This is a genomic window from Streptomyces nodosus, from assembly GCF_008704995.1.
GTDB lineage: Bacteria > Actinomycetota > Actinomycetes > Streptomycetales > Streptomycetaceae > Streptomyces > Streptomyces nodosus.
In genome coordinates this window covers 2255115-2483071 of record NZ_CP023747.1, presented here as the reverse complement: position 1 = coordinate 2483071, position 227957 = coordinate 2255115, and the positions used below count along the sequence as shown (strand labels likewise).

Annotated in this window: 199 protein-coding genes, 1 other RNA gene, 3 pseudogenes and 1 riboswitch (2 of these 204 cut by a window edge); of the genes and pseudogenes, 101 read left to right on the top strand and 102 right to left on the bottom strand. The window is 71.4% G+C overall.

What is annotated here, in order from left to right; all coding sequences use genetic code 11:
* Positions 1–65: the start of a hypothetical protein gene (locus tag CP978_RS11285; RefSeq protein WP_043439981.1), read on the bottom strand. Its footprint begins 295 nt before the window's first position; only the first 65 of its 360 coding nucleotides appear in the window; it begins with the start codon at positions 63–65; its stop codon lies beyond the left edge, outside the window.
* Positions 66–236: 171 nt separating this feature from the next.
* Here CP978_RS11285 and CP978_RS11280 point away from each other — a divergent pair, with 171 nt between their 5' ends.
* From CP978_RS11280 to CP978_RS11265, 4 genes are all read left to right on the top strand, one after another.
* Entirely contained in the window at positions 237–686 is a 450-nt protein-coding gene (locus tag CP978_RS11280) for a MarR family winged helix-turn-helix transcriptional regulator (RefSeq protein ID WP_043439980.1), read from the top strand.
* Positions 683–2092: an MFS transporter gene (locus CP978_RS11275; RefSeq protein WP_043439978.1), complete on the top strand. Its 1410-nt coding sequence runs from the start codon at positions 683–685 to the stop codon at positions 2090–2092. The genes CP978_RS11280 and CP978_RS11275 overlap by 4 nt, the downstream gene beginning before the upstream one ends.
* Positions 2093–2095: 3 nt before the next feature.
* Positions 2096–2683, top strand: a complete 588-nt coding sequence (locus CP978_RS11270) for a hydrolase (RefSeq protein ID WP_043439977.1) — start codon at positions 2096–2098, stop codon at positions 2681–2683.
* 98 nt (positions 2684–2781) lie between these two features.
* Positions 2782–3675 (top strand): LysR family transcriptional regulator, encoded by an 894-nt coding sequence (locus tag CP978_RS11265; protein WP_043448419.1) that lies wholly within the window; start codon positions 2782–2784, stop codon positions 3673–3675.
* 4 nt (positions 3676–3679) lie between these two features.
* Here CP978_RS11265 and CP978_RS11260 read toward each other — a convergent pair whose 3' ends face one another.
* Positions 3680–4609: a ketopantoate reductase family protein gene (locus CP978_RS11260; RefSeq protein WP_043439976.1), complete on the bottom strand. Its 930-nt coding sequence runs from the start codon at positions 4607–4609 to the stop codon at positions 3680–3682.
* Between the two features lie 229 nt (positions 4610–4838).
* Between CP978_RS11260 and CP978_RS11255 the strand changes: the two genes are divergently transcribed.
* Entirely contained in the window at positions 4839–5087 is a 249-nt protein-coding gene (locus tag CP978_RS11255) for a DUF2277 domain-containing protein (protein WP_043448417.1), read from the top strand.
* Here CP978_RS11255 and CP978_RS11250 read toward each other — a convergent pair.
* From CP978_RS11250 to CP978_RS11235, 4 genes are all read right to left on the bottom strand, one after another.
* Positions 5059–5658: a DedA family protein gene (locus CP978_RS11250; protein ID WP_043439974.1), complete on the bottom strand. Its 600-nt coding sequence runs from the start codon at positions 5656–5658 to the stop codon at positions 5059–5061. The genes CP978_RS11255 and CP978_RS11250 overlap by 29 nt on opposite strands.
* A 248-nt stretch (positions 5659–5906) precedes the next feature.
* Entirely contained in the window at positions 5907–6362 is a 456-nt protein-coding gene (locus CP978_RS11245; RefSeq protein ID WP_043439972.1) for a DoxX family protein, read from the bottom strand.
* Positions 6363–6693: 331 nt separating this feature from the next.
* Positions 6694–7218 (bottom strand): hypothetical protein, encoded by a 525-nt coding sequence (locus CP978_RS11240; protein ID WP_043439970.1) that lies wholly within the window; start codon positions 7216–7218, stop codon positions 6694–6696.
* A 134-nt stretch (positions 7219–7352) separates the two neighbouring features.
* Complete coding sequence (locus CP978_RS11235; RefSeq protein WP_043439967.1) at positions 7353–7997, bottom strand: HNH endonuclease family protein; 645 nt, start codon at positions 7995–7997, stop codon at positions 7353–7355.
* A 399-nt stretch (positions 7998–8396) separates the two neighbouring features.
* Here CP978_RS11235 and CP978_RS11230 point away from each other — a divergent pair, with 399 nt between their 5' ends.
* Both CP978_RS11230 and CP978_RS11225 read left to right on the top strand, forming a co-directional pair.
* A complete protein-coding gene (locus CP978_RS11230) occupies positions 8397–8978 on the top strand; it encodes a TMEM165/GDT1 family protein (protein ID WP_043439964.1) in 582 nt (193 codons plus the stop codon).
* Positions 8979–9348: 370 nt separating this feature from the next.
* Positions 9349–10008 carry an HAD-IA family hydrolase gene (locus tag CP978_RS11225; protein WP_043439962.1) on the top strand — a complete coding sequence of 220 codons (660 nt, stop codon included), beginning with the start codon at positions 9349–9351 and terminating at the stop codon, positions 10006–10008.
* Between the two features lie 12 nt (positions 10009–10020).
* Here the strand turns inward: CP978_RS11225 and CP978_RS11220 are convergent, their stop codons facing one another.
* Positions 10021–11307 (bottom strand): peptidoglycan-binding protein, encoded by a 1287-nt coding sequence (locus tag CP978_RS11220; RefSeq protein ID WP_150478201.1) that lies wholly within the window; start codon positions 11305–11307, stop codon positions 10021–10023.
* A 229-nt stretch (positions 11308–11536) separates the two neighbouring features.
* Here CP978_RS11220 and CP978_RS11215 point away from each other — a divergent pair, with 229 nt between their 5' ends.
* Positions 11537–13741: an MDR family MFS transporter gene (locus tag CP978_RS11215; RefSeq protein ID WP_079162091.1), complete on the top strand. Its 2205-nt coding sequence runs from the start codon at positions 11537–11539 to the stop codon at positions 13739–13741.
* Positions 13742–13792: 51 nt separating this feature from the next.
* Here CP978_RS11215 and CP978_RS11210 read toward each other — a convergent pair whose 3' ends face one another.
* Complete coding sequence (locus tag CP978_RS11210; RefSeq protein ID WP_174498622.1) at positions 13793–14284, bottom strand: GNAT family N-acetyltransferase; 492 nt, start codon at positions 14282–14284, stop codon at positions 13793–13795.
* An 81-nt stretch (positions 14285–14365) separates the two neighbouring features.
* Positions 14366–14791 (bottom strand): DnaJ family domain-containing protein, encoded by a 426-nt coding sequence (locus CP978_RS11205; RefSeq protein WP_043439955.1) that lies wholly within the window; start codon positions 14789–14791, stop codon positions 14366–14368.
* Positions 14792–14880: 89 nt separating this feature from the next.
* Between CP978_RS11205 and CP978_RS11200 the strand changes: the two genes are divergently transcribed.
* Entirely contained in the window at positions 14881–15276 is a 396-nt protein-coding gene (locus CP978_RS11200) for an FHA domain-containing protein (RefSeq protein WP_043439953.1), read from the top strand.
* Positions 15277–15289: 13 nt separating this feature from the next.
* On the opposite strand, the gene CP978_RS11195 is transcribed toward CP978_RS11200, so the two are convergent.
* The 10 genes from CP978_RS11195 to CP978_RS11150 form a co-directional block, all read right to left on the bottom strand.
* Positions 15290–15964 (bottom strand): O-methyltransferase, encoded by a 675-nt coding sequence (locus tag CP978_RS11195; protein WP_043439950.1) that lies wholly within the window; start codon positions 15962–15964, stop codon positions 15290–15292.
* Between the two features lie 108 nt (positions 15965–16072).
* Entirely contained in the window at positions 16073–17458 is a 1386-nt protein-coding gene (gene proP / locus CP978_RS11190; RefSeq protein ID WP_043439947.1) for a glycine betaine/L-proline transporter ProP, read from the bottom strand.
* Between the two features lie 345 nt (positions 17459–17803).
* Complete coding sequence (locus CP978_RS11185; RefSeq protein ID WP_043439945.1) at positions 17804–18499, bottom strand: YoaK family protein; 696 nt, start codon at positions 18497–18499, stop codon at positions 17804–17806.
* Between the two features lie 266 nt (positions 18500–18765).
* Positions 18766–19182 (bottom strand): aggregation-promoting factor C-terminal-like domain-containing protein, encoded by a 417-nt coding sequence (locus CP978_RS11180; RefSeq protein ID WP_043439943.1) that lies wholly within the window; start codon positions 19180–19182, stop codon positions 18766–18768.
* Between the two features lie 419 nt (positions 19183–19601).
* On the bottom strand, positions 19602–20483 hold the full coding sequence (locus tag CP978_RS11175; RefSeq protein WP_043439941.1) for an ECF transporter S component: 882 nt from the start codon (positions 20481–20483) through the stop codon (positions 19602–19604).
* The gene (locus CP978_RS11170; RefSeq protein ID WP_043439939.1) at positions 20480–22162 is read right to left on the bottom strand and encodes an ABC transporter ATP-binding protein; all 1683 of its coding nucleotides are present in this window, start codon (positions 22160–22162) and stop codon (positions 20480–20482) included. The genes CP978_RS11175 and CP978_RS11170 overlap by 4 nt, the downstream gene beginning before the upstream one ends.
* A complete protein-coding gene (locus CP978_RS11165; RefSeq protein ID WP_052454079.1) occupies positions 22159–23274 on the bottom strand; it encodes an energy-coupling factor transporter transmembrane component T in 1116 nt (371 codons plus the stop codon). The genes CP978_RS11170 and CP978_RS11165 overlap by 4 nt, the downstream gene beginning before the upstream one ends.
* Positions 23247–23924: an SCO2322 family protein gene (locus CP978_RS11160; RefSeq protein WP_043439936.1), complete on the bottom strand. Its 678-nt coding sequence runs from the start codon at positions 23922–23924 to the stop codon at positions 23247–23249. The genes CP978_RS11165 and CP978_RS11160 overlap by 28 nt, the downstream gene beginning before the upstream one ends.
* Positions 23921–25153: an SCO2321 family membrane protein gene (locus CP978_RS11155; RefSeq protein WP_043439935.1), complete on the bottom strand. Its 1233-nt coding sequence runs from the start codon at positions 25151–25153 to the stop codon at positions 23921–23923. Before CP978_RS11155 ends, CP978_RS11160 begins: the two co-directional genes overlap by 4 nt.
* A 532-nt stretch (positions 25154–25685) precedes the next feature.
* Positions 25686–26387 (bottom strand): TetR family transcriptional regulator, encoded by a 702-nt coding sequence (locus tag CP978_RS11150; protein ID WP_052454078.1) that lies wholly within the window; start codon positions 26385–26387, stop codon positions 25686–25688.
* A gap of 204 nt (positions 26388–26591) precedes the next feature.
* Here CP978_RS11150 and CP978_RS11145 point away from each other — a divergent pair, with 204 nt between their 5' ends.
* The 4 genes from CP978_RS11145 (at position 26592) to CP978_RS11130 (ending at position 30632) form a co-directional block, all read left to right on the top strand.
* Positions 26592–28124: a glycosyltransferase family 4 protein gene (locus CP978_RS11145; protein WP_043439934.1), complete on the top strand. Its 1533-nt coding sequence runs from the start codon at positions 26592–26594 to the stop codon at positions 28122–28124.
* Entirely contained in the window at positions 28118–28861 is a 744-nt protein-coding gene (locus CP978_RS11140) for a class I SAM-dependent methyltransferase (protein ID WP_043439932.1), read from the top strand. The genes CP978_RS11145 and CP978_RS11140 overlap by 7 nt, the downstream gene beginning before the upstream one ends.
* Positions 28858–29928, top strand: a complete 1071-nt coding sequence (locus CP978_RS11135; RefSeq protein ID WP_043439930.1) for a prenyltransferase/squalene oxidase repeat-containing protein — start codon at positions 28858–28860, stop codon at positions 29926–29928. The genes CP978_RS11140 and CP978_RS11135 overlap by 4 nt, the downstream gene beginning before the upstream one ends.
* Before the next feature lie 152 nt (positions 29929–30080).
* Positions 30081–30632: a hypothetical protein gene (locus tag CP978_RS11130; protein ID WP_043439927.1), complete on the top strand. Its 552-nt coding sequence runs from the start codon at positions 30081–30083 to the stop codon at positions 30630–30632.
* 65 nt (positions 30633–30697) lie between these two features.
* Here CP978_RS11130 and CP978_RS11125 read toward each other — a convergent pair whose 3' ends face one another.
* The 8 genes from CP978_RS11125 to CP978_RS11090 form a co-directional block, all read right to left on the bottom strand.
* Entirely contained in the window at positions 30698–31459 is a 762-nt protein-coding gene (locus CP978_RS11125; protein ID WP_174498621.1) for a DUF5336 domain-containing protein, read from the bottom strand.
* A 157-nt stretch (positions 31460–31616) separates the two neighbouring features.
* On the bottom strand, positions 31617–32594 hold the full coding sequence (locus CP978_RS11120) for an N-acetylmuramoyl-L-alanine amidase (protein ID WP_043439920.1): 978 nt from the start codon (positions 32592–32594) through the stop codon (positions 31617–31619).
* 10 nt (positions 32595–32604) lie between these two features.
* The gene (locus tag CP978_RS11115) at positions 32605–33306 is read right to left on the bottom strand and encodes a class I SAM-dependent methyltransferase (RefSeq protein WP_052454077.1); all 702 of its coding nucleotides are present in this window, start codon (positions 33304–33306) and stop codon (positions 32605–32607) included.
* Between the two features lie 288 nt (positions 33307–33594).
* A complete protein-coding gene (locus tag CP978_RS11110) occupies positions 33595–35334 on the bottom strand; it encodes an MFS transporter (protein WP_043439917.1) in 1740 nt (579 codons plus the stop codon).
* Between the two features lie 275 nt (positions 35335–35609).
* Complete coding sequence (locus CP978_RS11105; protein WP_043439916.1) at positions 35610–36242, bottom strand: response regulator transcription factor; 633 nt, start codon at positions 36240–36242, stop codon at positions 35610–35612.
* A 105-nt stretch (positions 36243–36347) separates the two neighbouring features.
* Positions 36348–37613 (bottom strand): sensor histidine kinase, encoded by a 1266-nt coding sequence (locus CP978_RS11100; RefSeq protein WP_043439915.1) that lies wholly within the window; start codon positions 37611–37613, stop codon positions 36348–36350.
* A 56-nt stretch (positions 37614–37669) separates the two neighbouring features.
* A complete protein-coding gene (locus tag CP978_RS11095) occupies positions 37670–38386 on the bottom strand; it encodes an ABC transporter permease (protein WP_043439914.1) in 717 nt (238 codons plus the stop codon).
* Positions 38386–39297 (bottom strand): ABC transporter ATP-binding protein, encoded by a 912-nt coding sequence (locus tag CP978_RS11090; protein ID WP_043439913.1) that lies wholly within the window; start codon positions 39295–39297, stop codon positions 38386–38388. The genes CP978_RS11095 and CP978_RS11090 overlap by 1 nt, the downstream gene beginning before the upstream one ends.
* 171 nt (positions 39298–39468) lie before the next feature.
* Here CP978_RS11090 and CP978_RS11085 point away from each other — a divergent pair, with 171 nt between their 5' ends.
* Positions 39469–40371 (top strand): MaoC/PaaZ C-terminal domain-containing protein, encoded by a 903-nt coding sequence (locus CP978_RS11085; protein ID WP_043439910.1) that lies wholly within the window; start codon positions 39469–39471, stop codon positions 40369–40371.
* A gap of 521 nt (positions 40372–40892) precedes the next feature.
* Here CP978_RS11085 and CP978_RS11080 read toward each other — a convergent pair.
* Together CP978_RS11080 and CP978_RS11075 are read right to left on the bottom strand one after the other, a co-directional pair.
* Positions 40893–41075 (bottom strand): hypothetical protein, encoded by a 183-nt coding sequence (locus CP978_RS11080; protein ID WP_043439907.1) that lies wholly within the window; start codon positions 41073–41075, stop codon positions 40893–40895.
* A gap of 49 nt (positions 41076–41124) precedes the next feature.
* The gene (locus CP978_RS11075) at positions 41125–42474 is read right to left on the bottom strand and encodes a hypothetical protein (RefSeq protein ID WP_227745351.1); all 1350 of its coding nucleotides are present in this window, start codon (positions 42472–42474) and stop codon (positions 41125–41127) included.
* 265 nt (positions 42475–42739) lie between these two features.
* On the opposite strand from CP978_RS11075, the gene CP978_RS11070 reads away from it, so the two are divergent.
* The 3 genes from CP978_RS11070 to CP978_RS11060 are packed head-to-tail and all read left to right on the top strand — an operon-like array spanning position 42740 to position 45696.
* The gene (locus CP978_RS11070; RefSeq protein WP_043439905.1) at positions 42740–43645 is read left to right on the top strand and encodes a Nif3-like dinuclear metal center hexameric protein; all 906 of its coding nucleotides are present in this window, start codon (positions 42740–42742) and stop codon (positions 43643–43645) included.
* Positions 43642–44385 carry a zinc ribbon domain-containing protein gene (locus tag CP978_RS11065; RefSeq protein ID WP_043448410.1) on the top strand — a complete coding sequence of 248 codons (744 nt, stop codon included), beginning with the start codon at positions 43642–43644 and terminating at the stop codon, positions 44383–44385. The genes CP978_RS11070 and CP978_RS11065 overlap by 4 nt, the downstream gene beginning before the upstream one ends.
* Positions 44386–44397: 12 nt before the next feature.
* Positions 44398–45696 (top strand): bifunctional RNase H/acid phosphatase, encoded by a 1299-nt coding sequence (locus CP978_RS11060; RefSeq protein ID WP_043439903.1) that lies wholly within the window; start codon positions 44398–44400, stop codon positions 45694–45696.
* Here CP978_RS11060 and eda read toward each other — a convergent pair.
* Together eda and yaaA are read right to left on the bottom strand one after the other, a co-directional pair.
* Positions 45671–46345 (bottom strand): bifunctional 4-hydroxy-2-oxoglutarate aldolase/2-dehydro-3-deoxy-phosphogluconate aldolase, encoded by a 675-nt coding sequence (eda, locus tag CP978_RS11055; RefSeq protein ID WP_043439900.1) that lies wholly within the window; start codon positions 46343–46345, stop codon positions 45671–45673. The two genes, CP978_RS11060 and eda, sit on opposite strands and share 26 nt — an antisense overlap.
* Positions 46346–46434: 89 nt before the next feature.
* The gene (gene yaaA / locus CP978_RS11050) at positions 46435–47235 is read right to left on the bottom strand and encodes a peroxide stress protein YaaA (RefSeq protein WP_043439898.1); all 801 of its coding nucleotides are present in this window, start codon (positions 47233–47235) and stop codon (positions 46435–46437) included.
* A gap of 131 nt (positions 47236–47366) precedes the next feature.
* On the opposite strand from yaaA, the gene CP978_RS11045 reads away from it, so the two are divergent.
* The 5 genes from CP978_RS11045 (at position 47367) to CP978_RS11025 (ending at position 52835) form a co-directional block, all read left to right on the top strand.
* Positions 47367–47714, top strand: a complete 348-nt coding sequence (locus tag CP978_RS11045; RefSeq protein WP_043439895.1) for a GntR family transcriptional regulator — start codon at positions 47367–47369, stop codon at positions 47712–47714.
* Positions 47711–48679, top strand: coding sequence for a DUF1648 domain-containing protein (locus CP978_RS11040; protein WP_227745350.1), 969 nt, complete (start codon positions 47711–47713; stop codon positions 48677–48679). Before CP978_RS11045 ends, CP978_RS11040 begins: the two co-directional genes overlap by 4 nt.
* 164 nt (positions 48680–48843) lie before the next feature.
* Positions 48844–49243: RNase P RNA component class A (gene rnpB / locus CP978_RS11035), an RNA gene on the top strand.
* 723 nt (positions 49244–49966) lie between these two features.
* The gene (locus CP978_RS11030; RefSeq protein WP_043439890.1) at positions 49967–51886 is read left to right on the top strand and encodes a hypothetical protein; all 1920 of its coding nucleotides are present in this window, start codon (positions 49967–49969) and stop codon (positions 51884–51886) included.
* Positions 51887–52044: 158 nt separating this feature from the next.
* A protein-coding gene (locus CP978_RS11025; protein WP_227745620.1) for an IS5 family transposase occupies positions 52045–52835 on the top strand; the annotation gives its coding sequence in 2 pieces (ribosomal slippage) (positions 52045–52377 and positions 52380–52835; 789 coding nt in all).
* A 23-nt stretch (positions 52836–52858) separates the two neighbouring features.
* On the opposite strand, the gene CP978_RS11020 is transcribed toward CP978_RS11025, so the two are convergent.
* The gene (locus CP978_RS11020) at positions 52859–54481 is read right to left on the bottom strand and encodes an ISAzo13 family transposase (RefSeq protein ID WP_150478200.1); all 1623 of its coding nucleotides are present in this window, start codon (positions 54479–54481) and stop codon (positions 52859–52861) included.
* Positions 54482–54580: 99 nt separating this feature from the next.
* Complete coding sequence (locus CP978_RS11015; protein ID WP_043439889.1) at positions 54581–54853, bottom strand: YrhB domain-containing protein; 273 nt, start codon at positions 54851–54853, stop codon at positions 54581–54583.
* A 58-nt stretch (positions 54854–54911) separates the two neighbouring features.
* On the opposite strand from CP978_RS11015, the pseudogene CP978_RS11010 reads away from it, so the two are divergent.
* Positions 54912–55283: pseudogene (locus tag CP978_RS11010) on the top strand (transposase family protein); the annotation flags it as partial.
* 33 nt (positions 55284–55316) lie between these two features.
* Here CP978_RS11010 and CP978_RS11005 read toward each other — a convergent pair.
* On the bottom strand, positions 55317–56552 hold the full coding sequence (locus CP978_RS11005; RefSeq protein WP_043439886.1) for an IS110 family RNA-guided transposase: 1236 nt from the start codon (positions 56550–56552) through the stop codon (positions 55317–55319).
* Positions 56553–57018: 466 nt separating this feature from the next.
* Between CP978_RS11005 and CP978_RS11000 the strand changes: the two are divergent.
* The 4 genes and pseudogenes from CP978_RS11000 to CP978_RS10985 all read left to right on the top strand — a co-directional run.
* Positions 57019–57264, top strand: a pseudogene (locus CP978_RS11000) (transposase); the annotation flags it as partial.
* Positions 57265–57279: 15 nt separating this feature from the next.
* Positions 57280–57582, top strand: a complete 303-nt coding sequence (locus CP978_RS10995; RefSeq protein ID WP_227745619.1) for a helix-turn-helix domain-containing protein — start codon at positions 57280–57282, stop codon at positions 57580–57582.
* Positions 57583–57951: 369 nt separating this feature from the next.
* Positions 57952–59832, top strand: a complete 1881-nt coding sequence (locus tag CP978_RS10990) for an ATP-dependent nuclease (protein WP_043439881.1) — start codon at positions 57952–57954, stop codon at positions 59830–59832.
* A 3-nt stretch (positions 59833–59835) separates the two neighbouring features.
* Complete coding sequence (locus CP978_RS10985; RefSeq protein ID WP_043439878.1) at positions 59836–61743, top strand: UvrD-helicase domain-containing protein; 1908 nt, start codon at positions 59836–59838, stop codon at positions 61741–61743.
* A gap of 221 nt (positions 61744–61964) precedes the next feature.
* On the opposite strand, the gene CP978_RS10980 is transcribed toward CP978_RS10985, so the two are convergent.
* From CP978_RS10980 to CP978_RS10970, 3 genes are read right to left on the bottom strand one after another with little or no spacing between them, the layout of a single operon-like run.
* Entirely contained in the window at positions 61965–62702 is a 738-nt protein-coding gene (locus tag CP978_RS10980) for a hypothetical protein (protein WP_227745349.1), read from the bottom strand.
* Entirely contained in the window at positions 62699–65041 is a 2343-nt protein-coding gene (locus tag CP978_RS10975; protein WP_227745348.1) for a hypothetical protein, read from the bottom strand. The genes CP978_RS10980 and CP978_RS10975 overlap by 4 nt, the downstream gene beginning before the upstream one ends.
* Positions 65042–65088: 47 nt before the next feature.
* Positions 65089–65634, bottom strand: a complete 546-nt coding sequence (locus CP978_RS10970) for a hypothetical protein (RefSeq protein ID WP_144401442.1) — start codon at positions 65632–65634, stop codon at positions 65089–65091.
* A gap of 339 nt (positions 65635–65973) precedes the next feature.
* Between CP978_RS10970 and CP978_RS34825 the strand changes: the two genes are divergently transcribed.
* From CP978_RS34825 to CP978_RS10960, 3 genes are all read left to right on the top strand, one after another.
* The gene (locus CP978_RS34825) at positions 65974–66135 is read left to right on the top strand and encodes a hypothetical protein (RefSeq protein ID WP_158508328.1); all 162 of its coding nucleotides are present in this window, start codon (positions 65974–65976) and stop codon (positions 66133–66135) included.
* A 373-nt stretch (positions 66136–66508) separates the two neighbouring features.
* Positions 66509–68419 (top strand): DUF2075 domain-containing protein, encoded by a 1911-nt coding sequence (locus tag CP978_RS10965; protein WP_043439875.1) that lies wholly within the window; start codon positions 66509–66511, stop codon positions 68417–68419.
* A 289-nt stretch (positions 68420–68708) separates the two neighbouring features.
* Complete coding sequence (locus tag CP978_RS10960) at positions 68709–70715, top strand: DUF2075 domain-containing protein (protein ID WP_341275394.1); 2007 nt, start codon at positions 68709–68711, stop codon at positions 70713–70715.
* 51 nt (positions 70716–70766) lie between these two features.
* Here the strand turns inward: CP978_RS10960 and CP978_RS35590 are convergent, their stop codons facing one another.
* A complete protein-coding gene (locus CP978_RS35590; RefSeq protein WP_221500892.1) occupies positions 70767–70895 on the bottom strand; it encodes a DUF6408 family protein in 129 nt (42 codons plus the stop codon).
* Here CP978_RS35590 and CP978_RS36380 point away from each other — a divergent pair.
* From CP978_RS36380 to CP978_RS10945, 3 genes are all read left to right on the top strand, one after another.
* Positions 70894–71424 (top strand): twin-arginine translocation signal domain-containing protein, encoded by a 531-nt coding sequence (locus CP978_RS36380; RefSeq protein WP_107070380.1) that lies wholly within the window; start codon positions 70894–70896, stop codon positions 71422–71424. The two genes, CP978_RS35590 and CP978_RS36380, sit on opposite strands and share 2 nt — an antisense overlap.
* A gap of 728 nt (positions 71425–72152) precedes the next feature.
* Entirely contained in the window at positions 72153–73997 is a 1845-nt protein-coding gene (locus CP978_RS10950; protein WP_227745618.1) for a glycoside hydrolase family 5 protein, read from the top strand.
* Between the two features lie 77 nt (positions 73998–74074).
* A complete protein-coding gene (locus CP978_RS10945) occupies positions 74075–74707 on the top strand; it encodes a hypothetical protein (RefSeq protein ID WP_144401441.1) in 633 nt (210 codons plus the stop codon).
* A 9-nt stretch (positions 74708–74716) separates the two neighbouring features.
* Here CP978_RS10945 and CP978_RS10940 read toward each other — a convergent pair whose 3' ends face one another.
* On the bottom strand, positions 74717–74929 hold the full coding sequence (locus CP978_RS10940) for a DUF4287 domain-containing protein (RefSeq protein WP_043439865.1): 213 nt from the start codon (positions 74927–74929) through the stop codon (positions 74717–74719).
* Positions 74930–75077: 148 nt separating this feature from the next.
* Between CP978_RS10940 and CP978_RS10935 the strand changes: the two genes are divergently transcribed.
* Positions 75078–75698 carry a TetR/AcrR family transcriptional regulator gene (locus CP978_RS10935; protein WP_043448403.1) on the top strand — a complete coding sequence of 207 codons (621 nt, stop codon included), beginning with the start codon at positions 75078–75080 and terminating at the stop codon, positions 75696–75698.
* A gap of 70 nt (positions 75699–75768) precedes the next feature.
* Here the strand turns inward: CP978_RS10935 and CP978_RS10930 are convergent, their stop codons facing one another.
* The 3 genes from CP978_RS10930 to CP978_RS10925 form a co-directional block, all read right to left on the bottom strand.
* Positions 75769–77058 carry an MAB_1171c family putative transporter gene (locus tag CP978_RS10930; RefSeq protein ID WP_063839050.1) on the bottom strand — a complete coding sequence of 430 codons (1290 nt, stop codon included), beginning with the start codon at positions 77056–77058 and terminating at the stop codon, positions 75769–75771.
* A gap of 3 nt (positions 77059–77061) precedes the next feature.
* Complete coding sequence (locus CP978_RS34815) at positions 77062–77199, bottom strand: hypothetical protein (protein WP_158508326.1); 138 nt, start codon at positions 77197–77199, stop codon at positions 77062–77064.
* Positions 77200–77527: 328 nt separating this feature from the next.
* Positions 77528–78073 (bottom strand): DoxX family membrane protein, encoded by a 546-nt coding sequence (locus CP978_RS10925; protein ID WP_150478199.1) that lies wholly within the window; start codon positions 78071–78073, stop codon positions 77528–77530.
* 288 nt (positions 78074–78361) lie between these two features.
* Here CP978_RS10925 and CP978_RS10920 point away from each other — a divergent pair, with 288 nt between their 5' ends.
* From CP978_RS10920 to CP978_RS10880, 9 genes are all read left to right on the top strand, one after another.
* Positions 78362–79543, top strand: coding sequence for a D-alanyl-D-alanine carboxypeptidase family protein (locus CP978_RS10920; protein ID WP_227745617.1), 1182 nt, complete (start codon positions 78362–78364; stop codon positions 79541–79543).
* 90 nt (positions 79544–79633) lie between these two features.
* Positions 79634–81046 carry a multidrug effflux MFS transporter gene (locus CP978_RS10915; protein WP_043439862.1) on the top strand — a complete coding sequence of 471 codons (1413 nt, stop codon included), beginning with the start codon at positions 79634–79636 and terminating at the stop codon, positions 81044–81046.
* Positions 80980–82173, top strand: coding sequence for a serine hydrolase domain-containing protein (locus CP978_RS10910; protein WP_376697920.1), 1194 nt, complete (start codon positions 80980–80982; stop codon positions 82171–82173). The genes CP978_RS10915 and CP978_RS10910 overlap by 67 nt, the downstream gene beginning before the upstream one ends.
* Positions 82174–82185: 12 nt before the next feature.
* Entirely contained in the window at positions 82186–83181 is a 996-nt protein-coding gene (locus tag CP978_RS10905; RefSeq protein ID WP_043439861.1) for a small ribosomal subunit Rsm22 family protein, read from the top strand.
* A gap of 568 nt (positions 83182–83749) precedes the next feature.
* On the top strand, positions 83750–84184 hold the full coding sequence (locus CP978_RS10900; RefSeq protein WP_043439860.1) for a hypothetical protein: 435 nt from the start codon (positions 83750–83752) through the stop codon (positions 84182–84184).
* A complete protein-coding gene (locus CP978_RS10895; RefSeq protein ID WP_043439859.1) occupies positions 84181–84822 on the top strand; it encodes a class F sortase in 642 nt (213 codons plus the stop codon). Before CP978_RS10900 ends, CP978_RS10895 begins: the two co-directional genes overlap by 4 nt.
* Before the next feature lie 185 nt (positions 84823–85007).
* The gene (locus tag CP978_RS10890) at positions 85008–85499 is read left to right on the top strand and encodes an RNA polymerase sigma factor (protein WP_043439857.1); all 492 of its coding nucleotides are present in this window, start codon (positions 85008–85010) and stop codon (positions 85497–85499) included.
* A complete protein-coding gene (locus tag CP978_RS10885; protein ID WP_144401440.1) occupies positions 85483–86010 on the top strand; it encodes a hypothetical protein in 528 nt (175 codons plus the stop codon). The genes CP978_RS10890 and CP978_RS10885 overlap by 17 nt, the downstream gene beginning before the upstream one ends.
* 211 nt (positions 86011–86221) lie before the next feature.
* Entirely contained in the window at positions 86222–86953 is a 732-nt protein-coding gene (locus CP978_RS10880; RefSeq protein WP_043439853.1) for a bifunctional DNA primase/polymerase, read from the top strand.
* Positions 86954–86978: 25 nt separating this feature from the next.
* On the opposite strand, the gene CP978_RS10875 is transcribed toward CP978_RS10880, so the two are convergent.
* From CP978_RS10875 to efeO, 4 genes are read right to left on the bottom strand one after another with little or no spacing between them, the layout of a single operon-like run.
* Positions 86979–87983, bottom strand: coding sequence for an SCO2278 family lipoprotein (locus tag CP978_RS10875; RefSeq protein WP_043439851.1), 1005 nt, complete (start codon positions 87981–87983; stop codon positions 86979–86981).
* Positions 87940–88815, bottom strand: a complete 876-nt coding sequence (gene efeU / locus CP978_RS10870; protein WP_043439849.1) for an iron uptake transporter permease EfeU — start codon at positions 88813–88815, stop codon at positions 87940–87942. Before efeU ends, CP978_RS10875 begins: the two co-directional genes overlap by 44 nt.
* A 3-nt stretch (positions 88816–88818) precedes the next feature.
* Entirely contained in the window at positions 88819–90096 is a 1278-nt protein-coding gene (gene efeB / locus CP978_RS10865) for an iron uptake transporter deferrochelatase/peroxidase subunit (RefSeq protein WP_043439846.1), read from the bottom strand.
* Positions 90097–90113: 17 nt separating this feature from the next.
* Positions 90114–91253 carry an iron uptake system protein EfeO gene (efeO, locus tag CP978_RS10860; RefSeq protein WP_043439845.1) on the bottom strand — a complete coding sequence of 380 codons (1140 nt, stop codon included), beginning with the start codon at positions 91251–91253 and terminating at the stop codon, positions 90114–90116.
* A gap of 265 nt (positions 91254–91518) precedes the next feature.
* On the opposite strand from efeO, the gene CP978_RS10855 reads away from it, so the two are divergent.
* Positions 91519–92163 (top strand): PhzF family phenazine biosynthesis protein, encoded by a 645-nt coding sequence (locus tag CP978_RS10855; RefSeq protein WP_043439844.1) that lies wholly within the window; start codon positions 91519–91521, stop codon positions 92161–92163.
* An 86-nt stretch (positions 92164–92249) separates the two neighbouring features.
* Here the strand turns inward: CP978_RS10855 and map are convergent, their stop codons facing one another.
* Positions 92250–93107 (bottom strand): type I methionyl aminopeptidase, encoded by an 858-nt coding sequence (gene map, locus CP978_RS10850; RefSeq protein ID WP_150478198.1) that lies wholly within the window; start codon positions 93105–93107, stop codon positions 92250–92252.
* A gap of 59 nt (positions 93108–93166) precedes the next feature.
* On the opposite strand from map, the gene CP978_RS10845 reads away from it, so the two are divergent.
* Positions 93167–93397: a hypothetical protein gene (locus CP978_RS10845; RefSeq protein WP_150478197.1), complete on the top strand. Its 231-nt coding sequence runs from the start codon at positions 93167–93169 to the stop codon at positions 93395–93397.
* A 36-nt stretch (positions 93398–93433) separates the two neighbouring features.
* Here the strand turns inward: CP978_RS10845 and CP978_RS10840 are convergent, their stop codons facing one another.
* A complete protein-coding gene (locus CP978_RS10840) occupies positions 93434–94810 on the bottom strand; it encodes an MFS transporter (protein WP_079162086.1) in 1377 nt (458 codons plus the stop codon).
* Between the two features lie 255 nt (positions 94811–95065).
* Here CP978_RS10840 and npdG point away from each other — a divergent pair, with 255 nt between their 5' ends.
* Together npdG and CP978_RS10830 are read left to right on the top strand one after the other, a co-directional pair.
* On the top strand, positions 95066–95770 hold the full coding sequence (gene npdG / locus CP978_RS10835) for an NADPH-dependent F420 reductase (protein ID WP_043439842.1): 705 nt from the start codon (positions 95066–95068) through the stop codon (positions 95768–95770).
* Between the two features lie 12 nt (positions 95771–95782).
* Entirely contained in the window at positions 95783–96022 is a 240-nt protein-coding gene (locus CP978_RS10830) for a hypothetical protein (RefSeq protein WP_079162085.1), read from the top strand.
* On the opposite strand, the gene CP978_RS10825 is transcribed toward CP978_RS10830, so the two are convergent.
* On the bottom strand, positions 96012–96809 hold the full coding sequence (locus tag CP978_RS10825) for a site-2 protease family protein (protein ID WP_043439839.1): 798 nt from the start codon (positions 96807–96809) through the stop codon (positions 96012–96014). The two genes, CP978_RS10830 and CP978_RS10825, sit on opposite strands and share 11 nt — an antisense overlap.
* Positions 96810–96950: 141 nt before the next feature.
* On the opposite strand from CP978_RS10825, the gene CP978_RS10820 reads away from it, so the two are divergent.
* On the top strand, positions 96951–100253 hold the full coding sequence (locus CP978_RS10820; RefSeq protein WP_043439837.1) for an AfsR/SARP family transcriptional regulator: 3303 nt from the start codon (positions 96951–96953) through the stop codon (positions 100251–100253).
* A 38-nt stretch (positions 100254–100291) separates the two neighbouring features.
* On the opposite strand, the gene CP978_RS10815 is transcribed toward CP978_RS10820, so the two are convergent.
* The 3 genes from CP978_RS10815 to panB all read right to left on the bottom strand — a co-directional run bounded on the left by CP978_RS10815 (position 100292) and on the right by panB (position 103459).
* The gene (locus CP978_RS10815; protein WP_079162084.1) at positions 100292–101164 is read right to left on the bottom strand and encodes an ABC transporter permease; all 873 of its coding nucleotides are present in this window, start codon (positions 101162–101164) and stop codon (positions 100292–100294) included.
* Positions 101161–102186: an ATP-binding cassette domain-containing protein gene (locus CP978_RS10810; protein WP_043439834.1), complete on the bottom strand. Its 1026-nt coding sequence runs from the start codon at positions 102184–102186 to the stop codon at positions 101161–101163. Before CP978_RS10810 ends, CP978_RS10815 begins: the two co-directional genes overlap by 4 nt.
* 385 nt (positions 102187–102571) lie before the next feature.
* Positions 102572–103459 (bottom strand): 3-methyl-2-oxobutanoate hydroxymethyltransferase, encoded by an 888-nt coding sequence (gene panB / locus CP978_RS10805; protein WP_043439833.1) that lies wholly within the window; start codon positions 103457–103459, stop codon positions 102572–102574.
* A gap of 291 nt (positions 103460–103750) precedes the next feature.
* Between panB and CP978_RS10800 the strand changes: the two genes are divergently transcribed.
* The 4 genes from CP978_RS10800 to CP978_RS10785 all read left to right on the top strand — a co-directional run bounded on the left by CP978_RS10800 (position 103751) and on the right by CP978_RS10785 (position 108614).
* Complete coding sequence (locus CP978_RS10800; RefSeq protein ID WP_052454074.1) at positions 103751–105340, top strand: MFS transporter; 1590 nt, start codon at positions 103751–103753, stop codon at positions 105338–105340.
* Positions 105341–105429: 89 nt separating this feature from the next.
* Positions 105430–106059: a TetR/AcrR family transcriptional regulator gene (locus tag CP978_RS10795; RefSeq protein WP_043439831.1), complete on the top strand. Its 630-nt coding sequence runs from the start codon at positions 105430–105432 to the stop codon at positions 106057–106059.
* A gap of 182 nt (positions 106060–106241) precedes the next feature.
* Complete coding sequence (locus tag CP978_RS10790; RefSeq protein ID WP_043439830.1) at positions 106242–107273, top strand: endonuclease/exonuclease/phosphatase family protein; 1032 nt, start codon at positions 106242–106244, stop codon at positions 107271–107273.
* 96 nt (positions 107274–107369) lie between these two features.
* Positions 107370–108614 carry an MFS transporter gene (locus CP978_RS10785; RefSeq protein WP_043439829.1) on the top strand — a complete coding sequence of 415 codons (1245 nt, stop codon included), beginning with the start codon at positions 107370–107372 and terminating at the stop codon, positions 108612–108614.
* Positions 108615–108800: 186 nt separating this feature from the next.
* Here CP978_RS10785 and CP978_RS10780 read toward each other — a convergent pair whose 3' ends face one another.
* The 4 genes from CP978_RS10780 to CP978_RS10765 all read right to left on the bottom strand — a co-directional run bounded on the left by CP978_RS10780 (position 108801) and on the right by CP978_RS10765 (position 114337).
* Complete coding sequence (locus CP978_RS10780) at positions 108801–110579, bottom strand: NAD+ synthase (protein ID WP_150478196.1); 1779 nt, start codon at positions 110577–110579, stop codon at positions 108801–108803.
* 207 nt (positions 110580–110786) lie between these two features.
* Complete coding sequence (locus tag CP978_RS10775) at positions 110787–112727, bottom strand: S53 family peptidase (protein WP_043439828.1); 1941 nt, start codon at positions 112725–112727, stop codon at positions 110787–110789.
* Positions 112728–112985: 258 nt separating this feature from the next.
* Positions 112986–113609, bottom strand: a complete 624-nt coding sequence (locus tag CP978_RS10770) for a DUF305 domain-containing protein (RefSeq protein ID WP_043439826.1) — start codon at positions 113607–113609, stop codon at positions 112986–112988.
* Entirely contained in the window at positions 113606–114337 is a 732-nt protein-coding gene (locus CP978_RS10765) for a thioredoxin-like domain-containing protein (protein WP_043439823.1), read from the bottom strand. Before CP978_RS10765 ends, CP978_RS10770 begins: the two co-directional genes overlap by 4 nt.
* A gap of 154 nt (positions 114338–114491) precedes the next feature.
* Here CP978_RS10765 and CP978_RS10760 point away from each other — a divergent pair, with 154 nt between their 5' ends.
* A complete protein-coding gene (locus CP978_RS10760; protein WP_043439820.1) occupies positions 114492–114935 on the top strand; it encodes an RrF2 family transcriptional regulator in 444 nt (147 codons plus the stop codon).
* Between the two features lie 61 nt (positions 114936–114996).
* Here CP978_RS10760 and CP978_RS10755 read toward each other — a convergent pair whose 3' ends face one another.
* Positions 114997–116181: a globin domain-containing protein gene (locus CP978_RS10755; protein WP_043439818.1), complete on the bottom strand. Its 1185-nt coding sequence runs from the start codon at positions 116179–116181 to the stop codon at positions 114997–114999.
* Positions 116182–116497: 316 nt separating this feature from the next.
* Here CP978_RS10755 and glnA (CP978_RS10750) point away from each other — a divergent pair, with 316 nt between their 5' ends.
* From glnA (CP978_RS10750) to CP978_RS10735, 4 genes are all read left to right on the top strand, one after another.
* Positions 116498–117859 (top strand): type I glutamate--ammonia ligase, encoded by a 1362-nt coding sequence (gene glnA / locus CP978_RS10750; protein WP_043448389.1) that lies wholly within the window; start codon positions 116498–116500, stop codon positions 117857–117859.
* A gap of 86 nt (positions 117860–117945) precedes the next feature.
* Positions 117946–118215, top strand: a complete 270-nt coding sequence (locus CP978_RS10745; protein WP_043439816.1) for a hypothetical protein — start codon at positions 117946–117948, stop codon at positions 118213–118215.
* On the top strand, positions 118212–118649 hold the full coding sequence (locus CP978_RS10740; RefSeq protein ID WP_043439815.1) for a PIN domain-containing protein: 438 nt from the start codon (positions 118212–118214) through the stop codon (positions 118647–118649). Before CP978_RS10745 ends, CP978_RS10740 begins: the two co-directional genes overlap by 4 nt.
* Positions 118650–118751: 102 nt before the next feature.
* Entirely contained in the window at positions 118752–121748 is a 2997-nt protein-coding gene (locus CP978_RS10735; RefSeq protein ID WP_043439813.1) for a bifunctional [glutamine synthetase] adenylyltransferase/[glutamine synthetase]-adenylyl-L-tyrosine phosphorylase, read from the top strand.
* Here the strand turns inward: CP978_RS10735 and CP978_RS10730 are convergent.
* Together CP978_RS10730 and CP978_RS10725 are read right to left on the bottom strand one after the other, a co-directional pair.
* On the bottom strand, positions 121736–122608 hold the full coding sequence (locus CP978_RS10730) for a phosphatase PAP2 family protein (RefSeq protein ID WP_043439810.1): 873 nt from the start codon (positions 122606–122608) through the stop codon (positions 121736–121738). The genes CP978_RS10735 and CP978_RS10730 overlap by 13 nt on opposite strands.
* Positions 122609–122716: 108 nt before the next feature.
* The gene (locus CP978_RS10725; RefSeq protein ID WP_043439807.1) at positions 122717–123751 is read right to left on the bottom strand and encodes a LacI family DNA-binding transcriptional regulator; all 1035 of its coding nucleotides are present in this window, start codon (positions 123749–123751) and stop codon (positions 122717–122719) included.
* Between the two features lie 468 nt (positions 123752–124219).
* Here CP978_RS10725 and CP978_RS10720 point away from each other — a divergent pair, with 468 nt between their 5' ends.
* From CP978_RS10720 to CP978_RS10705, 4 genes are all read left to right on the top strand, one after another.
* On the top strand, positions 124220–125494 hold the full coding sequence (locus CP978_RS10720) for an extracellular solute-binding protein (RefSeq protein ID WP_043439805.1): 1275 nt from the start codon (positions 124220–124222) through the stop codon (positions 125492–125494).
* Positions 125495–125603: 109 nt separating this feature from the next.
* Complete coding sequence (locus CP978_RS10715) at positions 125604–126608, top strand: carbohydrate ABC transporter permease (protein WP_043439802.1); 1005 nt, start codon at positions 125604–125606, stop codon at positions 126606–126608.
* Between the two features lie 19 nt (positions 126609–126627).
* Positions 126628–127539 (top strand): sugar ABC transporter permease, encoded by a 912-nt coding sequence (locus CP978_RS10710; RefSeq protein WP_043439799.1) that lies wholly within the window; start codon positions 126628–126630, stop codon positions 127537–127539.
* Between the two features lie 172 nt (positions 127540–127711).
* A complete protein-coding gene (locus tag CP978_RS10705) occupies positions 127712–129433 on the top strand; it encodes a glycoside hydrolase family 13 protein (protein ID WP_043439797.1) in 1722 nt (573 codons plus the stop codon).
* A 305-nt stretch (positions 129434–129738) separates the two neighbouring features.
* Here the strand turns inward: CP978_RS10705 and CP978_RS10700 are convergent, their stop codons facing one another.
* Positions 129739–130500, bottom strand: a complete 762-nt coding sequence (locus CP978_RS10700; RefSeq protein WP_043439795.1) for a GNAT family N-acetyltransferase — start codon at positions 130498–130500, stop codon at positions 129739–129741.
* Between the two features lie 222 nt (positions 130501–130722).
* Between CP978_RS10700 and pulA the strand changes: the two genes are divergently transcribed.
* Positions 130723–136152: a pullulanase-type alpha-1,6-glucosidase gene (gene pulA, locus CP978_RS10695; RefSeq protein WP_150478195.1), complete on the top strand. Its 5430-nt coding sequence runs from the start codon at positions 130723–130725 to the stop codon at positions 136150–136152.
* A gap of 137 nt (positions 136153–136289) precedes the next feature.
* A complete protein-coding gene (locus tag CP978_RS10690; protein WP_043439794.1) occupies positions 136290–136646 on the top strand; it encodes a 5-carboxymethyl-2-hydroxymuconate Delta-isomerase in 357 nt (118 codons plus the stop codon).
* Positions 136647–136652: 6 nt separating this feature from the next.
* On the opposite strand, the gene CP978_RS10685 is transcribed toward CP978_RS10690, so the two are convergent.
* Together CP978_RS10685 and CP978_RS10680 are read right to left on the bottom strand one after the other, a co-directional pair.
* Complete coding sequence (locus CP978_RS10685; RefSeq protein WP_107070379.1) at positions 136653–137339, bottom strand: TetR/AcrR family transcriptional regulator; 687 nt, start codon at positions 137337–137339, stop codon at positions 136653–136655.
* A gap of 133 nt (positions 137340–137472) precedes the next feature.
* Positions 137473–139434 carry a hypothetical protein gene (locus CP978_RS10680; protein WP_043448386.1) on the bottom strand — a complete coding sequence of 654 codons (1962 nt, stop codon included), beginning with the start codon at positions 139432–139434 and terminating at the stop codon, positions 137473–137475.
* A gap of 223 nt (positions 139435–139657) precedes the next feature.
* On the opposite strand from CP978_RS10680, the gene CP978_RS10675 reads away from it, so the two are divergent.
* Positions 139658–140089, top strand: coding sequence for a hypothetical protein (locus CP978_RS10675; RefSeq protein WP_043439789.1), 432 nt, complete (start codon positions 139658–139660; stop codon positions 140087–140089).
* A 105-nt stretch (positions 140090–140194) separates the two neighbouring features.
* Here CP978_RS10675 and CP978_RS10670 read toward each other — a convergent pair whose 3' ends face one another.
* The 3 genes from CP978_RS10670 to CP978_RS10660 all read right to left on the bottom strand — a co-directional run bounded on the left by CP978_RS10670 (position 140195) and on the right by CP978_RS10660 (position 143740).
* A complete protein-coding gene (locus tag CP978_RS10670) occupies positions 140195–141748 on the bottom strand; it encodes a DUF1996 domain-containing protein (protein WP_043439786.1) in 1554 nt (517 codons plus the stop codon).
* Between the two features lie 276 nt (positions 141749–142024).
* Positions 142025–142615: a winged helix-turn-helix domain-containing protein gene (locus tag CP978_RS10665; RefSeq protein ID WP_043439782.1), complete on the bottom strand. Its 591-nt coding sequence runs from the start codon at positions 142613–142615 to the stop codon at positions 142025–142027.
* Between the two features lie 429 nt (positions 142616–143044).
* Positions 143045–143740 carry a hypothetical protein gene (locus tag CP978_RS10660; RefSeq protein WP_043439780.1) on the bottom strand — a complete coding sequence of 232 codons (696 nt, stop codon included), beginning with the start codon at positions 143738–143740 and terminating at the stop codon, positions 143045–143047.
* Positions 143741–144056: 316 nt separating this feature from the next.
* On the opposite strand from CP978_RS10660, the gene CP978_RS10655 reads away from it, so the two are divergent.
* Positions 144057–144365, top strand: coding sequence for a hypothetical protein (locus CP978_RS10655; RefSeq protein WP_043439778.1), 309 nt, complete (start codon positions 144057–144059; stop codon positions 144363–144365).
* A 61-nt stretch (positions 144366–144426) separates the two neighbouring features.
* Here the strand turns inward: CP978_RS10655 and CP978_RS10650 are convergent, their stop codons facing one another.
* The 5 genes from CP978_RS10650 to glnA (CP978_RS10630) form a co-directional block, all read right to left on the bottom strand.
* Positions 144427–145632, bottom strand: a complete 1206-nt coding sequence (locus CP978_RS10650; RefSeq protein WP_043439775.1) for a winged helix DNA-binding domain-containing protein — start codon at positions 145630–145632, stop codon at positions 144427–144429.
* Positions 145633–145668: 36 nt separating this feature from the next.
* Positions 145669–146454 (bottom strand): alpha/beta hydrolase, encoded by a 786-nt coding sequence (locus tag CP978_RS10645; RefSeq protein ID WP_043439772.1) that lies wholly within the window; start codon positions 146452–146454, stop codon positions 145669–145671.
* 70 nt (positions 146455–146524) lie between these two features.
* Entirely contained in the window at positions 146525–147109 is a 585-nt protein-coding gene (gene pspAB / locus CP978_RS10640; RefSeq protein ID WP_043439769.1) for a PspA-associated protein PspAB, read from the bottom strand.
* 6 nt (positions 147110–147115) lie between these two features.
* Positions 147116–148036: a zinc metalloprotease HtpX gene (htpX, locus tag CP978_RS10635; RefSeq protein ID WP_043448384.1), complete on the bottom strand. Its 921-nt coding sequence runs from the start codon at positions 148034–148036 to the stop codon at positions 147116–147118.
* Positions 148037–148253: 217 nt separating this feature from the next.
* Positions 148254–149663: a type I glutamate--ammonia ligase gene (gene glnA, locus CP978_RS10630; RefSeq protein WP_043439766.1), complete on the bottom strand. Its 1410-nt coding sequence runs from the start codon at positions 149661–149663 to the stop codon at positions 148254–148256.
* Positions 149664–149858: 195 nt separating this feature from the next.
* Here glnA (CP978_RS10630) and CP978_RS10625 point away from each other — a divergent pair, with 195 nt between their 5' ends.
* A complete protein-coding gene (locus tag CP978_RS10625; RefSeq protein WP_043439764.1) occupies positions 149859–150326 on the top strand; it encodes an RDD family protein in 468 nt (155 codons plus the stop codon).
* 127 nt (positions 150327–150453) lie between these two features.
* Here the strand turns inward: CP978_RS10625 and CP978_RS10620 are convergent, their stop codons facing one another.
* The 4 genes from CP978_RS10620 to lipB form a co-directional block, all read right to left on the bottom strand.
* A complete protein-coding gene (locus CP978_RS10620) occupies positions 150454–151152 on the bottom strand; it encodes a DUF4191 domain-containing protein (RefSeq protein WP_043439761.1) in 699 nt (232 codons plus the stop codon).
* An 88-nt stretch (positions 151153–151240) separates the two neighbouring features.
* A complete protein-coding gene (locus tag CP978_RS10615) occupies positions 151241–151438 on the bottom strand; it encodes an SCO2195 family GlnR-regulated protein (RefSeq protein WP_043448383.1) in 198 nt (65 codons plus the stop codon).
* 282 nt (positions 151439–151720) lie between these two features.
* Positions 151721–152710: a lipoyl synthase gene (gene lipA / locus CP978_RS10610; RefSeq protein WP_043439759.1), complete on the bottom strand. Its 990-nt coding sequence runs from the start codon at positions 152708–152710 to the stop codon at positions 151721–151723.
* A gap of 163 nt (positions 152711–152873) precedes the next feature.
* A complete protein-coding gene (gene lipB / locus CP978_RS10605; RefSeq protein WP_043439757.1) occupies positions 152874–153671 on the bottom strand; it encodes a lipoyl(octanoyl) transferase LipB in 798 nt (265 codons plus the stop codon).
* A 309-nt stretch (positions 153672–153980) separates the two neighbouring features.
* On the opposite strand from lipB, the gene CP978_RS10600 reads away from it, so the two are divergent.
* Complete coding sequence (locus CP978_RS10600; RefSeq protein ID WP_043439755.1) at positions 153981–155456, top strand: NsdA family TPR-like regulatory protein; 1476 nt, start codon at positions 153981–153983, stop codon at positions 155454–155456.
* A gap of 3 nt (positions 155457–155459) precedes the next feature.
* Here CP978_RS10600 and CP978_RS10595 read toward each other — a convergent pair whose 3' ends face one another.
* Positions 155460–156878, bottom strand: coding sequence for an NAD(P)/FAD-dependent oxidoreductase (locus tag CP978_RS10595; protein WP_043439752.1), 1419 nt, complete (start codon positions 156876–156878; stop codon positions 155460–155462).
* Positions 156879–157088: 210 nt separating this feature from the next.
* The gene (locus CP978_RS10590) at positions 157089–157991 is read right to left on the bottom strand and encodes a TIGR01777 family oxidoreductase (RefSeq protein WP_043439749.1); all 903 of its coding nucleotides are present in this window, start codon (positions 157989–157991) and stop codon (positions 157089–157091) included.
* Between the two features lie 71 nt (positions 157992–158062).
* Between CP978_RS10590 and CP978_RS10585 the strand changes: the two genes are divergently transcribed.
* On the top strand, positions 158063–158551 hold the full coding sequence (locus CP978_RS10585; RefSeq protein ID WP_043448381.1) for a GNAT family N-acetyltransferase: 489 nt from the start codon (positions 158063–158065) through the stop codon (positions 158549–158551).
* Between the two features lie 32 nt (positions 158552–158583).
* Here CP978_RS10585 and CP978_RS10580 read toward each other — a convergent pair whose 3' ends face one another.
* Positions 158584–159774, bottom strand: coding sequence for a MarP family serine protease (locus tag CP978_RS10580; protein ID WP_043439747.1), 1191 nt, complete (start codon positions 159772–159774; stop codon positions 158584–158586).
* A gap of 187 nt (positions 159775–159961) precedes the next feature.
* On the opposite strand from CP978_RS10580, the gene CP978_RS10575 reads away from it, so the two are divergent.
* Positions 159962–160768 carry a peptidoglycan recognition protein family protein gene (locus CP978_RS10575; protein ID WP_079162081.1) on the top strand — a complete coding sequence of 269 codons (807 nt, stop codon included), beginning with the start codon at positions 159962–159964 and terminating at the stop codon, positions 160766–160768.
* 8 nt (positions 160769–160776) lie between these two features.
* Here CP978_RS10575 and CP978_RS10570 read toward each other — a convergent pair whose 3' ends face one another.
* From CP978_RS10570 to CP978_RS10540, 7 genes are all read right to left on the bottom strand, one after another.
* Positions 160777–161295, bottom strand: a complete 519-nt coding sequence (locus CP978_RS10570; RefSeq protein WP_043439746.1) for a DUF4240 domain-containing protein — start codon at positions 161293–161295, stop codon at positions 160777–160779.
* Between the two features lie 54 nt (positions 161296–161349).
* Positions 161350–162324, bottom strand: coding sequence for a helix-turn-helix transcriptional regulator (locus CP978_RS10565; RefSeq protein WP_043439744.1), 975 nt, complete (start codon positions 162322–162324; stop codon positions 161350–161352).
* 92 nt (positions 162325–162416) lie between these two features.
* Entirely contained in the window at positions 162417–165119 is a 2703-nt protein-coding gene (gene aceE / locus CP978_RS10560; protein ID WP_043439742.1) for a pyruvate dehydrogenase (acetyl-transferring), homodimeric type, read from the bottom strand.
* Positions 165120–165397: 278 nt separating this feature from the next.
* Positions 165398–166021 (bottom strand): GntR family transcriptional regulator, encoded by a 624-nt coding sequence (locus CP978_RS10555; protein ID WP_043439740.1) that lies wholly within the window; start codon positions 166019–166021, stop codon positions 165398–165400.
* 447 nt (positions 166022–166468) lie between these two features.
* Entirely contained in the window at positions 166469–168268 is a 1800-nt protein-coding gene (sucB, locus tag CP978_RS10550; RefSeq protein ID WP_150478194.1) for a 2-oxoglutarate dehydrogenase, E2 component, dihydrolipoamide succinyltransferase, read from the bottom strand.
* A gap of 62 nt (positions 168269–168330) precedes the next feature.
* On the bottom strand, positions 168331–169719 hold the full coding sequence (gene lpdA / locus CP978_RS10545) for a dihydrolipoyl dehydrogenase (protein ID WP_043439732.1): 1389 nt from the start codon (positions 169717–169719) through the stop codon (positions 168331–168333).
* Positions 169720–170100: 381 nt separating this feature from the next.
* Entirely contained in the window at positions 170101–171630 is a 1530-nt protein-coding gene (locus CP978_RS10540; protein WP_043439730.1) for a leucyl aminopeptidase, read from the bottom strand.
* Between the two features lie 316 nt (positions 171631–171946).
* Between CP978_RS10540 and CP978_RS10535 the strand changes: the two genes are divergently transcribed.
* Positions 171947–172741, top strand: a complete 795-nt coding sequence (locus CP978_RS10535; RefSeq protein WP_043439728.1) for an endo alpha-1,4 polygalactosaminidase — start codon at positions 171947–171949, stop codon at positions 172739–172741.
* A gap of 281 nt (positions 172742–173022) precedes the next feature.
* On the opposite strand, the gene CP978_RS10530 is transcribed toward CP978_RS10535, so the two are convergent.
* From CP978_RS10530 to cobT, 4 genes are all read right to left on the bottom strand, one after another.
* Positions 173023–173805 carry an adenosylcobinamide-GDP ribazoletransferase gene (locus tag CP978_RS10530; protein WP_150478193.1) on the bottom strand — a complete coding sequence of 261 codons (783 nt, stop codon included), beginning with the start codon at positions 173803–173805 and terminating at the stop codon, positions 173023–173025.
* 99 nt (positions 173806–173904) lie between these two features.
* Positions 173905–174600 (bottom strand): hypothetical protein, encoded by a 696-nt coding sequence (locus CP978_RS35220; protein ID WP_052454073.1) that lies wholly within the window; start codon positions 174598–174600, stop codon positions 173905–173907.
* A gap of 28 nt (positions 174601–174628) precedes the next feature.
* Entirely contained in the window at positions 174629–176422 is a 1794-nt protein-coding gene (locus tag CP978_RS10520) for a phosphatidylglycerol lysyltransferase domain-containing protein (protein ID WP_043439726.1), read from the bottom strand.
* A 75-nt stretch (positions 176423–176497) separates the two neighbouring features.
* On the bottom strand, positions 176498–177649 hold the full coding sequence (gene cobT, locus CP978_RS10515; protein ID WP_043439723.1) for a nicotinate-nucleotide--dimethylbenzimidazole phosphoribosyltransferase: 1152 nt from the start codon (positions 177647–177649) through the stop codon (positions 176498–176500).
* Between the two features lie 160 nt (positions 177650–177809).
* Here cobT and CP978_RS10510 point away from each other — a divergent pair, with 160 nt between their 5' ends.
* Positions 177810–178877 (top strand): class I SAM-dependent methyltransferase, encoded by a 1068-nt coding sequence (locus CP978_RS10510; protein ID WP_043439720.1) that lies wholly within the window; start codon positions 177810–177812, stop codon positions 178875–178877.
* On the opposite strand, the gene CP978_RS10505 is transcribed toward CP978_RS10510, so the two are convergent.
* Positions 178866–180065, bottom strand: coding sequence for a bifunctional adenosylcobinamide kinase/adenosylcobinamide-phosphate guanylyltransferase (locus CP978_RS10505; RefSeq protein ID WP_043439719.1), 1200 nt, complete (start codon positions 180063–180065; stop codon positions 178866–178868). The genes CP978_RS10510 and CP978_RS10505 overlap by 12 nt on opposite strands.
* Positions 180066–180180: 115 nt before the next feature.
* Here CP978_RS10505 and CP978_RS10500 point away from each other — a divergent pair, with 115 nt between their 5' ends.
* The gene (locus CP978_RS10500; protein WP_043448376.1) at positions 180181–180393 is read left to right on the top strand and encodes a hypothetical protein; all 213 of its coding nucleotides are present in this window, start codon (positions 180181–180183) and stop codon (positions 180391–180393) included.
* A 39-nt stretch (positions 180394–180432) separates the two neighbouring features.
* Here CP978_RS10500 and CP978_RS10495 read toward each other — a convergent pair whose 3' ends face one another.
* From CP978_RS10495 to CP978_RS10485, 3 genes are all read right to left on the bottom strand, one after another.
* Positions 180433–181518, bottom strand: a complete 1086-nt coding sequence (locus CP978_RS10495; RefSeq protein WP_043439718.1) for a S1C family serine protease — start codon at positions 181516–181518, stop codon at positions 180433–180435.
* Between the two features lie 151 nt (positions 181519–181669).
* Positions 181670–182371: a class I SAM-dependent methyltransferase gene (locus CP978_RS10490; RefSeq protein WP_043448374.1), complete on the bottom strand. Its 702-nt coding sequence runs from the start codon at positions 182369–182371 to the stop codon at positions 181670–181672.
* A gap of 83 nt (positions 182372–182454) precedes the next feature.
* The gene (locus CP978_RS10485; RefSeq protein WP_079162080.1) at positions 182455–183087 is read right to left on the bottom strand and encodes a DUF3043 domain-containing protein; all 633 of its coding nucleotides are present in this window, start codon (positions 183085–183087) and stop codon (positions 182455–182457) included.
* Between the two features lie 298 nt (positions 183088–183385).
* Here CP978_RS10485 and CP978_RS10480 point away from each other — a divergent pair, with 298 nt between their 5' ends.
* The 5 genes from CP978_RS10480 to CP978_RS10460 all read left to right on the top strand — a co-directional run bounded on the left by CP978_RS10480 (position 183386) and on the right by CP978_RS10460 (position 189968).
* Entirely contained in the window at positions 183386–184180 is a 795-nt protein-coding gene (locus tag CP978_RS10480) for a PspA/IM30 family protein (protein WP_043439716.1), read from the top strand.
* Between the two features lie 39 nt (positions 184181–184219).
* On the top strand, positions 184220–184498 hold the full coding sequence (gene pspAA, locus CP978_RS10475) for a PspA-associated protein PspAA (protein ID WP_043439715.1): 279 nt from the start codon (positions 184220–184222) through the stop codon (positions 184496–184498).
* A 108-nt stretch (positions 184499–184606) separates the two neighbouring features.
* Positions 184607–185857, top strand: coding sequence for a sensor histidine kinase (locus CP978_RS10470; protein WP_043439712.1), 1251 nt, complete (start codon positions 184607–184609; stop codon positions 185855–185857).
* Positions 185858–185879: 22 nt separating this feature from the next.
* Complete coding sequence (locus tag CP978_RS10465; protein ID WP_043439710.1) at positions 185880–186560, top strand: response regulator; 681 nt, start codon at positions 185880–185882, stop codon at positions 186558–186560.
* Between the two features lie 249 nt (positions 186561–186809).
* Positions 186810–189968, top strand: coding sequence for an efflux RND transporter permease subunit (locus CP978_RS10460; RefSeq protein WP_043439708.1), 3159 nt, complete (start codon positions 186810–186812; stop codon positions 189966–189968).
* A 96-nt stretch (positions 189969–190064) separates the two neighbouring features.
* Here CP978_RS10460 and nadA read toward each other — a convergent pair whose 3' ends face one another.
* On the bottom strand, positions 190065–191249 hold the full coding sequence (gene nadA / locus CP978_RS10455; RefSeq protein ID WP_043439706.1) for a quinolinate synthase NadA: 1185 nt from the start codon (positions 191247–191249) through the stop codon (positions 190065–190067).
* A gap of 353 nt (positions 191250–191602) precedes the next feature.
* Here nadA and erpA point away from each other — a divergent pair, with 353 nt between their 5' ends.
* Positions 191603–191959: an iron-sulfur cluster insertion protein ErpA gene (gene erpA, locus CP978_RS10445; RefSeq protein ID WP_043439704.1), complete on the top strand. Its 357-nt coding sequence runs from the start codon at positions 191603–191605 to the stop codon at positions 191957–191959.
* Positions 191960–192064: 105 nt separating this feature from the next.
* On the opposite strand, the gene CP978_RS10440 is transcribed toward erpA, so the two are convergent.
* Positions 192065–193597 carry a hypothetical protein gene (locus CP978_RS10440; protein WP_227745347.1) on the bottom strand — a complete coding sequence of 511 codons (1533 nt, stop codon included), beginning with the start codon at positions 193595–193597 and terminating at the stop codon, positions 192065–192067.
* 365 nt (positions 193598–193962) lie between these two features.
* Here CP978_RS10440 and CP978_RS10435 point away from each other — a divergent pair, with 365 nt between their 5' ends.
* Positions 193963–194937, top strand: a complete 975-nt coding sequence (locus CP978_RS10435; RefSeq protein WP_043439703.1) for a carbohydrate kinase family protein — start codon at positions 193963–193965, stop codon at positions 194935–194937.
* Positions 194938–195005: 68 nt separating this feature from the next.
* Here the strand turns inward: CP978_RS10435 and CP978_RS10430 are convergent, their stop codons facing one another.
* On the bottom strand, positions 195006–196382 hold the full coding sequence (locus CP978_RS10430) for a cysteine desulfurase/sulfurtransferase TusA family protein (protein WP_043439701.1): 1377 nt from the start codon (positions 196380–196382) through the stop codon (positions 195006–195008).
* 256 nt (positions 196383–196638) lie between these two features.
* On the opposite strand from CP978_RS10430, the gene ctaC reads away from it, so the two are divergent.
* From ctaC to CP978_RS10410, 4 genes are all read left to right on the top strand, one after another.
* Complete coding sequence (gene ctaC / locus CP978_RS10425) at positions 196639–197598, top strand: aa3-type cytochrome oxidase subunit II (protein ID WP_043439699.1); 960 nt, start codon at positions 196639–196641, stop codon at positions 197596–197598.
* Complete coding sequence (gene ctaD, locus CP978_RS10420) at positions 197595–199331, top strand: aa3-type cytochrome oxidase subunit I (protein ID WP_043439696.1); 1737 nt, start codon at positions 197595–197597, stop codon at positions 199329–199331. The genes ctaC and ctaD overlap by 4 nt, the downstream gene beginning before the upstream one ends.
* Positions 199328–199726 (top strand): cytochrome c oxidase subunit 4, encoded by a 399-nt coding sequence (locus CP978_RS10415; protein ID WP_043439694.1) that lies wholly within the window; start codon positions 199328–199330, stop codon positions 199724–199726. Before ctaD ends, CP978_RS10415 begins: the two co-directional genes overlap by 4 nt.
* A gap of 130 nt (positions 199727–199856) precedes the next feature.
* Positions 199857–201152 carry a L,D-transpeptidase gene (locus tag CP978_RS10410; RefSeq protein WP_052454072.1) on the top strand — a complete coding sequence of 432 codons (1296 nt, stop codon included), beginning with the start codon at positions 199857–199859 and terminating at the stop codon, positions 201150–201152.
* A 173-nt stretch (positions 201153–201325) separates the two neighbouring features.
* Here CP978_RS10410 and CP978_RS10405 read toward each other — a convergent pair whose 3' ends face one another.
* A complete protein-coding gene (locus tag CP978_RS10405; protein WP_043439690.1) occupies positions 201326–201730 on the bottom strand; it encodes a response regulator in 405 nt (134 codons plus the stop codon).
* Positions 201731–201919: 189 nt separating this feature from the next.
* Between CP978_RS10405 and ctaE the strand changes: the two genes are divergently transcribed.
* The 6 genes from ctaE to CP978_RS10375 all read left to right on the top strand — a co-directional run bounded on the left by ctaE (position 201920) and on the right by CP978_RS10375 (position 209398).
* The gene (gene ctaE, locus CP978_RS10400) at positions 201920–202531 is read left to right on the top strand and encodes an aa3-type cytochrome oxidase subunit III (protein ID WP_043439689.1); all 612 of its coding nucleotides are present in this window, start codon (positions 201920–201922) and stop codon (positions 202529–202531) included.
* 113 nt (positions 202532–202644) lie between these two features.
* Positions 202645–203457 carry a cytochrome bc1 complex diheme cytochrome c subunit gene (gene qcrC, locus CP978_RS10395; RefSeq protein ID WP_043439688.1) on the top strand — a complete coding sequence of 271 codons (813 nt, stop codon included), beginning with the start codon at positions 202645–202647 and terminating at the stop codon, positions 203455–203457.
* On the top strand, positions 203454–204515 hold the full coding sequence (gene qcrA, locus CP978_RS10390; RefSeq protein WP_043439686.1) for a cytochrome bc1 complex Rieske iron-sulfur subunit: 1062 nt from the start codon (positions 203454–203456) through the stop codon (positions 204513–204515). Before qcrC ends, qcrA begins: the two co-directional genes overlap by 4 nt.
* Positions 204512–206149, top strand: a complete 1638-nt coding sequence (gene qcrB, locus CP978_RS10385; RefSeq protein ID WP_043439683.1) for a cytochrome bc1 complex cytochrome b subunit — start codon at positions 204512–204514, stop codon at positions 206147–206149. Before qcrA ends, qcrB begins: the two co-directional genes overlap by 4 nt.
* Before the next feature lie 140 nt (positions 206150–206289).
* Positions 206290–207354, top strand: coding sequence for an anthranilate phosphoribosyltransferase (gene trpD, locus CP978_RS10380; protein WP_043439680.1), 1065 nt, complete (start codon positions 206290–206292; stop codon positions 207352–207354).
* Positions 207355–207554: 200 nt separating this feature from the next.
* A riboswitch (SAM riboswitch) is annotated at positions 207555–207671 on the top strand.
* Between the two features lie 365 nt (positions 207672–208036).
* Entirely contained in the window at positions 208037–209398 is a 1362-nt protein-coding gene (locus CP978_RS10375) for an aminotransferase class V-fold PLP-dependent enzyme (RefSeq protein ID WP_043439677.1), read from the top strand.
* 42 nt (positions 209399–209440) lie between these two features.
* On the opposite strand, the gene CP978_RS10370 is transcribed toward CP978_RS10375, so the two are convergent.
* Entirely contained in the window at positions 209441–209722 is a 282-nt protein-coding gene (locus CP978_RS10370; protein ID WP_043439674.1) for an Lrp/AsnC family transcriptional regulator, read from the bottom strand.
* Positions 209719–210450, bottom strand: a complete 732-nt coding sequence (locus CP978_RS10365; RefSeq protein WP_043448371.1) for a rhomboid family intramembrane serine protease — start codon at positions 210448–210450, stop codon at positions 209719–209721. The genes CP978_RS10370 and CP978_RS10365 overlap by 4 nt, the downstream gene beginning before the upstream one ends.
* 154 nt (positions 210451–210604) lie before the next feature.
* Between CP978_RS10365 and CP978_RS10360 the strand changes: the two genes are divergently transcribed.
* The 5 genes from CP978_RS10360 to CP978_RS10340 all read left to right on the top strand — a co-directional run bounded on the left by CP978_RS10360 (position 210605) and on the right by CP978_RS10340 (position 216174).
* On the top strand, positions 210605–210844 hold the full coding sequence (locus CP978_RS10360) for a hypothetical protein (protein ID WP_043439672.1): 240 nt from the start codon (positions 210605–210607) through the stop codon (positions 210842–210844).
* A 34-nt stretch (positions 210845–210878) separates the two neighbouring features.
* Positions 210879–212228, top strand: a complete 1350-nt coding sequence (locus CP978_RS10355) for an NYN domain-containing protein (protein ID WP_043439671.1) — start codon at positions 210879–210881, stop codon at positions 212226–212228.
* Positions 212229–212621: 393 nt separating this feature from the next.
* Positions 212622–213677 carry an NlpC/P60 family protein gene (locus tag CP978_RS10350; protein WP_043439668.1) on the top strand — a complete coding sequence of 352 codons (1056 nt, stop codon included), beginning with the start codon at positions 212622–212624 and terminating at the stop codon, positions 213675–213677.
* A 216-nt stretch (positions 213678–213893) separates the two neighbouring features.
* Positions 213894–214907, top strand: coding sequence for a C40 family peptidase (locus tag CP978_RS10345; protein WP_043439666.1), 1014 nt, complete (start codon positions 213894–213896; stop codon positions 214905–214907).
* Positions 214908–214950: 43 nt separating this feature from the next.
* On the top strand, positions 214951–216174 hold the full coding sequence (locus CP978_RS10340) for a lipoprotein (protein ID WP_043439664.1): 1224 nt from the start codon (positions 214951–214953) through the stop codon (positions 216172–216174).
* Positions 216175–216213: 39 nt separating this feature from the next.
* On the opposite strand, the gene CP978_RS10335 is transcribed toward CP978_RS10340, so the two are convergent.
* Positions 216214–217446: a glycosyltransferase family 87 protein gene (locus tag CP978_RS10335; RefSeq protein WP_043439662.1), complete on the bottom strand. Its 1233-nt coding sequence runs from the start codon at positions 217444–217446 to the stop codon at positions 216214–216216.
* Positions 217447–217629: 183 nt separating this feature from the next.
* Here CP978_RS10335 and CP978_RS10330 point away from each other — a divergent pair, with 183 nt between their 5' ends.
* The gene (locus CP978_RS10330) at positions 217630–218772 is read left to right on the top strand and encodes a glycosyltransferase family 4 protein (protein ID WP_043439660.1); all 1143 of its coding nucleotides are present in this window, start codon (positions 217630–217632) and stop codon (positions 218770–218772) included.
* 21 nt (positions 218773–218793) lie between these two features.
* Here the strand turns inward: CP978_RS10330 and CP978_RS10325 are convergent.
* A pseudogene (locus CP978_RS10325) lies at positions 218794–220617 on the bottom strand (AMP-dependent synthetase/ligase).
* A gap of 303 nt (positions 220618–220920) precedes the next feature.
* On the opposite strand from CP978_RS10325, the gene CP978_RS10320 reads away from it, so the two are divergent.
* The 6 genes from CP978_RS10320 (at position 220921) to CP978_RS10295 (ending at position 226505) form a co-directional block, all read left to right on the top strand.
* On the top strand, positions 220921–221718 hold the full coding sequence (locus CP978_RS10320; RefSeq protein ID WP_079162079.1) for a metallophosphoesterase family protein: 798 nt from the start codon (positions 220921–220923) through the stop codon (positions 221716–221718).
* Between the two features lie 154 nt (positions 221719–221872).
* Positions 221873–222319 (top strand): SRPBCC family protein, encoded by a 447-nt coding sequence (locus CP978_RS10315; protein WP_043439657.1) that lies wholly within the window; start codon positions 221873–221875, stop codon positions 222317–222319.
* 239 nt (positions 222320–222558) lie between these two features.
* Positions 222559–223737, top strand: coding sequence for an ArsA family ATPase (locus tag CP978_RS10310; protein WP_043439656.1), 1179 nt, complete (start codon positions 222559–222561; stop codon positions 223735–223737).
* Between the two features lie 104 nt (positions 223738–223841).
* On the top strand, positions 223842–224384 hold the full coding sequence (locus CP978_RS10305; RefSeq protein ID WP_043439654.1) for a DUF5304 domain-containing protein: 543 nt from the start codon (positions 223842–223844) through the stop codon (positions 224382–224384).
* Between the two features lie 224 nt (positions 224385–224608).
* Positions 224609–225562 (top strand): ROK family glucokinase, encoded by a 954-nt coding sequence (locus CP978_RS10300; protein ID WP_043439651.1) that lies wholly within the window; start codon positions 224609–224611, stop codon positions 225560–225562.
* Positions 225563–225728: 166 nt separating this feature from the next.
* The gene (locus CP978_RS10295) at positions 225729–226505 is read left to right on the top strand and encodes an endonuclease/exonuclease/phosphatase family protein (RefSeq protein WP_150478192.1); all 777 of its coding nucleotides are present in this window, start codon (positions 225729–225731) and stop codon (positions 226503–226505) included.
* 56 nt (positions 226506–226561) lie between these two features.
* Here the strand turns inward: CP978_RS10295 and CP978_RS10290 are convergent, their stop codons facing one another.
* Together CP978_RS10290 and CP978_RS10285 are read right to left on the bottom strand one after the other, a co-directional pair.
* A complete protein-coding gene (locus CP978_RS10290) occupies positions 226562–227218 on the bottom strand; it encodes a hypothetical protein (RefSeq protein WP_150478191.1) in 657 nt (218 codons plus the stop codon).
* Positions 227211–227957 carry the 3' portion of an alpha/beta hydrolase gene (locus CP978_RS10285; protein ID WP_150478190.1) on the bottom strand. 33 nt of this gene lie beyond the right edge of the window, so only the last 747 of its 780 coding nucleotides appear in the window; its start codon lies off the right edge, out of view; it ends in the stop codon at positions 227211–227213. Before CP978_RS10285 ends, CP978_RS10290 begins: the two co-directional genes overlap by 8 nt.

The following is a 227957-nucleotide window of genomic DNA, read 5'->3' as shown; positions in this document are numbered from 1 at the left end:
CGGACCTGATGCAGCTCCTCCTGGCCGGCGAGGAGGTCACTCGGAAAGTCATGGGTCGCAGCCACGCCGCAATGGTACGCCTGTTCGATTTTCTGGTGCGAGTCGCTTCTTCCGGGTTCGCTCGAACGGCTGACTCCGCACCCATATGTCCGGGGAAAATTGTTCAGGTGGAGCTGTGCAGGAAAGCTGTTCAGGTGAAACTGGACAGGCTTGCCTGAAGGATTTAGCGTGGGGCCATGGAGCTGAACCCCGATGGCGTGTCCGATTCCGCCGCCCGTGCCGCACGTGATCTGCGGGTGGTGTTCAGCCGGCTGCGGCGCCGCATCAGGGAGGTCGCCGGGGACGATGAACTGACCCCCTCCCAGGTGTCCGCGCTCACGTTGGTGAGCAAGGGCGGTGCCGCCACCGCCAGCACCCTGGCGTCCGCCGAGGGGGTGCGCCCGCAGTCGATGGCGGCCACCCTCGCCGGGCTCGAACAGCACGGTCTGATCCGGCGCAGCCCCGACCCCGACGACGGCCGGCGTCAACTGGTCACCCTCACGGAGGCCGGGCGGGAGAGGGTCGAGGGGGACCGGGCGGCCCGGCACGAATGGCTGGCCCGCGCCCTGGAGGACCGTTTCACCGAGGACGAACGCCAGACGGTCCTCGAGGGGCTCTCGCTGATGGAACGGCTCACCCGGTCGTGACATCGAAACCCATACGCACGGTGGGAGGTGCCGAGCGTGCCGCGCCTGCCGGCCGCTTCGACCGCCGGCTGATCGCCCCGATGATCCTGGGTTCCATACTGAACCCGATCAACTCCTCGATGATCGCCGTGGCGCTGGTCCCGATCGGGGTGGCCTTCGGGGCGCCGCCGTCCGAGACCGCCTGGCTGGTCTCGGGGCTCTACCTCGCCACCGCCGTGGGCCAGCCCGTCATCGGGCGCCTGGTCGACATGTACGGGCCACGGCGGCTCTATCTGATCGGTACGGCGCTGGTGGGTGCCGCCGGTCTGATGGGCGCCCTTGCCCCCTCCCTCGGGGTGCTGATCGCCGCGCGGGTGCTGCTCGGCCTCGGGACCTCGGCCGCGTATCCGGCCGCCATGCAGCTGACCCGGAGCGAGACCGAACGCACCGGGCAGGACAGCCCGGCCGGGGTGCTGACCGCGCTCTCCGTCGCCAACCAGACCGTCGCCGCCGTCGGTCCCGCGCTCGGCGGGTTCCTCATCGGGGTGGGCGGCTGGCGGGCCATCTTCACGGTCAATGTGCCGCTGTCCGTGGCCTGTCTGGTCCTCGGCGCGATGTGGCTGCCCAGGACGACGACCGTCCGGGAACGGCGCGGGGTCGACCTGCCGGGCATGCTTCTCTTCTCCGCCACGCTCCTCTCCCTCATGTACTTCCTGATGAGCCCCCGGCTCGCCCACTGGTGGCTGCTGCCGCTCGCCGCCGTGGCGGCCGCCGGGTTCGCCCTGCGGGAGCTGCGCACGGCGGTGCCCTTCATCGACCTGCGGGTGCTCGGCGGCACCGTGCCGCTGCTGGTCACCTATCTGCGCCAGCTCCTCGGCTACACCACCCTGTACTGCTTCATGTTCGGCTTCGCCCAGTGGCTGGAGGAGGGCCGCGGGCTGAACGCGGCCGGCGCGGGCCTGGTCCTGCTGCCGCTGTCGCTGAGCGCGCTCACCGTCTCCGGCCTCACCGGGCGTCGCGAGGCCGTGCGCGGCAAGCTGCTGGTGGGCGGCGTCCTCCAGGTCGTGGGCTGCGGCCTGCTGCTTCTGCTGCACTCCGACAGCCCGGTGTGGCTGCTGCTCGCCGTCGGCGTCGTGATGGGCATACCGCAGGGCCTGATCGGCCTCGCCAACCAGAACGCCCTCTACCGGCAGGCCGTACCCGAACGCATCGCCTCCGCCGCCGGGTTGCTGCGCACCTTCTCCTATCTGGGCGCGCTGGGCGCCTCCGCGGCCGACGCGGCCTTCTTCGCCCACGGCGCCGACACGGCCGGACTGCATGAGCTGGCCCTGTTCATGGCGGCGGGGTCCGTGCTGCTCGTGCTGGTCATCCTGCCGGACCGCTCCCTGTCCACCCTCACCCCCACCCTCAGCTCAGGAAAGGCCTGATCCATGGCTCTCACCACGCTCGACCCGCGTACCGCCCTGGTCGTGATCGACCTGCAGAACGGCATCCTGGGACTGCCAGGCCAGCCCCACAGCGGCCCCGAGGTCCTGGCCCGCACCGTCGAACTCGCCGACGCCTTCCGGGCCCGGAACCTGCCGGTCGTCCTGGTCCGGGTCTCCTTCGCCGCCGACGGGGCCGACGTCCCTCCCGGCCGTACCGAGCAGCAGCGCGGCGCCGGCGCCTTCCCCGAGGGCTGGGACCTCGTCGTCGACGAACTCTCCGGGCACCCGGGCGACATCCTTGTCACCAAGCACAACTGGGGCGCCTTCCACGGCACCGACCTCGATGTCCAGCTGCGGCGGCGCGGGGTCACCCAGATCGTGCTGACCGGCGTCGCCACCAGCATCGGCGTGGAATCCACCGCACGGGCCGCGTACGAGCACGGCTACCATGTCACGCTCGTCGCCGACGCGATGACCGACTCCGACCCCGAGGCGCACCGCGGAAGCGTCGAGCGGATCTTCCCGCGCCTCGGCGAGACGGGCACCACGGCCGATGTCCTGGAACTGCTGGCCAAGACGCACGCGGTCTGAGCCGCCGGGCCACCGCGCGGTCGTCCGCCCGAGGGCCGGGACCGCATGGTGGCCCGGGCCGTCCGCCCGGTTTCGGGCGGCCGCTACCTTTGATCTTCATGACCCTCGATGATCTGCGTGTCTTCGTCGCCGTCTGCCGCGCCGGAAGCCTCAGCGCCGTGGCCCGGGAACTCGGCTGCACCCAGTCGGCCGTGAGCCAGCACGTACGGAGGCTGGAACGCGAGGTGGGCGTCGCCCTGGTGGAACGGCAGCCGCGCGGGGTGGTCCCCACCGGAGCCGGGAGCGTGCTCCGGCAGGCCGCCGAGGAAGGGATCTCAGGCCTCGACCTGGCGCTGCGCAGACTCGCGGAACTCGCCCGGGGCGACGGCGGAGTCGTACGGATCGCCACGGGCAGCGCCACCGTGCGGCACTTCATGGCCTCGGCGGTGGCCGACTTCAGGCGGCGGTACCCAGGGGTCAGCCTGGAGTTCCGGACGGAGAACTCCAGCCGGAGCTGCTTCGCCGCACTCCAGGAACCCGGCCTGGACCTCGCCTGGGTGACCCTCGGGGAGCCCGTGCGCGGGGTCGAGCAGCGGCCCGTCGCCCGCCTGCCCTGGGTGCTCGCCGTACCCGCCGACGACGAACTCGCCGGGCGGGAGCGGATCGAGGCGGCCGAACTTGCCGGGCTGCGGCTCATCGGGCTCCCCGAGGGCTCCACCTCGCGCGCCCGACTCGAGTCCGCCTATACCGAGTTGGGCATGGTGACGACCGCCTCCGAGACCAGCGTCGCCGACTGGGACACCGCCGTGCTGCTCGTCGAACTCGGCGTCGGCCACGCGGTCGTGCCCGATCTGCCCGGCTGGCCCTCCCCGGCCGGGTCAGGACTGCGCTTCGTGCCGGTGCCCGAGCTGTCGCCGCTCACCGTCGGCTGGGCGGTGCGGCGTTGGGACACCCTGTCGGCGTCGGCACGCGCCTTCGCCGACACGGTCGCCCGGCACACCGGCGGGACCTGAGGGCTCAGCACTCCAGGAAGGACCAGCCCAACTCCCGTACCAGCCGGGTCGCCACCGGCACCGCCACCCCGTGCCGTTCGGCCGCCCGCAGCAACGCGCCGCCGATCGCGTCGAGTTCGATGGCCCGCCCGGCCTCCGCGTCGCGCTGCATCGAGGACTTCGTCTGCGCCGGGAACGCGTCGTAACGGGCCAGTGCCGCCGCCGCGTCCGTGGCCGCACCGCAGGCCCGGCCCACCGCCGCCGTCTCCTCCACCAGGGCCACCAACTCCTCGCGGTGCCGGGTGCGGATCTCTCCCAGCGGCACCCCGTACCGCGTCGTCAGCAGTGCGAGGGGTGCCAGGAACGCCATCTTCGCCCACAGGGCCGCGGCCTCCCCGTCCAGGACCCGGACCCGCACCCCCGACCACTCCAGCGCCCCGGTGAGCCGGTCCAGGTGTCCCGGCGCCACGGACTCCGCGGTCAGGTCGACCTCCACGAACGGGCTGTCATGTTCGATCACGCCGGGTGCGACACGGGTGGACTCGACCCGGATGACGGCGGGCGCCACCCGTGCGGCGCCATAGCGGGCGCGCAGCACCGCGGGATGTTCGACGCCGTTCAACAGCGGTACGACCAGGGTGTCCTGGCCCAGCACCTGCTCCGGTACGCGCTCCAGTGCGGCGTCGAGCGCGGTGTGCTTGACCGTGACGAGCACGACATCGGCCGGCTCACGCAGCTCGGTGTCCGCCTCCACCCGTGCGGTGAACGCGCCGTACCGCTCACTGCGGACGTGGATGCCCTGCGTACGCAGTGTCCGTACGCTCTCCTCGCCCGCCAGACAGATCACACGGTGCCCGGCCCGGGCCAGCCGCGCGGCGAGCAGCCCGCCGACCCCGCCGGGTCCCAGGACCGCCACCGTGAGGCCGGCTCGGTGGTCTTGGTCGTCTCTCGCCATGTCTTTGCCCCTGGATCCGCTGTCCGGAGCCCCGGTCCGGGCCCCTCGGTGAGGATCACAAGGCGCGCGGGTTCAGTCAATCCTCGGGGATGCTTGGTCAAGCCCAAGAGAAAGCTTGGGGGATGCTGGGGGAATGCTGGGGGAATGCTGGGGGATTAAGGAAATCAATGAATTGAATATGCTTCACCCGGTGCTGGATGCCCGCACACCGGGGCGCGAGACTGGGTGCATGTGCCGCAGCATCAAGACGCTACGTCCGCCCGCCGTCCCCGAAGAAGCCACGGAGGAGGAGATCCGCGCCGCGGCCCTCCAGTATGTGCGCAAGGTCTCCGGCTTCCGGGCGCCGGCCGCCCACAATCGCGAGGTGTTCGACCGCGCGGTGGACGCCGTCGCCGCGGCCACCGCGGAACTCCTCGGCGGGCTCGAGGTGCGGGGCCGGTCCCGGGGGACTACTTCTGCAGTGCCGGACGGCGCATGAAGCGGGCCGCGCCCGCACCCGCCGCGAACAGGGCCGCCACCGAGACGCCCGTCGCCAGCCAGCTCGCGCCCAGCCACTGGCCGCCGAAGTAGCCGAGGGCCACGCTGTAGGCGGCCCAGACGATGCCCGCCAGTGCCGACCAGGGCACGAAGTCGCGGGCGCGGCGGCGGGCGACACCTGCGGCGAAGGAGACGACGGAACGGCCCGCGGGAGCGAACCGGGCGATGATCACCAGTGCGCCGCCGCCGTGCGCGAGTGCCGCGCCGAGGCGTTCCTGCGCCGTGGTGAGCCGGCGCGAGCGGGCTATAGCGCGGTCCAGGCGGGCGCCGCCGCGCCAGGCGAGGCGGTAGGCCACCAGATCGCCCAGCACCGAGGCCGTCGCCGCGCACAGGATGAGCCCGAGGATGTCCGGCGCGTGGGCCACGGCCGAACCCGCCGCTGCCGCGGTCGCCGCCGTGATGACCAGGACACCGCTCGGCAGCAGGGGGAGAAAGACATCCAGCAGGACCGAAACGGCCACCACGGGGTAGACCCAGGGGCTGCCGGCCAGCGACCCCATACTTTCCAACACCCGAACTCCCCCGTCCACCTGCCCAGAGGCAACTGCGTGCCGCGGTGACGCGGGGGAGCGGCAGAAGCGGCCTTTGTCAGTCGTACAGCGTACGCGGCTGGTGTGACGATTGGTACACAGGGGGCCACAGATACGGTCCGGAACGCGTCCGGCGCCGGATCGCACCAGCGCCCGCCCCGGGAACGGTGTTCTCCCGGGGCGGGCGCTGTCGTACGACCGTGCTGCTGTCGTCCTGCGTCCGAGACGGCTCAGGCCGCGACGGGCTCCGAGGCCGACTCGGGCTCCTGCTCGGCGGCGGGCCGGAAGGATATGAGGCGGTCCAGGCCGAACGCGCCGGAACCGGTGAAGACCAGCAGCAGGAGGCACCAGCAGAACATCGCCGACAGCTCGCCGCCGTTCTGGATCGGCCACAGGGCGTTCGGCTGGTGCACATCGAAGTACGCGAACGCCATCGATCCGGACGCCAGGAACGCGGCACCGCGGGTGCCGAGGCCGAGCAGCACCAGGGCGCCGGCGACCAGTTCGATCAGGGCGGCGTACCAGAAGGGCCAGGCGCCGGTCGCGACGGTGCCGCCCTTGGTGCCCGCCGCGCCACCGAGGACGCCGAAGAGCGAGGCGGCGCCGTGGCAGGTGAAGAGCAGGCCGACGACGATGCGGAACAGTCCGACGACGTACGGCTGGGCGCTGTTGAGGCGCGCGGTCATGTGGGGGGCTCCTTCGGTCTGGTTCCGGTCCGGGTGGGGACCGGCCATGGGGGACGGAAAACCGAGGAGTGAAAGGTTAGGCAGACCTATTAGTGCTTGCAAGTTCAACATTCGGTCAGTGGCCGGACTTCGCCCCCGCGTCCGGAAATCGCCCCTGCCGTCACGGAGTTCACGGGCGTCACCTCCTCTATCGGTGCCCGGCGGGTTGGCTGGATCGGCCCCACCTGGTGCTCCCTTGACCGGATCACTTCCGGAACGGGCGCCCATCGTGACCGAATCCACTGCGACGGGCGCCCGGGAGGACGTGGCGAGGCGCAACAACCGTTCCGCGTCAGCCGTTTGTCGGGGGAATTTCTGGATGGTGGCCGACAGGTCGGCGCTCGCTCGACGACGGCAGGTGCTGGTTGATCAGGTCCGCCGCCGTTCCGGCGTCGTCGATCGTGACGACGAAGCTGATCCCCCGGGTGAGTTCGAGCCACAGCGCATCGCCCTCCCGGAGCGACACGGCTCTCAGGCCCGGCTTCCAGCGATAGCCCCAACCTCCCACGTCCATGGGCCTGGTCCAGCGGGCCGAGGCATGGGCGATCCGGTCCGTCGTGAACGTCCGCCGCAGAAGAGGCACCAGGGCCGAGGAGACCGTCACGCCGTGCGGGAACACGGTCACCTTGACGCCGCCCGTGACGAGGAACGCGGCCGGGGCGGCGAGGAGTTCGAGGCTGACGGTCCGATACTCCGCGCTGATCGCCGCGAAGGCGAGGAGCGCCACGGCCAGGACCACGCCGGTGGTGAGCATCCAGGGGCTGTACTGAGAGCGGCACCAGGCCGTTCGCCTGCCGTCGTTCCGCGGGAGGTTCATCCGTTCCTCCTTTTCCGGCGCTCCGGGGCGCGGCGCTCCCCGCTCGGTGGGCGCGAGGTGATTCTGCCGGGAAACGCGCTCCGCCGCCCCGTTGTGGTACGGGGCGGCGGAGGCGTGGGGCGGTGGTGCGGGGGTCAGCAGCTTGCGAGGTAGTTCTGGAGTGCGCTCTTCTCGGCCGTGTCGACGGAGAGGCCGTAGTAGTACTTCACCTGCACCCAGGCGCGGACATAGGTGCAGCGGTAGGAGGTCTGGGTCGGCATCCACTGCGCCGGGTCCTTGTCGCCCTTCGACCGGTTGGAGCTGGCGGACACGGCGATCAGCTGAGGACGGGTCAGGTCGTTGGCGAACGCCTGGCGCTGGGCGGTGGTCCACTTGCTCGCGCCGGAGTCCCAGGCCTCGGAGAGCGGGACGACGTGATCGATGTCGAAGCTGGAGGAGACGGTGGTGGTGGCACCGTCGTACGCGGAGGTCCAGTTGCCGCTGGTGGACGCGCAGTTGGCGTCGGTGACGACGTTCGAGCCGTCCCGCATCAGGACCGTCTCGCGGGTGTCGCACTTGCCGCTGATGGTGATCCAGTGCGGGAAGAGCGCGCGGTCGTAACCGGTGTGGTTCGGCGTCGCGACGGTGAGCGAGGCCAGGTAGGTGCGGGCGGTGGCGGCGGTGACCGGGGTGGGGAGGGCGGCGGAGGCGGTCGGGCTGTTGAGGAGTCCGAGGGAGGCGATGAACGCGGTGAGCGCCGCCAGTATGCTGAGCCGTCGACGCGCGTAGACCTTAGGCATGTGAACTTCCTTGACGGGTGGGGGTGTTGTGGCGGGGGGCATGGGAATGCTCGCGGAGCCGGGTTGCCGGGACATGTGTGTTCGGTGAGACGCTAGTGACGTGCGCATGACACAACAAGAGGTGTGCCTGGACTTTCGGGCCCGGATGGGCCCGTCCGGCGGTCGCGTACCATGGACGGCGCAGAAGGGGAGTAGCTCTTCGCCGGACCGTCGACACACTGCTCAGCTCGTCTGAGCCGGCGCCCGGAGGCGGATCCTTTCCATGGATCGGCCAGCGAGACCTTCGGCAAGCAGTGCACGCCCGTGCCTCATGGTGCGGGTGATCCGTGTGCTGCCGTGCCGAGGTGTCGCAGCAGTCACAGCACTCTCGGTGGGGCGGCCCCGACCGATTGAGGAACCTTGATCAGCATCACCGTCCTGGCGCTCGTCTTCGGCGTCGTCTTCCTGGCCGAACTGCCCGACAAGACGGCCCTCGCCGGGCTCGTGCTCGGCACCCGCTACCGCGCCTCGTACGTCTTCGCCGGTGTCGCCGCCGCTTTTCTGCTGCATGTCGTGCTCGCCGTAGCCGCGGGCAGCGCTCTCACCCTGCTGCCGCAGCGCATCGTGCACGGGATCACCGGTCTGCTCTTCCTCGGCGGCGCGGCCGTGCTGCTGCTGAAGAAGGGGGAGGGCGAGGAGGAGATCCGCCGGCCCGAGAACCAGAGCTTCTGGAAGGTGTCGACGACGGGCTTCATGCTCATCCTGATCGCCGAGTTCGGCGATCTCACCCAGATCATGACGGCGAACCTCGCCGCCCGTTACGACGACCCGCTGTCCGTGGGCCTCGGTGCGGTGCTGGCCCTGTGGGCGGTCGCGGGCCTCGGCATCGTCGGCGGCAAGGCCCTGATGAAGAGGGTGCCGCTGGGGCTGATCACAAGGATCGCGGCGGCGGTGATGGCGCTGCTCGGGGTGTGGAGCGTGTACGAGGCCGCGACGGCGTGACCGGAGGCCGTGGGGGCGGGCGGCGGCGCGGCCGGCACGGGGGTGCTGCACGGGGGTGCAGGCACGGCGAGCGGCGGGGCGCGGCAGGGTTGCGGGCGCGGCGCGTGGACCGGGTGCGGCAGGGGCGGGCGGCGTCCGTTCGGGTGTGTCCGTTCGGCGTCCGAGTGGTGGCCGAGGGATGTCTCCGGGGTTGCCCTGTCGGGAGCGGTTGTATCGGTGCAGGTCGGAGGCGGTGGCGTGCGGGGGAGTCGTTTTGTATCGTGGAGGAACAAAGTGGCTCCCGTCCGTTTCCCCTGACCGGCGGACGGGGCCGCCTTGTCCCCGGGGCCGTCCATCGGCCCCTTTCCTCGTGCAACTGGAGTCCCTGCCGATGACGGCCACGACCGTTCTCACCGCCCGCGCCCTTCTGCTGGACATGGACGGCACCCTCGTCAACTCCGACGCCGTCGTGGAGCGGTGCTGGCGGCGCTGGGCGGACCGGCACGGTCTGGACGCCGACGAGGTGATGAGGGTCGTGCACGGCCGCCAGGGCTATGCCTCGATGGCGGTCCTGCTCCCCGACCGCCCGATGGAGCAGAACCTCGCGGACAACGCCCGGATGCTCGCCGAGGAGACCGCCGACATGGACGGCGTGGTCGAGGTCCCCGGCGCCGCGGCCTTCCTGGCCTCCCTCGCCGGGCTCCCGCACGCCCTGGTGACCTCGGCGGACGTGGCGCTGTCCACCGCGCGGATGGCCGCCGCGGGACTGAAGCCGCCGGCGGTGCGGATCACCGCGGAGAACGTGGGCGCGAGCAAGCCGGACCCCGAGGGCTTTCTGAAGGGCGCCGCCGAGCTGGGGGTCGCCCCCGAGGACTGTGTCGTCCTGGAGGACTCCGGTGCGGGTATCGCGGCGGGCCGGGCGGCCGGGATGCGGGTGGTCGGCGTCGGGCCCCGGGCCGGTCTGCACCGTCCCGACGTCCTGGTCCAGGACCTCACCGGAATGCGGGCGGAGGGGACGGCGGACGGGGCGGTCCGGCTGCACATCGGCTGACCACCCGGCGCGTCAGGGCTGGGACGTCTCCGACTCCAGCCTCGCCCGCGTGGTCGGCCCGTACACCCCGTACTCGTCCTCGGTGATGCCCCGCATGAACTGGTAGCCGCGCACCGCGCTCTCCACCCGGTGGGTGTAACTGCCGTTCGCCGGGCCGAAGTACAGCTTCAGCCGGTGCAGCCGCTGCTGGAGTTCGGACACCTCGGGACCCTTGTCGCCGAGCCGCAGGACCGCGACGGTGCTCGAGGTCTCGTAGTCGTCGGAGGGCGGCGGCGAGGGATCGGCGGGCTGCGCGGGAGCCGGGGCGGACCGGCCCGGGTCGGCCGCGGACACGGACGGGCCCGGGGAGTCGTCCGGCGAGGCGCTGGTGGAGGGGGCGGCGGAGGGCGACGGGTCGGTGCTTGTTGGCGATGCCGGGCTCTCCGGGGCCGAGGTGACGGGCTCCAGGGATGACGCCGGCGCCGATGTCCCGTCCGGGGACGCCTCGGGAACGCTTGCCCGTACGTTCTCGGGGAGCGCGCCGTCCCGCTCCGGGGAGACGGCGGAGAACAGTCCGACGAACCATGCGGCAGCCAGGGCCGCCGCGACGGTTCCGCCCGCGGCCAGCAGGACGGTGCGCCGCCGGTGGCGGGGCGGCATGTCGTCCGGGTGCGCGGGCGCGGGGTGCTGATGACGACCCGCGGGCCCGGTGGGTCCCACGGCCCCGGCGGGCACGGCGGCGAGCCGCATGGTCCGCTCCGCCGCGGCCTCTTGCTCCGCGCCGCCCTCTCCCGGTGCGCCGGCCCCGCGTGTCACGGCCGCGAGCCTCATGGTCTGGTCCGGTGCCGCCGGGGGCTCCCCACGGCCCGCCGGGTCCGCCCCGGGCCGCGCGTCGTCGCCCGCCTCCGCAGGGGGCTGTGCACGCTGGTCCGGGTTCGCCGCGGACGGCACGCCCGCGGCCGGGTCCGTCGCGGGCCGCACGCTTCCCGCCGCGCCCGCCGGGGGCCGTGCGGCCGCCTCGGGCAGGGCGGTGAGGCGCATGGTCTCGTCCGGGGCCGTGCTCCCGGCCGGTGCCGCGGGCCCCTCGACCGGCTCCGGGGCGGGCCGGTCCGCTGCCGCCGGGGTCTCGGCCGCCGGGAAGTCCAGCTCCACATACGGCCGGATCCGCAGGGAATCGAAGTCCTCCGCGGCCGCCGCCTGCGCCGTGCGGACGTCTCTGAGCGCCTCGGACGCCCGTCGGGTGCACCCGCACGACGGCGTGCCGTCCGGCTGCCGTGGCGCCGCGCACTCCGGGCAGGCCTGTCCGTTTGAATCGCTCACGTGTGGGTCCCCTCCTGATGAATTCCAGAGATTATGCAGATCTTCTCCACAGAATCTGCCGGGAGCCCCCGGAATCCCTGCTTCCAGTGGGGATTCAACAGGCCATAACGGGTCACACCCACCAGGATGAGAGTGCACGATGGACGAGAGCCCCGGGTCGCCCGGACCGTGCCGCCGGCGCCCCGGACCCGGATCCACGGAGGTCGTACGACGTTCCCTGGAGGCCTTCATGACCGACGACACGCAGGGCAGGGCGGGCGAGGCCGCACGGGCGACGAGGACGACGGAGACGGAGCAGAAGGCGGGGGAGGCCGGGAAGGCGGGGACGGAGACCGGGGCGAGCGCGGGGGCGGGGACGGAGGCAGCCGAGGGGCGGGGGACCGGCGACCGCGGCGGCGCGACAGGCGCCCGTGGGCCCGGGCGGCACCGGACCGTCGACGGGAGCGTGCACGGCGGTGTTCTGGTCTCCATAGGCGCCCTGCTGCTCGGCATGCTGCTCGCCGCACTCGACCAGACCATCGTGTCCACGGCCCTGCCCACGATCGTCAGCGACCTCGGTGGACTCGAACATCTGTCCTGGGTGGTCACCGCCTATCTGCTGGCCTCGACCGCGGCGACCCCGCTGTGGGGCAAGCTCGGTGACCAGTACGGGCGGAAGAAGCTGTTCCAGGCCGCGATCGTGCTCTTCCTCATCGGGTCCGCGCTCTGCGGCATGTCCCAGAACATGCTGGAACTCATCGCCTTCCGCGCCCTCCAGGGCCTGGGCGGCGGTGGACTCATCGTGCTGTCGATGGCGATCGTCGGCGATATCGTCCCGCCCCGGGAGCGGGGCCGCTACCAGGGGCTCTTCGGCGCCGTCTTCGGCACCACCAGTGTGCTCGGGCCGCTGCTCGGCGGCCTGTTCACCCAGCATCTGAGCTGGCGCTGGGTCTTCTACATCAACCTCCCGGTCGGCATGGTCGCCCTGGCCGTGATCGCGACGGTGCTGCGCATCCCGAGAAAATCCGAACGCCATGTCATCGACTACATGGGCACGGTCCTCATCGCCTCCGTCGCCACCTGTCTGGTCCTGGTGGCCTCGCTCGGCGGCACCAGCTGGGGCTGGGGCTCCCCGCGGACCATCGGCCTGGTGGTCGTCGGCCTCGTGCTGCTGCTGGCCTTCGTCCTCTTCGAGCGCCGGGCCGCCGAGCCGGTTCTTCCCCTCAAGCTCTTCCGCGTCCGTACCTTCACGCTGTCCGCCGTCATCAGCTTCATCGTCGGCTTCGCGATGTTCGGCGCGATGACCTATCTGCCGACGTTCCTCCAGATCGTCCACGGCATCACCCCGACCATGTCCGGCGTCCATATGCTGCCGATGGTGGCCGGAATGCTGCTGTCGTCCACCGGTTCCGGCCAGATCGTCAGTCGCACCGGGCGCTGGAAGGTGTTCCCCGTCGCGGGCACCGCCGTCACCACGATCGGCCTGCTTCTGCTGCACCGGCTCGACGAGCACAGCAGCACCATGGCGATGAGCGCGTCCTTCTTCGTCTTCGGTCTGGGACTCGGCCTGGTCATGCAGGTCCTGGTGCTGATCGTGCAGAACGCCGTCGCCTATGAGGACCTGGGCGTCGCCACCTCGGGCGCCACCTTCTTCCGTTCCATCGGCGCCTCGTTCGGGGTGGCCATCTTCGGGACGATCTTCGCCGGCCGCCTCGGGCAGCATCTCGCGTCGGCGCTCGCCGGGCGTACGCTCCCACCGGGCGTGACCCCCGGCGGGCTGAAGGCCGACCCGCGCGGCATCACATCCCTCCCGGCCGGCATCCGGCCCGCCGTCCTGCACGCCTTCTCCTCCTCGATCACCGAGGTCTTCGTGTACGCCGCCCCGGTCGCCCTGCTCGGCTTCGTCCTGGCGTGGTTCCTGCGCGAGGACAGGCTGCGCGGCTCGGTGACGGCGCCGGACGGGACACAGACGCTGGCGAGCAACCCCGTGGAGCGGTCCTCGTACGACGAGGTGTGCCGGGCCCTGTCGCTGCTCGGCTCCCGGGAAGGGCGGCGCGAGATCTACGAGAAGATCACCAGCCGGGCCGGGTACGACCTGCTGCCGGCGGCGAGCTGGCTGCTGCTGCGGATCAAGAAGTACGGCTGGGCCGAGCCCGCGCTGCTCGCCGAGCGCAGCATGGTGCCGCTGACCGTCGTCCTCGACGCCTCACGACAGCTGGAGGAGCGGCGGCTGGCGGAGCGCGAGGGACTCGCCCTGGTGCTCACCGCGCAGGGCCGCGCGGCCGTCGAACGCCTGGCCGACGCCCGTGAGAAGTCCCTGGCGGACCTGCTGGGTGACTGGTGGGGCCCGGAACGCCCGACCGACCTGGTCCGGCTGGTACGGGAACTCAACACCGAGCTGTGCGGATCGCATGCGGAACGCCCCTACGACGGGTCCGGCGGCAGCCGTCCATGAGCCGGGCCCGGGACGCCGGCAGCGGCTGTTCCCGAGCGGGGCGGTCGGGGATCAGGACAGCGGCTTGGCGAACCAGTGCTCGGCGTACAGCTGGTCGTTGTGCGGTTCGGTCTCCCGATAGCCGAGGCGTGCGTACAGGGTGCGCGCCTCCACCAGGTCATGGCGGGTGTCCAGGACGATCCGGCAGGCGCCGAGCGCACGGGCGGCCTCCTCGGCGGCGGAGACCAGAAGCGGGGCCCCGCCCCGGCCGCGCAGTTCCCGGCGCAGGAAGACCCGCTTGAGCTCGGCCGTGGCGGGGTCCAGCAGCCGGACGCCCGCGGTCCCGGCCGGCTCCCCCGCATACCGTGCGACCAACAGGCGCCCGGCGGGCGGGGCGAGCTCGGCACCGCTGTCCGCCGCGATCTCCCGCTCCAGTTCCTCGGGATCGGTGCGGTGCCCCTGGTGCAGGAGGTACCAGCGGTCACTGACCTCCGTGTAGTACTCCCGCCACAGCGTGACGGCGGCGGGTGAGTCAGGGGGCTCCACGGCGACGGTCCAGGCCATGCGCGCCATTGTTCCCGGGGGCGGGGCCGGGCCCGCAAACGGATTCCCGGGTCCGGCGGTCGGCGGACGGGGCTCCCGTCGTCACGCCCGGTCGGCCCCCGGGTGGCCGGAACGGCGCTTGTGCCAGTCCCGGACGATCTCCTCGACGTCATACGGCTTGAGGCCCAGCGGCGGTCCCGGCGGCGGCTTGGACATCATCTCGCGGATCTTCACATTGACGCCCTCGATCAGCCGGCGCACCATCCGCTCGGACGGCGCCACCGCGGCCGCGGCCAGGGTGTCCTCCGCCTCCTTGCGCAGGGCGAGACTCGGCGGCAGCACCGCGAGCCCCTCGCGGGCCATCTTGCTTTTGATCCACCACAGTTCGTCGTACACCGTCTCGGTGAGGGCCGGTGCCGGCTTGCCCGCGCCGGGGAGGTGTGCGAACTCCCCGCGCGCCTGGGCGTCACGGATCTGTTTGTCGACGAAGGACTCGAAGCTGACGCCGGGTGGCTTGCGCTCGGTCATGCCCCCATTGTGTCGGACATCACCCAACAGGGCGATCGGTCGAATTATCATTCCGCAGCGGTACGACCCAGCACCCAGAAGGAGCGCTTGTGCTCGAACTCACCATGGCCTCGGTCTCCGAGGCGGATGCCGGGGCGACGGCCGGCATGCTGATGGCCGATGCGCCCAGCGACCCGGGCAGCCTGCTGCGGGTGGGCCGGGACAGGTCCCTCTGCCGGCTGGTGACCCCCGACGACTGGCTGTTCGTCTCGCGGGTCCATCTGGAGTTCCAGTGCGGAGCGGACGGTGTCTGGGGGGTCATCTGGCTGCGCGGCTCCCAGGTCGAGCCCTCCTCCGAGGTGGTGCTGACCCTGCCAGGGCACCCGGCCCAGCCCCTGCCCTACGGCGGCACCGCCAAGCTGCCGCACGGCGGCTCCGGGGAGCTGGTGATCAAGGACCGCTCCGCCCCGCGCAGCGTCAATGTGGGCTTCTACCACGAGGTCTGAGCAGCCCCGTCGGTCAGACCGTCACCCGGGCCAGCGCGAATCCGTCGTACCCCTTGGTGCCCACCGTCTGGATCGCCGTCCCGCTCAATCTCGGGTGGGAGGCGATGAGTTCCAGCGCGGCCCGGGTGCCTCGCACGCTCGGGTCCTCGCTGTCGGGGTCGGTGACCCGACCGCCGCGCACCACATTGTCGAGGATGATCAGGCCCCCGGGGCGGGTCAGTCTGAGGGCCCACTCCACATACTGCGGATTGTTGACCTTGTCCGCGTCGATGAAGACCAGGTCGAACGGCTCCGGGTGCTCCTCGGCCAGCTTCGGCAGCGACTCCAGGGCGGGGCCCACTCTCACCTGGGCGATCTCGCCCAGACCGGCCCGGTCGAGATTGCGGCGGGCGACCTCCGCATGGACGGCCGAATATTCCAGAGTGATCAGCCGGCCGTCCTCGGGCAGTGCCCGGGCCAGCCAGATGGTGCTGTAGCCGCCGAGTGTGCCGATCTCCAGGACCCGGCGGGCGCCCTGGATCCGGGCGAGCAGCTGGAGCAGCTTGCCCTGGTTCGGTGAGACGGCGATCTGGGGCAGCCCCGCCGCATCGCTGTCCCGCAGGGCCTCGGTGAGCACCTCGTCGTCGGGGGCGAGAAGGGTCGTGAAGTAGGCGTCGACGTCGTCCCAGGCCTCTTGCGCTGTACTCATTGCACGGTGCCTTCCCTCGGCTGATTAAGCTGTCTAATTAGACTGCCTAATGAATATAGCCCGAGGTGAGAGGGCCTGTATAGACACGTTCGGGTGATGTCATGCCTGTCATGCCGTCGGGTGCGGCGGGCGCTCGACCGACGGTGCCGACCCCGGCAGCGGACGTCCGGCCGACTCCGTCATGCGCCACACCGCGGCCCCGCCGATCACGGCCGCCGCCATCATGTAGTAGGCGGGCATCATCATGTTCCCCGTGGCCCCGATGAGCGCCGTGACCACCAGCGGGGTGGTCCCGCCGAACAGCGAAACGGACACATTGAAGCCGATCGAGAGCGAGCCGTAGCGGACCCGGGTCGGGAAGAGGGCCGGGAGCGTGGCCGGCATCGCCGCCGTGAAGCAGACCAGCAGCAGTCCGAGCGCCCCCATGCCGAGGGCGATGGCGAGCAGGCCTCCCTGGCGGATCAGCAGCAGCGCGGGAACCGACAGGAACAGGAAACCCGCACAGCCCGCCGCGATCACCGGGCGGCGGCCCACGCGGTCGGTGAGCGCCCCCGCGAACGGCTGCACGATCATCATCAGCACCATCACGCCGAGCACCACCAGCAGTCCATGGGTCTCGTCGTACTTCAGCTCGCTGGTCAGATAGCTCGGCATGTACGACAGCAGCATGTAGTCGGTGACGTTGAACACCAGCACCAGGCCCACGCACAGCAGCAGCGCCCGCCACTGGCCGGCCACCGTCTCGCGCAGCGGCACCCGGGGACGGTCGGCCCCCGACTTCTCGACCTCCGCCGCGAACGCCGGGGTCTCCTCCAGCCGCAGCCGCAGATAGAGGCCGATGATGCCCATCGGGCCCGCGATCAGGAACGGGATCCGCCAGCCCCAGGCCACCAGGTCCGCGGCGGGCAGCAGCGCGGTCATCAGGGTGACCAGGCCCGCGCCGCCGACGTATCCGGCGAGCGTGCCGAACTCCAGCCAGCTGCCGAGGAAGCCGCGCTTTCTGTCCGGGGCGTACTCGGCGATGAAGGTGGACGCGCCCGCGTACTCGCCGCCGGTGGAGAAGCCCTGCACCAGACGGGCGGCCAGCAGCAGCGCCGGCGCGCCGACGCCGATCGTCGCGTACGACGGGATCAGGCCGATCGCGAAGGTGCCCGCCGCCATCATGATCATGGTCAGTGCGAGCACCTTCTGGCGCCCCAGTCGGTCGCCGAGCGGTCCGAAGACCATGCCGCCCAGCGGCCGGACCAGAAACGCCGCGGCGAAGGCACCGAAGGTGGAGAGCAGCTGTGCGGTGGGGCTGCCGGACGGGAAGAACACCTTGCCCAGCGTCACCGCGATATAGCTGTAGACGCCGAAGTCGAACCACTCCATCGCGTTGCCGAGCGCGGCGGCCTTCACGGCGCGTTTGACCAGCGCCGGGTCGGTGACGGTTGCCTCCCGGGCCACCGGGGCCCGGTACGCATCGGACGGTGGGAGTGGAGCGACGGTCGTCAAGATTCCGCTCGCCTGCCTTTCGACGGGAACGAGGACAAGGGGCCCGCCGTCCCGCTGCGGACCGGGGTCCGTCCGGGAGGTGGGCCGGAAAATCGACTATAGGTGCGGTTTGCGTCCTCACATTGGGTGACACAGGTGCTGCGCAGAGCGCGCAAACGCCCTGTGTCCAGGCGCGACGGCCATCTCGTGGACAGCCGCTCACGGCCATGTCTGTGACCCTTCTCGCGCACCGAGGGGGGAACCGGACCGTCCTGCCACAGTCGTCGCCCGAACAAAAGTCCGCCGTACGCTGCTCCGGGACGGCGGTGGCGCCGGGCCCCGGGGCACCGATGCGGAGGAGCCGCCTCAGATCCGCCCCGACACCGTCGCCGCCAGCGCCCCCGCCAACAGTGCGGCGACCAGCAGGGGGACGCCCAGGCCGTGGTGGAGGACCAGCCAGCCGCCGAGCAGGGCGCCCGCCAGCAGGGCCACGGCGGAGGCACCGCGGCGCGGGGTGCGGCTGCCCGTGCCGCCGCCCAGTCGGGAGTCGGCTGCCAGCCCCGTCAGTGTGGTGGTCAGCACCGTGGTGGCGGTCAGGTCGCGCACCCCGAGCTTGTGCACCGTCGTATTGCGCAGGCCCATCGCGAAGGCCGTCACCGCGATCAGCGCGTAGCCCGCACCGGAGGCGCCCGGGGAGGCGAAGGCGATCGCCGCGGACACGCCCAGCAGAACGGCTTCGGCCGCGGAGGTCGTCCGGGTCCAGGTGCGCCGCGATCCACCGCCGTACCGTCGCGCCACCCGCCCACCCATCACCGCCCCCGTGAGGAACGACGCCAGGGAGACCAGGGAGTGCCCGGTGGAGATGCCCGGTGCGCCGACCGCGGAGAAGCCAAGCAGCACCACATTGCCCGTCATGTTCGCCGTGAAGACATGGCCGAGCCCCAGATAACTCACCGCGTCGACGAGCCCGCTGACCACGGTCATCGTCAAGAGCGCCGGGACCAGGCGCAGTCCGTGCGCCTCGGGGTCGCGGTCCTGGGCGTCGGACTCCTCCGTCGTCATCGGGCCTCCGGTCGGCGGGACGGGCGCGGTGCGCTCAAGTCCACCACGGCCGCCGGGCCCGTATCGGACGTCCGCGTGGACGGCGCGTCCGTGGCGTCGGGGCACAAGTGTTCAAGGGCGGGGCACCGGACGCCGTACGGGGCCGGCCGGGAGCGGAGACGATGTGGGCGGACGGCCAGGGGCGGAGGCGGCGTGGGCGGACATGACGAAGGCGGCGGCCCCGGGTTCGGGGACGCCGCCTTCGTGGTCACGGGGGACCGGCTCGATCAGTACCAGTGGTGGGTCGACCAGAAGTTCCACGCCGCGGCGGGGCTGCCGTAGCGGGAGTTCATGTAGTCCAGGCCCCACTTGATCTGGGTGGCCGGGTTGCTCTTCCAGTCGGAACCGGCGGACGACATCTTGGACGCGGGCAGCGCCTGGACCAGGCCGTAGGCGCCGGAGGAGGAGTTGGTGGCGTGCGCGTTCCAGCCGCTCTCATGGGAGACGATCTTGTTGAACGCCTCGTACTGCGCGGAGTCCGGGATCATCTGATGGGCGATCGCCTGTGCGGAGGAGTCCGATCCCGAGGAGGCCGCCTGGGCGGGAGCCGAGGCGAACAGCATGCCGGTCGTGGCGGCGGCCAGGGCGGCGGTGGCGACGGCCTTCTTCGGGGTGGCGATGCGGCGGATGACGGAGACGGACACAGAACACCTTTTCGTTCGGGGGCATGGGGTCGCGGGCACACCGGAACCGCGGAGGAGCGGCGGGGGCATGCAGCGGCGCCGCGGCCCATGAGGGCTCGTCGGCGCCCGGCGACGTCATCCAGAGAAACAGGCCGGCGAGGTGTCCGCAATGCCCTCTTTTACTAGTTGTGGTCGCATTCGGCCCCACGGGTCTGTGTGACCCGGTTCTCAAAGGCCAGGTCGGGGGCCTGATCGGCGGGGGTGCACCCTCCGCCCGCCTACGAGTCCGGTTAGTAGGTGAGCCCGGTCACGTGGGGCCCGTCACGGCGGGGATGACGGACGGTCGACTCCGGCGCCACGGAACGCGGTGGACCGGTGTGACCCACACCGCACCGGAGGGTCGGCGAGGTGACCCGGACCACAGGGGAACCGCCGCAGAACTAGGCCTGTTCGAAGCCGACCGGGGCCTCGAAGGCCGCGCGCCGGGTCGCGCGGCGCAGCGCCTTGAGCACCGCCGGGCCCAGGAAGAAGGTGAGCACCACCGTGACGACGGCCCGGCCCAGGTCCCAGCCCAGGGAGGTGGCCAGGCAGTAGGCGAGAAAGCGGGTGAGGTTGGCGGCGAGCCCGGCGTGCGGATCGAAGGCGATGTTCGAGGCCAGTGCGCCCATGAAGGGCCAGCCCGCCAGGTTCATGACCGTGCCATAGGCGAAGGCCGCCACCAGGCCGTACGCGGCGAGCAACGCGACCTCGGCCCGTCCCCGCAACCACCGCCCGGGGCCCGGCAGCAGTCCCGCACCCAGTGTGAACCAGCCCATCGCCAGCATCTGGAACGGCAGCCAGGGGCCGACCCCGCCGGTCAGCAGCGCGGAGGCGAACATCGTCACATTGCCGAGGACGAACCCGAATCCCGGCCCGAGCACCCGCCCGCTCAGCACCATCAGAAAGAACATCGGTTCGATGCCGGCGGTCCCGGCGCCGATCGGTCGCAGGGCGGCCCCGGTCGCGGCGAGCACTCCGAGCATGGCCACGGCCTTCGGACCGAGTCCCGACTCGGAGATGGTCGCCGCCACGACCGCGACCAGCAGCACCAGCAGCCCGGTGAAGAGCCAGGGGGCGTCCTGGGCGTGGGTGCCGACCTGGGAGCCGGGGTCGGCGAAGAGCGGCCAGGTGAAGCCCGCGGCGCCGACGGCGCTCACCAGGACGAGGGAGGCGACCGAGCGGGGCCCGAGCCGGACGGGCGGGGACCCGGGGCGGACCCGGGAGTCCCGGTCCGGGTGGGGCGGGGACGGCGCCGCCGCTTCCGGGCGAGGAGCGGCGGTCACGACAGCGCCTTTCGCACCTGGGCCACGGTGAGCCACCGCTGCGGCGCCAGCACCTTCGTCACCTGGGGCGCGAACGACGGGGAGGCGACGACCACATCGGCGGCCGGACCGTCCGCGACGACCTCGCCGTCGGCCAGGATCACCACCCGGTGGGCGAGTTCGGCGGCCAGTTCCACATCATGGGTGGCCAGCACGATGGCGTGCCCCTCGGCGGCGAGTCCGCGCAGCACGGTGACCAGACGGGCCTTGGCCGCATAGTCCAGACCGCGCGTCGGCTCGTCCAGGAGCAGCAGCTCGGGCCGCGCGGTGAGCACCACGGCGAGGGCCAGCGCCAGCCGCTGCCCCTCCGACAGATCCCTCGGATGGGTCTCGTCCGCGACGCCCGGCAGCAGTTCGGACACCAGGGCCCGGCAGCTGCCGGGGTCGGCGCCCGCGTCCAGGTCCGCCGCCGCGCACTCGGCGGCCACGGTGTCCGCGTACAGAAGGTCCCGTGGTTCCTGGGGCACCAGGCCCACCCGCCGCACCAGCTCGCGCGGGGCGGTACGGTGCGGCACCGCCCCGCCGACCCGTACGGAGCCCCGGGCCGGTTCCACCAGCCCGACGAGCGCCGCCAGCAGGGTGGACTTCCCGGCGCCGTTGCGTCCCATCAGGGCGACGGTCTCGCCCGCGGTGACGGTGAGGTCGACCCGGCGCAGGGCCTCCACCTGCCCGCGGTGGACGGCGAGGGAGGCGACGGCCGCCGGGGGGTGAGGCGCGGGGGAGTCCGGGACGGGACGACGGCGCAGAAAGCGGCGAGCGGTGGCGGGACGCGGGCGCGGGCCAGGCGCCTGCGGGCCCGGAGTCCGGTCGTCCACGGGGGCGGCGTCCGCGAGCCGTTCGCGCAGGGCGCCGGCGCGTCGGCGGGCGTCCCGGACCGTCAGCGGCAGGGGCGACCAGCCGGCCAGTCGGCCGAGGTCCACCACCGGCGGGCACACCGGGGAGACCGCCATCACCTCCGCCGGGGTGCCCAGCACCGGGCGGGCGCCCGGGGCCGGGAGCAGCACGATCTGGTCGGCGTAGTGGACGACCCGCTCCAGCCGGTGTTCGGCGAGCAGCACGGTCGTACCGAGATCGTGGACGAGCCGCTGGAGAACGGCGAGGACCTCCTCGGCCGCCGGCGGGTCGAGCGCGGAGGTCGGCTCGTCCAGGACGAGGACCTTGGGATGCGGGGTGAGCACCGAGCCGATGGCGACGCGCTGCCGCTGACCGCCGGAGAGGGCGGCGATCGGGCGCTCACGGAGATCGGCCAGCCCGAGCAGGTCCAGGGTCTCCTCGACCCGCCGCCGCATCACCTCCGGCGCCAGCCCCAGGGACTCCATGCCGTAGGCGAGTTCGTCCTCCACGGTGTCGGTCACGAAATGGGACAGCGGGTCCTGGCCCACCGTGCCCACCACATCCGCGAGTTCGCGGGGCTTGTGGGTACGGGTGTCGCGTCCGGCCACGGTGACCCGGCCCCGCAGGGTGCCGCCGGTGAAGTGCGGGACCAGACCGCTCACCGCGCCGAGCACACTCGACTTGCCGACCCCGGACGGGCCCACCAGCAGCACCAGTTCACCCTCCGGGACCTCGAAGTCGACGTCCCGGACAGCCGGTTCACCGGCACCCTCGTACGTCACCGAGACGTTCTCGAAGCGGATCACGCGGGCTCCTTGGGGGCGGGGGCGGCGAACGCGGGCAGCAGGCCGAGCAGGACCGCCGCGGCGGGGAGCAGGGGCAGTTCGGGAGCGGTCAGGGGGACGACCCCGGGATGCAGCGCGGTGGGGTCGTGGGCGCCGGAGAGGGCCATCAGCGCCGCCGCCGCGATCCCGGAACCGGCTACCAGCCACGCCCGTGCGCCCCAGACGTCCGGGCGGTAGCGGGTGCGCGGCGAGCGCCGGCCGCCGAGCCGGAGCCCGGCCAGCGCGGCGGCCAGCCCGGCCAGCAGGACGGGCAGACCGTAGATGCCGCCCTCCGCGGTGAGCAGTCCATAGGTGCCCGCGCAGACACCGAGCAGACCGCCCAGGGTGAGGGCGCCGGTGGTACGGCGCACGGCGGGCGGAACCTCGGCGGTGCGGCCGAAGCCCCGTGCGTCCATCGCGGCGGCCAGGGCCACCGAACGTTCCAACGCGCCCTCCAGGACCGGCAGTCCGACCTGGAGCAGACCGCGCAGACCCCGGTCGGGCCGACCCCGCAGTCGGCGTGCCGCGCGCAGCCTCCGTACGTCGGCGACCAGATGCGGAGCGAAGGTGAGCGCGACGACGACCGCGACGCCCACCTCGTACAGCGCGCCCGGGAGGGACTTGAGGAGCCGGGCCGGGTTCGCCAGGGAGTTGGCGGCGCCGACACAGACGAGCAGCGTGGCCAGCCTCAGTCCGTCGTACAGGGCGAAGACCAGGCTCTCGGCGGTGACCCGGCCGCCGAGGCGAATGCCCTGCGCCCAGTCGGGGAGCGGGATCTCGGGCAGGGTGAGGACGGTGTGGGTGCCGGGGATCGGCGAGCCGAGGACCACGGCGAACACCAGCCGGATCACCAGGACCGCGAGGGCGAGCTTGACGAAGGCGGAGTAGGAGCGGGACCAGGGCGTGGCGGTGCGGCACACCGCCACGACATACCCGGACACCGTGACGAGCAGGGCGAGCAGCAGGGGGTTGGTGGTGCGGGTGGCGGCGGTGGCGAGGCCGAGGGACCACAGCCACCAGGCGCCCGGGTGCAGGGCAGGACCGCCACGGGGACGAGAGACCATGGTCAGCTCCTGCGGCGGCGCGCCTGCCATATCGCCGCCCCACCGAGCACCGCCACCGCCGCGGCGGCCACGAGTACGCCGACCGAGGGGCCGTGGTGCGCGGTGCCCTGTGCCGTGGTTCCGGTCCCGTCCGACGCCCCCGGCCGTGCTGCCCGTTCCGTCTGTTCCGACCCTCCCACCTGTTCGCCGCAGCCCTTCTGCGGGTAGCCGGCGATCGCGCACAGCAGGGCGTTGGTGTCGTAGCGCAGCGGCTTGGCCACCGCCGCCAGCGCGTCCGCGGTGGTGGCGTCCTCGGGTACGCGGGCGCAGGCGGTGCGCGGGGCCGGCGGGGTCTCGCCCGAGGGGGCGTCCTCAGGGGTGCCGAAGTCGAGGACCAGTGCCAGCCTCTTCTCGCCGGCCCGGGCGGGTGTCGTGGCGCAGACGGTCGCGAAGTCCGCCGTCCCGCGCGGCTTTGTGGCGTCCTGGGAGTCCACGCTGACGGCGAACCGGAAGCCCTGGACGTCCCCGTCGGCCGGCCGGGCGGTCGAGGGCCCCTGGGAGGCGTATGTCCACCGGCCGCCGTCCCGCTCCCAGAAGGACCAGTAGCGATAGCCGACGGCCTGGGCCGGTCCGCCGCCGAACAGCGTCAGCAGGAGAACCGGAAGGACCAGGGCCAGCACGGTCGTACCGCGGCGGATCACTGCTGCTTCCTGGCGCGGCCGGACAGCAGGAAGCCCACACCGATGCCGGCGACCAGACAGACGGCGACGAACCACCAGACGCCGAAGACTCCGCCGTCGGACTTCTCCTTCTGCTCCGAGGCGGCCGGGGACGAGGAGGCGGCGGCCTTGCCGGAGTCCGGCTCGGGGCCGGTCGCGCTGAGCTTCGCCACGAGGTCCTGGCCGCCGAAGTCACGCGGGTCGGACTGTGTGGCGGTCGCGGCGAGGATCAGCTGGGCGTAGGCGGCGGGCCCGGACTGTTCGGCCCAGCGGGCGGAGTGGCTCTTGAGCCAGCCCATGGCGTCGGCGGCCTTGTCGCCCCGGCCCGCGGTGGCGAGCGCGACGACCGCGTCCGCCGTGTTGCCGTAGTCGGGCTGCGGATCGGCGCCGGGGAGCGCCGACGTCAGATGGTGGTCCTTCGCCAGGCTCTCGATGAGATAGGCGGCGCCGTTCTGTGCGGCCCGCTCGGGGCTGTCGGCGGTCTTGCAGCCGGCGGCCCCGGCCTGCTTCGAGGCGCTTCCGGCCAGCCCCCGGCCGAGCGCGCCCACCACGGCCGCCGCGGTGGCGTCGGCGTTCGCCGCCAAGGCGCCCTTCTTGTCGGGCTGGTAGGCGAACGCGCCGCCGCCGTCCCGGTCGCAGGGGACCGACAGCTTCAGCAGCGCGTCGTACGGCGAGTGGCCGTCCTCGGACCGCACCTCGGCGGGCTTCTCACCGACCGCGGCCAGCGCTCCCACCGCCACGGACGTGGAGTTGGCGTCGCTCGCGCCACCCGCCGTATAGCCCCAGCCGCCGTCCGCGTTCTGCACGGACTTCAGCCAGGTGACCGCCTTCGCGGTGACGGCGTCCTGTCCGCCGAGCGCGGCCAGCGCCTGGACGGCCGCCGCCGTGCCGTTGGTGTCGACGGGCGTCTTGGCGTCGCACGCGGCGGCCGGGTTCGCGCGGTACGGGGCGAACGCGCCGTCGGCGCACTGCTGTCGGGTGAGCCAGTCCACCGCCTTCGCGGCCGGCTTCACCCCCACCGAGTGCTGGGCGAGGAAGGCCAGCGACTGGCGCCAGACCCCGTCGTAGGTGGGGTCGCCGGTGCCGTACAGACCCGAGGGCAGTGCGGGCGAGGAGGAGGGGGAGGGGCCGGTGGCCAGAGCGGCCGGGGCGGTGGCGCCACCGATCACGGTGATGGCGGCCAGTACCGCTGCGGCGCGGCGAACGATCATGGTCGGCGGATTGCCTCTCCCTGCGGGGGGCCGGGGCGCACGGGCACGCGAAGGCAACCGGGCGGCTCCGGCCCCGTAAGCCTCGACGGTGCCGGCCGTCGGCGGGCTGCCGACGACACGAGCCGGTCACGTCCGTGCGAGGCGATCCGGCTCACCGCCCGGAGGCGGCACACGGCTGCGGGTCAGCGCCGGATTTACACCGGCTTCCCCCCGTACGAGTGTGAGAACGACGCCGTCACTCTACCGGCCCCCTCGAAAAGGCCCGAGAATCGCCCGCGCCTCCGGGAGTGCATCACGGTCCGTAAGTGCCCGAAGGCGCCAGGTGACCGTCCTGGCGCACAAAAAACCTACGAGACGGGTTCGGGCTTCCTTCGGGTCTTTCGACCTTCTGGTTCTTCACTCGACCGTCGATGTCGGCCCGAGCGGAAGCCGAGACTTCACGCCTGAGTCGGCTACTCCGGTTGAGCTACCTCACTCGCCTCGTAGGCACTTCTCAGAATAGACCTCCCCATACGGGATGGAACCCCCTGATTCATGATTTTTTGGACAAATCTCCGGGAGGGTTCCCGCGTCCGTCCCCGGACCGGCCCCGACGGCGGGCGCCCGGTGCGGTGAGGTCGATCAGCCGGCACGCCGTCTCGATGTCGACCTCGACCTGGGCGACGGAGGCGCGCCCCGCGAGCCAGGTGATCAGGGTCGAGTGCCAGGTGTGCTCGATGACGCGCACCGCGGAGAGCTGGTCGGGGGTCGGGTCGTCCAGGCCCGCCGCGTCCAGGATGATCGCCGTCGTCCGGCGCGAGACCTGCTCCACCTCGGGCGAGACGCTGCGGTCGGCGAAGATCAGTGCGCGGACCATGGCGTCGGCCAGCTGTGGCTCGCGTCGGAGCGCGCGGAAGGCGCGCAGCAGAGTCTCCGCCGCCCGCTCACCGGCCGTCTCCCCGGCCGGGGGCCGCTTTCTGAGGGTGTCGTGCAGACGGCTCAACTGGTCCTGCATGGTCGCGACCAGCAGATGCACCTTCGAGGGGAAGTAGCGGTACAGCGTGCCGAGCGCCACCTGTGAGGACTCCGCGACCTCGCGCATCTGCACCGCGTCGAAACCGCCCCGGCCGGCCAGTCGCGCGCTCGCCTGGAGGATCCTGCGGCGGCGGGCCTCCTGCCGCTCGGTGAGGGGGGACGAGGCCGGCTGCGCGGCCGTGCGCGTGGTCCTGGCTGGCACCTTGGCTTCCGCAGGCATGGGTCCCGTCCGTGACATCGCTGAGGGCGTGCGGTCAGACAGCATGGCAGGGCGCCGGTCGTGGTGCGAATCACCCGGCCCCTCGCTCACCATGGGGCTACCTGCCGGTAGATTCGAAGGTTCCACGATCAAGTCTGAAACTTGTTCTAGATTATCGTCCCGACGTAATCTCGCGGGACACGGCGCTGGGAGAAGGGGCCTAGAGTGACCGCTGAGGCCAGTGAGGCGGGTCCCCGGGAGGGCTCGGCCGCCGCCGGGGCCGGCTCCCCGTCCGGGCGGAGCCGGGAACCCGGGGAGGACCGCCCGTTGCGCATCGCGCTCCTCACCTACAAGGGGAACCCGTTCTGCGGCGGCCAGGGCGTGTATGTACGGCATCTCTCCCGTGAGTTGGTCCGGCTCGGTCACCGTGTCGAGGTGATCGGCGCGCAGCCCTACCCCGTGCTCGACGAGGGCGAGGACCTGAAGGGGCTGTCCCTCACCGAACTCCCCAGCCTCGACCTGTACCGCCAGCCCGACCCCTTCCGCACCCCGGGCCGCGAGGAGTACCGGGACTGGATCGACGCCATCGAGGTGGCGACCATGTGGACCGGCGGCTTTCCGGAGCCGCTGACCTTCTCGTTGCGCGCACGCCGTCATCTGCGCGCCCGCCGCGGCGACTTCGACGTGGTGCACGACAACCAGACGCTCGGCTACGGGCTGTTGGGCGACATGGGCGCCCCGCTGGTGACCACGATCCACCATCCCGTCACCGTGGACCGCCGGTTGGAGCTGGAGGCGGCCGAGAGCCGTAAGCGCCGGGCGTCCTTGCGGCGCTGGTACGCCTTCACCCGGATGCAGAGGCGGGTCGCGCGGCGACTGCCCTCGGTGCTCACCGTCTCCGGCACCTCCCGCCAGGAGATCGTCGACCAGCTGGGCGTCTCCCGGGACCGTGTCCATGTGGTGCACATCGGCGCCGACACCGAGCTGTTCTCCCCCGATCCCTCGGTGCCGCAGGTGCCGGGCCGGATCGTGACGACCTCCAGCGCGGACGTACCGCTCAAGGGCCTGGTCTTCCTGGTCGAGGCGCTGGCGAAGGTGCGCACCGAGCACCCCGGCGCGCATCTGGTCGTGGTCGGCAAGCGCCCGCAGGACGGGCCGGTCGCGCAGGCGATCGCGCGCCACGGCCTGGGGAACGCCGTCGAGTTCGTGAAGGGCGTCTCCGACGCGGAGTTGGTGGCCCTGGTGCGGTCGGCCGAGGTGGCGTGCGTGCCCTCGCTGTACGAGGGCTTCTCGCTGCCCGCCGCCGAGGCGATGGCGACCGGTACGCCGCTGCTGGCCACCACCGGCGGTGCGGTACCGGAGGTCGCGGGGCCGGACGGCGAGACCTGTCTGGCGGTGCCGCCGGGCGACGCCGGAGCGCTGGCCGTCGGACTCGGCCGTCTGCTGGGCGATCCGGAGCTGCGGGTACGGCTCGGACGGGCCGGACGCGAGCGGGTGCTGGGACGTTTCACCTGGGCGAAGGCGGCCGAGGGCACGGTGGCGCGGTACCGCGAGGCGATCGCCGCCTCGGCCGGACCGGCCGCCCGCCGCGCCACGGCGGGAGGCGACGACCGCTCCGGTGCCCTGACCGGCACCGGGACCGCGGTCGGGGACGCGCGTTCCACCACCCCCGCCGCGGGCAGGGAAGCAGGCGGGACGGCGACCGCCGTACAAGTGACCGACGTCGATTCCGACCGTGAAAGCAGGGCCACGTGCTGACCGTCGACTTCTCCCGGTTCCCGATCGCCCCGGGCGACCGTGTCCTGGACCTCGGCTGCGGTGCCGGACGGCACGCGTTCGAGTGTTACCGGCGCGGCGCGCGGGTCGTCGCCCTCGACCGGAACGGCGAGGAGATCCGCGAGGTCGTCCGGTGGTTCGCGGCGATGGAGGAGGCGGGTGAGGCCCCGGCCGGTGCCGACGCGAGCGCCCTGCAGGGGGACGCCCTGGCGCTTCCCTTTCCCGACGCCTCCTTCGATGTCGTGATCGTCTCCGAGGTCATGGAGCACATCCCGGACGACAAGGGTGTGCTCGCCGAGATGGTCCGGGTGCTCAAGCCGGGCGGGCGCATCGCGGTCACCGTCCCGCGCTACGGCCCCGAGAAGGTCTGCTGGGCCCTGTCCGACGCCTATCACCAGGTCGAGGGCGGCCATATCCGCATCTACCGCGCGGACGAACTGCTCGGGAAGATCCGGGAGGCCGGGCTCAGGCCGTACGGCACCCATCACGCCCACGCCCTGCACTCGCCGTACTGGTGGCTGAAGTGCGCGTTCGGCGTCGACAACGACCGGGCGCTGCCGGTGCGGGCGTACCACAAGCTGCTGGTCTGGGACATCATGAAGAAACCGCTCGCCACCCGGGTCGCCGAGCAGGCGCTGAACCCGCTGATGGGCAAGAGCTTCGTGGCGTACGCGACCAAGCCCCAGCTGCCGCGACTTCCGGAGGCGGGCACCCCGTGACCACCCCCCGGACAGAACACCTCGTCCTGCCCGGGGTCCTCACCGCCGAGCAGGCCACCGCGACCGTCCACGCGATCCTGGCCGTCCAGCGGGAGGACGGCGCCGTGCCGTGGTACCGGGGGCACCATCTCGACCCCTGGGACCATGTCGAAGCCGCCATGGCACTCGACGCGGCCGGGGAGCACACCGCGGCCGAACGGGCGTACGACTGGTTGGCCCGGCACCAGAACGAGGACGGCTCCTGGTACGCGGCCTACGCCGACGGGGACCCGGCGGACGTCACCGACCGGGGACGCGAGACCAACTTCGTCGCCTATGCGGCCGTCGGGGTATGGCACCACTACCTCGCGACCGGCGACGACACCTTCCTGGACCGGATGTGGCCGACGGTGTACGCGGCCGTGGAGTTCGTGCTCCGGCTGCAGCAGCCCGGCGGGCAGATCGGCTGGCGGTGCGAGGACGACGGCACGGCCGTGGCGGACGCGCTGCTGACCGGATGCTCCTCGGTCCACCAGGCGCTGCGTTGTGCGCTTGCGATCGCCGAGCAGCGCGAAGAGGCACAGCCGGACTGGGAGTTGGCGGTGGGCATGCTGCGGCATGCGATCCACCGGCACCCGGAGCGCTTCCTCGACAAGAAGCGCTACTCGATGGACTGGTACTACCCGGTCCTCGGCGGCGCCCTGACCGGCACGGAGGCGAAGGAGCGCATCGAGGACGGCTGGGACCGCTTCGTGGTGCCCGGCCTCGGCGTGCGCTGCGTCGTCCCCAACCCCTGGGTGACCGGCGGTGAGTCGGCCGAACTCGCCCTCACGCTCTGGGCGATGGGCGAGTCCGACCGCGCGCTGGAGATCCTCCAGTCGATCCGGCATCTGCGGGACCCGAAGACGGGTCTGTACTGGACGGGTCATGTCTTCGACGACGGGGTGATCTGGCCCCGGGAGCTCACCACCTGGACGGCGGGCTCGCTGCTGCTGGCCGTGGCCGCGCTCGGCGGTCACGAGCCGACCTGCGCGGTCTTCGGCGGCGAACACCTGCCGAGGGGCCTGGAGACGGACTGCTGCGTCTGACGGTGCCGGTGCCGGTGCCGGCGCCGGGCCGCGGTGGCGAGGGCGGCCCCCGGACCGGACCCGAACGGGCCTCCCCGGCTGGTGCGGGCGCCGCTCCCGGGTGACGCTGCCGGGAGAACCACCCGTTCCCGGAGGACACCCCGGAGGACCCCGTGCCCGGACCGATACGAGCCCTGCTGGCGCTCGCCCTCTGCGGCACCCTGGTCGGCTGCGCCTCCGCCTGCGCCCGCAGCACCGTCACGCGGAAGGCCGCCGTCTATATCGCGGTCGCCAGCCCCTCCCCGAGCACCCCGGCGGAGCGGCGGCAGCTCGCCAGGACCCGCTTCGCGACGAACGCCGGGCTGGCGGCCGGCGCGACGGACCGATGGATCGTGAGGCCCTCGAAGGCGGGCGCCTTCAAGAAGGGCAGGCGCGGGCGGACCGCCGCCCTCGTCCGAGCGCACCTCGCGGGCACCTACGCCTACCACCGGCTCGAGGCGGCCCGGCGCGACTCCCGGGGCGACCCCCGGCTCTCCAAGGCCCTCACGCCGCTCGGTCCGGGCATCGACGCGCTCGGGAGCCTGCCTGCCAGGCTCCGCAAGGGCGACGCGTCGGCCGTGAAGTCCTTCGACGACATCGTCACCAAGGTGCGGGACACCGGCCGACGCGCGGGCACTCCGGTCCGGAAACAGAACCCCACGGCCCGGCAGCTCGCCGCGGGCTAGGCAAAACGCCTGGTACGACGACGGCCCCCCGCCCGGAGGGGCGAGGGGCCGTGCGGGGAAGGCGTTCAGCCGCGCTGGATGCCGCTGGTGTCCTGGAGCACTCCGCGGCGGCCGTCCTGCGTCTGCGCCACCAGGCCGGGGCCGCGCTGCTCGACGGCCAGGTACCAGGTGCCGGGCGCGAGCTCGGCGACCGGGGCCGGGGAGCCGTCCTCGGCGAACAGCGGACGCGGCGCCGGCACCGCGAACCAGAAGGGGGAGAACTCCCCGCCCGGAACCGGCTGCGGCTGCCCACCGTACGGCTGCCCCTGCTGCGGCTGGCCGGAGAAGGACTGCTGGGCGCCGGGGTAGCCGTAGGCGGCGTCCTGCGGCTGCGCGCCGTAGGGCCCGGGAGCGGCCGGCTTGGGAGCGGGGATGAGCGCGGCCTGCAGGGCCGGCACCTGAGGGGTGGCGACCGCGGCGGCCGCCAGGACCAGGGCGGCGAGAAAACCGAGGATGAGACCGGAACCGCTGTTGGTCGCGTCGATCAGCGTCCACAGCAGCACCCAGGCGGCCGAGACGGTCAGCGTCGCACCGACCACCGCCAGGTCGAGGCCCAGGACCTTGCGGGGCGCGGGAAGCAGCCGGGAGAGAATCACCAGCGCGCCACCGGCCACGCCCGCCATATAGGTGCCGAGCCCGAGCCCGAGGCTGTCCCAGGAGCTGGGAAGACTGATGGAGTCACAGTAGGTGCCGCTGCAGCCGGTGCGGCTGAGGAACGAGGCGATGAACAGCAGTACCGCTGCTCCGATCACCACGCCGTCGCCTCGAGTGAGGGAGCGGATATTCACTTCGGGTCCTTCGTCTGTCGTCTCGTCGTCGGTGGAGGCGTCGCTGTCACCATCTCGCCCTCGGGCCGCGGTGTGAAGCGCGGGGATGACCCCTCATCGTAGGACGACACTATCGTCCGGCCGGGCGGGATGTCCGCCGGGTTGAGGGCGTTGATCGCTACCCGTGCAGAAAACTCACGATTCCCTCAGAGATCCCCTGGGCCGCCTTCTGCCGCCATGCGCCGTCGGTCAGCAGTGCCGCGTCCTTGCTGTCGCGCATGTTGCCGCACTCGATGAACACCTTGGGAACCGTCGACAGATTGAGGCCGCCGAGATCGTCGCGGACGACCAGACCGGTGCCCTTGCCGAGGTAGTTGGACGGGGCGCTTCCGGTGACGCGGACGAAGCTGCCCGCGATGCGCTCGCCGAGGGCGCGCGAGGAGGCGGCGATCGGGCGGGTGTCGGCGGTACCCGAGTGCACCGAGGCCGGAAGGATCACATGGAAGCCGCGGTCGCCGGCCGCCGCGCCGTCCGCGTGGATGGAGATCGCCGCGTCCGCGTGCGCCTCGTTGCCGATCCGTGCCCGCTCGTCCACGCAGGGACCCCAGGGGCGGTCGCCGTCCTGGGTGAACTTCACCGTGGCGCCCTGGTCCTGGAGGATCGTGCGCAGCCGGCGCGCCACGTCCAGGGTGAACCGTGCCTCGGCGTAACCGGCGTTGGTCGAGGTGCCGGTGGTGTCGCATTCCTTGCGGTTCGTCCCGATGTTCACCTTGCGGTTGATCTCGGCGGTGTGCCGGAAGTTGTTGGGGTTGTGCCCCGGGTCGATGACCACGACCTTGCCCTTGAGGGATCCGGAGCCCGCCGCCCGGCCGGTGGTGGACGCCGGCGAGGGCGGCACGGCCCTCCCCTTGGAGTCCTCCGAGGGGAAGGCGGTGGCGGACTCGTCCGAGGGGGAGGCGGTGGCGGACCCGGACACCGGGGAACTCGTGGGGGGCGCCGCGGCGCCGGCCGGCCCGCCGCCGGTGTCGGCGACCGCCTCGTACACCAGCCAGCCCACCAGCGCGGCCGGCACCAGCCCGGCGATCGCGAGCGTCAGCGGGCCCCGCCGGGAGCGGCGCGGTCGGGGAGGATCGAAGTCCGGACCTACGTACGACATGACTGCGACCCTAACGGCGCGGGTCGCTCCCCGTCCTCGTTCGCCGTAGGACGCGCAGCGAGTCGGTCACCGAGACCTCCGTGAACGCGCCGGACGCCAGGGCCCTGAGGTAGACGCGGTACGGGGCCTGGCCGGTGAACTCGTCCTCCGGCGCGGGGAAGACGTCATGGATGACCAGCAGCCCGCCGTGGGCCACCCGGGGGGCCCAGCCCTCGTAGTCCGCGTTCGCGTGCTCGTCGGTGTGACCGCCGTCGATGAACACCAGGCCGAGCGGGGTGTTCCAGATCCGGGCGATCTGCGGGGAGCGGCCGACGAGCGCGACCACATGGTCCTCGAGCCCCGCCCTGTGCAGGGTGCGCCGGAAGGCCGGCAAGGTGTCCATCAGGCCGACCTCGGGGTCGACCGTCTCCGGGTCGTGGTACTCCCAGCCCGGCTGCTGCTCCTCGCTGCCGCGGTGGTGGTCGACCGTGAGCGCGGTCACCCCGGCCGCGCGGGCCGCGTCGGCGAGCAGGATCGTGGAGCGCCCGCAGTAGGTGCCGACCTCCAGCAGGGGCAGCCCCAGCCGCGCGGCCTCGGTGGCGGCCGCATGCAGCGCGAGCCCCTCGTGGAGCGGCATGAACCCCTTGGCGGCCTCGAACGCGGCCAGGACCCCGGACGAGGGTCCTCCCGGGCCGGGCGCGGTCGGGAGCTCGGGCGAGGACGCCGCGGCCATGGGGTTCCTCTCGGTCGTACAAACGGACGGGCCCATGCTGCCGTACCCCTGCCGGGCGGGCGACGCGGGGTACGGCGGACCCGGCCGGTCGGCGACTCAGCCGGGGGAGGGCCGCCGAAGGCCGCGGGCGCGGGGCCGACCCCGCCCGCACGGGAGCGTCTGTGGGACGAGCGGTGCCGAGGGGGCCGGGGTGTCCGTCGGCCGGGCGGGCGAGGGGGGCCGCCTGTGGGGCGGAGACACCGGCGGTGGTCCCGCAGGCCCCGCCGGTGGTGGGCCTGCGGGACGTGGTCAGGCCGAGACCGACTCGCCCGGGAGGGAGAGGTCCAGGTCGACCGGGTGGTCGTCGCCGGTGTGGGTGGCGGACGAGGCGTGCGGGCCGTGGCCCGTGGCGGTGGCGGCCAGGACATAGGGGCCCTGGGCCGGAACGGTCAGCGCATAGCTGCCGTCCGCCGCGCTGAGCGTGGCGCCCGCCTGACGTCCCCGGCGGTCGATCAGTGTCACCCTGGCCCGGGCGACCGGGGTGCCGTCCGCGCCCAGGACCCGCCCCCTGAAGCCCCACAGCACCTCCTCGGCACGCTGCAGATTGGCCTCCTCCTCGCTGCTCGCGCGCAGCTGTGTGTGCTGTGCGGGGCGCTGGTTCGGCAGCAGGAGGGCCAGCAGCAGACCGATCGCCGCCGCGGCCGTGGCGATCAGGAAGGAGACGCGGAATCCCTGCATGCTGGGGACCGCGAGCCCGCCCTGCTGATGCGCGGTGCCGGTGAGCACCATGCCGATGACGGCGCTGGAGACCGACGTACCAATCGAACGCATCAAGGTGTTGAGGCCGTTGGCCGCGCCCGTCTCCGAGGCCGGGACCGCGCCGACGATCAGCGCGGGCAGCGAGGAGTAGGCCAGGCCGATGCCCGCGCCCAGGACCACCGAGATGACCACGGTCTGCCAGGCGGCCGTCATCAGGCCGAGCCCGCCGGCGTAGCCGAGCGCGATGACCAGCAGCCCGATGATCAGGGTGACCTTGGGGCCGTACCTGACGGACAGCCGGGCGTAGACGGGCGCGGTGAACATCATCGTCAGGCCCAGCGGCGCCACGCACAGGCCCGCGACGACCATCGAGGTGCCGAGTCCGTAGCCGGTGGCGACGGGCAGCTGGAGCAGCTGGGGCAGCACCAGCGAGACGACGTAGAACGAGACGCCGACCATGATCGAGGCGAGGTTGGTGAGCAGCACCTCGCGGCGGGCCGTGGTGCGCAGGTCCACCAGCGGGGCGGCGAGGCGCAGTTCCATCAGGCCCCACAGGAGCAGGACCACGGCGGACGCCCCGAACAGGCCGAGCGTCCCGGCGGACGTCCAGCCCCAGTCGCTGCCCTTGGTGATCGGCAGCAGAAACAGGACCAGGCCGGCCGACAGCCCGAGGGCACCCGGCAGGTCGAAGGAGCCCTGGGCGCGGGCCGGGGACTCCGGCACGGCTACCAGGGTGAGGACGATCGAGAGGACGCCGAGCCCGGCGGCGCAGAAGAACAGGGCGTGCCAGTCGGCGTGCTGGGCGATCAGGGCCGCGGCGGGCAGCGCGAGTCCGCCGCCGACGCCGATGGACGAGCTCATCAGGGCCATCGCCGAGCCGAGCCGCTCGCGGGGCAGCATGTCGCGCATCAGGCCGATGCCGAGCGGTATCGCGCCCATTGCGAAGCCCTGGAGCGTACGTCCGACGATCATCGGCAGTACGGCGGCGGTGAAGCCGCTGATCAGTGCGCCGGCCACCATCACGGCCAGGCTGGCGAGCAGCATCCGCCGCTTGCCGTAGAGGTCGCCGAGGCGGCCCATGATCGGTGTGGCGACCGCACCCGAGAGCAGGGTGGAGGTCAGGACCCAGGTGGCGTTGCTGGGCGTGGTGCTCAGCAGCGCGGGCAGGTCCTTGATGACGGGGACGAGCAGGGTCTGCATCACCGCGACAACGATCCCCGCGAAGGCGAGCACCGGCACGATCGTGCCGGACTGCCTCCGGGCGGGCTGGTCGGTCGTTGTGGGCGTCATTGAGTGGGGCCTCCAGGCCGGAAGTGCGGACATGCGGAAGTCAGGAAGCACGGCGAGTGAACTCGGGACGTACGGAGTCAGGAAGTACGAAGTACGGCGGTACGGAAGCGAGAAGTGGTGAAGCGACGGAGTGACGGAGCGCGGAGTCGTGCGCGACATCAGCGCGGCCGTGTGCCGGGTAGAACCCCGCACGTCCGGCCGACTATTCCGATGCTTCGCCCCCCTAATGAATCCTTGACCATCCCATGAGAATCTGACGGCCCGTCAAATCCGGGTCACAGCCAGCCCTGCTGCCGGGCCTCCCGCACCGCCTCCATACGGTTGCGGGTGCCGGTCTTTCCGATGGCCGAGGAGAGGTAGTTGCGGACCGTGGACTCGGACAGCCGGAGACCGGCGGCGATGTCGGAGACCGTCGCCCCGTCCCTGGAGGCCTTCAGCACCTCGCACTCGCGCGCGGTCAGCGGGCTCGGCCCGGCGCTGAGGGCCGCCGCGGCCAGCCCCGGGTCGACGACCGTCTCGCCCGAGAGCACCCGCCGGATCGCGGCGGCCAGCTCCTCCACCGGCCCGTCCTTGACCAGGAAGCCCGCGGCACCCGCCTCCAGGGCCCGGCGCAGATAACCGGGCCTGCCGAAGGTGGTGAGGATCAACACCCGGCAGTACGGGGCCTGTTCACGCAGCACGGCCGCCGCGTCCAGACCGCTCATGCCCGGCAGTTCGATGTCCAGCAGGGCCACGTCGGGGCGCTGAGCCAGCACGGCGTCCACGATCGCATCGCCCGCCGAGACCTGCGCCACGACCTCGATGTCCTCCTCCATGCCGAGCAGCAGGGCGAGGGCACCGCGCATCATGCCCTGGTCCTCGGCGAGCAGCACCCTGATGGACTTCGCCGACCGGTGACTGCTGGGCATCTCGTCCACGGGCCAAGCGTACGGTGCGGCCCCCGGCCGTGCGGGCGCTACGGCCCGCCGTTCGGCGACCGCCGCGGCCGGGAGACGACGAGCCGTGCCGACTGCTCAGCCGGTACGGGGCGCCGTGGTCGCGGGGGAGCGGGAGGGCACCGTGGGCTCGGGTGCCGTGCGGAGTCCGGTCTCCGCCGGCAGTTCGGCGGTGACCGTGAAGCCGCCGCGGGGGGAGGGGGCCGCGTGCAGGGAGCCGCCCGCGGCCGCGAGGCGTTCGGTCAGGCCCTTCAGACCGGTTCCGCCGACACCCGCGGGGGACGGCGTCGAGGGCCTGCCGGTCCCGTTGTCCGCGACCGTCAGCCGGACGCGTTCGGCCGTGCCGTCGACGGTGATCTCGCAGCGGGTCGCACCGCTGTGCCGCACGGCGTTGGTGACCGCCTCGCGGACCACCCAGCCGAGCAGCGCCTCGGTCTGCGGCACCAGAGGAGGGCCCGACCGGCGTACGACGGGTTCGACGCCGGCGGCGGTGAGCGCGGAGCGGGCCCGGTCCAGTTCCGTCGCCAGACTGCCCTCCCGGTAGCCCGTCACTGCCTCGCGGATCTCGGTGAGCGCCTGTCGGCCGACCGACTCGATGTCGGTGACCTGCGCCAGCGCCGCGTCCATGTCGCGCGCCGCCAGCCGGCGGGCGGCCTCCGACTTCACCACGATCACCGAGAGGGTGTGGCCCAGCAGATCGTGCAGATCGCGGGAGAAGCGCATGCGCTCCTCCTCCACCGCGCGACGCGCCAGTTCCTCGCGGGCGGCGCGCAGTTCCCGTACGGCCTCGGACAGGGACAGGATCGCGGCCGTCACCATGGTGGAGATCCAGGTGGCGTACGCGATGTCGAGCCCGCCCCAGCCCTCGCGGGCGGCGGCGACCGCGCCGGCGAGCACCGCGAGCGCCGTACCCGTCCGGCCCAGCCCGGGTCCACGGAGCAGCGCCCCCGTCGCGAGCCCGAGCAGCGGGAAGAACAGCAGCCAGGTGCCGCCGTAGCCGATGGCGAGACCGCAGGTCACCGCGCCCATCAGCGCGAGGGCCGCCCGGGTGGAGACGGCCGCCCGCTTCTCCGGGGAGAACGCGCGGAACACCACATAGACATAGAGGGAGTTGAAGGTCAGCAGCCCCAGGGCGCCGATCCAGGGGTTCGCGGTGCTGTCCTGGAAGAGGTTGGAGAAGGAGCCCATCCCCAGCAGTAGCCACGGCAGCAGACTGAAGCCGGTGAGCGGCGGGCCCGGGAGGCGCCGCCCGTGCTCCTTGCACGACCGCCGGCGTGCCCGGGCCTGCCGGAGCGCCGACCACCCTGCGTTCTCCCGGCGGGGCACCGTGTGCGACCAGGTCATGCCTCTTCTCCTTTCGTTCACAGGTGTGTTCGTTCACAGGTGTGTGCCGCGTCGTTTCAGGTGTGTGCCGCGCTGCGGCGGTAGGACAGCACCGCGTACGCACCGAACAGCAGCAGCCAGCCCGTCAGCACGAGCAGCGCGCCGAGGGCCGGGGCACGGCCCTCGGCGACCGACTGACCGAGCTGGGCGAAGCGGCGGGTCGGGGTGCAGGCCGAGACCGCGCGCAGCCAGCCGGGGAACAGGGTGACGGGGAACCACAGTCCGCCGAGCACCGAGAGCCCCAGATTGCACACCAGGTTCGTCACGGCCGTGGTCTGCGCGGTCAGCCGGTAGCCGTTGCCGAGACCGAGCAGGGTGAACGGGATCGAGCCCAGCCACAGCAGCAGCGCGACCGCCCCCCACTGCCAGGGCGCCAGCCGCACCCCGTTGACCAGACCGCCCGCGGCGAGCACCGCGGCGATCGCGGGCAGCACCGTCACCGAACCGGTCAGCGCCCGGCCCATGACGACCTGGCGTGAGGTCAGCGGGGTCACCCTCAGCTGCCGCAGCCAGCCGATCGCACGGTCCTCGGCCACCCCGCCGCCGGTGTTCAGCGCCGAACCGACCGCACCGTATGCGGCCATGCCCACCATGGAGGCGGTCTTCCAGCTGCCGTCGTTCTCCCCGAGGTTGGTGAACAGCAGATACATCATCACCGGCATCGCGATCCCGCCGATCACAAAGCCCAGGTCACGCAGCGTCCGGCGTACTTCGAGCCGCAGATAGTCCAGCATCAGGCCGTCTCCTTCCGGGGCGCCGTCAGGGCCAGGAACGCGTCCTCCAGCGACGCCGGGGCGACCTCCAGGCGGCGTATCGCACCCAGGGCGGCCAGCGCGATCACCGTCTTGTCCGAGTCGTCGGTGCGCAGCAGCACCCGCTTTCCGCGGACCTCGACCGTGCGTACACCGGGCAGCAGGGCCAGCTCCTCGGTGCCGCGGCCGGCCGGCTCGATGGAGACGAGGGCGCCGCCCGCCGCCCGTCTGAGCTGCTCACCGGTGCCGTCCGCGACGACACGGCCGCGGTCGATGACCACGATCCGGTCGGCGTGCGTGTCCGCCTCCTCCAGATGGTGTGTGGAGAACAGGACGGTGTGACCGCGGTCGGCGTACGCCCTCATCGACCGCCAGAAGGTCTGCCGCGCCTCCACGTCCAGGGCCGCGGTCGGCTCGTCCAGCACCAGCAGCGAGGGGTTCCCGGCGAGCGCCACCGCGAACCGCACCCGCTGGGTCTGCCCGCCGGACAGCCGGTCCACCCGCCGCCGGGCCAGGTCCGTGATCCCGGCCAGCTCCAGGGCCCGCGCCACGGGCATCGGGTCCGGATAACGTCCGGCCACAAAGGCCACCAGTTCCTGGACGGTGACCCGGGGGACCGCCCGTGCGTCCTGCAGCATGGCGCCCACCCGGCCCGCGCGCACCGCCCGCTCCGGGGGCGCGTCGAACAGCTGGACGGTTCCCTCGTCGGGTGGGTGCAGGCCGAGCAGCAGGGAGATGAGCGTGGACTTCCCGGCGCCGTTGCGGCCGAGCAGCGCGATGGTCTCGCCGCGCGCGATCCGGAGATCCACGCCGTCGACGGCGCGCACCGCACCGTATGTCTTGACGGCCCCCGTGAAGGACACGGCAGTAGGTGTCCCCGTCGTTTTCGTCATGGCTACGACCGTAGGGGGCGGGGGCGGGCTCCCGACAGATGCGGTTGTACGGACTTCGACGGGACAAATGTCACGGCCGGCGGCCCGGGGTCGGGGCCGGTCCGTGCGGCCCCGGGGGCGGGGCCGCACGGCCTTCACAGGGCGCGGGGTGCCGGGCTATACAGGGGGTCTATGCCTCTCGACGCAGCCAGGGCCCTCGCCGCCGGACCACGGTCCGTCGAGATCGCCTGGAACCGCAAGGACGTCCTGCTCCACCATCTGGGCATCGGCGCGGGGGTCCCGGCGACCGACCCCCGTGAGCTGCGCTACACCCTGGAGACCCGGCTGCAGGTCCTGCCGAGCTTCGCCACCGTCGCGGGCGGGGGCGCCCCCGGGGTGATCCGCGGACTGTCCGTGCCCGGCGTGGACGTCGACCTCGCCCGGGTGCTGCACGGCGGCCAGACGCTGGCGTTGCACCGCCCGATTCCGGTGGAGGGCAGGGCCACTGCCGTCTCCCGCGTCACCGCCGTGTACGACAAGGGCACGGCCGCCGTCCTCGTCCTGCGCACCGAGGCCGCCGACGCCGACGGCCCGCTGTGGACCGAGGAGGCGCAGATCTTTGTGCGCGGGGAGGGCGGCTTCGGCGGCGACCGGGGCCCTTCAGGGCCGGCGGCCCGGCTCGATCCGCCCGCCAGGGAGCCCGACCGGGTCGTCCTGCGGCCGACCCGTGAGGACCAGGCCCTGCTCCACCGTCTCTCCGGGGACTGGAACCCCCTGCACGCCGACCCGGAGTTCGCCGCTCGCGCCGGGTACGAGCGGCCCGTACTGCACGGCCTGTGCACCTATGGAACGACCCTCAAGACGGTCGTCGACACCCTGCTCGACGGGGAGGCGACCCGGGTCACCGGCTACTCCGCGCGCTTCACCGGGGTCGTCTTCCCGGGGGAGACCCTGCGCATCCGGATGTGGCGGGGGGACGGCTCGGTCCGGGTGACGGTGCACACGGTCAGGGGAGCCTCCCCGCTCGAACGAGACCGAGAGCGGGGGAGTGACGAGACGCCGGTCCTCACCGGCACGGTCGTTGAGCGCCCCTGAGCGGTGCCCCCGGCCCGGGCTTCTGGGCCCTGTCCCCGGCCGGTCTCGTTCCCGGCCGCTGGCCTTGTCCCCGACCCGGTCTCGGTCCCATTCCGGCACCGAATCCGGGTCCGGTCCGGGTCTCGGCCTCGGCCCCGGATCCGGGGCCCGATCCGGGCCTGGGTCCCGATCCGGGTCCTGGTCCTTGCCTCGGTCCCGGCCTTCGATCCGGTTCCGGCCTCGATCCGGGTTCGTCCCCCGGTCCTGTCCTTGGCCCGGTCTCGGTTCCGTTCTCCGGTCTTGTCCCCCCCGGGTTCGTCTCGTTCCCGGGCCGACCTCGGCCCCGGTCCAGGCTCCGGCGCCGGTCCCGGCCTCGGTGCCGATCCGGGTCCGGGTCCCGGCCTCGATTCCGGCCCACGGCTCCCGCGTTTTCGGCTCCGAAGGCGCGTCCGGACACGGAAACGGCCCCGCTCGTCCTGAGACGAGCGGGGCCGTGCGGGCGCGAGGGCCGGCCGGGTCACGGCGGCCGACGCGCCGTCAGGTCACTGGCCCGGTCGGGGCCAGGCCGCCGTGCCGGACTGCTCGGCCTGCTCGGACGGCTTGCGGTGCCGGCCGTGCACGGACGCCTCGTGCTCCTCGGCGGAAACCGGCCCACGGTGGCGTCCGTGTCCCGGGTCCTCCTGGCCCTCGGAGGGCAGAGGCAGCGCGGTGCTGATGTTCTCCATCTGAAGTGTTCACCCCGTCAAACATGATCCTTCGTACAGCCGGGCGAGTCTAACCGGCGCCGACGACAGCCGTGCCCGGAACCGGCGGTACCGTGCCCCGACCGTCACCGCGCCCCTCCCCGTCGCCTCGGATCCCGCCGCGGCCGGCCACCGGCATCTGCCGGGTGCGGACCCACAGCAGAGGGGTCGGCTGCGGCTGTGCACGGCGCGGCAGCAGCGCCTGCTGCAGGGTGACCGGGCGGGTCGCCTCGTGCGGCCGGGCCTCCGGCAGCGGTCGTGCCTCCGGCGCCTGTTCCGGCCCGGTTGCCCCCTGTTCGGCCGACGCCGGCCGGGCACCCGGCCCCGCCGCCGGCCGCGGGCCCGGCCCCTCGGGCATCTCCACCCGCGCCATCCCGCACCGCACCGCGCCCGTCGCATACGGCAGCCGCAGCGCCCCCTCACGGGTCCACAGCCCGGCGCCCGCCAGCCAGCCCTCCGGGGCGGCGAGTTGGTGGACGCGACGGTCCGCCGGGCGCCACAGCCCGATCCAGCTGCCCGTCGCCCCGTCGATCCGCAGCGCCACCGCACAGCTCTCCGGTGTCAGCGCCTGCCCCGGCTGCACGGCGAACGGGGTGACCGGGTCCTCCAGACTCAGACAGGAGGGGAAACGCACCGGTCGGGCGCTTCCCAACACCCCCCAGCCGAGCCGCTTCCGGCCCGGCGAGGGCGCATCGGAGCGGATCAGCAGCAGCCCGCTGTCCGGATCCGCGAGCAGCAGCCGGTCGTCGCTGCCGTCCGTGATCTGCAGCAGCGGCGACACCTCCCCGCCCCGCCCCAGATCCACCACCACCGTCTTGGTGGGACCCTCGTCGGGGGTGCGGTCCAGGGCCAGCATCCGGCCGGCTCGGTCCAGCCACACCCCGCCGGAGCAGCGGCCCGGCACCTTCGCCAGCAGCTCGGGCCCCTGTGCCCCGCCCGCCACCAGCCATACCGCCGTGGACTCCCGCCCCACCGCGAGCGCGTACGCGCGGTCCCCCGTCGGCGCGGGCGGCAGCAGCCTCAGCAGGATCTCCTCCCGGGGGCACTCCACCGCGCCCAGCGGCAGCTCCCCCGTCCCGGGCCCGGTCGGGTACAGCAGCGAGAACACATGCCGTCCGTCCGCGACCCGGTGGATCAGCACCCGCCCGTCGGCCATCGGCTGCACCTCGGTGCCGGGATCCTCCGGCTGGTTGCCCGGCAGCGGCACGGCGTACGGCTCGGGGCTGTCCAGGGTCCAGCGCTCCGGGTACCAGCACTCACCGTCCCGGGCGAGGCGCGCGGCGTAGGACCCGTTGGCGCTGATCACGCACCCGGGCCGGTCCGCCCGCTCGTTCCGCTCGTTCCCGTCCGACACGGCGGCCGTAAAGGCGCAGACTGTCATCGCTCGGTCACCTCCCGCGACGACGGTAGTTTTCGCGGACAGGGGCGTGACATACGCGGACGGTCGCTTCACACATACGGGTGTCGGTCCCGCGGTTCGCCTGAGGAGACGGGGGCGGGTGTGCTGGAGGAGGGGCGCACGGCCCCTCGGCGCACGACCCGGGACGGTCCGGGCCGCCGTCCGGTCCGGCTCCGCGGCCCACCCCGCCCGGTCGAACGGCCCGCGACCGAGGGGGCACGGACCCGGGCCAGGTAGCCTTTTCCCCGTGCCCCGTCTGTCTGAAGTCATCGCCGCGCTGGAGACCCTGTGGCCCACCGAGCGGGCCGAGTCCTGGGACGCGGTCGGCACGGTCGTCGGCGACCCCGACCAGGAGGTCTCCCGGGTCCTCTTCGCCGTCGACCCCGTACAGGAGATCGTCGACGAGGCGGTGCAGCTGGGCGCCGACCTGCTGGTCACCCACCATCCGCTCTATCTGCGCGGCACCACGACCGTGGCGGCCTCCACCTTCAAGGGCCGGGTCGTGCACACCCTCGTCAAGAACGACATCGCGCTGCACGTCGCCCACACCAACGCCGACCGCGCCGACCCCGGTGTCAGTGACGCCCTCGCCGGCGCGCTCGACCTCAGGGTGGTACGCCCCCTGATCCCGGACCCGACCGATCCGGAGGGCCGCCGGGGTCTCGGCCGCGTCTGCGAGCTCGACCACCCGCTGACCGTCCGTGAGCTGGCCGCCCGCGCCGCCGAGCGGCTGCCCGCCACCGCGCAGGGCATCAGGGTGGCCGGCGACCCCGAGGCCCAGGTGCGCACGATCGCGGTCAGCGGCGGCTCCGGCGACAGCCTCTTCGACGACGTCCGCGCGGCCGGCGTCGACGCCTTCCTCACCGCGGACCTGCGCCATCACCCGGCGTCGGAGTTCATGGCGGACCGCGCCCACGGTCCCCTCGCGCTGCTCGACGCGGCGCACTGGGCCACCGAGTGGCCCTGGTGCGAGCTGGCCGCGACCCAGCTCGACGAGATCTCCGACCGTCACGGCTGGGGCCTTCGCGTCCATGTCTCACCGACGGTCACCGATCCCTGGACCGCCCACGCGGCGTCGTCCCACCCCTCATCCACCACCCGTACGAGGAGCGCCTCACGCGTGTCCTCCGACACCCCTGGAGCCCCCAACTGAACGCCGCGCCCGCCGACCAGATCCGTCTTCTCGACGTCCAGGCCCTCGATGTGCGCCTGCAGCAGCTCGCGCACCGGCGGAGGACCCTGCCCGAGCACGCCGAGATCGAGTCGCTGACCAAGGACCTCACCCAGCTGCGCGACCTGCTGGTGGCCGCGCAGACCGAGGAGAGCGACTGCGCCCGCGAGCAGACCAAGGCGGAGCAGGACGTGGACCAGGTGCGCCGGCGTTCCGCCCGCGACCAGCAGCGGCTGGACTCCGGCGCGGTCACCTCGCCGAAGGATCTGGAGAACCTCCAGCACGAGATCACCTCGCTCGCCAAGCGGCAGGGCGATCTGGAGGACGTCGTCCTTGAGGTGATGGAGCGCCGCGAGTCCGCTCAGGAGCGGGTCACCGAACTGACCGGGCGGGTCGAGTCGGTGCAGTCGAAGATCGACGACGCCACGGGGCGCCGGAACGCGGCCTTCGAGGAGATCGACGGCGAGGTCGCCTCGGTGACGAAGGAGCGCGAGGTCGTCGCGGGCGCGGTGCCCGGTGACCTGCTGAAGCTGTACGACAAGCTGCGCGAGCAGCAGGGCGGCATCGGCGCGGCCAAGCTCTACCAGCGCACCTGCCAGGGCTGCCGCCAGGAGCTGGCGATCACCGAGCTGAGCGAGATTCGCTCGGCCGCCCCCGACACCGTGATCCGCTGCGAGAACTGCCGCCGCATCCTGGTGCGCACCGCCGAGTCGGGGCTGTAAGAGGCATACGGCGTGCGGGAGTTCATCGTCGAGGCCGACGGCGGCTCCCGGGGCAACCCGGGGCCCGCGGGCTACGGCAGTGTGGTGTGCGACGCCGTGACGGGGCAAACCCTGGCGGAGCGGGCCGAGTTCATCGGGACGGCCACCAACAATGTCGCCGAGTACCGGGGACTGCTGGCCGGGCTGCGGGCGGCCCATGAGCTGGACCCGACCGCAAGGGTCCATGTCCGTATGGACTCCAAGCTGGTGGTCGAGCAGATGTCGGGCCGCTGGAAGATCAAGCACCCGGACATGAGGCCCCTGGCCATGCAGTCCGCGGCGGTCTTCCCGGCCGGGCAGGTCACCTACGAGTGGATCCCGCGCGAGCGGAACAAGCACGCGGACCGTCTGGCCAACGAGGCGATGGACGCGGGGACCGGGAAGGCGGCCGGTACGGGGGCCGGGAGGCCGAAGTCCGGCGGCGCGGGGAGCCGGAGGCCCGCGGTCTCCTCGGTGGCCGAGCCTCCTGCCGGAGCCGGAGCCGGAGCCGGAGCCGGAGCCGGAGCCGGAGCCGGAGCCGAGGTCGAGCCCTCGGCCAGGACCGGTGCCGGGAGCGGTGCCGGGAGCGGTGTCGGGATCGGCGCGGGTGCCAGGGCCGACGCCGATGTGCGCGCCGCCCGTCATGTCGCCTCCGCCCCGCCCGATCTCGGCACGCCCACCACCCTGGTGCTGCTGCGCCACGGCGAGACCCCCCACACCCCGCTCAAGCGGTTCTCCGGCAGCGGCGGCGACGACCCGGCCCTGTCCGACGTGGGCCGGCGTCAGGCCGGGCTGGTCGCCGGTGCGCTCGCCGCGCGGGGCACCGTCAGGGCCGTCGTCTCCTCGCCCCTCGCGCGCTGCCGGGAGACCGCCGGGATCGTCGCCGCCCGCCTCGGGCTCGAGGTGAGCGTCGAAGAGGGGCTGCGCGAGACCGACTTCGGCGCCTGGGAGGGCCTGACCTTCGGCGAGGTCCAGGCACGCCACCCGGAGGACATGAACGCCTGGCTGAGCGACCCGGAGGCCGGGCCCAGCGGCGGCGGCGAGAGCTTCGCGGCCGTCGCCGAACGGGTCGCCGCCACCCGGGACCGGCTGCTCGCCGCCCATACGGGCCGCACGGTCCTGCTGGTCTCGCATGTCACGCCCATCAAGACCCTGGTCCGTCTCGCCCTCGGCGCGCCTGCCCAGGCCCTGTTCCGCATGGAGCTGTCGGCGGCCTCCCTGAGCGTGGTGGCGTACTACGCCGACGGCAACGCCACCCTCCGTCTGCTCAACGACACGTCCCCTCTGCGCTGAGCGGGCGGCGCAACTGTGCCGCCTCCCGGGCGAGTCGCTCGATCCGGGCCCAGTCCTTCGCCGCGATCGCCTCGTCCGGGAGCATCCAGGTCCCGCCCACACAGGCGACGTTGGGCAGCGCCAGATAGTCGGCGGCGTTCGCCGGGCCGATGCCGCCGGTCGGGCAGAACCGGGCCCCCGGGAGCGGGCCGGCCAGCGACCTCACATAGGCCGTGCCGCCGGCCGCCTGCGCGGGGAAGAACTTCATGTCCCGTACGCCGCGTTCCAGCAGGGCCATCACCTCGGACGCCGTGGACACCCCCGGCAGGAACGGTACCCCGGACGTCCGCATCGCCGTCAGCAGGGTGTCCGTCCACCCCGGGCTGACCAGGAATCGCGCACCCGCCGCCAGACAGTCCGTCACCTGCTCCGGGGTGACGACCGTGCCCGCACCGACCACCGCCTCCGGGACCTGGCCCGTGATCGCCCGGATCGCGTCGAGCCCGGCCGGGGTGCGCAGCGTCACCTCCACCGCGGGCAGCCCGCCGGCCACCAGCGCCCGGGCCAGGGGCACGGCATCGGCGGCGTCCGCCACCACGGCCACGGGGACGACGGGGGCGAGATCGAGGACGGAGACGGTGGACGGCGACGGTGGGAGCGGTGAGGCCATGGACTCATCCTGCCGACCAAAAGCGGTGGGGACAAAGGGTGTTGCACGGACTGCAACGCCCCGTCCCGCCCGCGCGGCGGCCGGGTGTCTCAGTGGATCTCCGTCACCACCACGTCCAGCGACCACGCCTTCCCCGGCCCGGCCGGCGCCTCGGCCTCCACCAGGTACCCCAGGTCCCGCAGCGCCACCACCAGCTCGGCCGGGTTCTTCGGGGCGGCCCCCGCCGTCAGCAGACCGCGGACGATCCGCCCCTTGGTCGCCTTGTTGAAGTGACTGACCACGGACCGCTTCTCCACCCCGTCCACGATCCGGGAGTGCAGCACCCGCACGGTCGCCGTCCGCCCCGCGACCTCGCCCCTGGGCTTCCAGGCGCTGGCGTACGCGGAGGAGCGCAGGTCCAGCACCAGTCCGTCGCCGGCCGCCTCGGGGAGGACCGAGGCCATCGGCGTACGCCAGTGGGTGCCCAGCGGTCCGAGGCCGGGCAGCTTCACGCCCATCGAGCAGCGGTACGAGGGAATGCGGTCCGTCACCCGGAGCGCCCCCCACAGGCCCGAGAAGACCAGCAGGGACCGACCGGCGCGCCGCCTGGCCGCGGGGTCCAGCGAGGCCAGGTCCAGGGCGTCGTACAGGACCCCGGTGTAGATCTCCCCGGCGGGCCGCGTCCCCGCCGTCCGCAGCCCGGCGTTCTTGGCGACCTCGTCGCGCAGGCCCTCGCTCAGCCCCAGCACCTCGCGCGCCTTGCCCTCGTCGCCCGTGCACAGCTCCACCAGCTCCCCGAGCACCGCCTCACGCGAGGCGGCCAGGCCCGGCAGCGACAGCGACTCCGGCCGCAGCGGAGCACCGCGACCGGAGGGCGCCTTGCCTTCGGACGGCGGCAACAGGACGAGCACGGATTCTCCTTGGGGCCGAGAGGCGGGGTCCGCGTCAGGTTACGCGGTGCCGTCGGGGCGGTCGCGCCGGTGTGCGGCCCTGGCCCGCGGCCCTCCCCGTCGTGTCTGTTGGTGCTAGTGTCATTAGCACCATGTTGTTGAGGCTGAACGTTGCGGACAACCGCCCCCTGCACGAACAGGTGGCGGCCGCCGTCCGGCGGGCCGTCGCGGAGGGGGAGTGCCTCCCGGGGGACCGGCTGCCGTCGGCGCGGGAGCTCTCCCAGGCGCTGGACGTCAATGTGAACACCGTGCTGCGCGGCCTGCGGACCCTGCGCGAGGAGGGCGTGCTGGAGTTCCGGCGCGGCCGGGGGGTGTCCGTGGCCGCCGGGGCGGACGGGCGCTCGGTCCTGCTGGACCGGGTACGGGAGCTGGTGACCGACGCCGCCCGCCTCGGGTACGGCAAGACCGACCTCATCGAGATGATCGGAGAGACGTCGTGAGCGAGCGAGTGAAGCACGGGGGCGGGGCGTCCTGGGGGGTCGCCGGGTGGTCCGCCGGAATACTGGTGCTCCTGGTGGCGATACCGCTGGCCGCCGAAGGTCGCCTGCCGCAGCGGCTGGCGACCCACTGGAGCGGTGCGGGCGAACCCGACGGATCGATGCCCCTGTGGGGTGCGGTGCTCGTTCCGGCCCTGTGCTGGCTGGTGGTGGCCGTGGGCATGGTGATCCTGGGCCGGCGGACGGACGCGGCACGGGAGTGGGTGGCCGTCGTCCTGGCGACCGGCTTCCTGCTCGTGGGCGCGCAGGCCGCCATCGTGCGCGCCAACCTGGACCGGACCGACTGGCACGAGGCCCGGTCGATGTCGGTCTGGCTGGTGGTGGGCCTGGGGGTCGCCGCGTGCGCGGCGGGGCTGATCACCTGGCTGTCCGGGCGTCGTCCCCGGACCCCGCGGGAGGCGGCGACGGACGGTCCGGTCATGGACCTTCCCCAGGGCCAGCGGCTGATGTGGTTCTCCCGTGCCGCCAATCCGTGGATACAGGGGGCGTCCGCGGCGACCGGCCTGGCGACGGTGGCCGCGGCCCTCGTCGCCGTGACCGGGCTGACCGGCCCGTCCTGGCGGCTGATCGTGCCCCTCGCCGTCACCTCGGTCGTGCTTCTCGGCTGTGGCTCCGTGGAGGCGCGGGTCAGCGAGCAGGGGCTGAAGGTCGCCTTCGGCCCGTTCGGCCTGCCGGCCCTGCGCTGGTCCCTGAAGGACATCGACTCGGCCCGCTCCGAGCACCGCACGGCTGCCCAGTCCGGCGGCTGGGGCTACCGGCTGGGTCCACGGGGCACCACGGTGATGCTGCGCGGCGGGGAGTGCCTGGTGATCCGCGCCCGGGGCAGGGACTTCGCCGTGAGCGTGGACGACGCCGAACGCGGCGCCGCACTCCTCAACACCTGGGTCGCCCAACGCGCCTCGCGCTGAGCGCGCGTCCCGCCGACGCCCTGACCGCCCCGCCCTCACCGGCCGCTCTCACGGCCGCCCCCGCCGCCTCGCGCCGAGCCCGGCAGCCTCCGCGCCCGCGACCGCGGGACCGGCCGGCGGAGCGAGGCGGACCAGGTGCCCGGTACCATGGTCCACACGGCAGACGAGCCGGGCGGACGGCCGCGTGGAGCCCCCTGGGGCTTCCCGAGGAACGTCCGGGCTCCACAGGGCAGGGTGGTGGCTAACGGCCACCCGGGGTGACCCGCGGGACAGTGCCACAGAAAGCAGACCGCCGGGGATCTCGGTCCTCGGTAAGGGTGAAACGGTGGTGTAAGAGACCACCAGTGCCCAGGGTGACCTGGGCAGCTCGGTAAACCCCACCCGGAGCAAGGTCAAAAGGAAACACCCCGGTGTTTCTGCGCGGACGTTCGAGGGCTGCCCGCCCGAGTCCGCGGGTAGACCGCACGAGACCGGCGGCAACGCCGGTCCTAGATGGATGGCCGTCGCCCCGGGCTCCGCGAGGAACCCGGGGAACAGAACCCGGCGTACAGCCCGACTCGTCTGCCGCTCTTTGTTTTCGCTGGTCAGAGCCCATGTTCACTTGTTGAACAAACTGGCCGGGTCGAATCCGGGTCGAATCCTGGCCGTGCAGGTGGGTGACAACGTGGCGATGTACGCCGCGTATTGTTGACTCTGTCCAACCTATAAGGGGATGGATGGGGCCTATTGGGCGCCTGGTCGGGTGTGAGGGCAGTTGACAGTCCGCAGACGGCGAGTCGAGAGGGCCCAGGCATACTCGAAAGTATCGTCCGGCGTGTCTCCGTATGCGCGTTGTGTATGGGCGTGCGGGGTTGGCGGTCCACCCCACCTGTGTTTATCGCGCTCGCCTTGCGCATTTCCACGAGCCAGGTCCTTGCCGGTCGCCTCCTGTGTGGCCGATGCCTATGTTTGGCACGCACTGGCGCTCCCGGCTACTTCGGCGCCGTCAAGTTCGCGGTCGAGGTCAGAGCGGGCATCGACTTGGGCATCGGCCTTGAGCGAGGTGCCTGGGATCTCGCTGATGGCGCACGGGCCTGACGCGAAGAGACGCTGATAGGCGGCTTTCCTGGAGGTCGAAGCCGTTGGCGCGGTCGACGGCGTGCCTTGTCGCAGCCGATGTGCTGGACATGCCGGCCGGGGGTTATTCGCTTGGCTCCGCCTGTCCCCGGCGTCGATCCTGATAGCCGCTAGAACGAGGTGCCGAGAGCCGAGCCCATGGTCGACGGTACATGCACGACAGGAGCACCGATGGACGCCGGAGACTACCTCGCCCAGCAGATCGAGGCCATGCGGCAGATGCTCGCCGACACCGAGCCTGTCTCCCTGCGGACCAGCTATCTGGCCGATCCGTCGGCCGGTAACCCGGTGCTCCAGGGATCGACCGCGACGGCTCTCGTGCCTCGCTGGAACGAACGCTCCAGTGGATTGTGGGTCCCCGCTTCCTTCCAGGAACCGGCGCCGATCGATCTGACCGCGGTCTACCTCACACCGGAAGAGATCTTCGGATTCCAGCTGCCCGCCGACTACATCCGGCGCCAACTGCAGCGCCTTCCTCTGGAGGGGGTTCTGCGCTTTTGCGCCCTGGCTCTCAACGCCTTGGCCGTTCCCGGCGCATCCGTCAGCGAGGTCGACCAGCAGTTCGCCGATCGGCTGTTCAAGGAGCCGATCCGCGGGCGGGTTCTCAACCTGCTCCGGGACGAGACCCGCCGACTCCTCGTCCCCCAGGCCTTCATGCTTCTGGCCCGTATGGCTATGGAAGCCTCGCCGGACACACTGCCGGAAGGCACATGCCAAGGCGACGTCCTGGGCGCCTTTTTCGCCGTCGTGCAGACGACGGGAGTGCTCCCCGACTCCGGTCCGACCATCATCGGCGACCGGCCGGGCACTCTGGGCCGTGAGATCATCGCCAACCAGCACTTCAACCACAACTGGTCCGTCGCGGGATTCCTGGCCCGCTATGCGCGCCGCTGGCTGCAATTGCCGGCCGAGCACCGGGGTGAGCCGGGCATTGTCGACCTCGGTGAGGTCTACCGGGACTGCACGGGCATCCAGTTCGAGTCCCTGGCGGCCGTCGCCGGCTACCTGTGGATGGTCACCGCGTCCGGTCGTTTCGTCATCGAACTGGGCGAACTGACCGTCCTGGACATACCCTCCGAGCAGGTCGAGGCGGTGCTGGCGCTGATCAGCACCGACCTGTCGGGTATGCGCGAGGCGGTGCGCAGTCAACAGCCCGATCAGCGCACCGAATGGGCTTTCGACCCCTTCCAGCAGTGGCCGGTCCTTCGCCTGCCCGAGGGCCGGCTGCTTGTCCTCGACCCCCGCCACCTGCTCAACCGTGCCTTCGGATGGCTGCCGATCTGGGACATCAAGTTTCCGCCGCCGGGGCACACCAGGCCCGTCGGCCACCGCAAGCTTGCGGCTCGGGCCGAGTCGACCCTGCGTCACCTCAGCGAGGTCTACGTCAGCGAGGTTCTGCACCGGATCGTGGGCGACGAGGGCACCACCCGCCGGGTCTACGACGACGCCGAACTCAAGGCCGCCTACACCGCCGAGGGCCAGCGCATCGCCGACGCCGCGATCGACTACCCCGGCACCTGGATCGTCATCGAGGTCACGACCTCCCAGCTGCGCCGCGAAGCCGCCACCGCCGTACCCGGCGAATCACAGATCGAGGACATCGACAAGCTCATCGAGGAACTCGACCAGATCGACGCGACCATCGCGGCACTACGCCGCGACGAGGCCGCGCTCACCGGCACGTCGGCTCCCGCTGAGCGCCGCTACCTGCCCCTGCTCGTGCTGCCTGAGGGCTTCCCCGTCAACCCGGTAACCCTCACCGTCATCCGTGAACGCGCCCGGGCGCGCGGGCTGTTGCAGGCGCCGGACACCGATCCGGTGGAGATCGTGGACATCGAAGAACTGGAAATGATCGAAGGCATCCAGGAGGAGTCCGGCCCCGGGATGCTGGACATCCTGCGCGGCAAGCAGTCCGGCGGGCTGCGCATCGCCGCCGTACGCGACCACATCTTCCACGTTATGCGACTTCATCCCCGCCGACCCGCCCGGCAGTCCGAACTGCTGGACGCGGCGCTGAAGCCGCTCGCCGACGCCCTGCCGCGCCCGCCGCATGGCGGCACTGTCACCGACCACAACCGCCCACGAGGCTGACCATCGCACACCTGACGGAACATCAACACTACCCGCTAGACGGCAGGGCGTACGCGGTCTTACGCGAACCCGGGCCTCCGTCAGCCGGTCTGCTCCTCGACGCCGTCCTTAGACGTCGTCTCATTTGGGGTGATCGGTAGTCTGGGCTTGTGCTGATCGTGGAACGCTTGGTGCCGGATGAGCTGTACGACCTCTTCCAGCGTGTGGTGCCTCCCGCCCCCACACGCCCACAGGGCGGGGGTCGGCGACGGCACGGTGACCGTGAGGTCCTCGCGGCGATCATCTTCGTCGCCACGACGGGTTGCACCTGGCGGCAGTTGCCGCCGGTCTTCGGCCCGTCAGGACCGACCGCGCACCGGCGTTTCACCGAGTGGTCCGCAGCTCGGGTGTGGGCCAGGCTGCACCGGCTGGTCCTCGACGAGTTGGGCTCACGCGGCGACTTGGACTGGTCCCGTTGCGCGATCGACTCGGTGAACATGCGGGCCCTGAAAGGGGGGAGCTGACAGGTCCGAATCCTGTAGACCGAGGCAAGGGCTCGAAGATCCACTTGATCACCGAGCGGACCGGATTGCCCCTGTCCATCGGCATCTCCGGTGCGAACCTCCACGACAGCCAGGCGCTCGAGCCACTCGTACGCGGGATCCCGCCGATCCGCTCCCGCCGCGGCCCGCGCAGGCGACGGCCCGCCAAGCTCCACGCGGACAAGGGGTACGACTACGACCACCTGCGCCGATGGCTCCGCATGCGCGGTATCCGGCACCGCATCGCCCGCAGAGGTATCGAGTCCTCCACACGACTCGGCCGGCACCGTTGGACGATCGAACGCACCATGTCCTGGCTCGCTGGCTGCCGTCGCCTGCACCGCCGCTACGAGCGCAAAGCGGAGCACTTCCTGGCCTTCACCGCGATCGCCTGCACCCTCATTTGCTACCGCAGACTCACCAAATGAGACGACCTCTAAGGGCTTGCAGATCAATAACACGTCGTCTTGATCTTGTTGGGGTCGTCGCTCTGGGCACGGACGCGGGCTTGGAGGGTGGCGAGGACAGCGGGCGGGCTGACCGCTGGTGGGATGACGACGCCGTGTGCCTTGAGCAGTCTCCTGATCTTCAGCAGGGTGCGGTGCATGGCGGTCCGGCTGCTGCCGAACAGCACGGCGAGGGGTTCTGCGGCCAGGGAGACCCGCAGGTGGAGCACGGCCGCCAGGACCTGGTTGGGGAAGTCGAGCCGGGGAGGACGGCCACGCTTGACGCCGTCGGACAAAGACTCGGTCAGGTCGTTGAGTTGCTGTCGGGTCATTCCGGTCAGGGCGGGATCGGAGAGCAGGCTCTGGTCCCACTCCGCCGCCAGCGGCTGCGGGGGCCGGGCCACCGCAATGGCCGGGCATGGCCGCGGGTGCAGGGCATAGTTCCATTCGCCGTGGAAGAGGTGGCGGGTCAGTGGCAGGGCCGCCATCTCCGCGTCATCGACGGCGACTCCGGTCGGGTAGGTGTTGGTGTCCAGCTCCGCCATGACGCGCAGGCCCGTGCGGGTCGTGGTGGCGGCGATGGACTGGACGATGACTTCGTGGCTGGTCAGCGGGCGTCCGCGCCAGTTCATGGTGATGTGCGAGAACAGCCGGTGCTCGATCTTGTTCCACTTCGACGTGCCCGGAGGCAGGTGACAGACCGTGATCGTCAGCCCCATTTCGGCGGCGAGGCGGGCGAGTTCGAGCTTCCAGGCCCGGGTCCGGTAGCCGTTGGAGCCACCAGCGTCGGCGGTGATCAGCAGCCGTGTCGCCTGCGGGTAGGCGGCTTGTCCCTGGCCGGACCACCAGCGGCGGATCGATTCCACCGCGAATGCGGCCGTGTCGTGATCGGTGCCGACGTTGACCCAGCCGGTGTTCGCTGTGACGTCGTAGACCCCGTAGGGGATGGCCTTGCCCAGCTTGGGGTCGGCGAAGTCGTGGACGTTCACCGGCGCCGGATCACCGGCCGGCCGCCACTGCCGGCCGCTGTTCTTGAATTCGCCGACGAGTTCCTTCTTCTTGGCGTCCACGCTGATGACCGGCTGCCCGGCGTCCCGGTGCACGCGAGCCTGTTCGTTGAGATAGCGGAACTGGGCGTCGCGGTCCGCGTGCCGGCCGCCCTCCAGCGTCTTGGCATTCGCCTGCAGACTGAAGCCCTCCTCCTGTAACAGGTCGGCGACGGTGTCCGCACTGACTTTGTGCCCGGCCCGGGCCAGTTCCTCGGCGAGGGTACGGGTCGACTTCACCGTCCACCGCAGCGGCGACATCGGATCACCCCGCTCGTCCGGCTCGACCAGCGCCAGCAGCGCGGGCCGCAGCCCCGGATCGAGATCCGCGACTCGTTTGCGGCCCCCGCCCGGTCGCCGCACCCGGCCCAACGGCTCCTCGCCGGTCTCCAACTCCAACACGCCCTTGCGGACCGTCGTCTCACTCACCACGGCGGCCCGCGCGACGGCCCGGACCCCGCCATGCCCCAGCACCCGGGCCTCCGCTCCCATCATCAGCCGCCGCTGCCGCTCGTCCAGATGTGGAAACAACGCCGCAAACTTCACAGTGAGTTGGGCTTGAGCCTCATCCGAGTTGCGCATACCACACCAACGAGCTCCAGAACGGGAAGCAACACCTTGATGATCTGCAAGCCCTAAAGGCTGTCCCGTAACTGTGGTTGCGGGGCAGCCACGGCCTCGTCAACTGCTCAGGTTCTTCCACAGATGCCGCTCGTCCAGGGTTCCGAACCGCACGTCTCCGCGTTCAAGGTCGACGAGGATGGGCCAGCAGTCCAACAGCTGCTGTCTCACATCGCGCGAGGCCAGATACTGCACGGAGTTGTAGGGCACGATCAGGAACCCGTTGCTCTCACGGACCCGCTCTGCATCGATGGCCAGTGGCGGCTCGTCATCACGCTGGCTCTGCGCGAGAAACGCCACCGCAAGCTGCAGGGCTTCGTCCTGCTCCATCATCCATCTCCAGTCCTTCGGCTCGACGGCGGCACCCTAACCGGCCTGGGATGATCGCCGCGTGGCTGGTGTGATCACGGCGTCGGAGCCGTCCTGGATAGCTCCATTCACCGGACTGAGCCCCCGAGCCTTGCGGAAGCTGGTGACGGTCTTGCGCCGCCAGGGCGCGGACGCTGTCCGCAAGGGCCGGCCGTGGAGCCTCCCCCTGGAGGACCGGGCACTGCTGGTCGCGGCGTACTGGCGCACGAACCTCACGATGCGCCAGCTCGCCCCGCTGTGCGGGGTGTCCAAGTCGGCAGCGGACCGCATCATCGACCGCCTTGGGCCGATGCTCGCGCTCCAGCCCCGCAAGCGGTTCGCCAAGGGCACCGTGCTCATCGTGGACGGCACCTTGGTCCCGACCCGGGATCACGCCGTCGCTGAGCGGTCGAAGACATCTCATGTCGTTGGTTGGTCAAGGAGATGTTCAGGCAGCAAGGTCCACAGGCGGCGCGAAGGCGCGATCGGGGTCGAACAGCGCGCGGTGCCGCAGACAGTGGTAGAGGCAGCCGAGCAGTTTGTTGAACAAGTTTCTGAGAGCTGCGGTATGGCGTTCTCCACCAGCTCGCCGTCGGTCATAGTGGGCTCGTGGAGCCTGCGTTCGGAGGGCTGCAAAGGCCCACATGTGCCCGGCTGAGGCCAGTCGTTGGTTCTTGACGGTCCGGGCTACGACTACGTGGCTTCGACCGGAGGCTCGCGTAACAGGTGCAGCTCCGGCGTATGCCTTCATGGCTCTGGCGTCTGCGAAGCGTTCGCGGTCATCCCCGATCTCGGCGAGGACACGTGCCCCGGACAGTACAGACAGCCCCGGGAAGCTCGTGATGATGTCGGCATCCGGATGCGCGAGGAATGCTTCCTCCGTCGCCGCCGCGAGCTGAGTGACGCTGAGGCAGGCGGCGTCGACCTGTCGGATGAGCGCGACTGCCTGGTGCCCCAGAGCCTGTTCGACCTGCGGCAGTTGCCGCAAGTATTCGGCGCGGAAGGCTGTCCGAAGCCGCTCGACCTCGGCTTCGATTCCACAGCCTGGACGCTCGCCGCGCTTGAGCAGCGCGCGCAGCTGGCTGCGGGTCAGCCTGGCGGCGTCGGCCGGCGTGGGCGCGGCAGTCAGGATCACGCGGGCGCGTGGTGAGCCGAGTCCCGGCTTGCCGGTTCCGTGGAAGGCGGCGAGGGCGGCTGGGTAGTACTCGCGCAAGTGTGACCGGAGCCGGTTGATCATCTGCTGCCGGTCCCAGATCGCGTCCTGGTGTGCGCGGGCCAGAACAGCGATGGTCTGTCCGGCCTCGCTGTCGTCGGGCAAGGGACGGTGGGCGTGTCGGTCGGTCCGCAGGATGTTGGCCAGAACCCGGGCGTCCGCTGCGTCGGACTTGGCTCGGGAGACGCTGCCGCGATCGCGATAGCGGGCTGCGGCCAGTGGGTTGATCGCGTAGATCTGACGGCCGGTGGCCCGCAAGCTGGCGACGAGGAGCCCGCGCGGCGTCTCGATGGCGACAGGAATCGGACCCTCTGCGGTGTCACCGTGCCGGGTCAGAAGCTCTGTCAGCGCGTGGAAGCCGGCACTGTCGTCGCTGATCCGCAGCTTGGCCACCTGGGTTCCGTCCTGGTCGACCAGGGCTATGTCGTGGTGCCCCTCCGCCCAGTCGATGCCGCAGAAAATCTTGCTCAACCCTGTACCTCCGTATGAATCTGCAGGTCAGTCCCACGCGGAGCACGCGGCGATCTAATAGAAGTGCTCCAGGCACGCCATCTCATGAGCCGTTCGTGTCTCCAGCGACCGACAGGGACCTCGGTCTGCTGGAGAGCTCATGGGCTCGCGAACTGCTGAGAGGTGGCCCCTGTCGGCGGGCTGAGGACATGAAAGCCGGTGATATCCGAGCTCCTGCCGGGCGGGACCGGTCTTAGACGAGAGATCAAGGTCCCGGAACTACCGAAGGTCTCCGCCCGGCAGGGCAAGGCGCGAGGCGGAGCCAGTTTGACAACGGGGATCCAGTCCCGGAACGGCAGCAGGCTTCCGCCTCGCATGGCACCCCTTGCACTCACGTGCTCGGGGCCACCGATGACCTATTAGCAGGCTTCCGCCTCGCATGGCACCCCTTGCACTCACGTGCTCGGGGCCACCGATGACCTATTAGAACTACCGGTACTCCACCAACCACCAGGTCGTCATCGACGCCGACACCCGCCTGGTCGTCGTGGTCGGCCGGCCGCTCGCCGGTAACCGCAACGACTGCAAGGCATGGGAGGAGTCCGGCGCCAAGGCCGCCGTCGGCAAGACCATCACGATCGCCGACGGTGGCTACCCGGGCACCGGACTCGTCATTCCGCACCGCCGCGAGCGCGGCCAGACCGAACTTGCGGACTGGAAAGAGGAGCACAACTATGCACAGCTGTTCATGGTCCGGGAGAAGTCGCACGGGTGGTGTCGCTGTGTGCCACCACGCGAACCGTCACCAGATCCCCGACTCCTGTCCCTCGGTATGCAGATTCGACGCCTCAGAGAGGGCCGGGGATACAGTTTGGAACAGCTCGCGGAGCGTAGCGGGTTGAGTTTCCGCGGACGCATCTATATCGAGCATGGGCAGCGCAGCCCTAGCGTGCTGACGCTTCTGGACATTGCCGCTGGGCTCGATGCGGAGCCGGGAGAGCTTGTTAACCACATCGCCGGGGAGGGTGTCGGCGAGCCCGGACCTCCGTAGTCCGGACCGGCTGTCGAGCGTTCGTGATCGTCCACGGGCCGTCGTGAGGGCGTAGGCGCCGTTGATCGTCGTGTTTCCTTCGAGGGTCCGTGCAGGCGGTGTGCGCAGCAGGTGCCCGCTGGCAGGTATGCCGGCCATGAGAGTCCACCCTCTCCTGCTGTCGCGCGGCAATGACGGTTCTGCCTCGTCGTTGGGTTTTGCTGGATCTGACGTGTCCATTTCTGGCTTTGGGAGCTGATTCTCCTAGCGAGACACGCGTGTCATGTTTAGTCGTATGATGCGTCAGAACCGCGCACGGGTGGGGCACTTGAGGCGGTTGTAGCCGCCTGTGCCAGCCAGGGCGCGGGCCTCATTGCTCGGGGGACGTCGTTGTACCTTGCGTGCCTGTACGCAGAGAACTTCCGGGTCTTCGGTTCGACGCCGCAGAAGAACGGCGACGCGGACGCCAGTCTGAGCCTGGAGTTCGGTCCCGCCACGAACGTCCTCGTCGGCGAGAATGACAGCGGCAAGACGGCCATCATTGACGCGATCCGTTTGTGCCTGCTGACTACAGCGGCTGACTACTACCGGATCACGCGCGACGACTTCCACGTCGGAGTGGGGGGCCGCGCGGACGCCTTCAAGATTACCTGTGGTTTCAAGGACCTGACGACGGAAGAACAAGGGGTCTTCCTGGAACTTCTCACCACAGACGATGACGGGAATGTCGCGCTCTATGTCACCGTCAAGGCGGAGCTCATGGATCCGCTGCGACCCCACCGTGTTGCGGTGACCACGCGTACCGGCCGCGAGGGGCAGGGGCCGGCTCTGGACGGTGCAGCGCGCGAGCTGCTGAAGGCTACCTACTTGCGCCCCTTGCGAGACGCTGAGGCCGAACTGCGCTCCGGCCGGGGATCCCGGCTCTCACAGATCCTCGCCGGCTATCCGGCCATGCGAGAACAGGGCGAGGACGATTTCGATGAAGTGAAGGGCACCGCCAGCACCCTGGTCGGCATCCTGCGGCGGGCAGAACGGCACATCAGCGACAACGAGGCGGTGAAGGCCGCCCGCAACGACATCAACACCGGCTACCTGGAGAAATTCTCCATCGGCTCCGACGTCCTGCGCGGCGAGATCGGCGTCGCCGGAGATGCCACCCTCGCCCGTGCGCTGGAACGCTTGGAGTTGACCCTGTTCGCCGGTACGGGGGAGTGGACCCGACATGGCCTGGGCTACAACAACGCCCTGTTCATGGCAGCCGAGCTGCTGCTGCTCGGCAAGAGTGCCTTCGCCCCGCTGCTGCTGATCGAGGAACCCGAAGCCCACCTCCATCCGCAGCTCCAGACCCGCATCATGGACCTTCTGCGGGACCGCGCCGAGACTGCCAAGACGGCGGGGGCGCCCCCGGTCCAGGTCATCCTCACCACCCACAGTCCCAACCTGGCCTCGGCCATCCCGGTCGAGCACCTCACGCTCGTCGCCCGCGGGTCCACGTTCCGTCTGGCGCCGGGCCTGACCCGCCTCGACGAGGGCGACTACGCCTTTCTCACGCGCTTCCTCGACGTGACCAAGGCCAACCTGTTCTTCGCCCGCAGCGTGGCCATCGTCGAGGGCGATGCCGAAGCCATCCTGCTGCCCGCTCTCGCACAGGCGCTCGGACAGTCCTTCAGCGAATGCGGTGTCAGCATCGTCAACGTCGGCGGTGTCGGCCTCTTCCGCTACAGCCGGATCTTCCAGCGCGACGGTGAACAGGTCCCGGTCGCGGTGGCCTGCATCCGCGACCGGGACCTTGTACCCGCCGGCACCTCGGAGGAGATGCGCAAGAAGCTGAAGTGCTCGGCAGAGATGACCGAGCAGCAGATCACCGATCACGTCGCCGCGCTCACGGCGGAGGACAGCGGCCACGTGCGCACCTTCGTCTCCGACCACTGGACGCTGGAGTACGATCTGGCCGCCGCCTCCTGGACCATGGCGACCCTCATGCACCAGGCCGTCCGCGCCGCCGTCGCCTCCAAAACCACCTGGCCCACCGCAGCGAAGCTCGCCGACCTGGATCGTGCCGCGCAGGTGGAAGTGACGAAGTGGCGAGAGAGCAACGTGCCCCTGGAAAAGGCGGCCTTGGACATTTATGAGCCGCTGCGCATGAGCCGGGGCAGCAAGCCGATCGCCGCCCACCACGCGGCCCGGCTCCTGCAGACCACGACCGTGACCGAAGCTGATCTGCCGCCCTACCTCGTGGCCGCCTTCACCTACCTGTGCAGCGAGGTCTGAGCGATGACGCCCCTCTACGCACCCGACGTCTTCATCAAGGACAAGGTCGAAGCCCTCGCCCAGCAGCTCGGCCTCGAACTGCCGCACCAGGAACAGTGGGACTTCATCCAAAGCGCTGAGCGCCTGGACCTGCAAGCAGCCCCCGGATCTGGCAAGACCAGCCTGGTCGGACTCAAACTCGCCCTGCTGGGCCAGGGATGGAACTCACCAACCCGCGGCATCTGCGTCCTGTCCCACACCAACACGGCCAAAGACGAGATCAGCAGCCGCCTCGCCATCACACCGGCCGGAGGCCGACTGCTGCAGTACCCGCACTTCATCGGTACGATCCAGGCCTTCACCAACACCTTCTTCGCCCTGCCCGCCCTCCGAGCCCGCGGCGTCGAAGTCCAGGCCGTCGACGACGACACCTACGCGGCCGCGGCCCTGCGCCTGCTGGAACGCCACCCCGCCTTCCGCACGCTGAACACCTTCCTCGGAAAGCGCCGCAACGGTCCCGCACTCGTGTCGGAAGCCCGCTACGTATGCGACGCCGGAAAGCTCACCCCGACCGGACCGGACGGCACCCAGCCGTTCAAGCCCGACACCCCCAGCGGCCGGCAGTTCGTGGCACTGAAGGAGAAGCTCACCGAGCAGGGCATCTTCCGCTACCACGACATGTTCGCCCTCGCGGAGCACCACCTCACCCACTACCCGCAGCTCGCCGAAGCAGCCGCCCACCGCTTCCCCTTCGTCCTCCTGGACGAAATGCAGGACACCAGTGACCTTCAGCAGCGCCTGCTCGACAGGGTCTTCGGCTCCCCGAGCACAGTCGTCCAGCGAGTAGGCGACGTCAACCAGCGCATCTTCACCGACGGACCCAGCGTGGCCCAGCCGTCGTCGTTCCCACTGCCCCACGCCGCCCAACTTCCCGTCAGCCGCCGGTTCGGCAGCAAGGTCGCCGCACTCGCCAGCGACCTCACCATCCACCGCCGCCAGCGCATCGACGGCGCCGGCCACGACGGGACCATCGCCCTCCTGCTCTTCGACGACAACACCGTCAGCGAGGTCGTGCCGGCCTTCGAACGCATGGCAGCAGCCACCATCCCCCGCCCGCTGCTGCTCGACAGCCCGCCCCGCGTCCTGGGATCCCGCCTCACCCCCGGCGGCGCGAAGGCCTTTCCCCAGTCCGTCTCCTGCTACGTGCCCGGCTTCACCACTGTGCCCAGCCAGGCAATCGGCAGTCTCATCACATCGGCACGCACCGCCCAGGCACACCGGCAAGCCGGCGACAACCACGCAGCCGTCACACTCCTGTGGAACGCAATCCGTGCCGTGGCCCGGCTCGCCACCTCAGGCAGCCTGCCCCCATTGAGACGCCTGGACCGAGACCCGGCCACCGCCGGAGGCAGGACACGCCTCCTCCTGCACGACATGCTGACGAGCCCCCTCGACAGCCACGCCGAGTGGGCAGTCATCACCGCCCGGCTGCAGCGCCTGCTGCCCGACCTGACCCAGAGCCCCCTGAAAGGGGTCGCACGCCTGACCGACCCCCTCGCCCACGTCCCCTGCGCTGACCAGCCAGCCCCAGTGCCCGAAGTGCCGGCGGATACGGAACACGGAGTAGTGCCGTCAGTTGCGGGATCGATCCAGAGCGCCAAGGGCGAAACTCACACGGCGACGCTCATCCTCGAATGCCTGGAACGCAGCGGAAAGAAGTACGACGTACACGAGGTCCTCGGACTGCTGAGCCAGCAGCAGGACGCCACCAAAGCCCTGGTCACGGTGCAGCGTGCGGCGCAGCTCGTCTTCGTGGGCGCCACCCGCCCCACACATCTGCTTGCCTTCGCCGCGCACCGCACAAGAGCCGAACCGTACTCCGAAGCGATGACGGCTCGCGGCTGGACTGTTCACGACATCAAGGCCCTTTGAGCGGCGCACTCCTGCAGTGGACTCAGCCTGGCAGCAACTCGCCGGTATTTACGAGGGAGGGCTGTGACCGTGGTTACGGTAGGGCACCTCGTCCGGATGCAGCCGTAGCCTGGCCAGTCGCCACGCGGCGTCCGAAGAGATCTCGTGCTGGCGGGTCCTGCGGATGCGGCGAGCGAGCAGGCTGGTGCGCGGTGCCAGTAGCCAGCGCAGCAGGTTCAGGCTCACTCCGCTTCCTCGGCGGCGGAGATTTCCTCGGCGAGTTGCCGGTGGCCGAGAGTGGTCATCGCGCTGCCCAGGATTTTCAGGAAGTCGCGTGCATTGTCTTCAGTGAGCTTGTTGATGAACGTGTGCAGTGTGTGGGCGACGAGAATCCAGCGGGAATCTGGGTGCCATTCATGGATCTGTCGTACGAGCTCTTCGGGATCGCTTCTCTCAGGTGGGCCGCCCAGTCGGGGGGAACGCTGGATGAGCGCGTACAGGCGTGCAGCGGACGGGTTCGCGAGCAGCTCGTTGCGGAGGAACTCCATGCGGGCGCGCGCTTGACGGCGGTCCATTTCGTCGAGCTCGAACTCGTGGCGGGCTCGTTCCATAAGACGTGCGCCCTCCGCTGCGTCGTCGTCGACGCGCAGGGTCGCGCTGATGTTGAGTAGTTCAGCACCGTCGCGAGTGAAGGGTAGTTGGTCACATAGAGCCGCTGCGAGTTCCTGCTCCGCCGCAGCGACGCGGAGTACTGATTCGCTGCCCAGATGCTTTTCCACCAGGAGGCGGGCAGCGCGGCTTGCTGCATGCCGGGCGCCAGGGTTGGTCGGCCCCTGCGCAGAGTGACGCCATTCGACGCGGATGACTGCATCGAATGACAGACCTGCATCACGACTTGCCGGCCGATCATGAAAGACGGATGTCCACGTCTGGCTGGTGGACTCGGAAGGGTGGTTGCGGCGCGTGCGGCGTCGCATCATGCGGATTCTTTTTCGCTGCCGACTTGAGTCAGAGTCTGCTGGAAGGTCTCGATGATGCCGTCGTCGAGCAGCTGCGCGAGCTCGGTGTACACGGCACGGTGAGCCTGTCCGGCGGATGGGAGCTCGATACGGCCTGCCGATTGTTCGAGCGCGGCGGCCTTGGCCCATTCCCGTGCGGTCGCCCGCAGCCGGTCGCGGGCGTTCTCGCCCGATGTTCCCGTCGGGTCAGTGAGCTTCACCGCTGTGCTGAAGATCTTCAGTACGTCAGCATGGACGTGCGGATGGCTGAGCGCCGCATCCAGCCACAGACACACGACCACTGATGCCTGACCATGCCTTTCGAATCCCTGCGTACCCTGGAGGAGGGCTCGCCAGCCGACGATGAGATCGGCAACAGGGGCCGTGAATTCCGCTTCGTCGCTATGGGGGAGGAGGGCGGGGAGCGTAGGAGCATCGGGGTGTGTCGACTCGGCCAGAGCCCTGAAGGCTGCCTGCCCAGCTTCCCGTTTGGTCCCGCCGTCTCTGCACCAGTCGATGACGTAGCCGAAGAGAGTCCGGCGCGCGCTTGGATCACTCCACAGGCCGTGCACGGCTTTTTGGAGCGCTTGACGCACTTCCTCATCTCCTGAGCCAGCCGCATGGCGCAACCGCCGCAGCGCCTTGCCGGTGTAGAGGACGCCGAACTCGCCAGCACACACCTCCACCGTGGCCAACTGCTGCGCGGCGTTGTCGGTCCTGGCCCACTGCAGCAGCATTTCGTGGATGTAGGAGCCGCTGGCGGTCTGCAGGCAGGCTGATGTCAGGAGTTCTACCGCCGTTGTCCAGAGCGGTGTGTTGTGCCAGCGCCAGACCAACTGGCGCAGGGGTTCTTGCCGGCGATGGCGTACAGCCCACCGTAAGGCGAAGCTCCCGATGCGCTCGGCCATCGCCTGCCGTTCTGCGTCGGTGAGTGTTTCGAGTGCTGCTTTGGGCTTCTTCAAGGGGGCATCGGCCAGCCACTCCAGGAATTTCACCCGTGACAGGGGCCGGTCCACCCAGAAGTACTCCAGTGCCGCGTCGTCCCATTCAGGGCGATTGAAGGTGATGGTGTCGTCGGCCTGCAGTTCGGCCCCGATCGAGTCGACCATTTCGATGACGCCGGGATCCTGCTGTCCCTGCAGAGAGGGGTCACTATCCCCGAAGACGGAGGCCAAGGCCGCCGTGCTGGCGTAGACGTGCGCCACGGATGCTCCACGCAGGGTGGCGCAGGCCAGGAGGAAGTTGCGCTGGAAGCTCGTACGGCCGGACTCCTTGTGCCAAGACAGGAGTTGGGGACGCCAGTTGTTACGAGCCGCGATGACGCTGAGGGCCTGTCGGTCGAAAGGCGTGTTGGCGCCGTTCTTCCGTTTACGCGCCAGAGTCTCCAGGTTGGGCAGGCTGCTGTCGCGGGCATGGTGCGCGTCCAGAATGAGGCTGACGATCTCCAGGGCCTCCACCGGGGGTTGCCCGTTCAGCAGGGCGACGATGTCGTCATCGGTCAACCATTGTTCGACCGGTAGGTCAGGTGGCCCCTCCGCGCTCAGCCACTTGCGGGCGATCTCCAACGGCGATGGCGCTCCCAAGGAGGGTTTGATCCCGTCAGGTGCACTGCCGCCTACCCGGCGCCACTGTTCGGGTGTGGTCAGCACTACCAGCCGGGCGCTGCGACGTTTCAGCGTGTACTGCAAACGCTCGATCGTTGCACCGAACGTGCTGGCCACCTTGAAACCGTCCTCATCGGGCGGGAGTTCGAGCAGGTAGCCGCGGTTCTCCACCTGAGGCAGGCGACGCACGGGGAACTCCAGACCACCGCCGAAGCCGAGCGGACCCACACGCACGGCCGGGAATTCATGACGCAACTCCGCGAGGAGCGCGCACGCGGTGGCCGTGCGACCTGTGCCCGGCTTCTGAGCCAGCACCACAACAGAGCCGGGGTTCCGCCACCACTGATAGATATCGTCGAAAGAGTCGCCTCCCTCCGGGCGCACATAAACGGTGCGGAGCGCATCAAGGTAGGTGTCTGAAAACTCGTTATGGTCAAGCGGGTTCTCGAAACTCGCGTTGACTTTAAGAGCATTCATTTCGCCCAGGTTGAGCAGAGCCATCTGCCGAAGACGCTTAATGGCCTCCGTGTCCAACAGAGACTTGAGACGCTCCTGCAGTTCGTCATCCAGGTGCACGCGCGCGTCCGGAGATTCCATTTCCGGTGTATGCGGTGCGTCCGTAGGGTTCAGTGCACCGGAATTTTCCCAGGATGGACCTTCAGACTGCTGGCCGGTCTCGTGAGGAAGACCCAGTCTGTAGTCCTGCTGATCACTCACCCCTACCCCCGTGGTGCCGATCCCGGAATCCTCTTGGCTTGCGAGTGCTATCCGAGCGTGCCGTCGATTTCGAGTGCAGTGAGCTCGCCGCCTCGGCGTACCACCTTGGTCCGCTGCTCGATGTCGGCCGACGCGTCGGCGGTCACCCGCCCAACCCTGACCGCCCGGGCCACTCCGTCTGCCTCGACCTCGTCAACGCTTTGCCTCACCCTCACGCCCGGCGCAGAACGTCGTTCACCGACGAAAGACAGCGACTGCCCGTAGATCGTCTCCAGGTCGTCGCGCAGCGCGCTCATTGCGAGCAGCAGGTGTTCGTCATCGGCTCGAATGAGAGCAGGATTGCGGTGGTAGACAGCCAATTCCCGAGCCATAGTTTCCAGTCGGCGAATCCGCTCCTCAGTCAGCTCCTCATCGCGGATGCGCAGGGAAGCTGAAGGTTCAGTCAGGACTGGACTTGCTGTCGAATCGAACGGTGCATCGGCGTTATTTCCGCCACGACGGTCGAGCACGGCGCCGAGACGTCCGAAGAGGAACGCGAATATTTGCGGTATGGCTGAAGTTGCCACTGTAGCTAGCGACAGCTGATCTCCCATTGCATCCCCCGAACGGTGAACGTAGGTCACGGCAAAGCCGCAAGATCCCATCAAGGCTACGAGTGTCCATGAGCTGGAGACAAAGGCGCATTCCCGCCAAACATGTAGCCGTCATATTCAGTCAAGGGGATCCGTGTTCCAGGGAGCGGCTTCAAATTCGCACGAACGTTCTCGATTTGTGGTGTGAGTTAAGTGTTGCGCCGTCTGGGGGTTGAAACGCGTCACCGGTGGCCGATCCTTCGGCGTGACGGCGGTAACGGGGGTGGTGATAACGAGGTATGCGGCCCGAGCGAATGGCGCAAAGAGGGCACTGCGGTCGCCCGTGGGGCCTTCGCGGGCGTGCATCGCGAGGATCTACTGCGGGAGGCCGCCCGCTTCTTCGGATGGGCGCGGCTCGGCGCCGATATCCGGGACGCGCTGACGGGCGACATCGACGCGTTGTTCGCCGCCGGGGGCTTGATCAGGTCGGAGGGCGGCCTGATGCCCTCGGAGGGTTCCTGATCCGTTACGAAGGGTTCTCCTCATACGCCCGGAAAGCCCGCTGAGCTGACAGGCCGAGACGGGGTTCGGGCCGGGGGGCGGTGACGGACCACGGGGGCCGGACCCGGCGACGGGCCGAGCCGGGACGACGCGGACCCCGCCGGCTCCAGAGGACAGAGACCATGCATCGGATATCCGGTACCCGGACATCAGTGGGGAGTCCGGGCACGGGGTCCGCTGCCGCCACTGCGACCACCAGTAGGACCGCTGTGTCGCCGGGTACGCTGAACCACATCGTCAACGCGGCCCGACGGGCTTCCGCTCCACCCCGGTGGAGTCTCGAAGGACATGCCCCCACCCGCACGAGTCTCTTCGTGCTGCCTGGGGGAAGTCCTTGCTGTTCCGCGCGTCCGCGAAATCGGTCGCCGTCATGGCACTCGACGGTTCGCTGTTCCTGCACCTCACCGACCAGTTCGTCCATATGCACGGCTATCGGCCCGGAGCCTCGGAGATGCGTTCCTGGGAGCGCAGCATCCCCGTCCTGGCAGCCGCGCTCAACGACGCCGGCCTGGACGACGTCGAGGTGATGCTGGAATACGCGCTACCGCTGAACAGCAAGCGTGCCGACGTCGTCCTCGCCGGAGTGCACCCGGTCACGCAGGAACCGTCCTACGTCGTGGTGGAACTGAAGCAGTGGAGCCAGGCGGCTCCGCACGAGGACGACCCCACCCTGTGTCATGTCGACGCCTACGCGCACCCCGTGCTCAACCCGATCGAGCAGGTGCGGCGATATCGCGACTACCTGGTCAACTTCAACGGTGCGGTGGCCGAGCACGGCGAGCGGATCCATGGAGTGGCCTTCCTGCACAATGCCACCGAGTTCGGGGTGGCGGGGCTGCGGGAGATCGAGCGCGACGGGCGAGGACGGCTCTTCACCGGGGAGCGTCGCGGCGCGTTCCTGGACCACCTCCGGTCGAAGCTCAGTGATGAGCACCCCGGTGCTCATGCGGCCGACGAACTGCTTGCGGGCGCCACCGTGCCGTCGAAGCAGCTGATGTCCGTGGCGGCCAAGGAAGTGAGGGAGCGACAGCAGTTCGTCCTCCTCGACGAGCAGCAGGTCGCCTACCGCATGGTGCTCAACGCGGTGGAAAGGGCGAAGCGCGCCGACCACAAGGAAGTCGTCATCGTCACCGGCGGCCCCGGTACCGGAAAGAGCGTGATCGCGCTCCAACTGCTCGGCGAGCTCTACCGGAGGGGCGTGGCCGCGGTCCATGCGACCGGTTCGCAGTCGTTCACCACGACGATGCGCAAGGTGGCCGGCGCCCGGAAGCGGGAAGTCCAGGACCTCTTCAAGTACTTCAACAGCTTCATGACCACGGAGAAGAACAGCCTGGGTGCTCTGATCTGCGATGAGGCGCACCGCATCCGGGAGACCTCCGCCAACCGCTACACCCGAGCGGCACTGCGGACTGGCCGGGCACAGATCGACGAACTCCTCGACGTCGCCCACGTACCGGTCTTCTTCCTCGACGAGCACCAAGTGGTGCGTCCCGGTGAGATGGGCACCGTGGACGAAATCCGTGAGGCCGCGGGCAGACGGGGCATCGAATGCCATGTCGTCCCCCTGGACAGCCAGTTCCGCTGCGGAGGCAGCGACGCCTATCTGCGCTGGGTGGTCCGGCTCCTCGGCCTCGAGCCCGGCGGGCCGGTCGTGTGGGAGCCCGACGACCGCATGCAGTTGCTGGCCGTCGACAGCCCTGAAGAACTGGAGGCGTTCCTCGACGCCCGCCGCGCCGAGAAATACGGTGCCCGGATGTCCGCGGGCTACTGCTGGCGGTGGTCCCCCGAGCCCAAGCCGGGCGATCCGCTGCCTCCCGATGTCGTCATCGGGGGCTGGGCCCGGCCTTGGAACCTGCGCGGGGACCGGTCGGTCTCCGGCGCGCCCCCGTCCGCGCTGTGGGCCACCGACCCTGCGGGCTTCGGGCAGATCGGCTGCGTGTACACCGCCCAGGGATTCGAATATGACTGGTCCGGCGTCATCATCGGCCCGGACCTGGTCTGGCGGGGCGACCGCTGGGTCACCGACCGCACTGCGTCCAAGGACCCGGTCTTCAAGAAGTCCACACCGGACACCGACGTGGACCGGCTCATCCGGAACACGTACAAGGTGCTGCTGACGCGGGGCATGGTCGGCACGGTCGTGTACTCGACCGATCCGGAGACCCGGGAGAAGCTACGGGAACTGGTGTCCGGTCGGCCGGAGCCTCGGTCTGCCGCGATCGGGAGGCCCTTCGTGCGGCGGTGAACGCGTGACATCCGGCCATGATTGTCCTGCTTCCAGCCGACCGGCGTGTCCTGCGCGCCGGGGAAGGCGATCACTTCTCTAAGATCCCAGGCGTCATTGCGGCCCGACGGGCTTCCCCACATGGACATGCCCCCATCCGCACGAGTCACTCGTGCCCTGGGGGATCCACCTCGTGTCCATGCTCCTGCTGAAACTGGCAGCGCGGGATCTGCTGACCCTGAGCTCAAGACGCCGTATGGTGCCCCACCTCGCCGCGAGGTGGAAGCACTTCCTCAGCACCGAAGCTTCGTTGACCGAACGTTCCGCCTGGGCAGAGAGCCTGGTACATCTTGCCGAGGATCTGGTCGCCGCCGACCGCGGGAACGTCGAGATGGTCGTGGAGTGCGCTGCCACCCTCGACGAGACCGACCGCACCGGGGACCCACGGCTCATCGACGTCGTCCTTGTGGGCCATCATCCCGAAGAGAAGGGGTTGTCCGTCCAACTCGTCGAGCTGAAGCGGTGGTCGACGGTGACCCGGGTGGAGCGAGCCACCGCGGACTTGGTGCATGTCCCAGGCATGGGCGAGAAGAAGCACCCGGCGCTGCAACTGCGCGAATACTACGATGCGTTCACGAGTGAGAGAGGGCCACTGCACGGACTGGACTTCGAGTGCGGCGGCTTCGCCTATCTGCACAACGCCACCGACGCCTCGGTACTCCCGCTGGTCGGCGTGGACGCGCCCACCGGTTCCTACGCCCGTGTCTACACGAGCGACCGCCGTGCCCAACTGCTGTCGGATCTGCGGAGCAGTTTCGCCGCCGACGGCGCCGACTCGGCGGCCGAGATCCTGTTACGGAGCATGGGCCTGCGCAACACCCCGCTGCTCGACGCCATGATCCGCTCCAGCGGCGAGGACACGGTCTTCACCCTGCGCGGCCGGCAGAAGAAGGTCGCCGACCAGATCCTGGACACGGCCTCCAAGGTGCTGCCCGACCCCCGGCGACCCGCTCTGATACCCGATGAACGGCGGGTGGTGTTCCTGGTCACGGGAGGCGCCGGTACGGGCAAGAGCGCCATCGGCCTCCAGATCAAGGCCGAACTGGAGGCGGAGGGCCGCACGGTCAAGTACGCGAGCGGCAGCAGGGCGTTCAACGGGGCCCTGCAGGAGCATGTCGGCTTCGGCGACAGGGAGTTCAAGGAGACCTTCACCTATTTCAGCAACTTCGTCACCCCACCCGACCCGCCTCTGGACGTGCTGATCTGCGACGAGGCCCACCGCCTGCGCGACCGCTCCACCAACCGCTTCTGGAAACCCGAGGACTGGGGCACCAAGCCCCAGGTGGACGAACTGCTCGACGCCTCCCGGCTGACGATCTTCTTCCTCGACGAAGGCCAGTCCGTGCGCCCTCAGGAGGTCGGCACCGTCGACCTCGTGGAGGACGCGGCACGGCGTTATGACGCCCACCTGGTCCGTTGCGGCCTGCGGGAACAGTTTCGGTGCGGTGGCAGCGATGCCTACATCCGCTGGGTGCGCGGCGCGCTGGGGGTGTCCGACGCGGAGCCGGAGCTGTGGACCCCGGACGGGCTGATGCACGTCGAGGTCGTGGACAGCCCGGAGGATCTTGAACGGATCATCCGTTCAGAGGCTGAGGCGGGAGCGTCCGCGCGCATGGTCGCCGGTTACTGCTGGCCTTGGACGAAGCCCATGGGGAAGGAGAAGCGGCTCGAGTCCGATGTCCGGATCGGCGGCTGGCACCGGCCGTGGAACGCGGACAGTGAGTCCTTCTGCGAGAACAAGACCGTCCCGCCTTCCAAGATCTGGTCCGTGCACGAGAACGGTCTCGGCCAGATCGGCTGTGTGTACACCGCGCAGGGCCTGGAGTGGGACTGGTGCGGGGTGATCATGGGTGAGGACATGGTGCGCCGGGGCGATCGCTGGGTGTTCCGCCGAGGCAAGGAGAGGGCGGACAAGGAGGCGGGCGTCAAGCGGGTGGCCGTTCCCGGGTCCTTCGATCCCAAGGTGAAGCCGAAGAGCGTGGACGATGACGAGTTCGCCCGACTCGTCCGGCACGCGTACCACGTGCTGATGACCCGGGCGAGCCGGGCGACCGTGCTCTACTCCACGGACGAGGAGACCCGGGACTACCTGAAGGGGCTCGTCGGCGATGTCGAGATACACGGTCTGCGACCCACCTGGGAGAACCTGCCGGAGCAGGCGCGACAGCCACATCTGCCCCGTCCCGGCCGAGGGCGGCGCCGCCGCAGGAAGCGTCAGAAGAAGGACACTCCGCCCGGAGAGATGCGTCTCTTCTGAAACGGTGGCCGGTAGGCGGAGTGGCGGGCTCCCGGGCCCGCCACCTGCCGGTCAGCAGACCAGGCGCGCTACCACGGTAAGAGCCGTCACCAGTAGATTGGTGATGATTCCCACCGTGACGTCGACCAGAATCTGACGAATCAGGTCACGACGTGCACGCTGGTACTCAACGGGGTTCATGAGGTTTCCACTCCTGAGCGTGAGCTGGGAATGGCAGGGATCGCCCTACCGGGCATCCGCAGTCACACCGCGTGTGGCACGCGGTGGAGACCATTCGTCGCTCATCGCCGAGGACCGGCACCTGGAACACCGCCGACGTACCCTCCGGGAAGGTGCGCAGCGGGTAACCACGTTAGTGCACGGGCCAGTTGGCACAGATCGATTTTGGACGCCGTGGTGTCTCCGCCCACGCGTCGGATGCGTGGGCAGCGGACGGGACCGCGCCGATCGCGTTCACATCGGCTGTGTGGAGCAGGACCTGAACCTCGCCGCTCTGCCGCCCGGTGCGGTGCCCTGTTGTTCCGGTGGACACACCGAAGTCGCGGACGCCTCCCGGCGCCACTTCCTCGGTGCCTCGGCTGTCGCTGTGGCGGCCGGCGGAAAGCACCGTCTCGTCCTTCTGAGCACCGTGGGCGGGCCCCAGCCGGAGAACGACCGTACGGGCATCGCCTCGGCGCTGGTCGGCCGGGATATGTGTCTATCTGGTTGACTGCGGCCGTTCCGCGGTCACCCAGTAGGGGTGCGCCGGTCTGAAGTACAAGGACCTCAAGTCCGCCTTAACGGAATCGTCGAGCCGGTCGCCGTCCACGGTCCCGGACCGGCCGGTGAGCTGCTCCAGAAGTACGGCGGGGGCGAGGTCCCGACGGTGACTTCGGGCGACCCGACCCCCGGTCTGAAGACCCTCACGGAGAAGCAGATTGAGGCGTTCGCCTGCAGCGCCAATGTCTTTCTGCGTGACTCTGGCATCCCCGATGTGCGGGACCTGGTTCGCGTGCACGAGATCGGTCTGCCCGATGTCGGCGCCGACCCGCTGAAGAAGACCGCACCGGACCTGAAGCCCTTCGTGGTCATGTACGACGGCACGGTGGGACGAGATCCTCCTGCGCGGCAGCAGAGGTTGAGCCTCGGGGGCGGGGGCCGGACCGGCCGGAGTCGTGGGGCCGTTGAGGTGCGGGTGGCGGGATTTGGTGGGGGAGGGGTGGACGGGGGGTTCGGTGTCCAGCATGCTGACGCAGACATGACAGCCATGCTCACTCGGGACGGTCGACCGTGCGCGGATTCTTGGGCAGGGCCACCCTGGCCGCCGTACTCCTGCTGACACCTCTGGCGCCCACTCCCGTGGCCGCAGTGACCCCCGCGGCCGCTGTGACCGGCGTGACCCCCGTGGCTGGCGTGCCCCCCGTGGCCGGTGCGGCAGCCGTGACCCCCGCGGCTACCGTGCCGCGGCAGCCCGGGGCGGAGTCCGCGGAGCCTTCCGGAGTTGCCGCGGACTGGACGCCGCCGCTCAGTACGCGGGGGCGCTGGATCGTCGATGCGAAGGGGAACCGGTTCAAGCTGCGGTCGGGCAACTGGCACGGGGCCAGCGGCACCTGGAACGGCTCGGGGGACACCGAGGACGACGCCAATCACCATGCGGGTGAGAACTCCGGCCGTGTCCCGCTGGGGCTGGACCGGGCCCCCATGGCCGAGATCATCTCCGGCTTCCAGGAGATCGGGATCAACAGCATCCGGCTGCCCTTCTCCAACGAGATGATCCACGACGACCGTCCCGTCACGGACCGTGCCGTCGCCGCCAACCCCTCCCTGCGCGGGAAGACACCGCTCCAGGTGTACGACGCGGTGGTGCGCGGGCTCACCGACGCCGGACTCGCCGTGATCCTCAACAACCACACCAATACGACACGTTGGTGCTGTGGAGTGGACGGGAACGAGCGCTGGAACGCCGGGCAGTCCACCGGGGCGTGGGAGAACGACTGGCTGTTCATGGCCCGCCGTTACCGCGACGACAAGCGCGTCGTCGGCGCCGACCTCTACAACGAGGTGCGCCGCAACGTCTGGGACGACCCCAACTGGGGTCTCGGCGACGACCACGACTGGTTCGCCGCCTCGCAGCATGTCGCCGACCGGATCCTCATGGAGGCCGACCCCGACCTCCTGATCATCGTCGAGGGCATCAACTGGACCGGTATCCCGGTCGACGGCTTCGCGCACGGGCGCCCCACCCTGGAACCCGTACGCCGGCTCTCCCACACGCTCGTGGACTCCGGCAAGCTCGTCTACTCGGCCCACTTCTACGACTACACGGGCCCGAACCACAGCGGCGCCACCGGACTCGGCGAGACCAGCGACCCCCGCTACCGCGACCTCAGCCCCGCCGAACTGACCGATGTGGTCAACCGTCAGGCCCTCTATGTGGCCGCCGAGCAGGACCAGCACTTCACCGCCCCGGTCTGGATCAGCGAGTTCGGCGTCGGCGGCCGCGAGGAGACCGGCGCCGCGCCGCGCGCCTGGTTCGAGAACTTCGTCGACCTCCTCGTCCGGGCCGACGCCGACTTCGCGTACTGGCCGCTCGTCGGCTGGCACGAGGACCGCAAGGGCAACGGCTGGGCCCTGCTGCACTGGGACTCGGCCGGTCACCGTATGGGCGTCTACGACGGCGACGACTGGCGGGCCGGCGCGTGGAGCCGCCTCGTGCAGGCCCAGGGGCGCACCGGCCCCGTCGCCCCCGTGGCGAACTGGTCGATGCTCAGCCCCGATCACGGCGACTTCGTCGCCTCCCGGCGGATGCGCGCCCTGCCCGACTGGAATCCCGGCGCGCGCAAGGCCGTCTGCCCCGACGGGCAGCGCCTCCTCGGCGTCAGTCACACCGGCAACCGCGGTCTGTGCACGGATGTGTCCACCGGTCCCCTGGCGAACCCGGCCGGGGTCCATGAGGTGGTCACCGACGAGCGTCATGTCGCCCCGGGCCAGGACTGGGCCAGTGGGTACACCAAACTCCAGTGCGCCGAGGGCCAGTTCCTCACCGGCTACAGCGTCCGTGGCTCCGCCGTCTCCGCCGCCCTGTGCACCGCGGCCCCGGCGGGAGCGCTCGGCACGAGCGGCCGGACCGTCTGGTTCGACCGCGGCGACAACCGGGGCGTGTCCCCCCAGGGCGGCGACTTCGCCTACGGCCGCTACAAGGGACAGTGCGCCAACGACGAGTATCTGGCCGGGATCGCCTACACCGGCCGGGTGGGCTCCAGTGGCACCCCGGACGCCCTCTACTGCCGGAAGCTGAGCTGAAGGGGACGCCTCACCGGGGGACGCCGCACCCCCCGGGCCGCGCCGGCGGCCGCCGGTCCCAGTAGGGTTCACCTCTCATGCGCAGACCTGGGGGGATCATGATCGGCTACTGGTTCGCGGCCCTACGCCGTGTGGCTGTTCTCGTTGCCGTGGTCGCCGTCGCCATGTGCGCCTTCATCGCCGGTGTGACGATCTGGGACGACCCGGGCACCTGGGCGGAGGCGCTGCGCGACGGCGTGCTCATCGGCCTGGCGTGGGGTGCCGGCATCGGCGTCGTGGGTGCCACGTCGAGCACCTGGGGGGCCGCGCGCGCCGCCTCACGTCATGGTCTGAGGCTGGCCGCCGAGGCCGTGATTCTGCCGTGCACCGCCGAGTTCCGGGTGCCGCTGTCCTCCGGTGTCACCGCGTACCAGCTCACCGACAGCGTGCGCTACGCCCTCAGCGAGATCCAGGTCCCCCTGATCGACGAGGTCACGGAGTTCACGCACGGCAAGCTGACCCTCGTCTACCGGCAGTCGCTCAGCGGCCCGGTGAAGCTCCATATCTCCATCGTCACCGAACGGGACACCGCGACGGTGACGATGGACGCCCGTCCGACGGCCGCCTGGAGGCGTATGGACGACGGGGCCAGCTGGAGCGTCCTGACGGCTGCCGAGCCGCATGTCAGGAAGGCCGTCCGGCAGGAGGCCGGCGACACGACCGCCGTCTGAGCCCCCGGGTCACTCGGCGCGGTCCTCGGCGAGGGTGTGGGCGACCAGGGCATTGGCATGGCCGTGGCCGAGACCGTGCTCGGTCTTGAGCCAGGCGACGAGTTCCATGTGCCTGGTCAGGGGCGAGGCGCGGATGAGGACCTGCCACTCCGCGATCGGGCGGCCGTACTTCTTCTCGATCGACGGGAAGTAGCCGGCGGGCCCTTTCACCTGTTCGGTCATGAGTGGTGTCCTGTTCTGTCGAGGTTTCGCCCGTGGTCCGACCGTCCGCCGGTGCAGGGATAGAACTGGACGGTCCAGTACCGTGCCGGGCCGGTCGTCACCGTAGCCCGGGAGAACTAGACTGTCCAGTACTGGAAGAGAGGTGGCCATGATGGTGACCGAGGAAGGCCGGTCGGCGCGCAAGCGCGAGGCGATCATGGATGCGGCGACCCGGGTGTTCCTGGCGAAGGGCTACTCCGGGGCCGGCATGGACGACATCGCGAAGCTCGCCGCGGTCTCCAAGCAGACCGTCTACAAGCACTTCGCGGACAAGGAGAAGCTGTTCGCCGAGATCGTGCTGGCCACCACCGACCGGGTCGACGCCATGGTCGATCTGGTGGCCGACATCCCGGCCGACGGCGAGGCCCTGGAGGAGAACCTCGGCCGCCTCTCCCGGCAGTTCCTGACGGCCCTCACCCAGCCCGAGGTGCTTCAGCTGCGGCGTCTGATCATCGCCAACGCCGACACCTTCCCCGAACTCGGCGCCGCCTGGTACGAGCAGGGGTTCGAGCGTGTCCTCGCCACCCTGGCGGCCACCTTCCAGCGCCTCGCCGATCAGGGGCTGCTGCGGATCGCCGACCCCGAGCTGGCCGCCCACCACTTCTCCGGGCTGCTCCTGTGGATCCCGGTGAACAAGGCCATGTTCCACGGAAGTCCGCAGCACACCCAGGACGAACTCGACCGCTGTGCCGCCGCCGGGGTGCGGGCCTTCCTCGCTGCGTACCGCTGAACGCCGCGCGTCACGGGCGGGGCGGGGGAGACGACGGCGGTCGGGTCGTGGCCCGGCCGGCCCACCCCGCTCACCCCGACTTGTCCGGCTTCTGCTCGGCCGTCCGGGCGGGCTGGGGCGGTCGAGGGGCGAGCGAGCCGAGGCTCAGCCGGGGGAGGTCCTCCGGGCAGGGGGTCGTATCGGCGTCGGTCCCGGTGCCGGCGGCCAGGGGAGCCCGGCGGACCGCCGCCACGATCGAGGAACGGCGCAACGCCCGTGAGACGGCGAGCAGTTCACGCCCCGACGGCAGCGTGAGGTGCCCGGTGCCGGCCGAGGGGCAGGGCGCCGCCCCGTGCCGTGCGCCGCGTGCGGCGGCGGCGATCACGGCCGCGTGGCCGATGGACGCGGCGTCCGCGGGGTCGCGGCCCTCGGCCAGGGCAAGGGTGCGGGCCTGGGAACCGACGCGTTCGTCCAGGTACGGCCGTACCAGGCTCAGCCCGTCGGCGATACCGGCCTCCCGTCGGGTGAGGCGCAGCTGAGGGGACCAGTACCAGGGGACGGGGGCGACCAGTGCCTGTTCCCGTGCCGCTCCCGCGAGTTCGCGCCAGAGGGGGCCGAGCCGCCGGTACGCGGCCAGGGCGCGCCAGGTCGTGGTGGCCCAGGGGCCCGTCAGCGGCAGCATGAACCCCAGGGCGACCAGCGCGGCCGCCGGGCCCGCGAGCCGGGGGGCCACGATCGTGCTGAGCACATCCCAGTCGCGGCCGGTCCAGCGTGCCACCACGGCCGTGAGCTTGAAGAGGCTGAAGCCCAGGTTCAGCAGCCAGCCGGCGACCAGGACCCACAGGCCCGCGCGGAGCCAGCCGCCGACCTGGAGCGCCCAGCGCCAGCACAGCACGGTGGTGGCGACGGCCGCCGTCATATGGCCGAGCAGATACAGCAGGATCATCTCGCCGATGTACGGGGTGCGCGCGTAGTAGGTGTCCAGGTCCGTCAGCCGGTCGGCCGGGGCCCTGCCGAGGAAGAACAGGACGATCAGCGCCGCGATGACCACGGCGTAGCCGGCCGTCCAGCGCCGTGAGACACGGCGGATGTAATCGGGCGAGCCGCCACGCCAGTTGACGATCAGCAGCAGACAGGAGGCGCTGTAGGAGCTGACCAGGGCGTACACCAGCGGGCCCGAGAAATTGGGGATCCCGCTGGCACGGTTGACGGCCGCGACGGTCGGGGGAGCGGCGAACACGAAGCCGGCCCCGCCGAAGGCGAGCACCAGACAGACCGATCGCACCAGCGGATCGCGCCGTGCCCTGACCAGGTTCGGCAGCCTGATCGCCAGGATCAGGGCCAGCACGATGGCCGGTAGGTAGTACTCCGCCGAGGCCACGACTCACTCCTGGGGGCGGGCGTGCCCCAGCGATCCGCCGATCCGTCCGGCGAAGAGGGCGTCGGGCGCCGCGGGGGCCGAGGGCCCCGGTCCGCCGGCCGCCCGCCCGAGGAGGCGGCGCATCTGCCTCGCCTTACGCACTGACACTCCCTGTCACGCTCGACGTAAGGGGCCCGCCGATGGGCGTCGGCCGCTGCCCGTGCCGCGCCCGCGGCCCCCGCCCGGCCGACGGCGCATGGTGCTCCGGTGGCACCTCGCGTTCGCCCCGGGTGACTCCTGCGGTGCGTCGTGAGCCGGGTGATGCACGACTCGGCAGGCCAGTATGCCAGGTCAACTCGCCCCGGCCGTAAGGGAGTCCGGCGTTCCGGGGGTGCCCGGCCGGGGCGTGGGAAGGGACTTCGGGTCCCGATGCGGCGGTCACTGCTCCACCTCCCGCGCCGCGGCCAGTGCTCCAACCCCCGCGCCGCGGCTACTGCTCGAAGAGCGCCTCCTGCTCGCCTTCCGAGGGCCCGCGCACCTGTTTGTTCCGCGCGCCCACCACCAGGGCCGTGGCCGCCGCCGTCACCGCGAACGCCGCCGGGACCATCCAGGCGCGGTTGACGGCGTGACCGAACAGCGCGTCCACGGAGAGCCGGCCGGGGCCCGCGATCGCCAGGCTCGCCGCCGTGAGGCCGAGGAACGCCGCATGCTCATAGCCCCCGGCCTGAGCGAAGAACCCGCTCGGCGCGTTGACCGCCGTGGCCCCCGTCATCGCGCCGGCCGCCGCGGCGCCCGCCGCCGGTGTGGCGAGCCCCAGCGCCAGCAGCGCGCCGCCGCCCGCCTCCGCGAGCCCCGCCGCCGTGGCGCTCGCCCGGCCCGGCCGGTAGCCCACGGACTCCATGAACCGCCCGGTCCCCTCGATCCCGCCGCCGCCGAACCAGCCGAACAGCTTCTGTGTGCCGTGCGCCGCCAGCACCCCGCCGATCCCCAGCCTGATCAGCAGCAGTCCCACATCACGTCGGTCGATACAGGTCACGGTCACTCCCGGAGCAGGCGAACAGGAACGATTCCCTCCGCGTTCCCACCGTCCCATCGCCGGCATCTCCCGGCCCGGTCCGCGGCGCCGTTCGGGTGGCGGGCCGGGGGCACGTCAGGGGCGTTCCTCCGTGGTCCCCACCCTCCCCGGCGCGCACCTGGCCACGGGGGTGACTCCCCCATGACCCGTGCTTTGCCGTGCCTTTGTGACCCCGCCGTGTGCCGTCGTCAGCTCCCTCTGTACGGTCCCCGGGTGCGTGAATCCTCTCCGCTTCCCCCCGCCGCGCGGATGTCCCGCCGCGCCGTTCTCGGACTCGGCGCCGCCGTGCCCCTGACCCTCGCCGCGCCCGCCGCGGCCTCCCCCGCACCCCCGGCCTCGGTGGGGCAGGGAGGCGAACCCGGCACCATCGGCGGGGCACGGCTCGGGCGGGACGGCGTCCAGGCGCAGAAGACCGCCGGTCTGCCGAAGAAACTCACCGCCCGCTCCTGGCTCGTCGCCGACCACGACAGCGGCGAGGTGCTCGCCTCCTACAACGCGCACCGCCGGCTCGCGCCCGCCTCCACGCTGAAGATGCTGTTCGCGGACACCCTGCTGGACAAGTTCGAGCGGACCCGGACCTACAAGGTGACCGACGCCGATCTCGCGGACGTCCCCTCGGGCTCCAGCCTGGTCGGTATCAGGCCCGGCATCACGTACACCGTCGAGCAGTTGTGGCTCGGGGTCTTCCTGCGCTCCGGCAACGACGCGGTCCATGTGCTCAGCCATATGAACGGCGGACTTGAGAAGACCGTCGCCGAGATGCAGGCCAGGGCGGAGGATCTGCAGGCCCTCGACACCCGCGTGGCCAGCCCCGACGGCTACGACCACAAGGGCCAGCTCTCCTCCGCGTACGACCTCACGCTGTTCGCCCGCCACGGCCTGAAGAACAAGGACTTCCGCGGCTACTGCGCCACGAGGACCGCCGACTACCCGGCGGGCGGGAAGAAGACGTTCCAGATCCAGAACACCGACCGCCTGCTGACCGGCGCCTGGGGACTCGATGTGTACGAGGGGCTGTTCGGCGTCAAGAACGGCTACACCAGCAACGCGGGCAACACCTTCACCGGCGCCGCCACCCGCGACGGACGCACCCTGCTGGTGACGGTGATGCACCCCAAGTCCGGCGGCAACGGCGTCTACGAGGAGACCGCCGCCCTGCTGGACTGGGGTTTCGCCCAGGCGGGTGCCGCCGGGCCGGTGGGCGCGCTGGTGACGCCGCTCAGCGAGGGCGGGGCCAAGGCGAGCCCCTCGCCGACGGCCCCGGTGGAGCGGGCCGCGACCGGCACGGAGGCCGCCGTCACCCAGGGCGGACCCCCGTGGGGGCTGCTCGGCGGGGCCGGGGGAGCGATGGCGCTGCTGGCCGGCGGGGCGTATGCGCTGCGGACACGGCGGCGGAACCGGACGACGGAGGGGCCCCGGCACGGCGACTGAACGGCTCTGTCCGCCCCTCGGTACACGGCACCGGACACCCCTCGCGAGCTGAGAGCATGGGGGCCGCACCGAACCAGGAAGGAGGGGCAGATGCCCGAGCGTGGCCGCACCGCGCAGGACCGTACAACCCCGCAACACCCCGTGAACGGGGCCGGAACGGGGCCGTCCGGGACCGTGGAGGCCGCCGCGGGACCGGTACCCGCCGGGGGATTCCCCGCCGGGAGGTCCGCCGCCCGCCGCACCGGACTTCTGGTCACCTTCCTTCTCGGCGCCCTCACCGCCACGCCGCCGCTGGCCATGGACATGTACCTCCCGTCCCTGCCCGCGGTCACCGCGTCCCTGCACGCCCCCGCCGCGACCGTGCAGCTCACCCTGACCGGCTGCCTGGCGGGCATGGCGCTGGGCCAGTTGCTGGTCGGGCCGATGAGCGACCGCTGGGGGCGCCGTCGGCCGCTGCTGGTGGGTCTGGTCGTCTATGTCGTCGCCACCGCGCTGTGCGCGGTGGCGCCCTCGGTGGAGGTGCTGATCGCGTTCCGGCTGCTCCAGGGACTCGCGGGCGCCGCCGGGATCGTGATCTCCCGGGCCGTGGTGCGTGATCTGTACGACGGTGTGGCCATGGCCCGGTTCTTCTCCACCCTGATGCTGATCTCCGGGGTCGCGCCGATCGTCGCGCCCCTGATCGGCGGCCAGATCCTGCGGGTCACCGACTGGCGGGGCGTCTTCGTCCTGCTCACGGTGGTGGGCATCGCGCTGACTGCCCTGGTCGCGCTGAGGCTGCCCGAGACGCTCCCCTCGGCCGCGGACCGTGCCGGGGTGGAGCCGGGTGCCCGGGGCGGGCCGGGCGGAGGAGTGGGCGAGGCCCTGCGCTCCATGCGGGTGCTGCTGGCCGACCGGGTCTTCAGCGGCTACACCTTCACCGGCAGCTTCGCCTTCGCCGCGCTGTTCGCCTATGTCGCCGCCTCCCCCTTCGTCGTCCAGGAGATCTACGGCGCCTCCCCGCAGACCTTCAGCCTGCTGTTCGGCGTCAACTCCGTGGGCCTGATGATCGTCGGGCAGATCAACGGCAAGATCCTGGTCGGCCGGGTCAGCCTCGACAAGGTGCTGGCGACCGGACTCACCGTGGTGACGCTCGCCGCGGCGGTGCTGCTGCTGATGGTGACGGGTGTCTTCGGCGAGGTCGGCCTCGCGGCGGTCGCCGCCACCCTCTTCGTGCTGATGTCGGCGATGGGCATCACCCTGCCCAACACCCAGGCCCTCGCCCTGATGCGCACCCGGCGCCACGCCGGTTCCGCGTCGGCGCTGCTCGGCACCTCCTCCTTCCTGATCGGCGCCATCGCCTCACCGCTGGTCGGGGTGGCCGGAGAGCACACGGCCGTCCCGATGGCCGTCGTCCAGCTGGCGGCGGCACTGGTGGCCGTCGTCTTCTTCGTGACGCTGTGCCGCCCCTGGCACGCCCGCCCGGGCCTGGAGAGCGGCACCGAGAGGTCCGGGGAGGACAGCTGAGCACACCGAGACTGCGCGTCGACACCCCGGAGCGGGCCGGGCTCGACCCGGAGCAACTGCGCCTGCTGGTACGCGGGATCCATGACGCCGTCGGCGGGGAACGCCCCTGGGCGGCGGGCGCCGTGGTGGTCGCCGGACGCGGCCCGGTGATCGCCGTGCAGGAGGCGGCGGGCTGGGCGGTGCGGTACTCCGCCTACGACGCCCGGACGGACCACGGGGTCGAACTCCCGCCCGGGCAGCGGGTTCCGGCGACCGTGGACACACCCTTCGACCTGGCCTCGCTCACCAAGCTGTTCACCGCGCTCGCCGCGATGCAGCAGCTGGAGCGGGGCACGCTCGGCCTGGACGCACGGATCGGGTCGTATCTGCCGGACTTCCGTGCGGCGGCCCGACACGGCGTCACCGTACGCCAGTTGCTTACCCACACCTCCGGACTCCGGCCCGAACTCCCGTTGTACGACTGTGCGTCGGGCGCGGAACGGCTCGAACTGCTGCGTGCGGAGGAACCGGTGGGCGCGCCCGGCGCCTTCTGCTACTCGGACCTGAATCCGCTGCTGTTGCAGTGTGTCCTGGAACGCGTCACCGGACGCACCCTCGATGTGCTGATCCGCGACGGGATCACCCGGCCGCTGGGGATGACCGCGACCGGCTTCGGGCCGTGCCCGGGCGCGGCGGCCACGGAGGACCAGCGGCGGCCCTGGGCCAAGGCGGACCGGGGGATGCTGCGCGGGGAGGTCCACGACGAGAACGCCTGGGCGCTCGGCGGGGTGGCCGGTCATGCGGGCCTCTTCTCCACGGCGCGTGACCTGGCCGTCTTCTGCCGCACCCTGCTCGCGGGCGGCTCGTACGGCACCGCACGCGTCCTCGGCCCCGACCTGGTGGAGCTGATGCTGGCGCCGCCCGGGCTGGGCTTCTCGGTCGACCAGCCGTGGTTCATGGGCGGTCTCGCGGGCCGGGGCGCGGCGGGCCACACCGGGTTCACCGGCACCTCGCTGGTCCTGGACCCGGCGACGGACACCTATCTGGTGCTGCTGGCGAACACGGTCCATCCCCGGCGGCGCGGCCCGGACAACCGGGTGCGGGTGGCCGCGGCGGACCGGCTGGCGAGGGCGGTCCGGGGAACCTGAGAGAATCACCCCGTGAACGCCCCCGTCTCCCCAGCCGACACCCTGCGCGGCGCCCTCGCGGATCTGCTCGACGGGCTTCCGCCCCGGCAGGCCGCAGGCGTCGTGGACCGGCTGATCGCCAACTACCGGGGACGGACCCCGACCGACGCACCCGTGCTGCGCAACCGCGCGGACGTGGTCGCGTATGCCGCGTACCGGATGCCCGCGACGTTCGAGGCGGTGCGCACGGCGCTGGAGGCGTTCGCGGACACCGTGCCCGGCTGGGCGCCGGCGGGCCATCTGGACCTGGGCGGCGGGACCGGGGCGGCGACCTGGGCCGTGAGCGCCACCTGGGACGGCGAGCGGCCGGTCACCGTGCTCGACTGGGCCGAGCCCGCGCTCGCCCTGGGCCGGGAGATCGCCGCCGCGAACCCGGCGCTGAAGACCGCCGAGTGGCGGCGCTCCCGGGTCGGAGCGGGGCTCACCGTGGAGAGCGTCGATCTCGTCACGGTGTCGTACGTCCTCGGTGAGCTGACCGACGCCGACCGCGCCGGCGTGGTGGACGCCGCGGCCGCCGCCGGGGAGGCCGTCGTGATCGTCGAGCCCGGCACCCCGGACGGCTATGCCCGTGTCATCGAGGCCCGCGACCGGCTGATACGCGCCGGCTTCCGGATCGCGGCCCCCTGCCCGCACAGCGCCGCCTGCCCCATCGTGCCCGGCGAGGACTGGTGCCACTTCTCGGCCCGGGTCAGCCGCTCCTCCCTCCACCGGCAGGTCAAGGGCGGCTCACTGCCGTACGAGGACGAGAAGTTCAGCTATGTCGCCGCGGCGCGTTTCCCGGTGACCCCCGCCGCCTCCCGGATCGTGCGCCGACCGCAGATCCGCAAGGGCCAGGTGCTGCTCGACCTGTGCGGCCCGGACGAGTCCCTCCACCGCACCACGGTGACCAAGCGGCACGGCGCCCTCTACCGCGCCGCCCGCGACACCTCCTGGGGCGCCCCCTGGCCGGACACGGACCCGGCCTCCTGACGGGACCGCGCCCCACAACGCCCCACCGTCCCGCCGATGCCGTGCAGGCGCCCGCCTGCCGTGGCCGCTCGAGCGCCCACGGGCAGGGATCGGCCGTGGGACCGTCCGCGTCGGCGAGACTCACGGCCCCGGCGACAGGCGCCGTCGGAACCAGGTTCGTCCGTGCCGGCCTCAGGGGTGTCGGTGTCGGTGTCGGTGTCGGTGCCGGTGCCGGAGCTCGGACCGTCCGTGCCAGGCCCAGGATTGTTCGTGCCAGACCCAGGATCGTCCACGCCGGAGCCTGGACCGTTCCGCACGGATCCCCGTGCGGTTCCGCACCGGGCCTCCAACCGTTCGGTGCCGGAGCCCGTATCGTCCGCATGGATCCCCGGACCGTTCCCGCACCGGGCCTCCGGTCGTCCCGCACCGGGCCCTGAAACGGGTGGGCACCGGACCCCGAACCGGTGGGCGCCAGCACCCTCCCACGGCTTTGCCAACCCTTTACAACCCGGTTCCGGCCTGCCTCGTCTCTCCGTTCGATCCGCAAGCGCCCGCCGTTCGGTGGGTGCCGATGAAAGGGAGCGATCCGATGCGTCGAACCATCCTGAGTGCCACGGTAGTCGCGGTCACCGCCGTGCTGGCGGTGACCGCACCCGCTGTCGCCGACGGGAGGGCCCCCTCCCCGGTCCCCAGCAGCAGGACTGCCACCCCGGAGCCCACCAGGGCCGCCACCCCGGAGCCCACCAGGGCCGCCACCCCGGAGCCCACCAGGGCCGCCACCCCCGTCCCCACCGCCGCGCCCGCCGAGGCCGGCGTCAGGGATCGCTCGGCGGTCCCCGAGCCGACCCGCGCCGCGGCCGGCGACCAGGTCCGCGCGGTGCCGGCGGGGGCGCCCGACACCGGCGTCACCACCCCCTCCTCCGACTCCCGCGACGGCCTGATCGGCGGAGGCGCCGCCGGCCTGGCGGTCGTCCTGGCCGGCGGGGCCGTCCTCGCCGTCCGCCGCCGGGCGACCGGGGCATGACGCCGCTCTCCAGGCGCACGTTCGGCACCATGGCGCTGACCGCGCTGCTCACGGGCTGCGGCCACACGGGCGGGGACCGCCCGGCGACCGCCCCTTCCGCCGCCACCCGCGGCGGCACCACGGACACCGCGGGCACCACGCCGGCCGCGCCGGAGACCACCGGAACCCCGCGCCCCCTGGGGCGTTCGGTCCCGGTCCGGCTCCGGATCCCGGCCATCGGGGTCGACACCCCGCTGCTGAGCCTGGGGCTGGAACCGGACGGCACCGTGCAGGTCCCCCCGATCACCGCACACGACCGGGCCGGCTGGTACCGGTTCTCCCCCACCCCGGGGCAGATCGGACCGTCGGTCGTGCTCGGCCATGTCACGGTCGGCTCCTACGGCGACGGGGTGTTCCGCCGTCTGGACCGGCTGCGGACCGGGGAGACGATCGTGGCCCGCCTGGAGAACGGCACAGAGGCGCAGTTCACCGTCACCTCCACCAGGACGGTGGCCAAGGCGCACTTCCCGACCGACGACGTCTACGGGAACGTGAACCGACCGGAGCTGCGGCTCATCACCTGCGGCGGCCCGCACGACGGCGACGGCTACCGCGACAACGTGATCGTCTTCGCCGCCCTCAGCGCCGCCGTCCCCTGACGGGCCGAGGGCCCCATGACAAGGCCGGGCCGGCGGAACCAGACACGGCCGGCCCGGCCGCCGTCCCACCGACCGTCAGCCCTCCCCCGACCAGCAACCCGCCCGTCCCCACCGACCACCGGTCCACCGCCCCCCCCCACACACACAACACACGTGCGTGACGTGGCCCCCGACCCTGGAGAGCGTTGAAACGGTCCCGCGACAAGGCAGCGTCCGAACTGTTCGCCGCGCTGTATCCGCGCCTCGCCGGCTGGTGCCGCCGTCTTGTCGACGACGACGGGACGGCCCATGAGATCGCCTCCGAGGCGTTCACCCGGCTCTGGGCCCGCTGGACATCCGTGGAGGAGCCCCGAGGATTCCTCTACGTCACCGCGGCCAACCTCGTCCGCGACCACTGGCGCAAGCAGGAACGCGAACGCCGCGCCGTACGCCGCGCCACCACCGAGGCCGCGCTCCGCCCCCACACCGAGCAGACGGACCCCTCGGTACGCCTGATCGTGCAGTCCCTGCCGGAGCGACTTCGGGTCCCGATCCTCCTCCACTACTACGCTGACATGCCGATCCGGGAGGTCGCCGCGTTGACCGGACGCAAGGAAGGAACCATCAAAGCCGACCTTCACGCGGCCCGAGAACTGCTCCGCGTCCACATCAGGAGAAGCCTTGACCACGCGCTTTGACAACGACCCGGAGCTCGCGCCCGACGACCCGCTCACGGTGCTCCTGCGGCCCCCGGCCGGCCATCTCGCACCACCCCCCGGCCGCTACCGGACGATCCGCCGGGCAGCCGCTCGCCGCAGACTGCTGCGCACCGCGGCCACGGCGGCGGTCGCCTGCGCCGCGGTCGCCGTCGTCGCCCTGCCGTCCTATCTGTCCGCGCCGTCGGCCCCCCGCACACCCACCGTCCCCCTGGCACCGCCGCCCCCCGCGACCACAACTCCCGCCCCGGCGACCGCGACGCCCGTCCCGGCGACCACAACACCCGCCCCCATACCCACGGAACGCCGCCGCGGGGCCACCGTCACGCCCCGCCCCGGCGAGGACACCGCCACCAGGACGGTCCCGCCCACACCCAGCCGCACGGTGGCAGCCGACCCCCGCACCACGGCAGTGCCCGATGTGACCCGGAGGACATCGTCGTCGGAGCAGACCCGGGCGTCCCGCCCTCCCTGGACGGCGGCACCCCGGTAGTGGGCGGAGCGCCGCGGACCGGCCCCCGCTCGGCTCTTCACCATCCCTCCACGACCGGACAAGTCAGGGTAAAAGCCTCGATAGCCAGCCATCCGCACCGGTGTTCCCCCTCGCCCCGGCCCCCTGGATGCGAACTCCGGGCACCCCGGGCGCAGGATGGTGGGACCATAGGGCATGCTGTCCGCACCACAGCGGCGAGGCGAGGAGATTGATGAGCGCAGAGTTCGGCCGTCGCACGAGTGGGCAGGGCAGGATCTCCCAGTGGCTGCGTGGACGTGGTCCCGCCCGTCTCAAGGAGGACGCCGGCGACGGCGGACGTGAGGCGCTGCTGCTGGCCGCCGCCGCCGCGGGACTGCCGCTCGCGCCCGCCGCGCACCCGCTCGGCTACCGCTGTTCCTGCGACCGCGTCGGCTGTCCCACCCCGGCCCGCCACCCCGTCTCCTTCGCCTGGCAGACGCAGTCCACCACGGACCGGGCGCAGATCGAGCGCTGGGCCCGGCACCAGCCGGAGGCCAACTTCATCACCGCCACCGGGATGGTGCACGACGTCCTTGACGTCCCGGGCGAGGCCGGCGAGGAGGCCCTGGAGCGGCTGCTCGCCGCCGGGATCGAGGTGGGGCCGGTCGCCGTCACCGGTGACGGGCGCATGCTGTTCTTCACGCTGACGCGCGGCACCCCCGAGGACGAGGACGAGTGGTGGCCCTGCGAGCTGGACTGCCACCCCGAGACGATGGACGAGCACCCGGGCCTGCGCTGGCACTGCCGGGGCTCGTATGTGCTGGTGCCGCCCGCGCGGCTGACCGGTGAGCTGACGGTCGACTGGGTACGGGGGACCGAGCACCCCCTGCCGGACCCGCTGAGCCTGCTGGAAGTGCTGACCGACGCCTGTGCGCGGCACGCGGGGGACGACACCGAACTCGCGGGCTGGCCGCACCGGGCCTGACCTCCCGGCCCGGGTCCCCGGTGTCCTAGCCCTCCCCCTTGGCCCCCGTCAGCCCCTGCACCCGGCTCAGGAACTCCACCGGACCGTCGGCCGGGTCCCGTACCGCCTGGTCGGAGACGAACTCCAGGGTCAGCGACTGCCTGACCTCGCCCGTCAGCAGGGCCTTGATGTTCGGGTCGGTGACCGTGAGGTTGACGCCCTGGGCGGCCGTCTGCTTCTCGTAGTGCTGGGTGGCGAAGAACACCAGCGCGCCGCCGTCCGTGGTGCGCAGCCCCACCGGGGCGTAGTCGCCCTTGGCCAGCGGGCGGTCGATGTACTGCCGCGCCATCCCCGGCTTGCTGGCGCTCCGCTGCCGGGCCTCGCGCCACTGGGAGGTGTGCGTGCCGGGTGCGAAGGTGTCACCGCCGGACTTCAGATAGGTCGCGTACGCGGAGCCGAGCTTCCCCGGCTGCACGGCGAGCGACGGGTCGTCGGCGGTGACGGGCTCGGCCCAGCCGTCCTTGTCCGTCTTGAACGCCGGGACGTCACCGGCCTGCACGATCGTCAGATACGACACCGCCCAGACCTTGCTCGCGCCGGAGCGGGTGAACACCAGCAGCCAATGGGCGTCCTTGCGGCCCTTGTTGGCCAGGGTGTCGGCGACGAACCAGCGCGGCCAGCCCGCCTTGCGGGGGATGACGAACCGTGCGCCGGTCAGTTTCAGCGGCACATGGCGGGAGTTGCCGTCCGGGTTGTTCCGCCGGCCCGCGTCCAGCTTGCCGCCGTCCATGTCGGCGAGGGCGCCGGTGACCCGGTCCGCGTCCAGGGAACGGTTGAACTCCTTGTCCGCCTTGTTGTACGCGGTGAGGAAGTCCGTCAGCGCGCGGGCGGCCTCGGCCCGGGTCACCGTCGGCACGACCTCCCGCTCGCCGTGGACCACGACACAGCCGCTCGCGGTCAGGGAGACGGCGGCCGCCACCGCCGTCGCCAGGGCGAACCGGTTGCGCCTACGAAGCGTTCGAGGGCTGCGATCCCCGCGATCCCTGCTCATCCGTGACCTTCACCTTCCCCTTCCCGGAGGCGAACCCTACCGGGGCGAGGAAGACGGCGAGGGTGGGCACCAGGTACAGAGCCCACACCGTGACCTGAAGGACGGTCGGATCCGGCTGGAAGTTGAACACGCCCTTCAGCAGCATGCCGTACCAGCTGTCCGGCGGGATGGTGTTGCTGATGTCGAAGGCCAGGTCCCGCAGGCCCGGGATCCAGTCGGCCTCTTGCAGGTCGTGGATGCCGTAGGCGAGGACGCCCGCCGCGACGACGACCAGCATGCCGCCGGTCCAGGTGAAGAACTTGGCGAGATTGATCTTCAACGCGCCGCGGTAGAACAGCCATCCGAGGAAGACCGCGGTGGCCAGGCCCAGGGCGGCACCGATCAGCGCGCGCGGGCTGCCGTCGCTCGCCGCGTGCACCGAGGCCCAGACGAACAGCGCGGTCTCCAGGCCCTCCCGGCCGACCGCCAGGAACGCGGTGGCGACCAGGGCACCCGTGCCCGCCATCAGGGCCGCGTCCAGCCTGCCGTGCAGCTCGGACTTCAGATGCCGCGCGGTGCGCCGCATCCAGAAGACCATCCAGGTGACCAGGCCCACGGCGAGGATCGACAGCGAACCGCCGAGCGCCTCCTGGGCCTTGAACGTCAGCTCCTGGGAACCGAATTCAAGGACACAGCCGAAGCCCAGGGCGATGACGACGGCGATCCCGATGCCGGTCCAGATCGGCTTCAGGGCGTCCCGGCGGCCCGTCCTGACGAGATAGGCGATCAGGATGCAGACGACCAGACTGGCTTCCAGTCCCTCGCGCAGGCCGATCAGATAGTTGGAGAACACGGGCTACGCCTCCTCGGTCAGCAGTGTCCGGCCCCACCAGTCGTCCTTGTCACGGACTCCGGGCGGGATCGCGAAGACGGCCGAACCCACGTGCTGGATGTATTCGTTGAGCGCATCGGACGCCGCGAGCCTGCGCTGCAGCGGGATGAACCCCTTGCGTATGTCGCGCTGATAGGCGAGGAAGAACAAGCCGGCGTCCAGGCGGCCGAGTCCGTCCGTGCCGTCGGTGAAGGAGTAGCCCCGGCGCAGGATCGTGATCCCGTCGTTGGCGTCAGGGTGCGCCAGACGCACATGGGAGTCCGGCTTCATCGCCTTCAGGAACGGCGCGTCGTGTTCCTTCGCCCTGCCGACCGGGGCGCCCTCGCCCTTGTCGCGGCCGAAGACGTCCTCCTGCTCCTGCAGCGAAGTGCGGTCCCAGGTCTCGATGTTCATCCGGATGCGACGGGCGACCAGGTAGGAGCCGCCGGTCATCCAGTCCGGACCGTCGCCGTCGCCGACCCAGACGAACTTCTTCAGCCGGGCGGTCTCGGTGCCCGCGATGTTGCGGGTGCCGTCCTTGAACCCGAAGAGGTTGCGCGGGGTCTGGGCGTCCGGAGTCGTCGAGGAGGTCTTGCCGAAGCCGAGCTGGGACCAGCGGATGGCGACCTTGCCGAAGCCGATGCGGGCGAGATTGCGGATCGCGTGCACGGCGACCTGGGGGTCGTCCGCGCAGGCCTGGACGCACAGGTCGCCGCCGGTGCGGGACCGGTCGAGGTTGTCGCCGGGGAACTGGGGCAGCTCGGACAGGGCGACGGGCCGCCGGTCCTCAAGCCCGAACTTCTCGAAGAGGGAGGGGCCGAAGCCGATGGTCAGCGTCAGCCGCGAGGGCTTGAGGCCGAGCGCCTCTCCGGTGTCGTCCGGCGGCGCCTCGGCCAGTCCGCCGTGGGCGCCCTCGCCGACCTCCAGACCCGCGGTCATCCGCCGCGCGGCGGCCGTCCAGTCCTTGAGCAGCCGGACGAACTCGGCGCGGTCGTCGGTCTTCACATCGAACGCGGCGAAGTGCAGCCGGTCCTGGACGTCGGTGGCGATGCCCGCCTGGTGCGCGCCGTGGAAGCCGACCGCACCACCCGTCGCGGCTCCCGCCGGGTCCACGTCCTCGCCCGTCCGGGCCATCGCCACCGCACCGCCGGCCGCGGCGGCGCCGAGCGCGAGCCCGGCTCCGCCCCAGCCGATCAGCGCACGCCGGGAGGGCGCCCGCGAGCCGGTCTCCGCGGCCGTGGGGTCCGTGGTCCTGTCCGTCATGGTCCCGTTCCTCCAGGTCACTTCACGACCGCGGCGGCGAGCTTGGACAGCGGCTCAGCCAGGGCGTTCACCGCGTCCGAGAGCTCCTTGCGCTTGTCCTTGCCGACCTTGTCGTAGGAGACGAAGTCGTACGAGGTCTTGTCGGTGCGGTAGGTGTCGAGGAGCTTCTCCAGCGCCGCGAACTGCTTGTCGAGCTCCTGGGCGAGCGCCGGGTCGTTCTTCTGCGCGACGGGCTTGAGCAGTTCGTACGCCTTCTGCGCGCCCTCGACATTGCCCTTGAAGTCGACCAGGTCGGTGTGCGCGTAGCGGTCCTCCTCACCGGTGACCTTGCCGGTGGCGACCTCGTCGAGGAGCTCCTTGGCGCCGTTGGCCATGGAGGTGGGGGTGATCTCGGCGGTGCCGACCCGCTTCTGCCAGTCCTCGAGGTCGGTCAGCAGCTGGTCGGCGAGGGTCTTCTCCTCGGCGCCGATCTTCTTGTCCGCCCAGAGGGCCTTCTCGAGGCGGTGCCAGCCGGTCCACTTCTGGCCGTCCTCCAGGCCGTCCGCACGGACGTCGACCTTGGGGTCGATGTCACCGAAGGACTCGGCGACGGGCTCGGTGCGCTCCCAGCCGAGGCGGGAGATCGCATAGGCCTTCTTCGCGGCCTCCAGGTCGCCGGCCTTGATCGCCTCGACGAAGGTCTTCACCCGGGGCAGCGTCTCGTCGGCCTGCTCCTGCGCATACCGGCGGTAGTCGGCGACGGCCCGGTCCAGCTTCGGGTCCCGCTTGGCGACCGTGCCCCCGGTCGCCTTGACCTCCTGGCGGATCCCGTCGCCCTTCATCCCGGGCTTGCAGGCGATCCGGTAGTCGCCCGCCTTCACCTCGGCGGTGATCCGCTGCTTGGTGCCGGGGCCTATGTTCTCGCGCTCGGCGACGATCCGGTCGTCCGGGAAGAGTACATAGACCTCGGTGACCTTCGAGCCCTTGTTCTCGATCGCCAGCTCGATGTGCCCGGCCGGGAACTCCTTCTTCGACACCTTGCAGGCGTCGTCCGACGCCGTCACCTGGATGACATGGTCGCCGCTCTCGGCCCCGCTCTTCGTGGTGCAGGCCGTGAGGGCGGTCAGAGCGGCCACGGTGGCCGCGGCGGTGACGACGGGGAGTCGGACGGCTCGCATGCGTGCTCCAGAAGGCGGTATTGGTGAGGCTTGCCTAACTTACCTGAGCCTTACCTATCTCAAACCCGCCCGGACTGTGATTCGGCTCCCATGGAGAGATCACAGAAACGACTTGATCACGACAAGGTAAAGCGGACGCCAACAACTCTCAAAAGAGAGGTCAAGTCGGACGCGGGCGGCCCCGGCTCCCGTCCCGCGCGGGGCCCGCTCCCCGGGGGGCTCCGCCCTGAACGCCCCCGGCGCCTCGTGATGCTTCAATGCCCCGGTGACTGACTACGACGTGCTGCGCGTCTTCTGCGGGCCGAACGGTGGATACGGCAATGAACTCGGTGTCGTCCGCGACGGTTCGACGGTCCCGGAGCGCGAGGACCGGCAGCAGCTCGCCGCCAAACTCGGCTTCAGCGAGACCGTGTTCGTCGACGACCCCGAGCGCGGCGTGATCGACATCTACACCCCCACGCTGCGGCTGCCGTTCGCCGGGCACCCCTGTGTGGGCACCGGCTGGCTGCTCGACGTGCCCGAACTGGTCACCCCCGCCGGGGTGGTGGGCGCCCGGTCGGACGGCGAGTTCAGCTGGATCGAGGCCCGCCCCGAGTGGGCACCGCCGCGCACTCTGCGGCAGTACGCGACGGCCGCCGAGGTCGACGCACTGACGGTGCCGCCGGCGGGGGAGTGGCTGTATGCCTGGGCCTGGGAGGACGAGGCGGGCGGCCGGGTGCGCGCCCGGGCCTTTCCCGGCCGCGACGACGGCATCGACGAGGACGAGGCGACCGGAGCCGCGGCCCTGCTCCTCACGGCCCGCCTCGGCCGCGCCCTCAACATCCGCCAGGGCAAGGGCTCCCAACTGCTGACCGCGCCCCAGCCGGAGGGCTGGATCGAGGTCGGCGGCCGGGTCGCACTGGAACGCTGAGCCTCAGCCCAGCTGCGCGACGAAGACGGAGAACGAAAGAGCCCGCCCTGCGGGGAGGGCGGGCTCTTCGGGTGGTGCGGCCGGGCTCAGGGGAGGGTCAGGATCTCCGCTCCCGTGTCGGTGACCACCAGGGTGTGTTCGAACTGGGCGGTGCGCTTGCGGTCCTTGGTGACCACGGTCCAGCCGTCGTCCCACAGGTCGTACTCATAGGTGCCGAGGGTGAGCATGGGCTCGATGGTGAAGGTCATGCCGGGCTGCAGCACCTGGGTCGCGTGCGGGCTGTCGTAGTGCGGGACGATCAGACCCGAGTGGAACGACGAGTTGATCCCGTGCCCGGTGAAGTCCCGTACGACGCCGTAGCCGAACCGCTTGGCGTAGGACTCGATGACCCGGCCGATGACATTGATCTGGCGGCCGGGCCTGACGGCCTTGATCGCGCGCTCGAGGGACTCGTGGGTGCGCTCCACCAGCAGCCGGGACTCGTCGTCCACGTCCCCGACGAGATAGGTGGCGTTGGTGTCGCCGTGGACGCCGCCGATGTACGCCGTCACATCCAGATTGATGATGTCGCCGTCGCGCAGGACCGTGGAGTCGGGGATGCCGTGGCAGATGACCTCGTTGACCGAGGTGCACAGGGACTTGGGGAAGCCCCGGTAGCCCAGGGTGGAGGGGTAGGCGCCGTGGTCGCACATGTAGGCGTGCGCGACCCGGTCCAGCTCGTCCGTGGTGACCCCGGGCGCGATGATCTTCGCTGCCTCCGCCATCGCCCGCGCCGCGATCCGCCCGGCGACGCGCATCGCCTCGACGGTCTCGGGCGTCTGCACCTCGGGGCCGTCATAGCGGGACGGTCCCGGTTTGCCGACGTATTCCGGGCGGCGGATGTTTCCGGGGACGGAACGGGTGGGAGACAGCTCTCCTGGTACGAGCAGCGACTGGCCAGACATGTCAGCGAGTCTAACCAGCGGGGGTGCGGGAACATGGTTCCTGGGGAAAGGAGCGCCTGATGGCTCTGTTCAAGAGGCGGGCGGCCGGGAAACCGGGCGAGTGGTACTACTGCCTGGTCCACCAGAAGGTGGAGGAGGGGCCCGAGTGCCCCGCCAAGGACCGCTTCGGTCCGTATGCGACCCGCGAGGAGGCGGGGCACGCGATGGACATCGCGCAGGAGCGGAACGAGGAGTGGGAGACGGACCCCCGCTGGCACGACGCCCCCGCGGGGGAACGGGACGAGGGCTGACGACGGCCGAGGAGCGGCCGGGGCGGGCGGGCGCCCTCAGCCCGCCGTCCCCGTCCGCTGCGCTCTCAGCCGTAGCGCATGCTCATCGGTGCGGGCGTCGTAGCGCATCAGTCCCGGCAGGCACAGCGCCAGCAGCGCCACCGCGCCCGTGCACAGCAGACCGCCCGCCCAGACGGATGTGCGGACACCTCTCCATGCCGCCATTCCACCCGAACGGACCTGGCCCAGCTGGGGGCCGACCGAGTACGAGAGCAGTTCGATGCCGGCCAGCCGCCCGCGCAGCTCGTCGGGGATCGTCTGGTTCCACATGGCGCCCCGGAAGATCCCGCTGACCATGTCGCAGCAGCCGGCCAGGGCCAGGAACAGCAGCACCAGCCAGACGTTCCGCACCAGGCCCGCCGCCGCGATCGCCAGCCCCCACCCGGCCGCCGAGAGGACCACCATCCGCCCGTGCCGGTACACCCGCGAGGTCCATCCGCTGGTCAGTGACACCAGCAGCGACCCGGCCGGAATGCTGGCGTACATCAGCCCGAGCGCCCAGGCGGCATGCAGCTCGTCCGCGAGGAACGGCAGCACCGCCAGCGGCATCGCGAAGAGCATCGCGGTCATGTCGACGACATAGGTGCCCAGGAGTTCCTTGCGGCCCCAGGCGTACCGCGCGCCCTCCGCGATCGACCGCAACGAGGGCTTCGCGGCCTGATGGGAGGCGGGGGACGCGGCCAGCCGCAGACAGAGCAGGAGCGACACCGCGAACGTCACCGCGTCCGCGCCGTACGCCGAGCCGAGCCCCGCGTAGGCGACCACCACACCCGCCAGGGCGGGCCCCGCGACCCCGCCGACCGTCCAGCGCAGCGAGTTCAGCGCGGCGGCGGCCGGCAGGTGGTCGTGCGCCACGATGCGCGGGAAGAGGGAGTCGAGGGCCGGGCGCTGGACCGCCCCGAACGCGGAGGACAGGGCCGCCACGACATACAGCGGCCAGATCTCCGGCTCCGGCAGCAGCGCGTTCACCAGCAGCACGACCGAGAGCAGCCCTTGCCCGGTCTCGGTGGCGAGGATCAGCTTCCGCTTGTCGTGGGCGTCGGCGAGCGCCCCGCCGTACAGGCCGAAGACGATCAGCGGTATGAGCTCCACCGCGCCGACCGCGCCCACGGCCGCCGCCGAGCCGGTGAGCTCCTTGAGCTGCACCGGCACGGCGACAAAGGTCAGGAAGGTGCCGAAGTTGCTGATCAGCCCGGCCAGCCACAGCCGACGGAAATCCACCGAGGCGTGCCAGGGAGCGAGATCGGGGAGCAGGGCGCGCAGCCGGGAGCCCCGGGCGGACACGGAGCGGGCGTCGTCGGGAGGAGGGGCACCCTCCGGTGCCGCGGACGCCGTGGGCGTCGGCGCGGGGGAGGCGGGGGCGTTGTCGGTCACGGCGGGCCATGATCAGCGGCCTCCCGCTTTCCGGGCAACCGGTTTTCGGCGGCCGCCGCTCCGCCCGGTCGCCGGGGCACGTCTCGCGACGGCGCGCTTCGCCCGGTGTCCTCGGGTGCGGAGCCCGCCGTAACCGGGCGCACCCGGGGCGGAGTTCACGCCCGGTGCGCCCGACCGGGGAGTGCCGGGTGGTGTTTCCCGCCATCGCTCGTACCTGGGCGGTGCCCGGGGCCGGGGCGCACGTAGGGTCGGCTCATGACCACTAACGACAGTGCACCCAAGGCCCCCGCCAAGGACCCCTGGGACCTTCCCGATGTCTCCGGACTCGTCGTCGGCGTGCTCGGCGGTACCGGGCCGCAGGGCAAGGGCCTCGCCTACCGGCTCGCCCGGGCCGGCCAGAAGGTGATCATCGGCTCGCGGGCCGCCGAGCGGGCGCGGGCCGCCGCCGAGGAGATCGGCCACGGTGTCGAGGGCGCCGACAACGCCGAGGCCTCACGCCGCAGCGACCTGGTGATCGTCGCCGTGCCGTGGGAGGGCCACGGGGACACGCTCCGGTCCCTGCGCGCGGAGCTGGCCGGAAAGCTCGTCGTGGACTGCGTCAACCCCCTCGGCTTCGACAAGAAGGGCGCCTATGCGCTCAAGCCGGAGGAGGGCAGCGCCGCCGAACAGGCCGCCGCGCTGCTGCCGGAGTCCCGGGTCGCCGCCGCATTCCACCATCTGTCCGCGGTCCTCCTCCAGGACGCCGGGGTCGAAGAGATCGAGACCGATGTCATGGTCCTCGGCGAGGAGCGCGCCGATGTGGAGATCGTGCAGGCGCTGGCCGGCCGCATCCCCGGAATGCGCGGCGTCTTCGCGGGACGGCTGCGCAACGCTCACCAGGTCGAGTCCCTGGTGGCGAACCTGATCTCCGTCAACCGCCGGTACAAGGCGCACGCCGGTCTCCGGGTGACCGACGTCTAGCGGGCCGTGGGCATGGGGGACACTGGACGCCGTACGAGCACACCGTCCGTCCGTCAGGAGCCGACCCCCATGCCCCGTCTCGCCCTCTACACCCTCACCGTGTGCCTGCTCGCCGTCGCGGCGGCCGTCGTCTCCTTCGTCCAGGGCAACTGGCTGGGGATCGTGTGGGTGCTGCTGGCGGGCCTGACCTCCAACATGACCTGGTACTACATCCGCCGCGACCGCGCCCGGCAGACCTCGGTCACGGGCTGACGCACAGGTCCGGGGTGTGCTGCCAGAAGCGGTACAGCGTCTGGCCGCAGTAGCCGTGCAGATCGTCGATGCCCAGGGTGTTCAGCAACGAGTGGACGACGTCGAAGAAGGTCCGGTTCACCTCCGGCATCCACAGGACCGCGAACACCAGCAGCAGCCCGAACCCCGCGAACGGCTCCAGCTGGCGCTTCACCCCGTACGGCAGCCAGGGCTCGATCACCCCGTACCCGTCCAGGCCCGGCACCGGCAGGAAGTTCAGGATGGCGGCCGTCACCTGGAGCAGCGCCAGGAACGCCAGCGCGTACTGGAAGCCCAGCGGCACACCGTCCAGCGCGTGCAGCCAGAACGGGGCCGTGCACACCACGGCGAACAGGGCGTTGGTCAGCGGACCCGCCGCCGAGATCAGGCTGTGCCGCCAGCGGCCCCGGATCCGGCTCCGCTCGATGAAGACCGCGCCGCCCGGCAGACCGATACCGCCCATGATCACAAAGATCACCGGCAACACGATGCTCAGCAGCGCATGCGTGTACTTCAGCGGGTTCAGCGTGAGATACCCCTTGGCGCCGACCGTGATGTCGCCGCCGAGCAGGGCGGTGCGCGCGTGCGCGTACTCGTGCAGACAGAGCGAGACGATCCACGCCCCCGTCACGAACAGGAACACGGCGAGACCGGGCCGTGCGGCGAAGCCGGTCCAGGTGGCCCAGCCGGTGACGCCGGTCACGGCCAGGATCCCGACGAAGACGGGGCTGATCCTCCGGTCGCTGGGCCGGGTCGCGGCGGTGGTCATGGGGCTCCTTGGGCTCGTGCCGGTGCGAGGGCCTGCCCGACGGTACCGGGCGCACCCGGAAAACGCCTCGCCGACGGAGCCGGGTTCCATGGAAGCTGGGGCGTTCCCGAACGGGCCGTCCTTCCCCCGCGACCGGAGAGAATGAATCCCGTGCGCTATCGCATCCTCGGTACCACCCAGGCGTTCCGCGCCGACGGCACGTCCGTCCCGGTCGGCGGGGCCCGGCTGCGTGCCCTGCTGACCGTGCTCGCCCTGCGGGCCGGCCGGGCCGTGCCCGCCGCCCTCCTCGTGGACGAGGTGTGGGGTGCCGACCCGCCCGCCGACTCCACCGGCGCCCTGCAAGCGCTGGTGGGGCGGCTGCGCCGGACGCTCGGGGCGGACGCGGTGGAGTCGGCGGACGGCGGCTACCGGCTGGCCGCGGCGCCGGACGACATCGATCTGCACCGCTTCGAGCGGCTCGCCGGAGAGGGCCTCGCCGCCCTGGCCGACGGGGATCCCGCGAAGGCGGCGGCCGTCCTCGACGACGCGCTCGCCCTGTGGCACGGGCCGGCCCTCGCCGACCTCCCGGACCGCGGGGCCGAGGCGGCCCGCTGGGAGACCCACCGGCTCGACGCCCGCCGCGCCCGGCTGACCGCGGCCCTCGCCCTGGGCCACGGCGAGCGGCATCTGCCCGAGCTGACCGCGCTGTGCGATCTGCACCCGCTGGACGAGCCCCTCCAGGCCCTCAGGCTGCGCGCGCTGCGGGACGCGGGCCGCCCGGCGGAGGCCCTGGCCGCCTACGAGGACGTACGACGGCTGCTGGCCGACCGGCTCGGCTCCGACCCGGGGCCCGAACTGCGGTCGCTGCACGGGGAGCTGCTCGGCGCCCCGGAAACCCCGTCGTCGGGCGCCGCGCCCCGCCCCCCGGTGGCCCCGGCCGAGGAGGCCCCGCTCGCACCGCCGCCCTCCGGCAACCTCCGCGCCCGCCTCACCTCCTTCGTCGGGCGGGACACCGACATCGACACCCTGCGGGCCGATCTCACCGCCGTACGGCTGGTCACCCTGCTGGGGCCCGGTGGTGCCGGGAAGACCCGGCTGTCGCAGGAGGCCGGCGAGTCCGTGGCGCCCACGGTCCGGGACGGTGTGTGGCTGGCCGAGCTGGCGCCGGTCGACGACCCCGAGGCGGTGCCCGAGGCCGTGCTCACCGCGGTCGGGGCCCGCGAGACCGTGCTGCGCGGCGCCGGCGCCGAGGAGATAAGGGCCGTCGCCGACCGCCACGACGACCCCCTGCTCCGGCTCGCCGAACACTGCGCGCGCCGCCGGATGCTGCTCATCCTCGACAACTGCGAACATGTCGTGGACGCCGCCGCCCGGCTCGTGGAACACCTCCTCCAGCGCTGCCCCGGACTGACGGTCCTCGCCACCAGCCGGGAACCCCTCGGCGTACCGGGGGAACTGCTGCGCCCGGTCGAGCCGCTGCCGCAGCCGTATGCGCTGAGACTCTTCGCCGACCGCGGCACCGCCGTCCGTCCCGGCTTCCGTGTCGAGGACGACCCCGAGGCCGCCGCCGAGATCTGCCGCCGCCTCGACGGACTGCCGCTCGCCATCGAGCTGGCCGCCGCGCGTCTGCGGATGCTGTCGCCGCGGCAGATCGCGGACCGGCTGGACGACCGCTTCCGGCTGCTCACCTCCGGAAGCCGCACGGGGCTGCCCCGGCAGCAGACCCTGCGGGCCGTGGTCGACTGGTCCTGGGACCTCCTCGACGAGGACGAGCGCGCGGTGCTGCGCGGACTGTCCGTCTTCTCCGGCGGCTGCGACCTCACCGCGGCCGAGGCCGTCTGCGGGCCCGTCGCCCTGGAGGCGGTCGGCTCGCTCGTCGACAAGTCCCTGGTGACGGCGGCCCCCTCGGGCGACGGCCAGATGCGCTACCGGCTCCTGGAGACCGTCGCCGAGTACGCGGGCGAGCGGCTCGACGAGTCCGGCGAACGACCCGGCACGGAGCGCGCCCACCTCACGTACTACCGCGAACTCGCCCGGACCACCGATCCGTTGCTGCGGTCGTCGGGGCAGCGGACGGCGTTCGAACGGTTCCAGGTGGAGTACGAGAACCTGCGCACCGCGCTGCGCCGTGCCGTCGCTCTCCGCGACGAGCAGGAGGCGCTCTGTCTGCTGCTCTCGCTGTCCTGGTACTGGCAGATGCGTGATCTGCGCACCGAGACCCGCACCTGGTGCGAGGCCGTCGTCGAACTGGGCCCCGACCCCTTCGCCGCGCCCGCCCGGCCGGTGCCGGACCTGCCCGAGGCCTGCATCGACAGTCCGCCGCCGATGCGCCCCGAGGTCCTCGAAGAGGCCCGCCGCGGTGCCCATCTGCTCCATCTCGCCACCCTGGACATGGACGTCCGGACCTGGGACACCCCAGAGGGCCGGGAGAAGCTGAAAATCATCAGCGCGACCTACCGACCCGGCCAGCCGCAGACCTGCCGGATGCCCGGGTCCCTGTGGTTCTTCACCGTGCTGCTCGTCGACGACTGGGACCGGATGCGCGCGGCCATCGACGAGTCGGTGCGCACCTGCCGCGAACTCGGCTACACCTGGGAGCTGGCCCAGACCCTCCAGACGCGGGCCAACTTCCTCGCCAACCGCAGCCACTGGGCCGGGGAGGCGACCAGGGACGCCGACGAGGCGCTGGAGATCTTCCAGCGGATCGGGGACATCTGGGGCGTGGCCGAGGCCCTGTCCGCCCGTGGCGAGGCCCATGAGAACAGGGGCGAGTACCTCCTGGCCGCCGCGGACTACGAGGCGGCCCGGGAGTACGCCGAGCGGCTCGGCGCCCGCGCCCAGACGTCCGTGCTCACCGCCCGTCTCGGCAACGCGCTGATCGACGCGGGGCAGGGCGAGCGCGGGGAGCGGCTGCTGCGCCAGGTCCTCGACGAGGGGAGCGGACTGTCCCTGGACGCCCTGCCGTTCGCCCGGATCTTCCTGGCGCTCTGGCTCAGCCGCACCGGCCGGATGGCCGAGGCGCGCCACCAGGTCCGGTCGCTGCGCGAGGACTTCGGGACGTTCCCGTTCGTGGTCTTCGAGGGCTTCATCTCCGGCCTGGACGCCTGGCTGGACACGCTGGAGGGGCACCATGAGGAGGCCCTGGCCCATGTGCGCGAGGCGCTGGCGCGGTCCGCGGAGACGATGCTGGCGGTGGTCGCGCCGCATATGGCCTCCATGCATCTGACGACCGCCGCGCTGGCGCTCAACGGCCTGGACGGTGGGCGGCGCGCCCGGGACGCGGCCCGGTGTCTGGGCGCCGCCGACGGCCTGCTGCCGACCTATCACGTCCGCAACCCGATGGAGCGCGAGGCCCGGGCCTCGGCGGAGGACAGGGCCCGGGCGATGCTGGGCGACGCGGCGTACGAGGCCGCATACGCGGAGGGCGGCGCGCTCTCCCAGGAGGAGGCCGCCGCCCTCGTCTGACAGGGAACCGGCGTCGCCCCGCCGGACGCCGGTTCAGGTCAGCTCTTGGTGGTGAACTTGCGGATCGCGATCGGCGCCATCACCGCGGTGATCACGGCCGACCAGATCAGGGTCACCAGCACGCTGTGGCTCGCCGGATGGTCTCCGTTCATCAGGGCGCGGGCGGCGTCCGCCAGGGTGGACAGCGGGTTGTACTCCGTGAACGCCTGGAGCCAGCCCGGCATGGTGGAGGGCGGGGAGAAGATCGACGAACCGAACTGCAGCGGCATCATCACCAGGAACCCCATGGCCTGGATGGCCTGGGCACTCTTCATCACCACACCCATGGTCAGGAAGATCCACATGATGGAGGAGCCGAAGACCATCGACAGGCCGATCGCCCCGAACAGCCCCGGGACGCTGGAGATGGACAGGCCCAGTGCGAAGCCGACGGCGAGCAGGATCGCCGTGGCGACCAGCATCCGGCCGATCTCGACCGTGATCTTGGCGATCAGGACCGAGGAGCGGGCGATCGGCAGGGACCGGAAGCGGTCCATCACACCGGTCTGGAAGTCCTGGTTGAAGCCGGTGCCGACGGCCATGGCGATGTTCATGCCCATCATGGCCATCAGTCCGGGCACCACATAGTTGACGTACACGTCCTGGTTGCCCTTGCCCGCGATCGCGCCGCCGAAGACGAACACGAACAGCAGGGTGAAGACGACCGGCATCAGAACCGCGTCGAACATGGACTCGGGGTCCTGGCGGATCCACAGCAGATTGCGGCGGACCAGGGCGCCGATATGACGCAGATGGTTCCGCAGGCCCAGTCGGCCCTCACCGTCGGCGACGGGCGCGGACGGTCTCCGCGCGGGGGCGGCGGGCGGCGCCTCGTCCAGGGTGGCGGTGGCGGGGGAGGGACGGGTGCTCATGCGGCGACCTCCTCATGGGTGGGCGACGGGTCCTGCGGGGCACTGGCCTTGTGGCCGGTGAGCGACAGGAACACCTCGTCCAGGCTGGGCAGTTCGGTGGCGATGGCGGCCAGGGTGATGCCGCGGGCGGTGAGCGCGCCGACCACCGCGGTCAGCTGCTCGTCGCTGAGGATCGGGACCAGGACCGTGCCGGTCTCGGCGTCCACGGTCGCCCGTCCGGCGCCGGTGAGGCCGAACTCGTCGAGCGCGGAGGCGGTCGGGCGCAGCTCCAGCGGGTCCGCGGGGCGGATGCGCAGGGTGCGGCCGCCGACCCGTGCCTTGAGGTCGTCGATGCGGCCGCCGGCGATGACCTTGCCGCGGTCGATGACGGTCAGCTCGGAGGCCAGCTGCTCGGCCTCCTCCATGTACTGGGTGGTGAGCAGCACGGTGGCGCCCTCGGCGACCATCCGCTTGACCTCGGTCCACACCTCGTTACGGGTGCGCGGGTCCAGGCCGGTGGTCGGCTCGTCGAGATAGAGCACGGCGGGGTGCCCGATCATCGAGGCGGCGAGGTCCAGCCGCCGCCGCATGCCGCCGGAGTACGTGGACGCCGGGCGCTTGGCGGCCTCGGTGAGCGAGAACCGCTCCAGCAGCCCGTCGGCCCGGGCGCGGCACTCCTTGCGGGGCAGATCCAGGAGGCGGCCGATCATGTACAGGTTCTCGAAGCCGGAGAGCTTCTCGTCGACCGAGGCGTACTGGCCGGTGAGGCCGATCACACGGCGCGTCTGCCGCGGCTGCCGTACGACGTCGTAGCCGGCGACCGTGGCGTGGCCGGCGTCCGGGGTGATGAGGGTGGACAGACAGCGGACGAGGGTGGTCTTGCCGGCGCCGTTCGGCCCGAGCACACCGAGGACGGTGCCCTCGCGCACATCGAGGTCGACGCCGTCCAGCGCCTTGGTCTCGCCGTAGTGCTTGACCAGCCCCCGTACGGTGACGGCCGCGTCCGGTGCGGCGTCGTCGGGATGGTTGTCGATTCGCGTCATGCCACCAAGGTGCCAGCCACCACCGACAAACCACCGACAGCCCCCCGACACCGGCTGAACTCCCACCGACGATTCCCCCACACCACCGGCTCGCCGGCGTCCGACGGTCACCGGCCATTCCCGCGACCCACGCGCCGAACGCGCGATGCCCCGCCGGCATCCGACGCCCCCGACCATTCCCCCACGACCACCGCAACCATCAATTGAGCAACCACGACGGCGAGCAACCAGGTCCGCGAAAGCGGCGCCGGTTTAGGCGCAAAAAGCGCAGCCCGCCGGTGGGGGAAGACCGGCGGGCTGCCGCGCCCCGTGGGAGGGGCGCCCGTAAGGGGTGCGGGGAATCGCACGGCCCGGCGGCGATCGACCGCCGCACCCCGGGGAAGGCTCAGTGGACGGAGTGCTCCTCCCGCGGGAAGGTGCCGCCCACCACGTCCTCGGCGTACGCCTTGGCCGCGTCGCCGATCACCTGGCGCAGGTCCGCGTACTGCTTCACGAACTTCGGCACCCGGCCGCCGGTCAGGCCCAGCATGTCGGTCCACACCAGGACCTGGGCGTCCGTCTCCGGGCCCGCGCCGATGCCGACCGTCGGGATGTGCAGCACCCGGGTGACCTCCGCGGCCAGCTCCGCCGGGACCAGTTCCAGGACGACCGCGAACGCGCCCGCGTCCTGCACCGCCTTGGCGTCCCGCAGCAGTTGCTGGGCCGCCTCCTCGCCGCGGCCCTGCACGCGGTAGCCCATGGAGTTCACGGACTGGGGGGTCAGTCCGATGTGCGCCATGACGGGGATGCCGGACTCCACGAGCAGCCCGATCTGTTCGTGCGAGCGCTCGCCGCCCTCCAGCTTCACCGCGCCGACCCCGGCCTCCTTGACCAGACGGGTGGCCGAGCGCAGCGCCTGCACCGGGCCCTCCTGGTAGGAGCCGAAGGGCAGGTCGCCGACGATCAGGGCCCGGCTGGTGCCGCGTACGACCGCGGAGGCCAGCATGGTCATCTCGTCGAGGGTGACGGGTACCGTCGTCTCGTATCCGAGGTGGCAGTTGCCCGCCGAGTCGCCGACGAGCATCACCGGGATCCCGGCCTCGTCGAACACGGAGGCGGTCATCGCGTCGTAGGCGGTGAGCATCGGCCACTTCTCGCCGCGTTCCTTGGCGGTGGTGATGTCGCGCACGGTGATGCGGCGGGTGCTCTTGCCTCCGTACAGCGCCTTGCTGCCGTCGGAGGGCTTGAGCGTGCCTTGCGGGGGCTGCTTCTGGGCAGCGGGAAGCTGCGTCATCGCATGTGCTCCTTCTGTCATCTCGAGGCGCCCTGACGGCGTCCCCGGACCACCCCCATGGTGGCACCTCGTGCCAGGCGCGGCTAGTGCGGGGCGGCCCCGAGGCCCGCGCCCGTGCGGTGCGGGGCAGGTGTCCGGCCGGTGCGGGGCGACCGCTCAACCCAGCGGTGCGGGCCCGCGTCTTGGAGCACGTGGCGGCCATCCGGCGGCCACCGGACCGGTCCTCAATGTCTCCGTAAAGGATTCCGATACGAGACCGTTCCGTATCGAAATCCATTTAGGATCCCTGCCATGACTACTGCTGCCCCTGTCGAACGGCGGGTGCCCGAGGCGGTGCACCGGCGCCGATGGGCCATCCTCGGCGTGCTGATGCTCAGCCTGTTGATCGTGGTGCTCGACAACTCCATCCTGAACGTCGCCATCAAGACGATCTCCACACCGGCGCCGACCGGGCTGGGCGCCACCCAGAGCGAGCTCGAGTGGGCCATCAACTCCTACACGCTCGTCTTCGCGGGGCTGCTGTTCAGCGCGGGTCTGCTGGGCGACCGCCTGGGCCGCAAGAAGGTCCTGCTGGCCGGTCTCGCCGTGTTCGGCATCGGGTCGGCGCTCGCCGCCGAGTCGGGTTCACCCGTTCAGCTCATCGCCTTCCGCGCCGTGATGGGTCTCGGCGCCGCCTTCGTCATGCCCGCCACCCTCGCGGTCCTGATGAACGTCTTCGAGCGCGACGAGCAGCCCAAGGCCATCGGCATCTGGGCCGGCGGCGTCGGCCTGGCCATCGCGATAGGCCCCATCACCGGCGGTGTGCTGCTCGACCACTTCTGGTGGGGCTCGGTCTTCCTGGTCAATGTGCCGATCGTGATCCTCGCCCTGGCGCTGATGATCTGGCTGGTCCCGGACTCCCGCGACCCCAGCCCCGGCCGGATCGACCCCATCGGCGTCGTCCTGTCGGTCGTCGGCCTGGTGCTGCTCGTCTACGGCATCATCAAGGGCGGTCAGCTCGCCGACTTCACCGACCCGACGGTCCTCGCGTCCACCGGCGCCGGCCTGGTCGTGCTGGCGCTCTTCGTGGTGTTCGAGAAGCGCAGCGACCACCCGTCCATCGACATGAGCTACTTCGGCAACAAGGTCTTCTCCGCCGCGATATCCGTCATCGCGCTGGTCTTCTTCGCCCTGATGGGCGTGACGTTCTTCTCCGTCTTCTACACCCAGAGCGTGCGCGGCTACACGCCTCTGCAGACCGGCCTGCTGATGCTGCCGCTGGCCGCCGCTCAGATGATCTTCGCGCCGCGTGCCCGGCTGGTGGTCGACCGGTTCGGCATCAAGGCCACCACCACCGCCGCCATGGTGGTGATCGCCGCCATGCTCGCCGCCTTCGCCGGCCTCGAGGCCGACACGCCCATCTGGATCCTCGAGGTCATCTTCTTCCTCATGGGCACCGGAATGGCGCACATCATGACCCCGACCAGCGTCGTGATCATGCAGGCGCTGCCCCGGGAGAAGGCCGGCTCCGCGTCCGCGCTCAGCAACACCTTCCGCCAGGTCGGCGGGGCGCTCGGCATCGCGGTCCTCGGCTCGGTCCTGTCGGCCAGCTACCGGGACGCCATCCAGGACAAGCTCACCCTCCTCCCGGCGGGCGTCCGGCACACCGCGGGCGAGTCGATCGAGGCGACGCTCGGCGTGGCCGCCCGGCTCGGACCGGAGGGCAAGGCCCTGGTCTCCCCGGCCAACGACGCCTTCCTGCACGCGATGCATGTCACCGCGCTGTGGGGCTCGGGCGTGGCGGTGATCGGCGCGATCGTGGTGGCGCTCTTCCTGCCCGGGAAGCAGCCTGCTCCACAAGCGGAGCAGAAAGAGGCAGAGTTGGTGGCGGCCGAGAACTGACCGCTCGTCATGACGGGCACTCGGGGAACCGGGTGCCCGTTCTGGCGTATCGGGGGGACCATTCCGGGACAGCAAGGACGGAGTCGCACATGAGCCTCGCCGAGAGCCGACCGCAGCAGGACTGTCCCGCACGGGGCCGTCCCCGCAGCGAGGCCGTCGAACGGGCCATCCTCGAGGGAGTGATGAAGCTCCTCGAGGACGGTGTGCCCCTCGCGGACCTGTCCATCGAGCGCATCGCCCGCACCGCCGGCGTCGGCAAGGCCACCATCTACCGCCGGTGGAGCGACAAGGAGGACCTCTTCGTGGACGTCCTGCGGGCCGCCGAACCCGAGGACCCCGAACTGCCCGGCACCTCGGTGCGCGACGACTTCGTCATGCTCCTGGAGTCGCAGCGGCGGCGCGGCCTCGCCACCCGCTCCTCGGCGATCCTGCACAACGTGTACGCCCAGATGAAGAGCAGCCCCAAGATCTGGGCCGCCTATCACGCGACCGTCGTCGCCCCCCGGCGCCGGATCGGGCGGGAGGTCCTGCGCCGCGGGCTGGAGAACGGGGAGCTGCGCCGGGACGTCGACATCGACCTGCTGCACGACATGCTGGTCGGACCCATGCTCGTACGCTCCCTGCTGCGCCCCGACGCCCCGCTGGAGGAGGGACTCGCCGAGCAGATCGTCGACACCGTCCTGGAAGGGCTACGGCCTGTCAGTTCCCCCGGCGCGTAGTGCGGGTGTGCCGGTTTCGTCACAGAAGACCGCCTCGTGCCGTCGTCCGGAACCTCGGACACCGCTTCGGTCGTCGTCCTGCGCGTACCACCGCCATACGGCGGCGGGAACGAAGCCGTTCATCGCCTAGGGTCGTCACCACGGGGGACGACGGCGTGCACGGCAAGTGGTGAGGCGACGGTATGGCGCAGGCGTACATGACGGAGACGGGCGGCGGGACCGGACCGGACCGCAGAGGATCCCGGCTCCGGAGCCTGTACGAACGTCTCCGCCGCGACGGCGGCATCTGGCGTCGCGGCATCCTGACGGCCGCTCTGGCCGTGGTCGTCGCGCTGGTGATGCTGATGCACGCGCGGATCCCCAACAGCGTCGGCAACACCGGCAGTCTCGTGGAGACGTTCCTGCCCTGGTTCGGTGTGGTGTTCGTCCCGCTGCTGCTGATCCTCGCGCTGGTGCGGAGATCGGCGACCGCGCTGCTCGCCGTGCTGCTGCCCCTGGTGGTCTGGCTGAACCTCTTCGGCGGGCTGCTCGGGGACAAGACCGGCTCCGGCGGCGATCTGACCGTCGCCACGCACAACGTCAACGCCGAGAACCCGGACCCGACCGGAACCGCGCGGGACGTGGCCGCCTCCGGCGCGGATGTGCTGGCCCTGGAGGAGCTGACGGCGTCCGCGGTCCCGGTCTACGAGCAGGCGCTGGCATCGACGTACAAGTACCACTCGGTGCAGGGCACCGTCGGGCTGTGGAGCAAGTACCCGCTGAGCGGGGTGCGGGCCGTGGACATCCGGCTGGGCTGGACACGGGCGATGCGGGCCACTGTGAGCAGCCCCGAGGGAACGGTCGCCGTCTATGTCGCGCACATGCCCTCGGTGCGGGTGAAGCTGGCCGCGGGATTCACCGCGCGGCAGCGGGACACCAGCGCGGACGCGCTCGGCGAGGCCATCGCCGACGAGACGCTCAGCAGGGTGATCCTGCTCGGCGACCTCAACGGCACCATGAACGACCGCTCGCTCAACGCCGTGACCTCGCAGATGCGTTCCACCCAGGGCGCGGCGGGCAGCGGCTTCGGGTTCAGCTGGCCGGCGTCGTTCCCGCTGGCGCGGATCGACCAGATCATGGTCAGGGGCGTGCAGCCGGTGAGTTCCTGGACCCTGCCGCGCACCGGCAGCGACCATCTGCCGGTCGCCGCGCGGGTACGGGTAACCACGCCGTAACCTGCCGGAATACTGGGCCTGGCAGGCTTTGTTCCGTACGTGAACATAGCCCGGGGCGGAACGCCGCCCCGCCACCCTGAAAGGCACAGGCACTTCATGCCACTGGCCCTGCTCGCCCTCGCCGTGGGCGCCTTCGGCATCGGCACCACCGAGTTCGTGATGATGGGCCTGCTGCCCGAGGTCGCGGACGATCTGCACGTCTCCATCCCCACCGCCGGGCAACTGGTCTCGGCGTACGCCCTGGGCGTGGTGATCGGTGCGCCGCTGCTCGCCGCGGTGACGGCCCGGATGCCCCGCCGCACCGTCCTCATCGGCCTGATGGGGCTGTTCGTGCTGGGCAACGCGCTGTCCGCGCTGGCACCCGACCACCACTGGCTGCTGGCCGCGCGCTGGGTGAGCGGGCTGCCGCACGGGGCCTTCTTCGGCGTCGGCGCGGTGGTGGCCGCGAATCTGTCCGAGCCCGGGCGTAGGGCCCGTTCCGTCTCGCGGATGTTCCTGGGCCTGACGGTCGCCAATGTCGCGGGCGTGCCGGTGGCCACCCTGATGGGCCAGCACCTGGGGTGGCGGGCGACGTTCCTCGGGGTGAGCGTGATCGGCGTGGCCGCGATGGCGGCGCTGTTCCTGCTGATCCCGCACGACCACGCGCACGCCCCGACCGGGGGCCTTCGAAGCGAACTGGCGGCCCTGCGCTCCCTGCCGGTGTGGCTGGCGCTGGGCACCACGGTGGCGGGCTTCGGCGCGCTGTTCTCGGCGTACAGCTATGTGGCGCCGATGCTCACGGACGCGGCGGGCTACACGGGCGCGAGCGTCACCCTGCTGCTGGGCCTGTTCGGCGTGGGCGCCACGATCGGCAATCTGCTGGGCGGCCGGCTCGCGGACCACTCGCTGCGGGGCACGCTGTTCGGCGGTCTGGCCTCGCTGGGGGTGGTCCTGGCCCTGTTCCCCCTGCTGATGAGCACCCGCTGGAGTGCCGCCCTGGCGGTGACCCTGCTGGGCACGGCGGCGTTCGCCACCGGTTCCCCGTTGCAGATGACGGTCATGGAGAAGGCGTCCGCGGCCCCCTCGCTCGCCTCCTCGGCGAACCAGGCGGCCTTCAACCTGGCGAACGCGGGCGGTGCCTGGATCGGCGGCCTCGCCCTCGCCCTGGGTCTCGGCGTCACCTCCCCGGCCCTGGCGGGCGCGGCCCTGGCGGTGCTGGGGCTGGCGGTGGCGGGGGTCGCGTACACGGTGGACCGCCGAAGGGGTGAGGCCCCGGCGGGCCGGGAACGTGTGGTGGCGGCACACGTACCGGACCGGACGGAGCCCGTCTCCGACGAGGCGCCGGAGGGCGTCACCGGCTGACCGAGCCGGAGCCGGGAAGGGGCGCGGGCCCGGTCGTGGCGCGCGCCCCTTCGGGTACTAGTGCCGCGGCAGGCAACGTTTGCCCGTCAAGGAGCGGCGTCGTGGGGGCACCGCCCGCGCGAGCGCAGTCGAGCGTGGGGGAGCGTGCCGGGCGTCGCGACGGGGCGAACGTTGCCTGTCGGGGCACTAGGCGTGCTCGCGCCACCGGCTGGTGATCGGCAGACGGCGGTCCTTGCCGAAGCCCTTGGCCGAGATCTTGGTGCCCGGCGGGTACTGGCGGCGCTTGTACTCCGCGCTGTCGACCATCCGCAGTGTCTTCGCCACCAGGGCCGGGTCGAAGCCCGCCGCCACGATCGCGTCGGCACCCTTGTCGTGGTCCACATACAGGTCGAGGATCGCGTCAAGCACCGGGTAGTCGGGCAGCGAGTCCGTGTCGACCTGGCCGGGGCGCAGCTCCGCGCTCGGCGGCTTGGTGATCGAGTTCTCCGGGATGGGCGGGGTCTGCCCCCGCTCCTGAGCCGCACGGTTACGCCACCGCGCCAGCTGGAAGACCGAGGTCTTGTACAGGTCCTTGATCGGGCCGTAGGCGCCCACCGAGTCGCCGTAGAGCGTGGAGTACCCCACCGCCAGCTCCGACTTGTTGCCGGGCGCCAGCACGATATGGCCCTCCTGGTTGGAGATCGCCATCAGCAGTGTGCCGCGGAGCCGGGACTGGAGGTTCTCCTCGGCGAGGCCGGTCAGACCGAGCGACTCCATATAGGCGTCGAACATCGGGGCGATCGGCACCGTGCGGAAGTGGAGCCCGGTCCGCCGCGCCAGCTCCGCCGCGTCGTCCTTGGAGTGCTCGGAGGAGTACTTGGACGGCATCGACACGCCGTACACGTTCTCCGCGCCCACCGCGTCGCAGGCGATCGCCGCGACCAGCGCCGAGTCGATACCGCCGGACAGCCCGATGAGCACCGAACGGAAACCGTTCTTCACGGCATACGCCCGCAGGCCCACGACCAGCGCCGAGTAGACCTCCTCGTCGTCGTCCAGCCGCCTCGCGTGGCCACCCGTCCGCTCGGGCCCGTAGGCGGGGAGCGGCTCCTCGGACAGCACCAGGCGGTCGATGCGCAGACCGTCGTCCACATACCGTCCGTGGTCGGCCGCGCCGGGGGCGCCCGGGGTGTCCGTCCCGGCCGCGGGCAGGTCGAGGTCCAGGACCACGCAGCCCTCCTCGAACTGCGGCGCCCGCGCGATCACCTCGCCGTCCGGGGCGACGACGATCGAGTCGCCGTCGAAGACCAGTTCGTCCTGACCGCCGGTCATGGCGAGATAGGCGGTGGTGCAGCCGGCCTCCTGCGCCCGCTTGCGCACCAGTTCCAGTCGCGTGTCGTCCTTGTCCCGCTCGTACGGCGAGGCGTTGATCGACAGCAGCAGTCCCGCCCCCGCGGCCCGCGCGGCCGGCACCCGGCCGCCGTCCTGCCACAGGTCCTCGCAGATGGCGAGCGCGATGTCGATCCCGTGCAGCCGCACGACCGGCATGGTGTCGCCGGGCACGAAATAGCGGTACTCGTCGAAGACGCCGTAGTTGGGAAGGTGGTGCTTGGCGAAGGTGAGCGCGACCTCGCCGCGGTGCAGCACCGCCGCCGCGTTCTGCGGGGTGCCGGGCGGCTGCCCGTAGCGCGGCTGGGCGGTCTCCGCACGGTCGAGATAGCCGACGATCACCGGCAGCTCCCCGAGGCCCTCGTCCGCGAGGCGGGCGGCGAGTTCCCTCAGGGCCGCGCGCGAGGCCTCGACGAAGGAGGACCGCAGCGCCAGGTCCTCGACGGGGTATCCGGTCAGCACCATCTCCGGGAACGCCGCCAGATGCGCTCCCTGCTCGGCGGAGTGCCGGGTCCAACGGAGGATCGCCTCGGCGTTCCCGGCGAGATCGCCGACGGTCGAGTCGATCTGATTCAGGGCGAGGCGAAGTTGAGGCACGCGCCCAGTCTAGACGCCAGTAATCGTCAGAGCGACACAATGGGGGTGTGGGCCTTCCCACGCGGGATCCGGGGGCCGATACCCCCCTCCACGTGGTCGTGCGAGGCGACCCGGGGGCGGGCGGGACCCCGCCGCACGGCCGCGCGCCCGCCCCCCGAGGTCGGGGGACGGGCGCGCGGGATGTGGTGCGCTGCGGTCGGCCGCCGGTCAGCGGCGGTTCCAGGACTCGACGTAGCCCGGGGCGGGCGAGCCCACACCGGTCACGGCGTCATAGCCCTTCACGGCGCTCAGCGAGCTGTCCTTGCCGAGGCTGCGGACCGAGGTGGCCAGTCCGTCCGTGGCGTCGTACCCGTTGAGGTAGTCCACGCGGGCCACGGCCAGGGTGGAGTGCGTCGGGCTGTCCGTGACGTCGTGGTACACCTTCGAGCCGTACCGGGCGTAGATCGCCGGGTTGGCGAAACCGATCGCCTTGCCGCCGTGCGCCTCCTGGGCCAGAGCCTGGACGCCCGCGATCACCGGCGCGGCGAGCGAGGTGCCGCCGATGCGGTACTCGTCGTACCTCTGCGATCCGTCCGGGAAGGTCTGCGTCTGGCCGACCTTGAAACCGGTGTTGGGGTCGGCGATCGCCGCGATGTCCGGGACGACCCGGTTGCCCGCGGAGCTGTTGGCCTTGGCGAGCGAGTTCGGGACGACCCCCTTCTGGTACGAGGGCTGCGGCACGGTCCTGCTGGTGCCGCCGCCCGCGCCCGAGGTGAACGCGCCGGGGAAGCCCGCCCAGCTCCTGCCGTCGGCCGACAGCGAGGCCTTCTCGGTGCCCCAGCCGGTCTCCCACAGATAGCTGTCGCCCTTGCCGACCGCCAGCGAGGTGCCGCCGACCGCGGTCACCCAGGCGGAGTTGGCCGGGGTGTCGACCTGCTTCGTACCGGTGTTGGCGACCTCGTCGCCGTCGTCGCCGGAGGAGAAGTAGAAGCCGATGCCCTCGACCGCGCCGAACATGAAGACCTGGTCGTAGGCGGCCGCCACGTCCGGGGTCTCATTGGCCTCGATGTCGCCCCAGGAGTTGGAGACGATGTCGGCCAGACGGCTGTCGACGATCTTGCCGAGCGAGTCGAGCAGATCGTCGTCGTAGCAGGAGGCGGCACCCACATAGACGATGTCCGCCCCGGGCGCGACCGCGTGCGCGGCCTCGACGTCCAGCGTCTCCTCGCCGTACCAGCCGGCGGCCCCGCACTCCTCGGTGCGGGTGTACTTCTTCGGCAGCACCTGGCTCAGCTGGCCCTTGGCGTATCCGGCGTCGCCGTGCTTCTTGGCGTAGGTGGCCGCGTCGGAGGCGATGGTCGGCGAGGCGTAGGCGTCGGTGATGGCGATGCGTACGCCCTTGCCCGTGCGCTTGCCCGCGCCGTACGCGGCCCGCAGCTGCTTGCCCGTGTAGCCCTCCACGGCGTACGGGATCTTCGAGCCCTGGACGCTCGGCAGCGTGGTCGCGACATTGGAGCCGTGGTACGAGGAGAACGGCCCGGCGTTCTTGAACACGTCGTCCGGCGGCGGCAGCTGGTCCTTGTGGGTCGCCTTGTGCGGGGCGTTGTCCAGGCCCGTGACGGTCAGCACGGCGCCCTTGAGACCGGCGGGCGCGGAGGCCGTCCTCGACGGTGCCCGGTAGGTCCGGGAGCCCTTGGCGTAGTTGTGCAGCTGGGCGCCGAACGCCTTCTCGGCGGCGGACGCGTCACCCGTCACGGCGATATAGCGCGGCGTGACGTCGGTGATCGTCAGGCCCGCCGACTCCAGCCAGGACGTCACCGCGGCCACCTGGGCCTTGGAGGCGCCGAAACGTTGCTGCGCCTGCCGGGGAGTCAGGTACTTGCCGTACAAGGGCGATGCCGGGTCGGAGACGGCCTTGGCATAGGCGGCCAGACCGGAGGCGTCGCGGCCGGCGAGGTGGACCCGGGCGGAGATCCGGGTGCCCTTCGGGGTCGCGCCCCGGTCCGCCGTGGCCGTCGCCCAGGCGGGCTTGGTGCCCGTGAGCGTGTCCCGGCCGGGGTCGTCCGCGGCGTGCGCGGCGGGTATGCCGAACGCCAGAGCGCCGGCGAGCAAGGGCAGTGTCGCTGCCAGGCCCACTCCGGCACGCGCCGTGGCGCGGTTCGATCTCATAAAACCCCCTGCGATGCGGTTCGTCGCATGTAGCGGTCGGTCGGTGATCCGCGCAGACAACTCCGTGCGGACGGAGTGGCGAAGGGATCACGCGATGGGGGCCACTCTGGCGATGAACCGTTCATGCCAGGGGAATGAAAAGGCCAAGAAGACTTCAAGTGACCGCGATCGAGGCGGGTTTGGGCCGATTTCGGACCGGCCTCGTCCGTTACGGGCGTATGGCGATCACCGAGGCGGACCGGGGTGTGCGCGAGGGGCTCAGTGGCGGGGCGCGGCGCCCCGCTCCTTGAGCATCGTCGTCATCAGTTCGATCTCCGACCGCTGGGCGTCGACCATGCCCCGGGCGAGCCTGCGCTCCACGTCCACCGAGCACTTCGCCACACAGCCCTCGGCCATATGGACACCGCCCTTGTGGTGGTCGGTCATCAGCTGCAGATAGAAGATCTCGGCCTGTTTGCCGCTGAGCGAGTTCAGCTTCTTCATCTCGGTGTCGGTCGCCATGCCCGGCATCAGCGCGCCGTCCTCGCCGGAGGCCATGCCGCCCATGCCCATCCAGGTCATCGGCGGATCGGCGGACACCTTCGGCAGTCCCCACAGATCGAGCCAGCCCAGCAGCATGCCGCGCTGGTTGGCCTGGGTCTGCGCGATGTCGTACGCGAGCCGCCGCACCTCCTCGTCACCGGTGCGGTCGCGCACCACGAACGACATCTCCACGGCCTGCTGATGGTGGACCGTCATGTCCCTGGCGAATCCGGCGTCCGCGGAGTCGGCCGTGGGCACCTGGAGCGTGGTCCCGGTGTCCTCGGCCATCGCATAGGTGATCGCCCCGGCCGTGACCAGCGCCGCCGCCGCGGCCCCCGCGATCCAGCCGATGTGCCTCACTGCCCCAGACCCCCGGTGCACGGGGCGCCGGGCTCGGGTGTCTGGGAGCCCTGGACGAACTTCGCGAGGAAGGCGTCGACAGCGGGATCGCTCGCGCCCCGCACCGTGCGCTGATGGCCCCAGGCGGTGAGCATGACCGGGTCCTTCTGGTCCCCGACCGGGCTCATCAGCGTGTACGGCGTCCTTCTGACCTTGGCGCCGAGCGCGTCGACATCCGCCTTGGACGCCTGGCCGTTGTAGGTCACCCAGACCGCGCCGTGCTCCAGCGCGTGCACGGCGTTCATGCTGTCGATCGGCTGGGCGTAGACCTCGCCGTCGCAGTTCTGCCACGCCGGGTGGTGGTCACCGCCGACCGGGGGCTCCATGGGGTACTTCACGGTCTCGGTGGTGTGGTTGCGGGTGAGCGTGCCCGTCCAGGTCCGTACGCCGTCCGCGCCGGTGACGAAGTGGCCCGGGCCCTTCGGACCCCGGTCCTTCGCGTCCCCGCCCTTCGAGTCCTCCGGGTCCTTCGAGTCCTTCGAGTCCTTGGGGTCGCTCGCCGCGGCGGCCCCGCCGTTGGACTGTGCGTCGATGAGGACCACACCGCCGACCACCAGACCGGCGACGACCACCACGGCCGCGCCGATCGCCAGGATGCGCCCGCGGCGCTCACGGACCCGCTCGGCGCGGCGCAGCTCCTCGCTGCGCGCACTGCGCTCGGTGGCGGGGGACTTCTCGGCGGAACCCATGGCGATTCCTTCGCGGGAGGGGGCGAGGCTTCGGGACCGCTGAATCGTAGTGGGAGGGAGCGCCGGGACGGGGGAGAGGGGACCCGAACGGCCGAACATAGGGCCGTTCGGCCTATAACTTGAAGCCAAGATGCATATTATTTAGGCTGCTCGCATGCGGCTGTTGCGTTCCACCGACCTGGCGCTGCGCGTCCTGATGCGCCTCGCCGTCATCAGCGAGGCCAGCCCCACGACCCGTCAGGTCGCGGAGTCCATGGATGTGCCCTACACCCATGCTGCCAAGGTCGTCGCCGAACTCCAGCACATGGGGCTGCTCCTGGCGCGGCGCGGCCGGGGCGGCGGGCTGGCGCTCACCGAGGCCGGGCGTACGGCGTCGGTCGGGGTGGTGGTGCGTGCCTTCGAGGGGGACGGCGAGGTCGTCGAGTGCGAGGGCGAGACGCCCTGCCCCCTGCGCGCCGGGTGCCGGCTGCGGGGCGCACTGCGCAGGGCCCAGGAGGCGTTCTACGCCTCACTGGACCCGGTGACGATAGCGGACATGGTCGCGGCGCCGACGGGGCCGCTGCTGCTGGACATCTCCCGGGCGCCGGCGCCTTCCTGACCCGTGCGGGGCCGTGGCCCCGCCGGAGGCCCGGCCGGTCTCGCGCCCGGCCGGGAGCCTCTCAGGCCTGGGCCAGCCAGAGGTCCGGGCCGAACACCTCGTAGTGGATGTCGGCGGGCGCCACGCCCTTGTCGATGAGCTGGGCGCGCACCTCCCGCATGAAGGGCAGCGGCCCGCACAGATAGGCGCGCGTGCCCGGGGCGACCGTCACCGAGGAGAGGTCGCACAGCCCGCTGTGCGCCGAATCGGGGGCCTGCTCCTCGTACCAGAAGTGCACGGTGGCGTCCGGCAGCTTGTGCGCGAAGGCCTCGTGGTCGGCGCGCAGGGCGTGGGCGGCGGGGGAGCGGTCCGCGTGCACGACCGTGACCGGGGCGGGGTGGCCGGTGCGGGCGAGCTGCTCCAGCATGGCGATCACCGGGGTCACCCCGATGCCGGCGGAGGCGAGCAGCAGCGGGGCGTCGGTGGCCTCCAGGACGAGGTCCCCGTAGGGGGCGGAGAGCTCCAGGGTGTCGCCCTCGCGCAGCTGTGCGTGCAGATGGTTGGAGACCTCCCCGTCGGGGGCGGCGCCCTCGCCCCGCACCCGCTTGACGCTGATCTGCCGGATGGGCGAGCCGGGTGCGGAGGAGAAGCTGTACTGGCGCAGCTGCCTGGCGCCGTCCGGGAGTTCGACGCGGACCGAGACGTACTGTCCGGGCCGGAAGTCCGGGACCGGGGCGTCGTCGGCCGGGCGGATCCGGAAGGTGACGACCTCCGGGGTCTCCTCGAAGCGCTCGACGACCCGCCACGTCCGCCAGCCGGTCTGCCCGCTCTCCGTGTACAGCCGCTTCTCCAGCGCGATCAGCGTGTTCGCCATCAGCCAGTAGACCTCGTCCCAGGCGGCGGCGACCTCGGGGGTGACCGCGTCGCCGAGCACCTCGACGATGGCCGCGAACAGGTACTTGTGGACGATCGGATACTGCTCGGGAGTCACGCTCAGTGAGGCGTGTTTGTGGGCGATACGGCTGAGCATCGTGTCGGGCCGCTCGTCCGGGTGCTCCACGAGGTGGGTGGCGAAGGCGGCGATGGAGCCCGCCAGAGCCTGCCGCTGGGTGCCGGCCGCCTGATTGCCGCGGTTGAAGAGGTCCCGCAGCAGTTCGGGGTGGGCGGTGAACATCCCGTTGTAGAAGCGCTCCGTGATCTCACCGAGCGAGGCTCCGACAGCGGGAAGAGTGGCGCGCACGGTGGCGGCGGTCTGTTCGGACAGCATGCGGGACTCCTCTGACGGGTGAGGGTGGGTGAACCCATCGGTCGTCGTCACGCTAATAAAACTTGCATCTGAAATGCAAATTAAAGCCGCCGGGAGGGTGAGGCGGGGTCGGCCGTTACACCGGCGCCGGCGAGCAGGCAAGATGGGCGACAGAGCAGGACACCTGCGGTGAGCCGGGCGCCGGACCCGGGCCGGCCGGTCGGCCGAGGTCCGCAACGTGCGCGAAACAGTGCCGTGGTGCCATGTTCAGATGCCCTATCGCCTCCCGAGGAACCGGAGACAGGCGACCTGACCAGCAAGGATGGGGAAGCGGAAGATGGACAAGCAGCAGGAGTTCGTGCTCCGGACCTTGGAGGAGCGCGACATCCGGTTCGTACGCCTGTGGTTCACGGACGTGCTGGGTTTCCTCAAGTCCGTGGCCGTGGCGCCCGCCGAACTGGAGCAGGCCTTCGACGAGGGCATCGGCTTCGACGGCTCCGCCATCGAGGGCTTCGCCCGTGTCTATGAGTCCGACATGATCGCCAAGCCGGACCCCTCGACCTTCCAGGTCCTGCCGTGGCGCGCGGAGGCGCCCGGCACCGCCCGGATGTTCTGCGACATCCTGATGCCGGACGGCTCCCCCTCCTTCGCGGACCCGCGCTATGTGCTCAAGCGCGCCCTGGCCCGCGCCTCCGACCTGGGCTTCACCTTCTACACCCACCCGGAGATCGAGTTCTTCCTGCTGAAGGACCGGCCGCTGGACGGCAGCCGCCCGACCCCGGCCGACAACTCCGGCTACTTCGACCACACCCCGCAGAACGTCGGCATGGACTTCCGCCGTCAGGCGATCACGATGCTGGAGTCGATGGGCATCTCGGTGGAGTTCTCCCACCACGAGGGCGCCCCCGGCCAGCAAGAGATCGACCTGCGCTACGCGGACGCGCTGTCCACCGCCGACAACATCATGACCTTCCGCCTGATCATGAAGGTGGTGGCGCTGGAGCAGGGGGTGCAGGCGACCTTCATGCCGAAGCCGTTCTCGGAGCACCCGGGCTCCGGCATGCACACCCATCTGTCCCTCTTCGAGGGCGACCGCAACGCGTTCTACGAGTCCGGCGCGGAGTACCAGCTCTCCAAGGTCGGCCGCTCCTTCATCGCGGGCCTGCTGCGGCACGCGGCGGAGATCTCGGCGGTCACCAACCAGTGGGTGAACTCCTACAAGCGCATCTGGGGCGGCTCCGAGCGCACCGCGGGCGCGGGCGGCGAGGCCCCGTCGTACATCTGCTGGGGCCACAACAACCGCTCGGCCCTGGTCCGCGTCCCGATGTACAAGCCGGGCAAGACGGGCTCCGCCCGCGTCGAGGTCCGCTCGCTCGACGCGGGCGCCAACCCCTATCTGGCCTACGCGGTCCTGCTCGCGGCCGGTCTGAAGGGCATCGAGGAGGGCTATGAGCTGCCGCCGGGCGCCGAGGACGACGTCTGGGCCCTGACGGACGCCGAGCGCCGCGCGATGGGCATCGAACCCCTGCCGCAGAACCTCGGCGAGGCGCTCACCCTGATGGACCGCAGCGACCTGGTCGCCGAGACCCTCGGCGAACACGTCTTCGACTTCTTCCTGCGCAACAAGCGCGCCGAGTGGCACGAGTACCGCTCGGAGGTCACGGCCTTCGAACTGAAGAAGAACCTGCCGGTGTTGTAGGTCCCATCGGGGCCGCCCCGACTGCCGTCGGTGGTCGTCCGTCGTGGCGGAGGCCGAAGTGGTACACATCCTGTACCGTGCCGGGTATGGGTTTGAAGCGCACCAATGTCTACGCCGAGGACAGCGACCTGACTCTGATCAAGGAGGCCGCCGCCAGACTGGGCGTGTCGGAGGCGGAGATAATCCGCGAGGGCATCCACCGCATCGCGCTGGCGCACCGTGTCTGGGACGAGCCGTTCGTGTCCGACGAGGAGACCTTCGACCTCGGCGGTCCGGTGGAGAAGGACGAGATCCGGAGGGCGGCGACCGAGGCGCACGAACAGCGTGAGCGCCGGAACCGGGGGCACGCGGCGTGATCGCGGTCGCCGACACGTCCGGCATCCTCACCCTCTTCAACCGCTCGGATCCCGACCACCACGCCGCCAGGAAGGCGGCGGACCAGTGTGGTTTCCTCGTCGCCACCCCGCTCGCTCTCACCGAGGTGCACCAGGTGGCGACCGTCCGCGCCGGACGGGCGGCGGCCGACGGGATCCTCCGCTCGCTCGTCGCGCGCGTCCGGCAGATGCGACTGGTCCTGGCGCCACCGACGCCGGACCTCCTCGACGTCGCGCTGACCGTGCGCGACCGGTACGGGACGCTGGACCTGGATCTCGTCGAGGCGGTGAACGTCGCCCTCGCCGCCGAGTACGACACGGACGCGGTCCTCACCAGGGACCGCAGGGACTTTCGCGCCATGCGCCCGGTGGGCGGCAGATACCCCTGCTTCCGGATCCTCCCCGACGATCTCTGACCGGCCGAGTGGCCCGGCCCCCGGGGCGCTCGGCCGGGCCCCGGGGGCCTTGGGACGGTTAGGCTCTGGCCAGGATGTGGTGTGAGTCGGCGGGAGGCCGGGATGTCGGTGCCGGGGCGCAGGAGCAGTACCTTCACTCGGCTGCTGCGGCACGGTTTCACCCACCCCTCCGACGCCGAGCTGCTGCTGGAGAGCGACGAGCTGGCGCCGATAAAGGCCGACCCCATCCTGCTCGACGCCCTGGGCGCCACCGCCGACCCCGATCTGGCGCTGCACGGTCTGGTCCAGCTGCTGGAGGCGCAGTCCGCCCCCACCGCCCGGCGTGAGCTGCTCGACACCCTGATCGCGGCCAAGCCGCTGCGGGACCGGCTGCTCGGGGTCCTCGGTGCCTCCGCCGCGCTCGGCGACCACCTCGCCCGCCACCCCGGCGACTGGCATGTGCTGCTCACTTTCGAGCCGCAGGACCTCCACCCCGAGGTGGCGGACTTCGAACAGCGGCTCGCCGAGGCCGACGACCCGGTCTCCCTGCGCATCGCCTACCGCCGCTGTCTGCTGTCCATCGCCGCACGGGACGTGTGCGGCACCATCGACCTCGCCCAGACCGCCGCCGAACTGGCCGATCTCGCCACCGCCACCCTGCGCGCCGCCCTGGCCGTCGCCCGCACCGAGAACCCCGAGGACGCCGCCGCCTGCCGGCTCGCGGTGATCGCGATGGGCAAGTGCGGCGGCCATGAACTGAACTACGTCTCCGACGTGGACGTCGTCTTCGTCGGCGAGGCAGCGAACGGAGTGGAGGAGCCCAAGGCCCTCCAGGCCGCGACCCGGCTCGCCTCGCACATGATGCGGATCTGCTCCGAGACCACCGTCGAGGGCAGCATCTGGCCCGTCGACGCCAATCTGCGCCCCGAGGGTCGCAACGGCCCACTGGTGCGCACACTCGGCAGCCATCTCGCCTACTACCAGCGCTGGGCCAAGACCTGGGAGTTCCAGGCCCTGCTCAAGGCGCGCCCGGTGGCCGGGGACATCGGACTCGGCGAGGAGTACGTCGCCACCCTCTCCCCCCTCGTCTGGGGGGCCGCCGAGCGGGAGAACTTCGTCGCCGACGTCCAGCAGATGCGCCGAAAGGTCGTCGCCACCATCCCCCTGGGGGAGGTCGAGCGCGAGCTGAAACTCGGTCCCGGTGGCCTCAGGGACGTCGAATTCGCCGTACAGCTCCTTCAGTTGGTGCACGGCCGGGCCGACACCACCCTGCGCAGCGGCACCACCCTGGACGCACTGAAGGCCCTCGCGGCCGGCGGCTACATCGGGCGCGCCGACGCCGTGCAACTGGACGCCGCCTACCGTTTCCTGCGCTCCATGGAGCACCGCATCCAGCTGTACCGGCTGCGCCGCACCCACCTCGTGCCCGAGCAGGAGACGGATCTGCGGCGCCTCGGCCGCTCCCTCGGCCTGCGCACCGACCCGGTCGGGGAGCTGCGCCGCGAATGGAAGCGGCACAGCAGCGTCGTCCGCCGGCTGCACGAAAAGCTCTTCTACCGCCCGCTGCTGGACGCCGTCGCCCAACTGGCGCCCGGCGAGGCCCGGTTGAGCCCTGACGCGGCCCGGGAACGCCTGGTCGCGCTGGGCTACGCGGACCCGGCGGCCGCCCTGCGGCATCTGGAGGCGCTGGCGTCCGGCGTCACCCGCAAGGCGGCCATCCAGCGCACCCTGCTGCCCGTGCTGCTGGGCTGGTTCGCCGACTCCGCCGACCCGGACGCCGGTCTGCTCACCTTCCGCAAGGTGTCCGACGCGCTCGGCAAGACCCCCTGGTATCTGCGGCTGCTGAGGGACGAGGGCGCCGCCGCCGAGAACCTCGCCCGGGTGCTGTCCGCCGGACGGCTCGCCCCCGATCTGCTGATGCGGGCCCCCGAGGCGGTGGCCCTGCTCGGCGACGGGGACGGCGGTGGGCTCGAACCCCGCCCCCGCGCCCAGCTGGACCAGGAGATGCTCGCCTCGGTCGCCCGCGCCGACACCGCCGAGCAGGCGGTCACCTTCGCACGCGGGGTGCGGCGCCGCGAGCTGTTCCGTACGTCCGCCGCCGACATCGTCGGCTCCTACGGCACCGAGGAGGTGCCGGCCCCCGCCGACCAGGGTGCACTGATCGACCTGGTCGGCGGCGCGGTCTCGGACCTCACGGCGGCGACCCTCGGCGGCACGCTGCGCGCCGTGGTCCGGGCCGGCTGGGGCGACACCCTGCCCACCCGGTTCGCGATCATCGGCATGGGCCGGTTCGGCGGACACGAACTGGGCTACGGCTCCGACGCGGACGTCCTGTTCGTGCACGAGCCCCGCGAGGGCGTGGGCGACCGGGAGGCGGCCGACGCCGCGAACCGGGTGGTCGCCGAGATGCGGCGGCTGCTCCAGATCCCCAGCACCGACCCGCCGCTGCTGATCGACGCCGATCTGCGGCCCGAGGGCAAGTCGGGACCGCTGGTGCGCTCCCTCACCTCGTACGCCGCCTACTACCGGCGCTGGTCGCTGGTCTGGGAGTCGCAGGCGCTGCTGCGGGCCGAGCCGGTCGCCGGGGACGAGGACCTGGGCCGCCGCTTCATCGAGCTGGTCGACCCGCTGCGCTACCCGGCGCACGGACTGGACGACGACGCCGTGCGCGAGATCCGGCGGTTGAAGGCCCGTATGGAGTCGGAGCGACTCCCCAGGGGTGCCGACCGCACCCTCCACACCAAGCTGGGCCGCGGTGGCCTGTCGGACGTGGAGTGGACGGTCCAGCTGCTGCAACTGCGGCACGGCTCGGAGCTGCCGGGTCTGCGCACCACCCGCACCCGCGCGGCGCTCGCCGCCGCCCGCGCCGCGGGGCTCGTCCCGGACGAGGAGGCGGCCGTCCTGGACGAGGCCTGGGTGCTCGCCTCCCGGGTGCGCAACGCGGTGATGCTGGTGCGGGGGCGGGCGGGGGACACCTTCCCCTCCACCAGCCGCGAACTGGCCGCGGTGGGACGCTATCTGGGGTACGGGCTCGGTCATGTGGGCGACATGCTCGACGACTACCGGCGCGTCACCCGCCGGGCCAGGACCGTGGTGGAGGAGCTCTTCTACGGCGCGTAGCCGCCGGTCGCGACGGCGATCCGGGTCCGTCCGGGCCCGGTCCCGCGGTTGCGGAAGGGCACGGTGCCGTACCACAGGGAGGCCACCGCGAAGCCGACGGCGAGGCACATCGCCCCGCCCACCGCGTCCAGCCAGAAGTGGTTGGCGGTGGCGACGATCACCGTCAGCGTCGTCGCCGGGTACACCAGGCCCAGCACCCGCACCCACGGCACCGTCGACAGCGCGAAGACCGTCAGGCCGCACCACAGGGACCAGCCGATGTGCATCGAGGGCATCGCCGCGTACTGGTTCGACATGTCCTTGAGATCGCCGGACGCCATCGAGCCCCAGGTGTGGTGCACCACCACGGTGTCCACGAAGTGCCCGCCGTCCATCAGACGCGGCGGGGCGAGCGGGAAGAAGTAGTAGCCCAGCAGCGCCACCGCCGTGGTGGCGAACAGGGCGAGCCGGGTCGCCGAGTAGCGGCCGGGATGGCGCCGGTACAGCCAGACCAGCACGCCCAGCGTCACCACGAAGTGCAGGGTGGCGTAGTAGTAGTTCATCCCCACGATCAGCCATGTCAGCGAGTTCGCGGCGTGGTTGACCGAGTTCTCCGCGGCGATCCCCAGCTGGTGCTCCAGGCGCCACAGCCAGTCCGCGTTGGCCATGGCCTGGGACTTCTGCTCCGGCACGGCGTTGCGGATCAGCGAGTAGGTCCAGTAACTCACCGCGATCAGCAGGATCTCCAGCCAGAAGCGCGGGCGCCGGGGTGCCCGGATCCGGCGCAGCAGGCCCTGCCCCGCGCGGTGCCCGGTCTCCTCCGTGACGGTGTCGACGGCCTGCCCCCGGCCGTTCACCTCTGTCACGGTCTCGTCACCCATAGGTACAGAGTCTGCCAGACGATCGTTCCCCCGCCGGTCATCCTCCGGAAGGGTTGCGGTCGTATGTTCTCCGCCCGGCGGACCCCTGGAGGTGCGGGCGACTCCTGCTCAGGGACGAGGGCGGTCCCCGGGGGCCGAGGCGGTCGAACCCCGCACCACCAGCTCAGGCATGAACACGAACTCGCTGTGCGGCGCGGGTGTCCCGCCGATCTCCTCCAGCAGCGTCCGCACCGCGGCCTGGCCCATCGCCGGGACCGGCTTGCGGACCGTGGTCAGCGGCGGGTCCGTGAAGGCGATCAGCGGTGAGTCGTCGAAACCCACCACCGAGACGTCCGTGGGCACTTCGAGGCCGCGCCGGCGCGCCTCGCGTATCGCACCGAGCGCCATCATGTCGCTCGCGCACACCACCGCCGTGCAGCCCCGGTCGATCAGCGCGGCCGCCGCCGCCTGACCGCCCTCCAGGGTGTAGAGCGAGTGCTGGACCAGCCGGGACCCGACGTCCTCGGCGGACAGGCCGAGCTGCTCCTGCATCGCACGGACGAAACCCTCGATCTTCCGCTGCACCGGAACGAACCGCTGCGGCCCGAGGGCCAGCCCGATCCGGGTGTGCCCCAGCGACACCAGATGGGTGACGGCCAGGGTCATCGCCGCGCGGTCGTCGGGGGAGATGAACGGGGCCTGCACCTTGGACGAGAAGCCGTCCACCAGCACGAACGGCACGCCCTGGGCGCGCAGCTGCTCATAGCGCTGCATATCGGCGGTGGTGTCCGCGTGCAGCCCGGAGACATAGATGATGCCCGCGACCCCGCGGTCCACCAGCATCTCCGTCAGCTCGTCCTCGGTGGAGCCGCCCGGGGTCTGGGTCGCCAGCACCGGGGTGTAGCCCTGGCGGGTCAGCGCCTGGCCGATGACCTGCGCCAGAGCCGGGAAGATCGGGTTCTCCAGCTCGGGGGTGATCAGCCCCACCAGGCCCTCGCTGCGCCGCCGCAGCCGCACCGGACGCTCGTAGCCGAGCACATCGAGGGCGGCCAGCACGGACTGACGGGTGGTCGGGGCGACGCCCGGCTTCCCGTTCAGGACGCGGCTGACGGTCGCCTCGCTGACGCCCGCCTGGGCTGCGATATCGGCAAGGCGTGTGGTCACGGGAGGGGACTGTACCGGCCGTATGTCCGCTTGCCCACCAAAGGGACGCCGGGGCCGGGCGGTTGAACGGCCCGATGCGGGTTGCTGCGTCATCGCGCTCCCTCGTGTCTTTCGGCTCGGCGTCCGGTCCGCAACGGGATCGGTCCCGTGGCGGCGATGCGTGGCAAGGCCTTGCAAAGTCTTGCACAAGTGTCCGACTAGCCGTCGTGCGGGCTCAAGGGCAAGGCGACGGGGGCTCACGGTGGCGTCACGGACAGATAACCATTGTCGGTTCTTTCACTTTTTTTCTGCAAGGCCTTTCGCGTCGCTTGCATCGCTGTTACGTTCACGTCGCCCGGCGGCCCTCCCGGCTCCCGACGTCGTTCGCGAGCGGGGGGACCCCATCGGCGCAGTCGGCAAGTCGGCAGAGGAACGGCGGGCGGGGACCGCTCCTCGGCCCCACGGGCCTTTCACCCTCAAGGAGAACTCATGCGGCGTGGCATAGTGGCCACCGCACTGGTGGCGTCCGTCGCCCTCGCGGCGACGGCCTGCGGCGGAAGTGACAGCGGTAGCGGCAAGTCCGACGGCCCGGTCACCATCACCTGGTGGGACACCTCCAACGCCACCAACGAGGCGCCGGTCTACCAGGCACTGATCAAGGACTTCGAGAAGGCCAACTCGAAGATCAAGGTCAAGTACGTCAACGTCCCGTTCGACCAGGCGCAGAACAAGTTCGACACCGCCGCCGGCGCCACGGGCGCCCCCGATGTGCTGCGCTCCGAGGTCGGCTGGACCCCCGCCTTCGCCAAGAAGGGCTACTTCCTGCCGCTGGACGGCACCGAGGCCCTCGCCGACCAGGCCAAGTTCCAGCCCAGCCTGATCCAGCAGGCCCAGTACGACGGCAAGACCTACGGCGTGCCGCTGGTCACCGACACCCTGGCGCTGGTCTACAACAAGGCCCTCTTCGCCAAGGCCGGGATCACCGAGGCGCCGAAGACCTGGGACGAGCTGAAGTCCGACGCCGCCAAGATCAAGGCCAAGACCGGGGTCGACGGCTACTGGGGCTCCACCCAGGCCTACTACGCGCAGTCCTATCTGTACGGCGAGGGCACCGACACGGTCGACGCCGGCGCCAAGAAGATCACCGTGAACTCCGCGGCCGCCAAGAAGGGCTACGGCACCTGGCTGAGCCTGTTCTCCGGCAAGGGCCTGCACCAGGCCGACACCACCGCCGACGCCTACGCCCACATCCAGGACGCGTTCATCAACGGCAAGGTCGCCGCGATCATCCAGGGCCCGTGGGAGATCACCAACTTCTACGGGGGCTCGGCCTTCTCGGACAAGGCCAACCTCGGCATCGCCACCGTCCCGGCCGGCTCCAGCGGCAAGGCGGGCGCCCCGACCGGCGGCCACAACCTCTCCGTGTACGCGGGCTCCGACAAGGCCCACCAGGAAGCGGCGCTGACCTTCGTCAACTTCATGACCTCGGCGAAGTCCCAGGAGACCATCGCCCTGAAGAACTCCACGCTGCCCACGCGTGACGACGCCTACAGCGCCCAGGTCAAGGCCGACCCCGGCATCGCCGGCTACCAGGGCGTGCTCGCCGCCGCCCAGCCGCGCCCGGCGCTGCCCGAGTACAGCTCCCTGTGGGGCCCGCTCGACACCGAGCTGCCCAAGGTCGCCGCCGGCAAGGAGTCCCTGGACAAGGGCCTGAGCAACGCGGAGACGGCGATCGCCAAGCTGGTCCCCGACTTCAGCAAGTGAGCCCGGGTGGCCGTCGCATCCTGTCCCCGGTGACGGGGAAGGATCCGACGGCCACCGTCCGTGCCCAGGTCCTCCACCGATCTTCTGATCCTCCAGAAAGTGCCGAACCATGACAGTCGTCATCGACCGCGCGACCGGCAAGCGCCACGGTGACCGCGCGCCGCGACCCGGCCCGGTCGGGCGTCTGAGGAACGCCTACCAGAAGTACTGGTACGCGTACGCCATGATCGCCCCGGTGGTGGTCGTGCTCGGCGTGCTCGTCGGCTATCCGCTGCTGCGGGGCTTCTATGTCACGCTGACCGACGCCAACAGCCTCAACTCGGCGCGGACGATCGGCGTCAACCACATCGACGCCACCTACAAGTTCATCGGCCTCGACAACTACCAGGACATCCTGTTCGGGCCGACGTCCTACGACCGCTTCTGGTCGCACTTCCTGTGGACCGTCTTCTGGACGGCCGCCTGCGTCGTCCTGCACTACTCCATCGGGCTCGGCCTCGCGCTGATGCTCAACCAGAGGCTGCGCGGCCGCACCTTCTACCGGCTGCTGCTGGTCCTGCCCTGGGCCGTGCCCACCTTTGTCACCGTCTTCTCCTGGCGGATCATGCTCGCCGACTCCGGGCTGATCAACCAGGTTCTCGGCTCGCTCCATCTGCCCCAGCCGCAATGGCTGGAGGACACCTTCTGGCAGCGCTTCGCCGCGATCATGGTCAACACCTGGTGCGGTGTGCCGTTCATGATGCTCTCGCTGCTCGGCGGACTGCAGTCCATCGACTCCACCCTCTACGAGGCCGCGGAGATGGACGGTGCCAACGCCTGGCAGCGGTTCCGCCATGTCACCCTGCCCGGCCTGCGGTCGGTCAGCTCCACCGTGGTGCTGCTCGGCGTCATCTGGACCTTCAACCAGTTCGCCATCATCTTCCTGCTGTTCGGCACCACCAGCGCCCCCGACGCGCAGATCCTGGTGACCTGGGCCTACCGCCTGGGCTTCGGACAGCAGCCGCGCGACTACGCCCAGTCCGCCGCCTACGGCGTGCTGCTGCTGTCGATCCTGACCGTCTTCACCTCCTTCTACTTCCGTTGGCTGAAGCGCAATGACCAGCTCGCCGTCTGACGCCGCAGGAGCCGTCCCCATGAGCACCACGACCCTCGACACCCCCGCCCCGAGCGCACCGGCGGACGCCGCCGGGACACCACGTCGCCGGGGACGCGGTCGTGACGAGCGCGGCCCGCTCGGCTCCGTCCTGCTGCACGGCGGCCTGGTCGTGGCCGGGCTGATCGCGCTGGCCCCGGTCGCCTGGCTGGTGTTCCTGTCGCTCGGCCCGGACAAGAACGACTATCTGCATCCCGGGAACATCGCCGGCCGGATGACGTTCAGCAACTACACCTTCGTGCTGGAGCACACCGGCTTCTTCGACTGGCTCCGGTCCACGCTGATCGTCTCCCTGGGCACCACGGTGATCGGGGTCCTGGTCGCCGCCAGCACCGGCTACGCCGTCTCCCGGATGCGCTTCCCCGGCCACCGGCAGCTGATGTGGCTGCTGCTGCTCACCCAGGCCTTCCCGATCGCCGTACTGATCGTGCCGATGTACGAGATCTTCAGCCGGCTCGGCCTGATCGACAGCTACCTCGGCCTGATCCTGATCTACTGCTCCACGGCCGTGCCCTACAGCGCCTGGCTGCTCAAGGGCTACTTCGACACGATCCCCTTCGAGATCGACGAGGCGGGCCGGGTCGACGGGCTGAGCCCCTTCGGCACCTTCGTCCGGCTGATCCTCCCGCTGGCCCGACCGGGCCTGGCGGTGGCCGCCTTCTACAACTTCATCACGGCCTTCGGAGAGGTCGCGTTCGCCTCCACCTTCATGCTGGACGACTCCAAGTACACCTTCGCCGTCGGTCTGCAGAGTTTCGTCAGCGAGCACGACGCGCAGTGGAACTACATGGCTGCCACGGCGGTGTTGATCGCGATACCCGTATCCGTCTTCTTCTACCTTGTCCAGAAGAACCTGGTGACCGGTCTCACCGCGGGCGGCACAAAGGGCTGACCCCCTGCCGAGAGCTCCCGCGCGCCTGTCCGCGCGGGTGGCGGCCGCGGTGCCCTCCCGCTCGCCGAGCAGGGAGGGAATCCGAACCCCGCTGTCACCGCGGCCGCCTCGTCACCCGTCGGCCCCGCCGCAAGTCCCCAGGACCCACCCCCCGTCACGCACCAAGGACGCCATGAGCCAGTACTCCACCGACCCGGCCCCGAACACCGCCCTCGCCACCGTCGCCCCGCATCGCGACTGGTGGCGCGACGCGGTGATCTACCAGGTCTATCCGCGCAGCTTCGCCGACAGCAACGGCGACGGCATGGGCGACCTGGAGGGCGTACGTTCCCGACTCCCGTATCTGCGCGACCTCGGCGTGGACGCCGTGTGGCTCAGCCCCTTCTACGCCTCGCCGCAGGCCGACGCCGGCTACGACGTCGCCGACTACCGTGCCGTCGACCCCATGTTCGGCACCCTCCTGGACGCCGACGCGCTGATCCGCGACGCCCGTGAGCTCGGGCTGCGCATCATCGTCGACCTCGTCCCCAACCACTCCTCCGACCAGCACGAGTGGTTCAAGCGGGCGCTCGCCGACGGCCCGGGCTCGCCGCTGCGGGAGCGCTACCACTTCCGCCCCGGCAAGGGCGAGCACGGTGAACTGCCGCCCAACGACTGGGAGTCCATCTTCGGCGGCCCCGCCTGGACCCGGGTCACCGAACCGGACGGCACACCCGGCGAGTGGTATCTGCATCTGTTCGCCCCGGAGCAGCCCGACTTCAACTGGGACCACCCGGCCGTCGGTGACGAGTTCCGCTCCATCCTGCGCTTCTGGCTCGACATGGGCGTCGACGGCTTCCGCATCGACGTGGCGCACGGCATGGTGAAGGCCGAGGGCCTGCCCGACCTGGGCGGCCACGACCAGCTCAAGCTGCTGGGCAACGATGTCATGCCGTTCTTCGACCAGGACGGCGTCCACGACATCTACCGTCAGTGGCGCACCATCCTCGACGAGTACGCGGGACGAGGTGAGGGCCCCGACGGATCCTCGTCGGAGGGACGGCGGGGCGAGCGCATCTTCGTCGCCGAGGCCTGGACCCCGACCGTCGAGCGCACCGCCAACTATGTGCGCCCCGACGAGCTGCACCAGGCCTTCAACTTCCAGTATCTGGGCACCTACTGGGACGCGGCCGAGCTGCGCGTCGTCATCGACCGCACCCTGGACGCCATGCGTCCCGTCGGCGCCCCGGCCACCTGGGTGCTGTCCAACCACGATGTGACCCGGCACGCCACCCGCTTCGGCAACGAGCCCGGCCTCGGCACCCAGATCCGCACCCCGGGCGACCGTGAACTGGGCCTGCGCCGGGCCCGCGCGGCCACCCTGCTGATGCTGGCGCTGCCCGGCTCGGCCTATCTCTACCAGGGCGAGGAACTGGGCCTGCCCGACGTCGTGGACCTCCCGGACGAGGTCCGCCAGGACCCGGCCTACTTCCGGGGCGAGGGCCAGGACGGCTTCCGTGACGGCTGCCGGGTGCCGATCCCGTGGACCCGCGGCGGCTCGTCGTACGGCTTCGGCAGCGGCGGCAGCTGGCTTCCGCAGCCGGAGGTCTGGGGTGAGCTGAGCGTGGAGGCGCAGCTGGGCGTGCCCGGTTCCACCCTGGAGCTGTACCGCACCGCGCTCGCCGTGCGGCGCGAGCAGCCCTCGCTCGGGGCCGGCGACCGGGTCGAGTGGCTGGATGCGCCCGAGGGTGTACTCGCCTTCCGCCGCGGCGAGTTCGTCTGCGTCGCCAACACCACGGGCGAGCCGGTCACCGTCCCGTCGTACGGCCGCCTTCTGGTCGCCAGCACGGAGGTGACCGTCGCCGACGGCGCGACCAGCGTGCCCGCGGACACCACGACGTGGTGGACCGCCTGACACCCCGGCCCACCACCCCGGCCCGCCGCTCCACCACGGGGCGGCGGGCCGCGGCGTGTCACCGGGGCGATGAGCCCCTGCCGGGCCGAGGGCGACGTGACACGGGCCGGTCCACCGAGGACGGTTGAGGTCTCACCGGGCCGGGTGAGGGTCGTTCCGCGGGGCGTCGCCGGGTGTCGGGGTTCCGCCGGGGACTGAGGCGGGTGTCGGACTCGCCGGGCCACCGGGGGCTGTCCGCGCCCCGGCCCACGGTGACACGTCCGCTGCCGGCCGTGCGCGAGGGACCCCCGCCCCGGCGTCGCCGGTCAGCCGCGTTCGAAGCAGTGGGCGCGGCCGACGGCGGAGAAGCCGCGGCGCTCGTACCAGTGCCGTGGCCAGTCCGCCGCGTCGGCGGTCAGGAACCGGGTGGTGCAGCCCTCGTCGGCGGCCAGGCGCAGGGCGGTGCTCAGGACGGCGTCGGCGTAACCGCGTCCGAGGTGGGCCTCGGCGGTGACCAGGTCCTCGATCTGGGCCGTGCCGGTCGCCGGGTCCGCATAGAGGTCGGCCCAGGAGGCGACCTCGCCCTCCTCGGTGCGGGCACCGAGGAACCGCACGATGTCCGCCCCGCGGCGACGGACCGCACGCCGCTCGACGAGCTGGTGCAGGACCTCGTCGTCGACCTCCGGGAGGAAGGACCGCCAGCGCCGGGTGAGCGGGGCGCGCAGCGCGTCGAGGTCCACCTCCTCCGCGCGCCCGCCGGTCGGTACGGGGCCCGAGTGCAGCATCACCAGATGGACGGAGTGGACGTATCCGGCCCGGGTCAGTGGCTCCGCGCACCCCTTGCCGACCTCGTCGTCCAGGACGGAGACCAGCCGGTACGGCAGATGGCCCAGCGCCTCCTCCAGGAGGGCGGGCAGTGCCTCGGGATCGACGGCCGTGCCGAGGACGACCTGGTTGTTCACGCGGGAGTGCGCCAACGCCTCGTCGTACACCGCGAACCCGCCCGGCAGATCGACGGTGCGCGCGGCCTGGCGGCGGGCGAAGGCCCGGACGAAGGAACTGATCCGCTGGAGCTCCGAGTTCGGCATGGGGGGAGCGTAGACAGCCGGGAACCACGGCCGCTCACGACATGTCGACGCCGAGCGGACGGCCCGTCACGATGGACGGTGCAAGTGCTTGCCGTGAATTTCAAGACTCTTGCTGAAAGCCTTTCGGCGGCGATACGGTCGCGCGGGCGCCCGGCGGTGTTGCCGATGCCGCGGCGTGGGGTCGAACCCCGATTGAGCTTTCATCGCAAGGAGTTCACGCCTGTGATACCGAGATGGCCGGCGCCCTGGACGCGCCGCACCCCAGGGGGCCGCGCACCGCGGACCGGACGCGTCGCGGTGGTGACCGCCGCCGCGCTCGCCGCCGCCCTGCTGCCGCCCCTCGCGGCCCGGGCCGCCGCACCGCCCGCGCCCCCGTCCGACGCCCGGCTCGCGGCCGAGCCCGCCCGGCACGACAGCACCCGCGAGCAGTTCTACTTCGTGATGCCGGACCGTTTCGCCAACGGTGACACCGCCAACGACCGCGGCGGGCTGACCGGTTCGCGCCTGACCACCGGCTATGACCCCACCGACAAGGGCTTCTACCAGGGCGGCGACCTCAAGGGCCTGACCAAGCGGCTCGACTACATCAAGGGCCTGGGCACCACGGCCGTCTGGCTGGCCCCGATCTTCAAGAACCGGCCCGTCCAGGGCACCGGCGACGAGGCCTCGGCCGGCTACCACGGCTACTGGATCACCGACTTCACCCGGGTCGACCCGCACTTCGGCACCAACGACGATCTGCGCACCCTCATCTCCACGGCGCACGCCAAGGGCATGAAGGTCTTCTTCGACGTCATCACCAACCACACCGCCGATGTCGTCGACTACCGGGAGAACTCCTACGGCTATCTCTCCAAGGGCGCCTTCCCGTATCTGACCAAGGACGGCAGGCCCTTCGACGACGCCGACTACGCCGACGGCTCCCGCCGCTTCCCGGCCGTCGACGCCCGCTCCTTCCCGCGCACCCCCGTCGTGCCCGCCGCGCAGCAGGACGTCAAGGTCCCCTCCTGGCTCAACGACCCGACGATGTACCACAACCGCGGCGACTCCACCTTCGCCGGTGAGTCCGCGGGCCACGGCGACTTCTCCGGTCTGGACGACCTGTGGACCGAGCGTCCCGAGGTCGTCGAGGGCATGGAGAAGATCTACCAGCGCTGGGTGGGGGACTTCGGCGTCGACGGCTTCCGGATCGACACCGTCAAGCATGTGAACATGGAGTTCTGGACGCAGTGGGCGACGGCGCTCGACGCCTATGCCGCCGCGCACGGCCGGAAGAACTTCTTCATGTTCGGCGAGGTCTATTCCTCCGACACCTCGGTCACCGCGCCCTATGTCACCCAGGGGCGCCTCGACGCCACGCTCGACTTCCCCTTCCAGGAGGCGGCCCGCCGGTACGCATCCCAGGGCGGCAGCGCGCGGAGTCTCGCCGATGTCTTCCGTGACGACTACAAGTACACGACCGACAAGGCCAACGCCTATGAGCAGGTCACCTTTCTCGGCAACCACGACATGGGGCGGATCGGGTACTTCCTCAAGCAGGACAACCCCGGGGCGTCCGGCGCCGCACTGCTGAAGAAGGACCGGCTGGCGAACGAACTGATGTTCCTCAGCCGCGGCAACCCGGTCGTCTACTACGGCGACGAGCAGGGCTTCACCGGCTCCGGCGGGGACAAGGACGCCCGCCAGACGATGTTCGCCTCCAGGGTCGCGGACTATCTGGACGACGACGAGATCGGCACCGACCGCACCCATGCGAGCGACGCCTACGACCCGGGCGCCCCGCTCTACCGGCAGATCAGCGCCCTGTCCAAGCTGCGGAAGGACAACCCCGCGCTGGCGGACGGGGTCCAGACCGAGCGCTACGCCGACGACGGCCCCGGCGTCTACGCCTTCTCCCGCACGGGGACCGACGGTACCGAGTACCTGGTCGCCTTCAACAACGCGGACGACAAGAAGACGGTCAGTTTCCCGACCGGATCGGCCGGAACGACGTTCCGCGGCATCCACGGGACGAACGACTCGGTGCGCAGCGACGCCGGGAAGCGGGTCACCGTCACCGTGCCCGCCGGATCCGCCGTCGTCCTCAAGGCCGCGGCCCGGCTCGGCTCCCCCGCCGCGAAGCCCACGATCACCCTCGGGGCTCCGGACGCGGGCGCCACCGGCACCGTGGAGATCTCGGCGAACGTCGGGGGCGGGCAGCTCAACCGGGTCGTCTTCGCCGCGCAGACCGGCAACGGGCCGTGGCGGACCCTCGGCTCCGCCGACCACGCCCCGTACAAGGTCACCCAGACCATCGGCACGGACGTACCGGCCGGAACCGCCCTGCGCTACAAGGCGGTCGTGATCGACTCGGCGGGCCGTACCGCGAGTGTCACGGCCGCCGGCACCACCGGCACCCCGCCCGCGCCGGAGGTCCCCACCGCCTCCTCCCGCGACCATGTGATCGTCCACTACCGGCGCGCCGACGGCGACTACGCCGACTGGGGCCTGTACGCCTGGGGCGACCTGGCCGAGGGCGAGGCCACGGACTGGCCCCGGAGCCACCCCTTCATCGGCCGTGACGCCTATGGCGCCTTCGCCTATGTCAAGCTCAAGCCGGGCGCCTTTGACGTCGGCTTCCTGGTCGTCGACAAGAACGGCACCAAGGACGTCTCCGCCGACCGCACCATCGATGTCACCGCGACCGGCGAGGTCTGGGTCGAGGAGGGCAAGGAGGCCGTCCGCACCGAGAGGCCGGCCGACGACTACCCGGCGCAGGGCACCACCAGGGCGGTCCTGCACTACCACCGCGCGGACGGCGTCTACGCCGGCTGGGGCCTCCATGTCTGGACCGGCGCCGCCGACCCCACCGACTGGTCCGCGCCCCTGAAGCCGGTGCGCACCGACGCCTACGGCGCGGTCTTCGAGGTGCCGCTCGCCGCGGGAGCCGAGGCTCTCAGCTACATCCTCCACAAGGGCGACGAGAAGGACCTCCCGTCCGACCAGTCGCTCGATCTCACGGCCCAGGGCCATGAGGTGTGGCTGCTGAACGGCGAGCAGAGCCCGCTGCTGCCCCAGCCCGCGGGTAACGCCGCCGCGCTGGACCTGAACACCTCCAAGGCCGTCTGGATCGACCGGAACACGGTCGCCTGGAACGGCGTCGAGGGCGCCGCCTCCACCCAGCTGCTCTCCTCCCACGACGGCTCGATCACCGTCCAGGACGGGACGCTCACCGGTGACGACGAGCGCTGGCTGCGCCTGACCAGGACCACGCTCACCGACGCCCAGAAGGCGAAGTTCCCGCATCTGAAGGACTATGCGGCCTGGTCCGTGGACCCGCGCGACCGCGACCGGGTGCGCGGGTCCCTCGGCGGACAGCTCGTGGCCTCCCAGCGGGCGGCCAATGGCGCGGTGCTGGCGGCCACCGGCGTCCAGATCGCCGGTGTTCTGGACGACCTGTACGACGCGACCGGGGCGGACCTCGGGCCGACCTTCCGGGGCGGCCGCCCCACGCTGGCCGTCTGGGCGCCGACCGCGCAGAAGGTGGCGCTGGAGCTCGGCGGGTCCACGGTCGCCATGAAGCGTGACGACCGCACCGGCGTCTGGTCCGTCACCGGGCCCGCGTCCTGGAAGAACAAGCCCTACCGCTATGCGGTGACGGTGTGGGCGCCCGGCGTCCGCAAGATCGTCACCAACAAGGTCACCGACCCCTATACGGTCGCCCTCACCACCGACTCGAAGCGGAGCCTGATCGTCGACCTCGACGACAGGTCCCTCGCCCCCGGCGGCTGGGCCACCCTGGCCAAGCCCCCGGCCGTGCCGCTCAGGGACGCGCAGATCCAGGAACTGCACGTCCGGGACTTCTCGGTGGCCGACCCGACGGTCCCCGCGAAGGACCGGGGCACCTATCTCGCCTTCACCGACAAGAACAGCGCCGGATCCCGGCATCTGCGGGAGCTGGCGAAGGCGGGCACCTCCTACGTCCATCTGCTGCCCGTGTTCGACATCGCGACCGTCCCCGAGAAGAAGTCCGAGCAGGCCACCCCCGGCTGCGACCTCGCCTCCTATGCCGCCGACTCCGAGAAGCAGCAGGAGTGCGTGGCCGCGACCGCCGCCGAGGACGCCTACAACTGGGGCTACGACCCGTACCACTACACGGTCCCGGAGGGCTCCTACGCCACCGACCCCGACGGCACCCGCCGCACGGTCGAGTTCCGCTCGATGGTCAAGGCGCTCAACGAGGACGGCCTCAGGGTCGTCATGGACGTCGTCTACAACCACACCGCGGCGAGCGGCCAGGCCGACACCTCCGTGCTCGACCGGATCGTGCCGGGCTACTACCAGCGGCTGCTCGCCGACGGCTCGGTGGCGAACAGCACCTGCTGTGCGGGCACCGCACCCGAGAACGCGATGATGGGCAAGCTGGTGGTGGACTCCCTCGTCACCTGGGCCAAGGAGTACAAGGTCGACGGCTTCCGCTTCGACTTGATGGGGCACCACCCCAAGGCCAACATCCTCGCTGTGCGCAAGGCCCTCGACGCCCTGACCCCGGCGAAGGACGGCGTCGACGGAAAGAAGATCATCCTCTATGGCGAGGGCTGGAACTTCGGCGAGGTCGCGGACGACGCCCGCTTTGTGCAGGCCACCCAGCAGAACATGGCCGGCACCGGCATCGCGACCTTCTCGGACCGGGCCCGTGACGCGGTGCGCGGCGGCGGCCCCTTCGACGACGACCCCGGCGTCCAGGGCTTCGCTTCCGGCCTCTTCACCGACCCCAACGGCTCCACGGCCAACGGCACCCCGGCCGAGCAGCGGGCCCGGCTGCTGCACTACCAGGACCTCGTCAAGGTCGGCCTGAGCGGCAGTCTCGCCGCGTACCGCTTCACCGGCACCGACGGCAAGGAGGTCACCGGCGCCCAGGTCGACTACAACGGCTCGCCCGCCGGCTACGCGGACGCCCCCGGGGACGCCCTCGCCTACGCCGACGCGCACGACAACGAGTCGCTGTTCGACGCCCTCGCCTTCAAGCTGCCCCAGGGCACCTCGGCGTCCGACCGGGCCCGTATGCAGGTGCTCGCCATGGCCACGGCCACCCTCTCGCAGGGTCCGTCCCTCTCCCAGGCCGGGTCCGACCTGCTGCGCTCCAAGTCGCTGGACCGCAACTCCTATGACAGCGGCGACTGGTTCAACGCCGTCCACTGGGACTGCCGGGACGGCAACGGCTTCGGGCGCGGACTGCCACCGGCGGCCGACAACCGGTCCAAGTGGGCCTATGCCAAGCCGTTGCTGACCTCCGTCGGGGTGGGATGCGAGCAGATCGACGGTGCCTCGGCCGCGTACCGGGACCTGCTGAGGATCCGCACCACCGAGCCGGTCTTCTCCCTCGCGACCGCCGGGCAGGTGCAGTCGAAGCTGTCCTTCCCGCTCTCCGGGAGGGCCGAGACGCCCGGCGTGATCACCATGGAGCTGGGTGATCTGGTCGTCGTCCTCAATGCGACACCGCAGCAGCAGGCGCAGACGGTCACCGCCCTCGCGGGGAAGGGCTATGCGCTGCACCCGGTGCAGGCTGCGGGCGCGGACCAGGTCGTCAAGGGCTCCTCGTACCGGGCCTCCTCCGGCACCTTCACCGTGCCGGCCCGCACCGTGGCGGTCTTCGCCCGCGGCACGCGGTAGCGGGATCAGAGGCGGTGGGGGCGGGCCCGGGACTCCGGGTCCGCCCCCACCGCGCCGTGCTCCGGGGAACCGGCGGGTCGTCGGACACCCCCTAGGCTGGGTGGTCCGTCGAGGACAACCGGAGAACAGGGGTTCCCATGCCGCAGATCACCATCGACTACTCCGCCGAGCTGGAGGACGCCTTCGACCGGCGCGGGTTCGCCCCGGCGCTGCACGCCGAGGTGGTCGAGATCGCGGCCGCGCGCATCGAGGCGTGCAAGACGCGGTTCCGCCGCATCGAGGACACCACGGTCGGCGCGGACCCCGAGGGGCATGCGATCGTGCACATCGCCCTGGGGCTGATGGCCGGACGCACCGAGGAGACCAAGGCCCGGCTCACCGAGGCGGCCGTGGAGCTGCTGCGGCAGTATGTGAAGCCCGCCGAGGGGCTGGTGCTGCACGCGTCCGCGGAGGTGCGGGACCTCGATCCCTCCTACCGCAAGTTCGAGGGCTGACGGCCGTCAGGCCAGGGCGATCAGCCGGGCGACCAGGTCGCCGAAGGGCCCGTGGCCCGGCTCGTCCCGCAGGGCGGCGCGCAGCAGTTCCGCCATCTCGGCGTCGTGTGCGGCGCTCACCGCCGCCAGCGCCGCGAAGTCGTGCACCAACTGCACCTCCAGCTCACGGCGCGGTATCCGTCGGCCCTCCAGCCAGATCAGCGCCGTCGCCTCGACCAGCGAGATCCAGGAGCGGATCACCAGTTCGAGCCGGGCGGGCGGGTCCTGGACCCTCAGATGCGAAAGGATCTGGACATAGGCGGCCTGGCGCACCGAGTCGATCAAGGCATTGGCCCGTGAGGAGCCGACGGCCGGACCGCCGCGCATCAGCGCCGAGAAACCGGGACCGTGGCTGTCCACGAAGTCGAAGAACCGATGCATCACCCGCAGCAGCCGCGCCCCCAGCGGACCTTCCCGCGGTTCCGTGAACCGGTCCGCCAGATCCTCCGAGGCACGCGTCAACGCAGCCTCGTAGAGGCTGAGTTTGCCGGGGAAGTAGTGATAGACCAAGGGCCGCGAGATACCGGCGGCCGACGCGATCTCGTCGATGGAGACCTCGTCGGGGGAGCGCCGGCTGAACAGTTCGAGCGCGACGCCGATCAACTGCTGCCGCCGCTCGTCGACTCCCATACGGCGGCGCACCCCGGTTGCCATGCGAACACTTTACCGATTGATTCCGGCCTCGAACGGGCCGGACCCGCCAGGGGTGTTCACCCGCAGCGCACAGGTTTCCCGATGGGTGCGCGGGGTCCTGACAGCTGCCGTCCCTGCCCGTGCGGTGCCCGGCTCAGCGCAACCCCTTGACCGTCCCGCCGTCCGCCACCGTGCCGTCGAGCCGGGCCCGGGCTCCCTGCTTCGTCCGCACCGTCAGCAGATTCCCGTGTGCCGAACCGTCGACCCCGTCGGACGCCCTGATCGAGGTGACGTCCTCGTTCCCCGCGGCGAGCAGATACCAGGCACCCCCCGCCGACTTCCACAGCACACCCGCCAGCACATGGGGATCCCTGGTGCCGCACGCGGTCACGTCCTCGGCCTCGGCCGCCACCGCGCCGTACCGGCCGCCGGGGGTGTGGAACTGCGCCAGCACCCGCGTCCCGCCGCCCCGCCAGGTGTCCGCCCGGGTGCACACCCAGGTCGCCGCCCCGGAGGCGTCGGGCAGGTCCTGGCGCGCGTACTCCCAGGCGTTCACGGACCGCACGCCCCCCGACCGCACCGCCGCGAGCGAGCAGGCGAACGGCGACCAGGTGCGCAGCTCCGCGGCCCCGGACGCCTCCCGCGGCGCCGTCGGTGAACCCACGGTGAGATGAGCGGGCGTCAGCTCCCCGAGGTCGGTGAGCAGATGGGTGCCCGCACCGTCGGTGAGCTCCAGCGCATGCCAGGACGAGCACGATCCGTTCCGGTCGGCCGGACCGGTGGCCAGCGGCGCCGTCACACCCTTCGAGGGGCCCAGGTCCGATGCCTCGGAGGAGGGCTCGACCAGGTCACGCCCGGCCGCCCTGGTCACCCAGGGCGCCGTGAGATAGCGGACATCGCCGTCGGCGCGGGCCAGCACCACGGCGTCCGCCTCGGCGCCGCTCGCCCCGTCGACCCGGGCGAAGTCGAGCGCGGCACCGCCGGTGCCGTCCGCCGGCTCGGCATAGCGCGCGAGGCGCAGACCGTCGTAGAAGATCACCACATGTGCGGCGTCCGCCCGGCCGGCGTAGAGCAGCTGCGGCGGTCCGGCCGGGGCGCCCGAGGGGGTGCCCGGGGTCGCCGAGACCTGCACGGACCGGCCCGGCCGCGCCCAGGCGGCGAGCGCCCGGCGCAGCAGCGCCCGGTCACCGGTGAGGTCGCCGCGCGCGGGCCACACGGAGAAGTCGGTGCGCGCCGAGGTCTTCCATGCGGTGGCCGGGACCATGGTCACCCTGGCCGGATCCAGGGCGGCCTGGTTCTGTTCCGAGAAGGGCGCGGCGCCGCCGTCCGGACCCCAGCCCCCGCCGGACAGCGCGAGCAGCGCGCCGCACACCGTGACGGCCGCGGCTGCGGCGAGCGCGGCCCCGGCGTACCGTCGGCGCCGCACCGGATCGGTCGGCCGTGCCCGCAGCGCACAGGGGTCGAACGCGGGGGAGCGGAGCAGCGCGTCCTGCCCGGGCACCCGGGCGGCCTCGCGTACGGCTGCCGCCGGGTCCGGCACACCCGCCGTGGTGAGCAGCCCCCGCACGGCGTCCTCGGAGAGCCCCTCCAGGGTGTGCAGGGCACAGGCGGCGCGGGCCGGTGCGGAGAGCGCCGACAGCCGCCGGTCCAGAGCGAGTTCCTCGCCGCCGCCCGGGAACGGCAGCAGCCTCAGGCCCCACACCCGGGGCAGCAGCGGCGGCAGCTGTGACCGCTTCGGCCAGGCCGTGCGCCGCCGTGGCCCGGCCGCCTCCAGCGCCGTACGCACCACCTTCAGCCGCAGCGAGGCATACCCGCCGTCGCCGCTTCCGGCGGCCCGCCCGCTCTCGGCTCCGCGTGAGCGGTGCGACCCTCGGGCGCGGGCACGCCCCTGGGCGGGGAGCAGGGACACGGAGGGGCGCTCGCGGGGCAGCGCCCGCTGGGTGAGGGCGTGCGCGAGCAGCACCCGCCGGTCGCGCCCGAGGCCCGGCGGCAGGATCAGATGGGCGATCCGGACCAGCCGGGGATAGTGCCCGTCGAGCGCGGCTTCGGCCCGCTCGGCGTCGACTGCCCTCCCGGAGGCCGAAGTAGGGTGCGGGGCGACATCCTGTGACTGCACATCGTGCCAACGAGCGAGACCGCGGTCGGTCACCTCGCGACGGTCCCGCGCCCTTTGCCCGGCGGCCGATGCTCCGGATCCACCGGCAGACGTCATACGTCGAGGGCGTGATCCAGGGGGCGGCCGGGGACTCCGTTTGAGCACGGGAGGCGTCGCAGCCGTAGGGAAGGGCGGGACCCTGACGGGGCTCCTGGCGGTACGGCCGGAACGACCGGAGGAATACATGAGGTGGACGCGCGAGAAGCTGACGGCCGGTGCGGTCGTCGCCCTGCTGACCCTGAGCGGCTGCGCCGGATCGGGCGGGTCGGACGGGGCGGGCGGCTCCCGGGCCGAGGTGCCGGCGACCGCGACCGGCAGCCTGGAGCACCTTGCGGCGGATGTGAAGTGCACGCCCGACATCCAGACGGACGCCGACGAGATCCGCCAGGGCCTGTGCAAGAACACCTACGGTGAGTTCGTCCTCGCGACCTTCGCCACCGACCGCGGCCAGCGCGAGTGGATCAACGACGCCAAGGACTACGGCGGTCACTATCTGGTGGGCCGCAAGTGGGTCGCCGTCGGCGAGGACAAGGTGGTCGAGGCGCTGCGCGGCACGCTCGGCGGCGATGTGGAGGTGGGCACCGACCACAGCGCCCACGCAGGTCACGGCGGCTGAGCCGCGGCGGGCGGCGCACGACGAAGGCCGGTGGCGGGATCTCCCGCCACCGGCCTCCTTCTTGTCTCACCGGCTCAGTGCGTCACCGGGTGTCCACCGGGCGCCTCACTTGCAGGCGCGGCCGGAGTTGAGACAGTTGGCGATCTTGTTCGCCAGGTTGCCCTTCGTCACGGCGATGAAGTCGTCGTGATCGGTGTGCGCCTTGTGCAGCTGCTCCGGGAAACCGTCCACCGCATAGGCGTTCTTCACCACGCCGTCCTGGACGGACGGCCGGGGCACGTTGTAGACCAGGCGCATCGTGAGCTGGGGGATCGCCTTGAAACCGCTCGGGCAGTTGCCGGCTTTGTCGGCGAAGGCCACATGGGTGCGGTGGTTGGCGCTGTCGGTGTTCTGCCCGTCCCAGCAGCTCTGGAAGGCGAACGTACGGACCATCTGGCTGCCCCGCGGGCAGATCGGGTACTGCTCGGTCAGCTGGACCTTGTTCTCGAAGCCGGTGCAGCTCCAGTGCGCGTTGGCGTTCGCCAGGCCGTTGGTGGTGGTCTTGGCGTCACCGGTGATGATGCGCAGGAACTGCGGCATCGCGACGACCTTGCCCGTCGGGCTGCCGACGTACTTGATCTGGGCCTGTACGGGCTTCAGGATCCGGCCGACATTGCCCTCCTTGCCACCGCCGTCCGCGTCCTGGTCGAAGTCCTGGGTGCCGTCCTGGACCCGGACCACCGGCCAGTAGTAGGCCGACAGGTCGTCCTTGTTCTGGCAGCTGGTGCCGCCGTCGAGGAAGGTGTCGTTGCCCGCGAACGCGTCGATCTTCTGGTTGCCGACGTAGTCGTGCAGATGGTGGGCGCCGTTGGCCACGCCCGGCGCCACGATCACATTGTCGGTGTTGTGGTTGCCGTTGGCGTTCACACCGCAGCGCGTGGTGAAGGTGCCGGTGGAGGCGTTGCGGTTCTTCCGCGGCTTCGCGGCGACGTTGCGCTGGACCTTGGTGATGTCCACGAAGTCCGCCGCCACCGGCCCGTTTCCGGCCTGACCGCCGATGACCTGCTGACCGTCGTCCTGGCCGCCGCCGTTGTCCTGACCACCGTTGTTCTGGTCGTCCTGCTGGCCGCCGTCCTGCTGACCGTCGTCGCTCTGACCACCGTCGCCCTGGCCGCCGTCGTCCGGGCCTGCGTCGGTCGTCCCGGTGGCCGGGGTGCCGGTGCAGCCGGCGAGGGCGTCCATGTCGGTGGGGGCCTTGCCGCCCGCCCGGTTGATCTCCAGGGTGATGCGGTCGAGGATCACCTTCCGGCGGTCCTTCAGCGGCTGGAGGATGGAGTTCTGGACGAAGCTCGCATCCTTGCCCTGCGCGTCCCGGGTGGTCGCCAGTCGCTGATAGGCGTCGGTGATCTGCTGGTCCAGGGTGGCCAGTTCACCGTCGACCTCGACACGGGCCTGATCCGGCACGCTGGTCAGCGACTGCCCCACGTCCGGGCACGAGATGGTCGCGACCTGCGCACTCACGGCCTGCGCCTGGGTGCCTGCCGCATTGCTGTCCGACTCGTCCGCGGATGCGTAGAAGTTTGCCCAGACCAGCCCGCCCCCGCCGAGTGCTAGGGCAGCCGAGGCGGCCACGGCCTTGGCTGCCAGCGGCATACGGCGTTTACGTGTGTTGCGTCCCATGGAACTCCTCTGACTTCCTTTCGGGGCGGAGGCGCCCGACAGGGTGAAGCGGGTGCCCTCTCATACGGAGGAGGCCCATGAGGCGTTCAGAAAGCTCCGAAAAACTTGGGGCGGGTTCGACGACCGTTCATGAATCGCCGTCGGAACGCGCCCTGTTCGTCCCCTCGGCGATCACCCGTTCCCAGGTGACGAGTTGGGTGGCGAACGCGGTGTCGGACCGGCCCTGCGCCACCCCCGGACGGGGGCCATCGGCAGCCGGGGGCGGCGGGGCGGGCGTCAGCGGCCGGTGGGCGGCGCGTACTTGTAGCCCACGCGCCGCACCGTCTGGATCGATGTGCGGTGCTCGGCGCCGAGCTTGCGCCGCAGCCGGGCGACATGGACGTCCACGGTGCGCCCGTCCCCGACGTGTCCATAGCCCCACACGGTGGTCACCAACTGGTCGCGGGTGTGCACCCGGTGCGGGTGCGCCACCAGATGGGCCAGCAGTTCGAACTCCAGATACGTCAGATCCAGCGGCCGCCCGTCCACCTCGGCGGCCCGTCGTGCGGTGTCGATCCGGATGAGCGGGGCGCCGTCGCGGTCCTGGTGCGCCTCGGCGCCGTGCGCGCCGGCTGGCCCGACCGGCGGGAACGGCGCCTGTCCGTCGGCCGGGACGAGCACCAGATAGCCGATCATCGGAGGCCGGCCCGGCAGCCGGGGCAAGGCGTGCTGGGGCGCCGGAAGCCAGGTGGCACCCGGCGGCAGGAAGTCCGTGACATCGACGGTCTCGCCCGGGTCGACGGCGCGCAGCCGGAAGCGGGGGGAGCCGTCCGCGGGCGCGGCCGGGGTGTCGAGGGGAGCGGTCGGAAGAGAACGAGTCGTCGCCATGAGAGGTCAGCTCTTTCGCGCGAGAAGTCCGTCAGGGGGACCGACGACCGACGAGTTCGTGGTCGGGGCCGTCGGGGACGTACGTCTTACGCGCTGGCCGAAGGCCGGGATGTACGGCTTTAGAGGGCCCGCGCGTTCCTCGTGCGACAACACACCCGGTCGAAGTCATGGTGCTGACGGGAGGGCCAGAAGGGCTCGAGGTCCTGATGACCCGTCGCGCTGTACTTCCGGAAGCCTGCCATGCCTCCATTGAAGCAGACACGCCGGTTCGGCATCAGGTTCCTCTCACAGGACGGACGCTCCCCGGCCACCGGGGAACGCCTCCGGGGGGAGGCACAGGAACGCTCCCGAGCGCCGCCGCGCTGCGCTCGGGAGCGTACGGGACCGCCGCTCACGGCTGCGAGCGGTGGAAGTCCCGGGGCGCCGGCCTCAGCCCACCTTCTCGATCAGGGCCCGGCGGATCAGGAACTTACCGGGCTCACGGACCTCTTCGAAGGCCGCGTCGTTGAGCAGCACACAGCTTCCGGAGACCGAGGTGACGGTGACCGTGGTCACCTTGTCGTTGTCCAGGTTGGTGACCCTCAGCTTCGTCCCCGACGGGAACTGGTTGCTGGACGCGGCCGGGGCGCCGCCCTCACCGGAGAGCGTCACCGTGGAGCCCTGGCAGACCTGCTGAGCCGAGGCGTCCGCGCCGTTCCCGGTGCTGCCCGCGTCGTCCGAGGGCGCCGTCGTCTCCGAGGCGGGCTGTGTGGCCTGGGAGTCCTGAGCCGCCCCCCCGGCCTGCGCACCGCCGCCGTTCTGCGCCGAGCCGTCCGCCCGGATGGACTCCCCGACCTGGCAGCCGGACGCCTCCTGCTTGCGCTTGATCTCGGCGACGACCTCCTCCCGGTTGGCGATCCGCGCCGCCGACTGGGCGTCCGGGGCGGCCCGCTGCTCGGCGATGAACGACTCGTTGTTGCCGAGCGCGGTGGCGAGCCCCTGGCACACCACCGAGGTGGCGGCGTTCTCCACATTGGCCGCGTTCGAGTTCGCCGCGAAGGCGAACGCCCCACCGCCGGCCACGGCGACGGCACCGGCCAGCAGTGCGATCTTCTTCCTGGAACTGAGAGTTCTCCTGCGCGACATACGCGCCTCCTGTCCCCGGCCGCCCTCACCGACGGCCGGACGCGATGGGTACGCCGCTAGGTACGGGCCGCCGGACGGAGTTACTCATCGGTCACACCGGTTGCCCGAGTGACCCGCCTCACAGGGGAGTCGGTGGCCGACGCGAGGACGTGCCCCGCACCGCCCCTTCCGGGTCGTCGGCGACAGGGGTCACGGACCTGTTCAAATCCCTTGCAGCCAGCGGCTTTTGTCAGTGCTTGGCGGTAAAATGGAAGCACTGTTCGAGGAAGTTGCCGGGGCTTCCCGGGGGCTTTCCGACCGCGACAGGAGGATGCCTGTGCCCGCTGCCGCAACCAAGCCGAAGCCGACTCAGTCCACCGCCCGCAGACCCGTGCCGCTGGATCTGCCGTACGCCCCGGTGGCCAAACGGCCGCTCCCGCGGGGGCGGGAGCGCGAGTGGTACGTCACGCACAACCGGCGCCTCAAGGCGATGCGTCTGGCGATCGCCCTGCTCGACTCCGGGGTGTACACGCCGCGCCAGGCGCGCGACGAGACGATACGGAGCACCGCCGCGCGGATCGGGGTGCACCCGCCGTCGGACACGACCTGCCGGATGGTGCGCGCGCTGATGTGCGACCACCACTGAGGCCCGGCCCGGGCGCCCCGTCCAGGGGCGCCCGGAGGCCCGGCCCCGACGGCTCCCGCACTCAGCCGTCCGAAGGGTCGGACAACTGCTTCTCCAGCGGCGTCCGGAAGCGGGGTGTGACCCGGGTGCCGCCCAGCCATGAGGAGAGCCGGGACGCCTCCGCACCGATCAGCGCGCGCTCCTCGCGGCCGAGGCCCTCCGGCGCCGGCAGATGCCACACCACCTCGCCGTCCGGTCGCTGGGCCCAGCCCCCGACCACCCGTCCGTTCCACCACACCGTCGGGCCCACATTGCCGCTGCGGTCGAACAGGGCCGGACGCAGATCGGGAGAGAGATACCAGTCACGCTCCTGCCAGCCCATCGCCGTGGGGTCCAGGGCGGGGAGCAGGGCCGCCCAGGGCTCGTCCCGGGGCACCACCGGTTCCTCGTCGCCGGCCGTCACATACCCCGTCGCCCCGCCGTCGAGAGTCACGGGTACCGCGTCGATCGCGGCCAGCGCCCGGCGTACATCCGTGACCCGCCAGCCCGTCCACCACTTGAGGTCCGCCTCCGTGGCCGGTCCGCAGGCCGCCAACCAGTGGCGCAGCAGCTTCTCCTGGGCCTCGGCGGGCGGCAGCTCGGGATGGGGCGGGGCGACCGCCCAGCGGAACTGCGACGAGGTCCATGTGCCCAGGGGGCGGCCGCGCACCACCCGGCCCTCGACGCCCAGCACCCGCATCAGCCGCGAGGACACCGTGTGCGGGGCCTGGTAGCTCTTGCCCGCCCCATAGATGAACTGCTCCTTCAGACGCGGTTCGTCCAGAGCGAGTTCGCTGACCGTGGCCTGGCCGCGCCGGGCCAGCGCGGCCAGCGCCGAGGCCTCCACCTCCGCGAGCCACTCCGCCGTGAGACGGCCGTCGCTCCCGGCCGCCATGTTCTTGATCAGCCCGGCCCGCGCTTTCACCGCGATCGCCAGTCCCGTCGAGGCGTGCACCACGGCCGCCAGCCCGGTCGGGAACACGAACACGGTGTGCCGCATGCCGTGCATCCGCACCAGCGTCCGGTCCTCGTACAGCGCCCGCTCGACCTCCGCCACGGTGCTGCCCGCGTCCGCGAGCCGCGCCGCGACCGCCAGATGGACGGTGGCCGGGTCCGTGCCGTGCAGCGCGACCAGTGATCCGGCGACCTCCTCGGGCGTCGCCGCCCGCGCCGGAGCGGTCAGCCGGTGCCGCAGTGCGAGCCGGTCCCGGCGCTCCGCCACTCCGATGTGCCGCTGCCGCCCGCCCATGCCGCCTCCTGAGCCCCCGGTTCGCCCGGACGCGCGCTACGTACCGCCGGCCGCTCGGACCCCGTCCGTCAGCACCGCGTCCACGAAGAGCGTACGGTCCTCGGGGTGGTCGCGGAACCAGAGGCCCAGGGCATGGTCCGCGTCGGGGAGGTCGAGACGGGTGAACGCGGCGCGCGCGGTGAGCGCCGCCGCGATCGCCGTGGTCACCGCCCCCGGGATCACCGCGTCCGTCCCCGGCACCGCCAGTACCGCGCGGCCCTCGTAGGCCCGCAGCGCCTCCAGCGCGGGAGCCGAGCGCCAGCTCTCCGGGGTACGGAGGATCCGGGTGAAGCGGCCGGTTCCGTCGCCGAACGGGACGGTCCATGCCGCCGCCGCGTACACCGCGGGAGCGCACAGCCCGATGGCCACCACGCGCCGCCCGTAGTGCCGGGCGAGATCCGCGACGGTCTGCCCGCTCATGCTGAAGCCGACCAGGACCAGCGGGCCGTCCGCCGGGGCCCGCGCGTCGATCACGCCGACCGCCTGTTCGAAGCGCCTTTGCAGGCTCAGCTCGGCCGTCCGGCCCGTGCTGGCGCCGTGCCCGGAGAAGTCGAAGGCCAGCCCGTGACAGCCGCGGGCGACGAAGTCCTCCAGGAGCGGCAGCAGCCGACGCGTGCTGCCGGTGCCCGCCCCGTGCAGGACGACCGCGGTGGCCGCGCCCGGCCGGGCGCCGTCGCCGTACACACCGCTCAGCTGCTCACCGGCGGGAGCGACCGCAGCGGGCGGCCCGGAGACCCGGGGGAGTTCCTGTGCGTCGTACGAGAAGGAGGAGAGTCGGCTCATGCGCCCATTCACGCACGGCGGGGGCCGCGCCGGTGCGGGTTCCGCCGGGTTCCCGGTGCACCGGAAGGGGTCACAGGCCGGGGGCGCCCCAGATCGGGAACCAGCGGCCGAGGTCCTGCTCGATCCGCAGATCGTCGGCGAGCACCGCCTTGATCTGCAGTTCCAGCGGGTTGTCGCGCCGTTCGCCCTGCTCGGCGAGCGGCGCGAAGGGGTAGAAGGTGCCGCGCTTGTAGAGATACACCAGGGCCAGCCGCCGCCCGCGCCCGTCCTCGAAGCAGGCCGTCGAACACAGCAGCTGCGGTCCGAAACCGTTGACCTCCATCGCGCTGTTCACCGCGTGCAGATCGTTGACCAGCGCGGTCAGCTGCTCGGGCGTACGGCGGGACACCAGCCAGGAGTACCCGTAGTCGTCCCGTTGCAGCTCGACGGGCGGTCCGGTGCGGTCGGTGTCCGCGTCGAGGAGCGCCTGCACCTCGCGGTTGGTCTCGGCGAAGGCACCGCCCTCGACGGTGGCGAAGCAGACCGCTCCGGTCCCGGTCGGGGTGAACCCGGCCGCGGCCTCCAGCGTGATCGCCGCCGAGGGCAGGGCGAAGAGCTGGTCGAGGTCGGGCGCCACGGGCTTGGTGCGACCGAACAGGATGTCGAGGAATCCCATCTGCGCTCAGCCCGCCTTTCCCGGCGCCGCCGCCTCGCCCAGTTCCGTGGAGATACGGGCGAGCTGCTCGAGCCGCTGCTCCAGGGTCGGGTGGGTGGAGAAGAGACGGGACAGGCCCGGCTCGGCGCCGAAGGCGGGGGTGAAGTAGAAGGCGTTGAAGGCCTGTGCGGTGCGCAGGTCCCGCGTCGGGATACGGGAGATGTCCCCGGTGACCTTGGTCAGCGCGGAGGCCAGCACCGAGGGACGCCCGGTCAGATGGGCGGCCGCCCGGTCGGCGGCCAGCTCCCGGTACCGGGACAGCGCCCGGATCAGCAGGAAGCTGATCGCGTAGACGAGCGCCGAGACCCCCATGACGGCGCCCAGCACGACCACCGTGTTCTGGTCCCTGCGGCCCCGCCCGAAGAGCTCCGAGTAGAAGGCGAACCGGACGACCAGCCCCGCGATCACCCCGAGGAACGACGCCACCGTGATCACCGCGACGTCCTTGTGGGCGACGTGGGACAGTTCGTGCGCGAGCACACCCTCCAGCTCGTCCGGCTCCAGCCGCCGCAACAGCCCGGTGGTCACACACACCACGGCGTGATCGGGATTGCGTCCGGTGGCGAACGCGTTCGGCATGTCCATACCGGACACGGCGACGAGCGGTTTGGGCATGTCCGCCACGGCACACAGCCGGTCGATCACCCCGTGCAGCTGCGGGTACTCCTCCCGCTCCACGATCCGCCCGTGCATCGCGTAGAGCGCGATCCGGTCCGAGAACCAGTACTGCGCGCCCAGCGCCAGCGCCGCGATCACGACGACCAGCACCCAGGACTTCAGCAACGCGATCAACGCGGCGACGAACGCCACATACAGCAAACCGAGCAGGAACAGCGTGACCGTCATCCGCACGGTCAGCCGCCGATCGCTCCGGAACCGGCTCCGCATCTGCATCACCCCGCAGTACCCGTCAGTAAGGCACTCGTCCCACCCCCATTGTGCTCCCATCCCCACCCATGAGCCGGTCCCGAACGCCTCCACGATGGGCAAAGAGTCTCCCTGGAGCCCTCCTTCGGGGCCGCAGGACGCGACGGAGCCCCCGCCACCAGGGTGACGGGGGCTCCACGGGAGCACCGGGCCGGAGAACGAGGCCGGCCGGGCCGGCTCACACGTCGAAGTAGAGCTCGAACTCGTGCGGGTGCGGACGCAGCTGCAGAGGGGCGATCTCGGTGGTGCGCTTGAGGTCGACCCAGGTCTCGATCAGGTCCGGGGTGAAGACGTCGCCCTGGAGAAGGAACTCGTGGTCCTCCTCGAGGGCGTCGAGGACGGCCTCGAGCGAGGTCGGGACCTGCGCCACATTGGCGTGCTCCTCGGGAGCCAGCTCATAGAGGTCCTTGTCGATCGGCTCGGCCGGCTCGATCTTGTTCTTGACGCCGTCCAGGCCCGCGAGCAGCAGGGCGGAGAACGCCAGATAGGGGTTGCCGGAGGCGTCGGGCGCGCGGAACTCGACACGCTTGGCCTTCGGGTTGGAGCCCGTGATCGGGATACGCATCGCCGCGGACCGGTTGCGCTGCGAGTACACCAGGTTGACCGGCGCCTCGAAGCCCGGCACCAGGCGGTGGTAGGAGTTCACCGTCGGGTTGGTGAAGGCCAGCAGCGCCGGGGCGTGCTTGAGGATGCCGCCGATGTAGTAGCGGGCCATGTCCGAGAGGCCCGCGTAACCGGCCTCGTCGTAGAACAGCGGGTCGCCGTTGCTCCACAGCGACTGGTGGACATGCATGCCCGAACCGTTGTCGCCGAAGATCGGCTTCGGCATGAAGGTCGCGGTCTTGCCGTTGCGCCAGGCGACGTTCTTCACGATGTACTTGAAGAGCTGGAGGTCGTCGGCGGCGGCGAGCAGCGTGTTGAACTTGTAGTTGATCTCGGCCTGGCCCGCGGTGCCCACCTCGTGATGCTGGCGCTCGACCTTCAGGCCGTTCCGGTCCAGCTCCAGAGAGATCTCGGCGCGCAGATCGGCGAAGTGGTCGACCGGCGGGACCGGGAAGTAGCCGCCCTTGTAACGGACCTTGTACCCACGGTTGTCCTCGACGGCGCCCGTGTTCCAGGCGCCGGCCTCGGAGTCGATGTGGTAGAAGGACTCGTTCGCGCTGGTGGCGAAGCGGACGCTGTCGAAGACGTAGAACTCGGCCTCGGGCCCGAAGTACGCCGTGTCGGCGATCCCGGTGGAGGCGAGATAGGCCTCGGCCTTCTTCGCCACGTTCCGCGGGTCACGGGAGTACTGCTCGCCCGTGATCGGGTCGTGGATGAAGAAGTTGATGTTCAGCGTCTTGTCGCGGCGGAAGGGGTCGACCCGGGCGGTCGCCAGGTCCGCGCGCAGCGCCATGTCGGACTCGTGAATGGCCTGGAAGCCGCGGATCGAGGATCCGTCGAAGGCCAGCTCCTCGTCCGGGTCGAACGCCTCGACGGGCACCGTGAAGTGCTGCATGACGCCCGGCAGGTCGCAGAAACGGATGTCGACGAACTTGACGTCCTCGTCCGCGATGAACTTCTTGGTTTCGTCGGCGTTCTGGAACATCCAGCCCTCCTGCTCCCGACCGTCCGTGCCGGGATGGTAGTTCGTTGGTGCGGCCAGTTCGGTGGCGCGCTCCAGCCGACCATAAAGACGAGGGATTTCCCGGGCGTGACCCGTTTGTTTCTCCCAGGTTAACCGGCGCGTGTCCGGAAGACCCCTCCTCCCTGGAGCCGGAAGCGGGCGCAGTACCGTGGACGGGTGGACAACAGGCAAGCAATCGGATCGTGGCTCTCCGGTCCCCGCGCGGCCATCGAGGAGGCCGGGGCGGACCTCGGACACCGGGGAGAGCAGCTCGGTCTTCCACAGGAGGGGCCGGGCTCGATCGCCCGCCCGGGCCGGCGCATCGGAGCCCTCGCCGTCGACTGGGGGCTGTGCCTCTTGATCGCATACGGCCTGCTGAGCGACGGATACGACCAGGCGACCGGGAACTGGGCCCTGCTCGTCTTCTTCGTGCTCAGCATCCTGACGGTCGGCACCGTCGGGTTCACCCCCGGCAAGCGACTGTTCGGGTTGCGGGTGGTGGCGGTGGACACCGGCCGGGTCGCCCCGCTGCGCGTCCTGGCCCGCACGGTCCTGCTCTGCCTGGCCGTTCCGGCGCTGATCTGGGACCGCGACGGCAGGGGCCTGCACGACCGGGTGGCGAGGACGGTCGAGGTCCGCATCTGACACACCCGAGGTCCGTTTCATCTGAGACACCCCGGGAACACAGCCGGGCACACCCGGGAAAAGCCGAGGGCCCGGGGAACCGTCCAGGTTCCCCGGGCCCGACCGTTCGGCGAGCGTGGTCGCGGTGTCACCGCATACGGCCGCCCTTGGGCATCCGCATCCCCTTCGGCAGCGGACCCTTCGGCAGGGGCATGTTGCTCATCAGGTCGCCCATCGCCCGCAGCCGGTCGTTGGTCGCGGTCACCTGGGGGCCGGACAGCACCCGGGGGAACTTCAGCATCGTGGTACGCAGCTTCTTCAGCTGGGTCTGGCCCTCGCCCGTGCCGACGAGCACATCGTGCACCGGTACGTCGGCGACGACCCTGGCCATCCGCTTCTTCTCGGCGGCCAGCAGGCTCTTGACCCGGTTGGGGTTGCCCTCCGCGACCAGCACGATGCCGGCCTTGCCGACCGCGCGGTGCACCACGTCCTGGCTGCGGTTCATCGCGACCGCCGGAGTGGTGGTCCAGCCCCGGCCGATGTTGTCCAGGACGGCCGCGGCGGCGCCCGGCTGGCCCTCCATCTGGCCGAAGGCGGCCCGTTCCGCCCGGCGTCCGAAGACGATCGCCGTCGCGAGGAAGGCGAGCAGGAGGCCCAGGATGCCGAGATAGATGGGGTGACCGATCAAGAAACCGATCGCGAGGAAGACACCGAAGGTGACGATTCCGACAGCCGCGAGTACAAGACCGATTTTCGGGTCGGCCTTGCGGGTCATCTTGTAGGTCAGGACGATCTGTTTCAGTCGCCCGGCGTTCGCAGCGTCCGCTGCCGGTTCCTTCCTCGCCATGGCACGAAGTCTACGTGGCCCGGGAAGCGGCGACGACGGCAGTGCCGCGATGGGGCGGCGGGACCGCTCCGGGGGCTGCCTGCGGCGGTCAGGAGCCCGATGCCGCGCTCTCCAGGACACGCTGCGCCTCGACGCGGTCCTTGGCACGGCGGCGGTCCTCCAGAACGGAGTTCCAGGCGTTGCGGCGGGCGGTCTGCTGACCGCCGCTCAGGATCAGGGACTCGATGGCACGGAGTGCACCGGCGAACGACGGAATGGCGGTGGCGCGCACGGGAGCGGCCTGCAGCATGGAGGTTCCCCCTCGGATCGGGTGGCTCTCGATCAGGGTCGTACAGAACGTGGTACCAGGCTCACTGTTCGGTGTTACCAGGGCGTGACCGGGCGGTCAAACGCCCGTGAAGCCTTGATACGGGGGCCGCAAAGCCGGACGCGGCCCCGACGCGTCCCTCAGCTGCGGGGACGGGCGGAGCCGCGTCGTTCCGGTCGTTCCCGGGTGGTGGGCGCCTGTGCGCGGATTCACACCCGGGAACTGGCACCCGGTGCCAGTTCCCGTGCGGAGGCCGGATCGTCAGACGGCCTGCGAGGCGACGGGCGCGGCCTCCTGCTGCGCGGCGCCCGCGTGGCGCTGGTCCATCGCCATCCGGTACAGACGGCCCGCGCGGTACGAGGAGCGCACCAGCGGGCCGGACATGACACCGGAGAAGCCGATCTGCTCGGCCTCCTCCTTCAGCTCCACGAACTCCTGCGGCTTCACCCAGCGCTCCACCGGGTGGTGGCGGACGCTCGGGCGCAGGTACTGGGTGATGGTGACCAGCTCGCAGCCGGCCTCGTGCAGCTGGCGCAGCGCCTCGACGACCTCCTCGCGGGTCTCGCCCATGCCGAGGATCAGGTTCGACTTGGTGACCAGGCCGTAGTCGCGGGCGGCGGTGATGACCTTCAGAGAGCGCTCGTAGCGGAAGCCGGGGCGGATCCGCTTGAAGATCCGCGGGACCGTCTCGACGTTGTGCGCGAAGACCTCGGGCCGGGAGGAGAAGACCTCCTCCAACTGCTCGGGGATCGCGTTGAAGTCGGGGGCGAGGAGCTCGACCTTGGTGTGTCCGCCCTCGCGGCCGGCGGTCTGCCGGTGGATCTGGCGCACGGTCTCGGCGTAGAGCCAGGCGCCGCCGTCCTCGAGGTCGTCGCGGGCGACACCGGTGATGGTGGCGTAGTTCAGGTCCATGGTGACCACCGACTCGCCCACCCGGCGGGGCTCGTCGCGGTCGAGCGCCTCGGGCTTGCCGGTGTCGATCTGGCAGAAGTCGCAGCGCCGGGTGCACTGGTCGCCGCCGATGAGGAAGGTGGCCTCGCGGTCCTCCCAGCACTCATAGATGTTCGGGCAGCCGGCCTCCTGGCAGACCGTGTGCAGTCCCTCGCTCTTCACGAGGTTCTGCATCTTGGTGTACTCGGGACCCATTTTCGCCCGGGTCTTGATCCACTCGGGCTTGCGCTCGATGGGGGTCTGGCTGTTGCGGACCTCCAGGCGCAGCATCTTGCGTCCGTCGGGTGCGACTGCGGACACATCGGCTCCCTGTAGCTTCGATTCTTCGGCGTACACCAGGGTACGCCCGTGTTTTATTGGGTTCTTCCGGGGAGGCCAACCGCTGGGAACCCCGGTTCCTTCCCGGGCTGCCGGGCGCGCTCCGGTGGAGTGGATCTCATCCGTCCGGGCGGCCCCGTTCCCGTCAGGCGGTCGCCCTGTCGACGACGCGCGGCTTCAGCTCCGCGTTCTCCAGTACGTCCTTCAGATGCCGTTCCGCCACCGGCAGCACCTCCGCGATCGTGACCTCGCGGCCCAGCTCGTTCGCCAGGGAGGTGACGCCCGCGTCCCGGATACCGCACGGGATGATCTTGTCGAACCAGGCGTTGTCCGGGTTCACATTGAGCGCGAAGCCGTGCATCGTGACGCCCTTGGCGACGCGGATGCCGATCGCCGCGATCTTGCGGTCCTCGCCGCGCTGGCCCGCGTTGGAGGGCGCGTACTCGGGGCCGTTCAGCCGGGGGTCGAACTCCTCGTCGTTCAGCCGGGGGTCGAAGTCCAGGGAGAGGCCGCCGAGCGAGGGGCGCTGTGCCACCGGGTCCCCGAGCACCCACACACCGCTGCGGCCCTCGACCCGGGTGGTCTCCAGGCCGAACTCGGCGCAGACGCGGATCAGGGCGTCCTCGAGCCGGCGCACATGGGCGACGACATCGACGGGGCGGGGGAGCTTCTGGATGGGATAGCCCACCAGCTGGCCCGGGCCGTGCCAGGTGATCTTGCCGCCGCGGTCCACGTCGATCACCGGCGTGCCGTCCAGGGGCCGCTCCTCGTCCGCGGTGCGCCGTCCGGCCGTGTAGACCGGGGGGTGCTCCAGCAGCAGACAGGTGTCCGGGATCTCGTCCGCGAAGCGGGCGGCGTGCACCCGGCGCTGTTCGTCCCATGCCTGCTGGTACTCGACGGCCTCCGCCCCGAACCCCATCCGGACGAACCGCAGCTCACTCACGGCAAGCGCCTCCCTAGAAGCTTTCGTAAGGCGCGAAAGCGCCCACGCAACTGTACGTCCAGCCGCTGAGCGGATGCCCTCGGGTGGGTTCGCCGGCCGATCGTCAGCCGATCGATCAATCCTCACACGATCGGATGAATGAAGGTCATTGGCCGGAAGCGGTCGTTCACTCTCCGCTACATTCGCGCCGTCCAACGAGGCCATCAGGGCTGTTCACACGTGATCCGGGAGCCACGGTGGTCCGGGGGAGACATGCGCGCTCCCCGGGGGCCGCGGTGGGGGCCCGAAAGGCAGGAGACCGCACCACAGATGACGGAACGACCCGCGCAGCGCACCCCCAACCGACAGCTCGCCGCGCTCATCGCAGAAGCCGGGTTCTCCAACGCAGGTCTCGCCCGTCGCGTCGACCAGCTAGGCCTCGAACACGGGCTCGACCTCAGATACGACAAGACCTCGGTGACCCGCTGGCTGCGCGGACAGCAGCCGCGCGGCACCACTCCCGCGCTGATCGCCGAGGTGTTCACCCGGCGGCTGGGACGCCGGCTCACGGCACAGGACCTGGGCCTGGACGCCTGCGCCCCGGTGTACGCGGGCCTGGAGTTCGCCGCCACCCCGGAGGAGGCCGTCGACATCGTCGGCGGCCTGTGGCGCAAGGACTCCGGCAGCCATGCCGAGCTGCGCAAGATCGCCTTCACTCCGGCGGGGCTCGTGGTGCCCAGCCGGGACTGGCTCATCGGCCGCGCCGACGACCGGGTGGGCCGCGGCGAGCCGGGCCCCCGCATCCCCGCGCAGGGCCGCCCCGCGGCCCCCAAGTCCTCGGCCGTGCCCGAACCGGGGGGATCCCCGTCCCGTCAGCGGGGCCAGTCCGAGCGCGGCCCCGGCCAGAAGGTGAGCGGCGGCGACATCGCGGCGCTCCGCTCGGTCGGCGAGCTGTTCCGCGCCCTGGACCACGCCTACGGCGGCGGCCACGCCCGCCAGGCGCTGGTGCGCTATCTGGAGCACGAGGCGGAGCCCATGCTGCGCGGCACCTACGGCGAGCAGACCGGCCGTCGGCTGTTCGCGGCGGCCGCCGACCTGACCCGGCTGGCCGGCTGGACGTCGTACGACATCGGCGCGCACGGTCTGGCCCAGCGCTACTTCGTCCAGGCGCTGCGGCTCGCCCAGGCCGCCGGGGACCGCCTGTACGGCGCGTATGTGCTGGTCACCATGAGCCGCCAGGCCGTCTATCTCGGCCATGGGCGCGAGGCGGTCCAGCTCGCACGGGTGGCGCAGCAGGGCGTCGGCACCTCGGCGCCGCCGGTGGTCCAGGCGCTGCTGCACGCCGTCGAGGCGCGCGGCCACGGGGTGCTGGGCGAGGTCAGGGCGAGCACGGCCTCCCTGGTCCGGGCCGAGCGGGCCCTGGAGACCGTGCGGCCCGGCGACGAGGCCCCGTACTGGGCACGGTTCTTCGACGAGGCGCAGCTCGCCGACGAGTTCGGCCACTGCCACCGGGATCTGCAGCAGTACCGGGCGGCGGTCCAGCACGCCGAGCGCTCGCTCCGGCTGCGGGCGCCCGGGTTCGCCCGCAGCCGGCTGTTCTGCCGGGTGGTGCTCGCCGGGGCGCGGCTGGGCCTCGGCGAGCTCGACCAGGCCTGCCAGCTGGGAGCCGAGGCCGCCGGGCAGGCGTCGGAGATGCGCTCGGCGCGGGCGGTCGAGTACGTACGCGACTTCGAGCGCCGTCTTGAGCCGTACCGGGACGCGGCGCCGGTGCGCGGGTACCGCGACAAGGTCGCCGTGTTCCAGTGAGCCTCAGGCCGCCGTGGGGAGCGGCTCCGCCAGGTGCATCGGGCCCGCGCCCAGGTCCGCCAGGAGGGCGGCCGCGGCCCGGTGCCCGGAGTGCAGCGCGCCCTGGACCGTGCTGGTGTCCCGGTGGTCGCCGCACACATACAACCCGGCCAGCAGCCGCACCGGCCGGCGCGGATCGTGCGGCGGACGCATCGCCGGGACGGCGTGCGCCGTGTGGTGCACGGCGAGCGTCTCCCAGCGCGTCGTCGGCATGCCGTACATCCGGGCCAGCTGGGCCCGCACGGCACCGTCGACGTCCTCGGGGGGCGTCCCGAGCACCGTGGAGGAGACCAGGGCCCGGCCGGCCGGCGCCCGGGACGGGTCCACCAGGCTGACCACCGCCGTGTGTGCCACCGGCCCGCCGCGGTCGGCGTCCAGCAGCAGCGAGGCGCCGGTCTGCGGAGGGTCGGTCATGGTGTGGTGGACGACGGTGACCGGGTGGAAGTCCGGGACGCGCAGCCCGGGCAGCAGCTCCGCGGCGGCGTGCGCATCGGTGGCCACCAGGACGGCACGGCAGCGGAACTCCCCGTGGTCGGCGGTGGTCACCGAGGTCGTGGAGACCGAGGTGGCGCGGACCCCGGTGTGCACGGTGCCCGGAGGCAGCGCCCGTGCCAGCAGCTCCGGCAGGGCGTCCGCCCCGCCCTCGGGCATCCCCAGCCGGCCGCTCGCGAAGGCGCGCAGCGCGAGGTCGGCGCAGCGGCTGGAGGTGGTCAGCTCCGGGTCGTACAGCAGGGCGGAGAGCAGCGGACGCAGAAAGCCGTCCACGGTACGGGCGGGTAACCCGCGATCCGCCAGCGCACGCCCCGCGGATGACTCGGGCCGGGCCAGCAGCCGTTCCACGGGCGTGGCGGCGATACGCGCGAGCATCGCACCCGTCCGGGCCTGGTCCATCGCACCGCCGAACGGGGCCGTGGGGCGCGAGGCCGCCGCGCGTGAACCCGCCGCCCTCGCACGGACGGTGCGTGCCACGGCCGAGCCGATTCCCGCACGGGGCGCGGAATTCAGGCGGGGCGCGTTGGCGAGGGCGCGTACGGCTTTGAGCGCGCCGCGTGCGCCCCCTGCGCCTCCTCCCGCCGGGGGCGGGGCCACCCGATGACGGCGTCCCTCGCTGTGCACCAGGACCCCGGGTGCGAAGGGGCGCAGAACGAGGGGGTCGAGCCCCGTACCCGGGCGCAGTTCGGGCTGCGAGGTGGAGAGCAGACGGCCGATCCGGTCGAGCCGGAACCCGTCGACCTTCTCGGTCGCCATACGGCCTCCGACACACGGAGCGGCCTCCAGGACCGCCGCCGTCACTCCAGCGCTGGTCAACCGGTGGGCCGCCGCGAGGCCGGCGATCCCGGCTCCCACGATGACGACATCCGCCTGATACACGGGCTCTAGCACGTGCACCTCCCCGAGGTTGTGCGGCCGGTGGGGACGTGATGCCCCCAACGAGCGTCCGGAATACCCGAGTTCTGGACGAGCGTAGGTCCACGTCGGGCCGGGCGAAGTCGCGCACGCACAGAGCACGGTCGCACGACGGTCGCATGAGGGGGGAGCGAAGGTGCCCGGGAAGCGGTGGTGCCGGGGCAGACGGCACTTTCGAAACACGCCCTAGGCGCGCAGCGCCGCCCGCAGGGAGTCCTCGATGCCCGGGAAGGCGAACCGGAATCCGGACTCCAGCAGTCGCGTCGGCAGCACCCGGGCGCTGCCGAGCACATCCCCGGCCATCTCGCCGAGCATCAGGCGCAGCGCCCCGGCGGGCGCCGGGAAGGGCGTGGGCCGGTGCAGCACGCGGCCCATCGCCGCCGTGATCTCACGGTTGGTCAGGGGACGAGGGGCGGTCAGGTTGAACGGTCCGGAAAGGTGTTCGGCGTCGATGAGATGACGGATCGCCGCCACCTCGTCATGCAGCGAGATGAACGACCAGTACTGGCGGCCGTCCCCCATCCGGCCGCCGAGCCCCGCCTTGAACAGCGGGAACAGCCGCCCCCAGGCCCCGCCGCCGCGGGCCACCACCAGACCCGTGCGGACGAACACCGTCCGTACGTCCGCCTCCTGTGCCGCGGCGGCGGCCTCCTCCCACTCCACGCACAGCGAGGACAGAAAGCCGTCCCCGGGAGGGGCCTGCTCGTCCACCGCCCGGTCCCCGGTCTCGCCGTAGTAGCCGATCGCGCTGCCGCTGACGAAGACACGCGGCGGCTCGGGCAGGGCGGCGACCGCCTCGGCGAGCGCCGCCGTGCCCAGCACCCGGCTGTCGCGCAGTTTCTTCTTGTACGCGTCCGTCCAGCGGTGGTCGCCGACGCCGGCCCCGGCCAGGTTCACCACGGCGTCACACCCGGCCAGCCCGGCCGTGTCGACATACTGCCGTTCCGGGTCCCAGCAGACCTCGGACGCGCCACGGGCCGCACGGCGTACCAGACGCACGACCTGATGCCCGTCCGCGGCCAGCGACCGCACCAGGGCACTGCCGATCAGACCGGACGCACCGGCCACGGCGATGCGGAGACGTTCCATGCGCCCATCCTGCCCGCTGTCCACCCCGGACGCCGGTCACGGCCCCGTACGGCCGCCGTACAGTGACCCTCATGCCCGCTCCGTACATACGCCAGGCCACCCTCGAGGACGAGGAGCCGCTCGGCCGGCTCGACCGGGACACCTGGTCCCCGCTGCACGCGGTCCAGCCGCGCCCCGAGCCGCCGTACCGGCCGTTCTTCAGGGAGCGGTCCGGGCCGTCGGACCATCTGGTGGCCGAGCTCGACGGAGCCGTCGTCGGCTACCTCCGGCTGGCGTTCCCGACACCGCTGGAGTGCAACTCCCATGTCCTGCAGATCCAGGGGCTGGCCGTCGCCGACGCGGCACGCGGCGCGGGGGTCGGCCGGGCGCTGCTGAGGGCCGCACAGGAGGAGTCCCGGCGGCGTGGAGCACGGCGCCTCACCCTGCGGGTCCTCGGCCACAACGCCCCGGCCCGGGGGCTGTACGAGGCCGAGGGCTTCGTGGTGGAGGGGATCCTGCCCGGGGAGTTCCTGATCGAGGGCGAGTACGTCGACGACGTCCTGATGGGCCGCTCCCTGTAGGCCCTGCCCGTCGGCCTCCCGGCTCCCGGCGCTCAGGAGGTGATCAGGGCGCCGGTGTCCACCGCCACCGTGGCCCGGGCCGCGCGGGTGGCGTCGGGCGCGACCTCGTCGGCCGTCAGGACGTACCCCGTCTCCTGGTCCGAGGTGGAGCGGGCGAAGACCACGCCGTAGACCCGGCCGTCGGTGGTGAGCAGCGGGCCGCCGGAGTTGCCGGGCAGGACGGTCGAGCGGACCGAGTAGATCTCCCGGGTGACGATGTCGGTGTTGTAGATGTTCTGGCCCCTGGCCTGGATACGCCCCGCGACCGTGGCCGCCCGCAGCGTCAGCCCGCCGTCCTGGGGATAGCCCGCGACCACGGCCGCGTCCCCGCGCTTGGCGCCGTCGTCGAAGCGCAGCACGGGCGCGTGCAGAGAGGGCACATAGAGCACGGCCACATCCCGGTCCGGATCGAAGAGCACCACCCGTGCCGCGTACGCGGGGCCCACGCCGCCGACCCGGACGGTCGGGTGGTCGATGCCCGCCACGACATGGGCGTTGGTCATCACATGCTGCGCCGCGTACACGAAGCCGCTGCCCTCCCGGCCCTCGGTGCCCGAGGCGCCCTCGACCTTCACCGTGCTGAGCTTCGCGGCGTTGGTGGCGCTCGCCGTGACGCTGTCCCCGGACGGCTTGGCGACCTCCACCGCCGGCTCGTTCTCGAACGGGTTGAAGACCTGGGGGAAGCCCGCCTCGGTGAGCGTGGAGGTGGCGCGCGAGAACCAGGCCGGAGTGGTGTCCGGCATCGCGTTCTGCACGCCGGCCAGCAGGCGTGAGTCCCGGATCGCCCCGGTGACCAGCGACGAGGAGGAGGCGCCGAGGACGCTCGCGGCCACCCAGGCCACGATCAGCACGGCCACCACGTTGGCCGCCGCCCCGCCGACCCCGTCGGCCACCCGCAGCGGCCCGTGGTCCAGCTCGCGCCGCAGCTTCAGCGCGAGGCGTCCCGCCAGCTCGTGCCCCACCGCCGCCGGGACCAGCACCGTGAACACCGCGGTCACCGTCGCCGCGGTCGTCCCCCGGGTCACACCCACCAGATCCATCACCCAGGGCAGGATCCACACGCCGACGGCGGCACCGCCCACGAAACCGGCCAGCGAGACGCACCCGGCCACCAGCCCCCGCCGGTAGCCGGACGCCGCATAGGCCAGGATCACCAGCACGATCAGGATGTCGAGCAGGGCCATGGAGCCGCCTTTCTCTCGGACCCCTCAGTACGCGCCGCGGGAGCCCAGTGATCAGCCATACGCGTGTGTGCCCGCACTTCGGGCACACACGTCTCGACCTGTAGAAACGTCTCGGAACGGGACGATGGTTCCACCAGGTGGCACTCCACACATCGCGGATGGGGTGTGCCCGGCAGAGAGTGGCCCCATGCGTGTCTTCCGAAGAGCGCCGGCGCCCCGCAACCGGCGTCCCGCCGGGATCAGGGGCGCCGCCCTGCTGCTCCTCGGCTGTGTGCCCGGGGCCGGGGCCGTGCTCGCGCTGGTGGTGTGTGCCGTCGGTGCCGAGCACTCGGTGGCGGTCCGTCCCCCGCGGCCGGTGGTGGCCAGGTCCCCCGTGGTCCACAGGGCGCCCGAGCCGCGCATCGTGCCGAGGGCGGTCTGGGCCGGCGCGGGCGCACCCGGCCAGCCGCATCCGCACTACGACGACCGGGTCGTCGCCGTCTTCGTGCACCACACCGACTCGCCCAACACCTATAGATGTGCCGACGCCCCCCGTATCATCCGGTCCTTCTACGCGGGCCAGACCGGCATCCGTAAATGGGACGACATCGGCTACAACTTTCTTGTGGACCGCTGCGGCACGATCTACGAGGGCCGCGCGGGCGGGATCGACCGCCCCGTCATCGGCGCCCACACCCTGGGCTTCAACCACCGCACCGCGGGCATCGCCGCCATCGGCACCTTCACGGCGGGCGTTCCGGTGCCCCGGGCGATGACCGAGGCGATCGCCGCCGTCGCTGCCTGGAAGCTGGGGCTGGCCGACATCGACCCGCGCAGCAAGGTCCGGCTGGTCTCCAGCGACGGCGGCAGCCTCTACAAGGCGGGCACCACCGCTCTGCTGCACGCCCTCGCGGGCCACAACGAGGGCTATCGCACCAGCTGCCCCGGTGCGGCCCTCAGCGCCCTGCTCCCCTCGATCAGGGAGCGGGCCGCCCGTCTCCAGGGCCGGCACTGATCGGGGACTCACTCCCTGAAGCGGTTCCACAGCGCGGGGTAGCGGTCCGCGAGTCCGGACTCGTTCTCCAGGTCGAAGGGTGTGCCCTCCGGTTCGGAGGGGGCGGGCGGGAGGCCCAGGTCGGGGGCCACGGTCCCGGTGAGCCGCTCGTACGCCTCGTCCGCCGCATAGCCGAGTTCCTCGCCGTCGCCGTCGATCTCGTCGTCGAAGTCCTCCAGCAGATCGGCGAGCGAGTCCGGATCGTGCAGGGCACCCTCGAAGACCTCCCGGCCCTGGCCGATCAGCCAGCACCGGAAGAAGTCGAACGCGTCGTCGCTCGCCCCGTCGAGCAGCACCCAGGCGGCGCCCCACAGATCCCAGCGGTAGGCGCGGTTGTAGCGGGACTCGAAGTGCCGTGCGAAGTCCAGGATCGCCTCCGGATCCAGCTCCAGCAGCCGTCGGACGAGCTGGTCGGCCTGTTCGTCCGGGTCCCCGTCGGCGGCCTCCCGGCCGGCGTCCACCAGCTCCCAGAACTCCGTCTCGTCCATCACGGGACCAGCATCGGGCCTCGGCGGGCGGGGCGCATGCGGAGTGCGGGACCCTCAGGGGGCGTAGAGCCCCGCGAGCCGCCGCGCATCGCTCGCGAACCGCGCCCGCAGCCCCTCCGGGGCCAGCACCTCGGCCTCGGGACCCAGCGCCGTCAGTTGCCCGTGCGCGACCTCCTCGGACTCCACCGGCAGGGTCACCGTCACCCGGCCCCGCTCGTCCGGGGCGCCCGCGCCCTCCAGGGCTTCCCGGGCCCCGGCCGGATCGACGGCGCCCGGCAGCCGGCGTACGCCCTCCTCGGACAACCGCACCACGACCTCGGCGCGCAGCAGGGAACGGGCGAACTGCTCCGCCCGCTCCGCCCAGAAGGCGGGCAGATCGAAACCGGCGTCCCGGGCGAACCGCTCCTCGTCCGCCGCCACGGCCGTCAACCGGTCGACGCGGTACACCCGGAACGCGTCGTGCCCCGCCGGCCGCGCGCACAGGTACCAGACCCCTGCCTTCAGCACGAGCCCGTACGGCTCCAGCCGCCGCTCCACCACGTCCTCGCCCCGGCGGTACCGCGCGGTGATCCGCCGGTCGTCCCACACCGCGTCCGCCACCGCAGGCAGCAGCGGCGGAGCCTCGGGACTCCGGAACCAGGCGGGCGCGTCCAGATGGAAGCGCTGCGCCGCCGTGCGGGAGGCGTCGCGCAGCGAGGGCAGCAGGGCCGCGGACACCTTCAGCCGGGCGGCCAGGGCCGCGTCCGCCAGACCCATCTCGCGCAGCGCCTGGGGGACGCCGCTGAGGAACAGCGCCTCGGCCTCGCCCCGGGCCAGCCCGGTCAGCCTGGTGCGGTACCCGCCGATCAGCCGGTAGCCGCCGGCCCGCCCCCGGTCGGCGTACACCGGGATCCCCGCCTCCGACAGCGCCTGGGCGTCCCGGGCGACGGTCCGCTCGGAGACCTCCAGCTCCCGGGCCAGCTCGGCGGCGGTCATCGCGGGACGGGACTGGAGCAGCAGCACCATGGTGATCAGACGAGCGGCACGCATGAGGTCATGATGCCGGGCCCCACCGACAGCGAAGGGGTACGGCGGCCGCCGTACCCCTTCACCTTGTTCACCTTGGCCGGTGACCGGGCCTTTTACAGGCCGTAGCGCTCCCGCGCCTCCTTCACGGCCGTGGCCTGGACCTCGCCGCGCCGGGCGAGCTGGGCCAGGGCCGCGACGACGATCGACTGGGCGTCGACGCCGAAGTGGCGGCGGGCCGCGTCACGGGTGTCCGACAGACCGAAGCCGTCGGTACCCAGCGAGGTGTAGTCCTGCTCGACCCACTGCGCGATCTGGTCCGGGACCTGGCGCATGTAGTCCGAGACCGCGAGCACCGGGCCCTCGGCGCCCTGGAGCGCCTGACGGACGTAGGGCACCCGGTCCTCGCCGCGCAGCAGCGCCGCGTCCGCCTCCATGGCGTCGCGCCGCAGCTCGCCCCAGGAGGTCGCCGACCACACGTCCGCCGCGACGCCCCACTCCTCGGCGAGCAGCCGCTGGGCGTCGAGCGCCCAGTGGATCGCCGTGCCGGAGCCCAGCAGCTGGATGCGCGGGGCGTTGGCAGCGGGCGAGAGCCCCGCCGACTCGGCGGTGTTGAAGCGGTACAGACCCTTGACGATGGCTTCGTCGACGCCCTGCAGCGCGGGCTTCGCGGGCTGCGGCAGCGGCTCGTTGTAGACCGTGAGGTAGTAGAAGACGTCCTGGTCCTCGCCCGGCGCCGGCTGCCCGTACATACGGCGCAGACCGTCCTTCACGATCACCGCGATCTCATAGGCGAACGCCGGGTCGTAGGTGAGCGCGGCCGGGTTGGTCGCGGCGATGGCGGGGGAGTGGCCGTCGGCGTGCTGGAGGCCTTCACCGGTCAGCGTGGTGCGGCCGGCCGTGGCGCCGATCAGGAAGCCGCGGCCCAGCTGGTCGCCGAGCTGCCACATCTGGTCGGCCGTGCGCTGCCAGCCGAACATCGAGTAGAAGATGTAGAACGGGATCATCGGCTCGCCGTGCGTTGAGTACGACGACGCCGCGGCGATGAAGTCGGCCATCGAACCGGCCTCGGTGATCCCCTCGTTGAGGATCTGGCCGTTCTCGGCCTCCTTGTAGTACATCAGCTGGTCGCGGTCGACCGGCTCGTACGTCTGCCCCTTGGGCGAGTAGATGCCGAGCGACGGGAACAGCGACTCCATGCCGAAGGTGCGCGCCTCGTCGGGGACGATCGGCACCCAGCGCTTCCCGGTCTCCTTGTCGCGCACCAGGTCCTTGACCAGGCGGACGAACGCCATCGTGGTGGCGACGTTCTGCGAGCCCGAGCCCTTGTCGAAGGCGGCGAACGCCTTGTCGGCCGGGGCCGGCAGCGGGGCCACCGGGTGGACGCGGCGGGCCGGGGCCGGGCCGCCGAGGGCCGCGCGGCGCTCCTGGAGGTAGCGGATCTCGGGGGAGTCGGCGCCCGGGCGGCCGTAGGGGACCGTGCCGTCGGCGAAGTCGCTGTCGGGGATGGGGAGTTCGAGCAGGTCACGCATCGTCTTGAACTCGTCCACCGTCAGCTTCTTCATCTGGTGGTTGGCGTTCTTGGACGCGAAGCCGGTGCCGAGCGTGAAGCCCTTGACCGTCTGGGCCAGGATGACCGTCGGCGCGCCCTTGTGCGCCAGGGCCGCCCGGTACGCGGCATAGACCTTGCGCGCCTCGTGACCACCGCGGGAGAGGTGGAAGCACTCGAGGATCTTGTCGTCGCTCAGCAGCTGTGCCATCTGGGCGAGCGCCGGCTCCTTGCCGAAGAAGTCCGCGCGGATGTAGGCGGCGTCGCGGGTCTGGTACGTCTGCAGCTGCGCGTCCGGGACCTCGCGCAGCCGGCGGACCAGCGCGCCGGTGGTGTCGAGCGCGAACAGCTCGTCCCAGGCGGTGCCCCAGAGCGACTTGACGACGTTCCAGCCGGCGCCGCGGAACCGGCCCTCCAGCTCCTGCACGATCTTGAAGTTGGCGCGGACCGGGCCGTCGAGGCGCTGCAGGTTGCAGTTGATGACGAAGGTGAGGTTGTCCAGCTCCTCACGCGCGGCCAGCGAGATCGCCGCCATGGCCTCCGGCTCGTCCATCTCGCCGTCGCCGAGGAACGCCCATACGTGCGAGGACGAGAGGTCCTTGATGCCGCGGTGGGTGAGGTAGCGGTTGAAGCGCGCCTGGTAGATCGCCGACAGCGGGCCGAGACCCATGGAGACGGTGGGGAACTCCCACAGCCAGGGCAGCCGGCGCGGGTGCGGGTAGGAGGGCAGACCGCTGCCGCCGGCCTCCTGGCGGAAGTTGTCCAGGTGCGTCTCGTCCAGGCGGCCGTCGAGGAACGCGCGGGCGTAGATGCCGGGGGAGGCGTGGCCCTGGATGTAGAGCTGGTCGCCGGAGCCGTCCCCCTCCTTGCCGTGGAAGAAGTGGTTGAAGCCGACCTCGTAGAGCCAGGCGGCGGAGGCGAAGGTGGCGATGTGGCCGCCGACGCCGTGCTTGCTGCCACGGGTCACCATCGCGGCCGCGTTCCAGCGGTTCCACGCGGTGATCCGGGCCTCCAGGGCCTCGTCACCGGGCACGGCCGGTTCGGCGGAGGTGGGGATGGTGTTGACGTAGTCCGTCTCGAGGAGCTTCGGCAGCGCGATGCCGTTGCCCTCCGCGCGCTCCAGCGTGCGACGCATCAGATACGCCGCACGATGCGGCCCCGCCGCCTCGGCGACGGCATCCAGCGAGGCCTGCCATTCGGCGGTCTCCTCCGGGTCACGGTCCGGGAGCTGGTCGAGCTCGCTCGGCTGGATGGCGTGGGGGTCGGTCATGTCGCCGCCTTCCTCAGTCGAAGGGGGTTCCCTCATCGGTAAGGGTTCGGGGGTGCCCTTGGTCTATGGCAGGACAGGGCTGGGGCTTGGGTGGAAGCCCGTGGTGACTCTAACTCCCTGATCGATGATCGATCAAAGGTTTGAGGGTCAAAACCTGCCGTTCGTAGGAAAGTCGGCACCCGGTGCCTTCGACGAAGGCACCGGGTGCCGCCGTTGATCAATGTTTTCGCAGGTAGCGACCCAGATGAGCGGGGGTGCGCTCGGAGGTTCGTCCATGCTCAGGCCCGCGGTGCGCAGCCGAGGACATGGGCCTTGACGATGTCCGCGATCCGGGGGTCCCGGCGGCGGAACGCGGCCACCAGCTCCTCGTGCTCCTCGGCGTAGGACTGCTGGACCGTCCCCAGCCACCGGATCGACAGGGCGGTGAACACCTCGATGCCCAGCCCCTCCCAGGTGTGCAGCAGCACCGAGTTGCCGGCCGCCCGCACCAGCTCCCGGTGGAACCCCACCGTGTGCCGCACCTGTCCCGTGCCGTCGGATCTGCGGTCCGCCTCGTACAGCGCGGCGACATGGGGTTCGAGGGCCGAGCAGTCCTGTGCCAGCCGCTCCGCCGCCAGCTCCGCCGCTATGGCCTCGAGACCGGCGCGTACGGGGTAGGACTCCTCCAGGTCCGCGGCGGTCAGATTCCGCACCCGTACGCCCTTGTTGGGCGCCGACTCGATCAGCCGCAGCGACTCCAGCTCCCGCAGCGCCTCCCGGACCGGTGTCTGGCTGACCTCCAGCTCCGTGGCGATCCGCCGCTCCACGATCCGCTCGCCCGGCTTCCAGCGCCCGCTGACGATCCCCTCCACGATGTGCTCGCGGATCTGCTCGCGCAGCGAGTGGACGACGGGCGCGGTCATGAGGGCTCCTTCGGCAGGTTCTCGACGTACAGCGGCCGAAGGCCTCGTCGAGGTGCGGTGGCCGGGCGACGGGAGGGACCCGAATGCGTTCGACGTTGAGACCGACCGGCGCGTGGGGGCGGCGTCGCGGGGCTGGGCGCGCACATCTGCGGCGTTGTCGTCAATCGCCATGGCCCCGCCATGCCTCAATCCTCCGCCTTGCAGCTGCACGCACCCGGTCCCGCTCCTTCTCCCACCCTCACGTGCCGGTCAGTCTTAGACAATAAGGCCGCAACTCCGATCGGGAAGGGCGCTTCGGGGCGCTCCCGTGCAGGTGAGACGAGACTTACACGCCCCGGAAGCACGGTGTCGCCCCCCCGGGTGGCGGCGTGCGCGGTGAAAAGCGGGCGCCCCCGCCCGGAGGATTCCGGACGGGGGCGCCGCGACGGTTGGTCACCCTGCGGTGGCTCAGAGGCCGAGCTCGACCTCGAACTCGCCGGCCTCCAGGATCCCCTTGACCTCGGTCAGGTAGCGGGCGGCGTCGGCGCCGTCCACCAGACGGTGGTCGTAGGAGAGGGTCAGATAGGTCATGTCGCGGATGCCGATGACCGTGCCCTCCTCCGTCTCGATGACGGCCGGGCGCTTGACCGTGGCGCCGATGCCGAGGATCGCGACCTGACCCGGCGGCACGATGATCGTGTCGAAGAGCGCGCCGCGCGAACCGGTGTTGCTGATGGTGAAGGTCGCACCGGCCAGCTCGTCCGGCGTGATCTTGTTGCCGCGGACCTTGGCCGCCAGGTCGGCGGTGGCCTTGGAGATACCGGCGATGTTGAGGTCACCGGCGTACTTGATGACCGGGGTCATCAGACCCTTCTCGGAGTCCACGGCGATGCCGATGTTCTCCGTGTCGAAGTACGTGATGGTGCCCTCGGCCTCGTTGATCCGGGCGTTGATGACCGGGTGGGCCTTCAGCGCCTGGGCCGCCGCCTTCACGAAGAACGGCATCGGGGAGAGCTTGACGCCCTCGCGGGCGGCGAACGCGTCCTTGGACTGGGCGCGCAGCTTCATCAGCCGCGTGACGTCGACCTCGACCACCGAGGACAGCTGCGCCTGCTCGTGCAGGGCCTTGACCATGTTGTCGCCGATGACCTTGCGGATCCGGGTCATCTTGACGGTCTGGCCACGCAGCGGGGAGACCTCCAGGACCGGGGTCTTCCGGGCGGCCGGGGCAGCGGCGGCCGGAGCCGGGGCGGCGGCGGCCTTGGCGGCCTCGGCCGCGGCGATGACGTCCTGCTTGCGGATACGGCCGCCGACGCCGGTGCCCTTGACGCCGGCCAGGTCCACGCCGTTCTCGGCGGCGAGCTTGCGCACCAGCGGGGTCACATAGGCGCCCTCGTCCACGGGCGCGGCCGGGGCGGGAGCCGCCGGGGCGACCGGAGCCGGGGCGGGCGCGGGAGTCGGAGCCGGAGCCGGTGCGGCCGGGGCAGCCGCAGCCGGGGCGGCGGCGACCGGGGCCGGAGCGGCAGTCGCGGGCGCCGGGGCCACGGGGGCGGGCGCCGGAGCCGGAGCGGCGGGGGCAGGGGCCGGAGCGGCGGCGGCCGGAGCCGGAGCCGGGGCGGCCGGAGCCGGTGCGGCGGCGGGGGCGGCACCCGGCTGACCGATGACGGCCAGCTTGGCGCCGACCTCGGCGGTCTCGTCCTCGCCGACCACGATCTCCAGCAGCACGCCGGCGGTGGGCGCCGGGATCTCGGTGTCGACCTTGTCCGTGGAGACCTCGAGCAGCGGCTCGTCGGCGTCCACGGTGTCGCCCACCGACTTCAGCCAGCGGGTGACGGTGCCCTCGGTGACCGACTCACCGAGCGCGGGCAGCACCACATCGGTGCCCTGGGCGGCACCGGCGGGGGCGGCAGCGGGGGCCGGGGCGGCCGGAGCCGCGGCGACCGGAGCCGGAGCCGGGACGGGCTCGGGGACCGGGGCCGGGGCGGGCGCCTCGGCGGCGGCCGGAGCCGGCGCGGCGGCGGGCGCGCCCGTGCCGTCGTCGATGACGGCCAGCTCGGCGCCGACCTCGACGGTCTCGTCCTCGGCGACCTTGATCGAGGTCAGCACGCCGGCTGCGGGCGCCGGGATCTCGGTGTCGACCTTGTCGGTCGAGACCTCGAGCAGCGGCTCGTCGGCCTCGACGCGCTCGCCCTCGGCCTTCAGCCAGCGGGTGACTGTGCCCTCGGTGACGCTCTCACCGAGCGCCGGAAGGGTTACGGAAACCGCCATGGTTTCGGTTGCTCCTTAGGAATTGCGGAAGTCTGTGTCGTCGCGCCCGGGAACGGAAGGCGTCAGTCGTGGGAGTGCAGCGGCTTGCCGGCCAGCGCCAGGTGCGCCTCGCCCATCGCCTCGTTCTGCGTCGGGTGGGCGTGGATGAGCTGGGCGACCTCGGCGGGCAGCGCCTCCCAGTTGTAGATCAGCTGGGCCTCGCCGACCTGCTCGCCCATGCGGTCGCCGACCATGTGGACGCCGACCACGGCACCGTCCTTGACCTGGACGAGCTTGATCTCGCCCGCGGTCTTGAGGATCTTGCTCTTGCCGTTGCCCGCGAGGTTGTACTTCAGGGCGACGACCTTGTCCGCGCCGTAGATCTCCTTGGCCTTGGCCTCGGTGATGCCGACGGAGGCGACTTCCGGGTGGCAGTACGTCACCCGCGGAACACCGTCGTAGTCGATCGGAACGGTCTTCAGGCCGGCCAGGCGCTCCGCGACCAGGATGCCCTCGGCGAAGCCGACGTGGGCGAGCTGGAGCGTCGGGACCAGGTCACCGACGGCGGAGACGGTCGGGACGTTGGTGCGCATGTACTCGTCGACGAGGACATAGCCGCGGTCCATGGCGACCCCGGCCTCCTCGTAGCCCAGGCCCTGGGAGACCGGGCCGCGGCCGACGGCGACGAGGAGGACCTCGGCCTCGAACTCCTTGCCGTCGGCGAGGGTGACCTTCACGCCGTCCTGGGTGTACTCGGCCTTCTGGAAGAAGGTGCCGAGGCTGAACTTGATCCCGCGCTTGCGGAAGGCGCGCTCCAGCAGCTTGGAGGAGTTCTCGTCCTCGACCGGGACGAGGTGCTTCAGGCCCTCGATGACGGTGACATCGGCACCGAAGGACTTCCAGGCGGAGGCGAACTCGACGCCGATGACGCCGCCGCCGAGGATGATCGCGGACTTCGGCACACGGTCCAGGACGAGGGCGTGGTCCGAGGAGATGATGCGGTTGCCGTCGATCGCCAGGCCGGGCAGCGACTTCGGCACGGAGCCGGTCGCCAGGAGGACGTGGCGACCCTGGATCCGCTGTCCGTTGACGTCGACCGAGGTCGGGGAGGACAGCCGGCCCTCACCCTCGATGTAGGTCACCTTGCGGGAGGCGATCAGGCCCTGCAGACCCTTGTACAGGCCCGAGATGACCTCGTCCTTGTACTTGTGGACGGCCGGTACGTCGATGCCCTCGAAGCTGGCCTTGACACCGAACTGCTCGCTCTCGCGGGCCTGATCGGCGATCTCTCCGGCGTGCAGCAGAGCCTTGGTGGGGATGCAGCCCCGGTGCAGGCAGGTGCCGCCGACCTTGTCCTTCTCGATCAGGGCGACGTCCAGGCCCAGCTGAGCCCCGCGCAGGGCCGCGGCGTAACCACCGCTGCCACCGCCGAGGATCACTAGGTCGAAAACGGTGCTGGCGTCGTTCGCCACGTCACGTCCTCCATGCATGTGCGCCGTACGCCGGTCTCCGTCGACCGGCAGGCGGCTGGTGTCCGGCCGCTCATTGCTTCGGCCCTTCGGTGGGGGCCCTGTCCTGCCAGGCCCCATCTTCGCACTTGTCGAAGGCCGTGGAGACGCCGGGCCGGTGTGTGGGACGTCTGATCCATCACGTCTGGGAGGTCGCGACGGTGGTGGATCGTACGCATTTCGTCGAGGCGTCCCACGGTACGACGTGCACGGTACGGCATGACGGCGGCCCCGGGCTCCGAGGAGCCCGGGGCCGGTGCGAGCCTCGGCCCGGCCGGGGCGGGGCCCCGGCCGTGCGGACCGGGACGGAGCGCCCGGAGGCGGACCTGGTCCCGGTCGGGCGGCTCAGCCCAGGTCGCCCGCCGCGGCCAGTTCGGCGAGGCGGACCAGGGTGCGGACCGCGGAACCCGTGCCGCCCTTCGGGGTGTAGCCGAAGGGGGCCTGCTCGTTGAAGGCGGGACCGGCGATGTCGAGGTGGGCCCAGGTGATGCCCTCGCCGACGAACTCCTTCAGGAACAGACCGGCGACCAGGCCGCCGCCCATCCGCTCGCCCATGTTGGCGATGTCGGCCGTGGGGGACTCCATGCCCTTGCGCAGGTGCTCGGGCAGCGGCATCGGCCAGGTCTCCTCGCCGACCTCCGCGGCGGCCTCGTGGATCGCGGTGCGGAACGCGTCGTCGTTCGCCATGATCCCGAAGGTGCGGCTGCCGAGCGCCAGCATCATCGCGCCGGTCAGGGTCGCCACGTCCACGATCGCGTCCGGCTCCTCCTCCGAGGCCGCCCACAGCGCGTCGGCGAGCACCAGCCGGCCCTCGGCGTCCGTGTTGAGGACCTCGACGGTCTTGCCGCTGTACATGCGCAGCACATCGCCGGGGCGGGTGGCCGAGCCGGACGGCATGTTCTCGGCGAGCGCCAGCCAGCCGGTGACCTTGACCTTGAGGCCGAGACGGGCGGCGGCCACGACCGCGGCGAACACCGCGGCGGCGCCGCTCATGTCGCACTTCATGGTCTCGTTGTGGCCGGCCGGCTTGAGCGAGATGCCGCCCGAGTCGTAGGTGATGCCCTTGCCGACGAGCGCGAGGTGCTTGTCCGCCTCGGGGTGCGCGTAGGACAGCTTCACCAGGCGGGGAGCGGCGGCCGAGCCCGCGCCGACCCCGAGGATGCCGCCGTAGCCGCCCTCGGCGAGCGCCTTCTCGTCGAGCACCTGCACCGTGAGGCCGTGCTCCTCGGCCGCGGTCTGCGCGACGGCCGCGAAGTGTGCCGGGGTCAGGTCGTTCGGGGGCGTGTTGATCAGGTCGCGGGCGCGGTTGAGCTCCTCGGCGACGGCGGTCACACGCTCCACGGCCGCCTTGTACGCCGCCTCGCGGGGCTTGCCGCCGAGCAGTACGACCTCGGTGAGCGGGGCCTTGCCGTTCTTGGCGTTCTTGCCGTTCCGGCCGTTCTCCTTGTACGCGTCGAAGGAGTACGCGCCGAGCAGCGCGCCCTCGCCGACGGCGCCGGTGTCGTCGGCGTCCGTGACCGGCAGGGCGAAGACGGCCTTCTCGGAACCGGCGAGCGCACGGGCGGCGGAACCGGCGGCGCGGCGCAGCGCCTCCGCGGTGAAGGACTCGCCCTGCTCGGGCTCGGCACCGAGGCCCACCGCCACCACGACGGGCGTCTTGAAGCCGGCGGGCGCGGGCAGCTTGGTCACCTCACCCTCGGCGCCCGAGGCGCCCAGGGTCTCCAGGACGGCGGCGAGCGTACCGTCGTACGCCTGGTCCACGGCCTCGGCGCCCGGTGCGACGACCGGGCCCTCGGCGCCCTTCGCTACACCGACCACGATCGCGTCGGCGCTCAGGCCGGCAGCGGCGGCGGTGCTGAGAGTGAGAGCAGTCACTGTGGTGAATTCTCGCTTCCGATTGAGTTCTCTTGGCCGAACGGATGGGGTCGGCCGGCCCGGACCCGACCCTAGATTGTTCCGATCGTCCGGTCTTCACCTGGGCAGGGAAACGTCCGTCACGAGCCTACGCTCGGGGGTCGTTTTCGCCATTCTCACAGGTACGTCCCGATCTCCCGGCCCCGCGTCCCGGCGGTGGCCGCCCCAACACCCCTGCCGCTCACCCTCGGTGAGGAGGTACCGACGCGGAGCGTTCCTGAGGGATCATCTCCGGGTACGCCGCCGCACCTCCTGGAGTCCGTCCGTGAGTCCGTCCGTGAAGCGCACCCTGCCGCTCCTCACCCTGCTTCTGCTGCTGGCCGGGTGCACCACCGTCACCGGCACCACCACCGCCGACGACAGGACGGGCGGCGCCCGTTGGCGGCCGCGCCCCGGGGTGGCCTGGCAGTGGCAGCTCAGCGGGCGCCTCGACACCTCCGTCGACGTACCGGTCTACGACATCGACGGCTTCGACCACTCGAGGGCGACCGTCACCGCACTGCACCGCAAGGACCGCAAGGTCATCTGCTATCTGTCCACCGGCGCGTGGGAGAAGTTCCGCCCGGACGCGAAGAAGTTCCCGAAGTCCGTGCTGGGCCGGGGCAACGGCTGGGAGGGCGAGCGCTGGCTCGACATCCGCCGTACCGACGTCCTCGAACCCCTGATGGCGAAGCGTCTCGACATGTGCCGCAGAAAGGGCTTCGACGCGGTGGAGCCCGACAACATGGACGGCTACCGCAACGACACGGGCTTCCCCCTGAAGGCGGCCGACCAGCTCCGCTACAACCGGCTCGTCGCCAGGCTGGCCCATGAGCGGGGGATGGCCGTCGGACTGAAGAACGACCTCGACCAGATACCCCGGCTGGTACGGGACTTCGACTTCGCGGTCAACGAACAGTGCGCCCAGTACGACGAGTGCGGGCGGCTGAAGCCCTTCATCGACGCGGACAAGGCCGTGTTCCACGTCGAGTACGAGCTGCCGACCGCACGCTTCTGCCCCGACTCCGGCCGGCTGAAGCTGAGTTCGATGCTCAAGAAGTACGCGTTGGGGGCATGGCGGCGGCCGTGCTGAACCGGAACGCCTCGACGGCCGTCCCCGCCACCCGGTCGAGCACCGGCAGCCCGAAGCCCTCCTCCACGTACAGCACCGTGGTGCGCCACAGCGAGAGCCCGAACCCCTGCGAGGCCCGGAGGACGTCGCCCCACGGGGCGAGCAGGCCGTGGCACGGCGCAGCGCGGGCACGGTCGTCCCCCGATCACGATCATGTGGCTGTCCCGCGGGTCACCCTGGCGTCGGCGCGGGGAAGTCCGGTGCCGTGGCAAGGGGATGCGGCAGCCCGGTGACACAGGGGTTCAGCCCAGGGACAGAACGACCAGGGCGGTCGTCGCCGCGGTCTCCGCGAGCCCCCCGAACACATCGCCCGTCACCCCGCCGAAGCGCCGGGTGCAGTGGCGCAGCAAAAGCTCCGCGGCGGCCGGCGCCAGCAGCACCGCGGCCGTCGTGCGGAGGGCGCCGCCCGCCCCCGGCAGCGCGCCCCCGGCCGCCGCCGCCGCGATCACCGCGACCGTCACCGCCAGCGCTCCCGGGACCGGGACCACCCCCGCCACCGCGGCCCCCAGCCCCTCCGGCCGGGCGGCCGGGACCCCGGTGCGCGCGGCCAGGGTGAGCGCGAGCCGGGCGGCCGTCGCCGAGACGACGGCGGCCAGCGTGCCCCGTGCCCAGGAGCCCTCGTAGGCATGGGCCAGCGCCGCCACCTGGGCGAGCAGGACCAGCACCAGCGTGATCACACCGAACGGCCCGATGTCCGACTGCTTCATGATCCGCAGCGCCTGGGCGGCGGGCTTCCCGCTGCCGAGCCCGTCGGCGGTGTCGGCCAGCCCGTCCAGATGGAGCCCCCGGGTGAGCACGGCCGGCACCGCGGTGGCGCAGACGGCGGCGAGCAGCGGCCCGGCGCCCAGCGCCAGCGCCGCCGCGCCGAGCAGCCCGGCGAGCCCCCCGACCACCACACCGACGAGCGGCGCGCACAGCATCCCGCCCCGTGCGGCCCCCCGGTCCCAGCGGCTCACCCGCACGGGCAGCACGGTGAGGGTGCCGAAGGCGAAGCGGAGGCCGTGGGCGGAGGGGGTCCTGGACACGGGCGAAGAGTACGTGAGCACCGCGGACCGCACCGGGGCCGGCCCCGTCCGGGCGGGCCCGGGCACGGGGGTCCGGGCACGGTCGTCCAGGCCCGGGGTTCAGGGCTTGACCGGCGGGGCTTCCGGCGCACAGCCGATCCCGCGGTCAGGACGCCGGCGCAGCGCCGACAGCCCGCACAGCGCCAGCACGGCCCCGATCGCGGCGATGTGCTCCTTGCCCGCGAGGTTCCCCTTGAGCAGCAGCTCCGCGATCATCGCCGCGATCACCACGCCCCCGGTGAGGTACGCCCGATGTCTCCAGCACAGGAACAGGGCGAGCCCGATCACCGCCGCCGACGGACCGGTGTCGACCACCTGGGCGTCCGTGGCCGGCAGCCCCAGCGGGTGGAGCGGGCCCAGGGCGATGCCCACACGTGCGTACAGCGTGCCGGCCAGGGTGGCGGTGTAGGCGATGACGAGCGTGCGCCACCAGCCCAGACAGATCTCGGCGACCCCGAACACCAGCAGGATCTGCAGCAGCGCCCCCCACACCGGCAGATCGAGGGCCGGTACGAAGAGGGAGAGGGGGGTGCGCAGCAGGGCCTGGCCCAGCGGCTCCTCGGCCCGCACCGATCCGATGTCCTGCACCGGCCCGAAGCCCCACGGCTGGTTCTGCACGAACTGCAGGACCGAGGTCAGACACACCGCCGAGAGCGTCGTCGGGACCGCCCGGAGGCCGCGCCGCGCGAGGGCCCCGCGCACGGTGCGATACAGCCCTCCCCACTCCGTGCGGGCCAGGCGGGCGAGGCCGTTCATCCGGCGGTCCCCTTCGGTCCGGCGCCCCTCATCTGTGCGACTGGAGATGCGTGCGGTGCAGCCACTTCGGCAGCCCCGGGGCCTCCAGGAACCCCTCGGCGCGCGCCGAGGCGAGCCCGATGCGCAGCAGGTCCGCGCTCTTCTCGAAGAGCAGGAACCGGGGTTCCCAGATGGGCCGGTACTTGGCGTTGGCCCGGTACAGCGACTCGATCTGCCACCAGCGCGAGAAGAAGCTGAGCAGCGAGCGCCACAGCCGCAGCACCGGTCCGGCGCCGAGACGTGCACCGCGTTCGAAGACGGAGCGGAACATCGCGAAGTTGAGCGAGACCTGGGTGACCTCGATCTCCCGGGCCCTGCGCAGCAGTTCGATGACCATGAACTCCATGAGTCCGTTGTCGGAGTCCCGGTCGCGGCGCATCAGATCGAGCGAGAGCCCGTGCGGCCCCCAGGGCACGAAGGACAGCAGCGCTCTGAGCCTCCCCTCCGCGTCCGCGCACTCCAGCATCACGCACTGCCCGTCCTCGGGGTCGCCGAGCCGTCCCAGCGCCATGCTGAAACCGCGCTCGGTGGCCCCGTCGCGCCAGTCGTCGGCCTTCCTCAGCAGGGACGCCATCTCGTCGGCGGGGATGTCCGCATGGCGCCTGACCCGGACCGTGTACCCGGCGCGCCCGACCCGGTTGTAGGCCTGGCGGACGGTGCGCATGGCCCGGCCCTCGAGGGTGAACTCGCCGACCTCCACGATGGCTTCGTCACCGAGCTCCAGCGCGTCCAGGCCGTGCCGTGCGTACACGGTCCCGGCCTCCTCGCTCGCGCCCATCACGGCCGGGATCCAGCCGTGCTCACGCGCCTGGGCGAGCCAGGGTTCGATGGCGCCGGGCCAGGCCTCCGGGTCGCCGAGCGGATCGCCGGAGGCCAGCGAGACCCCGCCGACCACCCGGTAGACGACCGCCGCCTTGCCGGTGGGCGACCAGATCACGCTCTTCTCCCGGCGCAGTGCGAAGTAGCCGAGCGAGTCCCGCTCGCCGTGCCGGTCGAGCAGGGCCCGCAGTTCTTTCTCGTCGCCCTCGCCGATCGGGTCGACGGCCCGCCGGGAGCGGAACGCGGCGTACAGGACGGCGAGGACCAGCAGGGTGCTGAAGGCGTTGACGGTGACATTGACCCAGGCGGGCGGTGCGATCCCCGGGTAGCGCGAGCCGTCCACGGTGACCGAGACCAGCCGCAGGGTGCCGTAGCGCCAGCGCTCGGGGAAGGTGGAACGTCCGGCGTCGTGCGCGGTGTTGGTGACCGTCACCAGCAGGGCGGCGAGCAGCGAGGTGGCGAGCAGCCCGCTGGCCGCGACGACGGCCGCGAGTCTGGGGTTGGAGCGGTCGCCCTTGGCGTAGAACTCCCGCCGCCCGGCCAGCAGCGCGCCGACGAAGGCCGCGGTGAGCACCAGGGAGACCCAGTTCTGCGGGTACTGCCGGATCTCCGGGAAGGTCATGGTGAGGGCGAACAGCAACAGGAACGGCCCGCTGAGCACCAGGTTGAGGATCCAGGCGGCCCGCTTGCGGCGGCGCATGGTGACCGCGAGGAACATCGTGAACACACCCGAGGCGAAACCCGCGGTCAGCAGATACGGCGTGAAGAGGTCCTCCTGGTTGTGCCGGCGCACGTCCTGCCCCAGGGAGACCCATACGGCGGAGAGGAAGTTGACGAAGGCGACGGCACGCAGATACCAGACGGCGGACGCGGCGGCCCGCCGGGAGGTCCGGCTGGACCGCCGTGCCCCGCTCTCCGGCCGGTCCGCGCGTTCCTGTTCCGCATGAAAACGGGCATCTCCCATGAAGCGCGATGATATGGGGCGCTCGGGGGTGTGCGGGGGAACGGTACGGGCCGGAGTCCGCGCCCCGCCGCCCGCCTACTCCTTCTCCGCGCTCTCCCCGGTCCCTGCGGCCTCCCCGGTCCCTGCGGCTGCTTCGGCCCCTGCGGCCTCTTCCGTCTCCTCGGTCCCGGCGGGCGGCGCGGGCGGCTTCTCCGGGAGCTCGGCCGACAGCGCCGCCGCCGCCCTGACCAGCGGCAGCGCCAGCAGGGCGCCGGTCCCCTCACCGACCGACACACCGTGGTCGAGCAGCGGTTCCAGCGCCATCCGGTCCAGCGCCTTGGCCTGCGCCGGCTCCCCGCTGCGCTGCCCGGCCAGCCACCAGTCCGGCGCGCGGAACGCGATCCGCTGGCCGACCAGCGCGCACGCCGCCGAGACCACCCCGTCCAGGATCACCGGGGTCTTGCGCACCGCGCACTGCAGCAGAAAGCCCGTGATCGCGGCCAGGTCGGCGCCGCCCACCGCCGCCAGCAACTGCAACTGGTCGCCCAGCACCGGCCGGGCCCTGCGCAGTGCGTCCCGCACGGCCGCACACTTGCGCATCCAGGCCAGGTCGTCGATCGCCAGACCGCCCCGCCCGGTCACCACGGAGGCGTCCGTCCCGCACAGCGCGGCGATCAGCACGGCCGCGGGGGTCGTCCCGCCCACGCTGACATCGCCGAGCACCAGCAGATCCGTCCCGGCGTCCGCCTCCTCGTCCGCGATCGCCATCCCCGCCCGGAACGCCGCCTCCGCCTCCTCGGGCGTCAGCGCGTCCTCGACATCGATCCGCCCGCTGCCACGGCGCACCCGGTGCCGCACGACCTCCTCCGGCAGCCCCTCCGGATCGCAGTCGAGCGCCATGTCGACCACCCGCACCGGGACGTCCAGCTGGCGCGCCAGGACCGACGCCGGGCTGCCGCCCTCCAGCAGCGCCCGCACCAGCCGGTCCGCGGTGCCCGCGGACCGCGCCGACACCCCGAGCGCGGCGACCCCGTGGTCGCCCGCGAACACCACCACCCGCGGTCGCCCGATCGGCCGCACCGGCACGGCGGACTGCGCGGCCGCCAGCCACTCGCCCAGTTCGTCGAGGCGGCCCAGCGCCCCGGGCGGCACGATCTGACGCTCCCGGCGTGCCTCCGCGTCGCGGCGCACCCCGCCGTCCGGGCGCTCGATCAGATCGGTGAAGTCGTCGAGATTAAGCGAGCTCATTCGCCGAACAGTACCGCCAGGGATCGACCACCGGGGCGCCACGTCGACGGCACGTCCTTGCATCCCCGGGCGGGTTCCCGTACGTACCGTTCTGGCATGGTTCGTCGTGCTCGTCCGTCGCACGGCCGCACCCCGTCACCGCCGTCCACAGGAGCCGCCCATGCCCGCCGTCCCGCACCCGCCGGACACCGGCCGCAGTGCCGGGTGCCCCGGTGAACCCGCCCAGGGCCCCGAGTGGTTCCAGGAGCGGCGCCGCGCCGACTGCCCCTGGTGCGGCTCGACGCGGCTGCGCACCCGGCTGCGCATCCCCGGCCCGGTCCACCCCACGTCCGGCGCCGTCGCCGTCGACGAGTGCCGGGACTGCGGCCACGCCTTCCGGAACCCCCACCGCACCGCCGGGGCACTCACCCCCCACCACCGGGACCTCCCCGGGGCGCATCCGCTCGACGGCCTCGCCGAACGGCTCCTCACCGCCCCCGGCACCGCCCGGCGCCACCGGGCCGCGGCCCGCGCCATGCTGCCCTTCCCGGAGCCGGAGAGCTGGCTCGACATCGGCACCGGGGACGGCCGCTTCCCCCGGGCGGCCAGGGAGATCCTCCCGTACACCTCCTTCGACGGCCTCGACGACGACCCGGGCATCGAGCGGGCACGGACCGCGGGCCGTATCGAGGAGGCCCACCACGGGAATCTCACCGACCCGGAGATCCTCGCGCGGCTGCGCTCCCGCTATGACGTCGTCAGCATGTTCCAGCATCTGGAGCACACCCCCGACCCCCGCGCGGAACTGCGCGCCGCCCTGACGGTGCTGCGCCCCGGCGGCCATCTGCTCGTCGAAGTCCCCGACCCCGGCTGCGCGTTCGCCGCGCTGCCCGGCCTGTGGGGGGCGGGGTACGGCCGGCCCGGCCCCCTCCATCTGATGCCGCTGGTCAATCTGCTGGCCGAGGTGGAGGCCCTGGGCTGTGTGATCGTCACCACGGACCGCCGCGAGGCGCACCGGCCGTACGACCTCTCGGGCACCCTGGCGCTCGCCCTGGACCGGGCGCTGCCGGCACCGGACGCCCCCGGGCCGGTGTTCCGCGGCCTGCTGCGCTCGGCCCTGACGGGCGCAGCGACCCCGCTGGTGGCGACGGCCGCGGTCCTGGACCACACGCTGGCCCCGCTGCTGCGGCGCACCCGCTTCTCGAACGCCTACCGGGTCATCGCCCGCAAGGCCGTCTCAGCCGCGTAGGGCCAGCGCCTGCCCGGCCACCACCAGCAGCACCTGCTCGCACTCCGCCGCGAACGCGGCGTTCAGACGGCCGAGTTCGTCCCGGTAGCGGCGGCCGGACGCCGTCGCCGGGACGATGCCGGAACCGACCTCGTTGGAGACCGCGACGACCATCCTGCGCGTGGCGCGCACCGCCGCCGTCAGCTCCGCCACCCGGGCCCGCAGCGCCCGCTCACCGCCGTCCGACCACTCCGCGTCGTCCCAGGCGTTCACCGCGTCCATCGCATCGGTCAGCCACAGCGACAGACAGTCGATCAGCAGCGGCGGCCCGTCCTGCCCCAGCAGGGGCACCAGGTCGCAGGTCTCGGTGGTGCACCAGGAGCCGGGCCGCCGCTCCCGGTGCGCGGCCACCCGCGCCGCCCACTCGGTGTCCCCGCCCCGCGTGCCGCCCGTCGCGACGTACAGCACATCGGGGAACGCCTCCAGCCGCCGCTCCGCCTCCACCGACTTGCCCGAGCGGGCCCCGCCCAGCACCAGGGTGCGCCGCGGCACGTCCGGCACGGCCTCATAGGCGCCGACCGCCAGCGTCGTCCCGTCCGGCACCGCCCGCGCCCCCGCCGCGGCCAGCCGCCGCCGCAGCTCGGCACCCGGCGGCACCTCGTGACCGAGATGGACCGCGACCACATCGGTGGTCGGCCCCAGCGCCCCCACCGCGCGCAGCCGCGCGAGTCCGTCCGGCCGCCCCAGGACATCGCCGACCACCATGTCGTACGGCGCCGCCGGCTCCTCGACGCCCGCGGGGGCCGCGCCCGGCGGCAGATACAGCAGCCGCCGCCCGTCCGGACCGGTCACCGCGTACCCGGTGCCCGGCGCGTCCATCGCCAGGGCCCGCACCCGGTGCCCGGTCAGCAGGGCCAGGTCCCGTCCGTCCGGCACCCGTACGGGCGTCGGCAGGCCCGCCGGGACCTCGACCGGGGGCCCGTCGTGCGGATGGGTCAGCAACACCTGGCGCACCCCGGCCAGCGACCGCCCGGCGCGCGCCGCCGCGAAGGCCGCGCCCGGCGTCAGATCCAGCAGCAGCACCCCGTCCACCAGCAGCGCGGTCGCCGCGCGCGCCTCCGGGCCGAGCGCACGGGCGCAGGCCGCACAGGGGCAGTCGGGGCGGGGGAGCCCCGCCGGGGCACCGGTTCCGAGCAGAGTCAGTTCCACGGACCCGATTTTCCCGGGTCGCCGCGGGTGTCGCCCGTCCGGCTAGGCTCAGTGCGGCAGCCGGGTCCGGTGGTCCGGCCGTTGCTCTGCATGTGCTCACATCTTGGAGGCGTACATGGCGGCATGGACGTGGCGGTTCGAGAAGGCCGACGGGGCGGAGGTCCAGCCCGCGGTCGTGCCCGAGGAGTTCACCACGCAGGGGGACGCCGAGTCCTGGATCGGGGAGCACTGGAGGGAACTGGCCGACGGGGGCGCCGACCAGGTGCGGCTGTTCGAGGACAGCACGGAGATCTACGGGCCGATGAACCTGCACGCCGAGGAGGCGTAGTCCGCGGGGCGAGGGCCGCACGGCCCTCGCCCGTCCCCGCTACTGCTCGCCCAGGGTGACCTCGGTGGTCGTCGAGTTCCCGTTCCGGGTGTAGGTGACCGTCGTCCGCTGCCCCGGCTTGTCACGGGCGAGCGCCTCGGCGAGCGAGGTGATGGTGGTGACGTCCGTGTCACCCAACCTGGTGATGATGTCCCCGGTCCGCAGGCCCGCCCGCGCGGCCGCGCCACCGCTTTTGACCTCGACCACCGTCACTCCGACCGGCTGGTAGGAGCTGTTCACCACGGTGCGGCCGGTGATGTCGAGCGCGGCCCGCCCCGAGACCGTGACCCTGCCGGTCCTGACGATCTGGTCGGCGATGGTCTTCACCGTGGACGCCGGGATCGCGAACCCGATGCCGGGCGCCGCGCTGTTGCCCAGCTCGGGGTCGATCGCGGCGAGTGTGGGGATGCCGATGACCTCGCTGTCGAGATTGACGAGCGCGCCCCCGCTGTTGCCCGGGTTGATCGCCGCCGAGGTCTGCACCATGTTCGCGATGGTGGCGCCCGTGGTTCCCCCCTCGCTGACGGTCCGCCCGGTCGCCGAGACGATGCCCTGGGTCACGCTGGACGACAGCCCGAGCGGCGAGCCCATGGCGAGGACGATCTGCCCCACCTCGACCTTGGCCGAGTCCCCGAAGACCGCCGCCTTCAGCCCCTTCGGCACCTTCTCCAGCCTGATGACGGCGAGATCCTGGTCCGGGTACGAGGAGACCAGGCGCGCGGTGAGCGCGGTCCGGCTGTTGGCCGTGGTCACCTTGAAGGTCTGCGAGTTCCCGACCACATGCGCATTGGTGACGATGTCCCCCCTGCCGTCGTAGACCACGCCGGACCCCAGGGAGTTGCCGGCCTGGATCTGCACGACGGACGGCAGCACGTTCCTGATGACCTTCTGGTACTCGCTCTGCAGATCGGTCGCCGTGGCCGGACTGGGCGAGGGGGTGGCCGCCTGCGGGGTCGGCGAACCGCCCGCCTGGGGCGAGGGGTCGGAACCGGTGCAGCCGCCGAGCAGCACCAGCGGACAGACCAGCGTCGGCGCGTACCGCCGGCTCAGGGCACGCGTACGGGTGCGGGTACGGGAAGGGGCCATGCCCCGAGTGTCGGCGCGGGGCGCCGCCCGCGCTTGTCCGGTACGCCCGAACGGCGGCCCCCGGCCGTGGCTGCGCCCACCCGCGGTGACGCGCCCACCTGCGACGACGGGTCGTCCGCGGCGGTGTCCCCCTGCCGTGCGGGGGAGGTCCTCAGTCCCGTACCCCGCACAGATGCAGCAGTGCCGCGACGCCGCGGTAGGGATCCGTCCGCCCGGCCCGCTCCTCGGCCGCCAGCAGCGTCTCCACCTCGGCGGGCGGCTCCGCCCCGTCCACCGCCAGATCGGTGAAGATCCGCACCCCGTACCAGGTGTGCAGCGGTGCCCCGATCCCCGCGAGCGTCGAGGTCAGCGACTCCAGCCGGTCCGCGCGCACCTCGAGGCCGAGCCGGTTGGTGTACGTCATGGTGTCGAACGCGCTGAGCGCCCCCGCCCAGTCCCCGGACAGCCCCGGCCGCACCGCCAGCGCGTTCCCGTTGCGGACCAGCAGCGACAGCAGGCCGCCGGGCGCCAGCATCCGGGCCAGCCCCGCCACCAGCGGATCGGGTTCCTCGACGTACATCAGCACCCCGTGGCACAGCACGAGGTCGAAGCTGCCCGGCAGGAAGTGCACCCCGGTGTCCCGGCCGTCGCCCTCGATGATCCGCACCCGGGACCGTATGCCGTCCGGCTCGCGGGACAGCGCCTCGCGGGCCGCGGAGATCATCTTCTGGTCCTGTTCCAGCCCGGTGACCTGGTGGCCGACCCGGGCCAGGCGCAGGGCCTGGGTGCCCTGGCCCATGCCCACGTCGAGCACCCGCAGCCGCTGCCCGACCCGGAACCGCCCGGATATCTGCTCGTCGAGCTGCCGGGTCACCAGTTCCTGCCGCACGAGGTCGCGCAGGCCCCCCAGCCCGCTCAACCAGGCGTCCGCCGCCTCCCCGGTGAAGGAATCCGTGCTCAGGGCCGCTCTCCGCGCTTGAGCTGCGGCTTCGGCAGCCGGAGCCGGCGCATCTGGAGAGAGCGCATCAGCGCGTAGGGGATCGCGCCCCTCTTGTTCTGGTCCGGGAAGCGCTCGTTCAGCCGCTTGCGCAGCCGGACGCTGGACAGGATCGAGTCGATCACGATCAGCAGGATCACGATCATCCACAGCAGCAGTGCGAGGTTCTGCGCCCGGCTCTCCTGGACCACGGTCAGCACCAGGATGATCACGGCCATCGGGAGGAAGAACTCCGCGACGTTGAAGCGGGTGTCGACGAAATCACGGGCGAACTTGCGCACCGGCCCCCGGTCCCGCACCGGCAGATACCGTTCGTCGCCGTTCCCGGCCAGCGCTTGGCGCTGCTTCTCCATCAGCACGCGGCGCTCGTCGCGTTGCCGCTTGGCGGCCTCCTTGCGGGTGGTCGGCGTGTTGGCCACGCTGCGCCGCTGGGCCTGGGCCTCACTGCGCTTGGGCGTGGGCCTGCCCTTCGGGGCCTGCGGGTCACGGATCTGCTTGGAGTCGGTCACCGGCGCCTTGTCGGCGGTCTGGGCCTTCTCTTCCTTGGCACGGCTACGGAACACAAATCCCAAGGGTACGGGTTGGCCCCGCATGGACCCCAGCGGGTTGGGGAACGATCCGGCAACACCGGTCGTCTGTACGAGGACACAGGGGTCGCGAAGGGCGACACCGCCGTTCTCGCGGAGGAGACCGGGGGAGAACCGGGAGTCCGTCCGTGGGTAACCTCGGGGGACACCTAATCCCTGCGCCGGAGCGGGGAGCGCATGCAGTCGTCCTTGGGGATGACCGCATCCGTCCCCGGACAGTGCGGTAATAGAGGCAGGGCCCGTACTGTGGGTTCTGTCGCAGACGTGTGAGCTGGAGTCCGTCAGAAGGGGGCGCGCGAAGCCCATGAGCGGTGTCATGAAGCGTATGGGGATGATCTTCCGCGCGAAGGCGAACAAGGCCCTTGACCGGGCCGAGGACCCGCGCGAGACCCTCGATTACTCGTACCAGAAGCAGCTGGAGCTGTTGCAGAAGGTGCGTCGCGGCGTCGCGGACGTGGCGACCAGCCGTAAGCGCCTGGAGCTGCAGCTCAACCAGTTGCAGGGCCAGTCCTCCAAGCTCGAGGACCAGGGCCGCAAGGCGTTGGCGCTCGGCCGGGAGGACCTGGCCCGTGAGGCGCTGTCCCGGCGCGCCGCGCTCCAGCAGCAGGTCACGGATCTGGAGACCCAGCACCAGACCCTCCAGGGCGAGGAGGAGAAGCTCACCCTGGCGGCCCAGCGTCTCCAGGCGAAGGTGGACGCCTTCCGCACGAAGAAGGAGACCATCAAGGCGACGTACACCGCGGCGCAGGCGCAGACCCGTATCGGCGAGGCCTTCTCCGGCATCTCCGAGGAGATGGGCGACGTCGGTCTGGCCATCCAGCGGGCCGAGGACAAGACGGCGCAGCTCCAGGCCCGCGCCGGGGCGATCGACGAACTGCTGGCCTCCGGCGCCCTGGACGACTCCTCCGGACTGGCGAAGGACGACATCCAGGCCGAGCTGGACCGGCTCTCCGGCGGCACGGACGTGGAGCTGGAACTGCAGCGCATGAAGGCGGAACTGGCCGGCGGCTCCGCACAGCCCCAGGCCATCGAGGGCGGCGCGGGCCAGGGGCAGACCCAGTCCCAGCCGCAGGACACCCCGCGCTTCGACAAGCAGTGACCCTGTCACCCACCGCGTCCCACGCCTGAGGAGGGCGGCATGATCGTACGGATCATGGGGGAAGGCCAGGTGAAGCTGGACGACGGCCACCTCACCGAGCTGAACAAGCTGGACGACGAGCTGCTCCGGGAGGTGGAGAGCGGGGACGAGCAGGGCTTCCGCCGCACCCTGGGATCCCTCCTGGAGGCGGTCCGCCGGCTGGGCACCCCCCTCCCGGACGACTCCCTGGAACCGTCCCAGCTGATCCTCCCGTCGCCGGACGCCTCCCTCGAGGAGGTCCGCGACATGCTCAGCGACGACGGCCTGATCCCGGGCTGACCACCGAGCCCCCGCCGCCCCGCCCGGAAGACGGGCACGGGGCGGCTCCCGGGCGGGGCGGACGCCGCCCGTTCCGTGCCCGGCGGCCGGCCCGTACCCTTTGCTGGGGTGAGCACCCTCGAACGCACCCGGGACGGCTTCCGCGCCCACCCTCTGGCCCTGGACGCCGTTCTCGCGGTCGCCGTACTCCTCTGCATGGTGGCCGGTTCCTTCGTCGACCCCCATGGCGAGGACGGCCCCACCTGGGGCGCCCGCACCCCCGATGCGCTCAGCCTGGCCCTGATGGTGCTGGCCGCGGCGACGCTGGCCCTGCGGCGGCGCAACCCCCTGGCCGTCCTCGCCGTCACGGCCGCGCTCTCCCTGGTGGAACTCGTCACCGCCGACCCCCGCGCCCCCGTGGTGATGGCCACGGTTATCGCGCTCTACACCGTCGCCTCCACCACCGACCGCCCCACCACCTGGCGGGTCGGACTGCTCACCATGACCGCCCTGACCGGCGCCGCCATGCTCGCCGGCCCCCTGCCGTGGTACGCCCAGGAGAACCTCGGCGTCTTCGCCTGGACCGGCATGGCCGCGGCCGCCGGTGACGCCCTGCGCAGCCGCCGCGCCTTCGTCCATGCCATCAGGGAACGCGCCGAGCGGGCCGAACGCACCCGGGAGGAGGAGGCCCGCCGCCGCGTCGCCGAGGAACGGCTCCGCATCGCCCGCGATCTGCACGATGTCGTGGCCCATCACATCGCCCTGGTCAATGTGCAGGCCGGGGTCGCCGCCCATGTCATGGACAAGCGGCCCGACCAGGCCAAGGAGGCCCTCGCCCATGTGCGCCAGGCCAGCCGCTCCGCGCTCGACGAACTGCGCGCCACCGTGGGTCTGCTCCGTCAGTCCGGCGATCCCGAGGCCCCCACCGAGCCCGCCCCGGGCCTGGCCCACCTCGACGAACTCGCGGACACCTTCCGCAACGCCGGTCTTCCCGTCGAGGTCGCCCGCGCCGACCATGACACCGCCCTGTCGGCCGCCGTCGACCTGGCCGCCTACCGGGTCATCCAGGAAGCCCTCACCAATGTCCGCAAGCACGCGGGCCGGTCGGCGAAGGCCGAGGTCAGTGTCGTACGCGTGGGGCCGAACGTGGAGGTCACCGTGCTCGACGACGGAGCGGGCGACGGCACCGGGCAGCGGGACGACGACGGGCGGGACGGACACCCGGGACCCGGCGGACACGGGCTGCTCGGCATGCGGGAGCGCACCACCGCGCTCGGCGGCACCCTCAGCGCCGGTCCCCGCTACGGAGGCGGCTTCCGGGTCCATGCGATCCTGCCGGTCGACCACCATGTGACGACCGCGGCCGGCGGGTCCGTGTGACCGCGCTCCAGGGAGACCCCGTATGACCATCCGTGTCCTGCTCGCCGACGACCAGGCGCTGCTGCGCAGTGCCTTCCGTGTGCTGGTCGACTCGGAACCCGACATGGAGGTGGTCGGGGAGGCGTCCGACGGGGCGGAGGCGGTCCGGCTGGCCGGGGAGCAGCGCCCCGACGTGGTCCTCATGGACATCCGGATGCCCGGCACGGACGGCCTCGCCGCCACCCGCCTGATCAGCGACGATCCCGCTCTCGCCCAGGTCCGTGTGGTCATCCTGACGACCTTCGAGGTCGACGACTATGTGGTGCAGTCGCTGCGGGCCGGGGCGTCCGGCTTCCTCGGCAAGGGATCGGAACCCGACGAACTGCTGAGCGCCATCCGGGTCGCGGCCGGGGGCGAGGCCCTGCTGTCGCCCGCCGCCACCAAGGGGCTCATCGCCCGGTTCCTCGCCCAGGGCGACGGCGACGACCGGCACGACCCGGCCCGCTCCGACCGGCTCGGCACCCTCACCGGACGCGAGCGCGAGGTCCTCGTCCAGGTGGCCGGCGGCCACTCCAACGACGAGATCGCCGAACGGCTGGAGGTCAGCCCGCTCACCGTGAAGACCCATGTCAACCGGGCCATGGCCAAGCTGGGCGCCCGTGACCGGGCCCAACTGGTGGTCATCGCCTACGAGTCGGGACTGGTACGCCCCAGGGTGGACTGAGAGCTCCGAACAAAAGTGGGCGCCGCCCGCCGGGCCCCACTTTTGTTCGGAGCTCTGAGGGGAGGCCGGCCCGGTACGTCCACGGGTGGACCGGGCCCGGCCGGGCCGTACTGCGCCCGTAGTAGGAGCCCCCGAGGAAATGGACTCTGGGGCGACGGATCGGCCCTCCGCGGTGGCCCAAGGTGTAGGGGAGGGCGCCTCATCTGCGCTCTGACCCTTCTTCTCAGCGACAGAGAGAGACGCCGACCCATGTCCTGGCTGTCACGATTCAGCCTCGCGCAACGGGCCCTGATAGGTCTGATGTCGATCATTGCGATCGTCTTCGGGGCGATCGCCATCCCGCAGCTCAAGCAGCAACTCCTGCCCACCATCGACCTGCCCATGGTCTCCGTCCTGGCGCCGTACCAGGGCGCCTCCCCGGACGTCGTCGAGAAGCAGGTCGTCGAGCCCCTCGAGGACAGCCTTCAGGGTGTCACCGGGATCAAGGGCATCACCTCCCGGGCGAGCGAGGGCAACGCCGTCATCATGGCGTCCTTCGACTACGGCAACGACACCAAGCAGCTCGTCGCCGACGTCCAGCAGGCCGTCAACCGGGCCCGCGTCCGGCTCCCGAACTCGGTCGAACCGCAGGTCATCGCGGGTTCGACGGACGACATGCCGACCGTGGTGCTCGCCGTCACCTCCGACAAGGACCAGCAGGCCCTGGCCGACCAGCTGGACAAGACGGTGGTGCCCGCGCTGAAGGACATCAGCGGGGTCGGCCAGGTCACCGTCAACGGTGCACGCGACCTCCAGGTCACCGTCACGCCCGACCAGGCCAAGCTCGCCCGGGCGGGCCTGTCCACGGCCCAGCTCGGCCAGGCCCTTCAGGCGGGCGGCGCCACGGTCCCCGCGGGCTCCTTCGACGAGGACGGCGCCAACCGCACCGTCCAGGTCGGCGGCGGCTTCACCTCGCTGCGGCAGATCCAGGACCTGATGGTGGCGGGAGAGCCCGGCGGCAGCGGCAAGCCCGTACGCCTCGGTGACGTCGCCACGGTCCGGCAGCAGGAGGCCAGGACCGACGCCATCACCCGGACCGACGGCAAGCCCAGCCTCGCCGTGGTCGTCACCATGGACCACGACGGCAGCGCGGTCGCCATCTCCGACGCCGTCAAGGACAAGCTGCCGGACCTGCGCAAGGACCTCGGCAGCGGCGCCACCCTCACCGTGGTCAGCGACCAGGGCCCGGCGGTCTCCAAGGCCATCTCCGGTCTGACGACCGAGGGCGCGCTGGGTCTGCTCTTCGCGGTGCTGGTGATCCTGGTCTTCCTGGCGTCGATCCGTTCCACCCTCGTCACGGCGGTCTCGATCCCGCTGTCGGTGGTCCTGGCCCTGATCGTGCTGTGGACGCGCGACCTCTCGCTGAACATGCTGACGCTCGGCGCGCTCACCATCGCCATCGGCCGGGTCGTCGACGACTCCATCGTGGTCCTGGAGAACATCAAGCGGCACCTCGGCTACGGCGAGGAGCGCCAGAGCGCGATCCTCACCGCGGTCCGCGAGGTGGCCGGAGCGGTGACCTCCTCCACGCTGACGACGGTCGCGGTCTTCCTGCCGATCGGCCTGGTCGGCGGCATGGTGGGCGAGCTGTTCGGCTCGTTCTCCCTCACCGTGACGGCGGCGCTGCTGGCCTCGCTGCTGGTGTCGCTGACGGTGGTCCCGGTCCTGTCGTACTGGTTCCTGCGGGCCCCGAAGGGCACGCCCGAGGACGCGGAGGCGGCCCGCCGCGCCGCGGAGGAGAAGGAGGCGAAGAGCCGCCTTCAGCGCCTGTACGTTCCGGTGCTGCGCTTCGCGACCCGCCGCCGCCTCACCAGTGTGGCCATCGCGGTGGTCGTGCTGGTCGCGACCTTCGGCATGGCGCCCCTGCTGAAGACGAACTTCTTCGACCAGGGCGAGCAGCAGGTCCTCAGCATCAGTCAGAAGCTCAAGCCGGGCACCAGCCTGGCGGCGACCGACGCCTCGGTGCGCAAGGTCGAGAAGATGCTCTCCGGGACGAAGGGCGTCAAGGACTACCAGGTGACGATCGGTTCGTCCGGTTTCATGGCCGCCTTCGGCGGCGGCACGGACACCAACCAGGCGTCGTACTCGGTGATGCTCGACGACTCGGCCAAGGGTACGGACGTGCAGAACCGCATCGAGGACGGGCTGGCCTCGCTCTCCGGGGTCGGCACCACCACGGTGTCGGCCGGGGACGGCTTCGGCAGCCAGGACCTGAGCGTGGTCGTCAAGGCGGCCGACGCGGACACCCTGCGCAAGGCCGCGGCGGACGTCCGCACCGAGGTCGCGAAGCTCAAGAACGTCACCGATGTGACGAGCGACCTGGCGCAGAGCGTGCCCCGTATCTCGGTCAAGGCCAACTCCCGTGCGGCGGCGGCCGGTTTCAACGACCAGACGCTGGGCGCCGCGGTCGGCCAGGCGGTGCAGGGCACCCCGTCCGGCAAGGCGATCATCGACGACACCGAGCGGGACATCGTCATCCGGGCGGCGAAGCCGGCCACGACGCTGAACCAGCTGAAGAACCTGAGCCTCGGCGCGGTCAAGCTCGGTGACATCGCCGATGTGAAGCTGGTGGACGGTCCGGTGTCGATGACCCGGATCGACGGTCAGCGGGCGGCGACGATCACCGCGCGCCCGACGGGTGACAACACCGGCGCGGTGAGCACGGAGCTCCAGTCGAAGATCGACGCTCTGAAGCTGCCGTCCGGCGCGACCGCGCAGATCGGTGGTGTCTCGCAGGACCAGGACGACGCGTTCAAGAACCTCGGCCTGGCGATGCTGGCGGCCGTGGCGATCGTGTTCATGCTGCTGGTGGCGACGTTCCGCAGCCTGGCCCAGCCGCTGATCCTGCTGGTCTCCATCCCGTTCGCGGCGACGGGCGCGATCGGTCTCCTGATCGTCACGGGCACCCCGATGGGTGTTCCGGCGATGATCGGCATGCTGATGCTGATCGGCATCGTGGTGACCAACGCGATCGTGCTGATCGACCTGATCAACCAGTACCGCACCCAGGGGTACGGCATCGTCGAGGCCGTGATCGAGGGTGGCCGTCACCGGCTGCGCCCCATCCTGATGACCGCTCTGGCCACCATCTTCGCGCTGCTGCCGATGGCCCTGGGCGTCACGGGCGAGGGCGGCTTCATCTCCCAGCCGCTGGCGGTGGTGGTGATCGGCGGTCTGATCACCTCGACCTTGCTGACCCTCCTGCTGGTCCCGACCCTCTACGCGATGCTGGAGCTCCGCAAGGAACGCCGCGCCGAGAAGAAGGCCGCGAAGCGGGCGAAGCGCGACGGGACCCCCACCGCGCCGAGCGAGCCGGCCGAGGTGACCCGGGCCGACGAGTCCGGGGAGCCGGAGCACGCGAGCGTGTGACGTCCCGACAGGGCAGAGGCCCGGCCCGCACGGATGTGCGGGCCGGGCCTCGCCGTCTTTCGCGGGGTGGGACACGGCCCCATCGGCGCGGGAGCGCTACGGCAGCGCCAGCATGCGTTCCAGGGCCAGCTTCGCGAAGGACTCCGTCTCCTTGTCCACCTCGATGCGGTTGACCAGGTTGCCCTCCGCCAGCGACTCCAGTGCCCACACCAGGTGCGGCAGGTCGATGCGGTTCATCGTCGAGCAGAAGCACACCGTCCGGTCGAGGAAGACGATCTCCTTGTCCTCCGAGGCGAAACGATTTGCCAGCCGCCGTACGAGGTTGAGCTCGGTGCCGATGGCCCACTTGGAGCCCGCCGGTGCCGCCTCCAGCGCCTTGATGATGTACTCCGTCGAGCCGACGTGGTCCGCGGCGGCCACGACCTCGTGCCGGCACTCGGGGTGGACCAGCACGTTCACCCCGGGGATCCGCTCCCGGACGTCGTTCACCGAGTCCAGGTTGAAGCGGCCGTGCACCGAGCAGTGGCCACGCCACAGGATCATCGTGGCGGCGCGCAGCTCCTCGGCCGTCAGCCCGCCGTTCGGCTTGTGCGGGTTGTAGACGACGCAGTCCTCGAGCGACATGCCCAGGTCCCGTACCGCCGTGTTGCGGCCCAGGTGCTGGTCCGGGAGGAACAGGACCTTCTCGCCCTGCTGGAAGGCCCACTCCAGGGCCCGCTTCGCGTTCGAGGAGGTGCAGATGGTGCCGCCGTGCCGACCCGTGAACGCCTTGATGTCGGCGGACGAGTTCATGTACGAGACCGGCACCACCTGCTCGGCGACGCCCGCCTCGGTCAGCACGTCCCAGCACTCGGCGACCTGTTCGGCCGTCGCCATGTCGGCCATGGAGCAGCCGGCCGCCAGGTCCGGCAGGACCACCTTCTGCTCGTCGGAGGTGAGGATGTCCGCCGACTCCGCCATGAAGTGCACACCGCAGAAGACGATGTACTCGGCCTCCGGCCGCGCCGCGGCCTCCCGGGCCAGCTTGAAGGAGTCGCCCGTGACATCGGCGAACTGGATGACCTCGTCGCGCTGGTAGTGGTGGCCGAGCACGAAGACCTTGTCCCCGAGCTTCTCCTTGGCCACCCGGGCGCGCTCGACCAGGTCCGGGTCGGACGGGGAGGGCAGGTCGCCGGGACACTCCACGCCTCGCTCGCTCCTCGGATCGGCCTCACGGCCGAGCAACAGCAGGGCGAGGGGCGTCGGCTGGACGTCGAGCTCCTGGGGTTGGGCGGTGGTCACGACACGCACCCTTTCTGTTCTGCGGCTCGCCGGCCCTCGGACGGGTCGGCGGGACATGCGGGACACGCCTTTTCGTCGAAATGACGCTATCTATCATAACCGCTTCACGTCAGATTGACGACGGCGATAGCGTCCATGTGACGTGAATCCCGGACCGAGACATGGATCCCCCGGCGGGCGGACGCCGTCCCTCCGACGGACGAGGCCCGTCCACAGGCCGCTGTGCGGGTTCCGCCGGGTGTGCGAGCATGAGGGAGAAGCGAAAAGACATGCTCCCGGCCCGGAATGAATCCGCGGCCGCGCCGGTTGCACCCGTCGGCAAGCAGTCTCCGTACAACCCGGGAGAGATGTAGATGTCCGTACAGGACGAGACCACCACCGTCACCGACGGCATCATCCTGACCGACGCCGCTGCGGCCAAGGTCAAGGCCCTGCTCGACCAGGAAGGCCGTGAGGACCTGGCGCTGCGCGTCGCCGTCCAGCCCGGCGGCTGCTCCGGCCTGCGCTACCAGCTCTTCTTCGACGAGCGCTCCCTCGACGGCGACGTGAAGAAGGACTTCGACGGAGTCAAGGTCGTCACCGACCGTATGAGCGCCCCCTACCTGGGCGGCGCCACCATCGACTTCGTCGACACCATCGAGAAGCAGGGCTTCACCATCGACAACCCGAACGCGACGGGCTCCTGCGCCTGCGGCGACTCCTTCAGCTGAGCACACCGCGACCGGCCACGGTGCGCGGACCGAAGGCGGCGCCCCCTCCGCAAGGGGACGCCGCCTTCGTGTGTCCGGGGCTCCTCCGCCGCGGTTCCGCGTTCCCTACGACCGGACCGGGCCCGGCCCGTCGGCGGACGGCGGTGACGGGCCGGCCGGGACGCCCCTGGGCACCGGCTCGCCGTCACCGCCCACCACCGCACGGTCCCCGAGCGGCTCCCGGAGCCGCACCGTCTCCCGGTACTGCTTGGCGACCATGATGCAGATCCGGCCCGGAGCGGACGTCTCGGTCACGGTGACCGTCACCTCGCCGGAGCCCTCGTCCACGGACACCGCATAGTCGGCACACACACCGCCCTGGTAGGACACGGTGAGGTCCCGGCCGTCGGCGTCGTAGCCCAGGACCTCCACGGCACGTCGTGCGGAAGCCCCGGTGGACTGGTCGCTCCTGCCGGGTCCACCCGTGCCCGGATCCCCGGTCGAGGCGGCCCGCGGCGGGGTCGTGTACCGCGGGTCGACCGCCGGACGCGTCACCGTGATGTCCTCCGCGCCCCCCGCCGGCCGCACCTGGAACAGCCATGACGGCACCAGTACCGGCCGGCCTGCCACCGCCTCCGCGGCCAGCCCGAACACCGCTCCCCGCACGGACGCCGACGGCCGCTCCGGGGCAACGGTGGACGCCGTGCACGGAGCCTCGTCCCGGTCCTTCAGCGGTACGGGCCCGATACAGCCGCCGATGCCCTTGCGGCCGTACGAGGGGGTCGTCCCGTGCGGCAGGTCCAGCGCCCGCCGCGCGTCGACGACCGGATACACGGCTCCCTCGACCGGTGCCTTCAGCCTGCCGCTCCCGCCGATGACCGTGCCGTCGGAGCCGATCCGGAGGCCGGTCGTCCAGCCGGCGGTGGGCAGCCCGCCCACCCGCGGCTCGGCGTTCACCACCCGCGCCTGCCCCATGAGCTGGGACGCGTCCAGCCGTGCGTCGCCCTGACCGGCCGCCGTCAGCACGGGAGCGGCCGCCCTCTTCGCGGTCGTCCCGCTCACCGGCCCGGTCCCCGCGCCCGTCGCGGCGGAGCCGGACGGCTTGCAGGGCCTGCCCCGGAGGCAGTTGTCGCTCCCCTGCGGACGCGCGCTGTACGTCCACTGCCCCGGCGCGTCCCGGTCCACCCGCAGATACGGTTCGGCACCGTCCTCGGCGGTCCCCACCTGCCAGACGGAGCCCACCAGCCGTGGTGTGCCGAGCAGGTCCAGCGCCTCGGCGAGCCGCGCCACCTCGTCCCGCGTCACCCGGCCCTTCGCCCAGTACACGGGGGCGGAGTCCGGGCCGTCGGGGAGGCTGCCCGTCACCTTGTACTCCGTGCCGTACGGGTCGGGCTCGCCCACCGCGATACCGGGGGCGGCGCCCTCGCCCCGCCCGTCGAGGACCAGCGGCGGGGGAGCGCCGTCCCCGCCCGGCGCGGCGGATCCCCCGGTTCCCCCGGACGCGCCCGTGGCGAGCAGGACCCCGCCGCCCCCGGCGAGCAGGACCGCCGCCGCGACCGAGGCGACGACCAGGGAGCGCCGTCGGCGGGGCGCGCTTCCGTCCCCGTCCTCGGCGGTCTCGAGGGCGTCGTTCGCCTCGTCGGGTTGCTCGGTGTTCACCGCATCGCTCCTTCGGCTCCACTGCCGTCCCGGCCGGCCCCGCCGTGCCACGAGCGGCCACGGCGGGGTCGTACCTCGTCCCCGGCGCGCGGGGACGAGGGTGGGACGTGGCGGGGGAGCGCACGGTTCCCCGGGACCTCTCGTCCGGGATCGGACCGGGCCCACGGGCGCCGGCAGCGAGCCTCGCGGCACCGGCTCATGGGCCCCGGCGCCGTGCCCCGCGGCACCGGCTCCCGCTCCCCGGTCCGGTCCGGCCCCGGTCGAAGACCTCCGGGGCGCGCCCGGGGCCGTCCTGTCACGGTCCGTGCGGAACGGGTAGCGTGAACTGTCAATCCCCCTCTCCTCCACAGGAGCGTGTCCTCGCCGTGCGTATCGCAGTCACCGGCTCCATCGCCACCGACCACCTCATGACCTTCCCCGGGCGTTTCTCGGACCAGCTCGTCGCCGACCAGCTGCACACGGTCTCGCTCTCCTTCCTGGTCGACCGCCTGGACGTGCGCCGCGGCGGGGTGGGCGCGAACATCGCCTTCGGCATGGGGCAGCTCGGCACCGCGCCGATCCTGGTCGGCGCGGCCGGCTCGGACTTCGACGAGTACCGGGCATGGCTGGACCGGCACGGCGTGGACACGACGTCGGTGCGCATCTCCGAGACCCAGCACACCGCCCGCTTCGTGTGCACCACCGACGCCGACCACAACCAGATCGGCTCCTTCTACACCGGTGCGATGAGCGAGGCCCGCCTCATCGAGCTCAAGACGGTGGCCGACCGGGTGGGCGGTCTCGATCTGGTGCTGATCGGCGCCGACGATCCGGAGGCGATGATGCGCCACACGGAGGAGTGCCGCAGCCGGTCCATCCCGTTCGCCGCGGACTTCTCGCAGCAGATCGCACGCATGAACGGCGACGAGATCCGGATACTGCTGGACGGGGCGACCTACCTCTTCTCCAACGAGTACGAGAAGGGGCTCATCGAGACCAAGACGGGCCTGACCGACGCCGAGATCCTGGCCAAGGTGGGCCACCGGGTGACCACCCTCGGCTCCCGGGGCGTGCGCATCGAGCGGTCCGGCGAGGACCCGGTCGAGGTCGGGGTGCCCGAGGAGACGGCCAAGGTCGACCCGACGGGCGTCGGGGACGCCTTCCGCGCGGGCTTTCTGTCGGGCCTGGTCTGGGGCGTCTCGCACGAGCGCGCGGCCCAGGTCGGCTGCATGCTGGCGACCCTGGTCATCGAGACCCTGGGCACCCAGGAGTACCAGCTGCGCCGCGCCCACTTCATGGACCGCTTCACCAAGGCCTACGGCGACGAGGCCGCGCTCGAGGTCCAGAAGTTCCTGATCTGACCCGGCACCCGCGCCGCCTCCCCCGAAGGAGGCGGCGCGCCCGGAGTAGCAGGAGTACTACGGGAGTACTAGGAGAGCCGGCGGACCGTATAGGCGGAGCCCCGCTCCGCCGGCTCCTCCCCGAGGTACTCCTGCTCCCGCATCTCGCACCAGGCCGGGATGTCCAGACGCGCCGCCTCGTCGTCCGAGAGCACCCGCACCCTGGCCCCGACCGGCACATCCCCGATGACCTTCGCCAGTTCGATCACCGGGATCGGGCAGCGCTTGCCGAGGGCGTCGACGACCAGGGCGTCCCGGTCGGCGGCGGTCCTCGGGGACGGTGCGCCCAGCTTCCCGCGCACCGTCGCCACCGCGTCCGGCAGCACCGAGAGGAACCGGTCGACCTCCTCGGCCGAGGTCCCGGACGGCAGCGAGATCCGGACATTGCCCTCGCTGAGCACCCCCATCGCCTTGAGGACATGGCTCGGTGTCAGCGTGCTGCTGGTGCAGGACGATCCGGACGAAACCGAGAAATCCGCCCGGTCCAGCTCGTGCAACAGGCTTTCCCCGTCGACATAGAGACAGGAGAAGGTGACGATCCCGGGCAGACGGCGCCGCGGGTCGCCCACCACCTCCACATCGGGGACCAGCTCCGGCACCCGCGCCCGGATGCGCTCCGTCAGCTCCCGCAGCCGCACCGACTCGCCGGCAGCCTGCTCCCGCACCGCCCGTAGCGAGGCCGCGGCCGCCACGATCGCCGGAATGTTCTCGAAGCCGGCGGCCCGCCCCGACTCCCGTTCGTCCGCGGGCCCTTGAGGGGCGAAGCGCACCCCCTTGCGTACGGCCAGAAGCCCGACACCCGAGGGGCCGCCCCATTTGTGCGCACTGGCCGTCAGCAGCGACCAGCCGTCGTCCACCGGACCCCAGCCCAGCGACTGCGCCGCGTCCACCAGCAGCGGCACCCCCGCCGCCCGGCACACCTCGGCCACCTCGGCCACCGGCTGCACGGTCCCCACCTCGTGGTTGGCCGACTGGAGACAGGCCAGCGCGGTGTCCGGACGCAGCGCCGCTCCGTACGCCTCCGGGGTGACGGCGCCCGCGCGGGAGACCGGCACCCGGGTCACGGTGCCCCCGTCGCGTTGCAGCACCTCCGCGGAGTGGAGCACCGAAGAGTGTTCGACCGCGGACACGATCAGGTGGCGGCCCACCCGGCGGCGGCCCGCCAGCGCCCCCTCGATCCCGGAGTGCACCGCCCGGGTGCCGGAGGTGGTGAACACCAGTTCGTCCGGGCGGCAGCCCACCGCCTCCGCCGCCGCCTCACGTGCCGCGTCCAGCAGGAGCCGGGCCCGGCGCCCCTCCCGGTACAGACGGGACGGATCGGCCCAGCCCTCGTCGAGCGAGGCCGTCAGGGCCTGGCGGGCCACGGGGTGCAGGGGGGCCGCGGAAGCGGCGTCGAAGTAGGACACACCGCCACGCTAACCCCTGCGAACCGGCGGCTCGAAAGGCACCCGAAGGCCCTGTCAGATGCGGGCCAGAACCGGTCATTCCGCCTCTTCGGGGTGACCGGCGGCGCGTTGGGTACCCTCCCCGCGCGGCTCCAAATGGCGTCCAGTAGGGTTTGGTCCGCATAAACATCCAAACCCCTGCCCGACGCAGGGCGGCGACCGACCAGCGAGAAGGCCGCAGCCAACCGCGCGGGCGAGACTCTCGGGAAGGCGCTACGTGAGTCCCAACGGCTCCGACCGCTCGCCGCGGCGCCCGATGCGGCGGAAGCTGCTGCAGGCACTGACCGCGGGCCTGGTCCTGGCGACCGCCACCGGTTGCACATACAAGGACTTCCCCCGCCTTGGTATGCCCACCCCGACCACGGAAGAGGCTCCGATGATCCTCTCCCTGTGGCAGGGGTCCTGGGCGGCCGCGCTCGTTGTCGGCTGCCTGGTCTGGGGCCTGATCCTGTGGAGCGCGTTCTTCCACCGACGCAGCCGCACCAAGGTCGAGGTCCCTCCGCAGACCCGGTACAACATGCCGATCGAGGCGCTGTACACGGTCGTCCCCCTCATCATCGTCTCGGTGCTCTTCTACTTCACGGCCCGTGACGAGTCGAAGCTCATGGACACCTCCAAGAAGCCCGACCTCACCGTCAACGTCATCGGCTACCAGTGGAGCTGGGGCTTCAACTACGTCGAGCCGGTCGCCGGTGTGACGGGAGACGCCAAGACCGATCCGAACCTGGACGCGATCCCGGACCGGTACAAGAAGGACTTCCCGGTGAACGCCGGCGGTGTCTACGACTTCGGCACCCCCGCCACGCGGAACCCGCAGACCGGCAACCCGGGTCCCACCCTGTGGCTCCCCAAGGGCAAGACGGTCCGCTTCGTCCTCACCTCGCGTGACGTCATCCACTCCTTCTGGGTGGTGCCGTTCCTGATGAAGCAGGACGTCATCCCGGGCCACACCAACGCCTTCCAGGTGACCCCCAACAAGGAGGGCACCTTCCTGGGCAAGTGCGCCGAACTCTGCGGCGTCGACCACTCCCGGATGCTGTTCAACGTGAAGGTCGTCTCCCCCGAGCGCTACGAGCAGCATCTCAAGGACCTCGCCAAGAAGGGGCAGACCGGTTACATTCCCGCGGGCATCGCGCAGACGAGCCACGAGAAGAACCGGGAGACGAACAACCTGTGAGCATCCTCAATGAACCCCAGGGTGCCGCCGCAACCGAGGGCTCGCACGCAATCGAGCCGCCGGTACGCCGCAGGCAACCCGGTGTCGCCGCCGTCAAGTGGCTGACCACCACCGACCACAAGACGATCGGCACGCTGTACCTGGTCACGTCGTTCGCGTTCTTCATCATCGGTGGCGTCATGGCTCTGCTCATGCGCGCTGAGCTGGCCCGCCCGGGCCTGCAGATCATGTCGAACGAGCAGTTCAACCAGGCGTTCACGATGCACGGCACGATCATGCTGCTGATGTTCGCGACGCCGCTGTTCGCCGGTTTCGCCAACTGGATCATGCCGCTGCAGATCGGCGCGCCCGATGTGGCGTTCCCGCGGCTGAACATGTTCGCCTACTGGCTCTACCTGTTCGGCTCGCTGATCGCGGTCGCCGGCTTCCTCACCCCGCAGGGCGCGGCCGACTTCGGCTGGTTCGCCTACGCCCCGCTGTCGGACGCGGTCCACTCCCCGGGTGTCGGCGGCGACATGTGGATCATGGGTCTGGCCTTCTCCGGCTTCGGCACCATCCTCGGCTCGGTCAACTTCATCACCACGATCATCTGCATGCGTGCCCCCGGCATGACCATGTTCCGCATGCCGATCTTCGTGTGGAACGTGCTGCTGACCGGTGTGCTGGTGCTGCTGGCCTTCCCGGTGCTGGCCGCCGCGCTGTTCGCCCTCGAGGTGGACCGCAAGTTCGGTGCCCACATCTTCGACGCGGCCAACGGCGGCGCCCTGCTGTGGCAACACCTCTTCTGGTTCTTCGGCCATCCCGAGGTCTACATCATCGCCCTGCCGTTCTTCGGCATCGTCTCCGAGATCATCCCGGTCTTCGCCCGTAAGCCGATGTTCGGTTACATGGGCCTGATCGGCGCCACCATCGCCATCGCCGGCCTCTCCGTGACGGTGTGGGCCCACCACATGTATGTCACCGGTGGCGTGCTCCTCCCGTTCTTCTCCTTCATGACGTTCCTCATCGCCGTACCCACCGGTGTGAAGTTCTTCAACTGGATCGGAACGATGTGGAAGGGCTCGTTGTCCTTCGAGACACCGATGCTCTGGGTGACCGGCTTCCTGATCACCTTCGCCTTCGGCGGTCTGACCGGTGTCATCCTGGCCTCGCCGCCGCTGGACTTCCACATCTCCGACTCGTACTTCGTGGTGGCGCACTTCCACTACGTGGTCTTCGGAACGGTCGTCTTCGCGATGTTCGCCGGCTTCCACTTCTGGTGGCCGAAGATGACGGGCAAGATGCTCGACGAGCGCCTGGGCAAGATCACCTTCTGGACGCTGTTCATCGGCTTCCACGGCACCTTCCTGGTGCAGCACTGGCTGGGTGCCGAGGGCATGCCGCGTCGTTACGCCGACTACCTGGCGGCCGACGGCTTCACCGTCCTGAACACGGTCTCGACGATCGCCTCGTTCCTGCTCGGAATGTCGATCCTGCCGTTCCTCTACAACATCTGGAAGACGGCCAAGTACGGCAAGAAGGTCGAGGTCGACGACCCCTGGGGCTACGGCCGTTCGCTGGAGTGGGCCACCTCGTGCCCGCCCCCGCGGCACAACTTCCTCACCCTGCCCCGGATCCGTTCCGAATCCCCCGCCTTCGACCTGCATCACCCCGAGATCACGGCGCTCGAGCAGCTCGAGTACGCGGGTGCGGGCAGCAAGGCCGTCACCGGTGGCAAGGAGGCCGGCAAGTGAAGATCCAGGGCAAGATGTTCCTCTGGCTGGCCGTCTTCCTGCTGGTCATGGCCGTCGTCTACGGCGTCTGGTCCAAGGAGCCGGCCGGTACCACCGCGCTCTTCCTGGCCTTCGGCCTGAGCATCATGATCGGCTACTACCTGGCCTTCACGGCCCGGCGGGTCGACACGGGCGCCCAGGACAACAAGGAGGCCGACGTCGCGGACGACGCCGGTGAGCTGGGCTTCTTCAGCCCGCACAGCTGGCAGCCGCTCGCCCTCGGCATCGGTGGAGCGTTCGCCTTCCTGGGTATCGCGGTCGGCTGGTGGCTGCTGTACTTCTCCCTCCCCATCCTCCTGGTGGGTCTGTGGGGCTGGGTCTTCGAGTACTACCGCGGCGAGAACCGCACCCAGTAGCACGCGCCGAGCGCAAGAGAGCCCGGACACTCCGTCAGGAGGGTCCGGGCTCCCTCTTTTGCCACGACCTCCGTCCCTCGCACGGATCACTCGGCGCGCCGCGGACGACGGACGTCCATAGCGTGAGGGCATGAACGAGACAGTGTTCCCCCGGGGCGCCGATGCGTCCGACACGCGCCCGCGACATCGCACGGTTCTCCGCTGCGCCCTGCTGGTGATAGCCCTCGGCACGGGCCTCGTCGCCTGCGGGTCCGGCGGGAACCCGCTCGCGCAGAAGCCTTACGACGCCGCGGACGACATCTCCTACAACGCCCCCTCCGGCGCCGGCAAGAAGGCCGACCCGGACAAACCCCTGGAGATCACCTCCGCGGACGACGACGGGCGCATCACGGACGTCACGGCGACCGACGCGCGCGGACGGTATGTCTCCGGTGAGCTCTCCGCCGACGGCAGCCGCTGGCACAGCACCTCACCGCTGGCCGCGGGCACCCACTACCGGGTGCAGGTGAGCACGGAGGACGAGGACGGCGCCCCCGGCCGCAAGCTCATCGAGTTCGACACCAGTACCCCCAAGAGCAAGAAGGTCAATGTCACCTTCGGCCCCGAGTCCGGGACCTACGGCGTCGGCCAGCCCGTGACCGCCGAGCTCAGCGAGCCCGTCAAGGACAAGGCGGCCCGGGCCATCGTCGAGAGCGCTCTCAAGGTGGACTCCACCCCCGCGGTCCAGGGCTCCTGGTACTGGGTGGACGACAAGACGCTGCACTACCGCCCCAAGGACTACTGGCCCGTCCACACCACGATCAAGGCGCACAGCAACCTCGCCGGGGTGAAGATCTCCGACCAGCTCTGGGGCGGGGACGCCAAGGACGTGAAGCTCACCACGGGCGACCGCCTCATCGCCGTCACGGACGCCGGCGCCCACCAGATGACGGTCTACAAGGACGACCAGGTCATCAGCCGCATCCCCATCACCACCGGCAAGCCCGGCTTCGCGACCCGCAACGGCATCAAGGTCGTGCTGGCCAAGGAATACCTCGTACGGATGCGCGGAAGCACCGTCGGCATCGCCGAGGGGTCCCGCGAGTCCTATGACCTCAACGTCTACTGGGCGGCCCGGGTCACCTGGAGCGGCGAGTATGTGCACGCCGCGCCCTGGTCCGTCGGCTCCCAGGGCTATGCCAACGTCAGCCACGGCTGCACCGGGATGAGCACCCCGAACGCCCAGTGGTTCTACAACACCGTGAAGCCGGGCGACATCGTCAAGGTCGTCAACTCCCAGGGCAAGGAGATGGAGCCGTTCGGCAACGGCTTCGGCGACTGGAACGTCGACTGGACCAAGTGGCGCAAGGGAAGCGCCCTCATCGGAGGCACCCCCGTGGGCCCGAGCGTCCAGGACCGCGCGAGACTGCGTCCCGAGATGGTGTGAGACGGCGGTCGACGCCCCGAGGTCCCGAGCGGCAGCGCGCAGGGGGCGCCCCGCGCCCCGCGACCGGCCTTCCGCGCCCCCGGCAAGGGGCGCGGAGCCATGTGCCGCGTGACCCGGTACCCCGGGTGAGACGGGTGCCGGCGCCGCCGGAGACCCTCAGCCCGCGGAACGCGTCAGGAGGTGCCGACCAGTGCCTTGCGCCGCAGCAGGGAGGCCAGCGCGGAGGCGAACTCGACCGGCTCGACCGGCAGCGTCACCGCCGCGTCGGCCCGGCTCCAGGTGGCCAGCCAGGCGTCCTGCGGGCGTGCGATCAGCACCAGCGTCGGCGGGCAGTTGAAGACCTCGTCCTTGATCTGCCGGCAGACGCCCATCCCGCCCATCGGCACGGCCTCGCCGTCCAGGACGCAGATGTCGATGCCGCCCCGGTCCAGCTCCCTGAGGACCGCGGCGGGCGTCGCGCACTCCAGGAACTCGACCTCCGGGACGTCCGGAGCCGGCCTCCGCCCGGCCGCGAGCCGCACTTGCTCGCGCGTGCGGGAGTCGTCGCTGTAGACCAGCACCGTGGCGGTCGGCTGCATGCTTCCTCCGGGAGGTCAGCGTCGTACGGAACGGGACCGTTGGGGCGGATGCTACCCCCCTGGACCACTTGGTCAACAGCCGTTCGGACCGGGCCTTCGGTGGGCCATACGGGCAGTCCACACGCTATGGACACTCCGAAGGGCACCCCCGGGGGTGAGGGCGGGATAAGCGACCGACATAATGTCGGCGTGGCGACAGCAACGACAGTAGAAACCGGGCACGCGCACCCGTCGGTCAATCGACCGAACCTCACCAGCGTCGGAACCATCATCTGGCTGAGTTCCGAGCTGATGTTCTTCGCGGCCCTCTTCGCGATGTACTTCACCCTGCGATCGGTGACCGGGCCGACTCACTGGAAGGAGATGGCGAGCCATCTCAACTTCCCGTTCTCGGCGACGAACACCACGATCCTGGTGCTTTCCTCCCTGACCTGCCAGCTCGGCGTGTTCGCCGCCGAGCGCGGTGACGTGAAGAAGCTCCGGGGCTGGTTCATCGTCACCTTCATCATGGGTGCGATCTTCATCGGTGGACAGATCTTCGAGTACACCGAGCTGGTCAAGGAGGACGGCCTCTCGCTCTCCTCGGACCCGTACGGCTCGGTGTTCTACCTGACCACCGGCTTCCACGGTCTGCACGTGACGGGAGGTCTCATCGCCTTCCTCCTGGTCCTCGGCCGCACCTACGCGGCGCGGAGGTTCACCCATGAGCAGGCGACCGCCGCCATCGTCGTGTCCTACTACTGGCACTTCGTCGATGTCGTCTGGATCGGCCTCTTCGCCACGATCTACATGATCAAGTAGTCGGCCGTCGCGTGCGGCGGACGTTCACCCGAAAGGGGAGAACCGATCGCCCTCGACGATCCGATCCATTCCCAGAAGCATCGACGCAGAAGATCCTGACACCGGGGTAATCCGTGAAAAAGCTCTCCGCACGACGACGCCATCCGCTGGCGGCGCTCGTCGTCCTACTCATCGCGCTGACGGTCTCCGGGGGGTTGTACGCCGCGTTCGCGCCCGCCGAGAAGGCCCAGGCCGATGACACCGCCCAGTCCCTCGCCATCGAGGAGGGCAAGAAGCTCTACCAGGTGGGCTGCGCCAGTTGCCACGGCACCGGCGGTCAGGGCTCCTCCGACGGCCCGTCCCTCGTGGGCGTGGGCTCGGCGGCCGTCGACTTCCAGGTCGGCACCGGCCGGATGCCCGCCGCCACCTCGCAGGGCCCCCAGGTGCCGAAGAAGAAGGCCATCTACACGCAGGCCCAGATCGACCAGCTCGCGGCGTACGTCGCCTCCCTCGGCGCCGGCCCGGCCGTCCCGGCCAAGAGCGACTACAGCCCCGAGGGTGCCGACATCGCCAAGGGTGGCGAGCTGTTCCGTACCAACTGTGCCCAGTGCCACAACTTCACCGGTAAGGGTGGCGCGCTGACGCACGGCAAGTACGCACCGAGCCTGGAGGGCGTCGCCCCCAAGCACATCTACGAGGCCATGCAGACCGGCCCGCAGAACATGCCGTCCTTCCCCGACACCACGATGTCGCAGCAGAACAAGAAGGACATCATCGCGTACCTCGACGCGGTCAACGGCGACCAGACCGAGAGCCCCGGTGGCCTCACGCTGGGCGGTCTCGGCCCGGTTTCCGAAGGCCTGTTCGCCTGGATCTTCGGCCTCGGCGCGCTGATCGCGGTCGCCGTCTGGGTCGCCGCTCGGACCGCAAAGGCCAAGAAGTCATGAGTAGCCACGACATTCCAGAAGAGAACCTGCCTGTCGAGCAGGACGCCACGCACGGTGCCGCCGTGACCGTCGCGGACGAGAACCACCCGTTCGCCGACCCGGGCCTGCCGCCCCACGAGCACCGCATCCAGGACATCGACGAGCGGGCCGCCAAGCGCTCCGAGCGCACGGTCGCCCTGCTGTTCACGCTGTCGATGCTGGCCACCGTGGGCTTCATCGCCTCGTACGTCACCATCGAGCCGAACAAGTCGATCTACGTCTTCCCGATCGGGCACATCAGCGCGATGAACTTCGCGCTGGGCCTGACGCTGGGCGTGGCGCTGTTCGCCATCGGCGCGGCCGCGGTCCACTGGGCCCGCACCCTGATGTCCGACGTCGAGGTCGCCGACGAGCGGCACCCGATCGAGGCGCCGCCGGAGGTCAAGGCGAAGGTCCTCGACGACTTCCAGCAGGGCGCCAAGGAGTCCCAGCTCGGTCGCCGCAAGCTGATCCGTAACACGATGTTCGGCGCGCTCGCGCTGTTCCCGCTCTCCGGCGTGGTGCTGCTGCGCGACCTGGGCCCGCTGCCCGGGACCAAGCTGCGGCACACCATGTGGTCCAAGGGCAAGCTCCTCGTCAACATGAACACCAACCAGCCGCTGCGTCCCTCGGACGTCGCGGTCGGGTCGCTCACCTTCGCCAAGCCCGAGGGCCTGGAGGAGCACGACGAGGACTTCCAGACGCAGATCGCCAAGGCGGCCCTGATGATCGTCCGGCTCCAGCCGGAGAACATCAAGGACAAGCAGGAACTCGAGTGGTCCCACGAGGGCATCGTGGCCTACTCGAAGATCTGCACCCACGTCGGTTGCCCGATCTCCCTGTACGAGCAGCAGACGCACCACGCCCTCTGCCCGTGCCACCAGTCCACCTTCGACCTCTCCGACGGTGCCCGGGTCATCTTCGGCCCGGCCGGTCACGCCCTGCCGCAGCTGCGCATCGGCGTCAACGCGGACGGTTACCTCGAAGCGCTCGGCGACTTCGCGGAGCCCGTCGGTCCTGCTTTCTGGGAGCGCGGATGAGTACTACGACGACCAACGACTCCGCTTCGCGCGGAAGGGCGCCGGCCGGCGAGCGCATCGCCGACTGGGCCGACGGCCGCCTGGGGATCTACTCCCTGGCCAAGTCCAACATGCGGAAGATCTTCCCCGACCACTGGTCGTTCATGTTGGGCGAGGTCTGCCTCTACAGCTTCATCATCATCATCCTCACGGGTGTGTATCTGACGCTGTTCTTCCACCCGTCGATGAACGAGGTGGTCTACAACGGCAGCTATGTGCCGCTGCAGGGCCAGCTGATGAGCGAGGCCTTCAACTCGACGATGCACATCAGCTTCGACGTCCGCGGTGGTCTGCTGATCCGGCAGATCCACCACTGGGCGGCGCTGATCTTCCTCGCCGGCATGTTCGTGCACATGATGCGCGTGTTCTTCACGGGCGCGTTCCGCAAGCCGCGTGAGGTCAACTGGCTGTTCGGCTTCCTGCTGTTCGTCCTGGGCATGTTCACCGGCTTCACCGGTTACTCGCTCCCGGACGACCTGCTCTCCGGCACTGGTGTCCGCTTCATGGAGGGCGCGATCCTGTCCGTGCCGATCGTCGGCACGTACCTGTCGTTCTTCCTCTTCGGCGGGGAGTTCCCGGGCGGCGACTTCGTGGCCCGCTTCTACTCGGTCCACATCCTGCTGCTGCCGGGCATCATGCTCGGCCTGGTGGTCGGCCACCTGATCCTGGTCTTCTACCACAAGCACACCCAGTTCGCGGGCCCCGGAAAGACGAACAACAACGTCGTCGGCATGCCGCTGCTGCCGGTGTACATGGCCAAGGCCGGCGGCTTCTTCTTCCTGGTCTTCGGTGTCATCACGGCCGTCGCGGCGATCGCCACGATCAACCCGATCTGGGGCATCGGCCCCTACCGTGCCGACCAGGTGTCCACCGGCGCACAGCCGGACTGGTACATGGGCTTCTCCGAGGGCCTGATCCGTGTGATGCCGGGCTGGGAGATCGACTTCCTGGGCCACACGCTCGTCCTGGGTGTGTTCATCCCACTGATGATCTTCCCGCTGGTCCTGGTCGCGATCGCGGTCTACCCGTTCATCGAGTCCTGGGTCACCGGCGACAAGCGCGAGCACCACATCCTGGACCGCCCGCGCAACGCGCCGACGCGTACCGCCTTCGGTGCCGCGTGGATCTCCTGGTACTTCGTGCTGCTGGTGGGTGGTGGAAACGACCTCTGGGCCACCCACTTCCACCTGTCGATCAACGCGATCACCTGGTTCGTCCGCATCGCCTTCTTCGTGCTGCCGGTCATCGTGTTCGTCATCACCAAGCGGATCTGCCTCGGCCTCCAGCGCCGGGACCGCGACAAGGTGCTGCACGGCCGCGAGTCGGGCATCATCAAGCGGCTGCCGCACGGTGAGTTCATCGAGGTCCACGAGCCGCTCAGCCAGGAGCAGCTGCACACGCTCACGGCGCACCACCAGTACCAGCCGGTCGAGGTCGGCCCGCTGGTCGACGAGAACGGTGTCGAGCGGAAGCTGAAGAGCTCGGAGAAGCTGCGCGCCAAGCTCAGCAGCGGCTACTACGGGGAGACCAACCAGATCCCCAAGCCCACGGCCGAGGAGTACAAGGAGATCACCAGCGGCCACGGCCACCACTGATCGCTGCACACGCCACGCCACGGTCGAAGGGCCCCGTCCATGCACTGGACGGGGCCCTTCGCCGTGCTCCGCGCTGGATAGGGTGGAGCAAGTCGACACACTCGCGTCCCGTCAGGGACACACCCACCCAGGAGCGGCTGATGAGCGCTGTGAACCCCGCTGGAGGCGACACCGCGGCGGGCCGTTCCTGGCCCGGCGTACTGAACGGCCTGCTCGGCGGCCACGACCAGAGCGCGGACGACACGGCCTGGGCGATGGACCGGATCATGCGCGGCGAGGCGACGGACGCCCAGATCGCCGGGTTCCTGGTGGCGCTGCGGGCCAAGGGCGAGACGGTCGAGGAGATCACCGGCGTCGTCCGGGCGATGTACGAGCACGCGAATGTGATCGAGGTGCCCGGAGCGACCGTCGACATCGTGGGCACCGGGGGCGACGGCGCGAGGACGGTGAACATCTCCACGATGTCCTCGATCGTGGTGGCCGGCACCGGCGCGAAGGTCGTCAAGCACGGCAATCGGGCCGCGTCCTCCGCGTCCGGCTCCTCGGACGTGCTGGAGAAGCTCGGGGTCAATCTGGGGCTGACGGTGGAGCGGGTGGCCGAGGTGGCCGAGGAGGCCGGGATCACCTTCTGCTTCGCGGTGAAGTTCCACCCGGCGCTGCGGCATGTCGCCGCGGCACGTGGCCAGCTGGGCATCCGCACCACGTTCAATGTGCTGGGCCCGCTGACCAACCCGGCGAAGGTGAAGGCACAGGCGGTGGGCGTCGCGGATCCGCGGATGGCGCCGATCGTGGCGGGCGTCTTCGCCGAGCGCGGCAACTCCTCCCTGGTCTTCCGGGGCGACGACGGCCTGGACGAGCTGACGACCACCTCGACGTCACGGGTGTGGATCGTGCGCGACGGCAAGGTCACCGAGGAGACGTTCGACCCCCGGGACGTCGGTATCGAGATGGTGCCGGTGGAAGCCCTGCGGGGCGCCGACGCGTCGTACAACGCGGAGGTCGCCCGACGGCTGCTGGCGGGTGAGACGGGCCCGGTGCGGGATGCGGTCCTGTTGAACTCGGCCGCCGCACTGGTGGCGCTGGAGGCCGGGGACGGCCCACTGGCGGACCGGTTGCGGGCCGGGATGGAGAAGGCAGCGGAGTCGATCGACTCGGGGGCGGCGCAGCGCGCCCTGGACCGGTGGGTGGCCGCGAGCAACGCGTAGCGCCTGCGGCGGGCGGGCCGAGGAGGTGTGTGGTTCCCCCGGCCCGCGACCCGCCTCGCCGCACGGGCGCCGGCCCGCACACCGCCGTGCCGCTCTCCCCGCCCGCTCCGCGCGGCGGCCCACGGGCCGGGGCAGGCCCACGTCCCGCCATCCGGACATGAGTTGCGGCCCGGAGATCACTTCACGTACCGTCCTGAACAGGTCATGAGCGACAGTCATTCGGCCCCGGCCGACTGTCCGGCAACCCTCCGTCCGTGGCGGGGTGCCCCGGGTGAAGACCAGGCCGTGGGCAGCGAGGTCCGCGGCAAGCGCGGACCCCTCGTATCACCAGGGGTCCTGGTCGTTCGAGGGAGCCTTCCGTGAGCAAGCGAATGTGCTAGGGCCTGTCTGGCCATTCCCGCCGGGCCCGCGACGTCTGGCACCGCACCTCGCCGCGTTGTCGGGACGCCCACGTACGCCCAGTACGGGGGCGACCCTCCGCCTTGCGATGCACGGCACCAGACGCCGCGGCCTTCTCCGACGCGAATGGTCAGACAGGCCCTAGGGCCGCAGAGCCCCGCCTCCGCAACCCCTCTTCACCTTTCACCTTTTCCTGTGCCATGGCGCCGTCGCGCACCGTCGTACCGACGTCGAGCGCGCCGTCCGGCACGGTGATTCCGCCTGCTTTCACGGGAGTGCACCCATGTCCGTCTCCACCGCTGCCGCCGACCGGTCCGTTTGTTCCCCGCTGCCCGTTCTGGGGCGTGATGTCACCGTCCCGCTCGTCACGGGTGGCGAGGTCACCTATGCCGCCCTCGACTACGCGGCCAGCGCCCCCGCGCTCCAGCGGGTCTGGGACGACGTGGCGGCGTACGCGCCGTACTACGGCAGCGTCCACCGGGGCGCCGGCTACCTCTCGCAGTTGTCCACGGACCTCTTCGAGAACGCCCGCGGGACCATCGCCGAGTTCCTCGACTGCCGTCCCGAGGACCAGGTGATCTTCACCCGGTCCACCACCGACTCGCTCAATCTGCTCGCCGCCGCCCTGCCCGCCGACTGCCGGGTCTTCGTCTTCGAGACCGAGCACCACGCCGCACTGCTGCCCTGGCCGGAGGACCGGGTGACCTGCCTGGACGCCCCGCGCACCCCGCAGGAGGCCGTGCGGACCCTGGAACGTGCCCTTGCGGACCGCGCACCCCACGGCCCGGCCCTGGTCTGTGTCACCGGTGCCTCCAATGTCACCGGAGAGCTGTGGCCGGTGCGTGAACTCGCGGCGGCCGCCCATGCCCACGGCGCCCGTATCGTCCTGGACGCCGCCCAACTCGCCCCGCACCACCCGGTGTCCGTGCGCGGGCTGGACGTCGACTGGGTCGCCTTCTCCGGCCACAAGCTGTACGCGCCCTTCGGCTCCGGAGTGCTGGCCGGCCGTGCCGACTGGCTGCGCCGGGCCGAGCCGTACCTCGCGGGCGGCGGCGCCAGCCGGAAGGTCACCCGGCTCCAGGACGGGGCGGTGCGGGTCGACTGGCACGAGAGCGCCGCCCGGCACGAGGCCGGCTCGCCCAATGTGATCGGCGCCTACTCCATCGCCTCCGCCTGCACCGCGCTCACCCAGGCCGGCTTCGACACCCTCGTCGCCCGGGAGCAGCAGCTGATCCGCAGGATCAGGGAGGGGCTCGCCGAGGTCCCCGAGGCCAGGGTGCTCTCCCTCTTCGGCGACGACGCCCCGCGCGTCGGAGTCATCTCCTTCGTCGTCGAGGGCTGGAACAGCTCCCACTTCGCCGCGGCGCTGTCCGCCGAGTACGGCATCGGGGTCCGCGACGGACTCTTCTGCGCCCACCCGCTGGTGCGCCTGCTGCTGGGCGGGGACCCCCAGAGTCAGGGGGAATGCGGCGCCCCCGAGGCGGCCCCCGGAGAGACCTCCCTGAACGCGATCCGGGTCAGCTTCGGCGCGGGCACGCCCGACGAGCACATCGAGCGCTTTCTGGCCGCGGTGCGGGAGCTGGTCGAGAACGGTGCGAAGTGGGAGTACCGCACGGAGGGCGGCCGCTGCGTCCCGGCGGTGTGACCCTGGGTGACCCCGGGCCGGCGCGGGGCGGTGTTCGTGGGATCAGGCGTCGAGGCCGATCGCGAACGCCGCCTCCAGGTCGTGCTGCGAGTAGGTGCGGAACGCGACATGCGTGTCCGTGGCCTCCACTCCGGGGATCTTGCTGATCCGCCCCGGGATGACGTCCGCGAGATCCTCGTGCTGCCGCACCCGCACCATCGCGATCAGATCGTAGGTACCGGTCACGGAGAACACCTCGCTGACGGAGTCCAGCGAGGCGATCTGCTCGGCGATCTCGGGGATCCGGTCCACGCTGGTCTTGATGAGGACGATCGCGGTGATCATGGCTGGTGCTCTCCCTCGGGGGCCTGGGCTGGGGGTTTCACCCTACTCGTACGGCCATGGCGCACCCAGGCGTAGAGGAAGCCCAGGGAGAAGCCGACCAGATGGGCGAGGTAGGCCACCCCGGGGCCCTGGGTGGCGCGGCGGGCCGCCATCCACTGCAGGCCCGCCCAGAAGGGCAGCACCACCCAGGCGGGGAAACGCAGCGGCAGGAAGAACAGGAACGGGAAGAGACTGGTCACCCTGGCCCTGGGGAAGAGGAACAGGAACGCGCCGAGCACCGCGGAGATCGCCCCGGACGCCCCGACCAGGGTCTCCGTCGAGCCGGCGTTGGCCGCCGCGTACCCGAGCAGCGCCAGATAGCCGCAGCCCAGGTAGAACAGCGTGAACTCCAGGTGGCCCATCCGCTCCTCCGCCATGGCTCCGAAGACGTAGAGGAAGAGCATGTTGCCCAGCAGATGCACCCAGCTTCCGTGCACGAACAGCGCCGTCGCAGGGGTGAACAGCGCCCGGGGGTTCCCGTCGAACAGCTCCGCGGGCACCACGCCCCAGCGGGCGAAGTAGGCGCGCTGCGCGGCCAGCAGCGCGTCCCCGGTGCCGTAGGACGGATCCAGACCCGAGGCCGGTCCGGCCACGAAGATCAGACAGCACAGGCCGATCAGTCCGTAGGTCATCGGGGCCGGATGTGCCCGCAGTGCTCCGGTGGCCGCCCTGGTCCAGGTGCTGATCATGGGACAGAGCATGGCGTAACCGGACCGATCGGCGCAGAGTGCCTCGCCGCTCGGGACGGGCGGGCGGCGACCGCCCGTCAGGCCGTAGGGTTACCACCCACACGCTCCAGGGAAGCTGGCGCATCACGGAGACTGGAAGAAGGAAACAGCCACGATGACGGTTCCCCTGCCGACCGGGACGACCCGCTGGCGGTGCACGCTCTGCGGCAACCTCACGCGCTTCGACGTCACGCGTTCGTCGAAGGTCGTCGAGTACGTCCACCTCGATCTGGCCGGAGAACCGAGGGTCGAGGAGCGCGAGGTGGTCAGTGAGACCATCGAGTCGGTGCGTTGCCGCTGGTGCAACGCCGTGGATCAGGTGGAACTGGTGGACAGGCCGGGCACCGGCTCCTGACGGAGCCGGCCCTGTGGGGACAGTGGGGTGACGGATGGTGGAGACCACGGGCGGGGAGCCGGTCGACGGCACCGCTGAGGTGCTCGACCGTCCGCTGCCCGACGGTGTGCGGCGCCGTGTGGTGCAGATCGTGTCCGACGGCTTCGGTGGGCTGACCCTCGTGGAGCTGCCCGCACAGCTGAGGCAGTACGCCCGGTTCACCCCCAGTCGCAGGGCGAAGTTCGCCGGCAACGCCATGGCGGCGGCCCTGGAGACCGATGCGCTGTTCCGGCAGCGCATCGCGGAACAGCTCAGGGAGACCCAGCCCGAGCTGGTCGGCGCCCTGGACTCCGGCTCGCCGCCCCCGGCCGCGGACCCGCTCGATGTGGCGGCCGTGGCCTATGTGCTGCGCCCGGCGGGCTGGGTGAAGCTGGTGACCGCCGCCGGTGAGGAGGCCCTGCGCGCGGACGCCGAGCGCGTCGACGAGGAGAGCCGGGCCGAGCTGGACCGGCTGCGCGAGGAGCTGGTGGCCGCCCGCGGCCAGACCCGCGCCGAGTCCGAGCGGCTGCGGACGGAGCTGGACGCGGCGCGCAAGGAAGCTGAATCGCTTCACCGTAAGCTGCGGGCCGCTCTCAGCGACGTCAAGCGCGGCGAGGCGGCCCTGCGCAAGCTCCAGGGCGAGGTCGAGGCGGTGCGGGCCGAGGGTCAGGCGCAGCTGTCCGCCGCCGAGAGCGAGACCCGGCGGCTCAAGGCGCGCCTCGGTGAGACGGAGGCCGCCCTGGAGGCCAGTCGCCGGGCGGCGCGTGAGGGGCGCAGCGTCGAGGACATGCGGGTGCGGCTGCTCCTGGACACCGTGCTGGACGCGGCCCAGGGGCTGCGGCGGGAGTTGGCGCTGCCGCCGGTCTCCGTGCGCCCGGCCCAGACCGTGGACGCCGTGGAGCCGGGGCGGATGACACCCAAGGACATCGCCGCCCGCGCGCTGTCCGAGAACGACCCCGCGATCCTGGACCAGTTGCTCGCGTTGCCGCAGGCGCATCTGGTCGTCGACGGCTACAACGTCACCAAGACCGGCTATCCGCAGATGCCGCTGGAGAAGCAGCGGCTCAGGCTGCTGGGGCAGCTCTCGCAGCTCGCCGCGCAGACCGGTGCCGAGGTCACCTGTGTCTTCGACGGGGCGGAACTGGCCGCGCCGGTTCTGCTCGCGCCGCCGCGCGGGGTGCGGGTGCTGTTCTCCAAGCCGGGCGTCACGGCCGATGAGTTGATCCGTCAGCTGGTGCGCGCCGAGCCGCCAGGCCGGCCGGTCATCGTGGCCTCCACCGATCGCGAGGTGGCCGACGGGGTCGCCAGGGCGGGAGCGCGCCCGGTCGCGTCGGTGATGCTGCTCAGGCGTCTGACTCTCGGGTGAAACCGGGCGTCCTTGCCGTTGTCCGGGCAGAACGACCGTCGATTCGATGTCGTCGATCCCATGTTTAGGGAGCGAAGCCCCGAAGCCTCTCCATGGCCCGTACGTCCCATGGGTGCCGTAAGTGTCAACCGCAACATCCGCCCGGGGATGCCCCGATTGGGGAAGTCTTCACGCAACGTAGTGTCAAGGCCGCGTCACCGCACGTGAGTTATGTGTAAAGAATGCGGACGGTGACCGAGATTTTTCAGGTGAGGATTTGAACTGATCACAAGAGGGTCACTATGGTCGAGGCTCGAACCTCCGCTCGGGTGATCACTCATGAGGGGTGACGGCGGAGGGGCACCGCCCGCCGGTGTGTCGGTAGGCGGCTGAAGGAAGAAGGAGCTCGCCCCCGTGGCGTCCCACCGTCGACCCAAGCAGCCGAGCCGCACGCGTGTGACCGTGCTCACCACCGTCGCCGCCGCAGCCGTGGCCCTCAGTGCCCAGGCCGCCAACGCCGCCCCCAGCGCCAAGCCGAACAAGGACGAGGTCAAGACCAAGGTCGACGACCTCTACCAGCAGGCGGAGAAGGCGACCGAGAAGTACAACGGGGCCAAGGAGAAGCAGGACAAGCTGGAGAAGGAGATCTCCGCGCTGCAGGACAAGGTCGCCCGCGGCCAGGAGGATCTCAACCAACTGCGGGACGGCATAGGCACGATGGCCAGTGCTCAGTACCGCACCGGCAGCATCGACCCCTCCGTCCAGCTCTTCCTCTCCTCGAACCCGGACGACTTCCTGGACAAGGCCTCCACGCTCGACCAGCTGAGCGGTCAGCAGGTCGAGGCGCTGAAGAAGATCCAGAAGAAGCAGCGCGAGCTGGCCCAGGAGCGTCAGGAGGCCAGCGACAAGCTCAAGGACCTCGCCTCCACCCGGACCGAACTGGGCAAGAAGAAGAAGGAGGTCCAGGGCAAGCTCGCCGAGGCGCAGAAGCTTCTGCTCACCCTCACCGCCCAGGAGCGGGCCGCCCTCCAGGAGGAGCAGAACCGCGCCAGCCGCGCCAGCGAGCGCGCCGCCCTCGACACCTCCACCGGCTCCGCCGGCGCCTCCGTCGGCACCGCCTCGGGCCGGGCCGCCTCGGCCTATGCCGCCGCCCAGAGCAGGATCGGCTCCCCCTACGTCTACGGCGCCAGCGGTCCTTCCTCCTTCGACTGCTCCGGTCTGACCTCTTGGGCCTTCGCCCAGGCCGGCATGTCCATCCCGCGGACCTCGGAGGCGCAGGCCAACGCCGGTACCCGTATCTACAGCCAGAGCGACCTCAAGGTCGGTGACCTGGTCATCTTCTACGGAGACCAGCACCATGTCGGCTTCTACGCGGGTAACGGCCAGGTGCTGCACGCACCGCGCACCGGCACCGTCGTGCGCTACGAGTCGATCAACAACATGCCGTTCCAGTTCGGCGTCCGTATCTGACGCTCCGTCAGAAAGTCGCCGCAACCCGCCCGAACGGGCGAATTCCGGAGACCACCGCTGACCCCCGCACCCCGCCGATGACCTGCGTCAGCGGCGGGGTGTCGCATGCCGGGCGCAGATCGAGGTCTTTGGACCAGGAGTGATCACCGGGCTACTGTCTGCCGCGTTTCCCCGTCAGAGGGCGGGGAGTGTCAGCGGAAGGGAGTGCGACCGGTCGTGGGGTCTCATCGCCGCCTTGTATCGCCCGGCCTCGGCCGGGGCCGTGGCGCCACCGTCGCCGTCTTGTCCGCCGCCGCGGCCGCCGCGGCCTTCGGTGCGGGGCCCGCGGACGCGGTGCCGCACGATCCCCGGGCCACCGTGGACCGGCTGTACCAGGAGGCCGAACGGTCCACCGAGGCGTACAACAAGGCCGGGGAGAGGGCGGGTTCGCTGCGCGAGCAGGTCAGCCGGGCACAGGACCGGATCGCCCGGCAGCAGGACCGCGTCAACGGCATGCGGGACGTGCTCGGGGTGCTCGCCGGGGCCCAGTACCGCTCCGGGGGTCTTGCCTCCTCCCTGGCGTTGCTGTTCTCCGACGATCCCGCCGACTACCTCGACAGGGCCTCCGTGCTCGACCGGATCGGTGTCCGTGAGGCCGGGCAGCTCAAGGGCCTCAGGGGCGCCCTGAGGGAGCTGGCCCAGGAACGCGTGCAGGTGGCCGGAGAGTTGGCCGAGCTGGAGAAGACCCGCAAGGCGGTGGCGCGCCACAAGAAGGACGTGGAGCGGAAACTCGCGGCGGCGCAGCGGCTGCTCAACGCCCTGCCGTCCGCGGAGCGCGACGCGTATCAGCGGGCGTCCCGCTCCGACGGCGACCTGCCCGATCTCACCGGGGTCGTCCCGCCCGACTCCCGCGCCGCGGCCGCCCTCGCCGCGGCCCGCTCCGCGCTCGGCCGCCCCTATGTGTGGGGCGCCAACGGGCCGCGCGGCTTCGACTGTTCGGGCCTCATGCAGTGGTCGTACGCACGGGCGGGCATCGGGCTGCCGCGCACCTCGCAGGAACAGCGGTACGCCGGGCGCCGGGTGCCGCTCTCCCAGGCACGGCCCGGTGATCTGGTCCTCTACCGCTCGGACGCCAGCCATGTGGCGATGTATGCCGGCGGCGGACAGGTCATCCACGCCCCCCACCCGGGCGCCGCGGTCCGCTACGACCCGGTCGGGATGTTGCCGGTCTCCTCGGTCATCAGGCCCTGAAGCGGCGCGGATCCGGGTCCGGGCGGGCGCGTACGATCGGACGGTGGCTGGTCGTGGGCGGGTGCCGGGAGTCGTGGCGGTCTGTGTGCTGCTGCTCTCCGGGCTCACCGGCTGCGCGGGCCGTCCCGCACCGGACCCGGGGACCGCCGCCGTGCAAGAGGTCCTCGACCGGCGGGCGGCGGCCGTCCTGAAGGGCGACCGTTCCGCGTTCCTGGCGACCGGGGCGCAGGGCGTGGACGCCGGTGCCGGCCGGTCCGCCGCGGGCGGGGCCGAGTTCGACCGTCTGCGCGCAGTGCCGCTGGCGGCCTGGTCGTATCGGGTCACGGCCGTGCACCGCACCGGGGACCGGGCCGGGGCCGAGGCCGAACTGCGGTACCGCATCGAGGGGTACGACCGCGCGCCGGTCACCGCGGACCGCACGCTGCGGCTGACCCGCACCGCCGGACACTGGTACGTCAGCTCCGACGAACCCGCCGGGAAAAGCGGCCGGCAGCTGTGGGAGCAGGGCACCGTGGAGGCGGTCCACGGAGCGCACAGCCTCGTTCTCGGGGTGGGGCAGCCGAAAGGCACCCTGCGGACGTTCGCCGCGCTCGCGGACCGGGCGGTGCCCGCCGTCACCGGGGCGTGGGGCGCCGACTGGCCGGGACGGGTGGTGGTGCTGGTACCGAAGTCGCTGGAGGGGATGGCGGGACTGCTCGGCGCGCAGGCGTCCGCCTACCGTGGGATCGCGGCCGTCACCACCGGGGAGACGGGCGGCAGGGGCCGGACGCCCGCGGACCGGATCGTCGTCAACCCGGACGCCTACCGCCTCCTCGGGGATCTGGGCGGACAGGTCGTCCTCACGCATGAGACCACCCATGTCGCCACCCGGGCCCACACCACACCGGCCACACCCCTGTGGCTCTCCGAGGGCTACGCGGACTGGGTCGGCTACCGCGACAGCGGCCGCACCCCCCTCCAGGTGGCCCCCGAACTGGGCCGCTCCGTCGCGCAGGGACAGATCCCGGCCGCGCTGCCGAAGGACGCGGACTTCGCTTTCGCCGGGGACGCGGGAAAGCTCGCCCTGGCCTATGAGGGCGGCTGGACGGCCTGCCTGATGATCGCCGACCGCTGGGGCGAGGCCCGGCTGAACGCCTTCTACCGCGCGGTGGGCGCACACCGACGGCGCGCAGGAGCGGTCGAGGACGCCCTGCGCACGGTGCTCGGGACGACACCGCAGGAGTTCACCCGCCAGTGGGGGGCCTATCTGAAGACCCGGCTGAGCTGACACCCCGCCCCTCGTGCTGCTGCCGGTGCGGGCGCGGCGTCAGGACGAGCTGAGGGTCTCCTGGGAGCGGGTGGCCTGAGGGGGGACGGTCGGGAGCGGCTGGGAGACGGTGCCGCGCCACAGCTGGAGCGCGGCGGTGACGGTGGCCAGCACCAGGAGGCCGTTGCGCACCAGGAGGAGAGTGATGCCGAGCCCGTCACTGGCGACGACGTTCGCGAAGAAGACCGGGAACTCCAGGACGGTGGCCAGGCACGCGCCCAGGACCAGATGGCCGGGCAGCGTCATCCGGCTGTCGCGGAAGCAGAGGCAGACGGCCGCCAGCCCGACCAGCCACACCAGGTACTGCGGACTGATCACCCGGCTGGTGACCGTGAACAGCAGGACCGCGACGAAGGCCGCGTCGGTCAGCGCCCGGGCCGGCAGCCGGCCGGCGCTCACCCGCCACAGCAGCAGCCAGCCGAAGCCGATCACGCTCAGGAAGAGGGCCCCCGAGCTGACCAGGTCGACGTGCGGGCCGAGGAACTCCACCGAGCCGTAGTTGAGCAGCACCCGGCCCTCCCACCCGAAGTGCCGGGCCACATGGAAGACCAGCGCGCCCAGGGACTCCACCTCGGTGCCCCGGTCGCGCTGGGCGGTGAGGAAGGCGAAGGCGCCGGGCGCGGTGAGGGCGAAGAGCAGCGCCAGGGAGCCCGCCGTCGCCGCGGCCGAGAGCCAGACCCGACGCCGGGCGACGCCCGCCAGCAGCAGCACCGGCCACACCTTCAGCAGTGCGCCCAGGCCCACGAGCGCCCCCAGCACCCGGGGCCGGCGCAGCCCGGCCAGCAGCGCGGCGACCGCCACCGCCGTCACCATCACGTCGTAGCGGGCGTACACGGTGGGGCCGAGCAGTGCGACGCCCACCACCCACACCCAGGCGCCCCGGGGCGTCCTGCCGGGGCGCGTCCCCGCGTACCGGAGTAGGCACAGGACCGCGAGGTCGGCGAGGCAGGCCAGCACGGCGAAGGCATGCGCATAGTCCAGGAACGGCAGCAGCGCGGGGGAGAGGATCGCGAGCGCACCGGCGGGCGGGTACTGCCAGGTGACGTCGTCGTGTGGGAACGACCCGGAGCGCAGGGTGTCGTACCAGCCCTGGTAGATCACGGAGACATCGCTGGTGACGTCCGGGCCGGGGAAGGTCCACACCTTGAGGACGAAGAGCAGCAGCACCAGCCTGGTCAGGGCCCAGACGGCGAGCAGCAGGACCGGTGACCGGCGTGCCTCCGCAGTGTCCACCTCGTGCCCCTGTCCTGGCGCGTCCGTGTCGTGTCGCTCTGGGCCGTCTCGCTCTGGGCCGTGCGGGGCCATGATCCCCCGGCGGACCGTGCGAGGGCCGGACAGCACGGCCGTCCGGCGCCGGGGCCACCGTATCGAGCTGTCCGTACGGTTGGCACATCGTGTTCGGTACTGTCGACGTCGATGCACAAGACCCTCATCGTGACCAACGACTTCCCGCCCCGCCCGGGTGGTATCCAGGCGTTCCTGCACAACATGGCACTGCGGACGGATCCCGGGCGGCTGGTGGTCTACGCGTCCACCTGGAAGCGTGGCCGCGAGGGCGCCGAGGTGACGGCCGCCTTCGACGCCGAGCAGCCCTTCACCGTCGTACGGGACCGGACGACGATGCTGCTGCCCACGCCGGGCGCGACCCGGCGGGCCGTGGGGCTGCTGCGGGAGCACGGCTGCACCTCGGTGTGGTTCGGGGCGGCGGCCCCGCTCGGCCTGATGGCGCCCGCGCTGCGGCGGGCCGGGGCGGAGCGGCTGGTGGCGACCACCCACGGCCATGAGGCGGGCTGGGCCCAACTGCCCGCCGCGCGGGGCCTGCTGCGCCGGATCGGCGAGTCCACGGACACGATCACCTACCTCGGCGAGTACACCCGCTCCCGGATCGCCTCCGCACTGACGCCGCAGGCGGCCGCACGCATGGTGCAACTGCCGCCGGGCGTCGACGAGCGGACCTTCCACCCCGGTTCGGGCGGCGACGAGGTCCGTGCCCGGCTGGGTCTCACGGACCGCCCGGTGGTGGTCTGCGTCTCCCGGCTGGTCCCGCGCAAGGGCCAGGACACCCTGATCCGGGCGATGCCCCGCGTCCTGGGCAAACAGCCGGACACGGTGCTGCTGATCGTCGGGGGCGGGCCCTACGAGAGGGACCTGCGCAGGCTCGCGGACGAGACCGGGGTCGCCCACGCGGTCCGCTTCACGGGCGCCGTCCCCTGGGCGGAGCTGCCGGCCCACTTCGGGGCGGGCGACGTCTTCGCGATGCCCTGCCGCACCCGCCGGGGCGGTCTGGACGTCGAGGGCCTCGGCATCGTCTATCTGGAGGCGTCCGCGACAGGTCTCCCGGTGGTGGCCGGCGACTCCGGAGGAGCACCGGACGCGGTGCTCGACGGCGAGACCGGCTGGGTGGTGCGGGGCGGCTCCGCCGAGGAGACCGCCGACCGGGTCGTGACGCTCCTGGGCGATCCGGAACTGCGCCGCAGGATGGGGGAGCGGGGCCGACGGTGGGTCGAGGAGAAGTGGCGCTGGGATCTGCTGGCGGAGCGCCTGAAGGAACTGCTGTAGGAACCCGGCGGGGGCGGTGCCTCAGGAGGTGACGCCCGGGGCCCGCTCCTTGCGGTAGAGGGCCTCGATCTCGTCCGCGAAGTCCTCGGCGACCACATTGCGCTTGAGCTTCAGGGACGGGGTGAGATGCCCCGAGTCCTCGGTGAACTGGGAGGAGAGAATGCGGAACTTCCGCACCGACTCCGCCTTCGACACCGCCGCGTTGCCGTCGTCGACCGCGGTCTGGACCGCGGCGAGCAGCTCCGGGTCCTCGCGCAGCGACGCCGCGGTGGAGCCCGCCGGCTTGCCGTGCTCGGCGGCCCAGCGGCCCAGGAACTCCTCGTCCAGGGTGATCAGCGCGCCCACGAACGGCCGCCCGTCGCCCACCACCATGCACTCCGCGACCAGTGCGTGCGCCCGGATACGGTCCTCGATCACCGCCGGGGCCACGTTCTTGCCGCCCGCGGTGACGATGAGCTCCTTCTTGCGGCCGGTGATCCTGAGGTAGCCGTCCTCGTCGAGGGTGCCGATGTCGCCGGTGTGGAACCAGCCGTCGGCCAGCGCCTCGGCGGTCGCGGCCTCGTTGTTCCAGTACTCCTTGAACAGATGCTCGCCGTGCAGCAGCACCTCGCCGTCGTCGGCGATCCGGATCACGGATCCGGGCAGCGGCTGCCCGACCGTGCCGATCTTCTGCCGGTCCCAGGGGTTGAACGCGGTGGCGGCGCAGGACTCGGTCAGTCCGTAGCCCTCCAGGACGGTGAAGCCGATGCCGCGGAAGAAGTGGCCGAGGCGCTCGCCCAGCGGGGCGCCGCCGGAGATGGCGTACTCGCCGCGCCCGCCCAGCACCGCGCGCAGCTTGCTGTAGACGAGCTTGTCGAACACCGTGTGCATGATCCGCAGCCCCAGCGACGGACCGGACGGGGTGTCCAGGGCGCGGCTGTACGCGATCGCCGTGTCCGCCGCCTTGTCGAAGATCCTGCCCTTGCCGTCGGCCTGCGCCTTGGCGCGCGCCCCGTTGTAGACCTTCTCGAAGACCCGGGGCACACCCAGGATCAACGTCGGCCGGAACGCGGCGAGTTCATCGGTGAGGTGCTTGATGTCCGGGAGGCAGCCCAGCTTGATGGGCGCCATCATCGGCGCGATCTGCACCAGCCGCCCGAAGACATGCGCGAGCGGCAGGAACAGCAGGACCGAGCACTCGCCGGTACGGAAGAGGGGCCGCAGCCGCTCGACGATGTTGCCGCACTCGGCGAAGAAGCTGCGGTGGGTGAGCACACAGCCCTTGGGGCGCCCGGTGGTGCCGCTGGTGTAGACGATGGTGGCCGGGTCGTCGGCCTTGGCGAGCGAACTGCGCTCCTCCACCGTCGCGTCGCTGACATCCCGGCCGGCGCGGCGCAGCTCCGCCACGCCCCCGGCCTCGATCTCCCAGACGTGCTTGAGCGCGGGCAGCCGGTCGCGCACCGACTCGACGGCCGCGGCATGGGCGTCCAGCTCCACCACGCAGGCGGTCGCCCCCGAGTCGCCGAGGATCCACTGCACCTGCTCCGGCGAACTGGTCTCGTACACCGGCACGGTGATCGCGCCCGCGCTCCAGATCGCGAAGTCCAGCAGCGTCTACTCGTAGCGGGTCCGGGACATCAGCCCCACCCGGTCGCCCGGCTGGACACCGGAGGCGATCAGCCCCTTCGCCACGTCCCGTACCTCGGTGAGGAAGGCGGCGGCGGTGACGTCCTGCCAGGCGCCGCCGGCCGCCTTGCGGGCGATGACGGCGACATCGGGGTGCTGAGCGGCGTTTCTGCGGACGATGTCGGTCAGATTGCCGTCCGAGGGGACCTCGTACAAAGCAGGAAGGCTGAACTCGCGCAAGACTGCTGCTCCTCATAGGGCGCCGTCGCCACGACTCTGTGTGCTGCGACGGTGCGGTCCAAGGCTCGGGCGGGGGCGCAGGGTTCAGGGGGTCGTCGGCCGGAACCCTGGGCAGGACTGGACTGCTCGGACGTTACCCGTCGGTATGCTTCGGGGACAGGGGAACCCGACGAGATGTTCCGCGCGTCACATGGAGGGGCGTGTCCTTGGCGCACAGTAGTCCACACCGTTACTGACTGGCCAGTAACTACAGGTCCGTCCGTCACTGTTCACGTTTGCCCCACGCGCTTACCCTTGATCGTCATGGCACTCACACCGGGCGGCAACACGAGGACGCGTGTACATGTGGTCAGCGATGTGCACGGCAATGCGCGGGACCTGGCCAGGGCCGGTGACGGTGCGGACGCGTTGATCTGCCTGGGGGACCTGGTCCTGTTCCTCGACTATGCCGACCACTCGCGCGGGATCTTCCCCGATCTGTTCGGCCGGGAGAACGCCGACCGCCTGGTGGAACTGCGCACCGCCCGCCGCTTCGAGGAGGCGCGGGCCTTCGGGGCCGGACTGTGGGCCGGTGTCGGCGGCGACCGCACCACCGTCATCGAGAAGGCGGTCCGCCGGCAGTACGCCGAACTCTTCGCCGCGTTCCCGACGCCGACGTACGCCACCTACGGCAATGTCGATGTGCCGACCCTGTGGCCGGAGTACGCCGGGCGGGGCACCACCGTGCTGGACGGCGACCGGGTGGAGATCGGCGGCTGGACCTTCGGCTTCGTCGGCGGAGGCCTGCGCACCCCCATGAGGACCCCGTACGAGATCAGCGACGAGGAGTACGCGGCGAAGATCGAGGCGGTGGGCGAGGTGGACGTGCTGTGCACCCATATCCCGCCGGAGGTGCCCGAGCTGGTGTACGACACGGTGGCGCGCCGCTTCGAGCGCGGCAGCCGGGCCCTGCTGGACGCGATCCGCCGCACGCGTCCGCGGTACGCGCTCTTCGGCCATGTCCACCAGCCGCTGGTCCGGCGGATGCGGATCGGGGCCACGGAGTGCGTGAACGTGGGGCACTTCGCGGGGAGCGGGCGGCCCTGGGCGCTGGAGTGGTGAGCGGCCGGGCCCGGGCCGGGCGGGGCGGCGACCGGCCGCCGTCCGAACCGCAGGCGGGATGACAGCCGCGCGGCGTGTGCGCGGTAGCCTTCACGCTGCACACACGTGCGCACCCACCCTCCCTCACCGGACCGCATCTGGAGGAGCCACGGCGATGGCGGAACACACCAGTTCGAGCATCACGATCAAGGCCGCGCCGGCCGACGTCATGCGGGTGATCGCCGACTTCGCGCGCTACCCGGACTGGACGGGCGAGGTGAAGGAGGCCGAGGTCCTCGCGACGGACGACCGGGGCCGCGCCGAGCAGGTGCGCCTGGTCATGGACGCGGGCGCGATCAAGGACGACCAGACGCTGGCGTACACCTGGACGGGTGACAGCGAGGTCTCCTGGACCCTGGTCAAGTCCCAGATGCTCCGCTCCCTGGACGGCTCCTATCTGCTGAAGCCGGCCGGCTCGGGCGGCACCGAGGTCACCTACCGGCTGACGGTGGACGTGAAGATCCCGATGCTCGGCATGATCAAGCGCAAGGCCGAGAAGGTCATCATCGACCGGGCGCTGGCGGGGCTGAAGAAGCGGGTGGAGTCGGGCGACGCCGAGTAGCCCGTCCGGAACCCGTGCCGTCCGCCGCCTCGGCGCCGGCTCCGGGGCCGCGCGAGGCCGGCCCGGTCCCTCCCCGCCCCCGCGGGTCCGCCGTCCGGTCCCTCCGGCCGTGAGCGGAACCCGCCGCCCGTGCGGTCCGGGCGGGTACGGGGCGGTGGCCGCCGCGGCGGTGCCCGGACACCGCGCTCGGTGATGTCCCTGCTCAGTCCGTCGGCCGGGCCCCGGTAGCGTTCACCCTCATGCGCACCCTCCTGATCACCGGCTCCGGCGGCTCCGGCCGGAGCACCGTCGCCGCGGCCACCGCGCTGGCAGCCGCCCGCCAGGGCACCCGTACCCTCCTGCTCAGCGCCGACCGCACCGACACCCCCGGTGCCGTGCTCGGCGTCCCCACCGGCGCCACCCCGGTCGAGGCGGCGCCCGGGCTCACCGTCTGGCGTCCGGACGCCGCCGCCCGCTTCCGTGCGGACCTCATCGCCTTCCAGGACCGCGCCGCCGGCGCGCTCGACCTGCTCGGCGCGGCCCGGCTGGACGCCGAGGAGGTCACCCCCCTCCCCGGCGCCGAGGAGCTGGCCCTGCTGCGCGCCCTGCGCGACGCCGCGCTCTCGGAGGCGTACGACCTGCTCGTCGTCGATCTGCCGCCCGTCCCGCAGGCGCTGGTGCTGCTCGCCCTGCCCGAGGAGCTGCGCCGCTATCTGCGCCGGCTGCTCCCGCCGGAGCGGCAGGCCGCCCGCGCCCTGCGCCCCGTCCTCGGCCGGCTCGCCGGCGTCCCGATGCCCGCCGAGTGGCTGTACGAGACCGCCGGCCGCTGGGACGTGGAGCTGGCCGCCGTGGAAGCCGTGATGGCCGACCGGGCCACCAGCGTGTGGCTGGTCGCCGAGCCGGGTCCGGCCGGTGCCGACGCGGTCCGTACGGCCGTCACCGGGCTCGCCCTGCGCGCCCTGCGCCCCGAGTTCCTGGTCGCCAACCGGGTGCTGCCCGACACCGGCCAGGACACCTGGGTCGCGAGCCTGGCCGCCCAGCAGCGCAAGACCCTGGAGGAGTGGCAGGGCACGTACGGCCTCCGGGCCGTCCACGGCGTGCCGCACCTCGGCCGGGACCCGCGGGGCACCGACGATCTCGCGGTGCTCCCGGTCCCGGCCGTGGGCCCGGCCGAGGCCGCGGTCGAGTGGCCCGTACGGGACCGGATCGCCGAGGACGGTGTGCTCGTATGGCACATCCCGCTGCCCGGCGCGATACGCGAGGAGCTGGACCTGGTGCGGCGCGGCGACGAGATCGTGGTGAGCGCGGGGTCCTTCCGCCGGATCGTTCCGCTGCCGTCGGCGCTGCGCCGCTGCACCGTGGCGGGTGCGGCCCTGCGCGAGGGCGAGCTGCGCATCCGCTTCGCCCCGGACCCGGAGCTGTGGCCGCGCCGTGGGTGACCGGCGCCCGCCCGGGGGGGCGCCGGGAACGGCGGGGTACGCGGTGAATCGCGTACCCCCGTTCGGGTAACGTCGAGAGTACGAGCCTCAGTCAGGAGTCCGTCATGAGCGAAGAGCGCCCCAGGTCCGACACCGCTCACGAGCCGGCCGCCGACGGTGGGGTTCCCCCGGGTCCGGGCGGCGCCGGGAGCCCCGAGGAACGGACGGTCGACGCCGACGCCTGGGCGAAGGCGTGTGCCGAGGACCTCGCCGCGGAGAAGGCCCGCCGCCGTGCCCGCGGCGGCCCGCCGCCCGGCTCGGCCGCCGAGGAGCTGCGCAGGCTCGTCGACGCGGTCACCGACAAGCTGTCCGATCTCCAGAACCCGCTGTTCGGCGCCCTCGCCTCGGGCGCGGCCCAGCAGATGGTGCAGGAGGCGGTGCAGCAGGCCAAGGCCGCCGTGGAACCGGTGATCGAGCGCAACCCGGAGGTCTTCGACCATCTCGCCGCGGCCGGCTCGGAGCTGCTCGCCGCCTACCGCTCGGCCGTCGAGACCCAGGAGCGGCGCTGGACCGCCCGTTCCTTCGGCGGCTTCGGCCCCGGGACACCGGGCGACGACCGGGGCGAGGACGACGGCCCGGGTCCGGGGGAGCGCATCGACCTGGACTAGGGCCGCGGCGGACGGGCGTTCGGCACAAGGACGGGCGTCGCTCGGTACGGGGACGGGCGTCGCGAGGGGCGGAGACCGCCTGCCGGGGCGCCGGAGTGCGGCGGGAGCGTCCCTGCGGGTCCGGGGCCCTTTTCGGGGCTCCCGGACACCGGGAGTGATCGGACGACCCCGGCCCCCTCGGGTACCGTTGGCCCTAGCGGGGCTCGACCGAAACTGAGGGATTCATGGGACTCACCATCGGCGTCGACATCGGCGGCACGAAGATCGCGGCCGGTGTGGTCGACGAGGAAGGCAACATCCTCTCGACCCACAAGGTGCCGACTCCGGGCACTCCCGAGGCCATCGTGGACGCCATAGCCGCTGCCGTCGAGGGCGCCCGTGCCGGACACGAGATCGTCGGAGTCGGGATCGGTGCCGCAGGATACGTCAACCGCCAGCGTTCCACGGTCTACTTCGCGCCGAACATCGACTGGCGCCAGGAGCCGCTGAAGGAAGAGGTCGAGGCCCGCGTGGGCCTCCCGGTGGTCGTCGAGAACGACGCCAACGCGGCCGCCTGGGGCGAGTACAAGTTCGGTGCGGGCAAGGGCCACCGCAACGTCATCTGCATCACGCTGGGCACCGGCCTCGGCGGCGGCATCATCATCGGCAACAAGCTGCGCCGCGGGCACTTCGGCGTGGCCGCCGAGTTCGGCCACATCCGGATGGTTCCCGACGGACTGCTGTGCGGCTGCGGCTCACAGGGCTGCTGGGAGCAGTACGCCTCCGGGCGCGCCCTCGTCCGGTATGCGAAGCAGCGCGCCAACGCCACCCCCGAGAGCGCCGAGTTGCTGCTCTCGCTCGGCGACGGCACCCCGGACGGCATCGAGGGCAAGCACATCTCCATGGCCGCCCGCCAGGGAGACCCGGTGGCCGTCGACTCCTACCGTGAACTCGCCCGCTGGGCCGGCGCCGGACTCGCCGACCTCGCCTCGCTCTTCGACCCCTCCGCCTTCATCGTGGGCGGCGGTCTCTCGGACGAGGGCGAACTCGTCCTCGAACCGATCCGTAAGTCCTACAAGCGCTGGTTGGTCGGCGGCAACTGGCGTCCGGTCGCCGAGGTCATCGGCGCCCGACTGGGCAATGACGCGGGCCTGGTGGGCGCCGCGGACCTGGCCCGGGAGCCCGACCCGATCATGTAGCGGACCACCGTGCGACAGCGCCCGCCGAACCCCGGCCTTGGGGACGGCGGGCGTCGCACCATCGACGGCGACCGGCGGATCCGGGTCACCCCCCGCGGGACCCGGCGCCCCGGGTCCCCGTCCGTCCGGCACATCCCCCGGGGCGGTGCGGCGTATCTTGATCGGCATGGCGACGATGCTGCTGCCCAACTCCCGTACGGAACCCGACGGTTCGGCCGTCATCCGGGTCCTCGGCTACAACATCCGCTCGATGCGCGACGACACCGACGCGCTCGCCCGGGTGATCAGCGCCTGCGAGCCCGATCTGGTGCTGGTCCAGGAGGCCCCCCGGTTCTTCCGCTGGCGCAAGAAACTCGCCCGGCTCGCGGCGGCCTCCGGTCTGGTGATGCTCACCGGCGGTGCCACGGCGGCGGGCCCGGCGATCCTCTGCTCGCTGCGTGCCACGGTCGAGCGCACCGAGGACGTACTGCTGCCGCTCACCCCCGGACTGCACCGAAGGGGTCTGGCCACGGCCGTCGTACGGTTCGGCGGCGCCCGGCTCGGCGTCCTCAGCTTTCATCTGAGCCTGGCGGAGGAGGAGCGGTACGCCCAGGGAGGGATGCTGCTCGACCGGCTCGCCGGGATGGGCGTGGAGCACGCCGTCGCGGGCGGTGACCTCAACGAACGCCCCAAGGGCCGCACCTTCACCCGCCTCGCGGACCACCTCCGGGACTGCTGGGCCACCGCGCCCCGGGGCGCCGAGTACACCTTCTCGCCCACCGATCCCCGTCGGCGCATCGACGCGATCTTCGCCACGCCGGGCATCGAGATCCTCGGCTGCGGTGTCCCGCTCCCGTCCCGGGGCGGAGATCTCCAGGGGCACCCGGCGGTGTCGGAGAGGGACCTGAGGGCGGCCACGGACCATCTTCCGGTCCTGGCCGCCCTCAGGGTCCCGTCCGCGTAGACACCGGCCGCTACGGCACCGGCCGGTCCTCGGGCCCGGTCGAACAAAGGGCCCGGTCAGACCACGGCGCCCCGGCCGGGGTCGTCGTCCTCCTCGTCGGTGTTCATCCGCACCACCAGGGTCAGAAAACCGCCCAGGAAGCCGCCGATGCCGATGAGGGCCAGCCACCAGGTCATCTCCCAGCCGAGCAGCACGGCCAGCAGGAGCAGGAGCGGGCCGCCGATCACCGCGAGCCAAGCGAACTTCGCCGTGGTGTCCGCGTCGGGGAGCGGCGGCGGCTCCGGCGGGACGAAGTGACCCTCGTCGCCCTCGTCGAAGTCGTCGTCGGAGGGCTGGCGCAAGGAGTAGTCCCGCGGGCCCCCCACGCCGGGTGCGAAGGACACCGAGCTGCCCAGCGGCCCGGCCGGCTCGGCCGGCTCGGCCGCGTCGTCCTGGGCGCCGCCCTGCTCCGCGCTCCCGCTCCCGGCCTTCTCCTCCTCGGCCTGCTCCTTCTTGGCCTTCCCCTTCTCGGCCTTCGTCTCTTCGGCGCCGCCGTCCGTCTCCATCTCGGGCAGGGCCAGATCCTCGACCGAGCGGAACGGCCTCGCACCGGGCGGGTCCGGGGGCTCCGCGCCGTAGCCGGCGACGATCGCCGCCCAGACCGCCTCCTCGTCGAGAGGCACGCCCTTCTCTTCCGGCTCGCGGTCCTCGCGACCGGAGTCGTGCTCAGCCACCTACGGCCGTCCCTTCCTTGCCGACACTTGGCGCGAGCCGGCCGATGAATGCATGGCTCTCCTCGAAGATCCGGTCCGCGTCATGGTCCAACGTCGCCACGTGGTAGCTCTGTTCCAGCAGGATCTCCGTGACGTCCGTGGAGGAGACCCGGCTGAGGATCCGCGCCGAGTCGGACGGCGGCACCACATGGTCCTGGGTGCTGTGCAGAAGCAGCAGCGGCTGGGTCACCTCCGGCAGCTCCCCGTCGACCCTGCGGAGGAAGGCGCGCAGGGAGTCCGCCGCGCGCAGCGGCACCCTGTCGTATCCCAGCTCCGTGCTGCCCACCCTGGCGATGTCGCTGGCGATGCCCTTCGTGGAAGGGAGGAGGTGGCGGACCACCGGGAGGGCACGGGCCGCGAGGCCGTGCAGCGCGGCGGCCGGGTTGACAACGATCACACCGGACACCGCGTCACCGTGTCTGGCGGCGAGCCGCAGGGCCAGGGCGCCGCCCATGGAGAGGCCGGCCACGAACACCCGCGCACAGCGCTCGCGCAGGACCCGCAGCTCGCGGTCCACCTCCGCGTACCAGTCCGGCCAGCCGGTGAGCTGCATGTCCTCCCAGCGGGTGCCGTGCCCGGGCAGCAGCGGCAGTGAGACGGTCAGTCCGCGCTCGGCGAGATACTCCGCCCAGGGGCGCAGCGACTGGGGGGAACCGGTGAAGCCGTGGCAGAGGAGGACACCGGTCTCCCCGCCGTCGTG

Excerpts from the sequence above, each read along its gene's own strand:
- CP978_RS11260 (WP_043439976.1), bottom strand. The coding sequence starts at position 4,609 with ATGGCGAGAGACGACCAAGACCACCGAGCCGGCCTCACGGTGGCGGTC.
- CP978_RS10565 (WP_043439744.1), bottom strand. The coding sequence starts at position 162,324 with ATGCGTGCCGCTCGTCTGATCACCATGGTGCTGCTGCTCCAGTCCCGT.
- CP978_RS11015 (WP_043439889.1), bottom strand. The coding sequence starts at position 54,853 with ATGATGGAGCAGGACGAAGCCCTGCAGCTTGCGGTGGCGTTTCTCGCG.
- efeB (WP_043439846.1), bottom strand. The coding sequence starts at position 90,096 with ATGACGGACAGGACCACGGACCCCACGGCCGCGGAGACCGGCTCGCGG.
- CP978_RS36380 (WP_107070380.1), top strand. The coding sequence starts at position 70,894 with ATGAGGTTTCCACTCCTGAGCGTGAGCTGGGAATGGCAGGGATCGCCC.
- CP978_RS11240 (WP_043439970.1), bottom strand. The coding sequence starts at position 7,218 with ATGAACCTCCCGCGGAACGACGGCAGGCGAACGGCCTGGTGCCGCTCT.
- CP978_RS10970 (WP_144401442.1), bottom strand. The coding sequence starts at position 65,634 with ATGGGAGATCAGCTGTCGCTAGCTACAGTGGCAACTTCAGCCATACCG.
- CP978_RS10700 (WP_043439795.1), bottom strand. The coding sequence starts at position 130,500 with ATGCCGAACTCGGAGCTCCAGCGGATCAGTTCCTTCGTCCGGGCCTTC.
- CP978_RS11255 (WP_043448417.1), top strand. The coding sequence starts at position 4,839 with ATGTGCCGCAGCATCAAGACGCTACGTCCGCCCGCCGTCCCCGAAGAA.
- CP978_RS10575 (WP_079162081.1), top strand. The coding sequence starts at position 159,962 with ATGCGTGTCTTCCGAAGAGCGCCGGCGCCCCGCAACCGGCGTCCCGCC.
- CP978_RS10320 (WP_079162079.1), top strand. The coding sequence starts at position 220,921 with ATGGCACTCACACCGGGCGGCAACACGAGGACGCGTGTACATGTGGTC.
- CP978_RS10500 (WP_043448376.1), top strand. The coding sequence starts at position 180,181 with ATGGCGGCATGGACGTGGCGGTTCGAGAAGGCCGACGGGGCGGAGGTC.
- CP978_RS11270 (WP_043439977.1), top strand. The coding sequence starts at position 2,096 with ATGGCTCTCACCACGCTCGACCCGCGTACCGCCCTGGTCGTGATCGAC.
- CP978_RS10935 (WP_043448403.1), top strand. The coding sequence starts at position 75,078 with ATGATGGTGACCGAGGAAGGCCGGTCGGCGCGCAAGCGCGAGGCGATC.
- CP978_RS10915 (WP_043439862.1), top strand. The coding sequence starts at position 79,634 with ATGCCCGAGCGTGGCCGCACCGCGCAGGACCGTACAACCCCGCAACAC.
- CP978_RS11045 (WP_043439895.1), top strand. The coding sequence starts at position 47,367 with ATGTTGTTGAGGCTGAACGTTGCGGACAACCGCCCCCTGCACGAACAG.
- CP978_RS10375 (WP_043439677.1), top strand. The coding sequence starts at position 208,037 with ATGTCCGTCTCCACCGCTGCCGCCGACCGGTCCGTTTGTTCCCCGCTG.
- CP978_RS10800 (WP_052454074.1), top strand. The coding sequence starts at position 103,751 with ATGACTACTGCTGCCCCTGTCGAACGGCGGGTGCCCGAGGCGGTGCAC.
- map (WP_150478198.1), bottom strand. The coding sequence starts at position 93,107 with ATGTCTGGCCAGTCGCTGCTCGTACCAGGAGAGCTGTCTCCCACCCGT.
- CP978_RS10355 (WP_043439671.1), top strand. The coding sequence starts at position 210,879 with ATGGTGGAGACCACGGGCGGGGAGCCGGTCGACGGCACCGCTGAGGTG.
- CP978_RS10825 (WP_043439839.1), bottom strand. The coding sequence starts at position 96,809 with ATGACCACCGCCGCGACCCGGCCCAGCGACCGGAGGATCAGCCCCGTC.
- CP978_RS10485 (WP_079162080.1), bottom strand. The coding sequence starts at position 183,087 with ATGCGGGGCCAACCCGTACCCTTGGGATTTGTGTTCCGTAGCCGTGCC.
- pspAA (WP_043439715.1), top strand. The coding sequence starts at position 184,220 with ATGATCGTACGGATCATGGGGGAAGGCCAGGTGAAGCTGGACGACGGC.
- CP978_RS11080 (WP_043439907.1), bottom strand. The coding sequence starts at position 41,075 with ATGGAGAACATCAGCACCGCGCTGCCTCTGCCCTCCGAGGGCCAGGAG.
- CP978_RS10495 (WP_043439718.1), bottom strand. The coding sequence starts at position 181,518 with ATGGCCCCTTCCCGTACCCGCACCCGTACGCGTGCCCTGAGCCGGCGG.
- CP978_RS10315 (WP_043439657.1), top strand. The coding sequence starts at position 221,873 with ATGGCGGAACACACCAGTTCGAGCATCACGATCAAGGCCGCGCCGGCC.
- CP978_RS10880 (WP_043439853.1), top strand. The coding sequence starts at position 86,222 with ATGAGCGCAGAGTTCGGCCGTCGCACGAGTGGGCAGGGCAGGATCTCC.
- npdG (WP_043439842.1), top strand. The coding sequence starts at position 95,066 with ATGACCACTAACGACAGTGCACCCAAGGCCCCCGCCAAGGACCCCTGG.
- CP978_RS10465 (WP_043439710.1), top strand. The coding sequence starts at position 185,880 with ATGACCATCCGTGTCCTGCTCGCCGACGACCAGGCGCTGCTGCGCAGT.
- CP978_RS11115 (WP_052454077.1), bottom strand. The coding sequence starts at position 33,306 with ATGGCCGCGGCGTCCTCGCCCGAGCTCCCGACCGCGCCCGGCCCGGGA.
- CP978_RS10510 (WP_043439720.1), top strand. The coding sequence starts at position 177,810 with ATGCCCGCCGTCCCGCACCCGCCGGACACCGGCCGCAGTGCCGGGTGC.
- CP978_RS10645 (WP_043439772.1), bottom strand. The coding sequence starts at position 146,454 with ATGAGCCGACTCTCCTCCTTCTCGTACGACGCACAGGAACTCCCCCGG.
- CP978_RS11195 (WP_043439950.1), bottom strand. The coding sequence starts at position 15,964 with ATGAGTACAGCGCAAGAGGCCTGGGACGACGTCGACGCCTACTTCACG.
- CP978_RS11280 (WP_043439980.1), top strand. The coding sequence starts at position 237 with ATGGAGCTGAACCCCGATGGCGTGTCCGATTCCGCCGCCCGTGCCGCA.
- CP978_RS10895 (WP_043439859.1), top strand. The coding sequence starts at position 84,181 with ATGACGCCGCTCTCCAGGCGCACGTTCGGCACCATGGCGCTGACCGCG.
- CP978_RS10845 (WP_150478197.1), top strand. The coding sequence starts at position 93,167 with ATGGCTCTGTTCAAGAGGCGGGCGGCCGGGAAACCGGGCGAGTGGTAC.
- CP978_RS10570 (WP_043439746.1), bottom strand. The coding sequence starts at position 161,295 with ATGGACGAGACGGAGTTCTGGGAGCTGGTGGACGCCGGCCGGGAGGCC.
- CP978_RS10920 (WP_227745617.1), top strand. The coding sequence starts at position 78,362 with ATGTCCCGCCGCGCCGTTCTCGGACTCGGCGCCGCCGTGCCCCTGACC.
- CP978_RS11155 (WP_043439935.1), bottom strand. The coding sequence starts at position 25,153 with ATGATCGTTCGCCGCGCCGCAGCGGTACTGGCCGCCATCACCGTGATC.
- CP978_RS11110 (WP_043439917.1), bottom strand. The coding sequence starts at position 35,334 with ATGACGCCCACAACGACCGACCAGCCCGCCCGGAGGCAGTCCGGCACG.
- CP978_RS11215 (WP_079162091.1), top strand. The coding sequence starts at position 11,537 with ATGACCGACGACACGCAGGGCAGGGCGGGCGAGGCCGCACGGGCGACG.
- CP978_RS10995 (WP_227745619.1), top strand. The coding sequence starts at position 57,280 with ATGGTCCGGGAGAAGTCGCACGGGTGGTGTCGCTGTGTGCCACCACGC.
- CP978_RS10940 (WP_043439865.1), bottom strand. The coding sequence starts at position 74,929 with ATGACCGAACAGGTGAAAGGGCCCGCCGGCTACTTCCCGTCGATCGAG.
- CP978_RS10810 (WP_043439834.1), bottom strand. The coding sequence starts at position 102,186 with ATGACGCGAATCGACAACCATCCCGACGACGCCGCACCGGACGCGGCC.
- CP978_RS10600 (WP_043439755.1), top strand. The coding sequence starts at position 153,981 with ATGACGGAACGACCCGCGCAGCGCACCCCCAACCGACAGCTCGCCGCG.
- CP978_RS10665 (WP_043439782.1), bottom strand. The coding sequence starts at position 142,615 with ATGGCGACGACTCGTTCTCTTCCGACCGCTCCCCTCGACACCCCGGCC.
- CP978_RS11265 (WP_043448419.1), top strand. The coding sequence starts at position 2,782 with ATGACCCTCGATGATCTGCGTGTCTTCGTCGCCGTCTGCCGCGCCGGA.
- CP978_RS10775 (WP_043439828.1), bottom strand. The coding sequence starts at position 112,727 with ATGAGATCGAACCGCGCCACGGCGCGTGCCGGAGTGGGCCTGGCAGCG.
- qcrA (WP_043439686.1), top strand. The coding sequence starts at position 203,454 with ATGAGTAGCCACGACATTCCAGAAGAGAACCTGCCTGTCGAGCAGGAC.
- CP978_RS10310 (WP_043439656.1), top strand. The coding sequence starts at position 222,559 with ATGCGCACCCTCCTGATCACCGGCTCCGGCGGCTCCGGCCGGAGCACC.
- CP978_RS10365 (WP_043448371.1), bottom strand. The coding sequence starts at position 210,450 with ATGATCAGCACCTGGACCAGGGCGGCCACCGGAGCACTGCGGGCACAT.
- CP978_RS10980 (WP_227745349.1), bottom strand. The coding sequence starts at position 62,702 with ATGATGCGACGCCGCACGCGCCGCAACCACCCTTCCGAGTCCACCAGC.
- CP978_RS10330 (WP_043439660.1), top strand. The coding sequence starts at position 217,630 with ATGCACAAGACCCTCATCGTGACCAACGACTTCCCGCCCCGCCCGGGT.
- CP978_RS10985 (WP_043439878.1), top strand. The coding sequence starts at position 59,836 with ATGACGCCCCTCTACGCACCCGACGTCTTCATCAAGGACAAGGTCGAA.
- CP978_RS10720 (WP_043439805.1), top strand. The coding sequence starts at position 124,220 with ATGCGGCGTGGCATAGTGGCCACCGCACTGGTGGCGTCCGTCGCCCTC.
- CP978_RS10730 (WP_043439810.1), bottom strand. The coding sequence starts at position 122,608 with ATGGGTGACGAGACCGTGACAGAGGTGAACGGCCGGGGGCAGGCCGTC.
- CP978_RS35220 (WP_052454073.1), bottom strand. The coding sequence starts at position 174,600 with ATGAACGGCCTCGCCCGCCTGGCCCGCACGGAGTGGGGAGGGCTGTAT.
- CP978_RS11210 (WP_174498622.1), bottom strand. The coding sequence starts at position 14,284 with ATGGCCTGGACCGTCGCCGTGGAGCCCCCTGACTCACCCGCCGCCGTC.
- CP978_RS10690 (WP_043439794.1), top strand. The coding sequence starts at position 136,290 with ATGCCGCAGATCACCATCGACTACTCCGCCGAGCTGGAGGACGCCTTC.
- cobT (WP_043439723.1), bottom strand. The coding sequence starts at position 177,649 with ATGAGCTCGCTTAATCTCGACGACTTCACCGATCTGATCGAGCGCCCG.
- CP978_RS11095 (WP_043439914.1), bottom strand. The coding sequence starts at position 38,386 with ATGCTGGACTATCTGCGGCTCGAAGTACGCCGGACGCTGCGTGACCTG.
- CP978_RS10480 (WP_043439716.1), top strand. The coding sequence starts at position 183,386 with ATGAGCGGTGTCATGAAGCGTATGGGGATGATCTTCCGCGCGAAGGCG.
- CP978_RS11120 (WP_043439920.1), bottom strand. The coding sequence starts at position 32,594 with ATGTCGTACGTAGGTCCGGACTTCGATCCTCCCCGACCGCGCCGCTCC.
- CP978_RS10790 (WP_043439830.1), top strand. The coding sequence starts at position 106,242 with ATGGCGCAGGCGTACATGACGGAGACGGGCGGCGGGACCGGACCGGAC.
- CP978_RS35590 (WP_221500892.1), bottom strand. The coding sequence starts at position 70,895 with ATGAACCCCGTTGAGTACCAGCGTGCACGTCGTGACCTGATTCGTCAG.
- CP978_RS10305 (WP_043439654.1), top strand. The coding sequence starts at position 223,842 with ATGAGCGAAGAGCGCCCCAGGTCCGACACCGCTCACGAGCCGGCCGCC.
- CP978_RS10660 (WP_043439780.1), bottom strand. The coding sequence starts at position 143,740 with ATGTCGCGCAGGAGAACTCTCAGTTCCAGGAAGAAGATCGCACTGCTG.
- CP978_RS11185 (WP_043439945.1), bottom strand. The coding sequence starts at position 18,499 with ATGACGACGGAGGAGTCCGACGCCCAGGACCGCGACCCCGAGGCGCAC.
- CP978_RS11245 (WP_043439972.1), bottom strand. The coding sequence starts at position 6,362 with ATGACCGCGCGCCTCAACAGCGCCCAGCCGTACGTCGTCGGACTGTTC.
- CP978_RS10685 (WP_107070379.1), bottom strand. The coding sequence starts at position 137,339 with ATGGCAACCGGGGTGCGCCGCCGTATGGGAGTCGACGAGCGGCGGCAG.
- CP978_RS10585 (WP_043448381.1), top strand. The coding sequence starts at position 158,063 with ATGCCCGCTCCGTACATACGCCAGGCCACCCTCGAGGACGAGGAGCCG.
- efeO (WP_043439845.1), bottom strand. The coding sequence starts at position 91,253 with ATGCGAGCCGTCCGACTCCCCGTCGTCACCGCCGCGGCCACCGTGGCC.
- CP978_RS10755 (WP_043439818.1), bottom strand. The coding sequence starts at position 116,181 with ATGCTGTCCGAACAGACCGCCGCCACCGTGCGCGCCACTCTTCCCGCT.
- CP978_RS11100 (WP_043439915.1), bottom strand. The coding sequence starts at position 37,613 with ATGACCTGGTCGCACACGGTGCCCCGCCGGGAGAACGCAGGGTGGTCG.
- CP978_RS11105 (WP_043439916.1), bottom strand. The coding sequence starts at position 36,242 with ATGCCCAGCAGTCACCGGTCGGCGAAGTCCATCAGGGTGCTGCTCGCC.
- eda (WP_043439900.1), bottom strand. The coding sequence starts at position 46,345 with ATGGCCTCACCGCTCCCACCGTCGCCGTCCACCGTCTCCGTCCTCGAT.
- CP978_RS11225 (WP_043439962.1), top strand. The coding sequence starts at position 9,349 with ATGACGGCCACGACCGTTCTCACCGCCCGCGCCCTTCTGCTGGACATG.
- glnA (WP_043448389.1), top strand. The coding sequence starts at position 116,498 with ATGGACAAGCAGCAGGAGTTCGTGCTCCGGACCTTGGAGGAGCGCGAC.
- CP978_RS10745 (WP_043439816.1), top strand. The coding sequence starts at position 117,946 with ATGGGTTTGAAGCGCACCAATGTCTACGCCGAGGACAGCGACCTGACT.
- CP978_RS11085 (WP_043439910.1), top strand. The coding sequence starts at position 39,469 with ATGCCTCTCGACGCAGCCAGGGCCCTCGCCGCCGGACCACGGTCCGTC.
- CP978_RS11020 (WP_150478200.1), bottom strand. The coding sequence starts at position 54,481 with ATGCGCAACTCGGATGAGGCTCAAGCCCAACTCACTGTGAAGTTTGCG.
- CP978_RS10875 (WP_043439851.1), bottom strand. The coding sequence starts at position 87,983 with ATGAGCAGGGATCGCGGGGATCGCAGCCCTCGAACGCTTCGTAGGCGC.
- aceE (WP_043439742.1), bottom strand. The coding sequence starts at position 165,119 with ATGACCGACCCCCACGCCATCCAGCCGAGCGAGCTCGACCAGCTCCCG.
- CP978_RS10650 (WP_043439775.1), bottom strand. The coding sequence starts at position 145,632 with ATGGGCGGGCGGCAGCGGCACATCGGAGTGGCGGAGCGCCGGGACCGG.
- CP978_RS10520 (WP_043439726.1), bottom strand. The coding sequence starts at position 176,422 with ATGGGAGATGCCCGTTTTCATGCGGAACAGGAACGCGCGGACCGGCCG.
- CP978_RS10900 (WP_043439860.1), top strand. The coding sequence starts at position 83,750 with ATGCGTCGAACCATCCTGAGTGCCACGGTAGTCGCGGTCACCGCCGTG.
- CP978_RS10765 (WP_043439823.1), bottom strand. The coding sequence starts at position 114,337 with ATGGGTTCCGCCGAGAAGTCCCCCGCCACCGAGCGCAGTGCGCGCAGC.
- CP978_RS11235 (WP_043439967.1), bottom strand. The coding sequence starts at position 7,997 with ATGCCTAAGGTCTACGCGCGTCGACGGCTCAGCATACTGGCGGCGCTC.
- erpA (WP_043439704.1), top strand. The coding sequence starts at position 191,603 with ATGTCCGTACAGGACGAGACCACCACCGTCACCGACGGCATCATCCTG.
- CP978_RS11150 (WP_052454078.1), bottom strand. The coding sequence starts at position 26,387 with ATGCCTGCGGAAGCCAAGGTGCCAGCCAGGACCACGCGCACGGCCGCG.
- CP978_RS10795 (WP_043439831.1), top strand. The coding sequence starts at position 105,430 with ATGAGCCTCGCCGAGAGCCGACCGCAGCAGGACTGTCCCGCACGGGGC.
- CP978_RS10760 (WP_043439820.1), top strand. The coding sequence starts at position 114,492 with ATGCGGCTGTTGCGTTCCACCGACCTGGCGCTGCGCGTCCTGATGCGC.
- CP978_RS10675 (WP_043439789.1), top strand. The coding sequence starts at position 139,658 with ATGAGGTGGACGCGCGAGAAGCTGACGGCCGGTGCGGTCGTCGCCCTG.
- CP978_RS10945 (WP_144401441.1), top strand. The coding sequence starts at position 74,075 with ATGCGCAGACCTGGGGGGATCATGATCGGCTACTGGTTCGCGGCCCTA.
- CP978_RS10830 (WP_079162085.1), top strand. The coding sequence starts at position 95,783 with ATGGGGGACACTGGACGCCGTACGAGCACACCGTCCGTCCGTCAGGAG.
- CP978_RS10405 (WP_043439690.1), bottom strand. The coding sequence starts at position 201,730 with ATGCAGCCGACCGCCACGGTGCTGGTCTACAGCGACGACTCCCGCACG.
- CP978_RS10705 (WP_043439797.1), top strand. The coding sequence starts at position 127,712 with ATGAGCCAGTACTCCACCGACCCGGCCCCGAACACCGCCCTCGCCACC.
- CP978_RS11030 (WP_043439890.1), top strand. The coding sequence starts at position 49,967 with ATGGACGCCGGAGACTACCTCGCCCAGCAGATCGAGGCCATGCGGCAG.
- CP978_RS10815 (WP_079162084.1), bottom strand. The coding sequence starts at position 101,164 with ATGAGCACCCGTCCCTCCCCCGCCACCGCCACCCTGGACGAGGCGCCG.
- CP978_RS10360 (WP_043439672.1), top strand. The coding sequence starts at position 210,605 with ATGACGGTTCCCCTGCCGACCGGGACGACCCGCTGGCGGTGCACGCTC.
- glnA (WP_043439766.1), bottom strand. The coding sequence starts at position 149,663 with ATGTTCCAGAACGCCGACGAAACCAAGAAGTTCATCGCGGACGAGGAC.
- CP978_RS10370 (WP_043439674.1), bottom strand. The coding sequence starts at position 209,722 with ATGATCACCGCGATCGTCCTCATCAAGACCAGCGTGGACCGGATCCCC.
- CP978_RS10735 (WP_043439813.1), top strand. The coding sequence starts at position 118,752 with ATGTCGGTGCCGGGGCGCAGGAGCAGTACCTTCACTCGGCTGCTGCGG.
- CP978_RS10715 (WP_043439802.1), top strand. The coding sequence starts at position 125,604 with ATGACAGTCGTCATCGACCGCGCGACCGGCAAGCGCCACGGTGACCGC.
- qcrB (WP_043439683.1), top strand. The coding sequence starts at position 204,512 with ATGAGTACTACGACGACCAACGACTCCGCTTCGCGCGGAAGGGCGCCG.
- CP978_RS11075 (WP_227745351.1), bottom strand. The coding sequence starts at position 42,474 with ATGACAGTCTGCGCCTTTACGGCCGCCGTGTCGGACGGGAACGAGCGG.
- CP978_RS10670 (WP_043439786.1), bottom strand. The coding sequence starts at position 141,748 with ATGGGACGCAACACACGTAAACGCCGTATGCCGCTGGCAGCCAAGGCC.
- panB (WP_043439833.1), bottom strand. The coding sequence starts at position 103,459 with ATGACGCAGCTTCCCGCTGCCCAGAAGCAGCCCCCGCAAGGCACGCTC.
- htpX (WP_043448384.1), bottom strand. The coding sequence starts at position 148,036 with ATGCGGAGCCGGTTCCGGAGCGATCGGCGGCTGACCGTGCGGATGACG.
- CP978_RS10555 (WP_043439740.1), bottom strand. The coding sequence starts at position 166,021 with ATGACCGCGCCCGTCGTCCACTCGCTGCGCGAGCAGATCCGCGAGCAC.
- pspAB (WP_043439769.1), bottom strand. The coding sequence starts at position 147,109 with ATGGGATTCCTCGACATCCTGTTCGGTCGCACCAAGCCCGTGGCGCCC.
- CP978_RS10580 (WP_043439747.1), bottom strand. The coding sequence starts at position 159,774 with ATGGCCCTGCTCGACATCCTGATCGTGCTGGTGATCCTGGCCTATGCG.
- sucB (WP_150478194.1), bottom strand. The coding sequence starts at position 168,268 with ATGGCGGTTTCCGTAACCCTTCCGGCGCTCGGTGAGAGCGTCACCGAG.
- CP978_RS10410 (WP_052454072.1), top strand. The coding sequence starts at position 199,857 with ATGAACGAGACAGTGTTCCCCCGGGGCGCCGATGCGTCCGACACGCGC.
- trpD (WP_043439680.1), top strand. The coding sequence starts at position 206,290 with ATGAGCGCTGTGAACCCCGCTGGAGGCGACACCGCGGCGGGCCGTTCC.
- CP978_RS11205 (WP_043439955.1), bottom strand. The coding sequence starts at position 14,791 with ATGACCGAGCGCAAGCCACCCGGCGTCAGCTTCGAGTCCTTCGTCGAC.
- CP978_RS10820 (WP_043439837.1), top strand. The coding sequence starts at position 96,951 with ATGAATCCCGTGCGCTATCGCATCCTCGGTACCACCCAGGCGTTCCGC.
- CP978_RS11165 (WP_052454079.1), bottom strand. The coding sequence starts at position 23,274 with ATGGCAGGCGCGCCGCCGCAGGAGCTGACCATGGTCTCTCGTCCCCGT.
- CP978_RS10620 (WP_043439761.1), bottom strand. The coding sequence starts at position 151,152 with ATGGCGAGGAAGGAACCGGCAGCGGACGCTGCGAACGCCGGGCGACTG.
- CP978_RS10710 (WP_043439799.1), top strand. The coding sequence starts at position 126,628 with ATGAGCACCACGACCCTCGACACCCCCGCCCCGAGCGCACCGGCGGAC.
- CP978_RS10785 (WP_043439829.1), top strand. The coding sequence starts at position 107,370 with ATGCCACTGGCCCTGCTCGCCCTCGCCGTGGGCGCCTTCGGCATCGGC.
- CP978_RS10295 (WP_150478192.1), top strand. The coding sequence starts at position 225,729 with ATGGCGACGATGCTGCTGCCCAACTCCCGTACGGAACCCGACGGTTCG.
- CP978_RS10300 (WP_043439651.1), top strand. The coding sequence starts at position 224,609 with ATGGGACTCACCATCGGCGTCGACATCGGCGGCACGAAGATCGCGGCC.
- CP978_RS11090 (WP_043439913.1), bottom strand. The coding sequence starts at position 39,297 with ATGACGAAAACGACGGGGACACCTACTGCCGTGTCCTTCACGGGGGCC.
- CP978_RS10590 (WP_043439749.1), bottom strand. The coding sequence starts at position 157,991 with ATGGAACGTCTCCGCATCGCCGTGGCCGGTGCGTCCGGTCTGATCGGC.
- CP978_RS10460 (WP_043439708.1), top strand. The coding sequence starts at position 186,810 with ATGTCCTGGCTGTCACGATTCAGCCTCGCGCAACGGGCCCTGATAGGT.